The following is a 227,018-nucleotide window of genomic DNA, read 5'->3' as shown; positions in this document are numbered from 1 at the left end:
TCTACCACCGGCCGTCGGACGGCAAGGGCGACTGGGACACGTACGTGGGCGACTGGGACGTCATGGGCAGCCAGTTCGGCATGTCCCCGGACCTCTTCGCCTGGCAGAAGTGGAAGCTGGGCTGGCTGGACGCCTCCCAGGTCGACTGCGTGCCGTCGGGCTCCTCCCTGCACACGCTCCAGCCCCTGTCCGCGACCCCGCCCCGGGGCGGCACGGGCGGAACCCGGCTCGCGGTGATCCGTACGGGTTCCGGCAGCGCGATCGCCGTCGAGGCGCGGGGCTCCGCCGGCAACGACGGGGACACGTGCACGGAGGGCGTCCTCGTCTACCGGGTCCGCAACGAGGCGGCCTCCGGCGGTGGGCCGATCGAGGTCGTGGACGCGCATCCGAAGACTGAGGCCTGCTGGGACCGCTCGGTGTACCCGCCGCTCGCGGACGCGCCGCTGGAGGTCGGGGAGACGTTCACGGTGCCGGGGGAGCGGATCACGATCGAGGTGGCGGACCGGACCCAGTCCGGGGCGTACACGGTGAAGATCACGCGCTGATCCGGGAAACCGGGACGCTGGGACCTCGGGATGCCGGGAGCCCGCGGCTCCGGGGACACGAAAAGGGCCCCCACTCGCGTGGGGGCCCTTCTCCGTCTGTGCGCCGCCAGGGACTCGAACCCCGGACCCGCTGATTAAGAGTCAGCTGCTCTAACCAACTGAGCTAGCGGCGCTTGGTGACGAGGAAGACATTAGCACCCCGACCGGCGATCGGAAAAATCGATATCCGCAGCTCGGGCGGCCCGGACGAACGCCCACAGCAGCGCCTCGGGTCCGGGCAGCCAGGGCAGCCGGGTGTCGGGGGCCACGAGCCACCGCGACGGCCCGGGTACGGCGGCCAGCGCGGGCACCGTGACGGCGTCGCCGCGGCCGTGGCAGAGCGGGGCCGCGACCGGAGCGCCCCATTCCTCCCAGGCGAGGAGGGCCGGGAGTCGGTGGGCGGTGCCGGGCGCGGCGAAGAGCAGCATCCGCCCGCGGTGCACGGCGGCGGGCCCGGAGCCGGGGCCTTCGGCCCACAGCAGGTCGAGCATGCGGCGCCCGAGGACGGGTGTGACGTTGACGACGTCGAAGGCGGTCCCGCAGGGCAGCGCGGCGGGTGCGGTGGGCCGGGCCTGCCAGGCGGCCAGGGTGGCGCGGGGGCGTACGGAGGCGGAGGCCAGCCAGGCGGCGCCGGCCGGGGTGACGTGCGTCGCGGGTGCGGCGGTCCGCGCGTCGCGGGTGTGGAGTGCGGGACATTCGGCCAGGGTCGTCATATGCCAGGTGTACCCGGCGTAGCGGGCCGATTCCCGGGAGTTACCAGAATTCGGGACAGCCCGCCCCCGGCTGCGGTATGTTGCGCCCCGCATATGCCGCTGTGTATGTCGTTGTGCATGCCCCCGTATGGGCGGACATGCCCTACGGGAGCTCGGTGGCGGTGCCGCGCAGCAGCGATTCGCCGAATTCGATCATCTTGCGGGCGTAGTCCTCGGTCCACTCCGCCTGCTCCGCGATCGCCGCCGCGGGCACCCGGTCGAAGCGCCTCGGATCCGCCAGCTGGGCCGCTGCCACCGCCTGGAACTCCACCGCCCGTTCCTGCGCCGCACGGAAGGCCAGCGTCAGCTCCGTCGCCCGAGCCAGCAGCTCGCGAGGATCCTCGATCGATTCCAGGTCGAAGAAGTGCTCCGGGTCCGCGACGGTCTGCGACGGCTCGAAGAGCAGCTGCGCGGGTCGCAGCCTCCGCTCGGCCTGCTGCCGCTCGGGCTCTGCCATGCGTGTCCTCCTGCTGCGCGTGAGAAAGGCTTCCGGCCCGGAACCGTCCGGACCGGAAGGATTCAGGGCCACCGTCCATTGTCCAACCTCGCGCAAGGGCGCCCGAGGGTGCCCGTGGATCGGCTAGAACATCCGTATGGCCGATGGTGTGCACGGGGAACTGGACCGGCTCTGCGACGCGGGCGTCGAGCAGGTGATCGAGTGGCGCCGCCACCTGCACCGAAATCCCGAGTTGCCGAACCGCGAGGCCGCCACCGCGCGGCTGGTGGCGCTGGAGCTCACCGGATTCGGGCTGGACGAGGTGCGGACCGGCATCGCCGGGCACGGGGTCGTCGGAGTGCTGCGCGGCGGCCTGCCGGGGGAGCGGGTGGCGGCGCTGCGGGCCGACATGGACGCGCTGCCCGTCCCCGACCGCTGCGGCGCGCCGTTCGCCGCCCGGGGCGGGGCCTCGCACGCCTGCGGCCACGACTGCCACACCGCGATGCTCCTCGGAGCCGCGCGCGCACTGGCGTCCGTACGGGACCGGCTGCCCGGGACCGTCCTGTTCGTGTTCCAGCCCGCCGAGGAGGGTCCGCCGGTCGGCGAGGAGGGCGGGGCGCGCCTGATGGTGGCCGAGGGGGCCTTCGACGACCCCGTCCCCACCATGGCCTTCGGGATGCACGTCACCCCCACCCCAAGGGCTGGGTCGGCTACCGCTCCGGCCCGGTGTACGGAGCCTCCTGCCTGGTCCGCATCACCGTCACCGGCCGCCCGTCGCACGCCTCTTCGCCCTGGCACGGCATCGACCCGATGCCCGCCGCCGGAGCGCTGCTCACCGGGATCGGCCAGCTCTACCGGCAGGTCTCGGCGTTCTCCCCGGTCACCGTCTCCATCGGCCACATCGAGGACGTCGGCCGGTACAACGTCATCGGCGAAACGGTCACCCTGTGGGGCACGATCCGCTGCTCCGAGGAGCGGGACATGCCCGAGGTCAAGCGCCGGCTGACCGTGCTGGCCGAGCACACCGCCCTGGCGTACGGGGCGGAGGCGGTCGTGGACCTGCTCCAGGACGTGCCCGCCGTGCGCAACGCCCCGGACTGGGTCGAGGCCGCGCTGCCCACCCTGCGCCGGGTCGCGGGCGCGGACCGGGTGGTGGAGGTCGGCGCCACCCTCGGCTACGACGACGTCTCCGAGCTCATCACCCGGTTCGGCGGGCTGTACGTGATGCTCGGCGTCCAGGACACCGCCCTCGACCCGGCCACCGGCGAGCCGGCCCCGGTGCCCGGCGGGCGGGGCCTGGCGGGCAACCACCACCCGGCCTTCTACGCCGACGACGACGCGCTGGTCACGGGCGTACGGCTGCACGCGCACGCCGCGTACGACCACTTGGCCGGGACGCTGCTCACGCGCTGACCGGAGCCTTCGCAGGCGCCGCCACCCCGTCCGGTACGACAGGCCTTAGGGCTTCCAGCGCACCCGGTGCTCCGCAAGGTGCGCCAGCACCGAGTGGTTGGCCTCCCAGCCGTCCGGGAACTTCACCGTCACGCCCAACTGCACCGGTTCCGTCGACGGGTGGTCGTCCAGCAGCTCCGCTATCCCCGCCCGCGCCACCACCACGCAGGCGTGCCGGTGCCGCGAGGCGAGCACGCAGAGCCGGCCCGTCTCCAGGTGGAAGGCGGTGGCGTCCGGGCGGCCCGACAGGGGGTGGAGGACCACCGTGAGGTCGTACTCGCGCCCCTGGAGCCGGTTCGCCGTGTCCACCGTGACCCCGCTGACGCCCAGCGCGGCCAGTGCCGCGCGGACCGCCGCCGCCTGGTCCCGGTGGGCGGTGCCCACCGCGATCCGGTCGGCCGTCAGCGGGACCGGGCCGCCGGGCTGTTCGTCCACCGTCACCGCACCCCGGTCCAGCGCCCGGCGGACCACCAGGGCCACCGCACGCACCGCCTCGGGGTCGGTCCGCGGGGTGTGCCGGGCCGGGAGCTCCAGCAGCCCCCACCCCGATGCGGCGGCCTCGTCCAGCACCCGGTCGGGGCCCGAGCCGTCGCCCGCGACCCCGTAGGACAGCCGTCGCTCGCCCGGCGCCGTACCGCTGCGGAACCGCGTGTACGGGTAGAACGCGCGGGAGACCAGCGGCGCGGCCGAAGCCGGCAGCCGCCACGACACCGGCAGCCGGTGCTGCGGCAGGGTCGGGTTGTGGGCGAGGAGGGTGGAGACCGCCGAGGCGGAGGGGTCGTAGGACAGGCCCGCCCACTGCTCGGCGCCGACCACGCTGAAGGGGTCCAGCTGCCCCGGGTCGCCCACGAACAGCGCCCGGTCGAACAGCCCGGCCACGGCCAGCAGCGCGTCCGAGCGCATCTGGTACGCCTCGTCCACGATGGCGTGCTCCCAGGGCTCCACGTCCTTGACCCAGGCCCACTTGGCCGCCGTGGAGATGGTGACCGGCAGTCCGGCCAGGTCCGCCGGCTTCGCCGACAGGACCACCGAGTCCAGCTCGCGCAGCGCGGGGTCGTAGGCCTCGCCGTCGCTGCTGTGCAGGCGGCCGACCTTCAGCTCCGGATCCTTCTTGTGCAGCCGCAGCACCAGGTCGTCCACCTGCGCGTTGGTCTGCGCGACCACCATCAGCCGCCGCCCGGCCGCCGCCAGCTCCCGGGCCGCCCGCACCACCAGCGTGGACTTGCCCGCCCCGGGCGGGGAGTCGACGACCACGCCCCGCGCCGTGCCGTGCAGGGTGTCGCGCAGGATGGCGTCGGTGGCCCGGTCGGCCGCACGGCCCGGATCGAAGGCGGCCGGATCGACGGCGGCCGGATCGACGGCGGCCGGATCGACGGCGGCCGGATCGACGGCGGCTGTATCGAAGGTGCCCGGATCGAAACTCACAGCAGGTCCTCGTCGGTCACGGCATCGGGCAACGGCAGGGGCGGCGCGGAGGCGGAGCCGGCGCTCAGGTGCGCGGGCGGGCCGCCGTGGGTCCACGGGGTCTGTTCGGCGTCCGGAAGCTTCGGGCCGCCGCGCGAGTCGTGCTCGAACAGCGTCCAGCACACCCGGTCGCCCTTCTCCGGCACCGAGCCCGCCTCGGGCTCCTTGCCGCGGCCCATCTTGTCGAGGAGGCGCAGCACGAGGCGGCCGTCCCCCTCCCAGCGGACGAACCGGGCGCTCTGCGGCCGCCCGTCCAGCGAGCGGAACACCTTCGCGCCGCCGCTGCCGCCGTCGGCCGCATCAGGGTCCGCGAGCTGAGGCCGGTCCTCCGTGGCCACCGTCACCAGCGGGCGCGGGCTCGGCCGCTTCGACTCCGTCCACTCCATGACGACTTCGGTGACCTCGCCGGCGAAGGCCTCACCGGCGAGGCGCCGGCCCGCCATCACCAGCGGATCGTCCAGCGCCTCCTGGGCGTCGAGCCTGACCTGCTCGTTCTCCCGGGTTGCGAGCTTGCGCGCCGCCGTCACCGCGTCGTCGCGGCGCGGCTGCGGGGCCTCGCCCGCCCGCACCCGGTCCCGGTGGCCGGTGTACGACCAGCGGTCGCCGGTCCAGCGGTCGACGGTCCGCTCCCCGGCGGGCAGTTCGCGCAGCAGGCCGATGGCCTGCCAGGTCGCCCGCCAGGTGCTCTCCATCTGGTCCACGACCAGCTGGCGCACCGCCAGCCCGGCGGCCCGCACCCCGTCGCCGTACCGGGGACCGGCCGCCCGCGCCGCGTCGAACTTCGAGATCGCCGGAGCCAGCAGCTTGTTGTCGAAGGCTGGGTCGGTGGCCGGACCGGCCGGCGGCACCAGCAACTGGCCGTCCGCGCCCCGGCCGAGCTCGGCCCGCAGCGCCCACTCGGCTCCGGACCTGCCCTGCGGCGGGTCGATCCAGGCCAGCAGCGACTGGAGGTGCTGGTCCTCCAGGTTGCTCTGGCCGGTCGCCCAGTGCCGGGACAGCAGGTCCGTCGCCGCCAGCAGCATCGAGGATCCGGGCACCCGCGAGCGCTCGGCGAGGTGCGTGAACCAGCGCCCCAGCAGCGGTACGAGGGCGGGCGCCGGATAGGGGTTCTCGGGATCCTCCTCGGCGGTCCGCCGGAACCGCATGGACCGGCCCAGGAGCCGTACGTACTCGACGCCGGCGCGGCTCGGCACGATCAGCTGCGGCGCGTCCAGGCACAGCTCGGAGGTCACCTTGAGCCCGGTCTCGGGGTCGGTCTCGCGGCCCTCGATCAGCTCGACGGCGTCCGCGTACTCCTCCAGGTACGGGACCACGTGCCCGGCCAGCTCGGCCAGGAACTCCCACCGCAGGTCGCGGTCGCGCGGCTGCGGTATGACCAGGATCCGCGGCTCCTCGGGATCGGTGCCGAACATCGCGCCGAGCGGCGCCCCGGCCTCGCCCGCCGTCGTCAGCAGTACGAGGACCAGCGGGCGCTCGCCCAGATGCCGGTGCCGTACGGTCGCCAGGGCCTGGGCCCGGCCCGCCCGGACGGCTTCCAGCCGGGCCAGGGTGTTCAGCAGGGACATGCGGCGGCCTCCGGACGGATGCGGGCGGGGGCGTGTTCCAGCGCTTCGGCGCGCAGCCGGGCGGCGTACCGCAGCGCGGCCGCGGTCGGGCCCCCTTCGAGGTCGGTCCCGGCGTCGCTCCCGCTGTCGCCCACGGCCGCCGCGAGGGCGGCTTCGACGGTGGTCAGCGCGCCCAGCTCGCCCCGCACGGAACGGCCGAGCGCGCTCACCTCGCCGGCCCCGCGCGCCCGGTCCCGGCAGTGGAAGGCCAGCTCGCAGGCGGCCAGGCACTCGGGGGCGTAGGAGGCCGACACCGCCGAGACGGCCTCGGTCAGCTCCTCGGCGGAGCGCGCCGGGTCGAAGTCGAGCCCCTCGGGCAGCGCCGCGGCGAGCTCCTCGACCCGGGTGAGGCGCTCCAGCTGGCGCCGGGTCACGGAGAGCTCGCGGCGGACGTCGACGGGGGAGGCGGTGGGCAGGTTGGAGAAGTCCTTGGGGCAGACCAGCAGCACGGTGTGCCCGACCTCTGCGCCGGCCAGCTTCCCGGCGGTCCGCTCCAGGGCCAGCACGTAGACGGCGGCCTGGCGGGCGGCGGCGCCCACCTTCGCGGCGTCCGCGGCCCCGTCGATCATCGGGAACGACTTGATCTCCACGACGGTCCAGCGCCCGTCGGGGTGCACGACGACGGCGTCCGGCTCCAGATAGGCGGGGGAGCCGGCCACTTCCAGGGCGAGCATGGGGTGGTCGAGCAGGGTCCACGCCCCGGCGGCGGTGGCGTCCCGCAGCGCGAGCGCGGTACGGGCCGCTCGGCCTTCGGGCCCGGCGGCGGTGAGGTCGGGCACGAGGGAGTCCGCCCCGGGCGGTTCGGACCCGGCGGCCAGGTGCGCGTGGACCAGCCGCAGCAGCTCGGCGCCGCCGTCGCCCTTGACCTTGGCCTCGAAGGAGTTCCCGCGCACGATGGCGAACTGCGACTGCCCGAAGGCGGCCGGGGAACCGAGTGCCGAGGCCAGGCTCGTCTTGTCCACGCCGGCGCCGTCCAGCAGGGCGCGTCTGCCGCAGCCGGGGTTGGCGGCGAGGGCCGCCAGAGCGCGGGCGTCGAGCGGGCGGGGTGGGACCGCGGGGCCGCGCAGGTCAGCGAGCCGCTGCCACAGTGCCGTCGGGCGCTGAGTCGTCTGCTGCGGGGTCTTGGGCGGCTGACCGCTGGGCGGGTAGGAGCTCACCCGCGGAAGTCTCCCATCCGCCACTGACAATCGTGGACTTACGGCGGGAATCGGCTGTTCGGGTGGTGTGCGGATACCACCTGCCGGCCCGGGCCAGAGCGCGGGCGGCGAGGAATCCCGCGCCCATCACGGCGGCCCCGGCGACCGCGTCGAGGAAGTAGTGGTTGGCCGTGCCCATGACCACGAGGGTGGTGACGGCCGGGTACGCGGCTCCCAGCGCCCGGAGCAGCGGGTGGCGCCCGTACCGCCACAGCACGATCCCGCACCACAGGGCCCACCCCACGTGCAGGCTGGGCATGGCGGCGAACTGGTTGGTGAAGGCGCCCAGCCCGCGCGGGGCACTGGCCTCGCCGCCCCACCAGCCGTAGGCGCTGTACCGGGCCATGGTGTCGGTGAACCCGTACGAGGCTTCGAGCAGCCGGGGCGGGCAGGTGGGGACCAGGGCGAAGCCGATGAGCCCGAGGAGGGTGGAGAACATCAGCCAGGTACGGGCGAATCGATACTGCGGGGGGCGCCGCCGGTAGAGCCAGACCAGCACGGCCGGGGTGACGAGGTAGTGCAGGGAGGCGTAGACGAAGTCCGCGGGTATCCCGAGGACGCCGTGGTGGGTGAAGAGCCGGTTGAGGGGCCGCTCGAAGTCGATCCGCAGGAGCTCCTCCAGGTGCAGGATCGCGAGCCCGTGGTCCACGGCGAGCCGGACGTCGCCCCGGGCGAGGAGTCTGCCGCCGGAGTAGGCGCCGTAGACGAGCCCGAGGAGCAGCAGCTCGGCCCACCAGCGCGGGGGTTGCCGCCGATTGGTCATACGGCGTATGACGTGCGTGAGGCGCCCGAGGTTGCGCGCCGTTCATCTGATGGATGATGGTCGGACGACGGAACCACCGCAAAGGCGTGCGAATGCTTCCGCCTGTTCGGCTGCCCCTCCGCCCCCTCGACCGGGAGAACACACATGGCCCCCCGCATCCTCCTGGCCCGCCACGGCCAGACGGCGTGGTCCCAGCTCGGCAAGCACACCGGACGCACGGACGTGCCCCTGCTGGAGGAGGGCAGGCGGGGCGCGAAGCTGCTCGGCGAGCGTCTCGCCCGCGATCCGTGGGCGAGCCTGCGCGGTCTGGAGGTGCGCACCAGCCCACTGGTGCGCGCGAGCGAGAGCTGCGACCTGGCCGGCTTCGGCATCCAGGCGGAGCCGTGGGACGCGCTCATGGAATGGGACTACGGCGACTACGAGGGCATGACCCCGGCCGAGATCCAGGCGGTCCGGCCCGGCTGGCTGATCTGGCGCGACGGGGTCCCGGGCGGCGAGTCCGTGGCGGACATCTCGGCCCGCGCGGACGAGATCGTCACCTGGGCCCGTTCGGCCGAGCGCGACGTCCTGGTCTTCGCCCACGGCCACATCCTGCGCACCCTGGCGGCGCGCTGGCTCGGCTTCGAAGCCTCCTTCGGCGCCCGCATCCGCCTGGAGCCGACCTCGCTGTCGGTCCTGGGCTGGGCGTACGGGGCTCCGGCGCTGGAACGCTGGAACGACACGGGCCACCTGGACATGTAGCCGCCGCCCGCCGACGGCGGCTGTCCGCCCGGTCCCGGTCCCGGCCCCGCCCCGGCCCGGGCGCCGGGCGCGGCTCAGGCCGACGCGTGGCGGGTCAGGAAGGTGCCCACGCGCGGGGAGCGCTGGTGGGGGACCAGGGCCCGGGCCGTCCCCGCCAGCATGGACTGGATGCGGGTCGACTGGACCTCGGTCAGCAGGTCCATCACCCGGCCGCCCGCCCAGGAGGCCTCGTCGGGGGCGCCCGCGTGGGCCAGGTTGTCGGCGAGCTCCGCCGTGTACAGGGCGACGTTGCGGGCGAAGTGCGGATCCTGGAGGTCCGCCGCCCGGCGCGCGTGCCGGGCCGCGCGGGCGTGCTCGCCGAGCGCCGCCCAGCAGCGGGACTCCAGCGACTCCAGCTCGGCCTCGCCGAAGAAGGACATCCACTCGGGGTCGGCCCCCGCCGCCCCACGCGAGAACTCCGTGTGGGCCCGGGTCAGGGCCTCCTCGCAGGCCTTGCGGTCCGCCAGCCCGGCCCAGCCGCCGGCCTCCCGCAGCGCGAGGAGCGAGAGGAGCCGGGGGGAACCGAGGGAGCGCGCGGCACGGCGGCCCGCCTGGGCCGCCCGTACCGATTCGCGCGGCCGACCGCAGTCCCGTGCCAGGAAGGCCATGTTGCTGAAGGCGTGCGCCTCCAGCCCGGCGTTCCCCGAGACCCGGGCGGTGGCGAGGGCCTCCGCGTAGTGCGAGCGGGCGTCGTCGAAGCGGCCCGAATCGTGTGCGAGCCAGCCCACCGAGATCGCCAGCTCGCCCGCGCCCGCGTGCAGCCGGTCCTCGGTGGACTGCCGGGTGGCCCCCGCGTCGAGCAACGCGTAGGCGGTGCGCAGGGGTTCCGAGGCCCGCCGGTACAGGGCGTCCGCCCCGTGCCGGTCGTCCAGCAGCCGGATCTGGCGCACCGCGTCCTCGACGGCGTCCGCCTCCGCCTCGCCGGCCCGGGAGGGGAGCCGACGGGTGTCGCCGAGCAGGGTGAGGCTGATGGTCGCGGCCGCCACGGTCGCGGAGCCGCCTGCCATGAACGCGCGACGCAGCACGTCGCTCTCCTTGAAACGCGAAGAGGAAAGGGGGTTGGGACGTTGGGTGAACGGGGAGAAGGGCGAGACCTGCTCGCGCTGGGCCAGCCGGCCGCGCACCGTCTCGCGGGAGGAGAATCCGAGATCGGCCAGGGTCCGGCCGGGGAACATGTGGAGGAAGACCCGCTCGTAGGCGTAGTTGGGGCAGCGGATCTCGCCGGACTCGACCCGGCCGATGTAACGGGCGTCGCAGGAAACCGTTTCGCCGATCTCCTTCGCCGCCCTGCGCACCAGTGCGGCGAACTCGGCCGGGGAATGCTGACCGCGCAGCCGCCGGAAGGTGGAATTGGGTGAGTGGGGGGACGCCGCCATGGACGTGGCCTCTCTGGGGCAAGGGACGCGCTGCCGGTGACTGTGTGACGTTGACTGCCAACGTGACGGTGACGGTGGTGCGAGGGTGCCCGGCGGCCACGAACGTACCGCCAGTGGCGGCCCGTTGACTCGCTGTTTGGCTACAAAACGGATATCTCACCCGCGATCCGCCATGAACTGCCATCCTTTGCAGCGTCTTGCCACCGCACCTGTTGACGCCCCCGTGCGTTGAACTCATGCGGAGTGGGAGGAACCTCTCGGTTCCCGGCCCCCTCCCGCGATGCTCGTACGCGGATCGAGGAGGGGTTCCCTTGGTGGAGGGCGGCATGGAGAGCACTGGAACGGACACCGCGCCCGAGCCCCTGATCGCCGGGGCCCCGGATCTGGTCACCGTGCCCACCCGGCAGGGGCTGGAGGCCGTCGACATCATCCGCCGGGCCGCCGGACAGATCGGCAGGGCCGCGCAGGCCGGCGGCGTCGGCCCGGTCCTGCACGACGGCTCCGGCAGCACCCTCGGCTTCCTCGTCCCGCCCGGCACCGCCGACGCCTGGGACCTCCCGGGCAGCGCCTGTACGCAGACCAACGGGCGCGGCATGCGGTTCGGCGACACCTCGCCCACCTCGGAGGGAACCGGCTGGCTGCTGCCCCCCGAGGCCGTGGGGCCGGTCACCGACCCCGAGGTGCTGCGGGCGGCGCTCGGCGAGGCCGCCCGGCTGATCGAGGCCGCGGACAACTGCCGCTGAGCGCTGCTGAGCGCCGCCGAGCGCTCCGGAGGTTCGCCGGGCAGTCCCGCGGCGGGTCTGACCAGCCATAATGGGAACGTGGCAGGCAAGGGCAAAGACAAGCGGCGCGGACGCGAATCCTCCGAGGCGATTGCCGGGCAGGTGGACGGCGGCCAGGCCGCGCTGGAGCCCGACCGGGAGCGGTCGCGGGCCTGGACCCTGCTGATCGACGGAGCTCCGCAGTCGCACGTGGACCTGGACGACCCCGCGTACCTGGACTTCTCCTACCAGCGCCGGATCGGCCACCTGATCGACCTCTTCGGCCCGGCCCGCCGGCCCCTGAACGTGGCGCACCTCGGCGGCGGCGCCTTCACCCTCGCCCGCTACACCGCCGCCACCCGGCCCCGCTCGTCCCAGCAGATCGTGGAGATCGACGCCGGGCTCGTGGCCTTCGTACGGGAACACCTGCCGCTGGACCCGCAGGCGCGGGTCCGCGTCCGCGCGGTCGACGCCCGCGCGGGACTGGCCCGGATCCCGGACGGCTGGGCGGACCTGGTGATCGCGGACGTGTTCAGCGGCGCCCGCACCCCCGCGCACCTGACGAGCGCCGAGTTCCTGGACGACGTACGCCGGGCCCTGGCGCCGGGCGGCTGGTACGTGGCGAACCTCGCGGACGGTCCGCCGCTCTCCCACCTGCGGGGTCAGATCGCGACGGCCGCGACCCGGTTCCCGGAGCTGGCGATGGCGGCCGACCCCGTGGTGTGGCGCGGCAAGCGGTTCGGGAACGCGGTCCTGGTGGCCGCCGACCGGGAGCTGCCCGTGGCGGAGTTCACCCGTCGGGTCGCGAGCGATCCGCACCCGGGCCGGGTGGAGCACGGCCGCGCCCTGGCGGACTTCGCGGGCGGCGCCGCGCCGGTCGCGGACGCCTCGGCCGTGGCCTCGCCGCAACCGCCGCCCTCGGTCTTCCGCTAGCGGGCGCCCGGGCGGCGCGGGGCAGACGGCATTTTGACGGTGGGTCCTAGGGGTCGACGGTCTCCACCAGCGGCGGGTGGTCGTGCCAGGTGCAGAACACCGACACCTCGCGCCCGTCGCGGGTGAAGGTGACGCGGATCCAGAAATCCTGCTTCCACACCTGCATCCGCCAGCCGGCCGCCGGGGTCGCCGAGACCAGCTCGGCCGAGGAGGACCCGAGGCCGAAGACGACCCGGCCGCCCGAGACGCTGTACGCCTTCACGTCCTGGTTCGAGGCCCCCTGCCGGTAGGTCTGCGCCGTCGCGGGCGGAGCGGAGGACTTGGCCGGGGAAGGCGGGGCGGACCCCGGCCCGGAGGGCGACGGCGTCGCCGAGGGGGACGCGGACGGCGTGGGCGACGAGGCCGGCGGCAGCGCGCTGTGCGTCGAGGAGGAGAGCGGCTGTGTGGTCAGCGGTACCGCGAGCGGCGGATCGTAGGCCGTTCCGGACATCACCGTGTGCACGCCCCACCACGACAGCGTCACCGCCGCGCCGGTCGCCAGTGTCCACGCCCCCGCGTGTGCAAGTCCTCTTCGCATCGGGGGACATACTGCCCCACCCGTCCCAGACCTGGCCCGGCCCCCCTGGGTATCCCCCGAATGGGCTACGGTGCGGGCCATGGCTAGTGTGCTCGTGGTCGAGGACGACCAGTTCGTACGTTCCGCCCTCATCCGGCACCTGACCGAGGCCTCGCACACCGTGCGCAGCGTCGGCACCGCCCTGGAGGCACTGCGCGAGGTCGCGCACCACCGCTTCGACCTGGTCATCCTCGACCTCGGACTGCCCGATCTGGACGGGGCCGAGGCGCTCAAGATGCTGCGCGGCATCACCGACGTGCCCGTCATCATCGCCACCGCCCGCGACGACGAGGCGGAGATCGTCCGGCTGCTCAACGACGGCGCCGACGACTACCTGACCAAGCCCTTCTCCGTGGAACACCTCTCGGCCCGGATGGCCGCCGTCCTGCGCCGGGCCCGCTCCGCCGCCGGGGCCGAACCGCCCTCCCGCGTCCTGCGCGTGGGCGGCCTCGCCATCGATCCGCTGCGCCGCCAGGCGGAGCTGGACGGGGCGGTACTGGACCTCACGCGGCGGGAGTTCGACCTGCTGGCCTTCCTGGCCGGGCGGCCGGGCGTGGTCGTGGCCCGCCGGGAGCTGCTCGCCGAGGTCTGGCAGCAGTCGTACGGCGACGACCAGACCATCGACGTCCACCTGTCGTGGCTGCGCCGCAAGCTCGGCGAGACCGCCGCCAGCCCGCGCTACCTGCACACGCTGCGGGGTGTCGGAGTCAAGCTGGAACCGCCGCAGTGAGGTGGGCGCTGGTCAAGGTGTGCCTGGCGGTCACCGCGATGGTGGTGGTGGCCTTCGCCGTACCGCTCGGGCTGGTCGTCCAGGAGATGGCCAGCGACCGGGCCTTCTCCAACGCGGAACGGCAGGCCGCCACCATCGGGCCGACCCTGTCCATCACCACCGACCCGGTGCAGCTGCGCAAGGCCGTGGAGTCCTCGCAGATGGGCGCCGCCCGGCGGATGGCCGTGCACGTCCCGGCCGTGGGCGACAGCCCGCGCGTGGACATCGGCGGCGGCTGGGCCGGTGAGCGCGCCGTCTCCGAGACCCGGCGGATCGGACAGGCGGCCACGGCCCCGGTGGCGGGCGGCGGTTCCGCCCTGCTCCAGCCCATCGCGCTCGGCTCCGGGGACATCGCGGTCGTGGAGATCTACGTCCCGGAGAGCGAGGTCAGCAACGGCGTCGCCACCGCCTGGGTGGTCCTCGCCGGCGTCGGCCTCGCCCTGATCGTGGGCTCGGTGGCGGTCGCGGACCGGCTCGGCGCCCGCCTCGTGCGGCCGGCGGAGCGCCTCGCGGACGCCGCGCACCGGCTGGGGGAGGGGCGGCTGGGGGCCCGGGTCCCCGAGGAGGGGCCGAAGGAACTCCGGTCGGCCGCCGTCGCGTTCAACTCGATGGCGGACCAGGTGATGGAACTCCTCGCCAATGAGCGGGAGCTGGCCGCCGATCTCTCGCACCGGCTGCGCACGCCCCTGACGGTGCTGCGGCTCAACGCGGCCTCGCTCGGCGACGGCCCGGCGGCGGAACAGACGCGGGCCGCCGTCGAGCAGCTGGAGCGCGAGGTCGACACGATCATCCGTACGGCGCGCGAGCAGCGCGCGCCCGCTTCCGCCCCGGGCGGCGGCGCCGGCTGCGACGCCTCGGAGGTGATCCGGGACCGGATGGCCTTCTGGTCGGCGCTGGCGGAGGACGAGGGCCGCGAGGTGCGGCTCGCGGGGGTGGGCCGTACGGTACGGATCCCCGTGGCCCGGCCGGAGCTCGCGGCGGCGCTCGACGCCATGCTGGGCAACGTCTTCCGGCACACCCCGGAGGGCACCCCCTTCGCGGTGGACGTCCACGACGCCGGGGACGCGGTGATCGTGCTCGTCTCGGACGCGGGACCCGGCATCTCCGACCCGGACGCGGCGCTGCGCCGGGGCAACGACGGGGGCCGCGACGGTTCGACGGGCCTGGGCCTGGACATCGTGCGGCGGGTCGCCGAGTCCACGGGCGGCGACGTCCGGCTGGGCCGGTCGGTGCTGGGCGGGACCGAGGTGCGGGTGTGGATCGCGCTGGACGGGCGCGCCCGGGGCGAGTCGGCCCGGCGCAGCCGGCGCAAGCGGCGGGGCAACTGATCTAACCCGGGGCCGGTCGGGGGCGCGCCGCGCGACCGGTATGTCCCCATGTCGATACGGTCCGCGCCATGGACACCCTCATCTTCGGCGGCCTCCTCGCCACGCTCATCGCGATGTACCGGGACACGTCGCGGATGGTCGTGCTCGGCGCCTGGTGGCTCATGCTCCTCGCCGTGATCCTGCTGCTGGCGCACCACATCACCAGCAGCCTCGCCCTCACCCTGAGCTACTGAAGATGGCCGCGATGTACAGCCTCCTCCCGGAGGCGCCGCTGGAGGGCGGCCTGTTGGGGCGCGTCCAGTACTGGTTCGCCTGCCTCTTCGTCATCGGCTGGACCGGTGTGGTCTGCGGCGGGCTCTTCTACCAGTTCGGGCTGTGGGAGTACCCGTGCCCGCTCTGCATCGTGCAGCGGATGTTCATGCTGCTGGCGGCGATCGGAGCCGGGCACATCGTCCGCACGGCGCTGACGCGGGGAGCGGTGACCGGCCGCGACTACATGATGGGCTGGGGCCTGTCCCTCGTCGCCGTCGTCGCCGGCTCGTTCGCCTCCTGGCGCCAGACGATGCTGCACATCCTGCCGGGCGACAAGGGGTACGGGAGCGAGGTGTTCGGCCTGCACCTGTACGTCTGGGCGTGGATCCTCTTCCAGGCCTCGGTGGTCGCGGTCGGCATCGTCCTGGCCTTCGCCCACTCCACGGCGGACCGGGCGATTCCGGCCGACGGGCCGGGGGCGTACCGGTCGGTGGGGCTGGCCGCGCTGTGGTTCCTGGGGCTGGTGATCGCCGTGAACGTGGTGGCCGTCTTCCTGGAGGAGGGCTTCCACTGGTTCCTGCCGGACGACCCGGCGCGGTACCAGTTCTTCTACGACGTGGGGATCCTGGACGAGCCGGCGGCGAAGTGACCCCGGTGCGGAGTTGACAATGCGGGCGCGGGAATCCGTACGGCCTGGTTGAGTGGGCGGGTTCGACCATCGGCTCGCTGATCGCCCGTACTTGATTGGAACTTGTCATGCGCTACGCAGTCCTCGGCACCGGAATCGTCGGCCGTACGATTGCCACCCGGCTGGCCTCCCTGGGCCACGAGGTGGTCATCGGCACCCGGGACCCGGAGGCCACCCTCGCCCGCGGCGACTTCGCCGAGTGGCAGGCCACCCAGCCGCAGGTGGGCCTCGTCGGGTTCGCGGAGGCGGCCCGGCTGGGCGAGATGCTGGTCAACGCCACCGGCGGGCGGGTCAGCCTCGCCGCGCTGACGGAGGCCGACGCCGCGCACCTGGACGGCAAGGTCCTGATCGACATCGCGAACCCGCTCGACTTCTCGAACGGCTTCCCGCCCAGCCTCGACCCGGTGGACACCGACAGCCTGGGCGAGCTGATCCAGCGGAGCTTCCCCGGGCTGCGGGTCGTCAAGACGCTGAACACCATGAACTGCCAGATCATGGTCGATCCGGCCAGGGTCCCCGGCGACCACACCGTCTTCCTCTCGGGTGAGGACGCCGATGCGAAGAAGGCCGTACGGGAGCTCCTGGACTCCTTCGGCTGGAGCGAGCACAACGTCATCGACCTGGGCGGCATCGAGACGGCGCGCGGTACGGAGATGCTGCTGCCGATTTGGCTCCGGCTGATGGGGGCCCTGGGGCACTCGGACTTCAACTTCCACATCCAGGGTGCGAAGCGGACGGAGTAGCCGGTACCCCGGGGCGGGTGAGGGCGTGCCCGGACGGAGGCGGAGATGTTGCCGCCTCCCGGGCCTCCGCCGAGGGTGGCCGTGACGAAAGGAGCCACGCATGAGAGTCATGCTCAGGGCCCATCTCGACACGGCCGCGGCCAACGAGGGCATCAAGAGCGGTGCCCTCGTCCAGGCCGTGAAGAAGCTGATGGACACGGTCAAGCCGGAGGCCGCCTACTTCGGCCCGCACGAGGGCGTCCGGTCCATGTGGATGGTCTTCGACCTCCAGGACAGCTCGCGGCTGCCGGCCCTGACCGAGGACCTGTACATGCAGTTCAACGCCGAGATCGAGGTCGGTCCCGTGATGAACTCGGAGGACATGGCGAAGGGGATCGCGGCGATGCAGTCCTCGCCGGGGTGAGCCGCAGGCCCCGTACCCGCCCGGCTGCCGCCGTCGCCGCCACCGCGGAGGCGGCCGCCGCGCCGCAGGACAGGGCGAAGGCGGCCCGGTGGCCGTAGGCCTCGGCCAGCGGTCCCGCGACGGCCGCCGCCAGTGCCTCCCCGAGGAGCAGCCCGCTGCCGATCACGGTCATGGCCTCGGCCATCCGCTGCGCCGGGGCGGCCCGTTCCACGAGCCCGAACAGGGCGATCAGGTGCGGGGCCACGGCCAGCCCGATGCCCGCGATCGCGAAGGTGGCGCCCCACACGCCCGACACCGCGAGCAGGGGCAGCGTCAGCAGGGCCTGGAGACAGATCGTCCGGCGCAGCCGGACCGTCAGATCGGCCGCACCGGGCCGGGCCACCGTCATGAAGCCGGTGATCGAGCTGGTCACGGCCATGGCCGACCAGATGAGCCCGGCGGACCCGGGCGATCCGGCCGACTCGGCGAGCGCGTTGACCCCGGTATTGGCCGCACTCCAGGCGGAGCCCTGCAGGACGGCCATGGCGAACAGCAGGGCCAGACCGGGCGACCACAGTCGTACGTCGCCACGCGCGGCCGCGGTCCCCCGCGTCGGCCCGGGCGCCGTGGGATGCACGGCGAAGAGCGTCCCGAAGACCACGATCAGCACGGCTGCGAGGACGAGCCCCGACGCGGGGTGCACGGTCACCGCGAGGATCCCGGCCAGCGCGGGCCCCACCATGAACCCGACCTCGTCGAGGGTGGTGTCGAAGGAGAGCGCGGCGCCGACCAGGGCCCGGTCGTCCCCGGCCAGCCGCGCCCAGCGGGCCCGGGCCAGCGGCCCGATCTGGGGCACGGTCAGACCGGCCGCCAGGGCGAGCGCCGCCCGGGCGGCCGGCGGCAGCCCGCCGAGTACCGCCGCGACCAGGGCGGCGAGCACGGCGGCGTTCGCGGCGCAGGCGAGGAGCAGGACGGAGCGGTGGCCGCGCCGGTCGGCGAGCCGGCCGATGACCGGGCCGCCGAGGGCCTGGCCGAGCCAGAGGGCCGCGGCGACGGTTCCGGCCTCGCCGATGCCGTCGCGGTCGTTGATGAGCAGGAGCGTCCCGATGGGGCACAGCGCGGCGGGGAGCCGCGCGAGGAACCCGTAGATGGGCAGGGCGGTACCGCCGAGGGCGAACACCCCGCGGAAGCCGCCGGGGGCGGCGGTGGATGCGGACACGGACACGGACAACCTCCAGCCGCACGCCGACCCTCCCGTTTCTCCGGCGCGCGCCGTTGCCCGTTGGAGGGGACCGTAGCGGGGCGGCGGCGGCTTGGGTAGATGCGTGTCGGTGTCCGTGCCGGCCGGCGGCCGTCCCGGCCCGCGTCGTCCGTCTCAGCCCGTGTCGTCCGTGCCGGAGGCCAGCCGCTCGGCCTGGGCGCGGCCGACTTCGGCGGCGCGGTGCAGGTAGTCGCCGATGACGGCGAGCTCGGCGTCGGAGTAGCCCTCCAGCACGGCGCCGAAGGCCCGGCCGGGGGTGTCCCACGCGGCGCTGATCCGGTCGCGGGCGGCGGGGGAGAGGGCGACGAGCGAGCGGCGGCGGTCGTTGGGATCGGCGAGGCGTTCGACGACGCCGGCCTTGACCATGCGGTCGACCAGGCGGGTGGCGGAGCCGGAGGTCAGGCCGGTGAGACGGGCGATGTCGCCGGTGCTGACGGGGCCGGGCTCCATGTCGAGGAGGGCGACGCACTGCATGTCGGTGGGGTGCAGGCCGACGTGGTCGGCCATGGCCTGGCTGAAGAGCGAGTAGTCGGCGTAGTGCCGTCGGCTCTCGGTGACGATCCGCGCGAGCAGCTCGGCGCGGCTCCAGGCCTCACTCGAAAGGGGGTCATTGGTTGACATCGGCTTCTCCGTGCTCCAAATTTAACTGTGTGACGCAGAGAGTGTGCAACGCAGAATCTGCGTCAGGTGTCCAGCCTACTCAAGGAGCGTTCCCATGTCCGACATCCTCGTCACCGGCGGCCGCGGCGCCATCGCCCGCGGCCTCTCCTCCCTCCTCGCCGCCCGCGGGATCCCGCACCGCCTCGCTTCCCGCGAGCCGGACAAACCCGGCACCGTCCACTGCGATCTGAGCGATCCGGCGACCTTCCCCGCCGCCCTCGCCGGAGTCCGCTCCGTCTTCCTCTACGCCGAGGCCTCCGCCGTCGACGCCTTCGTGGCGGAGGCCGTGCGGGCCGGCGTCGAACACGTCGTCCTCCTGTCCTCCTCCTCGGTCCTGGCCCCCGATGCCGCGCGGAACCCGCTCGCCGCGGCCCACCTCGCCGTGGAGCAGGCCCTCCTCGACTCCCCGCTGCGCAGGACCCTGCTGCGCCCCGGCTCCTTCGCGAACAATGCCCTCGCCTGGGCCTGGTCGCTGAAGTCCGGCCGCCCGGTGCACCTGCCCTACCCGGGCTCCCACTGCGACCCCGTCCACGAGGCCGATATCGCGGAGTCCGCCCTCGCGGTGCTCACCGACCCCTCGCTCGGCGGCCGGGCTTACCACCTGACCGGCCCGCAGTCGCTGACCTTCGCCGCCCAGCTGGCCGTACTGGGGGACGCGGTCGGCCGCTCCATACCCTTCGAGGCGGTCTCCCGCGAGCAGTGGAAGGCCGAGGTGGACGGATACGTGCCGGGTCCCTACGCCGAGGCCCTGCTCGACTTCTGGGCCACCACCGACGGCCTGCCGGTCGGCCTGACCGACGCCGTCGAGCATCTCACCGGCCATGCGCCCCGCACCTTCGCCACCTGGTCTGCGGACCACGCCGAGGCGTTCCGGGGCGAGGCGTCCCGAGTCCGGTGAGGACGGGCCCCGGGAAACGCAGAAGGCCCCGTTCCGCTTTCGCGGAACGAGGCCCTCTCGCAGGGTGAGTGACGGGACTTGAACCCGCGGCCACCTGGACCACAACCAGGTGCTCTACCAACTGAGCTACACCCACCATGTCCGGTCGGAAAACCGACCGGCCGAAGAAAAGCGTACAGGGTCCGGGAGGGTGCTCGCGCCCTCCTTTTCCCCCGCCGGCCTCCGGGAGGTGCTGAAAGCGGAGTTACTCGCCGGGGACGACGTGCTTGGCAGCGATGGTGCGCGCCGTGTCCGAGTCCGGTCCGGGCTGCGGCACGAAGACGGCCTCCCGGTAGTAACGCAGCTCGGCGATGGACTCCTTGATGTCCGCGAGCGCCCGGTGGTTGCCGTTCTTCGGCGGGCTGTTGAAGTAGGCGCGCGGGTACCAGCGGCGCGCCAGCTCCTTGATCGAGGACACGTCCACGATCCGGTAGTGCAGGTATCCCTCCAGCGCGGCCATGTCGCGCAGCAGGAAGCCGCGGTCGGTGCCGACCGTGTTTCCGCAGAGTGGGGCCTTGCGGGGCTCCTTCACGTGTTCCCGTACGTAGGCCAGGACCTGCGCTTCGGCGTCCGCGAGGGTGGTCCCGCCGGCCAGCTCGTCGAGCAGGCCGGAGGCGGTGTGCATCTCGCGCACCACGTCGGGCATGGTCTCCAGGGCCGCGTCCGGCGGGCGGATCACGATGTCCACGCCTTCGCCGAGCACGTTGAGCTCCGAGTCGGTGACCAGTGCGGCCACCTCGATAAGTGCGTCGTCCGTCAACGAGAGCCCGGTCATCTCGCAGTCGATCCACACCATGCGATCGTTCATGCGCCCCACCTTATGCGGAAGGTCCCCCACATCGGTGACGCCGATGCGGAGGACCTTCTCAAAGCAGCGCCCTTACGGGGCCGCGCGCTACGCGTGCTCGCGCAGGACCCGGCCCGGGGCGTACAGCTCCGTCACCGTGGGACCCGCCGCGGCCAGAGCCGCCGCGGTCCGCTGCGGCTGCGGAGCGCGCTGGTGCGGAACCGGCGACTCCGACAGCTGGGCCACCTGGGCCGCGTCCGCCTGCGGGCGCCTGGCCCGGTAGGCGGAACGGTAGGCGGCCGGGGATGACCCCAGCTGGCGGCGGAAGTGCCCGCGCAGGGCGACGGGCGAGCGGAACCCGCAGCGTCCGGCGACCTCGTCGACCGAGTAGTCGGAGGTCTCCAGTAGCCGCTGTGCCTGGAGCACCCGCTGGGTGATCAGCCACTGGAGCGGCGCGCTGCCGGTCAGCGAGCGGAACCGCCGGTCGAACGTGCGCCTGCTCATGTAGGCGCGCGCCGCCAGCGTCTCCACGTCGAACTGCTCGTGGAGGTGTTCCAGCGCCCAGGCGACGACCTCGGCCAGCGGGTCGGCGCCGATCTCTTCCGGCAGCGACCGGTCGAGGTAGCGCTCCTGGCCACCCGTGCGACGCGGCGGGACGACGAGCCTGCGGGCCAGGGCCCCGGCCGCCTCGCTGCCGTGGTCCGTGCGCACTATGTGCAGGCACAGATCGATTCCGGCCGCGGTGCCCGCGGACGTCAGCACGTCGCCGTCGTCGACGAACAGCTCGCGCGGATCGACATGGACGGACGGGTAGCGCTTGGCCAGCGTCGGCGCGTACATCCAGTGCGTCGTCGCGGGCCGTCCGTCCAGCAGGCCGGCCGCGGCGAGCACGAAGGCTCCCGTGCACAGTCCGACGATCCGGGCCCCCTCCTCGTGCGCCAGACGCAATGCGTCGAGCGCCTCCGGCGGCGGCGGTGAAGTGATGGAACGCCAGGCGGGAACGACGACCGTGCCTGCCCGGGCGATCGCCTCCAACCCGTATGGCGCGGTCAGTTCGAGTCCGCCGGTGGTCCGCAGCGGACCGTCCTCCCCGGCGCACACGAGCAGTCGATAGCGTGGAACTCCCGCGTCCTGCCGGTCAATGCCGAACACGGAAAGTGGAATGGAGCTCTCGAAGATCGGCCCGCCGCTGAACAGCAGCACCGCGACGATCTCCCTGCGGCGACGCCCCGCGAGCTTCCTGCCGTCAACGACGACGGCGGTGGAATCCTGGCTCATGGCGCTAAGCCCCCCTTGGGTGTCGCGACTCCTTGGTCTGGTCGCACCTGCACGTTTCCCCTCGGCCTTGCACGTGGATCCCCCGCCGTAAATACATGATCGAATCTACTGCGTCCCGTGGTGTCGGCGTGACAAGTTCAGCACGCAGCGCTATGTCGACTTGGCAACTTGGCGAAAAGCATTCGATCAGGAAGCGTTCCACTCCGCTACCCGGGTGGGAAGCGCACTGTCCGGCCATGGCCAGTACCCATAGGGCCAAGGCCCGCCTCCGGCGTCGTCTTCGCTGATGGTGAGGGGGGTGGGGGGACATTCCGGCAAGGAGGGTGACCTGCCGGGAAGTTGGCTGAAAACGTGCGGGTGTGGATGTGCGAACCGGTCAGTCGTGAGGGGACATCCCGCCGGAACCATGACAACCGCGGTGGGTTCCGGCCCCGGCCCGCGAGTGCCGGCCGCGCTGGGCCGCGATCGCACGGTCCTCCACGAGGACGGCAGCCGCATTCCTTCCGGCCTTCTCCGAGTGGCGCAGCAGCACCCGGCAGGCGGCCGTGACGGCGGCCAGGCCGAGGGTGGCCACCGCGGCCCCGCCGAAGGAGGTCCCGTAGACGACGAGGACGACAGGGACTAGCAGGCAGCTGAAGGCCGCCCAGCGCACCACGTCACCCGCGGGGTCCTCGTGGGGGCGTCTCGCGAGTTGCACGGACGGGTGAAGCGGTGGAGGCGGCATGTGGACGGACTGCGTCGGCTGAGCGGGCGACTGAGCGGGCTGGACGGGGTGAACCGGATGACCGGGCACGGCGTGCTCCCTGCGTGCTCTTCCTGGACGGTCGGACTCGTGTCCAACGGCGGGCGGCGCGGCTCGGTCACTGCGCGCACGGGTGGCGCGTGCCGGGGAGGGGGGTTGCTCGTCACTGGCTGTAGGGGGCAGCGGCCATTGCCAAGGGGGCGTCGCTGCGGCATGCTCCCTTGGACGCTCTCCAGGGGCGGCAAGCCCTGTGCAGCGCAGGAGTGTCGCCGTACCCTGGTGGGTATGGGCTTGGGAAGATGCTTCCCGGACAGAGCTCAGTCACACTGAGTTGCAATTCTCCGAATCTTCACCGCTCGCATCGTCGCTTCCGCCTACTGCCGCTCAGCCGCCTTGTCCCTTCGCCCGAGGACCCCTTCGCCGAGACACCCATGGCCGGTCACGAATTCTCCGAACCCGCGGACCGCAAGCGCAAACGCCTCGCCGACCCCGAATCGGCCGACCTGCGCGCGGTGGAACAACCACGTCATCCCTGCGACCCGGCCTTCCGGCACGGGGTCGTCGTGGGATTCGACGGATCCACGTCCAGTGAGCGCGCCCTCGCGTACGCGATCGGCATGGCCCGACGCTCCGGATCGGGTCTGATCATCGTCCATGTCGCCAACCGGCTCCCCACCACTGTGTGGGCCGGCTGCGAGCCGCCCGTCTTCGTGGACGTGCCGGACCACCGCACTGAGGTGCTGGGTCTGGAGCTGGCCTGCGCGGACTATCTGGCAGAGGTCCCGTGGATCCTCGTCGAGCGGGGCGGGGACATCTGCCACGAGTTGGAGGAGGTCGGTCGGGAGTACTCGGCGGACGCCATCGTGGTCGGCTCCACGCACGGGATCGTCGGCCGGATCTTCGGATCGGTGGCGGGCCGGCTGGCCAAGCGGGCGCAGCGGCCGGTTGTTGTCATCCCGTAACCGACTGTATGTCGATTGTGTGGTTGTGAACCCCCTTGTAAGGGGTAGATAAATGCTGCTGGGACGCAGCAAACAACTGCAGATCGAAGGGAGCCCGCCGTGGACAATGGTGTCTCTGCGGGAAGCACAGCCTCGACTTCGACCCTCGGGCACATCGCCCTGGGCCTCACCCTTCTCGCGTTCGGTATCGGCCAGACCGGTGTCATCAGCGGTGTGACCGTAGCCAACTCCGTGTCGCTCGCGACTTTCCTCGGCGGTCTCGCCCTGTTCGCCCTCGGGATTCTCGAATACCGCGGCGGCAACGGCTTCAACGGGACGGCGTTCGCGGGTATCGGCGCCTTCTGGTTCACCTGGGCCAACGGCGCTGACGGAAAGGTTTCCGCACATGCGGCCGGACTGTTCCTCGTCCTGTTCGCCATGCTCGCGCTGACCCTCACCGCCGCGGCTTCGGGCGGCCTGTTCGGTCAGGGCGTGTACGGCCTGTTCACCCTCTCCCTGCTGCTCCTGGCGATAGGCACGTTCGCCGAGACCGGCGGGCTGGTCAAGGCGGCGGGCTGGGTGGCCGCGCTCTCCGGGCTGCTGGCCTGGTACGGGGCCACCGCGGCCCTGGCGAGCTGGCCGATGGCGCTCGGCAAGGGTTCGAGCGGAGCGGTCGCCGCGAGCTGACGGACCGAGCGGTAGCACGCGCACGAGAGGAAGGCCCCCGGGGACGACGGATCCCCGGGGGCCTTCCTCGTGCGCGGCGGCCACGGCCGCCGCGCTGCTACTCGACGGTGACGGACTTCGCCAGGTTGCGCGGCTTGTCGATGTCCCGGCCCATGGCCAGGGCGGTGTGGTACGCCAGCAGCTGGAGCGGGATGCCCATCAGGATCGGGTCCAGCTCGTCCTCGTTCTTGGGCACGAGGATGGTGTGGTCGGCCTTCTCCTGCTCGCGGTGGGCGACCGCGAGGATCCGGCCGCTGCGGGCCTTGATCTCCTCCAGCGCCGCGCGGTTCTTCTCCAGCAGGTCGTCGTCCGGGACGATCGCGACCGTCGGCAGCGACGGCTCGATGAGGGCCAGCGGGCCGTGCTTAAGCTCGGAGGCCGGGTAGGCCTCCGCGTGGATGTAGGAGATCTCCTTGAGCTTCAGGGAGGCCTCCAGGGCCACCGGGTAGCCCCGGACGCGGCCGATGAACATCATCGACTTGGCCTCGGCGTACTCGGCCGCGAGCTTCTTGATGTCCTCTTCGCCGTCCAGGATCTCCTGGATCTGCGCGGGCAGCTTGCGCAGGCCGTCGATGATCCGCTTGCCGTCGGTGACGGACAGGTCGCGGATGCGGCCCAGGTGCACGGCGAGCAGGGCGAAGGCCACGACCGTGTTGGTGAAGCACTTGGTGGAGACGACGCAGACCTCGGGGCCGGCGTGCACGTACACGCCGCCGTCGGCGGCGCGGGCGATGGCGGAGCCGACCACGTTGACCACGCCGAGGACGCGGGCGCCCTTGCGCTTGAGCTCCTGCACGGCCGCGAGCACGTCGTACGTCTCACCGGACTGGGAGACCGCGATGTAGAGGGTGTCGGGGTCCACGACCGGGTTGCGGTAGCGGAACTCCGAGGCCGGCTCGGCGTCGGCGGGGATGCGGGCCAGGCTCTCGATGAGGCCCGCGCCGATCATGCCGGCGTGGTACGAGGTGCCGCAGCCCAGGATCTTGACCCGGCGGATGCCGCGCGCCTCGCGCGGGTCCAGGTTCAGGCCGCCCAGGTGGACGGTGTTGAAGCGGTCGTCGATCCGGCCGCGCAGGACGCGGTCGACCGCGTCGGCCTGCTCGGAGATCTCCTTGTGCATGTACGTGTCGTGGCCGCCCATGTCGTACGAGGCGGCCTCCCACTCCACGGTCTCGGGCGTGGCGGTGGTCGTCGTGCCGGAGGTGGTGTAGGTCCGGAAGTCGTCGGCCTTCAGGGTCGCCATCTCGCCGTCGTCGAGGGTGACGATCTGGCGGGTGTGGGCGACGAGCGCGGCGATGTCCGAGGCGACGAACATCTCCTTCTCGCCGATGCCGAGGACGACGGGGGAGCCGTTGCGGGCGACGACGATGCGGTCGGGGAAGTCGGCGTGCATGACGGCGATGCCGTAGGTGCCCTCGACGACCTTGAGCGCCTCGCGGACCTTCTCCTCCAGGGTCTCGGCCTGGGCGCGGGCGATCAGGTGCACGAGCACCTCGGTGTCGGTCTCCGAGAGGAAGACCACGCCGTCGACCTCGAGCTTGGCGCGCAGCTCGGAGGCGTTGTCGACGATGCCGTTGTGGACGACCGCGACCTTGTTCTCGCCGTCCAGGTGCGGGTGCGAGTTGATGTCGCTCGGGGCGCCGTGGGTGGCCCAGCGGGTGTGTGCGATGCCGGTGGTGCCGGCGAAGCGCTTGGGTACCCGGGACTCCAGCTCACGGACGCGGCCCTTGGCCTTGACGACCTTCAGGGCCGCGGACTTCGGGCTGTTGACGACGATGCCCGCGGAGTCGTATCCGCGGTACTCCAGTCGCTGCAGGCCTTCCAGCAGCAGCGGTGCCACGTCACGCTTGCCGATGTAACCCACGATTCCGCACATAAGGTCTTTCCCCTCCGAAGTTCGATTGCTCTTGCCGCTGCCCTGCGCCTGCCCCCGTCAGGGGCGGCGGTCAGCCGTAGACGATGCGTCGCAGCTGCCGGAGCGACAGCTCCGGCGGAGCCACGGCCCGGTGCGGCAGTTCGGCCGCGATCCGCTCGAAGATGTCCGCGTTGACCGCGCCCCCGGACTGGAGCTCACGGTGGCGGCGGCGGACGAACTCCTCGGTCGTCTCGTCGAAGTACGCGAGCACGTCGAGCACCACACGGGCGGCTTCGCCCCGCTGGAGCGAGGTGCTGCGCACCAGGTGTTCGACGAGGTCGTCGTACGACGGGCGGCGGTCGGGCATCCGTCGATATTGACGGTCCGAGCCGCAGAACGCAAAGATCCTGCCCGAAATCGGGCAGGATCGCTCTGGTCTGGACCAGAGGAGCGGCTAATTCCGGTCTAAGTCGCTCAGAAACGTCCCAAAATCGCCGCTTTCGCCGCGCTGAACTCCTCGGGCGTGAGGATCCCGGCCTGATGCAGCTCTCCCAGCTCGCGCAGCCGCCGCAGCAGGGCGTCGTGATCCGCCGGGGCGGGGGCCTGGGCGGGCTCCTGGGCCGGAGTCGGCTCCTGCTTCGGCGCGAGGGCCCGTACCGCCCCCGAGGGGGCCCCGCCCGAGCGCTTGGCCTCCTCCGTCGTCCAGTTCCAGTCCAGGGCCACCCGGTCCCCGTCGAAGGCCACCGTCCCGTCGCCCGCGCCGACCGTGATCGGCACCGGCGGCCCCGGCAGCAGGTAGGAGTCCGCGGGCCCGGGGTCCACCTGGTCCAGCAGCAGCGCGTTGCGCACCTCGTCGACGAAGTACTCCGCGACCCCGGCCCGGTCCGGCTCCACGGTCAGCCGGTACGGATCGGAGTCCTCCGGCAGCCGCCCGCCCGTCACCTGGAGCAGCGGATCGGCGCCGTCACGCAGGCGCAGCCGCAACCGGCCCGCCTTGCGTCCCGGTTCGTAGGAGATCCCGGCGAGCGCGCGCAGCGGGACGGCCACCTCGCCCAGCGTCTGGCGCAGCAGGCCGACCCCCTTGTCGCGGCCCGGCACGATGCGCACCGAATCCCCGTCGAAGGTCCATGTACCGTCCTTCTGGATGATTTCCGCCATCCTGAGATTCTCGCACCGGCCTCGCGGCCCCATCTGGTCTATACCTGAGCACATGAGAGTTCCGCGACGCGCGCTCGCCGCCCTCCTCGTCCTCGCCGCAGTCCCCGCGGCCGCCTCGTGCACCGCCGCCGCCCACGGGGCCGACGACGCCCGGCCCGGAGGCGGGGGCCCCGCCGCTCTCGCCCCCTACGAGCGGATCCTGCCGGCGCCCGTCTCCGCGCACGCCCGGGGCCCGGGGTACGCCTTCGGCCCGGGCACGGTCATCCGTACCGGCACCGCGGGCGACGAGGAGGTCCGCAAGGTCGGGGAGCTCCTCGCCGAGCAGCTGCGGGCGGCCGGCGGACTGCCGGTGCCCGTGGTCGACGGCGCCGAGGGCGACGGGATCCGGCTGCGGCTCGACGAGGGGGCCGAGGGGGTCGGCGCCGAGGGGTACCGGCTGGAGTCCGGCCCCGGCGGGGTCACCCTCACCGCCCGCACGCCCGCCGGGCTCTTCCACGCCGGCCAGACGCTGCGCCAGCTGCTCCCGGTGTCCGGCCCGGGCACGGTGCCCGGCGGGACGGTCACGGACGCGCCGCGCTTCGCCTACCGCGGGGCGATGGTGGACGTGGCCCGCCACTTCTTCACGGTCGAGCAGGTCAAGCGGTACGTGGACCAGCTCGCGCAGTACAAGGTCAACACCCTGCACCTGCACCTGACCGACGACCAGGGCTGGCGCCTGGCGATCGACTCCTGGCCGAAGCTGGCGGAGGTCGGGGGCGCCGGCGAGGTCGGCGGCGGGCCCGGCGGGTACTGGACGAAGGAGCAGTACCGGGACCTGGTGGCGTACGCGGGCGAGCGGTTCGTGGACGTGGTCCCGGAGATCGACATGCCGGGCCACGTGAACGCGGCGCAGGCCTCGTACGCGGAGCTGAACTGCGACGGCAAGGCGCGCGAGCGCTACACCGGGATCAAGGTCGGCTTCAGCTCCCTGTGCGTGGGCAAGGAGCGGACCTACGAGTTCATCGACCAGGTGATCGGGGAGCTGGCGGAGCTCACGCCCGGCCGTTACATCCACATCGGCGGCGACGAGGCCCACTCCACGCCGGCGGCGGACTACGCGGCGTTCATGGACCGGGCGCAGGAGGTCGTGGCCAAGTACGGCAAGACGGTGATCGCCTGGCACCAGCTGGCGACGGCGCGCCCGGCACCGGGCACGGTGCTCCAGTACTGGGGCCACGACCGCACGGCGGAGCCGGAGAAGGAGGCGGTCGCCGCGGCGGCGAAGGCGGGCCACCCGCTGATCCTGTCTCCGGCGGACCGGCTCTACCTGGACATGAAGTACGACGCGGCGACGAAGCCGGGGCTGGCCTGGGCAGGTTTCGTCCCGGTCCGCCGCGCCTACGACTGGGACCCGGGGAGCTACCTGGCCGGAGTCCCGGAGTCCGAGGTCCTAGGGGTGGAGGCCCCGCTGTGGACGGAGACCATCGCGACCCGCCCGGACCTGGAGTTCATGGCGTTCCCCAGGGTGCTGGGCCTGGCGGAACTCGGCTGGTCCCCGGCCGCCTCCCACGACTGGACCGCGTACAGCCGTCGCCTGGCCGCCCAGGCACCCCGCCTGGACTCCCAGGACGTCAACTACCACCGCGCTCCGGACGTGCCCTGGGGATAGCGCAGGTGGGAGGCGGTACCCTCCCCGGGCGTCCCGGGCGGGCGGCGTTCATAATCTTTTGCATGTTCAACGAACGCCCGCCCGACATCTCCGTGATCATCGCCGCCTACAACGCGATGCCCTACCTGACCGAGTGCCTGGAATCGGTCGTGGGCCAGACGCTGGGCCTCGCCCGGCTGGAGGTCATCGCGATCGACGACGGGTCCACGGACGGCAGCGGTGCGGAGCTGGACCGGTTCGCCGCGCTCCACCCGCAGGTCCGGGTGGAGCACCTCCCCACGAACTCCGGAGGACCGGGCGGCCCGCGCAACAGGGCCCTCGACCTGGCCCGGGGACGGTACGTGTTCATCCTGGACGCCGATGACTACCTGGGGCCCGAGGCCCTGGAGCGGCTGCTGCGGATGGCCGAGACGAACACCAGCGATGTCGTGCTCGCCCGGCAGAAGGGCCTCGGCCGGGTCGTTTCGGAGAAGGCCTACCGGCACGCGCGGGAAGCCGATCTCCACACCTCGGAGGTCTACCGGTCGCTGCACAGCGCCAAACTCGTCCGCAGGGAGATCATCGAGGGCGGGCGGATCCGCTACCCCGACGACCTCTGGTACGGCGAGGACCAGGTGTTCGTCACCGCCGTCTACCTGGCCGCCCGCAAGATCTCCGTGGTCGGCGACTACGACTGCTACTACCTGCGCCTGCGCGAGGACGGCCAGAACCTCACCTCCCGCACCCGGTCGGCGGACGAGACCGTGCAGCACATCGAGCGCGTCATGGCGCTCGTGGCGGAGCGGGTGCAGGACCCGGTGGGGCGCCGGCGGATGATGGGCCGCCACTTCCGCAGCCTGATCCGTACGGCGCTGCGTCCGGCGGTGACCGCCCGCCACGAGTCCCCGGGGTTCACCGCGGAGGTCTACGCCCGGGGCCGGGCCCTGGTCCAGGCGTACTGGACCCCGGACATGGGCGAGGAGCTGTCACGGATCGACTGGATCCGCCTGTACGCCTTCGTCAGCTGCCCGCCCGGGGCCTTCGAGCAGCTGATGGAACACGACCCGGCGAAGAACCCGCCGCAGGACCTGGTCGAGAACGGCCGGGTGTACCGCCGCTACCCGCTGTTCCGCGACCCGGCCGCGGGCCTGCCGGACGTACTCTTCGACGTCACGGCGAAGCTGCGCACGCACCACCACCTCGCGTCGATGACCTGGAAGAACGCCCGGATCGGACTGACGGGCCACGGCTACCTGGATTCGCTCGGCACGGAGCGGCTGGTGCACGAACTGGTGCTGCGGGAGCGGGAGACCGGCCGCGAGCACACGGTCGTGGCCGAGCCCGTCGCCTCACCGGACCTGGGGAAGGGCCTGGACACGGCCGGCTTCCGCGCCGAGATGGACCTCGCCGCGGTGGACGCGGGCGGGCCGATCGGGCCCGGCACCTGGGACGCGTTCCTGGAGGTACGGGCCGACGGCGTGACCCGCCGGGCGCGCCTGGGCCGCAAGCACGCGCCGGGACTCGACCGCACCGCGCGCCGGTCCCAGGTGGTGGCCCCGGAGCCGGCGAACGGCACGGAACTGGCCGCGTCCACCTACTTCACCATCCACGGCAACCTCAGCATCGAGGTGGTGCGCCGCTTCCCGCCGACGACCGGATGAGCCCGCCCCTTGGTCACCGTCGCGCGAAGCGGGCGACGGGGTTCTGGAGGGTGGCGGTCAGCTGGTTCAGCTGATCTTCTTGGCGTTCTGGATGGACTTCGTGAGCTCTTCCAGGATCTGCGCGCACTTCTCGTACGAGTAGATCGGCTCGGTCACGCGGGGGGTGATCTGACCGGCCTTGACGGCGGGCATCTCGGCCCAGGTCGGCTTGGCCTTCAGCTGCTCGGGCTGGAGGGTGCCGGTGCGGTTGTCGAGGAGGACTACGTCGGCCTTGTACTTGCCGGCGTTCTCCCAGCTGAGGCTCTCGAAGAAGCCGCCCTCGTCCGTCTTCTCCGGGACGACGAACTCGACGCCGAGCGACTGGAAGTACTTCAGGTCGGCGGAGGTGGCCGGGGAGGAGACGTAGAAGAGGTCGGCGGAGCCGGAGCCGACGAGCACCTTGATGCCCGGGTTGGCCCTGGTGGCCTCGCGCAGCTTCGCGGAGGCGGCTTCGAAGCGGGCCTTCGCGTCGACGGTCTTCTTGGCGTTCAGGTCGGCGCCCAGGGACTTGGCCAGCTCCGCGGTGCGGGTCAGGGCCTGGTCCATGGTGACGTCGCCGCCCACCTTGATCGCGGCGGCCGGGGCGACCTTGAGGATCTTGTCCTTGGAGGCCTCCGGCACGTACCAGAGGCTTTCCTTCTCCCAGGTGTTGGTGACCAGGAGGTCGGGCTGGAGGGCCGCGTACTTCTCGACGTTGAACTCGTCGTAGACGTTGCCGAGGATCTGGACCTTGGATATGTCCATCGAGCCGGCCTGGACGTCGGCCTTGCCGTCGGCCTTGCCGTCGGCGGTCTTCGTCGGGCCGAAGACGCCCTTGACGTCGACCCCGTAGTCGTACAGCGCGGCGGCGGTGCCGGTGAACGCGACGATGTTCTTCGGCGTGGACTTGGCGGTGACCTCCTTGCCGAGGTCGTCCTTGAAGCTCCAGGGACCCGAGGCCGCGGAGCCCTTGTCCTTGCTGCCCGCCCCGTCCTTCGCGGAGTCGTTGCCGCCGCAGGCGGTGAGCGCGGCGACGAGGCCGAGAGCGCCGCCTGCCGCGATGAGACCGCGGCGGGTGAGGAGGGAGGATCGGGACTTGGGCATGTCGATGTCCGCTTTCGTGCGTGCTGCCGGGCGACCGCAGGGCCGTCGAAGGAAAGTAAGCCTAACCTTACCTGAAAGCGAAGAGGGGGCCCCGGCAGCAGGACCCCCTCCACGTGCGAGATGCTCTTGATCAGGCGGAAAGCCCCAGCTCACGGGCGATCAGCATGCGCTGGACCTCGCTCGTGCCCTCGCCGATCTCGAGGATCTTCGAGTCCCGCCACATCCGGGCCACCGGGTACTCGTTCATGAACCCGTACCCGCCGTGGATCTGCGTGGCGTCGCGCGCGTTGTCCACGGCCACCGTCGAGGAGTACAGCTTCGCGATGGCCGCCTCCTTCTTGAACGGTTCCCCGGCCACGAGCCGGGAGGCCGCGTCGCGCCAGCCGATCCGGGCCATGTGGGCGCGCATCTCCATGTCCGCCAGCTTGAACTGGATGGCCTGGTTGTCGCCGATCGCCTTGCCGAAGGCGTGCCGCTCCTTCGCGTACTTCACCGACTCGTCCACGCAGCCCTGCGCGAGCCCGGTCGCCAGCGCCGAGATGGCGATGCGGCCCTCGTCGAGGATGCGCAGGAACTGGGCGTAGCCGCGGCCCTCCTGGCCGACCAGGTTGGCGAGCGGGACCCGTACGTCCTGGAAGGCCAGCTCACGGGTGTCCGAGGAGTTCCAGCCGACCTTGGAGTACGGGGCGGCCACCGTGAAGCCGGGGGTGCCGGACGGGACGATGATCGAGGAGATCTCGGGGCGGCCGTCCGCCTTGCGGCCCGTCACGGCGGTGACGGTGACCAGGCCGGTGATGTCCGTACCGGAGTTGGTGATGAAGCACTTCGAGCCGTTGATCACCCACTCGTCGCCGTCACGGACGGCGGTCGTACGGGTGCCGCCGGCGTCCGAGCCGCCGTCCGGCTCGGTCAGCCCGAACGCGCCGAGCACCTCGCCGGAGCACATCTTCGGCAGCCACTCCCGCTTCTGCTCCTCGGTGCCGAAGAGGTAGAGGGGCATGGCGCCCAGCGAGACGCCCGCCTCCAGCGTGATGGCGACCGAGGAGTCGACGCGGGCCAGCTCCTCCAGGGCGATGCCGAGGGCGAGGTAGTCGCCGCCCATGCCGCCGTACTCCTCGGGGAAGGGCAGGCCGAAGAGGCCCATGCGGCCCATCTCGCGGACGATCTCGTACGGGAACTCGTGCCGCTCGTACAGGTCGCCGATCTTCGGCGCCACGACATCGTGCGCGAACGCCTCTACGGTGCGGCGGAGTTCCTCGTGCTCGGGGGTGAGCCGGTGGTCGAGGGCCATGATTCTCGTTACTCCTTGTGGGAGAGGGCGCGGACGGTACGGGAAGGGCTGGGGCGGCCCAGTTGTTCGGCCATCCACACGCTCGTGGCGGTGAGGGCGGCCAGATCGACCCCGGTCTCGATGCCGAGGCCGTCGAGCATCCAGACGAGGTCCTCGGTCGCGAGATTGCCGGTCGCGCTCTTCGCGTACGGGCAGCCGCCGAGGCCGCCGGCGGAAGCGTCGACCGTGGTCACGCCGTGCTGGAGTGCGGCGAGGGTGTTGGACAGGGCCTGGCCGTAGGTGTCGTGGAAGTGCACACCGATCCGGTCGGTCCCGACGCCCTCCTCGTTGAGTTCGCTCAGGAGCGTCTGGACGTGCCCCGGGGTGGCGACCCCGATGGTGTCGCCGAGGCTCAGCTCGTCACAGCCGAGGTCGAGCAGGGCCTTGGCCACGCCCACCACCTGGTGGACCGGGACCGGACCCTCCCAGGGATCGCCGAAGCACATGGAGAGGTAGCCGCGCACGTGCGCCTTGCCCTCCTTGGCACGGGCCACGACGGGCTCGAACATGGCGAGGGACTCGGCGACGGTGCGGTTGAGGTTGCGGGAGGCGAAGGTCTCCGTGGCCGAACCGAACACGGCGATGCGGGTGGCGCCGAGCGCGAGCGCGCGGTCGAGGCCGCGCTCGTTGGGGACGAGGACCGGGAGGTGCACCCCGGGCAGGTCGCCGAGTTCCGGGAACAGCTGCTCGGCGTCGGCCAGCTGGGGAACCCACTTGGGGTGCACGAAGCTGGTGGCCTCGACGGTGGTCAGCCCGGCGGCGGCCAGCCGGCGGATGAACTCGGCCTTGACGGCGGTCGGGACGGCCGTCTTCTCGTTCTGCAGCCCGTCACGGGCCCCGACCTCGTGGATCCGGATCCGGGGCGGGAGCTCTTGGGCCGGGAAGGTCATCGGGAGCCCGTTCACTTGGCCTCCTCCTCTTCGTCCGGGGTCACCACGGCCAGGACCTGGTCCATGGCGACGGTGGTGCCGGGGGAGACATCCAGCTCGGTGACGGTGCCGGAGTGCGGGGCGGAGATGACGTGCTCCATCTTCATCGCCTCGACCACCAGCAGGCTCTGACCGGCCGCGACCTTGTCGCCGACGGCGACCTTGACGACGGTGACGGTGCCGGGCATGGGGGCCGAGAGGGTGTCCGCGCCGGTCCTCGTCCCGCCGCGCAGGTTGGCCTCCACGGGGTCGTACGCCTGCACGTGCCAGGAGTCGGCGTCGCGGCCGAGCCAGGTCCCCTCCGGGGAGGTGGCGTGGGCGAAGCGGTGCGTGACTCCGTCGAGTTCGATGGTGAGGTGGTCGGCGGTGCGGCTGACGATCCGGCCCCGGGCCGGTGTGCCGGGGCTCTGCCCCGGACCCCGAGCCTCAATCTCCCCCAGACTCCGTCCGGGGGTACCCCCTGGCGGGGCTTGATTCTGGCCGCCGCCGCCGTCAAGTGCGGGTGGGGCCACATCCAGGAGCAGCTCCGTGAGCGGGCCGGAGGCGCCGTGACCCGGCCCGGGGCGGCCCGGCCCGGCGGGCCGGGTGCGGACGGTGATCGGGTCCTGGCCCGGGAGGCGGAAGTGGTGGACGGTCCAGGCGGGTGTGCCGCCGAGGCGCCAGCCGTTGGCGGAGTCGAACGGGTCGACCCACCCCGGCCGATCCGGCCTCGCCGGCGTTTGAGGCGCGGGGTCCGGGGCAGAGCCCCGGTTTCGGGAAGGGGCGGGGTGGGGGACGGACAGCATGGCCGCCGCCGCGTACACCTCCGGCGGGACCGACTCCGGCAGGAGGGACTGCAGGTCCCGCTCCACCAGCCCGGTGTCCAGGTCGCCGGAGACGACGTCCGGGTGCGCCAACAGCCTTCGCAGGAAACCGGCGTTGGTCTGCACCCCCAGGATCACCGTGTCCGCAAGGGCACCGCGCAGCACCCGCAGGGCCGCCGCCCGGTCCGGCCCGTACGCGATGACCTTCGACAGCATCGGGTCGTACGTCGACCCGGTGTCCACCCCCGCCACCAGCCCGGAGTCCGTCCGCACCGCGCCGCCCGAGGGCTCGGACAGCGCCAGCACCACGCCCCCGGAGGGCAGGAACCCCCGGGCCGGGTCCTCGGCGCACACGCGGGCCTCGATCGCGTGACCCGTCAGCCGGACATCCGACTGGCCGAAGCCCAGCTCCGCGCCGGAGGCGACCCGCAGCTGCTGCTCCACCAGGTCCAGCCCAGTGATCAGCTCGGTCACCGGGTGCTCCACCTGGAGCCGGGTGTTCATCTCCATGAAGTAGTACGAGGACGGGTCCCCGCCCGGGACGATGAACTCCACGGTCCCCGCGCCGACGTACCCGCACGAGCGTGCCGCCTCCACGGCCGCCGCGCCCATCGACTCCCGCAGCTCCGGCGTCAGCAGGACGCTCGGCGCCTCTTCGATCACCTTCTGGTGGCGCCGCTGGAGCGAGCACTCGCGCTCGCCCAGGTGCACCACGTTGCCGTGCGCGTCCGCCAGGACCTGGATCTCGATGTGCCGGGGCCGGTCCACCCACCGCTCCACGAGCAGGGTGTCGTCCCCGAAGGAGGACCGCGCCTCGCGCCGGGCGGAGGCGATCTCCTCGCCCAGCGCCGCCGCGTCCCGTACGAGCCGCATGCCCTTGCCGCCGCCGCCCGCCGAGGGCTTGAGCAGTACCGGCATGCCGATCTTCTCGGCGGCGGAGACCAGTTCGGCGTCCGAGAGCCCGCTCCCGGAGGATCCCGGAACCACCGGGACGCCCGCCGCCTTCACGGTCTCCTTCGCCCGGATCTTGTCCCCCATCAGGGAGATCGCCGAGGCCGGCGGTCCGATGAAGGCGAGTCCGGCGTCGGCGCAGGCCTGTGCGAAGGCCGCGTTCTCCGCGAGGAAGCCGTAGCCGGGGTGGACGGCCTGGGCCCCCGTCCGGCGCGCGGCATCGAGCAGCCGCTCGACCGACAGGTAGCTCTCGGCGGCCGCCGCCGGGCCGATCCGGACGGCCGTGTCGGCCTCCCGTACGTGCCGGGCGTCGGCGTCCGCGTCGCTGAAGACGGCCACGGACCGGACCCCGAGCTCGCGCAGCGTGCGGATGACCCGTACCGCGATCTCGCCCCGGTTGGCGACCAGAACAGTGCTGAACATCAGTGAGGTCCTCACGTCACATACGGAAGATGCCGAAGCCGGAGTCGCCCAGGGGGGCGTTCGCGCATGCGGTCAGGGCCAGCCCCAGCACCTGCCGGGTCTCCATCGGGTCGATGACCCCGTCGTCCCACAGCCGCGCGGTGGCGTAGTAGGCGTTGCCCTGGGCCTCGTACTGGGCCCGGACGGGGGCCTTGAAGGCCTCCTCGTCCTCCGCCGGCCATTCCTGGCCCGCGCCCTCGATCTGGTCCCGCTTGACCGTGGCGAGCACGGACGCGGCCTGTTCGCCGCCCATCACCGAGATCTTGGCGTTGGGCCACATCCACAGGAAGCGCGGCGAGTACGCCCGCCCGCACATCGAGTAGTTGCCCGCGCCGTAGCTGCCGCCGACCACCACCGTCAGCTTCGGGACCCGGGTGCAGGCCACGGCCGTGACCATCTTGGCGCCGTGCTTGGCGATGCCGCCCGCCTCGTAGTCGCGGCCGACCATGAAGCCCGAGATGTTCTGGAGGAAGAGCAGCGGGATGCCGCGCTGGTCGCACAGCTCGATGAAGTGCGCGCCCTTCTGGGCGGATTCGGAGAAGAGGATGCCGTTGTTGGCGACGATCCCGACCGGGTGACCGTGGATCCGGGCGAAGCCGGTGACCAGGGTCTGCCCGAACTCGGCCTTGAACTCCTGGAACCGGGACCCGTCCACCAGCCGGGCGATGATCTCGCGGGCGTCGTAGGGGGTGCGGGAGTCGACGGGGACCGCGCCGTACAGGCCGTACGGGTCCACCTTGGGCTCCTCGGGAGCCTCCACGGACCAGGGCAGGGCCCCGCGCTCGGGCAGGGTGGCCACGATGTTCCGTACGATCCGCAGCGCGTGCGCGTCGTCCTCCGCGAGGTGGTCGGTCACGCCGGAGATCCGGGAGTGGACCTCGCCGCCACCCAGCTCCTCGGCCGTGACCACCTCGCCGGTGGCGGCCTTCACCAGCGGCGGGCCGCCCAGGAAGATCGTGCCCTGGCCGCGCACGATGACGGCCTCGTCGCTCATGGCCGGGACGTACGCCCCGCCGGCCGTGCAGGAGCCGAGGACGGCGGCGATCTGCGGGATGCCGGCCCCCGACATGCGGGCCTGGTTGTAGAAGATGCGGCCGAAGTGGTCGCGGTCGGGGAAGACCTCGTCCTGCATGGGCAGGAAGGCGCCGCCGGAGTCGACGAGGTAGAGGCAGGGGAGACGGTTCTCCAGGGCCACTTCCTGGGCGCGCAGGTGCTTCTTGACGGTCATCGGGTAGTACGTGCCGCCCTTGACCGTGGCGTCGTTGGCGACGATCACGCACTCGCGGCCGCTGACCCGCCCGATGCCGGCGATGACCCCGGCCGCGGGGGCCGCGCCCCCGTACATGCCCTCGGCGGCCAGCGGGGCCAGCTCCAGGAAGGGGGATCCGGGGTCGAGGAGGGCGTCCACGCGGTCGCGCGGCAGCAGCTTCCCGCGGGCCGTGTGGCGGGCGCGGGCCTTCTCCCCGCCGCCGAGCCGGGCCGCCTCCAGCCGGGCCCGCAGGCCCTCGGTGAGCTCGCGGTGGGCGGCCTCGTTGGCCCGCCAGGCATCGGACGCCGGGTCGGCGGCGCTCGTCAGCACTGGTGCCTGCTGCATCGGTCGAGCTCCCTTGCTCGGTGCGCTCTTGTTAATGAGCGTTAACGCATGTGGGACTTAGGTTAACGACCGCTAACGGCCCTGTCTAGAATGGATTCCCATGAGCACCAGAGCGGCCGCCCCGACCCGGCGTGAGCAGATCCTCGGCGAGGCTGCCCGCCTCTTCGCCGAGCGTGGATTCCACGGCGTCGGCGTGGACGAGATAGGGGCCGCGGTGGGGATCAGCGGCCCCGGCCTGTACCGGCATTTCGCGGGCAAGGACGCCATGCTCGCCGAGCTGCTGGTCGGCATCAGCGAGCGGCTGCTGACCGGCGGCCGCCGACGGGTGGAGGAGGCCGCCGGCGACCCGTCCGGCGTACTGGCCTCCCTCATCGACGGACACATCGACTTCGCGCTCGACGACCGCGCGCTGATCACCCTCCACGACCGGGAGCTCGACCGGCTCCGCGAGGCCGACCGCAAGCTCGTACGGCAGCTCCAGCGCCAGTACGTCGAGCTGTGGGTCGACGTCGTACGGGAACTGCACCCCGAGGTGGGCGAGACGGAGGTACGGGTCTGCGTCCACGCGGTCTTCGGCCTGCTGAACTCCACCCCGCACCTGGCCGCGCTCGGCCGGGAGGCGACGGAGTCGCTGCTGAGGAGGCTCGCGAACGGGGCCTTCGGGGCGCTGTCGGGATGACGGGACGCGTCCGCTGGCCGGGACGGAAGGGACGGCTCCGGGCGGGCGGCGGCAGAATGGGCCGCATGCCGAAGCCGATAGAGACGCCTGTCCCCAGCCGAGCCGAACTCATCGACCACCTGGTCCGGACGCGGATCGCGGGTGACGTGGCGACCCCGCGCGACAATTGCCTCTCCCACTACCGCAAGCTCGCCAATGGAGACCGGCACTACTGGCTGGGCCTGGAGCTGGGCGACCGCTGGACGGACGAGCAGGACGTGCTCGCGGTGATGGCGGAGCGCTGCGGGGTCGTGGACGACGCCTCGTACCGCTTCGGCCAGGAGACCATCGACCCCGAACTGACCGTGGCGGGCCTGGACCGGCTGGCCGCGCGGCTGCGCAAGGCGGCGCTGGACCGGCAGAGCGTCCTGCTGGCCACCGGGCACCCCGGGGGCCTGCTGGACGTTCACCGGGCGACGGCCGACGCGCTGCGCGCGGCGGGCTGCGAGATCGTGGTGATCCCGCACGGCCTGATGGCCGACGAGGGCTCGGTGTGGCAGTTCGCGGACGTCGCGGTCCTGGAGCGGGGCGCGACGCTGTGGCACACCCACTCCCCGGAGCCGATGGCGGCGATCCTCGACGGCCTGAGCGCGATGAACCGCCCGCAGCCGGACCTGGTCGTCGCCGACCACGGCTGGGCGGGCTGCGCCGCGCAGCGCGGCCTGGACGCGGTGGGCTACGCGGACTGCAACGACCCGGCGCTGTTCCTGGCCGAGGCGGAAGGCACCCTCCAGGTGGCGATCCCGCTGGACGACCACGTCCGCGACCCGCGCTTCTACGACCCGATGGTGTCCTACCTCCTGGACGCGGCGGGCCTGCTGTAGCAGGCCCGGCCCACCAGGAACGCGGTCCTACCGGACCCAGCCGCCCGTGAGGTTCTGTACGGCCGAGCCGTCGAGGTCGGCCAGCTTGGGGGCGACGAACTCGCGGGCCCAGTCCGAGGTCTGGACCCGGAACGGGGCCCGCTCGGCGGTCAGCGTCGCGATGATCGGGGCGGCGGCCTCCTCGGAGGTCTGGGCGCCGGCGTAGGACTGCGTGGTGCGCTCGACGTAGGCCTTCAGCGCGGGGGCGTACGGACCGGCCTCGGCCAGCATGGCCGGGATGTCGAGCCCCAGGCTCGCGACGAACTCGCTGGTCACGGCACCCGGTTCGACGACGCTGACCTGGACCCCGACGGTCGCGGCGACGGGTGCGAGCGACTCCATGAACCCCTCGACGGCGAACTTGGCCGCGCAGTAGGACTCGTTGAAGGGCTGGCCGACGACCCCGCCGACGCTGGTGACCGTGATGACGCGGCCGCCGCTCGCGCGCAGGTGGGGGAGGGCGGCGCGGGTGAGCTCGACGACGCCGAAGTAGTTGACCTCCATGGCGGAGCGGACCTGCTCCATGCCCTGCTGCTCGATGGTGCCGACGGACCCCGCGCCCGCGTTGTTCACGACGGCGTCGAGCCGCCCGTGCTCGGCGACGACCTCGGCCACGCAGGAGGCGACCGAGGCCGCGTCCGTCACGTCCAGCCGCTTGACCTGCAGCAGGTCGCCGACCCCCGCCTCGCTCGCGGCCTTCAGAAGGGCGTCGGCCCGGCCGGTGTCGCGCATGGTGGCGACGGTGTGCCAGCCCGCCCGCGCGGTGGCCACGGCGGCGGCCAGGCCGATGCCGGAGGAGGTGCCGGTGATGAGGACGGTCTTGGCGGTGGTCCCGGCGGCGGTGTTGGCGTCCATGGAGGTCTCCTTAGGTTTGTGCGTGCACACACACATTATCTCTGTGTGCGTGTGCACGCAACCGGTATCCTGGTCGGCATGGCGCAGAACAAGCTCACCATGGGCGGTCTCACCCCCCGCGACCACGCCTTCTACGGACTGGTCTGGGCCGGCACCACCCTGACCGCACGGGTGGACCAGGCCCTCACGCGCCACCACGACCTGCCGCTGTCCTGGTTCGAGGTCATGCTGTGGCTCAACGGCCAGACGGAGCCGGTCGCCCCCTCCGAGCTGGGGGCCAGGACCCTGCTCAGCCGCAGTCAGGTCTCCCGCGTCACCGACGCGCTCCAGGCCCGCGGACTGGTCGAGCGGATACCGTCGCCGACCGACGCCCGCTCGATCCGGATCGCCCTCACGGAGTCGGGCCGCCGGGCCTTCGCCGAGGCCGACGCCACCCGCCGCGAGGCGCTGGCCGAGGTCTTCGACGATCGGCTCGACGACGCCGACATCGCCGCGCTGCAGGGGATCTGGGCCAAGCTCAAGGCCCGTCCGTCGGAGAAGGCGTAGCGCTAGAGGCGGCAGGGGTCGGCGTCGGGTCCAGGTACACCCGGCGGACCGCCGGGAACCGCTCCCGCAGCTGGGCCTCCGCCACCTCGCACGACTGCTCCACCTGCCGGGCCGAGGCGAGGTCGTGAAAGTCGATCTTCGCCGCGATCAGCACTTCGGCCGGCCCCTGCACCAGTGTGGTCAGCTCCAGCACCGCCTCGATGTGCGGCACCGACAGCAGTTCCTCGCGCACCTGCGCGCGCATCGCGGCGGGCAGCGGCCGCCCGATCAGGTACTGCGCGTTCGAGCGGCCCAGCTCCCACGCCACCCACACCAGCAGCAGCCCGATCAGCAGCGAGGCCACCCCGTCGTACACGCCGGACCCGGTCAGCTGCGCGCCCAGCAGCCCGCCCGCCGCCAGCGCCAGGCCGATCAGCGCGGCCACGTTCTCCAGCAGTACGGCCTTCACCGCCGTGTCCGGGGTGTGCTTCACGTACAGCCCGAGCGGGGCCTGCATCCGCTCCGCCTCGCCCTTGACCTGTCGCCAGGCGACCAGGAGCGAGTAGCCCTCCAGGAGGGCGGCGACGCCCAGGATGATGTAGGAGACCGTCGGGTTTCCCGGGTCCTCCCCGTGGACCAGCGTGTGGATGCCGTCGTAGATCGCGAACACCGCGCCGCCGATGAAGGTGGCGATCGACGCCAGCAGCGCCCAGATGTACCGCTCCGGCCCGTACCCCAGCGGGTGCGCCTCGTCGGCCGGCTTCGCGCTGCGCTTCAGCGATGCCAGCAGCATCACCTCGGTCACGGTGTCGGCGACCGAGTGCGCGGCCTCGGACAGCATGGCGCTGGACCCGCTGACGACCCCGCCGACTGCCTTGGCGGCCGCGATGCCGAGGTTGGTGACCACGGCCACGACGACCGTGCCGAAGCTTTCCTCTTCACTTCCGCTGCTGCTCGACATGGAGCGACGGTACGTCGGACGGTCGTCCCTAAGCGCGCGGGACGCGCACCACACCCTCCTGGATGACGGTGACGGCCAGCCGGCCGTCCTGGGTCCAGATCCGGGCCTGGCCGAGGCCCCGCCCGGCGGCGGCCGAGGGCGACTCCTGGTCGTACAGCAGCCACTCGTCGGCGCGGAACGGCCGGTGGAACCACATCGCGTGGTCGAGCGAGGCGCCGACGACATCGCCGACCGCCCAGCCGCCCCGCCCGTGCGCGAGCAGTACGGAGTCGAGCAGGGTCATGTCGGAGACGTACGTGGCCAGGCAGGTGTGCAGCAGCGGATCGGCGCTGTCCAGCTTGCCGGCGGTACGGAACCACACCTGCGAGCGCGCCTCGACCGGTTCGCCGACGCTGCCCCAGGGCGGGACCGTCGCGTACCGCAGGTCCACCGCTCCGCGCGCCTCGATCAATCGCTCCACGGTGCCCGGGTCGCGGAAGACCTCGCGGTAGAGGGGGAGCGATTCGGCGGCCGTCGGAAGGGTCTCCGGGTCGGGTGCGTCGGGCATCGCGGCCTGGTGGTCGAGGCCCTCCTCGTGCGTCTGGAAGGATGCGGAGAGGTGGAAGATCGGCTGCCCGTGCTGGACGGCGACGACCCGGCGCGTGGTGAAGGAGCGCCCGTCGCGGATCCGGTCGACCGAGTACACGATGGGCGCGCCCGGGTCCCCGGCGCGCAGGAAGTACGAGTGCAGCGAGTGCGCCGTACGGTCCTCGGGCACGGTGCGCCCGGCCGCGACCAGGGCCTGGGCGGCGACCTGGCCGCCGAAGACCCGCGGTACCAGCGCGGAACGGCTGGTACCGCGGAAGATGTTCTCCTCGATCTGCTCGAGGTCGAGCAGATCGAGGAGAGTCGTCAGTGCCTCGTTCATGAGGGGAAGGGTAAGTCCCTTGTCCCGACGGACCCTTACAGGCCCATCGACTTGGCGATGATCGACTTCATGACCTCGCTGGTGCCGCCGTAGATGCGGTTCACGCGGTTGTCGGCGTACAGGCGGGCGATCGGGTACTCGTTCATGTAGCCGTACCCGCCGTGCAGCTGGAGGCACTTGTCGATGACGCGGTGCGCGACCTCGGTGTTGAACAGCTTCGCGGACGCGGCCTCGGCGGCGGTGAGCTCACCGGCGTCCAGGGCTTCCAGGGCGCGGTCGGCGACGGCCTCGGCGGCGTCCACCTCGGCCTGGCAGGCGGCCAGTTCGAACTTGGTGTTCTGGAAGTGCGCGACCGGCTTGCCGAAGACGGTGCGGTCCGTGACGTACTGCTGGGCGAACCGGACGGCGGCCTTGGCCTGCGCGTACGCGCCGAAGGCGATGCCCCAGCGCTCGGAGGGCAGGTTCGCGCCGAGGTAGTAGAAGCCCTTGTTCTCCTCGCCGAGCAGGTCCTCGACCGGGACCTTGACGTCGACGAACGCCAGCTCGGCGGTGTCGGAGGTGCGCAGGCCGAGCTTGTCGAGCTTGCGGCCGATCGAGTAGCCCTCGGACTTGGTGTCCACGGCGAAGAGGGAGATGCCGAAGCGGCGGTCGTCCTCGCGCGGGGAGGAGGTGCGGGCGCAGACGATCACGCGGTCGGCGTGCACGCCACCGGTGATGAAGGTCTTGGAGCCGTTGAGGACGTAGTGCGTGCCGTCCTCGGAGAGCTTGGCGGTGGTCTTCATGCCCGCGACGTCGGAGCCGGTGCCCGGCTCGGTCATCGCGAGGGCCCACATCTCCTCGCCGGTGACGAACTTCTCGAGGTAGCGCTTCTTCTGCTCGTCGTTGGCGAGCATCTTGATGTAGGGCAGGGCGAGCAGCACGTGCACGCCGGAGCCGCCGAACTGGACGCCCGCGCGCGAGGTCTCCTCGTAGAGGACGGCCTCGAACTTGTGGGTGTCCAGGCCCGCGCCGCCGAACTCCTCGGGCACGTTGATGCCGAAGATGCCCAGCTCACCGAGCTTGTAGTAGAACTCGCGGGGCGCCTGCCCGGCCGCGAACCACTCGTCGTAGACGGGGACGACCTCGGCCTCGATGAAGGCGCGAATGGTCTCGCGGAACGCCTCGTGGTCCTCGTTGAAAACGGTACGGCGCACGGGCCGGCCCTCCTTTTTGCGGCTAAACCGCCGCCGCTCTCGCGGGGGTGGTTGCGCGCCGTCGTGGTTACCCAATCGGTGGCTTGGGTCTAAGCGCTTGCTCAGATTAAGTTACTGGCGGGTTGTCTGTCCTGTCCAGAGTCCGTGGCCGTGCGCCGCCTCACTCATGTGCGTCCCGGCCCCCACCGGACCGTGACTCGGTGCCCAGTGCGAACCACAGCTCCATCCGGACCTCCGGGTCGTCCAGGTCCCGCTCCAGGAGCACGGCGCAGCGCGCGAGGCGCTGGCGGACGGTGTTGCGGTGCACGCCGAGGGAGGCCGCCGTACGGTCCCAGCCGCCGTGATGGGTGAGCCAGACCCGCAGCGTCTCGCGCAGCGACGGGCCGAGCGGACCGAGCAGCGCACGGGCATGGGCCTCGGCCGCACCGGGCGCGACGAGGGCCGCGAGGCCGCCCTCGCGGTGCCGCAGCAGCGCCGCGCGGGCCGCTTCGGCCCGGCGCAGCGCTCCGGCGGCCTGCGCGTCGGCCGCAGCGAGGTCCCCGGCGGCGGCCGGGGCGCTGATGCCGAGCCGCCATCCGGACAGCGGAGCGGGCTCCCGGTCCAGGAGCAGGCGTACGGTCCCGCCGGCGCCGGTGGGGGCTGCGAGGGTCGCGCCGAGGCTCTCGGCCAGGGCCGCCACGGCCTCCGGGTCGCCGGCCCCGGCCCCCGGCAGGGGCCGGGCGTGCGCCACGGTCCACGGGCCGGGGCCCAGCAGTGCGGCCGCCTCGGCGGCCGGCCTGCCCAACAGGAGCGACAGCAGGGCCGCCGACCGCGCGCCGGCTCCGGCGGCGGCCTGCCGGGGGGTGGTGAGCAGGGTGAGGAGGACGGCGGCGGCGCCCGCGATGGTGTGGTCGTCGGGGGTCCGCTCCGGGGTGGCGAGGAGGAGCACCGGACCGGGCGCGCCGCCGCCCGTACCCGTACCCGTACCCGTACCCGTACCCGTACCCGCGCCCGTACCCGGGCCCCCGCCACCGGTGTCCCGGGCGGCGGCCCTGCGGCCCAGGGCGTAGGCGGTCAGGTGCCAGCCCGCCGCGGTGTCCGTCGCGGTCACCGGACCGCTGCCGCCCACCCGGGCGGCGAGCGCGTCCAGGGCCTCGCGCACCTGCGGCGGGAGGGCCCGTTCGGAGGTCTGCGCGGCCGGGCCGTCGGGACCGGAGGGGTCGACCAGTTCGGCGTGCCCGCCCAGCGCGGCCGCCAGCCGTCCCAGGACGGCCGGGACCGGGTCCGGCCGGGAGGCCGCGGCCGCCAGCGACCGCTGGGCCTCGGCGACCCGGCGCAGCCCCCGGGTCCGGGCCTCCGCCATCAGCCGCCACACGGTCCGCGCGACCGCCGCGAACGGGGTTCCCGGTTCCACCTCCACCAGCGGCAGCCCGGCCGCGGCGCAGGCCGCCACCAGCTCCTCCGGGACCCGCTCGTGCACCGGGGTCACGCCGAAGCCGAGCGCGGCCACCCCCGCCCGGACCAGCCGGCCCACGTACTCCCGGGGGTCCCCGGACCAGGCGCCCGCGGTGAGCAGCAGTTCCCCGCCCAGCAGGTAGGGGGAGGGGTCGGCCATCTCGGAGGCGTGCACCCCGTGCACCTCGGCCGCTTCCGGCCCGGCCAGCACCCGTAGCCCCAGTGCCGCCAGCGGCACCGGTGTGGTGGGAGGGGCTCCTTCTGGAAGCTCCGGCATGGATACTCCGTACATTTCAAGGCCGCTCTATGGATGAAACCTACACTTCGGGCGAGCCGGACCGCGCCGTACGCTCGAAGGACCGCACCGTTCAGTCATCCAGAAGGGCACCCCCTCATGAGCACGCAGCCGCGCGGCCCCGTCGACTCCTCCCGCATCCCGCGCTACGCGGGCCCCGCGACCTTCGCCCGGCTGCCCCGCCTCGACGAGGTCGGCGGCAAGGCGGACGTGGCCGTCGTCGGCGTGCCCTTCGACTCCGGGGTCTCCTACCGCCCCGGCGCCCGCTTCGGCGGCAACGCCATCCGCGAGGCCTCGCGTCTGCTGCGCCCGTACAACCCGGCGCAGGACGCCTCCCCGTTCGCGCTCGCGCAGGTCGCCGACGCGGGCGACATCGCGGCGAACCCCTTCAACATCAACGAGGCCGTCGAGACGATCGAGGCCGCGGCCGACGAGCTGATCGGCGCGGGCTCCCGCCTGATGACCCTGGGCGGCGACCACACCATCGCCCTCCCGCTCCTGCGCTCGGTCGCCAAGAAGCACGGCCCGGTCGCACTGCTGCACTTCGACGCGCACCTGGACACCTGGGACACGTACTTCGGCGCCGAGTACACGCACGGCACCCCGTTCCGGCGCGCCGTGGAAGAGGGCATCCTCGACACCGAGGCGCTGTCCCACGTAGGCACCCGCGGCCCGCTGTACGGCAAGCAGGACCTGGACGACGACGCCAAGATGGGCTTCGGCATCGTCACCTCCGCCGACGTCTACCGGCGCGGCGCCGACGAGATCGCCGACCAGCTGCGCCAGCGCATCGGCGACCGTCCCCTCTACATCTCGATCGACATCGACGTGCTGGACCCGGCGCACGCGCCCGGCACCGGCACCCCCGAGGCCGGCGGCATGACCTCGCGCGAGCTGCTGGAGATCATCCGGGGCCTGTCCTCCTGCAACCTGGTCTCGGCGGACGTCGTGGAGGTCGCTCCGGCGTACGATCACGCGGAGATCACCTCGGTCGCGGCCTCGCACACCGCGTACGAGCTGACCACGATCATGAGCCGTCAGATCGCGGCGGCGAAGGCGAAGTAAGCAGCACGAAGGGCGAGCAAACGCACGTGACGCACGACCACGACCTGGTACTCCGTCCCACCGAAGCCCAGAAGGCGGCAGCGCTCGCGCCGCCGCCGGGGCGCACGGGCGGGGACCTGGTCGTGGAGACGCTGCGTTCGCTCGGCGCCACCACCGTCTTCGGACTGCCGGGGCAGCACGCCCTGGCCCTCTTCGACGCCGTCGGCCGCTCCGACCTCTCCCTCGTCGGACTCCGTACGGAGAACAACGCGGCCTTCGCGGCCGACGCGTACGGCCGGATGACGGGCGAGGCGGTTCCCCTCCTCCTGTCCACCGGCCCGGGCGCGCTGATGGCCCTGCCCGCCCTCGCCGAGGCGGCAGCGGCCTCCGCCCCCGTCCTGGCGATCTCCTCCCAGGTCCCGACCCCGGGCCTGGGCGGCGGCCGGCGCGGCCACCTGCACGAGCTGCGGGACCAGGCGGCCTCCTTCCGCGACGTGGTCAAGTCCGTCCACAAGGCCCGGACCCCCTCCCAGATCCCCTCAGTGATCGCGGAGGCCTGGGAATCGGCCCTGACGGCGCCGCACGGCCCGGTGTGGGTGGAGATCCCGGAAGACGTCCTGCGCGCGGAAACCGTCGTCCCCCAGGTCACGGGCGTGGACGCGACCCCGCACGAGCTGGCCCCCCGCCCGGAGCTGACGGCGCTGGCCGCGCACTGGCTGGAGAACGCGGAGCGCCCGGTGATCATCGCGGGCGGCGGAGTCATCCGTTCGGACGCGGCGGGCAAGCTCAAGCAACTGGCGGAACGCCTGAGCGCGCCGGTCGTCACCACCTTCGGCGGCAAGGGCGCCTTCCCCTGCAACCACCCGCTCTCCCTCCAGTCCTGGATGGAGGACCGCCACACGACGGACTTCCTGGAGGACGCGGACGTCCTGCTGGTGGTCGGCTCGGGCCTGGGCGAACTCAGCTCCAACTACCACACGTTCTTCCCGGAGGGCCGGGTCGTCCAGATCGAGGCGGACCTGGGCAAGCTGGAGTCGAACCACCCCGCCCTGGGCATCCACGCGGACGCCCGCCTGGCCCTCCAGGCGCTCCTGGAGACGGTCGCCGAGCGCGAGGACCCGACCGCCCCGGACCGGGTCCGCGCACTCCTGTCCGCCGTCTCGTCCCGCCTGGCGACCCAGGACGTGACCCTGGAGCAGCAGCTCCTGGCCTCGATCCGCGCAGCCCTCCCCGCGCGCTCCCCGTCCTTCTGGGACATGACGATCCTGTCCTACTGGGCCTGGTCGGCCTTCGACCCGAAGCACCCCAACACCATGCACTCGGCCCAGGGCGCGGGCGGCCTCGGCTACGCCTTCCCGGCGGCCCTCGGCGCCTGCCTCGCCGAACCGGGCACCCCGGTCCTGGCCGTCTCGGGCGACGGAGGCGCGATGTACTCGATCGCGGACCTGGCCACCGCCCGCCAACACGACCTGGACGTCACCTGGCTGATCGTGGACGACGGCGGCTACGGCATCCTGCGCGAGTACGGCTGCGAGACGGGCACGACCCTGACCCGCCCCGACTTCGTGACCCTGGCATCCGCCTTCGGCATCCCGGCGACCACCACCACCCCGGACTCCCTCCGCGAGGACCTGGCGAAGTCCCTCGCCCAACCGGGCCCCTCGGTCCTGGTCCTCCCGGCCACCCTCAAGATGTTCGCCCCGACGCACCTCTGACCTCGGCCCACACGGCCTTCCCGATCCCGTGCCGCCGGGGGCACTGCCCCCAGCGCACGGCGAGCGCGGCGACGATGGCGAGCCCGCGGCCCCGCTCGTCCCACGCGGCGGCGGCCCGCGGGGTCAGCTCGACGGGGTCTCCCGCGTCGGCGACCTCCACGCGCAGCATCCCGTCGTAGCAGGCGAGCCGGACTCCGATGTCCCGGCCCTGCGGGGCCCGGGCGTGCCGTACGGCGTTCGTGACCAGCTCGGAGAGCAGCAGCTCCGCCGTTTCGGCCGCCTCCGTGTCTACGCCCCACTCGGTGAGTTGCTTGCGCAGCTCTGCGCGTGCCCTTCGCGGAGCGTGATGGCTGCGGGGCAGCAGCCAGAAGATCTCATCGGCGTGCACCAACGTCATGGAGTCACCTCTCTAGAGATAATTCCTCCAGTGAAGCGACCCGGTGGTTGGGCGGGTCAAGGGATTCTCTAGAGATGTCGGCGGATGTCGTGCGGTGGCGTGCGTGCCGCCTCTTTGGCGCGATGCGGTGCCTAGGATGACTAGAGATGATCAGGGAGGACCCGCATGCCGAGTGATGGCGCCGTACGGCAGCCCAAGTACCAGCGCATCGCTGCCGCACTGAAGGACGCCATCGAGTCCGGCGAGTACGGCCCCGGGGACCGGCTGCCCGGCGAGAACGACCTGATGAGCACGTACGGGGTCGCCCGGATGACCGCGCGGCAGGCGCTCGGGGTGCTCCAGGCCGAGGGGCTGACCGAAGCGCGCAAGGGCGCCGGGGTCTTCGTCCGGGAGTTCCGACGGATCCGGCGCCGGGGGATCCAGCGGCTGGCCGAAGGGGTCTGGGGCGAGGGGCGGTCCATCTGGGCCGCCGACACCGAGGACCGGGAACCCGTCGTCGAACTGCTCTCCGTCACGGAGGAGACCGCGCCCGACGCCGTCGCCGCCGTACTCGGGCTCCCGGGCGGCTCAACGGCCTGCGTCCGCCGCCGCAGGTTCCTGCTCGACGGCACGCCCGTCATGCACGCGACCTCGTACCTCGACGCCGCCCTCGTCGCGGGCACGCCGATCACCGAGCCGGACACCGGCCCAGGCGGCATCTACGCCCGACTGGCCGAGCTCGGCCACAAGCCCGCGCGCTTCCGCGAGGAGGTCCGCTCGCGGATGCCCAATACGGAGGAGGCCGCGAGCCTCGGGCTGGCCGCCGGGACCCCCGTCGTCCTGGTCGTCCGTACGGCCTTCGCCGCCGACGGTCGGGTCGTCGAGGTCAACGAGATGGTCCTCGACGCCTCCGCGTACGTCCTGGAGTACGAGTTCGACGCCCCGTAGCTCCCGCGCGCGGGATCCGCGCAACCCAGTTCGAATTGTTGCGGCGGGATGAAATCCGCCGGTCGGAGCGTTGGCGCTTCCGGCAGGACAGGACGAACGGGGAGGCAGTACGTGGCTACGGCGGCGGGAACGGCGGCTGGGGACAAACAGGGGTGGGGGAGGCGGCTCGCCGCCTACACCTGGCGCTACAAGGTCAATGTGCTGCTCGCGCTCGGCTCCTCGCTCGGCGGCATGGCCGTCATGGCGCTCGTCCCGCTGGTCACCAAGGTGATCCTCGACGACGTCATCGGGGACAAGAGCAAGCCGATGGGCCCCTGGGCCGGGATGCTCATAGGCGCGGCGGTTCTCGTCTACGTGCTCACCTACATCCGTAGGTACTACGGCGGCCGCCTCGCCCTCGACGTGCAGCACGACCTGCGCACCGACATGTACGACTCCATAGCCCGCCTCGACGGGCGCAGGCAGGACGAACTCTCCACCGGCCAGGTCATCGGCCGGGCGACGAGCGACCTCCAGCTGATCCAGGGCCTGCTCTTCATGCTGCCCATGACCATCGGGAACTTCCTCCTCTTCGGAATATCCCTCGGGATCATGCTGTGGCTCTCGCCGCTGCTGACCCTCGTCGCGCTGCTCATGGCCCCCGCGCTCTGGTTCATCGCCAAGCGCAGCCGCAAGAAGCTCTTCCCCGCCACCTGGTACGCCCAGAGCCAGGCCGCCGCCGTCGCCACCGTGGTCGACGGGGCCGTCACCGGCGTCCGCGTCGTCAAGGGCTTCGGCCAGGAGGAGCAGGAGACCGGCAAGCTCCGCGACGCCGGCCGCCGGCTGTTCGCCGGGCGGATGCGCTCCATCCGGCTGAACTCCCGCTACACCCCCGCGCTGCAGGCCGTACCCGCCCTCGGCCAGGTCGCGATGCTGGCCCTCGGCGGCTGGATGGCCACCCGGGGGCAGGTGACGCTGGGGACCTTCGTCGCCTTCTCCACCTACCTCGCCCAGCTCGTCGGGCCGGTCCGGATGCTCGCCATGATCCTCACCGTCGCCCAGCAGGCCCGCGCCGGCGCGGAGCGCGTGTTCGAACTGATCGACACCGAGCCCGTCATCGAGGAGGGCACCCACACCCTGCCCGGCGACGCGCCCGCCACCGTCTCCTTCGAGGACGTGCGGTTCGGGTACGACCCCGAGCGGCCGGTCCTGGACGGGTTCTCGCTCGCCATCGCGGAAGGCGAGACCGTCGCCCTCGTCGGATCCTCCGGCAGCGGGAAGTCCACGGTCTCGCTGCTCCTGCCCCGCTTCTACGACGCCGACCACGGCACCGTCCGCATCGGCGGGCACGACGTGCGCGAGCTGACCTACGACTCGCTGCGCTCCGCGATCGGGCTGGTGCCCGAGGACTCGTTCCTCTTCTCCGACACCATCCGCTCCAACATCGCCTACGGGCACCCCGGCGCGACCGACGAGCAGATCGGGGCGGCCGCCCGCGCCGCCCAGGCCGAAGGGTTCATCCAGGCCCTCCCCGCCGGGTACGACACCAAGGTCGGCGAGCAGGGCCTGACCCTCTCCGGCGGCCAGCGCCAGCGCCTCGCGCTGGCCCGAGCCATCCTCACCGACCCCCGGCTGCTGCTCCTCGACGACGCCACCTCCGCCGTCGACGCCCGCGTCGAGCACGAGATCCACGAGGCGCTGCGGGCCGTCATGGCCGGCCGCACCACCCTCCTCATCGCCCACCGCCGCTCCACGCTCGCGCTCGCCGACCGGATCGCCGTACTGGACCACGGACGGCTCTCCGACATCGGTACGCACGAGGAGCTTGAGCGCCGCTCCGTCCTGTACCGGCGGCTGCTGACCGACCCGGACGCGCTGGGCGCCGGTTCGCCGCGCACCCCCGAGGCCCCTGCCATGGGCGAATTCGAGCGCGAGCTAGACCGCGACATCGAACGGGACATCGAGCTCGAAGCGGAGATCGACTCCGAGCCCGTCAACGCCAAGCGCCGGGTGTCCGGCGGGATCACCCCCGGGCTCTGGCAGCGACAGGAGGAGGCGGACGAGAAGACCACCGCCCCGGCGGGCATGCCCGCCACCCCGGAGCTGCTCGCCCAGGTGGCGGCGCTGCCGCCTGCCGACGACACCCCGGACGTGGACGAGACCCGCGCCGCGTCCGCCGAGGACAGCTACAACCTGCGCCGCCTGCTGCGCGGGTTCTGGGCGCCGCTCGCCATATCCCTGGGCCTGGTGGCCGTCGACGCGGGTTCCGGACTGCTCCTGCCGATCCTGATCCGGCACGGCATCGACAAGGGCGTGGAACAGGCCGCACTGGCCGCCGTCTGGGTGGCCGCCGGGCTCGCGCTCGCCGTGGTCGTCGCCCAGTGGGCCGCGCAGTTCGCCGAGACCCGGATGACCGGCCGCACCGGCGAGCGCGTGCTGTACGCCCTGCGGGTCAAGATCTTCGCCCAGCTCCAGCGCCTCGGCCTCGACTACTACGAGCGCGAGCTGACCGGCAAGATCATGACCCGGATGACCACCGACGTGGACGCCCTGTCCAGCTTCCTGCAGACCGGGCTCGTCACCGCCGTCGTCTCCGTCTTCACCTTCTTCGGCATCCTGATCGCCCTGCTCGTCCTCGACGTCGAGCTGGCCCTGATCGTCTTCGCCACCCTCCCCGTCCTGATCCTGGCCACCGTGGTCTTCCGCCGCAGGTCCGTGGCTGCGTACGAGCTCGCCCGCGACCGGGTCGGCCTGGTCAACGCAGACCTCCAGGAGTCCGTGGCCGGGCTGCGCATCGTCCAGGCCTTCCGCCGCCAGCGCGCCGGAGCCGCCCGGTTCAAGGAGCGCAGCGACTCGTACCGCGAGGCCCGGGTCCGCGGCCAGTGGCTGATATCGGTCTACTTCCCCTTCGTCCAGCTGCTGTCCTCCGGGGCCGCGGCCGCCGTGCTGATCGTCGGCGCGGGCCGGGTGGAGGCAGGCACGCTCACCACGGGCGCGCTGGTCGCGTACCTCCTCTACATCGACCTGTTCTTCGCCCCCGTCCAGCAGCTCTCCCAGGTCTTCGACGGCTACCAGCAGGCCACCGTCTCCCTCGGCCGGATCCAGGGCCTGCTGCGCGAGCCCACCAGCACCCCCCGCGCGGCCGACCCCCGGCCCGTCCCGGCGCTGCGCGGCGAGATCGCCTTCGAGCAGGTCCACTTCGGGTACGGCACCGCCGAGGAGCGCGGCGAGAAGGAACAGGCGTTGGCCGGAATCAGCCTGCGCATACCGGCCGGCCAGACCGTCGCCTTCGTCGGCGAGACCGGGGCCGGCAAGTCCACGCTGGTCAAGATGGTGGCCCGGTTCTACGATCCGACGTCCGGCCGGGTCACCGCCGACGGCACGGACCTGCGCGAGCTGGACCTGACGGGCTACCGCCACCGGCTCGGGGTGGTCCCCCAGGAGCCGTACCTCTTCCCGGGGACCGTGCGCGACGCCATCGCCTACGGTCGGCCCGAGGCGGGCGACGCCGAGGTGGAGGCCGCCGCGCGCGCGGTCGGCGCCCACCAGATGATCGCCACCCTCGACGGCGGCTACCTGCACACCGTCACCGAACGCGGGCGCAACCTCTCGGCCGGCCAGCGCCAGCTGATCGCGCTGGCCCGCGCCGAGCTGGTGGACCCGGACGTGCTGCTGCTCGACGAGGCCACCGCCGCCCTCGACCTGGCGACCGAGGCCCTGGTCAACCAGGCCACCGACCGGCTCGCGGGCAAGCGCACCACCCTCGTGGTGGCGCACCGGCTGACCACCGCCGCGCGCGCCGACCGCGTCGTGGTGATGGACCGCGGCCGGGTGGCGGAGGACGGCACCCACGCCGAACTGCTGGCGCGCGGCGGCCGGTACGCGGAGCTGTGGCGGACCTTCGCCGGAGAGGACGAGCCGGCCGCCGCGGCCTAGGCCGTCTCGGTCCGGGGCCGGCTTGTCCGGTGGGTCAGAGCTCGCCGAAGAGCAGGTTCCCCGGGGCGTCCTCGTCGTCGCCGGTGTAGTACTCGCGCACGGCACCGAGGAGTTCGTCCACCGACAGGAACCCGTCGTGGTCCTTGTCGATCCGGGTGAAGAGCGCGTCGGTGTCCTCGCGGCCCAGCTTCGTGTCGAAGGCGAGCTGGGCCTTGTGGAACTCCTCGGGGCTGATGCGCCCGTCGCCGTCGGTGTCGACGACCAGGAGCATCGCCTGGACCATCGGCCGGAAGGACTTGTCGTACGCCTCACCACCGTCGGCGTAGAGGCGGGTCATGCCCTGCTTGTACTCCTCAGGGGTGACCTTGCCGTCCCGGTCCAGGTCCAGCTCGGTGAACAGCTCCTGCCAGAAGTCGACGAGCCCGCCCATCACCTGGGTCGCCTTGGGCGAGGTGGCCGGCTCCCCGAGGGCCGACAGCAGGCGGGAACCGAGCCCGATGATGTCGTGCTCGTCGATCACACGGTCCTCGTTGACGTCCAGGTGGGTGAAGGCTCGGTCCAGCTTGCGGTCGAGCAGGGCGTTCGTCATTTCAGTTGCCTTCCACGGCTACGGTGCGCAGTCTTGTGTGCACCTACCGTAATCTCCTTCTTGATCGTGAACTCTCGTTCTCCGGCTGGGAAGTTGTGGATGCACTCTTACGAGGTATGGGTCAACGGCGTCGCTGAACCCGGAACCCGTTGGGTCTACTGGCCCAGGGTGGGTCAACTCCTGCGCGAGCCGTTCCGGGTGCTCGGCCTCAAGGCCCGGCTGGAACGCGGCGAGGACCTGCCCTGCGACGACCACCTGCTGGCCGGCCGCGTCGCCATGTCCACCCCGGAGCAGGGTCTGCGCGCCCTGGCCGCCGCCCGCGCCGCCCAGCCGGCATGGGCGAGGGTTCCGCTCACCGACCGGCTGGAGCTGCTGCACGGCGTCCACCGGGCCGTCGTCGAGCGGCGTGAGGAACTGACCGGGCTGCTGGTCGCCGAGGGGCACCCCGTACGGCTGGCCGCCTGGGAACTGGCCTCCGTGGCCGCCTCCTTCCACCCGGACTCCGTGGCCGACTTCGCCGAGCGGCTGCGGGAGCCCGAGCGGACCGCGGCGGGCCGGCGGATCCGCATGGTGCGCAAGCCGGACGGGGTGGTGTGCCTGAGCCCGCCGCGCAACGCCCCGACCTCCAACTCCTTCTACGGGGTGACGGCGCTCGCCGCGGGCAACGCCCTGGTCGTCAACGCGCCGCCGACCGCCCCGCTGGGCGTGAGCTTCGTCTACCGGGAGATCGTGGCCCCGCTCCTGGAGCGGCTCGGCGCCCCGCCCGGCACTCTCAACGTGGTCTCGACCCATGCCCGCGCCGTCCTGCGTCAGTGGCTGGACAGCCCCGACTGCGACGACCTCGTCTTCTTCGGCGGCTCCGAGCAGGGCCTGAAGCTGGAGCGGGAGTGCGTGGTCGCGGGGAAGAAGCCCGTACTCGAACTGTCGGGCAATGACGGGGTGCTGGTGTGGCGCGACGCGGAGGTCGATCTGGCCGCGCGGGCCCTGTGCGAGCGGTATTACGGCTCCGGGCAGATCTGCATGACCCCGAAGTTCGCCATCGTCCACCCGGAGGTGGCGGACCGGCTGCTGAAGGAGCTGGCGGAGCGGGTGCGGGGGATCCGGCCCGGGCCGCCGGAGGATCCGGACACGGTGCTGAGCCCGGTGGTCAAGCGGGCGGAGTTCACCGAGTTCCTCGACGAGGTGCTCGCGGCCGGCGGGGAACTGCTGTGCGGCGGAGAGTTCGTGGACGTGGACGACGTACCGGCGCCGGCCGGGCCGTTCATCCGCCCGGCGGCCGTCCGGGTGGACGGGCTGGCCACGGCCGCGCGACTGCGCGCCTTCCGGGAGGAGACCTTCTTCCCGCTGCTGTGCGTGGTCGTGCCCGAGGCGCGGGCCGGCCTCGACGAGGCCATCGGCTTCCTCAACGGCAACCGCTACGGCCTGCGCAATTCGCTGTGGACGCAGGACGAAAGGGTCGTCGAGCGGTTCTGTGAGGAGGTGGTCAACGGCGGCATGCTGAAGGTCAACGATTCGCACGTCGGCTGTCTGCCGGTGCTTCCGTACAACGGCGGCACGGGAGCCACGGGCGGGATCTTCGGCGAGGCCAACCAGCCCGCCGTGCGCACCACCCACCTCCAGTCGATCGCCGTGGCCACCCTGGTCCGGCCCCGGGAGTCGGTCTTCGACCACGAGCTGGGGTGCGCGGCGGTTCCGACGGGCTGAGTTCTCTTGTCGACGGCAACCATTCCGGGGCATCGGGCGTCGTACGTGCGTACGCACGTTGTACGTACGACCGATGGGGGACAGGGTGTTGAAGGCGCGGAGCGGGCGCGGCCGGTGGGCCACCTGCCTGGGGGTGTTCACGGTCACGCTGTGGCTCGGGGCGGGCGGGCTGCTGGCGGCGCAGCCGGCCCGGGCGGCGACCGGCGGATGCGCGGGGGACCTGGTGCGGACCCTGTCGTTCTCGACCGGCGAGGTCCGCGTGTACAAGACCCGCGACCGCGCCTGCGCCGTGGCGGTCGCGCGTAAGCCCGGAACGCGCCGCCCGATGTCGGTGAGCATCCAGCCGCGCGGGGGAGCCCCGGTCCGTGACGCTGGGCAATTCACCCGATATGCCGGACCTGTCACGGCCCACGCGATTGAGCGCTGCGTGTATGTAAAGGGGAGCGTGGGGGCCGGATCCGTCGATTCCGGCTGGATACTGTGCTGATGTAGGGCCCAACTAGGTCTGTTCAGCTGTGCGTTGACCCCGCTAGGTTCACGGCGACCGAAGTGAACTCAAGGGGAGGGTGAATGCGCAAGACGCTCGGATGGCTGCTGTCGCTCGTGGTGTTGATCGGCACCATGGGAGCAGCCGGCTTCACGGCACAAGCGGCCACCGCCGCAGGGCCGGCCGCCGCCAAGGACGCCACCGCCACCGCCGCCGCGACCGCGGACATCAAGGACCAGATCCTCTCCATCCCGGGGATGAGTCTGATCGAGGAGAAGCCGTATCCCGGATACCGCTTCTTCGTATTGAACTACGAGCAGCCGGTCGACCACCGCGCGCCGTGGAAGGGCACCTTCAAGCAGCGACTGACCCTGCTGCACAAGGACGTCTCCCGGCCCACGGTGTTCTTCACCTCCGGCTACAACGTCAACACCAACCCGCGCCGCAGTGAGCCCACGACCATCGTCGACGGCAACCAGGTGTCGCTGGAGTACCGTTTCTTCACCCCCTCCCGGCCCGACCCGGCCAACTGGGCCAACCTGGACATCTGGCAGGCCGCCAGCGACCAGCACCGGATCTTCACCGCGCTGAAGAAGATCTACAAGAAGAACTGGCTGGCCACGGGCGGCAGCAAGGGCGGCATGACGGCCACCTACTTCGAGCGCTTCTACCCCCGTGACATGGACGGGGTCGTCGCGTACGTCGCGCCCAACGACGTGGTCAACAAGGAGGACTCGGCCTACGACCGGTTCTTCACCAAGGTCGGCACCAAGGAGTGCCGCGACAAGCTGAACGCGGTGCAGCGCGAGGCGCTCGTACGCCGCGACCCGCTGGAGGTCAAGTACGCGGCCGCCGCCGCCGAGAACGGCTGGACCTTCACCACCGTCGGCAACCTCGACAGGGCCTACGAGGCCGTCGTGCTCGACTACGTGTGGGCCTTCTGGCAGTACAGCCTGCTCTCCGACTGCGCCGGCATCCCGGCCGCCGCGACCGCGAGCGACCAGGAGATCTGGGACACCATCGACACGATCTCCGGCTTCTCGGCCTACGTCGACCAGGGACTCGAGACGTACACCCCGTACTACTACCAGGCGGGCACGCAGCTCGGTTCGCCCGACATCAAGCAGCCCCACCTCGGCAACCTGAGCCGCTACGGCTACCAGCCGCCGCGCAACTTCGTCCCCCGCGACATCCCGATGACCTTCCAGCCGGGAGCCATGAAGGACGTCGACACCTGGGTCAAGAACAACGCGAACCAGATGCTCTTCGTCTACGGGCAGAACGACCCGTGGGGTGCCGAACCGTTCCACCTCGGCTACGGGGTCCGCGACAGCTACGTGATGATCGCGCCGGGCGCCAACCACGGGGCCAACGTCGCCAAGCTCCAGGACGGCGAGAAGGCTCTGGCCACCGCGAAGATCCTGCAGTGGGCCGGAGTGGCCCCGGCCGCCGAGCTCGCCGATTCGGCGAAGGCGGCGCCGCTGGCCAAGCCGGACGCGCAGCTCGACCAGCGCGACGTGGAGCGCGAGCCGATGCTGCGGCCGTAGCAGCGCCACCACCGGGCCACGGGCCGGCCGGGGCACCAGGGGCATCCCCTAGGTCTCGTACGCCAGCCCGTGGCCCAGCGGGTAGCGGCCCGGCACCGGGACCGGCAGGCGCCCGGTGGGCCGTACCGCCCCGGTGATCACCCGGGCCGCCGCCCGCAGCTCCACGTCCGTCCAGGTGTACGTCGCCAGCTCGGCCGCGCACTTGGGCAGCCGGGCCGGGTCGTACGGGTTCCGCAGCGCGAGCAGGACCACCGGCACCCCGGTGGCCAGCAGTTCCCCGACCAGCTCGCGCTGCGGGCTCCCGCCCTCCGGGACGTTGTACGTGCACACGAGCACGGCGGCGTTCCCGGGCGCGGCCGCCACCGCGCGGGCGGGGGCCACGGCCGTCGCCCGGCAGCCCAGCGCCGACAGCTCCCGGGCCAGTACCGAAGTGGGCGGACCCGTAGTACCCGTGGGGGAGACGGGGTCGGTCCCGGTGACCAGCAGCAGCGGCCGGGCCGTCGCGTCCAGCGGGAGCAGCTTCACCGGATTGGCCAGCAGCGTCGTCGTGAGGGCCGCGATCTCGTCGGCGGCGGCCAGGTGCGCCGGGATCCCGACCGTGGAGTCCACCGCCGCGGCCACCGCATCCGCCGCGGCCGCCACCCGCACCGTGTCGAACAGGCCCCGGCGGGCCTTCAGTTCCAGGATCCGCAGGACGGACTCCTCGATCCGGGCCCGCGTCAGCTCGCCCGATTCCAGGGCCGCCAGCACGCTTCGGTGCGCGAGCCCCAGGTCCGGCGGGTTCAGCAGCTGGTCGCAGCCCGCCTTCAGGGCCAGTACCGGGACCCGGTCGTCCCCGTACTTCTGACGGACCCCGGCCATGTCCAGGGCGTCGGTGACCACCACCCCCTGGAACCCCAGGCGTTCGCGCAGGATGCCGGTGACGATGGGCCGCGACAGGGTCGCCGGATCCCCCGAGGGGTCGAGCGCGGGGAAGACGATGTGCGCGGTCATGACCGCGTCCACACCCGCCGCCACGGCCGCCCGGAACGGAGGCTCGTCCAGCTCCTCCCACCGCTCGCGGGTGTGGGTCATCAGCGGCAGCCCCACATGGCTGTCGGTTCCGGTGTCCCCGTGCCCCGGGAAGTGCTTCACGGTGGCGGCCACCCCGGCGCCCTGGTACCCGCGGACCTGGGCGGAGACCAGGGCCGCCACGGCGTGCGGATCGGAGCCGAAGGACCGTACGCCGATCACCGGGTTGGCGGGGTCGACGTTCACGTCGGCCACCGGCGCGTAGTTGTGCCGGATGCCCATCGCGGCCAGCTCGGCGCCGGCGATGCGCGCGGCCCGGCGGGCATCGGCGGTGGACCCGCCCCCGCCCAGTGCCAGGGCGCCCAGCGCCATCGCCCCCGGGAGCAGGGTCGCGGGCTTGCCGATCCGCGCGACGGCGCCGTGCTCCTGGTCGATGGACAGCAGCAGCGGGACGCCCGAGCCGCCCCCGTTCCCCGGGGCCGTGGCCGCCCGCTGGAGAGCGGCCGACAGCTGGGCGATCTGGTGCGGGGTACGGGTGTTGTGCGCCCAGCCGAAGTAGATGATCCCGCCGAGGTGGTAGCGGGAGACCAGCTCGGCGGCGGTGCGCACCCCGAACAGGGCCTGGTTCTGCCGGGCGTCCTCCGGGTCGGGATCGGTCGCCGAATGCCCGTACGCCCGCGACACGAAGAGCTGCCCGACCAGTTCGGCCGGGCTCATCCGGGCCATGGTCGCGCGCAGCGCGGCCCGGTCGGGGGTGCGCGCGGGGACGTCGTCGCCCGGCCGGTGGTCGTCGGGGACCGGTCCCCGCGGGGCCGGTCCGGCTGGTTCCCGGGAGGTGGTGACGGCGGCGGTGACGGCCCCCGCGGCGGTGACGGCGGCCACGGCGGCCGCGGTGAGCAGGGTCCGGCGGGAGGCTTGGTACGGCACGCGCCGGACGCTACTGCCGGGCCGCGCCCCCGGAGCGCCGGACACTCGCCAGGTCCCCCGGACGGGGGCCGTCCGGGACCTGCGACCAGTGCTCCTGCAAGGTCCGCACCGCCTCGGTGATCGCGGGCCGGCGGGCCGCTCCGGTCCGCCACAGGGCGTACAGCCGGCGCACCGGACCCGGCTCCAGGGCCACGGCCACCGCCCCCGGCGGCAGCGCCCCGGTTCCCAGGCGCGGTACGACCGCCACCCCGAGCCCGGCCGCGACCAGCGCGACGATGGTGTGGTTCTCCTCGGCCACGTGTGCGATGTCCGGCTCGTACCCGACCGCGCGCAGGGTCCGTACGAGCCAGTCGTGGCAGACCCGGCCGGGCGGCTGGCACACCCAGCGCAGCCCGCCCAGATCCTCCCTGCGGATGACGGCGCGGCGGGTGAAGGGATGTCCGGCGGGCACCACGAGGTCGCAGGGGTCGTCCCCGATCACCGCCTGCTCCACCCCGTCGGGGGTGGGCAGCGGGGCGATGTCCCAGTCGTGCGCCACCGCCAGATCGGTGACGCCCCGGGACACCAGGTCCACCGAGAGGTGGGGGTCCACCTCCGTCAGGCGTACCTCCAGCGCCGGATGCCGGGCGGCGAGATCGGCCAGCACCCCCGGCAGCAGCCCGCGCGCGGCCGAGGCGAAGGCGGAGACGGTCAGCAGTCCGCTCGGCTGCCCGCGCCGCTCCTCCAGGGTGGTCTCGGCGCGCTCCACGATGGCCAGCAGCTCCTGTGCGGTGTCCGCCAGGTGGTGCGCCTCCTCGGTGAGCGCCACCCCGCGCCCGCGCCGCTCCAGCAGCGTGGTCCGGGTCTCCCGCTCCAGCTTGGCGATCTGCTGGGAAACGGCGGACGGGGTGTATCCGAGGGCGGCCGCCGCGCCCGCGACCGAACCGTGGACGGAGACGGCGTGCAGGGCGCGGAGCCGGGCGAGATCGAGCATGGGGCAAGCGTAAGCGTTGCTTCATCCATCCCGGAAGAGATCGGCGCTGGTGCTAAATGGTTGCGGGGCCGATGCTCGAAGCATGCGTCCTGTACACATCGCACTCGCCGTACTTGTCGCCGCCGTCTGGGGCTTCAACTTCGTCGTCATCGAGATCGGCCTCGGCCACTTCCCGCCGCTGCTCCTGTCCGCCCTGCGCTTCCTCGTCGCCGCCGTCCCCGCCGTCTTCTTCGTCGGGCCGCCCAAGGTCGCCTGGAAGTGGGTCGTCGGGGTCGGAGTCGCCCTCGGCATCGCCAAGTTCGGCCTGCTCTTCACGGGGATGGCGCACGGGATGCCCGCCGGGCTCTCCTCCCTCGTCCTGCAGATCCAGGCTGTCTTCACCGCCGTGCTCGCCGCCGTCTTCCTGCGCGAACGCCCGGGACGGGTGCGGATCCTGGGCATGGCGGTGGCGCTCGGCGGGATCGCCGTCGCAGCCGTGGACGGGGGGACGTCCGGGCCGGTGCTCGGCTTCGTGCTCGTGGTCGCGGCCGCCGCCTGCTGGGGCGTCTCCAACGTCCTGACCCGCAGGGCCGCACCGCCCGACGCGCTGAACTTCATGGTCTGGGTGTGCGTGGTCCCGGTGCTGCCGCTGTTCGCTCTCTCGCTGGTGATCGAGGGCCCCGAGCGGGACCTGGCCGCCCTGAGCGGCCTCGACTGGTCCGGGGCCGCCGTGATCGGGTACGTCGCCTGGGTGTCCACCGTCTTCGGCTTCGGGGCCTGGGGCTACCTGCTGCGGCGCTACCCGGCCTCGGCCGTGGCGCCGTTCTCCCTGCTGGTCCCGGTGTTCGGGATGTCCTCGGCCGCGCTGGTCCTCGGGGAGGGGATCTCGGGGCTGCGCTGGGTGGCCGCGGCCCTGCTCGTCGGCGGGGTGGCGCTCACCTCGCTGGCTCCGGCGGGCGCGAAGCTCCGTAGGGCGGACCTGGAGGGGGCGGCGGATTCCGGATGGACCGCGGGGTCTGCGGGATCCCGGGGATCCACCGGATCTACGGGGTCTACGGGTGCTCCCGTAGGGGCAGCCGCCAGTCCTGCCCCGTGAGGGTGGCCCCGTAGGACCGGTGGGGGCGTTCGGCGACCAGGGTGAATCCGGCGCGCTGGTAGAGGGAACGGGCCGAGGTCAGCACGTCGTTGGTCCAGAGCACCAGCTCGCGGTAGCCGACCGAGCGGGCGAAGGCGACCACCGTGTCGACGAGCAGGGCCCCGATGCCGTGGCCCCGGCCCGACGGGTCCACCAGGAGCAGCCGCAGCCGCGCGGTTCCGGGGGCGCTCTCCTCGCGCACGCACATCACCGAGCCGACCGGGAGGCCGTCCAGCTCGGCGATCCAGACCCGTTCCAGATACGGGTCGTGGTCCAGGGCGAAGTCGGCGACGATCCGTGCCACCAGGCCTTCGAACTCGGCGTTCCAGCCGTACTCGGCGCAGTAGAGCGCGCCGTGGCGCTGGACGATCCAGCCCAGGTCTCCGGGCTCGGGCTCCCGCAGCCTCAGGCGTCCGGGGGCGATGTCACCACGAGGTTCCATGGCGCCCGAGGATAGCGCGGTGTGCGGGTCCGGGGGATGGACCCGGGGATGGTTGCCGCCCGGCTCCCGCCACGGCTCCCGCTCCGGCTCCCACCCGGTTCCCGCTCCGGCTCCCGCGTTGCGCCGTACGGGTGAACGCGGGGGCCGGGGCGGATGCGCGGGCGACCTACTTCTTGCCGCCGCCCAGGATCTGGCCCAGCAGGTCGCCGAGGCCGCCGGCCGAAGGGGCGCCCGGTGCCGCGCCCGCCGCCCCCGGCACGGCTCCGGGGGAGGGGATCGGGGATTCGGCGCCGGCCCCGGCGGCCGACGGGCTCGCACCGCCCCCGCCCTTGCCTGCGGCCGCGCGCTTGGCGAAGACGGCCAGCAGGACCGGGATCAGCATTTCGATGACGCGGGCGATGGTCGGCGCGGGGATGCCGGTCTTCTTGGAGACGGCGTTGGCCACGGGCTTGCTCGCCTTGGCGAGCACCCCGGCCATCATCCCGCCGCTGAGCAGGCCGCCCAGGCCGCCGCCGAGGGTCGCCACGCCTTCCAGTGGGGCCTCCTTCACCTCGGCGAAGGCCTGGCGGACCTCGTGGCCGTCGTCGTCATCGGTGTCGGCCTTCGCCTGGAGGTCGCCGGTCATCGCGCCCACGGTGGCCGCGACGGTGTCGCGGGCGCCGGTCGCGTCGGTGCCGAGGAGCCCGGCGATCTCGGTCAGCCGGTCTTCGCCGAGCTCGTTGATCACGTCGTCCTGGAATGAAGGTTCGCTCATGCCTGAAACGCTACTTCTGTGGCGATTTACCGGCACCTTGTATCGCGCTCGGATCACCCTTGGGTAATGACGGAGTAAAGGTGTGAATCGGCGTGCAACCACCGGCGGGGGTCGCGGGTCGTATGTTGCGTCGGCGCTTCCGGGGAGGGATCTGGGGGGATCGGGAAGTCCGACGAGGGAGGGGTAACCGTGAGGGGGTCCGGCCGGAAGGCCGGACCCCCTTTCGGTTCTCCGGGCCGTGGCGGGGAGTTGTCCACAGCCCCGGCGGGCTGTCGGTGCCAACCGGTAGTTTCGGGTCGTGACTACCAACGCGGCGGTGCAACAGGCAGTGGTCGAGGGGGTGCTCGAGCGCATCACCTACGCCAATGAGGAGAGCGGATACACAGTCGCGCGGGTGGACACCGGCCGCGGCTCCGGTGACCTGCTGACGGTCGTCGGATCCCTCCTCGGGGCCCAGCCGGGCGAATCGCTGCGCATGGAGGGCCGCTGGGGCTCGCATCCCCAGTACGGCAAGCAGTTCACCGTCGAGAACTACACGACGCTCCTGCCCGCGACCATCCAGGGCATCCGGCGCTATCTCGGATCCGGCCTGATCAAGGGCATCGGCCCGAAGATCGCCGACCGGATCGTGGAGCACTTCGGCACGGACACCCTCGACGTCATCGAGGACGAGCCCAAGAGACTGATCGAGGTGCCGGGCCTCGGCCCCAAGCGGACGAAGATGATCGGCGCGGCCTGGGAGGAACAGAAGGCCATCAAGGAAGTCATGGTCTTCCTCCAGGGAGTCGGCGTCTCCACCTCCATCGCGGTGCGCATCTACAAGAAGTACGCCGACGCCTCCATCTCCGTGGTCAGGAACCAGCCCTACCGGCTCGCCGCCGACGTCTGGGGCATCGGCTTCCTCACCGCCGACCGCATCGCCCAGGCCGTGGGGATCCCGCACGACAGCCCGGAGCGGGTCAAGGCCGGCCTCCAGTACGCCCTGTCCCAGTCCACTGACCAGGGCCACTGCTTCCTGCCCGAGGACCGGCTCATCTCCGACGGGGTCAAGCTGCTCCAGGTGGACACCGGACTGGTCATCGAGTGCCTGGCCGAGCTCGCCGCCGATCCGGAAGGGGTCGTACGGGAATCCGTGCCGGACCCGGCGGGTGGCCCGGACCTCACCGCCGTCTACCTGGTGCCCTTCCACCGGGCCGAGCTGTCCCTGGTCGGCCAGGTGCGACGGTTGCTGAACGCCGAGGAGGACCGGATGCCGGCCTTCCGGGACGTGGACTGGGAGAAGGCCCTCGGCTGGCTCGCCGGCCGGACCGGGGCCAAGCTCGCCCCCGGGCAGCGGGACGCGGTCCGCCTCGCCCTCACCCGCCGGGTCGCGGTCCTCACCGGAGGTCCCGGATGCGGCAAGTCCTTCACCGTCCGCTCGATCGTGGAGCTGGCCCGCGCGAAGAAGGCCAAGGTGGTGCTCGCCGCCCCGACCGGCCGGGCGGCCAAGCGGCTGGCCGAGCTCACCGGGGCCGAGGCCTCCACGGTGCACCGGCTGCTGGAGCTGAAACCGGGCGGGGACGCGGCGTACGACCGCGACCGGCCGCTCGACGCCGACCTCGTCGTCGTGGACGAGGCCTCGATGCTCGACCTGCTGCTGGCGAACAAACTGGTCAAGGCCGTGGCACCGGGAGCCCACCTGCTGCTGGTCGGGGACGTGGACCAGCTGCCCTCGGTCGGCGCCGGCGAGGTGCTGCGCGATCTGCTCGCCGAGGGCGGGCCGGTCCCCGCCGTCCGGCTGACCACGATCTTCCGGCAGGCCCAGCAGTCCGGGGTGGTCACCAACGCCCACCGGATCAACACCGGCCTGCCGCCGATCACCGACGGGCTGCCGGACTTCTTCCTCTTCCCCGAGGAGGACACCGAGGAGGCCGGAAGACTGGCCGTGGACGTCGCCGCCCGTCGTATTCCGGCCAGATTCGGGCTCGACCCGCGCCGCGACATCCAGGTGCTCGCACCCATGCACCGGGGCCCGGCCGGCGCCGGAAACCTCAACAGCCTGCTCCAGCAGGCCATCACCCCGGCCCGGCCGAACCTGCCCGAGAAGCGCTTCGGCGGCCGGGTCTTCCGGGTGGGCGACAAGGTCACCCAGATCCGCAACAACTACGAAAAGGGCGCCAACGGCGTCTTCAACGGCACGGTGGGCGTGGTCACCGCCCTCGACCTGGACGAACAGCGTCTGACGGTGCGCACGGACGAAGACGAGGAAGTGGACTACGAGTTCGGCGAGCTGGACGAGCTGGCACACGCGTACGCCGTCACCATCCACCGCTCCCAGGGGAGTGAATATCCGGCCGTGGTGATCCCGGTCACCACCGGGGCCTGGATGATGCTCCAGCGAAACCTGCTCTACACGGCGGTGACCAGGGCGAAGAAATTGGTCGTCCTGGTCGGGTCCCGCAAAGCCCTTGGTCAGGCGGTGCGTACCGTTTCCGCAGGCAGGAGGTACACGGCTGTAGCACCGAGACTGTCCGGACGTATACCGGTGGGAAACATCACCTAGATGATCGATCATTTGGGGTTCCACCAACCGGCGCGGAGGGGCAGGATGAGCAGCTTGGCGGCACTGAGTGCCGTCGAAACCGCCAAAGGCCGACCCCGAGTGCACTCTCCTGCGCCAAATGGGGGAAGGTAGAGGCAGTCAGGGCACCTCGAAGAAGAGGCACTACGTCGGTGAGGGATGACGTGAGCGACAACTCTGTAGTACTGCGGTACGCGGACGGTGAATACACCTACCCGGTGGTCGAGAGCACCGTCGGTGACCAGGGCTTCGACATCGCGAAGCTCAGGGCTCAGACCGGGCTGGTCACCCTGGACAGCGGCTACGGAAACACCGCCGCCTATAAGTCCGCCATTACCTACCTCGACGGTGAGCAGGGCATCCTGCGCTACCGCGGATACCCGATCGAGCAGCTCGCCGAGCGCTCGACCTTCATCGAGGTCGCTTACCTGCTGATCAACGGGGAGCTGCCGACCGTCGACCAGCTCGCGTCGTTCCGCAACGAGATCACCCAGCACACGCTGCTGCACGAGGACGTCAAGCGGTTCTACGACGGCTTCCCCCGCGACGCGCACCCGATGGCGATGCTGTCCTCCGTGGTCAGCGCGCTGTCCACGTTCTACCAGGACAGCCACAACCCGTTCGACGAGAAGCAGCGCCACCTCTCGACGATCCGGCTGCTCGCCAAGCTTCCGACGATCGCGGCCTACGCGTACAAGAAGTCGGTCGGCCACCCGGTGGTCTACCCGCGCAACGACCTCGGCTACGTCGAGAACTTCCTGCGCATGACCTTCTCCGTCCCGGCCCAGGAGTACGACCTGGACCCGGTCGTGGTCGCGGCGCTCGACAAGCTGCTGATCCTGCACGCGGACCACGAGCAGAACTGTTCGACGTCCACCGTGCGTCTGGTCGGCTCCTCGCAGGCGAACATGTTCGCCTCGATCTCCGCCGGCATCTCGGCCCTGTGGGGCCCCCTGCACGGTGGCGCCAACCAGTCCGTTCTGGAGATGCTCGAGGGCATCAAGAACGACGGCGGCGACGTCGACGCCTTCATCCGCAAGGTGAAGAACAAGGAGGACGGCGTCCGCCTGATGGGCTTCGGGCACCGCGTCTACAAGAGCTTCGACCCCCGGGCGAAGATCATCAAGGCGGCGGCGCACGACGTCCTCTCGGCGCTCGGCAAGGACGACGAGCTGCTCGACATCGCGCTCAAGCTGGAAGAGCACGCGCTGGCCGACGAGTACTTCGTCGAGCGCAACCTCTACCCGAACGTGGACTTCTACACGGGCCTGATCTACCGCGCGATGGGCTTCCCGACCGAGATGTTCACCGTGCTCTTCGCGATCGGCCGGCTGCCCGGCTGGATCGCCCAGTGGCACGAGATGATCAAGGAGCCCGGCTCCCGCATCGGCCGCCCGCGCCAGATCTACACCGGCGAGGTCCTGCGCGACTTCGTCCCGGTCGAGTCCCGCTGACCCGAGGCTCTCGCCGCAGTACCTGTAGGACCGCAGTACTCGTAGGACCGCGTTGCCTGTGAATACAGGAAAAGCGCCCCGCCATCGATCCCCCCACGGGTCGAAGGTCGGGGCGCTTTCCTTACCCCGGAACGGATTCCCCCCACGGGACCCGGACCGGGTGTCCGAGTGCCGGAAGTCCCAAGACTTCCCAGCATCGCCCCATTAGACCCACGGGCTTGCCCGATGGTTACGTTACGGTCCCTGTGATCTGCGTCTCGCGTGAAGGAAGTGTGTGCGAGCTGCGAAGGGAGATCACTAGCGGAAGGAGCGCAGCCGCAGGCTGTTGGTCACCACGAAGACCGAGGAGAAGGCCATCGCGGCCCCCGCGATCATCGGGTTGAGCAGTCCGGCGGCCGCCAGCGGCAGCGCCGCGACGTTGTAGCCGAAGGCCCAGAACAGGTTGCCCTTGATGGTGGCCAGGGTCCGCCGGGAGAGCCGGATCGCGTCCGCGGCCACCCGCAAGTCGCCCCGTACCAGGGTCAGATCGCTCGCCTCGATCGCAGCGTCGGTACCGGTGCCCATCGCCAGGCCCAGGTCGGCCTGGGCGAGCGCGGCCGCGTCGTTGACCCCGTCGCCGACCATGGCGACCGTACGGCCCTCGGCCTGGAGGCGGCGTACGACGTCCACCTTGTCCTGCGGGAGGACCTCGGCGATGACCTCGTCGATGCCCACCTCGCGGGCCACCGTCTCGGCGACGGCCCTGTTGTCGCCGGTCAGCAGGACCGGGGTCAGCCCCAGGGCCCGCAGCCGGGACACCGCCTCGGCGCTGGTCTCCTTGACGGCGTCGGCCACGGTCAGCACCCCGCGGGCCTCTCCGTCCCAGGCCACCAGGACGGCGGTCGAGCCCTCGGCCTCGGCGGCGGCCTTGGCCTCGGCCAGGGCGGCGGGCAGCGCGATCGACCAGTCGGCCAGCAGCTTCTCGCGGCCCACCAGGACGGCGTGTCCGTCGACCACGCCCTGGACGCCGAGGCCGGCGAGGTTCTCGAAGTTCTCCGGGACCGGCAGGGCCCCCGCCTTTTCGGCGGCGCCGGTGGCGATGGCCCGCGCGATCGGGTGCTCGGAGGCGTGCTCCAGGGATCCGGCCAGGCGCAGCAGTTCGGTCCCGTCCACGCCCACGGCGGGGTGCACCCCGGCCAGGGTCATCCGGCCGGTGGTGACGGTGCCGGTCTTGTCCAGGACGATGGTGTCCACGCGACGGGTGGACTCCAGTACCTCGGGGCCCTTGATCAGGATCCCGAGCTGCGCACCCCGCCCGGTGCCGACCATCAGCGCGGTCGGTGTGGCCAGGCCCAGGGCGCACGGGCAGGCGATGATCAGGACGGCCACGGCGGCGGTGAACGCGGCCGTCGGGTTGTCGGTGATCAGCAGCCAGGTCACCCAGGTGCCCAGCGCCAGTACGAGCACGATCGGTACGAAGACGCCGGAGATCCGGTCGGCGAGGCGCTGCACCTCGGCCTTCCCGTTCTGCGCGTCCTCGACCAGCTTGGCCATCCGGGCGAGCTGGGTGTCGGAGCCGATCCGGGTCGCCTCGACGACCAGGCGGCCGGAGGCGTTGACGGTGGCGCCGGTGACGGAGTCGCCGACGGCGACCTCGACCGGGACGGACTCGCCGGTCAGCATCGAGGCGTCCACGGCGGAGCTGCCTTCGACGACGGTGCCGTCGGTGGCGATCTTCTCGCCGGGCCGGACGACGAACCGGTCGCCGACGGCCAGCGCGCTCACGGGGATGCGCACCTCGGCGCCCCCGCGCAGGACGGCCACGTCCTTGGCGCCCAGGCGCATCAGGGCCTTGAGGGCGGCGCCCGCCTTCCGCTTCGAGCGGGCCTCCAGATAGCGGCCGAGCAGGATGAAGCTGACGACTCCGGCGGCCACTTCCAGGTAGATCGCGGAGGAGCCGTCCGTGCGGGAGACGGAGAAGTCGAATCCGTGGCGCATGCCGGGCATTCCGGCGTGGCCGAAGAACAGGGCCCACAGGGACCAGAGGAAGGCGGCCCCGGTGCCGACCGAGACCAGGGTGTCCATGGTGGCGGCGCCGTGCCGGGCGTTGGTCCAGGCGGCCTTGTGGAAGGGGAAGGCGCCCCAGACGACGACGGGGGCGGCGAGGGTGAGCGAGAGCCACTGCCAGTTGTCGAACTGGAGGGCCGGGACCATCGCGAGCAGGACGACGGGCAGGGCGAGCGCGGAGGAGACCAGGAGGCGCTGGCGCAGTGCGGCCAGTTCGGGGTTGCGCGGGGCCTGGCCGGACTCCTCGTCCTGTCCGGGCCGAGGCTCGGGCTCCGGCTCCGGCGGCGGGGGCTCCTCGGCCGTGTAGCCGGTTTTGACCACGGTCACGATGAGGTCGGCGACCGCCACGCCTTCGCCGTAGGAGACCTTGGCCTTCTCGGTGGCGTAGTTCACCGAGGCGCTGACCCCGTCCATCCGGTTCAGCTTCTTCTCGATGCGGGCCGCGCAGGAGGCGCAGGTCATACCGCCGATGGTGAGTTCGACCTCGGCGGTGGTCCCGGCGGCGCCGGCCGCCGCTATGGGTCCGTCGTGCACTGTGCTGCTGCTCATGATCCGGGCTCCAGGGGGAGGGCCGGGCCGTACGGAACCAGTATGAGCTGGCCGGTACGACCCGGCGGGGCTGTGCCGAAGAAGCGCGCGCCGGCCAGGCGCGTGCCGAAGGAGAAGGGCTCAGACCTGGCCCGCGAGCTCGTAGCCGGCCTCGTCGACGGCGGCGCGCACCTCGGCCTCGTCGAGCGGGGCGGCCGAGACCACGGTGACCTCGCCGGTCGCGGCGACGGCCTTGACCGAGCTGACGCCCGCCAGGGCGGAGAGCTCGGTGGTGACCGCGCCCTCGCAGTGCCCGCAGGTCATGCCGGTCACCCGGTAGACGGTGGTGGTCTGGGTGTCCGTGTCGGCGCTCATGTCGTTCTCCTCTTCAAGGGCGTGTCCGGGCGGCGGGAGCCGGTGGATCGCTCCACCGTGCCCCGACACTCAGAGACTATACCCCTAGGGGGTATGGATGCGAATATTCGCCGGGATCTTTCGGGCGGGGTGCTGCGGGGCGTCGGCCGGTGGCGCTGTGAAGTGGACAAGCTCCGCAAGCCATATGTAAATGGCATCCATGGGGAATTCGGGGACGACTCTCATTCTGATCATGGCGATCGCGGTGCTGGCCCCCCTGCTCGCGTACGGGGTGTCGCGCTGGCTGCCCGTTCCGCTCGTGATCTTCGAGATCCTGCTGGGCGTCCTGGTCGGGCCCGACGTCCTCGGTTGGGCGCACTCGGACCAGGTGGTCGACGTACTGAGCCAGCTCGGTCTCGCCATGCTGATCTTCCTGGCCGGCTACGAGATCCAGTTCGACCAGGTCAGGGGCGACACCCTGAAGCGGTCGGTGTGGGCCTGGGTGGCCGCCCTGGTGCTGGGGCTCGGAATCGGCCTGCTGCTGTCGGGCGGCGGATTCGACAAGGGCGTCTACATCGGCACCGCGCTCACCAGTACCGCCCTGGGCACGATCCTGCCGGTCCTGCGGGACGCGGGGGACATCCAGAGCCGGTTCGGCTCCGTGATGATGGCGATGGGCGCGGTCGGCGAGTTCGGGCCGATCATCGCGATGGCGCTCCTGCTCAGCGGGCGGGCGCCCGGCCGCTCGGCGGCCCTGCTGATCGCCTTCGCGCTGCTCACGGCCGCGGCGGTGTTCTGGGCGATGCGGCCCAAGCCGCCCTGGTTTTCCCGGGTGATCGCCCGGACCCTGCACAGCAGCGGGCAGTTCGCGGTGCGGCTGGTGGTGCTGATGCTCGTGGCGTTCCTGGCCCTGGCCGACGTGCTCGGCCTCGACGTGCTGCTCGGGGCCTTCGCCGCCGGTCTGATCACCCGTCTGGTCCTGCACGGGGCCGCCCCGGAGAGCAGCGGGATCGTGCTCTCGAAGGTGGAGGCGATGGGCTTCGGATTCCTGGTTCCGCTGTTCTTCGTGGTCACCGGGATCGAATTCGACCTGAAGGCGCTGCTCGGAGGCGGGCGGGTGCTGCTCCTGCTGCCGGTCTTCCTGCTGCTGTTCCTCGTCGTGCGCGGGCTGCCCCTGTGGCTGCTGGCTCCCCGGGACCTCGGGCGCCGGGACCGGTCGGCGCTGGTGCTGTTCGGGTCCACGGCGCTGCCGCTGGTGGTGGCGATCACCACCCTCGGCGTGCAGGACGGCAAGCTCGGGTCGGGGGAGGCGGCGGCTCTGGTGGGGGCCGGAATGGTCTCCGTACTGGGGTTTCCGCTGGTGGGGCTGCGGCTGCGGCTGCGGCTGCGGTCGGGGTCCCCGGACGCCGGCTCCGTGGCGGGCGGGTCCATGGTGTCCGGCGGGTCCGGGGTGCGGGTCAGCGAGGAGGAGGCGTGGTGAGCATCGGGTCCAGGTAGCGCAGCAGGACGGTCTTCAGCTCGGCCACGTACGCGGCCCGTTCGGCGCCTTCGCTGGCCAGGATCAGTTCGAGCGAGGACTTGACGATGCCGAGGACCATCTGTGCGACGTGGGTGAGCTCGATGGACCGGGCCGACTCCGTCGACCCGGCCTCGGCCGGGGTGCAGGCGAGCAGCACGGCCTCGACCCGGGCCAGCATCCCGGCGTGCAGTTCCTCGTGCTCCTGGGCGATGCCGGGGATGCCGGAGCCGTGCATGAGCGCCAGGAAGGCCGGGTTCTCGCAGTTGAAGGCGACGACCGGGTCCAGGACGGCGTCGAGCAGCTCCGGCAGCGGCCGTTCCAGGTTCTCCGGGAGGAAGGCCTGGCCGTGCGCCTCGTGGGCGCGCTGGAGCAGCTGGCCGCCGAGCTCGACGGCGATGGCCTCCTTGTTCGGGAAGAACTGGTAGAGCGTGCCCGGGGAGACGCCGGCCTCGCGGGCGATGGCGTTGGTGCTGGCCGCGGCGTAACCCGTACGGCAGAACACCCCGGCGGCGGCCGAGAGGAGCTGGGCGATACGGCGCTCCCCGCGGGCCTGGCGGCGGCGGGGGGCGGCTTCGGCGGCCTTCCCGACCGCTTCTCCGACCGCCTTTTCGGCGGCGGATTCGACGTTGGTCTCCGGGCTCGTCTCCGGGCTCGTCTCCGGGCTCGTTTTCGGGCTCGCCTCGGGGCCGGTCTCGGGGATCGGGTTCGTGCCGGTTGCGCCCGCATTGCCGGTGCTCTTCGTCCTGGAGCTCTCCCGCATGTCCAATCCCTTGCTTCCCGTTGCTTCCCGTGGGTGATTGACAAACGCGAGAGGTCGCTCGCATTCTTGGGGAACGCGAGCGACTGCTCGTATTTGCCAGTCTATGTGGCCTGGTAACCACGGTGAAGGGGACACCGAGTCATGTCCGAAGTCAAGAAACCGCCGTCGCCCGGGGAGGGCGGCCGGTGGACCCGGATCGTCACCGCACGTCCGAGGCTCTCGCTGCTGCTCGCGCTCGTGGTTACGGCACTCGCCGTCTTCGCGGGCGGCGGAGTCGCCGACCGTATGGGCAGTGGCGGCTGGGAGGACCCGGGCGCCCGGTCCACCTACGCCACCAAGGCCCTGGAGCGCGAGTTCCCGGGCTCGCAGCCCAATCTGCTCCTGCTCGTCGACGCCGGGACCGGGGCGGGGGCCGCCGGAGTGGACGATCCGGCCGTCGCCGCCGAAGCAGAGCGGCTGACCGCCGAGCTCGCCGCGGAGCACGGTGTGACGGGCGTGGGCTCGTACTGGCAGACCCGCCTGCCCACCCTGCGCTCCGAGGACGGCCGCCAGGCACTGATCGCCGCCCGGGTGCTCGGGGACGAGAAGACGGTCATCACCGTCCTCGACCGGATCGCCCCGCGCTACCGGGGTGAGCACGGCCCGCTGAAGGTCTCCCTCGGCGGACCGGCCGCCGTCCAGCGCGAGGTCACTTCCACCATCCAGGAAGACCTGCTGCGCGCCGAGCTCATCGCCCTGCCCGTCACGCTCGTCCTGCTCATCCTGGTCTTCGGCAGTGCCATCGCGGCCCTGCTGCCCCTCGGTGTCGGCATCGTCGCCATCATCGGGACCAATGCGGTGCTGCGCGGTCTCACCGAGTTCACCGACGTCTCCGTCTTCGCGCAGAACCTGACCACCGCGCTCGGGCTCGGACTCGCCATCGACTACGCCCTGTTCATCGTGCGCAGGTTCCGTGAGGAACTGGCCGCCGGGCGCGACCCGGTCGCGGCCGTCGGAGTCACCCTGCGGACCGCCGGGCGCACGGTGCTCTTCTCGGCCCTGACCGTCGCCGTCTCCCTCTCGGCGATGCTCTTCTTCCCGATGTACTTCCTGCGCTCCTTCGCCTACGCCGGGGTCGCGGTGGTCCTGCTCGCCGCGGCCGCCGCGCTGATCCTGCTCCCCGCGGCGCTGGTGCTGCTGGGCGAGCGGGTCAACTCCTTCGACCTGCGACGGCTGTGGCGGCGGCGCCGGACGGCCGCCGACGGCAGCGGCAGCGGAGCCGGGGGCGGGCGGGGCTGGGCCCGGCTGACCGGGCTCGTGATGCGGCGCGCCCGGCTCTTCGTGCTGGCCACCACGGCCGGACTCCTGTTCCTCGGACTGCCCTTCCTCGGGGTGAAGTTCGGCACCGTGGACGACCGGCAGCTGCCGAAGACCGCCGAATCGCATGTGGTGCAACAGCAGATACGCGACGCCTTCCCGGGCAGTCCCGGCGGTGCGTTGACCGTGCTGACCGAGGGGGCGCCCGCCAAGGCCGACCTCGACGGCTACAAGCGGCGGGTGGAGGCCCTTCCCGGAGTGCTGCGGGTGGACGGGCCGGTGAGCTCGGCCTCCAGCGGGGGATACGCGTACCTCTCGGTCCTCACCGAGGGCGAGGCCGTGGGGGAGCGCGCCCAGGACCTGGTCGGGGAAGTCCGCAAGGTGGACGCCCCCTTCGAGACCTCCGTGACCGGACAGGCGGCGGTGCTCGTCGATGCCCGCAGCGCCATAGCCGAGAAGCTGCCCCTGGCGCTGGGCGTCGTGGTGCTGGCCACGCTGCTCCTGGTCTTCCTGCTCACCGGGAGCGTGCTGATACCCCTCCAGGCGGTCCTGCTCAACGCGCTGAGCCTGACCGCGATGTTCGGCGCGGTGGTCTGGGTCTTCCAGGACGGGCACCTCTCCGGAGCGCTCTCCTTCACCGCCACCGGTGACATCGAGACCACCCTGCCCGTGCTGATGTTCTGCATCGCTTTCGGACTCTCCATGGACTACGGGGTGTTCCTCATATCCCGGATCAAGGAGGAGTACGACCGGACCGGGGACCACGAGGGCGCGGTGCGCACCGGCCTGACCCGGACGGGCGGACTGATCACCGCCGCGGCCGTGATCCTGGCGGTGGTGATGGTCGCCATCGGCAGCTCGCGGGTGACCAACACCAAGATGCTGGGTCTCGGCATCGCGCTGGCCGTGCTGATGGACGCGATGATCGTCCGGAGCCTGCTGGTCCCGGCGGTCATGAAGCTGACCGGGAGGGCCACCTGGTGGGCGCCGGCGCCGCTGCGCCGACTGCACGAGCGGTTCGGGCTGAGCGAGGGCGGGGCCGCGCCGGCCGCCGAGGAGGCGGAGGTGGAGCCGGTACCGGCGGGGAGCCGATAGCGGCCGGTGGACGGGGCCCGGGAGGGCCCGTCCCCGGCCCGGCGGCCGGGATCAGTCCTCGCGGCGCCCCCGGTTGCCCGGGCGGCGGGCCACCCAGGTCCGGATGGTGTCGGCGTACCAGTAGGGCTTGCCGCCCTCCACGTGGTCGGGCGCGGGCAGCAGTCCGTGTTTGCGGTAGGAGCGCACGGTGTCCGGCTGGACCCGGATGTGGGCGGCGATCTCCTTGTACGACCACAGCTGTCGGTCGCTCATCCTCGACACCTCCTTGTCCACGTCGCGGGGGCCGGCCGGGAGGCCGTCGGGGGAGCCGGCGCGTGGACACTGACGATCACTCAGGTTCTGCCCGGGGAACGACGGACGGTGATGCCAGGGGAGGGGCTGTCGGTCGGCTGTGACGGAAAACCCGCGTAATGGGGACATGTGTGACACGAAGGAGACCCCTGTGACACGGACGGCACATACCGCTCATGCAGGTCATGCAGGTCATGCAGCCCATGTGGGTCACACGGCCCATGCGGCTCATGCGGCTCATGTCGCCCCTGGGGTACAGGGGTCGGCCGGAGTGCCGGGGCGGGGCCCGGGTCAGCGGTAGAGGGCCGGGCGCTCCGCCAGCTCCACCAGGGTCCGTACGCCGCTGTGCGCCGCTGCCAGGCCCGCCTCGGAGACGGCCGCCGCCGCGTAGCCGTCCCAGGCGTCGGGCCCGTCGACCCGGCCCAGGGCGGCCGCGGTGACCCAGCGGCGCAGCTGGCGGTCGTAGGCGTCGGCGAACCGCACCGTGAAATCCTGGTCGATCTCCCCGCCCCACCGGCCCGCCGACTGGACGACCATCGCGTGGCCGTCGCCGATCCTGGCGCTGCCGGCCTCGCCGACGGCCTCGCACTGGACCTGGTAGCCGAAACCGCAGTTGACGAAGATCTCCACGTCCACGACGGCCCCGCCGGAGGTCTCCATGAGAACGAGCCGGGGATCGCGCAGTCCCTCGCGGGCGGCGGAGGTGGGCGTGGGCGAGAGCACGGTCACAGCGGTGATCTCCTGGCCCAGCAGCCAGCGGGCCGCGTCCACCTCGTGCACCACCGAGTCGCTGATCAGCATGTCGCTGGTGAAGAAGGACGGCGAGGAGGCGTTGCGGTGGCGACAGTGCAGGAAGAGCGGCCGCCCGATGCCGCCCCGGTCGAGCAGCTCCTTGAGCCGGGCGTACTCGGCGTCGTAGCGCCGCATGAAGCCCACCTGGACGAGCCGGCGCCCCAGCCGGGCCTCCGCCTCCATGATCCGCAGGGCGCCCGCCGGATCCGGGGTCAGCGGCTTCTCGCAGAGCACCGGCAGGCCCCGTTCCAGCGCCCGCATGATCGCTTCCTCGTGGGCGGGGCCGGGCGAGGCGATCAGCACGGCGTCCACGCCGGGCGCGGCTATCGCCGCCGCCGGATCGGTGTGCGCGCCCGCGCCCTCCAGCCCGGCCGCGACCTCCTTGACCCGGTCCCCGTCCGGGTCGGCCACGGCCACCACCCGGGCACCGCCGACGGTCCGCCCGATCCGGCGGACGTGGTCGGAGCCCATCTTCCCGGTGCCGATGACGGCGATGCCGAGCGTGCTGGTCATGTCGGGTTCCTCCATGAGGGGTGGCGGGCGGTTTCGGGGTCCGGTCAGCGGGCGCCGCAGGAGCGCAGGTAGGCACGGGTACGGCGGGCGATCGGCAGCGGCCGCTCGGGCGGGCACGGGTACATGTCCTGCTCCACGATGGCGAACAGGTCCACGCCGAGCCGCTGGGCGGCCGCCAGCACCGGTTCCAGCGCGGGCACCCCGGCCGGCGGCTCGCACATCACCCCACGGGCCACGGCCGGCCCGAAGGGCACCTCCTCCGCGAGGACTTCGGCCAGGATCCGCGGGTCCACCTGCTTGAGGTGCAGGTAGCCGATGCGCTCCGCGAAGGTCTCGATGGCCTGGACGCTGTCCCCGCCGCAGTACGCGTAGTGCCCGGTGTCCAGACAGAGCGAGACCAGCTCGGGGTCGGTGGCGTCCAGGAACCGGGCCACGTTCGCCGGGGTGTCGATGTGCGTGTCCGCGTGCGGATGGACGACGATCCGCAGCCCGTACAGATCCTGGACCCGACGCCCCAGCCGCTCGGTCTGGGTGGTCAGTTCGCGCCATTGTGCGGGCGTCAGGGTGCGGTCCTCCAGCACCTCGCCCGTCTTGTCGTCCCGCCAGAAGGAGGGGATCACGACGAGGTGCGCCGCGCCCACGGCACGGGTGAGCTCCGCGATCCGCGACACGTGCTCCCAGGTGTCCTCCCACACGGCGGGCCCGTGATGGAGTCCGGTGAAGACGGTTCCGGCGGAAACCCGCAGGCCGCGCTCGGCGACCTCGTCGGCGAGCCGGACGGGATCGGTGGGTAGATAGCCGTAGGGCCCGAGTTCGATCCACTCGTACCCGGCGTCGGCGACCTCGTCGAGGAACCGTTCCCACGGTGTCTGCCGCGGATCGTCGGGGAACCAGACACCCCAGGAGTCCGGAGCCGAACCGACGCGGATGCGGGTCAACGCGGGCGATGAGGACGTCATGCGGCCACCTTAAAGTGCGAGGCTCGAAGGGACGGGGAGCATGGGGCCGTGCGGAAGGGCGTGGTGATGAGTACGGATCCGTTGGCGTTCGACCTGATCACGATGGGGCGCATCGGGGTGGATCTCTACCCGCTGAAGACGGGCGTACCGCTCGGGGAGGTGGACACCTTCGGGAAGTTCCTGGGCGGTTCCCCGACCAATGTCGCGGTCGCGGCGGCCCGGCTGGGGCGGCGGACGGCGGTGATCACCCGGACCGGCGCGGACCCCTTCGGGGCGTATCTGCGGGCGGAGCTGCGCGGGTTCGGGGTGGACGACCGTTGGGCCGACGAGGTGGCGCACTACCCGACCCCCGTCACCTTCTGCGAGATCTTCCCGCCGGACCACTTCCCGCTGTACTTCTACCGCTACCCGAAGGCACCGGACTTGGAGATCCGCGCGGAGGAGGTGGACCTCGACGCCGTCCGGGCCGCGCGGGTGTTCTGGATGACGGGTACGGGGCTCAGCGCCGAGCCGAGCCGGTCGGCGACCCTGGGCGCGCTGGAGGCACGGGCGAAGGCCGGGGCCACCGTCTTCGACCTGGACTGGCGCCCGATGCTGTGGCCCTCCGGGAGTGAGGGGGACCCCGGGCCCTGGTACCGGCGGGCTCTAGGGCTCGCCACGGTGGCCGTCGGCAATGCCGAGGAGTGCGCGATCGCCACCGGCGAGAGCGAGCCGCACGCGGCGGCCCGCGCCCTGCTCGCGGCCGGGGTGGAGCTGGCGGTGGTCAAACGGGGCCCCGAAGGCGTCCTGGCCGTCCACCGGGACGGGGCGGTGGCGGAGGTCCCTCCGGTGCCGGTGGACGTCGTCAACGGGCTCGGTGCGGGCGACGCGTTCGGGGGAGCGCTGTGCCACGGGCTGCTCGCCGGATGGGAGTTGGGGAAGGTTATCCGGTACGCGAACGCGGCGGGGGCGATCGTGGCCTCGCGGCTGGCGTGTTCGACGGCGATGCCGTTCGCGGGCGAAGTGGAGGAGGTGCTCGGCCGTGCCGGTGGTCTCTGAGCGGGTGATGGACTGGACGGGACTGCTCGTGCTCGACCTCGGACCGGGGGAGGTGTACGCGCACGAGTGCGGGGAGTCGGAGTGGATCGTGCTCCCCCTGTCGGGCGGCTGCGAGGTCCGCTGCGCAGCGCCCTCCCCCCACCCCGACCCTTCCCGAAACCGGGGTCTGGGGCGGAGCCCCAGCAGCGGACCGCAGGTCTTCGAACTTCGCGGACGGGCTCGGGTGTTCGACGCGGTCACCGACTTCGCCTACCTCCCCCGGGACGGGCACGCCGAGATCCGGGCGGGCGCCGGCGGGCGCTTCGCACTCGTCGGGGCACGGTGCGAGCGCCGCCTCCCCGCGCGGTACGGGCCCGCCCGGGACGTCCCCGTGGAGCTGCGCGGAGCGGGCCAGTGCTCGCGGCAGGTCAACAACTTCGCCGCCGCCGACTCCTTCGACTGCGACCGGCTCATCGCCGTGGAGGTGCTCACCCCCGGCGGCAACTGGTCCTCGTACCCGCCCCACAAGCACGACGAGCACCGGCCCGGCGAGGAATCCCGCCTGGAGGAGATCTACTACTTCGAGATCCGGGACCACGAGGGCACGCCCGGCCTCGGCTACCAGCGTGTCAGCCCGTCCCCCGCCGGGAAGACCGACATCCTCACGGAAGTGAGGACCGGGGACACCGTGCTCATCCCGGACGGCTGGCACGGGCCGTCCATCGCGGCGCCCGGCCATGACATGTACTACCTCAACGTCATGGCGGGACCCGGCGTCACCGGCGCGCCCCGGGAGTGGCTGATCCGAGATCATCCCGATCACGGCTGGATCCGCTCCACCTGGGCCGCGCAGGACGTCGACCCCCGGCTGCCCTTCTACCGCGCGGAGGACCCCGTATGACTCCGACGACCCGGACCGGCCCGGCCGCCGCGACCCATGTCCGGCTCACCGTCGCGCAGGCCCTCGTCCGGTTCCTAGGCTGCCAGTACACCGAGCGCGACGGGCGGCGCCACCGGCTGATCGCGGCCACCTGGGGGATCTTCGGCCACGGGAACGTCGCCGGGATCGGGCAGGCGCTGCTGGAGAGCGGCCCGGAGGCGATGCCGTTCCTGCAGGGCCGCAACGAGCAGGCCATGGTGCACGCCGCCGTCGGCTACGCCCGGCAGAGCGGGCGGCTCTCCGCGCACGCCGTCACCACCTCCATCGGACCCGGCGCGACCAACCTCGTCACCGGGGCGGCGCTGGCCACCGTCAACCGGATCCCGGTCCTCCTGCTGCCCGGGGACACCTTCGCCACCCGCCCCGCCGACCCCGTGCTCCAGCAGCTCGAGGTCCCCTACGCGGGCGACATCTCCGTCAACGACACCCTGCGGCCCGTCTCCCGCTGGTTCGACCGCGTCACCCGCCCCGAAGCCCTGATCCCCGCGGCCCTCCAGGCGGTCCGGGTGCTCACCGACCCGGTGCAGACCGGCGCCGTCACCCTGGCCCTGCCGCAGGACGTACAGGCCGAGGCGTACGACTGGCCGCGGGAGTTCTTCGCCGAGCGGGTGTGGACCGTGCGCCGCCCCCGCCCCGACCGCTCCGAGCTCGCGCACGCGGCCGAGGCGGTACGGGGCTGCGCGCGGCCGCTGATCATCGCCGGCGGCGGGATCCGGCACAGCGGGGCGCAGGCGGCCCTGGCGGAGTTCGCGGAGGCCACCGGGATCCCGGTGGCCTCCACCCAGGCCGGCAAGGGGGCGCTGGCCTGGGACCACCCCGCCGACGTGGGCGGGGTCGGGCACACCGGCACGGCCACCGCCGACGCGCTGGCCCGCGGGGCCGATCTGGTGATCGCCGCCGGGACCCGGCTCACGGACTTCACCACCGCCTCCTCGACCCTCTTCCGGCAGCCCGGCGTCCGGTTCCTCGGGCTCAACCTCGACCCGTACGACGCCCACAAGTACGCCGCTCGCCCCTTGGTCTGCGATGCGCGAGTGGGCCTGGAAGACCTCCGGGACGCGCTTTCCGGGTACCGCGTGGACCCCGGGTACTTGTCGGCGTACAAAGAAGAGAAAAGGGAATGGGAGCTGCTGGTCGACCGGGCCTGCGCGGCTCTCGACGAGGACGACCTCCCGACGCAGGCCCAGGTGCTCGGGCTGCTCGACGGGCTCGTGGACGACACCGACATCCTCGTCAACGCCGCCGGCTCGCTCCCCGGGGACCTGCACAAGCTCTGGCGGACCCGGTCCCCGGACCAGTACCACGTGGAATACGGCTACTCCTGCATGGGCTACGAGATCCCGGCCGCGATCGGGGTGGCGCTGGCCGCCCCCGGCCGCCCCGTGTGGGCGCTGGTCGGCGACGGGACGTACCTGATGAACCCCACCGAGATCGTCACCGCGGTGCAGGAGGGCATCCCGATCAAGGTGGTCGTCCTCGACAACCACGGCTACGCCTCGATCGGAGGGCTGTCGGCGGCGGTGGGCGGCGAGGGCTTCGGGACCGCGTACCGCTTCCGGGCGCCCGACGGTTCGTACACGGGGGACCCCCTTCCGGTGGACCTCGCGGCCAACGCAGCCTCCCTCGGAATGGTCGTCATCTGCGCCCGGACCGTGCGTGACCTGCGGAAAGCCCTCGTCGAGGCGCGGGCTTCGGACCGTCCCACATGTGTCTACGTGCAGACCCGAACACCCGACACTGTGTCGGGCCCACCCCCGGCACAGGCATGGTGGGATGTTCCTGTGGCCGAGACCGCGACCCGTGCGGAAGCGGCCCAGGCCCGCGAAGAGTACGACCGGCAAGCCGCGCAGCGACGTCGCCATCTGTGAAGGAGCAAGGCATGAAGACCGTCAACCACTGGATCGGTGGCAAGACCGTCGAGGGCGCGTCGGGCAACTACGGCCCGGTCACCGACCCCGCCACCGGCGAAGTCACCACGCAGGTCGCCCTCGCGTCCGCCGCCGAGGTCGACGCGGCCGTACAGGTCGCCAAGGAGGCGTTCCTGTCCTGGGGGCAGTCCTCGCTGGCCGCCCGCACCAAGGTGCTGTTCGCCTACCGCGCCCTGCTGGACGCCAACCGCGACGCGATCGCCGAGCTGATCGTCGCCGAGCACGGCAAGGTCCACTCGGACGCGCTGGGCGAGGTCGCCCGCGGCCTGGAGATCGTCGAGCTGGCCTGCGGGATCACCGTGCAGCTCAAGGGCGAGCTGTCCACGTCCGTCTCCAGCCGCGTGGACGTCTCCTCGATCCGCCAGCCGATCGGCGTGGTCGCGGGCATCACCCCGTTCAACTTCCCGGCGATGGTGCCGATGTGGATGTTCCCGCTGGCCGTGGCCTGCGGAAACACCTTCATCCTCAAGCCGAGCGAGAAGGACCCCTCGGCCTCCACCCTGCTGGCCCAGCTGGCGAGCCAGGCCGGTCTGCCGGCGGGCGTGCTCAACGTGGTCCACGGTGACAAGGTCGCCGTCGACGCGCTCCTCGCGCACCCCGACATCGCGGCCGTCTCCTTCGTGGGCTCGACCCCGATCGCCCGCCACATCCACACCACCGCCTCCGCCAACGGCAAGCGCGTGCAGGCCCTCGGCGGCGCCAAGAACCACATGCTGGTGCTGCCGGACGCCGACCTGGACGCGGCCGCCGACGCGGCGGTCTCCGCCGCCTACGGCTCGGCCGGCGAGCGCTGCATGGCCATCTCCGCCGTGGTCGCGGTGGGCTCCATCGCCGACACGCTGGTGGACAAGATCCGCGAGCGCGCCGAGAAGATCAAGATCGGCCCCGGCAACGACCCGACCTCCGAGATGGGCCCGCTGATCACCGCCGCCCACCGCGACAAGGTCGCCTCGTACGTGACGGGTGCCGCAGCCCAGGGCGCGGACGTGATCCTGGACGGCACCGGCTACACCGTCGAGGGCAACGAGAACGGCCACTGGATCGGCCTCTCGCTGCTGGACAACGTCAAGACCGACTCCGACGCCTACCGCGACGAGATCTTCGGGCCGGTGCTGTGCGTGCTGCGCGTCGAGACCTACGAGGAGGGCGTGGCGCTCATGAACGCCTCGCCGTTCGGCAACGGCACCGCCATCTTCACCCGTGACGGCGGCGCCGCCCGCCGCTTCCAGCTGGAGATCGAGGCCGGCATGGTCGGCGTCAACGTCCCGATCCCGGTGCCGGTGGGCTACCACTCCTTCGGCGGCTGGAAGGACTCCCTCTTCGGGGACCACCACATCTACGGCAACGACGGCATCCACTTCTACACCCGGGGCAAGGTCGTCACGACCCGCTGGCCCGACCCGTCGGACGCCCCGGCCGGCGTGGACCTCGGTTTCCCGCGCAACCACTGACGGTTCGCGCGCTGCCGCCGATCCGACTGCTCGCCCCCCGCAACCCTCACCGCGGGGGGCGAGCCCCGTTCCCGCCCGGCGGGGGCGGGGCGGGAACGGGGCTCGGCGGTTCGGCGTCACGGCCTCACGGCGTCACGGGTGGGGTCAGAGCAGGGACCAGACGTCCTGGGCCGCCGTCGCGGACCAGGCCGCGTCGCCGTGGCCGTAGCCCGCGACGAGGGTGAAGGTCACGTGCCCGTTGCCGCCCGCGCGGATCAGTGCCGCGCCGTGCGAGTGGTCTCCGCGACCCAGTTCGGTGTTGATCCACACCACTTCGGCGCGGATCCGGTCCCAGTCGATCGCGTACGTCTTCTCGTCGCCCGCCCACAGCGCCGCCAGATCCCGCATCAGGGCGGTCGGGATCAGCCCGCTGCCCAGGGCGGACGTGGCCGCGTGCCAGGTGGCGAGCGGGGTGCGGGTCAGGGCGAAACGGTCCTCGGCCGGGGTCGCGCCGAAGGTGTAGGAGCCCGCACTGTGGCCCTGGGCATAGATCCAGTTCGCGGGGCCGGGCAGCACCGAGGTGCGGATCAGCGCGAAGTGGGCGAGCCCGGCGTTGGTGAAGCGCAGCTCGGGATCCGGCGGCCAGGGGACCGGGGAGGGGGCCGCCGGGTCGGTGACGGCCCGCGCGATCAGCGCCGCCAGGCCCGGGTCGCTCGCGTACGTGCCCTGCGCGAGCTGGGCCTCGTACGCGTCGCGGGTCAGGGCCGCCCGTTCGGCCGCGTCACCGGTGTACGGACCGGTCGTGTCCAGGACCACCACCCGGGTCAGCCGCGGCGAGGCGTCGTGCGAGGCCGCGTCCAGTGCGAGGGCGGCCCCGGCGGAGTGCCCGGCGTACTGGTACGGCAGCCCGAGTGCGCCGTCCAGCGCCGCCACGACCGCGGCCAGATCCCGGCGGTGCGCCGCGAGCCCCCAGTCGGCGGTGATCCCGGCCGCCGTGGCGGAGTCCTCGCGCGGGGTGACGCCGACGACTAGCAGGCCCTGGCGGAGCAGGTGGTGGGCGAGGCCCGGGGAGTCCTGCGAGTCCGGCGAGGTCGGGGTGAAGAAGTCGGCGGCGAAGTTCAGGCCGCCGCCCGGCAGGAGGTACGCGATCCCGTGCGGCGGCCGCTGCGGGTCCGCGAGCACGTCCACCGTGACCGGGGCCGGGCCGCCGTCCTCGATCGGGAGGGTCAGCCGGATCCAGCCGTCGCCGGGCAGGTACGCGGCGGTCCCGGTGCCCAGCGTCCGCTCGATGCGGGTCAGCAGCCCGATTCCGTGGGCGGCGGGATCCGGGTCCGGCGGTCCGTCCGCGGAGGCCTGCCCGCGATCCGGCCGGCCGGACCCTTCCACGCCGTGCTGTCGTTCCATCGGTGGTGCCTCCCCCTCGCGGTGATGGCTGGATGCCGTCGCCTGGGGACACCCTTGCCGGTCAGCGGGCTTCAGCCAAGTCCGGGACGGATTCAGGCCGTTCGGACTCGTCCCGGCGGCGCCGGCGCGCCACCCGCAGGGCGATGGCCGCGCCCGCCAGGACCAGGACGAAGCCCAGGGCGGGCCACGGAACGGCGAGGAAGTCCGTAGCGGATTCGGACACCAGGTCGGGGTAGGCGGAAGCGCCGGCCGTGATGTGGACCGTGACCCAGTCCGACTGCGGGGCGTCGGCCCACTCCTCGGTCAGTTCGATCCGCTGGCCCGGCAGCAGCACCAGCTTCAGCTCACGGGCCGGCCGGTCCAGGGCGGTCCGGCCGAAGAGGCCCTCGGCGGAGACCGTCACCTTCGGCTCGACGACCACGTTGCCCCGGTTGACCAGCGAGTACGTGATCTTCGCGCGGGCGTCCTTGACCCAGGGCAGCAGCGGGGCCGCCCGGCTCACCTTCACGTCCTCCACGCTCAGCCCGGGGGTCACCGGTCCCGGAACCCGGAAGTAGAGCCGGGCCCCGACCTGGCGCTTCACCCCGACCTGGACCTTGCCCTCCTTCTGGACGCCCTCCACGGCGGTGTTGAGGGCGACGATCCCGCCCACGTGGTCGCCGGGGGTCGCGTCCGCCGGGACATTCACCGAGAACGGGACGTCCTTGCGGCCCTTGGGAGGCACGGTGACCGTGCCCTTCGTCTCGGGCGGCAGCGCTATCCACGTGCCGACGTCCTTGGGCTTCGTCTCGACCGGCAGCAGCGCGAAGCCGCCGCCCACCGGGGTGTTCACGGCGTCGGTGGCGAAGATCTGGAACGTCATCTCCTTGTCGGAGGAGTTCACGATCGTCGCGCTGTCGTTGACGGTGGTACCGGCCTCGCCCTGGTGGAAGAAGTAGGCGCGGTCGGTCATCGCGGCGCCGGCGGGCGGAGTCGGGAAGACGCCCCAGGTGCCGTTGTCCGCGGCCGTCGCGGTGGCCGCGGGGAGCAGGCCCGTACCCAGCAGCAGGAGCGTGACGAGCAGGCCGTAGAGAGGGGTGCGGGTGCGCATGGGCGGTTCTCCAGTCGGCGCGGACGGGGGCGGGGAACGGAGGCGTGGCGGGGGAGCGCGGAAGGGTGGTGCGGCGCCGGAGCGCCGCACCACCCGGGTTGGAGCGGGGCCGTACGGGTCAGGCGATGGAGAAGGTGACGACCGACTGGTAGGTGTCCGCGAACATGAACGGCGGGAGCTGGATCATTCCGGCACCGCCGACCTCGAACTCGCCACCGGTCAGGTTGTCCCCGCCCGCGGCCTGCGAGGCGATCTTCATCGGGGTGTCGGAGATCGCACCGGGCGTACCGGCGGTGCAGGTGCTCGGGCTGTCCGCGTTGGTCACCTTGCAGGTCGGCTGGATGCCGATCTGCGCCTTGGCCATGGAGTGGCCGGTGACCTCGTTCAGGAACGGCGTACGGGTCGCCGAGACGTCCCAGCCGAGGGTCCCGCCGCGGAAGTCCTGAACGGCCATCGCGGTGAACTGACCGATGACCGACTGGGACTTGCCGTTGATGGTGACCTTGCCGAAGCTGACGGCCGGGTTGCCGGCCTGCGGGCCGATGGCCAGCGGGCCGGGCAGCACCTCGACGTCGACCGGGTTCTTCACGCCGGGCTGGTCGACGACGAAGACGAAGTCCTTGTACGGGGTGATCGAGCCGTCGATCTTGATCTGATCGGCGGCCTTGGTGACGGTGATGTCGCAGGTCGCGGCGCCGGCCGCGGTGGCCGTGCCGGTACCGGTGTCACCGGTGGCGACGCCGCCCTTGAGCGCGGAACAGGTGACCGCGCCGGCCGGGAAGTTGGCGCCCGTGACGGTGACCGCGGTGCCGGCCTTGCCGCTGTTGGGCGTCAGCTTGGTGGTGATCGGGTCCTTGGGCAGGGCCTCGACGGCCACCGAGCCGAGGGAGGCGCTCGGGCGCGGTGCCGGTGTGCAGGTGGTGGTGAAGACCGAGCCGGAGAGGTCCGCGTCGACCACCGACAGGTCCAGCGCGACACTGACCGTGGTGCCCTCGGTGCCGTCCGGGATCTTGATGGTTCCGGAGAACGCCTTGGGGTCGAGCGGCTGCCCGGCCACGACGTTGACCGTCTCCGGCGGGCTGGTGACCACCTGGGTGGTCGCCCCGACCTTGAGGGTGACCTTGGAGGTGTTCACCGTCGTGACGGAGAAGCCGGGGAGCAGCGGGCTGGCGCCCGGGTCGATGGTGATCGGGACGACATCGCCGGCCTTGGCACCGTCGGGCAGGGTGATCGTGTAGTTCTGGTTGCCGGAACCGTCCGCCTGAGGTGCCGGGGCGTCGCAGTTCTCGAAGACGGCAGTGGTCTTCGTCGCGGCCTGTGCGGAGCCTGCCAGGCCCACCACGCCGCCTGTCAGGGCCAGGGACAAAGCGCCCGCCCCGGCCAGAACTCTTCGTCGGAACGTTGTACTCACTGGGTCGCGACTCCTTCGTCATACGAACCCTCCCCCCACCCGCTGTGTGGGGGAGGTCGAGCCGGTGCGGTGGCCGACATTGACGCGTCGCGGGATTGAGAAGTCAATGACTTGCTTTCGCCCGAAGCACACAGAAATTGATGTGCCATCAGACCGGGTGCCGGAACGGCCGGGATACCGACCGGACGGTGAGGCGAGCGGGTGGGGCGCGTGGGGCTGGCGGAGTCTCCCGCTCCGGGCCTGAGCTGGGGCCTTGGCCCGTCCGGGAGCGGCGCCCGGCGACTCCCCGCCGGGGCGGGCGGGGGCGCCGCCGGCGGGTGTCCCCGTAGGGGCTACTTGGCGGACGGGAGGTGCAGCAGCAGGTTCGGAGTCCCGGCCGGCAGGCCCGCGATCCGGTTCGGCACGGCGCTGAGTGCGAGAGTTTCGGCCACCTGCGCGGGGGTCCTGCGCGGGCCGCCGGACGCGAGGCCCTCCGCCAGGACCAGGGCGGCGACGCCCGCCGCGTGCGGGGCCGCCATGGAGGTGCCGGAGGCACGGGCGAGGGCCGTGGTGGAGCCCTTCCAGGCCGAGGTGATGGCCACGCCCGGGGCGGAGAGATCCACGCAGCTGCCGTAGTCGGAGAAGGACGCCCGTCTGTCGTAGACGTCGGTTGCGCCCACGGTGACCGCCTGCGGGACCCCGGCCGGGGAGCCGGTGCAGGCGTCCCTGCTGGAGTTGCCGGCCGCCACGGTGAAGGTGATCCCGGACGCGATCGCACGCGTCACGGCCCGGTTCAGCGTGAAGCTGTAGCCGCCGCCCAGGCTCATGTTCGCCACGGCCGGGACGTTGGGCGACTTGAGGGAGTCCCGCACCATCCAGTCGATGCCGCCCGTGATGGCCGACAAGGTCGCCTCCCCGCGGCAGTCGGCCACCTTCACCGCGACGAGCGACACGCCCTTCGCGACCCCGTACGTGGCCCCGCCGACGGTTCCCGCGACGTGCGTGCCGTGGCCGTTGCAGTCCGTGGCGCTCTCGGTGAACACCGCGTTGGCGCCCCAGCGGGCGCGGCCGCCGAACTCCTGGTGCAGGGTGTTGATCCCGGTGTCCACGATGTACGCGGTGACCCCCTCCGCCTTCGTCGCGTACGTGTACGAGCCGTCGAGCGGGAGGTCGGTCTGGTCGAGCCGGTCCAGGGACCAGGGCGCGGGCGTCTGCACGAGGGGCTGGGCCGTGGTGTCGTTCAACCGGAAGACCGTGTCGGGCTCCACGGACGCCACCCGCGGATCGGCGGCGAGTTCGGCGGCGCCGGCCGCCGTGGTGCGGACGGCGAAACCGTTCAGCACGGTCTCGAAGACGGTCCCGACCCGGCCGCCGGCGGCCTCGGTCTCGGAGGCGAGGGCACGGGTGGCGGCGACGGCGGAGACGCGGGAGGTGCTGTCCTTGAGGACGACCACGTAGGGGGCGGTGGGGCGTTCGGCGTCGGTGGCGGCTGCTGCGGCGTGGGGCGGCAGGGCGGTGGCCACCGCCAGCAGGGCGGCGGCGGGGAGCAGCGCGGAGAGTGGGCTCATGCGGCCGATGCTCGGCGAGGCGCGGGCCGCCCGCGCGGAGGGTGCGCCGACTGGCCCCGCGACACGCCGCCGAAGGGGCTACGGGGCGATGGGCCAGCCGCGCATGGCGAAGACGCCCTCGTCGACGGCGCCGGCCGCTTCGTAGGTGGCCAGGGCCGCCTCGTTGTCGGTGTCGACGCCCACCCACATGCCGTAACAGCCGCGCGCCTCGGCCTCGGTGGCGAGCGCCAAGGTCAGGGCGCGGCCGATGCCGCGCCGCCGGTAGCCCTCGTCCACGGAGAGCTCGTAGAGGCACATTTCGGTGCCCTTGTCGGGGTGGCTCATCTCGATGCCGGAGACCATGCCGGCGGGTACGCCGTCCACGTAGGCGATGAGCATCAGGTGCCCGGGGGCGGCGAGGAACCGCTCGGACCACTCCGGGCGGACGGGCCCGTCGAAGAGGGGTTCCGCGGCTTGGAGTTCGGCGGGGGTGCGGGCGGCTCGGATGTCCATGGCGGCGACGATAACGGCCCGGTGTCCGAGGGGGCGCCGGATGCCGGTACGGCGTGGCGCGCGGCGTGGGAGCCCTGCCCGGCCGGGTCAGGCGGTAGCCGGGTCCGCCGTGCGCAGGGCGAGGGCGGCGGCGAAGCCGGGCGGGGCGGGGAGATCCGCCAGGGTCCAGCCCGGGACCAGGGCCGGGGTGGCGGCGGAGCCGACGTAGGGCTCGACGAGGCCGAGCGCCACGCCCGTCCCGATGCCCTTGAGGCAGGCCTCCTTGCGGGACCACACCCGGGCCAGCGCCCGAGGCCGGTCCGGCTCGGCGAGCGCGCCGAGCTCGGCGGTCTCCGCGGGGTGCAGGCTGTCCAGCACGTCGGCCACCACGGCCGCACTCGGAACTGCCTCCACGTCCACGCCGACGGGTACCCGCGCGAAGGCGAGGAAGGCCATGTCGTCGCTGTGCGAGAGGGAGAAATGCGGCGCGTCGGTGCCGTCGCGGAGCCGGCCGTCGGCGTCGGCGACGGCGGGCCGGCCGTGCGGGCCGCCGCAGCTCGGGCACTCCTCGCGGACCAGCACCACGTCGGCCGGAGCCATCCCCAGGTGGGCGGCGAGCAGCACCCGCAGGCCCAGGTGCGAGGCCAAGTACCGGTGGCGGTCGGCCGCTCTCAGCAACTGCCCGGCGCGATCGCGCTCGGCCGCGTCCAGCACGGGCAGAGCCTCGTCGACACGGAGCCCGCCGACCACGTCCAACGTGGTGTCCAGGGACCACACCGCGGGCAGCGAACTCACGCGCGGCGCCTCGGCACCGAGCCGGTTCACGCCGAGATCGTTCGCATGCGTGGTCATCGCGAAAGCCTAACCGCATGCGGTGCGACGGCTGCGGTGGCGGCGACGAGTCCCGGCACAGTGGCGCCCGTTGCGGGCCGGATCCCGTCCGCAGGGGCGACCCGGGGTGCGGGGAGTTTCCGGAGAGTGCGCGGATCAGCGGGTGTGCTTCGCCGCCGGATGGACCGGCGTCCCGTCATGCGGCCCCGGGCCGGGCGACGGAGTGCCGTCGGTCCAGGCGTAGACGTCCTTGCCGCGTACCGTGACCTGGTACTGGTAGTAGTCACGGCATTCGGGCCGTTCCCCGGCCCGGATGTCGCGCGGCCACCACTTGGCCGCCAGCGCCGTCCGCGCGTTCTTCTTCGGCTTGCCCGCCGAGCACTGCGGACCGTCGAGCGGGGTCGCGCCCAGAGTGAACCGGATCAGCCGCGCGTCGCCGTTGGTCCGCGCCTTTATTCGGACATCGGTGGCGTCCTTCGGTATCCAGTCGGGCAGTACCCACGCCGGCCTCCCGCGCGTCGGGGCGTCGGCAGCCGTCGCGAACCGCTTGCCCTTTTCGTTGAACACGTGGGCGTTGATCGTGTCGGTCAGGGGGTTGTTCGGGAGGTTGGGGAGGGCGATGGCGGCGGTGGCGAGGACTCCGACGGTTGCTGCGGCGATGACGAGAGGACGGCGGCTCATGTGTACGAGTATTCGTGGCGCGATCCGTAATCCGCGTCCCTCTCGAGGACGAACCGGATCTCTGCCGAAAGGGTGACATCGGCTCATACCTGAGTCCTGCTCCTGTCCTTGGACAGGAGGCCGCAGAGCCGGAGCCAGAGGATTATGCCCTCGCTACGGGGCTCTGGGTAGGGTGCGCTGACCTGCACGAAACCCCTCCCCGGAGGGAGGGGTCGGGACGGGACGCGGGAAGTGCCCCCGGCAGGACTCGAACCTGCGGCCAAGTGCTTAGAAGGCACCTGCTCTATCCACTGAGCTACGGGGGCCGGAAGGTGGCCGTGGTGGCCTGGAGCCCCGGGGTGGGGGTGGGACTGTGGTCCGTGCCGGGTCAAGGATAGGGCTCCGGTTGCCTTGTCCCGGTTGCTTCACCCGCGTGCCACGATGTGTAGGTTCGGTGAAGCGGTCCCGATAATCGCAGGCAGGTGCGATTCTCGCATCGCTTTTGCGTCGTGGCGCCCTGGGTGTTGTGCACTCGTTATGCCTGCGCCCCACTCGTCCGCACTGTCCAGAATGTCCCAGTGGAGTAGCGCTCGGCGCGCAGAGGACGTATAAGCTTCAAAAATGGCCCCAAATTGGGCATTCTTCGTATGTGGTGACCTTGGATGTTCGGCCTCAGCTGCTCGATGCCCTGTCCGCCCTGCGCGACCGGGTCGCGTCCGTGCGTCTGCCGCTGCCCCTGCCCGGCGCTCCGCGCGCCCGCCAGACCAGAGCCGAGCTGCTCGCGCAGCTCGACGACTACCTCGTACCCCGGCTGAAGGCGCCCGAGGCGCCGCTGCTCGCCGTCGTCGGCGGGTCCACCGGGGCCGGTAAGTCCACCCTCGTCAACTCCCTCGTGGGGCGCAAGGTGAGTGAAGCCGGAGTCCTCCGGCCCACGACCCGGACCCCCGTGCTCGTCTGCCACCCGGATGACCACCACTGGTTCGCCGGGATGCGTGTGCTCCCCGACCTGATGCGGGTCTGGGAGCCGCAGGCCGACGAGGACGTCCTTCCGGCCGCCCGGAAGACCCCCCACCGGCCGGGCGACGGGCACGGGAACGCCGCCACCCGCGAAGTACGCATCGAGACCGTCTCCACCCTGCCCCGCGGTCTCGCCATCCTCGACGCCCCCGACATCGACTCCCTCGTCGTCGACAACCGCACCCTCGCCGCCCAGCTCATCTGCGCCGCCGACGTCTGGGTCATGGTCACCACCGCTTCGCGCTACGCCGACGCCGTGCCCTGGCACCTCCTGCGCACCGCCAAGCAGTACAAGGCCACCCTGATCACCGTCCTCGACCGGGTCCCGCACCAGGTGCTCGCCGAGGTCTCCCGGCAGTACGGGGCCCTGCTCACGCGGGCCGGGCTGGGCGAGGTACCGCGGTTCACGGTTCCCGAGCTGCCCGAATCGGCCGGCGGGGGCGGGCTGCTGCCCGCCAGCGCCGTCGCACCGCTGTTCGCCTGGCTCACCCATCACGCACAGGATCCGGCCGCCCGCCAGTACGCCGTCGGGCGCACCGCGCTCGGCGCCCTCGACTCCCTCGGGCGCCGGATGCCCGAGCTCGCCTCCGCCGTCGCGGCCCAGCACGCCGCCGCCGTGCGGCTGACCTCCGCCGTCGAGGACGCGTACAAGCGGGAGGGCAAGCGGGTCCGCAACCGGCTCGACCGGGGCGCCGTGCTCGCCGGGGACGCGCTGACCCGCTGGCGCGGCTACCCGCTCGACACGAGCGCCGACGAACTCCTCGACTCGCTCGCGGAATCCCTCGCCGCGCTCCTCCAGTGCGCCGTCGCCGCCGCCGACGAGCGGATCGCCGACGCCTGGCGGCGCGAGCCCGCGGCCGGCGCCGTGGCGCTGCCGGCCCCCGACCGCGAGGCGGCGGAACGTATCGGCATGGCCGTACGGCGCTGGCGGCGCGTGCTGGAGGAACTCGCCGAGGAGGAGGTCGCGCGGCTCGACAAGCAGCCCGCACCCGACCCCGACGGGATCGCCGCCCTCCTGGTCGCCGCCCTCCTCGGCGGCAAGCGTGCCCGCCCGGCGGGGGAGAAGCTCGCCGAACGGATCGGCGTACAGGCCGTCGTACGCCTGCGCGAACGCGGCGGGGAACTGGTCGGAGAACACCTCGACCAGGTGCTGCGCGCCGAACGCGACCGCCGCCTCGCCCCCATCGAGGCGCTCGAAGTCAGCCCCGAACCCCAGGCCGAGCTGATCGCCGCACTGTCCGTACTGCAGAAGGAGAGGTGACGCGGTGACCGCTTTGACCGATCGGACCGACGACCGGTGGGACGACGGGCTCATCGCGCGCTCGCGCCCCCGGGTCGCCGACGACGACTGGCCCACGACCGGCGGCGACGAGGGCGACGACGCGCTCGTACGGGCGGTCTCCGGCGCGGGCAACGACGGCGGCAAGGTCCCCGCGCCCCCGCTCAGCCCTGAGGCGCAGGCGCTGCGCGTCCGCCTCGACGCACTGCGCCAGCTCATCGGACTCTCGCGGACCCGGATCCTCGACGGCAAGACCCTCGCCGAGGCCGGACGGGTGCTGGACGAGGCGGCGGCCCGGCGCGGGCTGTCGGCCCAGCACACCGTCGTCGCCATCGCCGGGGCCACCGGAAGCGGCAAGTCCACCCTCTTCAATTCACTCGCCGGAGTGCAGATCTCCGAGACCGGGCTGCGCAGGCCGACCACCGCCGCACCCATCGCGTGCAGCTGGTCGGACGGCGCCGCCGGCCTCCTGGACCGCCTGGAGATCCCCGGAAGGCTGCGCCGCCGGCCCCGCGAGACCTCGGAAGCCGAGGCCCTGCGCGGCATGGTCCTCGTCGACCTCCCCGACCTGGACTCGGCGGTCGGCGCGCACCGGGACCACGTGGACCGGGTCCTGGCGCTGGTCGACGCGGTGGTGTGGGTGGTGGACCCGGAGAAGTACGCGGACGCGGTGCTGCACGAGCGGTACCTGCGCCCGCTGGCCGGCCACGCCGAGGTGACCTTCGTCGTGCTGAATCAGGTGGACCGGCTGCCCGGCGAGTCCGCCGATCTCGTACTGGACGACCTGCGCAGGCTCCTCGACGACGACGGGATCGCGCTCGGCGAGCACGGCGAGCCCGGGGCCACCGTCCTCGGGCTTTCCGCTCTTACGGGTGAAGGTGTCGGGGAGCTGCGGGAGATGCTCGGACAGTTCACCCAGGAGAAGGGCGCCGCGACCCGGCGGATCTGCGCCGACGTCGACCGGGCCGCGGCGCGCCTGCGGCCCCTCTACATCGCCGACGGCCACGCCGGGCCGGAGATCGGGGAGGTGGCGCGCGCCGAGTTCGAGGACCGGCTCGCCGAGGCGGTCGGGGCCTACGCGGCCGGGCTCGCCGCCGAGCGGGCCTGGCGGCGCAATGCCGGAAGGGCGTGCGGCACCCCGTGGCTGCGGCTGTGGCGGTGGTACGAGAGCCGGCGCGCCCCGCGCACGCTGGTCGGCCTCGCCGCCCTGGCGGCGATCGGCCGTTCGCCGGCGGCCCCCGAGGTGCCGGCCGAGGAGGAGGTGACGGCCCGCCAGCGGGTGGAACAGGCGGTGCGGACCGTCGCCGACGAGGCGGTCCGCGGCCTGCCGGACCCCTGGGCGCAGGCCGTACGGGAGACCGCGGTCCGCGGCGCCGAACGGCTGCCGGAGGCGCTGGACGAGATCGCGGTGACCCTCGACGCGGCGATCGCGGTGCCCAGCGCCAAGCCGCCGCGGCCCTCGTGGTGGCCGGCGGCGGTGCTCGCGCAGGCGGCCATGACCCTGCTCCAGATCTACGGCGGGCTCTGGCTGGTCGGGCAGATCGTCGGCGTGCTGGAACCGCGGCTGATGCCGCCGGTGCTGCTGATGGTGGCGGGCATCATCGGCGGCCCGCTGGTGGAGTGGGCCTGCTCGATCGGGGCCCGGGGCCCGGCCCGGCGGTACGGGCAGGACGCGGAGCGCCGGCTGCGGCAGGCGGCGGCCGGCTGCGGACGGGCCCGGGTGCTGGAGCCGGTGGCGGCGGAGCTGCTGCGCTACCGGGAGGTGCGCGAGCAGTACGCGACGGTGGCGAGGTTTTCCACAGCGCGTCAGTAATCCACAGGCCCGAGCGGGTTCCGGCGGACCGGGCCAGCATGGTCGTACCTCGTGCGGATGGTCCGGGCGGGTACGGAAATGCGGATCGGGGCGGCGCGTTGCCGAGCGCGCGGCCGCGACCCCGGAAGGACGGCCGGGATGAACGACACCCAGGTGACGCTGGTGGGCTACGTGGCCACCCAGATCGACTACAAGGAGACGACGAGCGGTCCGGCGGCCAGGTTCCGCTTCGCCGTCACCCCGAGGTACTACGACCGCAAGAAAGAGGCCTGGGCGGACGCCCCCACCAGCTTCTACACGGTGTGGGCCCGGCGCGTCCTCGCCGTGAACCTCGCCGGATCCGTTTCCGTGGGGGAGCCGCTGGTGGTCCACGGGCGGCTGCGGGTACGTGACGCGCCACCCGACGCGGAGGGGAACAGGTGGTTCTCGGCGGAGATCGACGCGACCGCCATCGGGCACGACCTGAACCGGGGTACGGCAGCCTTCCGACGGGTCGTCAGGACGGACACACCGCTGATGGGTACTCAGAAGGCGGCGGTGGTCTGAGTGTTCGAGGCGGCTAGGATTCCCCGGTACTCACGGGCACCTGGGCCTTCGGCCCGAAGGGGAAGACTGTGTCGATTGCCGTTCCCGCATCCTTCGTTCCTGCTGCCGCTCACCCTGATACTCCGGATTCCGCTTCGGATGCCGGTCGGACTCCTGCCGTTCCTCCGGGCGCCGGTCCGGCCCGCGTCCCGGCCGGCGCGGCCAGACGGGGCTCCGCGCGGCTGCCCATCGCGGTGGCGTTGCTCGCCGCGGCGCTGGCCGCGGCGCCGGGCGCGCGGGCGGCCGCCGACACCGGTCCGCTCCCACCCAGGGCGCTGGAGGGCGCGAGCGCCGTGCTGGACGGGCTGAAGACCTACGGGCAGGCGGTCCTGCGCGGAGCGGACGGCTCCGTACGGCAGATCCCGGCCGGACTGTACGAGATGCGGGTCGACGGCGGTGGAATGCTCCAGACCTACGGAGTCGGCATCGCGGGCAACGCGCAGCCCCAGGCCCGGTACGCCGAGAGCGGGTGGAGCGGCACTCCCCTGGCCGGGAGCGGCGAGGGCGGCCGGGTCCGCTGGGTCCTGGAGCACTCCTACCCCCAGCTGAACGATCTCGCCGGGCTGGCCAGGGCGGCCGGAGCCGCCGGGCTCACCGCGGAGAGCGCGGCGGCCGGGACCCAGGTGGCCATCTGGCGACTGGCCGACGGCGTGCGGGTGGAGGCTGCCGATCCGCAGGCGCAGAAGCTGGCCGAGTACCTCCAGCGGGAGGCGGGGCGGCTGCCGGAGCCCCCGGCCTCGCTGGGGCTGGACCCCGGTGAGGTGTCGGGGCCGGCGGGCAGCCGGATCGGGCCCGTCACCGTGCGGACGGGTGCGCAGAGCGTGAGCGTGACCCCGGACGCGGCGGCCGTGGCCATGGGGGTGCGGGTGCTGGACGCCGAGGGGCGGCAGGTCGACACCGCCACCAACGGGACGAAGCTGTTCTTCGAGGTGCCGGCGGGGACGCCGGACGGCACCGCCTCGGTCACCGTGCACGGGTCCACGCGGGTCCCGGTCGGGCGGGTGTTCACCAGCGGGGTGTCCGCGCAGGCCCAGATCGTGGCGGGCTCCAGCGAGTCCGCTCTCGGTGCCACGGCCACGGCGAAGTGGCCGCGGCCCGCGGCGGTCCAGGCGGCCGACGCGAAGGACGCGGCGGCCTCGGGTGCGACGGTGTCGACGCTCGGCACGCTGTCGGTGCCCGCCTCGGCGAGCATGTCGGACACCTCGGAGGAGCGGCTGGCCACCAGCGGCAGCTCGACGGCCACCCCGGTCATCGCATCCCTGGCGGTCGGCCTGGTGGTGCTCGGCGGCCTCGTCGTGCTGCTGCTGCGCAAGCGTCCCCTGGAAGAGGGTCACGGCCCGGACCGGGAGTCGGGCGGGGAGTAGGCCTCCCGGCCGGAGCTCCGTCGGCGTTCCGGCCGGTGCCTTCGAGTCCGTAACCGGATGATTTCAATCCACTTCAATTGAAATGGATCATGTGGTTCTCCGTGGCTAAGGTGAGCCGGCAAACATGATCATTTCAATGTTGAGGTGCTGCTTGTGAAGTTGTCCCGGATAGCCGCGTCGGTCGTCACGGCGGCCATCGCCCCGGCCGTTCTGCTCGCCCCGCCGGCCTTCGCCGCCGGCTCGGCGGCCCCCGCGACCCCGGCCCCCGCGTCCGCCCCGGACGCCGCCAAGGGTGGCGAGCAGGCCGGGAAGAAGGACGACGGCGGTGGGCAGCAGGCCGAGGACGACAGGGTCGCCATCCTGCGCCTGATGGCGGCGACGCCGGTGGGCTCGGACTTCCGCAAGGCGGGCAGCAGGGCCATCGACGAAGGCCCTGCCGCCATGCGGGCCTTCCTGGAGACCGGCCAGTACGTCGTCCGGGACCAGGACAACCGGGTGCGGATCTCTCAGATCATGAGCCAGTCCCAGATGAACTCCGAGGTCAGCGCCGGCATGGTCGAGGCGGGCGAGGCCGCGCTCAAGGGCACGGCGGCCGACCGCGTGGCCTTCCTGGAGAAGGGCCAGTACGAGGCCCGCGACGACGACAACCGCGTCTGGATCGCGCGGATCGTCGGCAGGGCCCAGGCCGGCACCGGCGTCAACAGGGGTGTGATCGAGGCGGGCAAGGCCGCCCTGAAGGGCACCCCCGCCGAACGCGAGGCCTTCCTGGAGACCGGCCGTTTCAAGGCCCGCACCAGCGACATCCTGGTCGAGCTGGCCCGGATCGAGGGCACGGCGGGTCCGATCCTCGCCAAGGGGATCGACAGGATGTTCAACACCAGCCCGACCCTGGCGGAGCTGGAGCAGTTCCTCGCGGTGACCCAGTTCGAGCTGCGCGACGAGGACAACCGCCTCGCCATCTCGAAGATCGTTGATGCCGGTGGTCCCGAGGTGCAGAAGGCCGGCAAGGCCGCCCTCAAGGGCACCCCCGCCGACCGCGAGGCCTTCCTGAAGAGCGGGCAGGCCGAGGCCCGCGCGAAGGACGAGAAGGCAGGCGGAACCAAGCCGGACACCGGGACGGGCACCGGCACCTCGGGGGTCGTCGTCGCCGACGCGAAGAACGGCTCCGGCGCCACCACGGGCAACGCCAACGTGACCCCGGCCGGTTCCAGCGGAACCGACGTGCTCGCCTCCACCGGTACCGACCCGCTGTGGGCGTCCACCGGAGCGGGCGCCGCGCTGGTCGCGGGCGCGGGCTTCGTGTTCGCCGCCCGTACCCGCCGCCAGGGCCCCAAGGCCTGACCCGGAGCGGGCGCCGACGCCGCCGCGACGGCATCGGCGCCCCGCTCCGCGGCCACCCCGGACCCCGAGGGCGCCGGGCTCCTCAGCCGGACGGCTCCAGGCCTCCGTTGCGCAGGTCGGCCGCCTCCAGGCCCCCGCTACCCGGGCCCACCGTGCCCGGGCCCACCGCACCCGGGCCCACCGCACCCGCGACCGTTTCGCCCCGGCGGTCGTCCACGCCGAGATCCGCCCGCATCGCGTCCCGCATGTGCTCCCAGCGCGCCCAGAGGGCCAGCAGCTCGGCGTGGATCTCCTCGAACGAGCCGTCCGGGGTGGGATCGCCCTCACCCAGGCGCAGCGTCCGGTGGTACGTCCCGGCGAGGGTCTTCGTCATCAGGTCGAGCTCCGCGAGCACCGTCCCGGAAGCGACCATCTGCGCCTCGGCGAACGCGGAGTGGTGCGCACGGCGGGCCTCCTCCAGCAGCGCCCGCTCCTCCGCGGTGACTTGCGCCCTGTGGACGAGCCACAGGAACGACATGAGGGCGATCCGGTACCTCCGGTACGCGGCATTGGCCGCCGTGTAGCAGTCGCGCCTGCGGGCCTGCTCCGCCAGCTCCTGTTCCCGCAGCCACCGCTCGCGCGCGACCCGCTGCTCGCGGTCGAACTGCGCCGCCTGCACCCCCGCCACCATCCGCTGCGACAGCACGGTCGCCAGCAGCGTCCCGGCCACGCCCACGACGGCGGCTCCCAGCGCGATCAGCCCGTTGTCCACGGCTCCACTGCTCCCCCCACCTCGGCCGCGGCCCCCCGGCCGCCACCTGCTCCGCGCCATCCTGCCGTGTTGCCCGGCCGGGCGCGGGTCCCTCGGTTCCTCCGTCCGTCACCTGCGAGAACGTCCCCCGGAGCGATCGCGGCCGGGGCCGCCGGGACCCCCTCCGGTCGGTGCGCAGGTCAGGGCCCCGGGACCATACGGGTTTCCCCCCGGGGATGGACGTCAGGCAAGATGGGGTGTATCTGCCCACCCATCGATCTGCCGGACGGTTTCTCTTGGCTGAGTTCATCTACACCATGCGCAAGACGCGCAAGGCGCACGGCGACAAGGTGATTCTTGATGACGTCACCCTGAACTTCCTGCCCGGCGCGAAGATCGGTGTGGTCGGCCCCAACGGCGCCGGTAAGTCCACCGTCCTCAAGATCATGGCGGGCCTGGAGCAGCCGTCCAACGGTGAGGCGTACCTGTCTCCCGGTTTCACCGTCGGCATCCTCATGCAGGAGCCGAAGCTCGACGAGTCCAAGACGGTCCTGGAGAACGTCCAGGACGGCGCGGCCGACATCATGGCCAAGCTGAAGCGCTTCAACGAGGTCGCCGAGGAAATGGCGACCGACTACACCGACGCGCTGCTGGACGAGATGGGCAAGCTCCAGGAGGTCCTGGACCACGCCAACGCCTGGGACCTCGACGCCCAGCTGGAGCAGGCCATGGACGCCCTGGGCTGCCCGCCCGGCGACTGGCCCGTCACCAACCTCTCCGGTGGCGAGAAGCGCCGCGTCGCGCTTTGCAAGCTGCTGATCGAGGCCCCGGACCTGCTCCTCCTCGACGAGCCCACCAACCACCTCGACGCCGAGTCGGTGAACTGGCTGGAGCAGCACCTTTCGCAGTACAAGGGTGCCGTCGTGGCCGTCACCCACGACCGTTACTTCCTGAACAACGTCGCCGAGTGGATCCTCGAGCTCGACCGCGGCCGCGCCCACCCGTACGAGGGCAACTACTCCACCTACCTGGAGAAGAAGGCCACGCGTCTCAAGGTCGAGGGCCGCAAGGACGAGAAGCGCCAGAAGCGCCTCAAGGAAGAACTGGAGTGGGTCCGCTCCAACGCCAAGGGCCGCCAGACCAAGTCCAAGGCCCGTCTCGCCCGCTACGAGGAGATGGCGGCCGAAGCGGACAAGATGCGGAAGCTGGACTTCGAGGAGATCCAGATTCCGCCGGGCCCGCGTCTGGGCTCGATCGTGGTCGAGGTCAACAACCTCTCCAAGGCGTTCGGTGACAAGGTCCTGGTCGACGACCTGTCCTTCACGCTGCCGCGCAACGGCATCGTCGGCATCATCGGCCCGAACGGCGCCGGCAAGACCACGCTCTTCAAGATGATCCTCGGTCTGGAGGCGCCGGACTCCGGCTCCGTCAAGATCGGTGAGACCGTCAAGGTCTCGTACGTCGACCAGAGCCGCGCCAACATCGACCCCAAGAAGTCGCTGTGGGCCGTCGTGTCGGACGAGCTGGACTACATCAACGTCGGCCAGGTCGAGATGCCGTCGCGCGCGTACGTCAGCGCCTTCGGTTTCAAGGGCCCGGACCAGCAGAAGGCAGCCGGCATCCTGTCCGGTGGTGAGCGCAACCGCCTGAACCTGGCGCTGACGCTCAAGGAGGGCGGCAACCTGCTGCTCCTCGACGAGCCCACCAACGACCTCGACGTCGAGACCCTGTCCTCGCTCGAGAACGCGCTCCTCGAATTCCCCGGTGCGGCCGTGGTCATCTCCCACGACCGCTGGTTCCTGGACCGGGTCGCCACGCACATCCTGGCGTACGAGGGCGAGTCCAAGTGGTACTGGTTCGAGGGCAACTTCGAGTCGTACGAGAAGAACAAGGTCGAGCGGCTCGGAGCGGACGCCACCCGTCCGCACCGTGCCACCTACAAGAAGCTCACCCGAGGCTGAGGGCTGAGGTCACAGACCATGGCCAGACACCACTACCGGTGCCCCCTGCGCTGGGCAGACATGGACGCCTTCGGGCACGTCAACAACGTGGTCTTCCTCCGCTACCTGGAGGAGGCGCGGATCGACTTCATGTTCCGCCTCGCGCCGGGGGAGGGCAGTGAGTCCTTCACGGGCGGTTCCGTCGTGGCCCGCCACGAGATCGACTACAAGCTGCCCCTCGTGCACCGTCACGAGCCGGTCCTCATCGAATCCTGGGTGACCCGGATAGGCGCCGCGTCCCTGACCATCCGCTACGAGGTCAAGGACGAGGCGACCGAGGACGCGCCCGAGACGGTCTACGTGCGGGCCGAGACCGTGGTCGTGCCCTACAACCTCGCCGAGGGGCGGCCCCGCCGCATCACGGCCGAGGAGAAGCTCTTCCTCCAGGAGTACCTGGACGAGCCGAAGGCGAAGCCGCAGAGCGGCGCCGCCGCCACCGTCGGGGGCATCGCGGCATGAACGGGCAGCTGCACTTCGCCGACTCCGGGGAGGCGGCGGACCTCGCCGCCTTCCTGGGCCGGCTGGTGCACTACGACCGCGCCGCCGCCGTACGCCTGCAGGCGCAGGCCGGCGGCGGCGCGCTCGCCGTCTTCGGGCGGCCGCCGTCCTTCGACGTGCTGGCCATCCGTACGGTGCGCCTCGCCGCGCCCGTCGGGACGCCGCTGGACGTCACCGTGTCGGCCGGAGAGCTGCTGGAGTCGGTCGACGAGACCTCCGGCGCGGCCGTCGTCCCCACGCCCGTCACCGGACCGCCCTGGGCGGGGGTGCTCCCGCCCCGCGGCGGCTGGGCCCCGGTCGCCGGGCTGCCCGGACCCGAGGCGATCCGCGCGGCCCTGGCGGCCTCCGTCGCCGAATTCCGGGCCCGTGACGAGGCACTGCCCCCGCAGCACCGGACCCGGTCCGAGCGCGACCGCATCGGCCGCGAGATCTGGTCCCGCACGCTGGGGGACACCGAACTTCCGCTGCGCGCCGTCCACGCCGCGCAGTCCCTGGGCTTCCTGCGGCCGGTACGGTCCACCGTGCCCGCCGGTCCCACCCCGCCCGGAGCCCCCGAACCGGTGGCGCTGCTCGCGTCCGGGGGCTGGCTGCGGCTGCGCACCCCGTACGGGTCGATCGCCACGCGCCGCCCCGGCGGCCTCGGCGCGCTGCTGGTGCGCCCGGTCTGACCGCCGGCCCGGGCGCCCGCCCGGTCGTCGGCGCCGTCGTCGGCCCGCTAGCCAGCGGTGTTGACCATGGATGCCGCGGCGTACGTCAGGTAGCGCCACAGCTGCGCCTCGTACTCCGGGGCGAGGGCGAGCTCGTCCACCGCCACCCGCATGTGCTTCAGCCACGCGTCGTGCGCCGCCGAGTCCACCTGGAACGGGGCGTGCCGCATGCGCAGGCGCGGGTGGCCGCGGTTCTCGCTGTAGGTGTTCGGGCCGCCCCAGTACTGCATCAGGAAGAGCGCGAACCGGTCCTCGGCGGGCCCGAGGTCCCCTTCCGGGTACATCGGCCGCAGCAGCGGGTCCTCGGCCACCCCTTGGTAGAAGCGGTGCACCAGACGGCGGAAGGTGTCCTCGCCGCCCACCAGCTCGTAGAAAGTCTGCTCCTGGACCGTACCCCGCGGAATCTCGTTCACCCGACCATCGTCTCAGACGCCCGGACGGAGGACCCCGGTCCTAGGACCTCTCGGGGCGGACCTCCAGGGGTCGCCCGCGAGCCCCGTCCGCAGGACAGTGGAGGCATGGGCGCTGACGCCGGGGTACGTGACATGCGGGAGACCGCGCATGCCGCCCAGGTACGGGAACTCACGGCCGCGGGGGCGCTGGGGGACCCGGCCTGGCGGGCGGCCTTCACGGCCGTACCGCGGCACGTCTTCGTCCCGTACTACTTCACCGGCCGCGGGGCCGGACACGAGCGACTCTGGGCGGAGGACCCCGATCCGGAGCGGCGGGCCCGCTGGCTGCGCGGGGTCTACGCGGACGCCCCGCTCGCCACCCGGCTGCGCGACGGCGAGCTGGTCTCCTCCAGCAGCCAGCCCTCGCTGATGGCGAACATGCTGGAGGCCCTGGACGTGCACGACGGGGACAACGTGCTGGAGATCGGCGCGGGCACCGGCTACAACGCGGCCCTGCTCTGCCACCGGCTCGGCGACGGCCTCGTCACCACCGTGGACCTGGACGAGGAGATCACCGAGTCGGCGCGCGCGCACCTGGCCCTGCTCGGCTACCGGCCCGCGGTGGTCACCGGCGACGGGGCGCGCGGCTGCCCCTCCCGGGGCCCCTTCGACCGGATCCTGGTGACCTGCACGCTTCCGCTGATCCCGTCGGCCTGGCTCGCCCAGTGCCGTCCGGGGGCCCGGATCCTGGCCCCGCTGTCGACCGGGCTGATCGCGCTGACGGTGCGGGACGAGGGGTTCGCGGAGGGCCGCTTCCTGCACACCCCGGCGTACTTCGTACCCCTGCGGGGCGCCACGGCGGCGCCGCCGGGCACCTACGGGACCCCGCAGGGGCTCCCGTACGAGCTGGTGGAGAACGAGCGCTTCCAGTTCATGCTGGTGCTGACCTCGGGCGCGCTGCACCCCAGGGAGGCGCTGGACCTGTGGCGGCGCGAGGACCGGCCGGCGCGCGAGCGCTTCGGGGTCACCGTCACCACCGAGGGGCAGTGGTCCTGGCTCGACGACCCTCAGGGGCCCTACGTGTGGCCCCTGGGGGAGTCGGACCGGGCCTAGGCCGCCTGGCCGTGCTCTCTCAACCCTGGCGGATGGTGATCGTGGTCCAGGCGCCGACGTGGACGCGGTCGCCGTCACCGAGCGGGACCGGCACGTAGGGCTGGATCGATTCCTCGCCGCCGTTGATCGTGGTGCCGTTGGTGGAGTTCTGGTCCACCACGGCCCAGCTGCCGTCGGGCTGCTGCACCAGCACCGCGTGCTGGTGCGAGACGCCCGGGTCCTCCGGGGGCACCGACAGGTCGATGTCGGGGGACTCGCCCGTCGAGGCACGGCGGCGGCCGATGGTGATCTGCCCGCCGCCGAGCGGGAGGTGCTGCTCGGGGGAGTACGCGGGCAGGTTGAGGCCCGCCGCCTCGGGGCCGCTGCGGTGCATCATCGCCATGAAGTACGAGCGGTCCGGGCCGATGGTGGCGGTCCAGGGGCCGCCGCCCTGCTGACGGGGCGCGAAGGGCTGCGGCTGCTGCTGCTGCTGTTGGTGCTGCTGCGGCGGCTGGTACTGGCCCGTCGGCGCCTGCTGCTGGTACTGCTGCTGCGGGGGCGGCGGAGGCTGCTGCTGGTACTGGGGCTGCTGGTACTCCTGGTGCGCCGGAGGCGGCAGCATCCAGTCGTCCTCGCGCTGCAGCGGCTCGGCGGCGCGGTTGACCTGGGAGCGGCTCGATCCCTCGTACTCGAAGTGGTCCTGGGAGTACGCGGGCGGGGCCGACGGCGCGACCGGGGGCGGCGGCGGACCGGGCGTGCCCTGGTGCTGACCGAGGCCCTGGCCCTGACCGAGGCCCTGGCCCTGACCGAGGCCCTGGCCCTGACCGAGGCCCTGACTCTGGCCCGGGTTCTGACCCTGGCCGAGGTCCGGGGCGAGCGGGGTGTACGAAGTCGCCGTACGGGTCAGGAAGTTGTACCGGCACTCCTCGCAGAAGGGCGCCATGGCCTCGCGCGGGGTCCGGCACTGCGGGCAGAGCTCGGCCTGGGCGGTCGGCTCACCGGTCGGGGGGTAGCCGTAGCCGTAGGAGGGCGCCGCGGGGGTGCCCGTAGGGGCAGCCATGCGGTGACCGCAGACCTCGCACCAGTCGTCGGAGGCGGACTGGTGCCCGTTCGGGCAGGTCGGCATCGCGGCGCTTCCTCCTTCTTCCTGCGCCATCGCGGCAGGTCTTCGTCTTCGTCTGTGTAATCGTCTGTCTGTTCGGCGTGCGTCTCTGTGCTGAGCGTCAGGCCTTTTTCACTCGAACGGTTTGGGTCGAACGCGTTTCAAGGGTCATCTCGTCCGCATCGGCGACCTTTGCCTTCAGCCGCACAGTACCCGCCGCCGCATCGACGACATCCACCACCTTCGCGAGGAGCTTCGCCGTGTCCGCGTTGCCCGAGCTGCTCGCCAGCTGCACGGCGCGGCCGAGCTTCGCCGTGGCTCCGCCGACATCACCCAGTTTGCGGGCTTCGAGACCCTGCTGGATAGCCTGCGCGAGCTCCGCCTGCCCGGTGTAGTGGGCGACTTGGGCGTTGATGGCGGTCGACGCGGCGAGGTCGTTCGTCCACACCGCGCGGACCAGGCCCTGGGAGAGGACGGTCGGGGGTTCGCCGGGCGCCCCCGGCATGACGAGCGAGGCGCGGGCGGCCAGCATCTCCTGTCCGACGGCAGCGCCCGGGACCCGTACGCACACGTGGTACTCGCGGGACTCGTCGCCCCAGGAGCCCGTCGGGTAGTCCCCGGCGCGCGGGCCCGCCTCCGTACGGCGGTCGGTCAGGTCGTGGACGGCCGGCGCGACCTGCTTCACGTACTGGATCTCCACGCCCACCGGGGTCCACAGGCGCAGTGCGACGTCCGCGACCTCCTTGCCCATGACGTTCTCCATCATGTGCGTGAAGTCCTCGCTGAGGTGGGCCGGGTCAGCCACGATGTCGGCGGTGCCGAGCAGTGCGCTCGCGATGCCGGTGACCTCCCTGACCTCCCAGTCGGTCCCCACGCCACGGGCGTCACAGGTGAAACGGCCCGCACAGGCGTCGAGGGTGGCGCGGAGCACCTCCGGCTTCTCGTGCTCGTTGCGGCCGTCGGTGAGCAGGATCCCGTGCCGGATCGCGGCGGTGGACTGGCGCAGCAGCCCGTCGGCGAGGCGCAGCCAGGTGCCGATGGCGGTGCCGCCGCCGGAGGAGAGGCCGCGCAGGGCCTCCTTGGCCTGGGCGCGGGTGGCGGCGTCGGCGGTGGCGAGGCGGCCCTGGCCGGGGTAGACCTCCTTGGCCACGTGGGTCCCGGCGATCACGGCGAAGGAGGTGCCGTCGCGGAGGGTGTCGATCGCGGCGGCGGTGGCCTCGCGGGCTCCGCGCATCTTGTCGGGCGGGTACTCCATGGAGCCGGAGCAGTCGACCATGATCACGACGGCGGCGCCCTGCGCGGACGTCCGGGTGGCGGTGGCCCCACCGGTGGAGGTGACCGTGACGATGGCGTGGACGTCGCGGCCGCCCTCCGGGAGGTACTCGTTCTGGTACACCTCCACGCTGAAGCGCGGGGCGCTCGGCTTGGCGAAGTTCGCCATCGGTCGGTACTCCTCGCAGACGGGGGTCAGGCCTGGACCGGGGTGGGGCCCCCGGGTGCGGCGAAGGGGACGACGGCCACGGTGACGTTGTCGTGCCCGCCGCCGTCGAGCGCGTGGCCCACCAGCACCTGCGCGCTGTGCAGGGGCCTGGCGGCGGCGTCGGCGGGGAGCACCTGGGCCATGTCCCGGGCGGATTCGGCGTAGTTCCACAGGCCGTCGGTGCAGACCACGATCACACCGTCGTGATCGGGCTTGAAGGTGGCGGTGTGCGGTTCCAGGTCGTACGCGTCGGCCCCGAGCCAGCCGGTGATGGCGTGCGCGCGGACGTCGGCGTAGGCCTCGGCCTCGCCCATCAGGCCCGCCGCGACCATCTGGGCGGCCCAGGAGTCGTCCTCGGTGAGGCGGCGGGGGAGCGCGGCGCGGTCGTCGGGGACCCAGTAGGCGCGGCTGTCGCCGACCCAGCCGATGGTCAGCAGGCCGCCGCTGACGACGGCGCCGACCAGGGTGCAGGCGGGGGCGTTCTGGGCGCCGGGCACCTCCGGGGCGAGGGCGTTGACGGCCGCGGCGGCGGCCAGGATCGCCTCGTGCATGGCCTCCTGGGGGTGGGCGCCGCGGGGCAGGGCGTCGAGCAGGGCCTCGTTGGCGGCGGCCGCGGCGGCGGCCGAGGCCTCGTCGGGGCGGCTGGCGGAGGAGACGCCGTCGCAGACGATGGCCACGGTGGCGGCGGATCCGTCGGGCAGCGCGGTGGCCGCCACGGCGAAGGAGTCCTCGTTGCGGTGGTGGCGCAGCCCGCGGTCACTGACGGCGGCGACGCTCCCGAGCTCCTCTTCGAGGTGGTCCCGCTCCCGGGGCTGGGCGTGCCCGCAGTGCTCGCAGTACCCGTCGGTGTCCACCCGCCCGGCCCGGCAGGCCACGCAGGTCTTGCCGGCGCCCTCGCCCTCCGCGCGACCGGCGGGGTACGGGGCCTCGGCCTGCGGGGCGGGGCTCCCGTACGGGGCTTCGCCGCCGGGACCGGGGTCCTGCGCGCCGGTGTTCCAGTGGGTTGCGCCCTGCGGGGCGGCGATGCCGTAGGAGGTGTCGGGCCCCGGGGCCGCCCCGGGGTTCCCGTGGTCGGGCTGCTGCCCGGCGGGCACGCCCAGCGGGGGCGTGCCGTCGTACGGGGCTTCGCCCGCCGGGGCCTGCCCCTGGGGGGCCGCGAGGCCGTACCAGGCTTCGGCCGCCGGGCCCTGCGGGGTCGCCGCGGCGTACGGGGCTTCGGGCCGCAGGGGCGCGCCGTGGGCGGGCTCCGGGGCGGCGGCCGTGTCGGACCAGCCCGCGGGGCCCTCGATCAGAGTGGGGGCGGCGGTGGACACGCTGCCCCAGCCGGGCGCGGCCTCGCCGGCGTACCCGGTGGCGGCTGGCCCGCCGTATCCGACGTGGGCGGTGGCGCCGGAGGGCCGGGACACGAGGCCCTCCTCGTGCGAGACGGCTCCGCGCGTGGCCGGGACGGCGGCCGGGGGCGGGGCGACGGCCGCGGCGGCAGCCGGGACCGCCACCGCAGCCGGGTCCGCGGGGGCAGCCGCCGCCACCGCAGCGGCGGCAGCCTGGGCCACCGCCGGAGCCGCGGCCGGTGAAGCGGCGGCCACCGACGGCGACGCCGGCCCCGCGGGGTCGGCGGCCGTCAGGGCGTAGCCGCAGAGGCCGCAGAAACGGTCACCCTCCTCAAGGGGCTCCGCGCAGCTGGGGCAGCCCGACAGCCGATGCATCGACATCAATCACACCCACGTCCGGGGACGGAAACGGTTTGCCCGCTCCACCAGTTCGATCCTCTCCTCGCCCCGCTGCGCCAGCCGTGCCAGCACGCGAAGCGAGCGCTCCAGGCCGAAGCGCAGCCCCCGCTCGTCCAGTTGGCAGCCGAGCAGCGAGGTCGGTCCGGGGTCGGAACCCCGGCTACCCGACAGTACCCAGTCGAGCGCCGCCCCCAGAACCTCCGACCTCAACCGCTCGTGGCGCACCGAGTCCAGGCCGAACCTGCCCAGCGCCTCCACCTGCGCCGCGGCCGCCGCCAGATCGGTCAGCAGGGCGTCCTGCGGTGACCGGTCGCGCAAGCGTGCCCGTACGGCGGCCACCCGGGCGGCGGTGTGGTGGATCGACACCTCGGGCACGGATTCCAGCGTGTGCACCGCCGCGTCCCGGTCCCCGGCGGCCAGTTGCACCCGGGCCAGACCGAATGCCGCGCCGACGAACCCGGGGTCCGTGGCCCACACCAGTCGGTAGTACTCGGCGGCGTTGTCCAACTGCCCGAGGACCTCGGCGCACAGCCCCAGCGCCAGCTTCGGCGCGGGCTCGCCGGGGAAGGCGTCGTAGACGGCGTCGAAGGACAGGGCGGCCGTCTCGTCCTCCCCGACGGCCAGGGAGGCGATGCCGCGGGCCCACACCACCCGCCAGTCGTCGGGATGCCGCTCCTCCAGCCGGGCCAGCGCCTCGGCGACGAGGGGCGCGTCGGTCTCGCCCAGTTCGAGCCGGGCCCGGAGCTCCCGCAGCCGCAGTTCGGCGGAGTCGGCCGGGGCCGAGCTCAGCGCGCCCAGCAGGTCGGCGGGTGCGGAGGCCAGCAGACCGGCCAGGAAACCGGCGTTGGGGTCCGTCGCGTCGACCAGCGGCACGGGCAGCGCCAGCGAGGCCTCGCGGGTGTTCAGCGTCGACAGCGCCGGCCGCGCGGGCGCGGGCGAAGGCGCGGACAGGGGTAGCGGCGGCGCCGGCGGCGTCCCCGACGGTGCCTGCCGCGGCGCGGGTACGGCGGATCCGGCGCCGCCGGCCTTGTGCGTGGCCGTCGTCACCAGCCCGGTCGTCCCGTACCCGGTGATCGGCGCCGCCGGGGCGGACGGCGGGACGGCGGGAAGGGAGGCGGGTCCCGCCGCCGGCGGGGCGGCCGCGGGAAGAGGGGCCGGTGCGGCGCCCCGGCGCTTCACGGCGCGTGCGCCCAGCCGGGAGACCTCCGCCCCCGGCCCGTCGGCGAACAGCCGGTCGTCCGGGACCCGGAGTTCCGGCCCGAAGAGGGTGGAGACCTGCGGCCTGGGCTGACCGGTCTGGAGCGCGACGACCTCCCGCAGCACTCCCGTCAGCTGGTCCGCCATCTCCTGCGCGGAGGCGAACCGCCGTCCCGGATCGGGGTCGGTGGCCCGTACGAGCAGCCGGTAGAAGGATTCGTACCGCCCGAACACCTCGATGTGCTGCGGGTCCGGCAGCGAGTCCACGAAGACGTTCGTGTACCCCTGGAAGTCGAAGGTCAGGACGGCCAGCGTGCGCGCCACCGTGTACAGGTCGGAGGCGACCGACGGGCCGACGTCCCCGACCTCCGGTGCCTGGTAGCCGACGGTGCCGTAGATGGCCGACTCCTCGTCGTCCATCCGCCGTACCGCGCCCATGTCGATCAGCTTCAGCTGGTCGGCCTGCTGGATGGCGTTGTCGACCTTGAAGTCGCAGTACAGGAGGTTCCTGCTGTGCAGGTGGCCGAGGGCCTCCAGCGCCTCGATGCCGTACGCGCACGCCTGCTCGACCGGCAGCGGATCGCGCCGCCCGTCCGGCCGCCGCCGCTCGTTGGCGATCTCCTTGAGCGACTTGCCGCCGACGTACTCCATGACGATGTACCCGTCCAGCGAACCGGTCCGCTGGTCCAGGTGCTCCACGAAGTTGTAGATCCGCACGATGTTGGAGTGCTCGATCTCCGCGAGGAAGCGCCGCTCCGAGATCGCGGCGGCCATCGCGTCCTGGTCCCCGGTGTCGAGCAGGCCCTTGAGGACCACCCACCGCCGGGACACGGCCCGGTCCACCGCCAGGTAGACCCAGCCGAGGCCGCCGTGCGCGAGACAGCCCGCGACCTCGTACTGGCCGTGGACGAGGTCACCCGCGCGGAGCTTGGGGACGAAGGAGTACGGATGCCCGCATTTGGTGCAGAAACCTTCCGTCCGGCCTGGCCGTTCACCGCGGGCCCGGCCCACCGGAGCGCCGCAGTCCGAGCGCGAACAGAACCGCTTGCGCTCCGGCACCTCCGGATTCTCCAGCACCGCCTCCGAGGGATCCGGACGCGGCACCTCCGGTACGGCCACCAGCCCGGCCCCGAGGCGGCTGCGGCCCGAGACGGCGGCGGCCGAGCCCGAACTGCGCACCGACACCGACCGGGTGGACGCGGCCCCCGACAGACTGCGCGAGAGCCGCCCCGACACCGAACGGCGCGAGGAGGAGGAGCGCGAGGACCGGGAGGCCCGCGAGGACGAGGAGGAGGAAGCGGACCGTCCGGACCCGTGGGAACCCTGCGATTCCCCGTGGCGCGCCGCGCTCGTCATCGCGGTCGGCACCGACACCAGCGGCTCGGCGCCCGCCGCGACGGCTCCCGCGGGCGCCAGCCCGCAGGTGTCGCAGTACAGCTCGCCGCCGCCCATGTCCTCGTACGAACCCGGGCAGCCGGGGCGCATGCACGCCGTTCCGATCAGACTCATGCGTCCCCCTCCCTCGGCCTCTCGGCCCATTCTCGATCCTGCGGTGACTGTGGTGACTGCGGCTGCTCGATCGACTGCGGTTGATGATCCTGCGGTTGTTGCGGCTGCCGTGAAACCAGTGTCTCCGCCACCGACCACTGATAGCGCAGAACGGCCTCCTCGGCGGCCCGCAGATCGCACGGCGCGCTCCACAGCATCCGCCGGGCCGTGTCGTACCGCTCGATCAGCAGCGGATCCTCCGCCATGCCGTGCCGGGCCACCTTCGCCTTGTAGGCGTCGAGCCGTCCGCGCAGCTCCGCCCGCATCGCCAGCGGTGCCGTCACCGCGGTCAACGATTCACGGGCCCGCAGCAGTTCCTCCTCGGCACGCTCCTCCAGCGACTCCAGCAGCGGCGACAGCCGGTGCCACTGCGACTGCCGCCGGTACTCGGCCGCCGCCGACAACTGCTCCTGCAGGGCCGTCGGCGGGCCGCTCACCGCGGGCACCTCGGACGCCGCGATCTTCGCCAGCACCTCGCCGCGCGCCACCCGGGCCTCCGCCAGGGTCCGGTCGGCCCGCGAGAGCACGTCCCGCAGACCGATCAGCCGCTGCTCGGAGTCCTGCCGGACGACTCGCACCGCCTCGACCTCCCGGCGTACGTCCTCCAGCGCCAGGGCGGCCCGGTCGTAGCGCCCGGTGTCCGGGCGGCCACCCCCCGGGGCCGAACTCCCCGCCACCGCGACCCAGAACGCCAGCGGGTCCTCGATCACCCGGGCCCGCAGGTCCGCCAGTTCGGCGGTGATGGCCTCCAGGTCGTCGCCCGAGGGGTGTTCCCCCGGCCGGACCCCGACCGAGTGGGCCAGGGAGCGGGTCCGGTGCAGTTCGGCGGAGAGCAGGTCGATCCGGGCGGGCAGGGCCGACCACACCGAGTCGGCGGCGACCACCACGTCCAGGGAGCCCGCGTACAGCTCGTTCATCCGGGCCACCAGCTCGGCGAGCGAGAACCGCTCCGCCAGCGCCACGCCCTCCACCGCGGCCCCCGCGATCAGCACGCCGGGCCCGCTCAGCCGGTCCGTCAGCTCGACCAGGTCCTCGCGGGTCGGCCAGCGGCGCCGCTCCCGGATCTCCCGGGCGGCGGCCAGTGCCCCGCTGTAGGCGTCGAAGTACCGCCACAGCCGGGTGATGGAGGCGTCGGCCTCGGCCCACCGCTCCTTGGTGACCCCGGTCAGCCCGGCGCCCTCCAGCAGCCGCCGCCCGGCATGGTCCTGGAGCGCGAGCAGGGAGGTCTCGACGGCCTCGTGCTCCGCGCCCAGCCGGGCCAGCGCACGGTCCACGCCGTCCCGGTCCATCACCGGGGGCTGTGCCCCGAACGACCGTGCCTCCACGGGCTCCGCCTCCGCCTTCGTCTTCGGTCTCCTGGCGCCGGGCTCCGAATCCGCCACCGGCCTCAGTCCCGGTACTTGGGCGCGGGCGGGCCGCTCACGCCGGGCAGCACGGGCTGGAGGTGGGTCTTGTAGGCGGTCATCCAGGGGCTGTTGTCACCGCCCGCGCGGTAGTCCTCCAGCACCTTGTTGACCCGGCGCACCAGATCGCCGGCGTCCTTGTTCATGGCCACCCCGTAGAACTCCTTGGTGAAGGGGGAGCCCACCAGCTGGACCGACGGGTCCTGCGCGGCCTGGCCGGCCGCGAGGGCGTTGTCCGTGATGATGCCGTCCACCTCGCCCAGCTGCAGCCGCACCAGGCAGTCCAGCTGGTTGGGCACGCTGACGGGAACGGCGCCGTACGACTGGGCGGCGAGCGCGGCCTCCGCCGTGGAACCGGCCGCCGTGCAGATCCGCTGGCCCTTCAGCGAGGCGTCGTAGCCGGTGATCTTCGAGACCTTCGGCGCCAGCACCTGCTGGCCCGCCTCGAAGTAGGCCGTCGAGAAGGCGACGTCCTCCAGACGCTTGCAGTTGATCGTCATGGTCCGCACGACGATGTCGACGGTGCCGTCCTTGAGCGCGGGGATGCGCTGGCTGGTGGGGATCGCCCGGTAGATGACCTTGTTGGGGTCGCCCAGGATGTCCTTCGCTATCGCCTTGACCAGGGCGATGTCGAAGCCGTCGAGCTCGCCGGCCGGGTTGCGGTAACCCCACTTGAAACTGTTCTGGTCCACACCCGCGACGAGGTGGCCCGCGGCGCGGATCCGCTGGATCGCCGACCCGTCCAGCCCGCCCGGGCGCAGGCTGGCTTCCGGGTCCTGGCAGGTGTCGCCGGGCGCCAGCGGGGCGACGGCCATCCTGGCCGGCTCGCGCACCGTCGGGACGTGCCCGGTCCCCGGGGCCGCCTGGGCCAGGGGCAGCAGGACGGCGGCGGCCGTCAGCGCGCAGGCAACGGCCATGGCGCTGACCCCGCCCCAGCCGCGCAGCCGGCCCGAGAGCCGCCGCACGCCGCGGAGCGCGCGGCCCTCGTGCGCCGCGTGGCCCGCGTGACCCTCGTAGCCCTCCGGGCCCTCGTAGCGCTCCGGGATCTCGTGGACTCCGGTGCCCGCGTACCGCTCCGTGCGCCGGACCTCGCGCCTGACACGTCTGCGCATCGCTCTCACCTGTACTCCGAAAGCCTGCGCCCGATGCCGAGCAGTGCCGCCGCCGCGCCGACGACCGCCAGGGCCGCCGCGCCTGTCACCAAACCGTCGAGCGCGCCGAGACCGCCCTCGGCGGCCCGGGTGAACTGCTGCTGTTCGTGGGCCACGGCCTGTTCCAGCGAGGCGTCCACCGTGTCGAAGGCGGCGCCGCTGTACTCCTTGTGGTCCTTGTCCCCGATGACCTGGCCGAGGGCGCCCTGGTAGTCGCCCTTCAAGTCCGTCTGCCGGGCGGCCGCGTGCAGTTCCTTCCACCGCTTCACGCCGTCCGCCGCACGGGCGACCGGCGTCCGGCCGGCCTCGTCGTCGGCGAGCTTCAACGCCGTCGCGAGGCCCGCCTCGAGGCCCTTCATGTCGTTCCCGAAGTCCACGTCGTACTTGTCGGACTTCTTGTCCTCGGCCAGCACGGCGCCGCGCGAGATCAGCGTCAGGTTCTCACTGGCCCGTGCCTGCAGCGAGGCGATCCGCGCGTCGTTGAGCACCTTCAGCGACTCCTGCCCCTGGGTGCGGGCCTCGCTCAGCCCCGACCGGGCGACCGTGTGCCCCGCGGCCAGCCACAGCAGCACCACCAGCGAGGCGGCGGTCGCGACGACGAGCCCGTGGTTGAAGACCCGATGGGTACGCAGGTAGTTGCGCCGCTGCGCCCATGCCAGGGCGGCGAGCGCGAGCAGACCCGCCCCGATCGAGGCCAGCGGCAGGGAGCGGGCGTCGTCGTAGTCGGTGTAGAGCCGGCCGGTCTCCGCCTCGTAGAGCCGCTGGGCGGCCGGCAGCAGCTGGGTGCTCATCTGCTCGTTGGCGTACCGGAGATAGGCGCCGCCGAGCGGAAGGCCCTGCTTGTTCGTGGCCCGCGCCTGCTCGATCAGGCCCGCGTAGCGGGGCAGCTGCTCGCTCAGCAGGGTGATCTGCTTGCGGGAGTCCTCGCCGGCCCCGGTGTTCGCGGCCGCGCTCACCAGCAGCCGCGACGCGTTGGCTATGTCCTTCTCGTACCGCTGGCGGACCTCGCGCGGCTCGTCGCCGCCCGCGAGGAACCCGCTGGAGGAGACGGTGTCGGCGTCCGCGAGCGAGCGGTAGATGCTGGCCGCGTCGGCGCTCAGCGGCTGGCTGCGGCCCACCACGTCGTCGGCGGCCGTCACCCGGCCGGAGATCTCCCAGACGGAGACCAGGCCGAACAGCAGGACCAGCGCGGCCAGTACCGCACCGATGATCCGCAGCCGGCCGGGCTCGGTCGTGGCGGCGGCGCGCAGCTGCTCCACGCCCTCGGCCCAGGCGGTACTGCGTCCGGGCAGGCCGTCGGGCGGTGGCGCCGGCGGGCCGGAGGGCGCCGCGACGGCGCCGCCCGGCGCGGGCGCGCGTGATGTGATGGCCACCGTGACCTCCCCCTCGGTCCTGAGTGCTTGGCAGCAGTATGGCCTTAGTGAGGGTCGACCACAGCACCCGGTGCTGGATCAGTCACGATCCGCCCCGATCCGTCCCTCCCCCTTCGGCCGTCGGCCGTCCCTCCCCTTCACCGTGAATACGCCCCGCCGGCCGCCGTGGTTCCGCGCGGACGCGCGTTCATCCGAAATGGGCACGCAGCTTTCCGTAGGCCTCAGGGCCGGACCCGAGGGCGTCCAGCCCCAGCAGGCCGGCGCCGAGCACCGGCGGGGCCGTCACCACCGAAACCCGGGCGTACGGGGCCCGTTCGGCGAGCAGTGCCTCGATCCGCCCGTTCAGCTGCGGATGCCGGGCCGCCAGCACGCTGCCGCCCAGCAGTACGGGCGCCTCCTCGGCCAGCAGGCCGAGCCGCTCCAGCGCCACCGACGCCAGCGCGACCACCTCATCCGCCTGCCGTTCCACCAGTGCCGAGGCCACCGGATCGCCGGCCGCGGCGGTGGCGAACAGCACCGGCACCAGCTCGTGGACGCGGCCGGGCGCGATCGTGCCCAGGTGTACGGCCTCGATCAACTCGTACATGGAGCCCAGCCCGAAGTGCTCGGGCAGCGCCGCCGCCAGTGCGGTCGGCCCGCCGCGGCCGTCCTCGGCCCGCGCCGCCCACCACATGGCCTCGGCGGCCAGTCCGCCGCCGCCGCCCCAGTCGCCGGAGATCTGCCCGAGCGCGGGGAACCGGGCGGTGCGTCCGTCGGGCAGCATGCCCACGCAGTTGATGCCGGCCCCGCACACCACCGCGACCCCGCGCGGCCCCTCGGCCGCGGCCAGTCCCGCCCGCAGGATGGCGAAGGTGTCGTTGCGGACCTCGGTGGCCGCGCCCCAGCCGCGCGCCGCGATGGCCTGCGCGAGCAGGCGTTCCTCCACGGGGAGGTCCGCGTTGGCCAGGCAGGCCGAGACCTGGAGGGCGTACGGGTTCCCGGGCGCGAGCCGGGCCAGTCCGGCGGCCTCGGCCGCCTCCGCGACGGCCCGCCCGAGGGCGTCCACCGCCGCTTCCACCCCGACGCGCGGGGGCTGGAAGCCCCCCGCGCGCCCGGTTCCGAGCACCGTGCCGTCCGCGGCGATCAGCGCCACGTCCGTCTTGCTGTTGCCCGCGTCCACGGCGAGGACCGCCGCGCCGGCGGGCTGGGGGGCGGGTCGGCTCACGCCCATGCCAGGTGCTCCTTGTTGTGCGCGAGGAGCCGGTCGGTCAGCCCTTCGGCGAGGTCGTACTGGCCGACCAGCGGGTGCGCCAGCAGCGCCTTGAAGACCCGCTCGCGGCCGCCGCGCAGCGCAGCGTCGAGCGCGAGGTCCTCGTACGCCGTCACGTTGGCGATCAGCCCGGCGTACAGGGGATCGAGCCGGGGCACGGCCAGCGGCGTCGGTCCGGAGCGGTCCACCCGGGCCTGGACCTCGATGACCGCGTCGTCCGGGAGGAAGGGCAGGGTGCCGTTGTTGAGGGTGTTGACCACTTGCAGGGCGCTGCCGCCGTCGCCGAGCAGGGCCGCGGCCAGGTCCACGGCGGCCTCCGAGTAGAAGGCGCCGCCGCGCTTGGCGAGCAGTTCCGGCTTCTCGTCGAGCGCGGGATCCCCGTAGAGGCCGAGCAGTTCCTTCTCCATCGCGGCGACCTCGGCGGCGCGGGAGGGCTTGGTGGCGAGCTCGCGGACGACCTCGTCGTGCGCGTAGAAGTAGCGCAGGTAGTACGAGGGGACCACGCCGAGCCGGTCCAGGACCGCGTGCGGCAGGCGCAGGTCCCCGGCGATGGCCTCGCCGTGCGCGGCCAGCAGCTGCGGCAGCAGGTTCTCGCCCTCGGGGCCGCCCTTGCGCACCCCCAGCTCCCAGGTGAGGTGGTTGAGGCCCACGTGGTCGAGGTGGATGTCGGCGGGGGTCAGGTCCAGCATCGCGGCGAACCTGCGCTGGAAGCCGATGGCCACGTTGCACAGCCCGACGGCCTTGTGCCCGGCCTGCAGCAGGGCGCGGGTGACGATCCCGACCGGGTTGGTGAAGTCGATGATCCAGGCGTCCGGGTTGGAGCGCCGGACCCGCTCGGCGATGTCGAGGACCACCGGGACGGTGCGCAGCGCCTTGGCGAGGCCGCCCGCGCCGGTGGTCTCCTGGCCGACGCAGCCGCATTCCAGCGGCCAGGTCTCGTCCTGGAGGCGGGCGGCCTGCCCGCCGATGCGCAGCTGGAGCAGGACCGCGTCGGCGCCGGCCACGCCCGCGTCGAGGTCGGAGGTGGTGGTGATCAGGCCGGGGTGCCCCTGCTTGGCGAAGATCCGCCGGGCCAGGCCGCCGATCAGCTCCAGCCGTTCGGCGGCCGGGTCGATCAGCACCAGCTCGCTGATGGGCAGGGTGTCGCGCAGCCGCGCGAATCCGTCGATCAGCTCGGGGGTGTAGGTGGAACCGCCGCCCACCACTGCGAGTTTCATGATGACTAGCCTTTCACTCCGGTCAGGGTGACGCCTTCGACGAACGCCTTCTGGGCGAAGAAGAAGAGGACGATCACCGGGGCCATGACCAGCACGGTCGCGGCCATGGTCAGATTCCAGTTGGTGTGGTGGGCGCCCTTGAAGGACTCCAGTCCGTAACTGAGGGTCCAGGCCGCCGGGTTGTCGGAGGCGTAGATCTGCGGGCCGAAGTAGTCGTTCCAGGCGCAGAAGAACTGGAACAGCGCGATGGCCGCGATGCCGGGCTTGGCCATCGGCAGGACCACTCGCAGCAGGGTGCGCACCTCGCCGCAGCCGTCGACCTTGGCGGCGTCCAGGTACTCGTCGGGGATGGTCAGCAGGAACTGGCGCAGCAGGAAGATGGAGAAGGCGTCGCCGAAGGCCATCGGGATGATCAGCGGCCACAGGGTGCCGGACAGGTCCAGCTGCTTGGCCCAGAAGAGGTACATCGGGATGACGACCACCTGGGGCGGCAGCATCATCATGGCGATCACGAGCAGCAGCGACAGCCGCCGGCCGCGGAAGCGGAACTTGGCGAGCGCGTAGGCGACGGGCACCGATGAGACCACGGTGAGCAGGGTGCCGAGGCCCGCGTAGAGCAGGGTGTTGCGCCACCAGGTCAGGAACCCGGGGGTGTTCCACACCTTGGCGTAGTTGCCCCACTCCCAGGTGTGCGGCCAGAGGTTGCGGGTCAGGGCCTGTTGGTCGCTCATGAGCGAGGTCAGGAAGAGGAAGACGAACGGCATGATGAAGAAGAGCGCCGCCGCGACTCCGAGGCTGTGCACGGCGATCCAGTGGAGTGCGGCCTTGCGGCGCGCGGTCCGTACGGCCTGGGCGGAATCCGTGCTACCGGAACTCCGGGGCCGGGTCGTGCTGCGGTCGATCAGCTGAGTCATGGTCCTCAGTCACCTGCTTCGATCAGCCCGCCGCGGCGACGCATGAGCAGCGCGGTGAAGGCCATGGAGAGGGCGAACAGCACCAGGGCCACCACGCACGCGGCGCCGTAGTCGAAGCGCTGGAAGCCGACGTTGTAGATGACCTGGGGCAGGGTCAGCGTGGACTTGTCCGGGTATCCGGGCTCCATCTGCTGGCCCGAGCCGCCGATGTGGCCGGAGGCGACCTTCCCCGCCACCAGGGGCTGTGTGTAGAACTGCATGGCCTGGATCACTCCCGTGACCACCGCGAACAGGATGATCGGGGAGATGTTCGGCAGGGTGATGTGGCGGAAGCGCTGGAGTGCTCCGGCCCCGTCCAGCTCGGAGGCCTCGTACTGCTCCTTCGGTACGTCGAGGAGCGCGGCCATGAAGATGACCATGAGGTCGCCCACCCCCCACACCGCGAGCGCGGTCAGGGCCGGCTTGGACCAGTCGGGGTCGGTGAACCAGCCGGGCGCGGAGATCCCGACCGAGTCGAGCAGGATGTTGACGGGGCCGGTGCCGGGGTTGAGCAGGAAGACGAAGCCCAGCGTCGCGGCGACCGGCGGGGCCAGGTAGGGCAGGTAGAAGAGGGTGCGGAAGAGGCCCGCGCCGAGCTTGATCTTGGTGATGAGCAGGCCGACGCCGAGCCCGAAGGCCACCCGGCAGGTGACCATCACCAGGACCAGCCACAGGGTGTTGCGCATGGCCGGCCAGAACAGCGGATAGTCGGTGAACACGTACGACCAGTTGTCCAGCCCGTTGAAGACCGGCGGGCGGAAGCCGTCGTACTTGGTGAAGGAGAAGTAGACCGTGGAGAGCAGTGGGTAGGCGAAGAAGACGCTGAACCCGATGAGCCAGGGCGACATGAAGGCCGCCGTGCGCAGCGCCGACCTGCGGCGTTTCGCGCGGAGTTCGGGGGAGACGGCGGGGGTGGGGGTGGGGGCGGTGTCCGTCGCGTTCATGGGGCTACTTCGCCTTCGCGATGTCCGTGTCGATCTGCTGGTCGGTCTTGGCGAGACCGGCCGCGATGTCCGCGACGTCACCCTTCTCGACCGAGTACGCGAAGTCGGCGAAGGTCAGCTGGTAGGTGCCGCCGTCGGCCTGCGCCGGGGTGGTGGTCGACTTCGGGTGTTTGGCGATGTCGATGAAGGTCTTGAACTCCGGGGTCACCTGGAGCTTGGGGGAGTCCAGCGCGGCCAGCGTGGAGGGCACGTTGTGGATGGCGTTGGCGAAGTCCACGACCGCGTCGGTGTCGGTGGTCATGTACTTGGTCAGTTCCCAGGCCGCGTTCTGCTTCTTGCTCGCCGAGGAGATGCCCATGATCGTGCCGGCGAGGTAGCCCTTGCCGTAGTCGGCGAGCTGGTCGTCGGGGACGGGCATCGGGGCGGTGGCGATCTCGAACTTGACGCCGGCCTCCTTGGCCATGGCCGCCCGCCACTCCCCGTCGATCTGCATGGCGACCAGGCCGAGGTGGAAGGGGTGCTCCGCGCTCCACTCGTCGCCGAAGGTGGTGCGGAACTTCTCCAGCTTCTCGTAGCCGCCGAGCTTGGTGACCAGGTCCTTCTGCGCGTTCAGCATCTTCGCGAAGCCGGGGTCCTTGGCCAGGTTCGACTTGCCCTGGGCGTCGAAGTAGGACGGGCTCCACTGGGCGGCCATGCGCTGGGGGGCGGTCTCGTAGCCGTGGAAGGTGGGCATGATGCCGAGCTGCTCGTACGAATCGCCCTTGGACACCGTCAGCTTCTGCGCGTCCGCCTCGAACTCGCTCCAGGTCTTGGGCGGTCCGCTGATGCCGGCGGCGTCGAAGGCGGTCTTGTTGTAGACGAGGCCGTACGCGTCGTTGAGCAGCGGAAGCGTGCACTGGTTGCCGTTGAACTGGGTGTACTGCAGGAGGGTCTTGGGGAAGACCTTCTCCTTGTCGACCCCGGACTTCTTCAGGAAGGGGTTCAGGTCGGCGAAGGCGCCGGAGTTGCAGAACTTGCCGACGCTGTCGGTGGTGAAGGAGGAGACCACGTCGGGGGCCTTGTCGCCGCCCGCGCGCAGCGCCTGGTTGATCTTGTCGTCCGTCATGTTGCCCGTGACGTTCACCTTGATGTTCGGGTGCGTCTTCTCGAACCGGGCGATGTTGTCCTCGATGGCCTTGATCTCGCTCGGGGCGGACCAGCCGTGCCAGAAGTTGAGGGTGACTTCCTTGTTCGGGTCGTCGTCGGAGGCGGTGTTGGCGGTGGAACCCGTACACGCGGTGGCGAGTACGGATATCGCGGCGACGGCGACGGCTGCGGCGGTCAGGCGGCGGGTTCTGGGCATGACGGAGTCACTCTCTGCGCGGGGGGACTTCCTGAAGGGGTGTTGCGGGTGGGGTGTACGGGGCCTGCGGGGACTGCCGGCCTACGGGACTGCGTGCGGGGCGGGAGCTGCGGGGGCGGGACGGTGGTGCGGGGGTGGCACGGGAGGTGCCGGTGGTGCGGTTCAGCGGCGCGAGGTGTCGAAGACCTCGTCGCGGGTGGCGGCCAGGGCGCTCTCCAGCGCCCCGCGCAGTACGGGCCGTTCCCGTACCTCGCCGGTCACCAGCAGGGGCCGGGACGGGGCGAGATCGGCGAGCTCGGCTTCGATGAGCTCCCGCAGCGGCTCCCCGCCCGCGATGGTCAGCGCACCGGAGAGGACCACGATCTCCGGGTCCAGCACGGCGACCAGCGAGGCGAGTCCGGTGGCGAGCGCGGTGGCGTACTCCCGCAGCAGCCGCAGGTGGGCCCCCTCGGGAGCGGCGGCCGCCTGGGCCAGCAGCGCGGCGGCCGCGGCGACCATCGCCCCGGACTCGGCGCCGTGCACGGCGCCGTGCACCGACCCGGACGGGGCCGCCGGGGCCTCGACGCCGAGGCGGGCCGCCATCGAGGGCAGTACCTGCGCTCCGGCCAGTTCCTGGTAGCCGCCGGAGTTGACCCGGGTGACCTGGCGGACCAGCGGATGGCCGGGGACCGGCAGGAAGCCGACCTCGCCGGCGCCGCCGGTCCAGCCGCGGTGCAGCCGGCCGCCGAGCACCAGGGCGGCGCCCAGGCCCTCCTCGTTCCACAGCAGGACGAAGTCCTCGTGTCCGCGGGCGGCGCCCAGGCGCTGCTCGGCGACGGCGACGAGGTTCACGTCGTTCTCGTACTCGACCGGCATCGGCAGGGCCGCCGCCAGCTCGTCGAGGAGCGTGGGGGACTGCCAGCCCGCCAGGTGGTCGGCGTAGCGCAGCACCCCGGTGCGGGGGTCGAAGGAGCCGGGGGTCGCGATGACGACCCGGTGGACGTCCCCCAAGTGCAGCCCGGCGTCCTTGACGGCCTCGCCGAGGGCGCGGCCGACCTGCTCGACCGGGCCGGTGCCCGGCACGTACGGGAGCTCGTGGCTGCCGATCACCTCGCCGGTCAGATCGGCGACGGAGGCGAGGATCCGGCCCGGGGTGACGTCGAGTCCGGCGACGTGCGCGGCCCGCGCGTTGATCGCGTAGAGCTGGGCGTTGGGGCCGGGGCGCCCGGTGGCGGTGCCGGTGGCGACGACCAGCCCGGCGGCTTCCAGGCGGGCCAGCAGCTGGGAGGCGGTGGGCTTGGAGAGGCCGGTGAGGTGCCCGATCCGGGTCCGGGACAGGGGACCGTGCGTCAGCAGGAGCTCGAGCGCGGCCCGGTCGTTCAGGGCGCGCAACAGGCTGGGCGTACCAGGGGTGACTGCTGGCATGGGGTGCGTTTCTCCCTCACCGAGGTGAACTGTTAGGTAAGTTTCCTATCAGCGTGTGAGTCGTGTCAATGGCACTGCCCATACCGTGCTCCCACCGTTGTCCGAGAGCGCCGTGAACACGCCGCTGCCCCCGCAGGCGGGACCTGCGGGGGCAGCGGCGTACGGGTGACGGGCGGGGAGGGGCTACTTGGTGATCCGGGGAACGGAACCCGGACCGCCTACGGCCGGCGGCGGGATCGCCGCGGTCGCCAGGGACTGCGGCGAAGCCGGGTTCGCCAGTGCCGACGGCGGAGCGACGGCGGCCGAGGGATCGGCCGGGGCCTCGTCCTCGGCGGGAGCCGCCAGGCCCCCGACGATCCCGATGCCCGCGGTGTCGAAGGCGTCCTTGATCCGCCAGCGCAGCTCGCGCTCCACGGCGAACTGCTGGCCCGGCATCGTCTTCGCCGACACCTTCACCGTCATCGAGGCCAGCAGCACCTCGTCCAGACCCAGCACCTCCACCGGGCCCCACAGCCGCTCGTCCCAGGGGGACTCCTTGGCCATGGACTCGGCGATGCCCTGGACCACCTCGCGGATCTGCGAGAGGCTCTCGGTCGGCTTGACCTGCACGGCCACGCCCGCCGTGGCCCAGCCCTGGCTGAGGTTGCCGATCCGCTTGATCTCACCGTTGCGGACGTACCAGATCTCGCCGTTGTCCCCGCGCAGCTTGGTGACGCGCAGCCCCACCTCGACGACCTCGCCCGAGGCCACCCCGGCGTCGATCTTGTCGCCGACGCCGTACTGGTCCTCAAGGATCATGAACACGCCGGAGAGGAAGTCGGTCACCAGGTTGCGGGCGCCGAAACCGATCGCGACACCGGCCACACCGGCGGACGCCAGCAGCGGGCCCAGGTTGATGTCGAGCGCGCCGAGCACCATCAGACCGGCCGTGCCGAGGATCAGGAACGAGGCCACCGAACGCAGGACCGACCCGATCGCCTCGGACCGCTGGCGGCGCCGCTCGGCATTGACCAGCAGCCCGCCCAGCGCGGTCCCCTCGACGGCCTCGGCGCCGCGGTTCATCCGGGTTATGAGCTTGGTCAGGGACTTGCGGACCACGGAACGCAGGGCGAAGGCGATGACCAGGATCAGGAGGATCCGCAGGCCGAGGTACAGCCATCCGGCCCAGTTCTCCTCGATGAAACTGGCGGCGTTGGTGACGCTCTCGTGGGTCTCTCTGATCGTTTGGGAAGCGTCCGGGGTGTCGGCTGCGAGAGGGAACAGGGCGGCAGGCCTGGGCACGGCGGGGACCTCCAGATATAGCGGTCTGCCCGGGATACGGGGTGGCGGGCAGACCAACCACCCTAACGGGGCACTCGGCCGAGCTTGTTGCCGTGTTCGAGGGAGAGACCAGACTCACGCGGGGATGAAGCGTTTGTGGTCGAAAACACCTCGGACCCGTTACGGGCGCGTGGTGGCGTTTCGACCAGCCATAAGGGGAGACTGGAAGGCAGATCGTCCCGGCGCGAGCCACGCGCCGCCGACGTACAAGGAGGCAGTCCGTGCCGCACGTCCTGGTCCTCAACGCGTCGTACGAGCCCCTCGGCGTCGTACCGCTCCGCCGCGCGCTCGTCCTCGTCCTGGAGAACAAAGCGATCTCCCTGGAGGAATCCGGCGCCTTTCTGCACAGCGCGACAAGAGCCCTCCCCGCTCCCAGCGTGGTCAGGCTCAAGCGCTTCGTGCGGGTCCCCTACCGGGGGCCCGTTCCGCTCACCCGGCGCGCACTCTTCGCCCGGGACGGCGGCCGCTGCATGTACTGCGGAGCCGTCGCCACCAGCGTCGACCACGTCGTCCCGCGCAGCCGGGGCGGCCAGCACGCGTGGGACAACGTCGTCGCCGCGTGCCGCCGCTGCAACCACGTCAAGGCCGACCGCCACCTGGTGGACCTGGGCTGGCGCCTGCGGCACCAGCCGGCCCCGCCGTCCGGACTGGCCTGGCGGATCATCGGCACGGGACACCGGGACCCCCAGTGGATGCCCTACCTCCAGCCGTACGGCGCGGAAGACGCCCTCGACAGGATCGGAGTCACGGCGGCGGCGTCCTGACAGGACCGCCCCGGCCGGGGCAGGCCGTCACCCCTGGGGAGCCGCCGCGAAGGCCTCCGCGGTGACCAGGCTGCAGCCGAAGCGGGTGGCCCGCGCGTCGCAGGTGACGCGCAGGAACCGCGCGGGCTCCACCGCCGTCAGGTGGACCGTGTCCACTCCGCCCGTGGAGGAGACCGACGCCGCCGGGGTCCAGGAGACCCCGTCCGCCGAGGTCTCCACCCGGAAGCGGGAGGGGTACGCCTCCTGCCAGCGCAGGCGCAGCAGGCCGATGCGGGCCGCCGCCGGGAGCTCGGCCTGCCACCAGGCTCCGTCCGTCGCGGGGGAGGACCAGCGGGTCGCCGGGGAGTCGTCCAGGGCGGCCGAGGCCGGGAAGTCCGGGGTCTCGTTCGCGGAGGACGTGGCCCGTGCGCCCCGCAGGAGGTTCGGGCCGGCCGTGCGCGGGTAGGCGCGGACCTTCAGCACGTGGGTCTCGGAGCCGGCCCCGGAGCCGAAGGTCACCGGCACCTCGTAGGTCCCCGGGGCGGTGCCGGCCGCCACCGCGACCTCCACCGGGACGACCGCCCGAGTGCCGCGCGGCGCCACCGCGACCTCCGGGAGCCGGACCTCGATCCCCGGCGGCGGGGCCGCCGACAGGGGGCCGCGGACCTCCCCGGGCCGCAGCGCGGACAGCTCCGCGGGGACCCGCGCCGCGGCCCCGCCGACCTCGGCGTCCACCGTGCCGGCCAGTTCGAAGCGGGCCTCGGGCCCGTCCGCCGTCCAGGGGACCACGCTGTGCACGGCCGGAGCCGGGCCCGACCAGGTGAGCCGGACCGCGTCGGCCCGCAGGCCGCCGACGTCCGCCTGCGTCCAGCCGGAAGCCGCCGCTTCCGCGACCTTGCGCCAGCCCTCGCCCGGTACGTGTGCCTCGATCGCCGCGCCCCGGCTCCCGGTCGGCAGCGGGTCGGTCATGACGGTCACCGTCGACACCGGCCGGGTGGCGGACAGCTGGACCGTCCAGGAGTCCGCGGCCTTGGAGACGTTCCCGGCGGGACGGGCCGCGCCGGTCCACGCGTCGGCCTCGGCCGCCGCCCTGGAGAGGAAGGGGTCCAGTACCGCCTTGTCCACCCGCACGTCGCCCGCCGCGGTGTCGGACAGCGCCTTGCGGGCGGCCGAGAGGGCCTGCGAGGACTGCCAGGCCGCCGCCCCGTCCCCGCGGGCCTGCGCCTGCAGGACGTCCAGGGCCAGTTCCCCGGCCGCCCCGTAGCGCGCGAGCCGGGACAGCCAGGGACCCGCCTCCCCGGCAAGGCCGGGCAGCCGGTCGGGTGCCTCGCGCAGCACGCGGAACGCGGCCCGCAGGCGTTCCCCCGCCGCCGGATCTCCGGCGGAGCGCGTCCGCCAGAACTCCTCCACCAGCGGCGCCAGATAGGCCGACTCCGGCTGGGCGAGCCCGGAGGAGGCGGTGTTCCCGGCCAGCGCGGACAGCGCCTCCCGGGCCCTGGGGTCCGGGCCGGCCAGGTCGGCCACGGCCGCCGCCCACGACGCGTCGGCCCGGTAGCCGCGGGGGTTCCACGCGAAGTCGGCCACCGTGAACAGGGGGACCCGGGACAGGGTGCCCTGGGGCATCGCGTTGGCCAGGACGGCCGCCGAACCGCCCGCCACCACCGGGTCCCGCCCCGCGTACGGGCCGAGGAAGATCCGGTCCGGATCCCAGTCGTTGACCGGGTAGTTGTCCATGGTGACCAGCGGATGCCCGAGTGCGGAGCGCGCCCCGGCCAGTTCGCGCCCGGTGATCGTGCGCGGCAGCACGCCGACGCCCGTCCAGGCGACCTCCACCCTGCCGTCCAGGGCCCCGGCCAGCGCGGTCCGGTAGGCCGTCGCGCCGTCCTGGTAGTACTCGGTCGGCAGCAGCGACAGCGCGGGCGCCCCGGGATACCGCGCGGCCAGGTGCGCCGCCAGTTCGCCCGCGACCTCCGCGTGCGCCTTCGCGGCCGCCGCCGGGCCCTTCCCGTAGCGCTCCCGGTCGGCCCGGCAGCCCCACTCCGTGTAGCTGACGTCCTGGAACTGCAGCTGGAACGCCCGGAATCCGAGGTCCCACATGGCGTCCACCTTGCGGGCGAGCGCCGCCCGGTCGGCCGCCCGCGACAGGCACATGGACTGTCCGGGCGCCACCGCCCACGCCAGTACGACCTTGTTGGCGCGGGCCCGTTCGGCCAGCGTCCGCAGCTCCGCCGCCTGCTCCGCCGGGTAGTCCCGGCGCCAGTCCGTGGTCCGGTAGGTGTCGTCGCCGGGCGCGAGCAGGAGCCGGTTCTGCTTGGTGCGGCCCATGAACTCGACCTGTTCGAGCCGCTGCGCGGCCGTCCACGGGGTCCCGTAGAACCCTTCGGTGATCCCGCGTACGGGCGCGGTCGGCCAGTCCCGCACGAGCACCCCGGGAACCTTTCCGGCGCCGGAGGCGATCAGCTGACGCAGCGTCTGGGCGGCGTGGAACAGTCCGTCGTCCCCCACGCCCGCCAGTGCGACCGTGTCCCGCCCGCCGGCCCGGCCCACCGCCAGCCGGTACCCGCCGGCCGGCAGGTCGCCGGCCCCGGCCGCGCCCAGCTCGGTCAACGCCCTTTCCGCATCCGGCCCTTGGATTTGCACGACGGGGATCCCCGCGGGCAGTGGCTGTCCGTCGGCCCGCTCGTGCAGGGTCCGCACCCCCGCCCCGCGCAGGGCCGCGCGGACCACCCGGACGGCGTACGGGTCCGCGTCGGCGGGCAGCACCAGTACGGCCTCGGCGCCCAGCGGCACCGCTCGGGCCGGATCCGCGGCCATGGACCGCGGGCGCGGCCACACCGCGGGCCCCTCGGCGGCGGCCCGCGCCGGATCGGAGCCGCTCTCCGGTACGGATACGGGAGCGGGCGCGGGGTCGAGGGCGGGTGCGGCTATAGAAACGGCCGAGGGATCGAGGGCTGGAGCGGGTGTCGAGGGCGCCGCGAAGGCGCCGGGCGGACCGACGACCACCGACCCGCCCAGCAGCGTCCCGATCACCGCGACGGCCGCGGCCGTCGCCCGCTTGCTGCCCCTGAGCTGCACGTAGCCTCCGCGTCCCGAGTCGCCCCCGCTCGTACGAATGAGCCCGAGCCCACCATCCGTACGGCCGGGGTGTCAACGCCCGAGGGCGATCTGACCTGGATACGCCAGGAATGCGGTGCGTCCGACTGGGTATGGCTGCGATGTTCTCCGGCGGTGTTCCATGGTTCTGACAGATCCTCACGCACAAAGGATTCCCAATGAAGTTGTCAAGCTCGCCCGGTGGCGCACTGTGAGCGTTTCATCCCAGCGTGACAGGGCTGGGCGGTGCGGTGATCTCGAAAGCTCGGCCGTCGCGTATGAGGGCCCACAGAACGTTCAATCGGCGCCGTGCGAGGGCGATGACAGCCTGCCTGTGGTTCTTGCCCTCGGCTCGTTTGCGCGTGTAGAACGCTTTCGAGGTGGGGCAGCATCGGGCGGCGACCTGGGCGGACATGTAGAAGACCCGCAGCAGGCGGCGGCAGTACCGCCGTGGCCTGCGCATATTGCCGGTGATCCGTCCGGAGTCCCTGGGGACGGGTGCCAGGCCGGAAACGCCGGCGAGACGGTCGGGACTGCCGAAGACGCTCATGTCGCCACCGGTGTGTGCGATGAACTCCGCAGCCAGGACCGGGCCGATGCCGGGCATGCTCAGGATGACTTCGGCGTGTGGGTGGTCGCGAAACCGGCCCTCGATCAGGGCATCGGTCTCAGCGATCTCCTCATCGAGGGCCATCACCTCCCTCGCGAGCTTGGCGACGACGACTGCGGCCAGCTTCTCCCCGGCGACAGCGGTGTGCTGGGCTTCGGCGGCCTCGATCGCGGTGTCCGCGACGAGTTTGTAGTTGCGGACCTTGCGGTTCTTCAGCCATTCGGCGAGACGGTTCTTTCCGATGCGTCGCAGGGCCGCGGGGGTCTGGTAGCCGGTCAGCAGCACGAGGGATGCCTTCGAGGTGCTGTAGTCGAAGGCCCGCTCCAGGGCGGGGAAGTACTCCAGCATCTGGGCCCGCATCCGGTTGATCGTCCTGGTGCGGTCGGCGGCCAGGTCCAGGCGTCGCGAGGTGAGGATCCGCAGGTCCACGGCGATGTCGTCGCCGCGGTGCATGGTCTGCAGGTCGCGGCGCATACGCGCCTGGTCCGCGATGACGAAGGCGTCCTTCGCGTCCGTCTTGCCGTCGCCGCGGTAGGACCCGGAGGCGTGGTGGACGGTGCGGCCGGGGATGTAGAGGACCCGCTGTCCGTTGTCGGTCAGCAGGGCGATCATCAATGCGGCACCGCCGGCATTGAGGTCGATCGCCCAGGTGACCGGCTCACCCTGGCTCAGCTCCAGTACGTCGGCGAGCAGTTTGAGCAGTGTGGTCTCGTCATTGGCGACCCGTCGCGACAGCTTCCGCTGGCCGTCGGTGTCGATCACCACGCAGTGATGCTCGGCTTTGCCCGCGTCTGTTCCGGCCCACAGTTCGGGCACGGTCACCTCCGAAGTCGTTCCAGTACCGGTCCCAGCAGACGACCTCGCCAGCGTGTCCTTACCAAGCGATCTTGTCGCGCGCATCCCAATGAGTGGTCGAGTCGTCGCGGGATGCCGGGCGGCCAATCCTTTGAAGCCACCACTGGGCTGGAGAACCACAGCCACACCCGACATCCCCGGGTCTTCCGATCCTACGAGTGACCGGAATCAACCCACCAACAACGTAAGGAGTGCCTGCCGTGAACACCGTCGAAGACCGGATAGCCCGCCCGCTCGCCCACCTGCCCGCGCAGGGCGGACCCTCCGAGGGGCTCGCCCTCGTCGAAGGCCCCCTCACCAGCGAGCCCCCGCTCGCCGATTCCGCGCACGCGCCGCTGACCAGCGAGCCCCCGCTCACCGACGAGGCCCCGCTGACCAGCGAGCCGACCACCGCCGCCGCGGCCGCCGCGGCGGGTGACTAGACAAGGATCCAGATGGACGACCTCGCCCGGCTCGCGGCCCTGTACGGCGTCGCCACCACCTACCAGCCCGCCGAGGACGTCACGGTCCGGGTCCCCGAGGCCACCATCGCCGCCGTGCTGCGGCAGTTGGGAGTGGACACCGACACCCCCGAGTCGCTGCGTGCCGGGGTGGCCGGGGCCGAACGCGAGGCGGCGCAAAGGCTGTTGCCGCAGGTGCTGGTGTGGTGGGCCGGGTCGAGGCCGCCGGTGGAGCTGGGCGCGCTGCCGCCCGGCACCCTCCTGAGGCTGGAGCCGGAGGAGGGGGCGGGGGAGTCGGGGGAGGCGGCTTCGCCGCAAGAGCCCGGGGGAGCGCTGCGGGAGCCGCCGCTCGGGGTGCACCGGCTCCGTGCCGAGGCCCCCGACGGCCGCACCGCGTCCGCCACCCTGATCGTGGCCCCCGACCGGGCCCCGGCCGCGCCCGAGCGCACCCACGGGCTCCTCGTCCAGCTGTACTCCCTGCTCTCCGAACGCTCCTGGGGCATGGGCGACCTCGGAGACCTGGCGGCGCTGGCGAGTTGGGCGGGCCGGGTCCACGGAGCCGGGTTCATCCAGGTCAACCCGCTGCACGCGGCCGTGCCCGGCACCCCGACCGACCCCTCTCCCTACCGCCCCTCCTCGCGCCGCTTCCCCGACCCGGTGCACCTGCGGATCGAGGACGTCCCGGAGTACGCCGACTGCCCGGACCGCGAGGCACTGGCCGAACTGGCCGCCCGGGGCGGGGAGCTGCGCCGCGAGGTGCTGGAGAAGGGCGCACTGATCGACCGGGACGCCGTGTGGGCCCTCAAGCGGGCCGCCCTGGAGCTGCTCTACACCGTCCCGCGCTCACCCGAACGGGAGGCGGATTACGGGAACTTCCGCGCCGAGCAGGGCGCGGAGCTCGACCTGCACGCCACCTGGTGCGCCGGGCACGCCGGCGACGACCCGAAGACCCGGACCGACTTCCACCGCTGGCTGGTCTGGCTGACGGACGCCCAGCTCGCCGCCGCCCAGCGGGCCGCCAAGGACGCCGGGATGGCGGTCGGCATCATCCACGACCTGGCCGTCGGGGTGCATCCGCAGGGCTCCGACACCTTCGGCCTGCCCTTCTACGCCAAGGACTGCTCCGTGGGCGCCCCGCCGGACGCCTTCAACGCGCGCGGCCAGGACTGGGGGCTGCCGCCCTGGCGCCCCGACCGGCTGGCCGCCACCGGGTACGCGCCCTTCCGGGCCCTGCTGCGCGGGGTGTTCCGGTACGCCGGCGCCCTGCGCATCGACCACGTCATGGGGCTCTTCCGGCTCTGGTGGATCCCCGAGGGGACCCCGCCCGCCGAGGGCGCGTACGTCGGCTACGACGGGGAGGCGATGCTGGCCCTGCTGGTCCTGGAGGCCCACCGGGCCGGGGCCCTGGTCATCGGCGAGGACCTCGGCACCGTGCAGCCGGGGGTCCGTCAGGCGCTGGCCCGGCGCGGGGTGCTGGGCACCTCGGTGCTCTGGTTCGAGCGGGACTGGGGCGGCGACGGGGAACCGCTGGAGCCGGCGCGCTGGCGGTCCGACTGCCTGGCCACCGCCACCACCCACGACCTGCCGCCCACGGCCGCCAAACTCGCCGGATCCCACGTGGAACTGCGCGACCGGCTGGGCCTGCTGACCCGCCCCCTGGAGCGGGAGCGCGCCGAGGACGCCGCCGACACCGCGCGCTGGCTGGACGTACTGGAGGGGCTCGGCCTGGACACCAAGGGCGAGGAGGCCGCCGTACGGGCCCTGTACGCGTTCCTGCTGCGCACCCCGGCCCGGCTGGTGGGGGTCTGGCTCCCCGACGCGGTGGGGGACCGGCGGCCGCAGAACCTGCCCGGCACCTGGGACCAGTACCCCAATTGGCGGCTGCCGGTCGCCGACGCGGAGGGCCGGCCGCTGACCCTGGAGGCGCTGGCCGCCTCGCCGCGCGCGAACGCCCTGCTGAGCGCGGTGCGGGGCGGGGCGCAGCCCCGTACGGCACCCCCGGGCGCGCGCGTCGTTTAGGTGTTCGCTACGTTTGCACCGTGGACAAGAAGAACGCTCTGCGCGCCGGCGCCGTCACGGCCGGAACGACGCTGATGATGCTGCTGATGACGTCTCCCGCCCTCGCGCTCACCCGCGACGACGGTGACGACCCGGGGCCGGGCCTGAGCATTGCCGACACGCTCGGCCTGTACGTGGCCGCGCCGATCGTGCTGTTCCTGGTCATCGCCGGTCTGGTGATCGTCGGCGACAAGTCGCGCAAGGACCAGAAGGAGAGCTGACCCCGACGGGGTCTTCGCTCCACTCGACACTTCCGGGGCGCCGGAGGTCCGCACGGACCTCCGGCGCTCAGTCGTACCCGGTCCCGGTTACGGGGCCCCTGCCAGCAGCTTGCGCAGCAGCCCGGTGAGCGCCGCGACCTCCGTGTCGTCGAGCCCCGTGAGCGCGGCGCGCTGCACCTCCAGGCCCGCCGTGACCGCCTCGTCGATGAGCGCGAGACCTCGGTCGGTGATCGTCACCTGGAGCCCCCGCCGGTCGTGCGGATCGGGGTTGCGGCAGAGCAGCCCGGCCTTCTCCAGCTTGTCCAGCCGTCCCGTCATTCCGCCCGTGGTGAGCATGAGGGTGGCTGAGAGCTGCCTCGGCGAGAGCGTGTACGGGGCTCCGCTCCGGCGCAGGGTGGCCACCACGTCGAACTCGCCGCGCGAGATCCCGTAGCGGTTGTAGGTCCGTTCCATGGCGTCGCCCATGGCCTTGGCGATCCGGTAGATCCGGCCGAACACGGCCATGGGGGCGGTGTCCAGGTCGGGTCGTACCGCGAACCACTGGGCGGCGATCGCGTCGACGGCGTCGGAGCCGTCGGCCGCGGGGGTGTGCTCGGTCATGGGCGCAGTATCCGGCTTCCACTCGGTTGTCTGCAAGAAAGTTACTTGACGATAAGTAGCTTAGCGGTAAGCTACTTACAAGCGACCTACTCGGGGGAGAAGAACATGGCGGTCAAGAGCAAGCAGGAGAGGGTGACGGGGGAGCGGTCCCTGCTCACCGGAGTGGGGATCAGCGCCATCGGCATCGGCATGTACGTGCCGTTCTCGCTGGTCTTCTTCCACCAGGTCACCGGCCTGTCCTTCACGCTCGTCGGCGTGGTGCTGACCGTGACCGGCCTGGCAGGCCTCGGCTTCATGCCCTGGCGGGCTCGGCCGTCGACCGCTTCGGAGCCCACCGGGTCAACCTGGCCCTCTACGCGATCCGGGCCCTCGGCTTCGCCCTCTACCCGCTCGCCGGCTCACTGCCAGCCTTCGCCGCCGTCGCCCTGGTCACCGCCCTGGCCGACCGCTCCTTCGCCATCGTCCAGCAGTCCCTGATCGGGGAAGTCGCCCGTGGCGCCGCCCGAGACCGGCTCCAGGCCTCCATCCGGGCCCTGCAGAACGCCGGCATGGGCGCGGGCGGCCTGCTCGTCTCCGGGGTCCTGGCCGTATGGGGGACGCAGGGGTTCGCCTACACCGCCTACGGGAACTCCCTGGCCTTCGCCCTCGCCGGACTGCTCGTCGCCCGGGTCCGGCCGGTGCGCGACCCCGTCAACCCGTCCGCCCCGTCCGCCCCCTCCGCCGAGCGCCCGCCCGCCGGCTACCGCATGGTGCTGCGCGACCGCCCCTTCCTCGCCCTGACCGGCGCCAACTTCCTGACGGCGCTGGGCTACGCGGCCCTGTCGGTGCTCTTCCCGCTCTACATCTCCACCTGGCTGCACGGCCCCGCCTCCCTCACCGGCGCGGCGTTCACCGTCAACACCGTCCTGTGCGCCGGGATCGGCGTCCTGGTCGCCGGCCGGGTCCGCCGCTCCGGAGCCCGCCGCACCCGCTCGGCCGCGCTGGGCTCCCTGCTCTTCGCCGCCGCCTTCGTCGCCCAGATCGTCCTGGGCACCCTGCGCCCGGGGCAGACCGCGACCCTGGTCGCCCTGCTCGCCGTCGTGGTCGTCTACACCCTCGGCGAACTGGTCCACAGCCCCTCCGGCGGCGCCCTGTCGGTCTCCGCCGCCCCCGAAGCCGTCCGCGGCCGCTACCTCGCCACCTACCAGCTGTCCTACTCGCTGGCCACCGCGCTGGCCCCCTCCCTCTTCACCGCCCTGATCGCCCTCGACGGCCGCCTGCCCTGGGCCGTCCTCGCGGTGGCCGCCGTCGGCGCCGCCCTGGCGCTGGTCCGGCTGGAGCGGCACCTGCCGGCCGAGGCCGTGCACGCGGAGCCGCCGGCCGTGATCGCGGCCCCGAAGGCCGAGGCCGCCGGTCCGGCCGCCGGTTCCGTCGCGCAGCCCGAGCCCGCCGCCGTCTGAGCCCGCTGCTCCCCGAGCCCGCCGCCCTCCCGGTCCCCGCGCCACCCCACCCCACCCCGCCCGCGTCCCGCGTTCCTCACCTGCCCGAGGAGTCACCCGCCATGAAGCGCATCGCCACCATCGCCCTGACCGCCCTCGCCCCCGTCTCCTGGGGCTCCACCTACGCCGTGGCCTCCGAGCTGCTGCCGCCCGACCGGCCGCTGTTCACCGGGGTGATGCGGGCCCTGCCCGCCGGGCTGCTGCTCACGGCCCTGGCCCGGACCCTTCCCAAGGGGCAGTGGTGGTGGAAGTCCGCGGTCCTGGGCGGCCTCAACATCGGCGCCTTCTTCCCGCTGCTGTTCCTCTCGGCCTACCGGCTGCCCGGCGGTGTCGCGGCCGTACTGGGTTCCGCCGGCCCGCTGTTCGTCGTAGGACTGTCCGCGCTGCTGCTGGGGGAGCGGGCCCGGCTGCGGACCGTGCTCGCCGCCATCGTGGCGGCCCTCGGGGTGAGCATGGTGGTGCTGACCGCCGAGGCGGAGCTCGACCTGATCGGGATCGTGGCCGGAGTCGTCTCCTCGCTCTCGATGGGCGCCGGCACCGTCATGACCAAGCGCTGGGGGCGCCCCGAGGGGGTCGGCCCGCTGGCCATGACCGGCTGGCAGTTGACCGCGGGCGGCCTGATGATCATCCCGATCGCGGCGCTGGTGGAAGGGGCGCCGCCGGCGCTCGACGGCAGGGCCTTCCTGGGCTACGGCTACATGATGCTGATCAATACCGGGATCGCGTACTGGCTCTGGTTCCGCGGCATCGGGCAGCTCAGCGCCACCTCGGTCACCCTCCTCGGGCCGCTCTCCCCGCTGACCGCGGCCGTCATCGGCTGGGCCGCGCTGGGTCAGGCGCTGTCGCCCGTACAGGTGCTGGGCATGGCGATCGCCTTCGGTGCCACCGTCGCGGGGCAGCTGGCGGCCGGGCCTTCGCGCCCCAAGAAGGGATCGTTCGGTTCTGCTGAAGAAATCGATCGAAATGATTCGATGGACCTGACGGGTGACTCGGTGCGACGGTAGAACGACGAATCGACCGACCCGACCCCGAGGGGGAGACGCACAGTGGCCGTCATGCACCGCGACCAGACCGTTCCGCAAGCAGAGCAGCAGCATCACGGCGACGAGGGCGCCCCGGACCAGGCCGGGAACAAGAAGGGGGCCGCCGGTCTCGGCGTACTCCTCGCCCTGCTTGCGACGGTCGTCTGGTCCGGCAGCTTTGTCGCCACCCGCGGCATGGCGGACAGCATCCCGCCCGTCCAGGCCGTCTTCTGGCGCTGGACGATAGCCACCGTCGCCGTCGCACCCTTCGCCGCCCGCCAGGCCTGGCAGCAGCGGGCCCTGATCCGCAAGCACTTCGGCTACACGGCCGTCGCCACCCTCTTCGGCGTCACCCTCTACAACACGCTCGTGCACCAGGCCGGACTGACCACCTCCGCCTCCAACATGGGCATGATCATGGCCGCCTCGCCGGTCATCATGGCCCTCTACGCCCGCCTCGGCGGCGAACGGCTCGGCGCCCGGCGCACCTTCGGCCTCGCCCTCGCGGCCTTCGGCGTCCTGCTCCTGGTCGGCAAGGGCTCGATCCGCTTCGACTTCTCCGCCGGCGACCTGTGGATGTTCGCCGCCGCGCTCTCCTTCGCCACCTACAGCGCGCTCCTCAAGCGCAAGCCCGCCGAACTGGGCGGCCTCGCCTTCCTGATCACCACCTTCGTCCTCGGCGCCCTCATGTTGGCCCCCGCCTACGCCGTCTCCGTCAGCGTCCAGGGCGGCTTCCAGGTCACCCCCTCCACCGCCGGGATGCTCCTCTACGTCGGCGTCTTCTCCTCCGCCGTCGCCTTCTTCGCCTGGAACAAGGCCGTCTCGATCATCGGCGCCGCCCGCGCCGGAGTCGTCTACTACCTCCAGCCGGTCTGCGTGGCCGGACTCGGGTTCCTCCTCATCGGCGAGCAGACCGGCCCCGCGCAGCTCCTGTGCATGGCGCTGATCCTCGGCGGCGTGAGTCTGGGTGCCCGGCGGTAGGTTCGGTCCCATGATCGAGTGGGACATCAAGAAGCTGCGGATCCTGCGGACCCTCGCCGACCAGGGGACCGTCACCGCCACGGCCGAGGCACTGCACATGACGCCCTCGGCCGTTTCGCAGCAGCTGACCAACCTGGCCAAGCTGCTGGGGGTCCCGCTGCTGGAGGCCCAGGGCCGCCGGGTCCGCCTCACGGACGCCGCGCACCTCGTGCTGCGCCATGCCGAAGCGGTGTTCGCGCAGCTGGAGCGGGCCGACGCCGAACTCACCGGGTACCTGGCCGGGGAGGCGGGCGAGGTACGGATCGGGGCCTTCTCCACCGCCGTACCGGTCCTCGTGGTCCCCGCGGTGGCGGCCCTGAGGCGCTCGCACCCCGGAGTGGAGGTCCGCGTACGGGAAACCGAGGCGGCCGAGTCCTACGAGCTGCTCTCGGCCGGGGTCGTGGACCTGGCGCTCTCGCTGGCGGCCCATGCCCCGACCGCCCGGGACCCCCGTTTCACCCGGATGACGCTGCTGGAGGACCCCCTCGACGTGGCCCTGCCCCCGGACCACCCACTGGCCGCAGCCCCGGAGCTGCGCCTCGCGGACCTCTCCGGCGACCCGTGGATCTACGGCGGCAGCGGGCCCTGGTCGGAGATCACCCGAGGCGCCTGCGAAGCGGCGGGCTTCGTGCCGGAGCAGGCGCACTCGGCGTCGGGCTGGACCGCGATCCTGGCCATGGTCGAGGCGGGAATGGGCGTGGCGCTCGTTCCCCGGATGGTGTCGAGCCGGGCGTCGGGCGTCGCCGTCCGAGTCCTGTCCCACGACCGCCCCACCCGGCACGTCATCGCGGCCCTGCGCCGGGGCTCCGAATCGGCCCCGGCGGTGGCGCATGCGCTGGCGGCGCTGCGGAGCGTGGCCGACGGCCGGTCGTAGCCGTAGCCGTGCGGGGTCGGCCCGCACGCGAACGCCGGCGGGGCTGGAAAATCCAGCCCCGCCGGCGTTTGAGGCGCGGGGTCCGGGGCGGAGCCCCGGGAGCGGATCCGCGCGCTACGCGCGAGCGGCGGCCGCGTCCGCGGCCTGGGCCTTCAGCGCCCGCTCGATGCCCGAGCGGGACTCCGAGACCAGTCGGCGCAGGGCCGCGTTCGGCTCGGCCGAGGCGAGCCAGGCGTCCGTGGTCACCAGGGTCTGCTCGGAGACCTGGAGGGACGGGTAGAGCCCCACCGCGATCTGCTGGGCGATCTCGTGGCTACGGGTCTCCCAGACCTGCTTGACCACCGCGAAGTACTTCTCGGTGTACGGGGCGAGGAGCTCGCGCTGGTCGGTCTGGACGAAGCCGCCGATCACCGCCTCCTGCACCGCGTTCGGGAGCGAGTCGTCCTCGACGACCGCGGCCCACGCCTGCGCCTTGGCCTCCGCCGTGGGACGCGCCGCACGGGCGGTCGCCGCGTGGCGCTCGCCCGCGGCAGTCCTGTCCCGCTCCAGCTCGGCCGCGATGGCCGGCTCGTCGGCGACGCCGGTGGCGACCAGGCGCTCCAGGAACGCCCACCGCAGCTCGGTGTCGACGGCCAGGCCCTCGACCTCGGCCGAGCCGTCCAGCAGCGCCGACAGGTAGGTCAGCTGCTCCTCGGTGCGGGCCGTCGCCGCGAAGGCACGGGCCCACGCCAGCTGGTGGTCGCTGCCGGGAGCCGCCGCACGCAGGTGCTCCAGGGCGGCCTGCGTCCAGATGGCCAGGCCCTCCTCGCGCCACGCCGGGTCGGCGTACAGGTCGACCGCGAGCCGCACCTGGCGGTGCAGCGACTGGACGACGCCGATGTCCGTCTCCTTGCCGATGCCCGACAGGACCAGCGCGAGGTAGTCGCGGGTGGCCAGCTCGCCGTCGCGGGTCATGTCCCAGGCCGAGGCCCAGCACAGCGCACGCGGCATCGACTCGACGAAGTCGCCCAGGTGCGCGGTGACGTTCTCCAGCGAGACCTCGTCCAGGCGGACCTTGGCGTACGACAGGTCGTCGTCGTTGAGCAGCACGACGGCCGGGCGGGTGCGGCCGGCCAGCTCGGGCACCACGGTCAGGTCCCCGTCGATGTCCAGCTCGATCCGGTCGGTGCGCACCAGCTTGCCGTCGACCAGGTCGTACATGCCGACCGCGATGCGGTGCGGACGCAGTACCGGCTCGCCCTTGGCGCCCGTCGGCAGCGCCGGGGCCTCCTGGCGCACCGCGAAGGAGGTGATGGTGCCGGAGGCGTCCGTCTCCACCTCGGGGCGCAGGACGTTGATGCCGGCCGTCTCCAGCCACGCCTTCGACCAGGCGGTCAGGTCGCGGCCGGAGGTCTCCTCCAGCGCGCCCAGCAGGTCGGACAGGCGGGTGTTCCCGAAGGCGTGCGCCTTGAAGTACGCCTGGACGCCCTTGAAGAAGGCGTCGGTGCCGACGTAGGCCACGAGCTGCTTGAGCACCGAGGCGCCCTTGGCGTACGTGATGCCGTCGAAGTTGACGAGGACGTCGTCCAGGTCACGGATCTCGGCCATGATCGGGTGCGTGGAGGGCAGCTGGTCCTGCCGGTACGCCCAGGTCTTCATGGAGTTGGCGAAGGTGGTCCACGCCTGCGGCCACCTCGAACCCTCGGCGTCGGCCTGGCAGGCGATCGAGGTGTACGTGGCGAACGACTCGTTCAGCCACAGGTCGTTCCACCACTCCATGGTGACGAGGTCGCCGAACCACATGTGCGCGAGCTCGTGCAGGAGCGTCTCGGCGCGCGCCTCGTACGCGGCGTCCGTCACCTTCGAGCGGAAGATGTACTGGTCGCGGATGGTGACCGCGCCCGCGTTCTCCATCGCGCCCGCGTTGAACTCCGGCACGAAGAGCTGGTCGTACTTCGCGAAGGGGTAGTCGTAGGCGAACTTCTCCTGGAACCAGTCGAAGCCCTGCCGAGTGACGTCGAAGATGTGGTCGGCGTCGAGGAACTCGGCGAGCGAGGGCCGGCAGTAGATGCCGAGCGGGACGGACTGCCCGTCCGCGCGCTCGTAGGAGCTGTGTACCGAGTGGTACGGGCCCACGATCAGGGCCGTGATGTACGTGGAGATGCGCGGGGTGGGCTCGAAGCGCCAGACGTTGTCCTTGACGTCGGCAGCCGCCGGCGTGGGGGAGTTCGAGATGACGGTCCAGCCCTCGGGGGCCGTCACGGTGAACCGGAACGTCGCCTTCAGGTCGGGCTGTTCGAAGTTGGCGAAGACGCGGCGCGCGTCCGGAACCTCGAACTGGGTGTAGAGGTAGGCCTGCTCGTCGACCGGGTCGACGAACCGGTGCAGACCCTCACCGGTGTTGGTGTACGCGCAGTCCGCGACGACGCGGAGCTCGTTGGCACCGGCGGCGAGGTGGCCCAGCGCGATCCGGGAATCCCGGAACACGACGGCCACGTCCAGCGCCTTGCCGTTGAGAACGACCTCGTGCACGGCCGGAGCGACCAGGTCGATGAAGGTCTCGGCGCCGGCCTCGGCGGATTCGAAGCGCACGGTGGTGACGGAGGGGTACGTACCGCCCTCCTGCGCTCCGCTGAGATCGAGTTCGATCTCGTACGAGTCGACGGTGAGCAGCTTCGCGCGCTGCTGAGCCTCTTCACGGGTCAGATTCGTGCCTGGCACGCGTTCATCTCCTTTGATGGTGACGTAGACCCGCCATCCTTCCACGCGGGACCCGGAGCCCGTCGGGAGATACCTTGCGTGGTCGATTGCCTACCATGAGCCATGAGGATCAGCCTGAGCCTGCCCGCCCGAGACATCGAGTTCCTCGACCTGTACGCCGAACGGAACGGACTTCCGTCCCGCTCCGCGGCTCTCCGGATCGCCGTCGGCCTGCTTCGGGAGCGCGAGGGCGGAAACCTGCCGGACAGCGGTGGGCGGCGGCGCGAGGCTGAGGGGCATGACCAGGTACTGGGCGAGGCCAATCAAGGAGGCGGGGCTCAAAGAGCTCCGCGTACGTGACGACGCGGGGCGGGAGCGCGTCCCGTACGCCGACGGCGAGGGCGGTGCACCCCTGAGGTGCTGCCTGAGGCCGAGCGCGGCCGGGGAGCGGATCGTCCTCGTCTCCTACGCACCCCTGCGGCGCTGGGCCGCCGCCACCGGCGCGGAGCCGGGCGCGTACGACGAGCAGGGGCCCGTCTTCATCCACGCCGAGGACTGCGGCGGGCCGGCCGACGGCGAGGCGTACCCCTTCGCCAGGGCCGGTGCGCAGCGCACCGCCCGGCGGTACGACGCCCGCGGGCACATCCTCGGCGGGCGGGTCCTCGACCTCGGCACCGACCCCGATGGTGTGATCGAGCGGGCCCTTGACGAGGCGTTCGACGACCCCGAGGTGGCCCTCGTGCACGTCCGGGCCGCCGAGTTCGGCTGCTTCCACTACGAGGTGCGTCGGCCCTGACACGGGGAAGGGGCGGCGCCGTCATGGCGCCGCCCCTTCCCGTCCCGCGTGCGAGCGGGATCAGCCGCGCAGCTCCTCGGCGACGAGCTCCGCGATCTGGACCGCGTTCAGCGCGGCACCCTTGCGGAGGTTGTCGTTCGAGAGGAACAGCGCGAGGCCGTTCTCGACCGTCTCGTCGACACGGATGCGGCCCACGTACGAGGCGTCCTTGCCGGCGGCCTGCAGCGGGGTCGGGATGTCCGAGAGCTCGACGCCCGGGGCGTCCTTCAGCAGCTCGTAGGCGCGCTCCACGCTCAGCGGACGCTCGAAGCGGGCGTTGACCTGGAGGGAGTGGCCGGAGAAGACCGGCACGCGCACGCAGGTGCCGGAGACCTTGAGGCCGGGGATCTCCAGGATCTTGCGGGACTCGTTGCGGAGCTTCTGCTCCTCGTCGGTCTCGAAGGAGCCGTCGTCGACCAGGTTGCCCGCGAGCGGGACCACGTTGTAGGCGATCGGCCGCTGGTAGACCTTGGGCTCCGGGAACTCCACCGCGCCGCCGTCGAAGGTTAGCTGGTCGGCGGCCTCGGACACCGCGCACGCCTGGCCCTTGAGCTCGGCGACGCCCGCCAGGCCCGACCCGGACACGGCCTGGTAGGTGGTGGCGATCAGCGCGGTCAGGCCGGCCTCGTCGTGCAGGGGGCGCAGCACCGGCATCGCGGCCATGGTGGTGCAGTTCGGGTTCGCGATGATGCCCTTGGGGCGGTTCAGAATCGCGTGCGGGTTGACCTCGGAGACGACGAGGGGAACCTCGGGGTGGCTGCGCCAGGCGGAGGAGTTGTCGATCACGACAGCGCCCTGCGAGGCGACCTTCTCGGCGAGGGCCCGGGAGGTGGCGCCGCCCGCGGAGAAGAGCACGATGTCCAGGCCGGAGAAGTCGGCCGTGGAGGCGTCCTCGATGGTGATCTCGCTGCCCTGCCACTCGATGGTCGAGCCGGCCGAGCGGGCCGAGGCGAACAGCCGCAGCTCCTCCACCGGGAACTTCCGTTCGGCGAGGATGCCGCGCATGACTCCGCCGACCTGTCCGGTGGCTCCGACGATTCCGACCCTCACGGTGACTCCCTTTGATCCGTACGACGCGGGCGCGCGTGAAGCCATCATGCGTTCGACCCCACGAGACTTGTCCAATCCATTGTCCGAGGAGCGGACGGTGTGCGGAGTGTGAACCCCGGTGACAACTCCGTGGCGGCCTTGTTGCACCCCTGCTCACTGCCCCTTTTGCCAGTTCGAAGCCGGTTACGGTCCGGTCTGTCGCGTCCGTAATCCGGACGCGTTTTCCGTACTTCGAACTCGGGGAGAACCACCGTGCGCGCCATCCGCCACCGACGCCGGTCCATACCGGCGCTCGCCGCCCTCGCGGCCGCCGCCGTCGCCGCGCCCGTCCTGCTCGCCGCCACCCCGGCGGCCGCCCACCCGCGCGAGGGCCGGCTGGCCAAGGAACTGGTGGAGGAGGTCACCGCCCGCGGCGCCTACCGCCACCTGGCGAAGTTCCAGCAGATCGCCGACGCCAACGGCGGCAACCGCGCCGCCGGCACGCCCGGCCACGCGGCCTCGGCCGCCTACGTCCACGACACCCTCGCCAAGGCCGGGTACCAGGTCTCGTACCAGGACTTCGACATCTACGAGGCGCACACGAGGACGGAGCGGACCACCGTCCTGTCCGGCGCCGATCCGCGGGAGCTGGCCACCGCCGCCTTCACCTTCACCAAGTCCACTCCGGCCGGCGGACTGGCTGCCCCGCTCGCCCTGGCCCGGGTCGACGAGACCCCGGGCTGCACCGCCGACGACTACCCGGCCGGTGCCTTCGCGGGGAAGATCGCCCTGGTCAAGCGCGGTGCCTGCACCTTCGTGGAGAAGCAGAAGGCCGCCGCCGCGGCCGGCGCGATCGGTGTGATCGTCTACAACCACAGCGGGACCACCCCGGTCCGGGGCGGGTTCTCCTCACCCGCCGAGGGGATCATCCCGAGCGCCGGGATCACCCTGGCCGACGGCGAGGCGCTGACCGCGGCCGCCGCCAAGGGCGAGGTGACCGTACGCCTGGACCTGGACCAGGAGCACGTGAAGAAGACCACCCGCAATGTCATCGCCGAGACCCGGGGCGGCCGCGCCGACCGCGTGGTCGCGGTCGGGGCCCACCTGGACTCGGTCACCGAGGGTCCCGGCATCAACGACAACGGCTCCGGCTCGGCCGGTCTGCTGGAGGTGGCCCTCAAGCTCGCGGACGAGGGCGCCAACAAGAAGGGCAAGGGCAAGCAGACCGCCAACAAGGTCCGCTTCGCCTGGTGGTCGGCGGAGGAGCTCGGCCTGCTGGGCTCCGAGCACTACGTGGCGCAGCTGTCCGACAAGCAGAAGAAGGACATCGCGCTGTACCTCAACTTCGACATGATCGCCTCGCCGAACCCGGCGCAGTTCGTCTACGACGGCGACGACTCGGACAGGACCGGTGAGGGCGCCGGTCCGGCCGGCTCGGCCCAGATCGAGGCGCTGATCAACGGCTTCCTCGACAAGAAGGGCAAGCCGCACGAGGGCAGCGACTTCGACGGCCGCTCCGACTACGGCCCGTTCATCGCGAACGGCATCCCGGCCGGCGGCACCTTCACCGGAGCCGAGGGCATCAAGACCCCCGAGCAGGCCAAGCGGTACGGCGGCACGGCCGGGGCCCCGTACGACCCGAACTACCACGGGGCGGGGGACAACCTGAAGAACCTGGACCTCAAGGCCTTCGACACCAACCTCGACGTGATCGCCCACGCGGTCGGCACGTACGCGCAGGACCTGAGCTCGCTGGGCAAGTGACGTAGCGCCCGAGGGGGGGGCAAGCGGAAGGGGCGGGTACCCGATCGGGTACCCGCCCCTCCGTCATGCGGTCACGCTGTCATGCGGTCGATGCCGTTACGGCAGGACCTTCTCGATCTGCACGCTGCCGGTGCCGGCGGCGGTGCCGCGGGCGTTGAGCAGCTTGACCTCGCCGAAGAACTGGCGGCCCTCCGGAGCGGCGCTGCTGACCAGCACGTTCGCGGAGACGGCCGCCGAGGCGCCGTTGGCGAGGTTGACCGCGGCGGCCTCGTCGACCTGGACGGTGCCCAGGGCGGCCGAGTAGTAGACGTCGCGGTAGTCGTACGTGGTGGAGCCGGACGGGATCGCGTAGCCGATCACGTTGACCGTGTAGGTGCCCGCGGCCGGGTTGAGCAGGCTCACGGCCTCGTCGGAGTCGCCGTCGGCGGAGGAGCCGACCTTGACGCCGTCCTTGTAGACCTCGAGGTCGAGGTCCGCGGCGGTGTCGGAGACGCCGCCGATCGCGATGTCGAGGCGGGAGACGCCCTCGCCGATCTTGACCTCGGTGGTCTGGGTCTCACCGGGGGTGATGGTCGGCTTGGCGACCTTCGCGGAGCCGAGCGGGCCGCCCTGGAGCTTGCCGCCCACGATCGCCGCACCGTCGTTCTTGACGGTCCACTGGACCGGCGCCGGGGTGCCCTGCTTGACCTCGGGCAGGACCTTGACCGCGGGGTCGAAGGCCGCGCCGAGCACGGAGACGTCCAGCTTGTACGGGTTGTCGAGCAGCGGCGACGTACGGCGCGACTCGACCTCGATCTCCCAGACGCCCGGCAGCGGGTTCGCGTACGAACGCAGGTCGGGGCGGCACTTGTTCGCCGGGTTGTCGTAGTTCGGGTAGCACTGGGTCGTCGCGCTGTCCTCGACGCCCACACCGTACGGGTGGATCGAGATGAAGCGCGTCTGGCTGCCCGGCTTCAGACCGCCGAGGGCGACCTCGAGGGTCTTGGCGCCCGAGGGAACGGTCACGAAGTACGACTTGTGGCTGTTGCGCTGCACGGACGAGGTGTCCGAGTAGGCGAACGAGGGCTTGGCCAGCGGGGTGGAGACGACGACCGTGGAGAGGATCTGCTTGTCGATGCCCTCGGTGGTCGGGTCGTCGAGCTGCAGGATGCCGCTGTGGACGCCGGCCGTCTTGGCCTTGGCCTCGACCTTGATGGTGACCGGCTTGTTCAGCGGCAGGGTGACGTAGTCGTAGTCGCTGAGGACCTTGAACGTACCGTCGTTGTTGCGCCAGCTGAGCTTGTGCGGGGTGCCGTACTTGACGCCGGTGGTGCGCGTCACGACGACGTTGTAGACCTTCTTCTGGCCGACCTTCAGGCCGCCCTCACGGTCGTAGACGCCGGTGCCGAAGCCCGGGGTCTTCAGGAACTGGTCGATCGCGGTGTCGACCGGCGCCGAGACGGTGAACTCGTTGGCCTTCGCGCCGCGCTGGATGGACTCCCACGCGCCGGGGATGTTGATGAGGCCCGCGCCCTGGGCGTGCGCCGGGACGTCGTCGATCTTCTTCGCGCTGCTGGTGAGCGCGACGCGCAGGTTCGCCGGGGTGAGGGCGATGTGCTGCTGCTTCGCGGCCGAGATCAGCAGGGCGCTGGCGCCCGTGGCCTGCGGCGAGGACATCGAGGTGCCCTGCAGCATCGAGTAGCCGGCCGGCAGGTTGTAACCGGCCTCCTTCACCGGGGAGCCGGGCAGCCACGTCTGGGTGGTGTTGATGGCCGCGCCCGGGGCGGTGATGGTCGGCGTGAAGCCGCCGTCCTCACGCGGACCGCGGGAGGAGAAGGGGAACATGTTGTACTTCTTGGTCACGCCGGAGCCGTAGTTGGCAGCCCAGGTCTCCTTGGAGACCGCCGCACCGACGGAGACGACCTTGTCCGCGAGACCGGGGTCACCGATGGTGTTGACGCCGGGGCCCTCGTTGCCCGCCGAGATGACGAGCTGGACACCGTAGGTGTCGATGAGGTTCTTGTAGAGCTCGGAGCGCGCGTTGTTGCCGTCGTTCAGCGCGGGCAGACCGCCGATGGACATGTTGACGATGTCCACGTGGCGGTTGACGACGAGGTCGATCATGCCCTCGGTCAGCGCGATGTTGGTGCAGCCGCCGGACCAGGAGCAGGCGCGCGAGGAGACGATCTTCGCGCCGGGAGCCTCGCCGTTCATCGCGCCGCCGAACAGGCCGTTGGCGGAGGTGATGCCCGCGACGTGCGTGCCGTGCTCGGACTCGATGATGCCGATGTTGACGAAGTCGGCCTTCTTGCCGACCCAGTCACCACCCAGCGGGTCCATCGGGACGTCCTTGCGGATCTCGATCGTGAACGGGATCCGCTCGACGACCTCGGTCGCCGGGTTGTCCGTGCCGAAGTAGCCGATCTGGAAGCCGTCCTTGTACGGCTTCATCGGCTCGTTGTTCGTGAAGTCGTTGTCCTGGTCGGTGTCGACGCGGACGGTCCCGGCGACCGGGTCGTAGAGCATGCCGAACCGGTCGGTGGTGTCCCCGTCCCGGTTGACGTCGCCCTTCATGTCACCGGTGGCGGTGATCGACTCGGTGAAGCGGCTCCACTGGAACGAGCCCTCCGGAGCCTTCCAGCTCGCGCCGCCCGCGGTGAACGTGCCACCGGTGACCGGGGTGATCTGGGCCCGCCAGGTGGCGTCGCCGTCGGCGAGGGGGTCGGTCGCGGTGACCCAGTCGACGATCTTGCGCTCGCCGGTGGTGGTCTTCTGGAGCGCGGGGTGACCGAGGTCGACGCCCGAGTCCAGGATGCCGATGGTCACGCCGCGGCCGTCGGCCGTCGGGTTCTTCTTGAGGAAGTCCAGCGAACCGGTCTCGAAGGACGGGTTGTACGGGTTCTTCGCCGGGGTGTTCTTGTCCGGGCCCGGGTACGTCTCGGCGGCGGTCTTCGCGACCTGGCCGGACTCCTTGCCCGAATCCGGACGGGGGTCCGGAAGCTGGATCTCGTGCCGCAGGTCGATGCCGTGCACGGAGGACAGCTTGGCGGCCGCCTTCAGCGCGGCGTCGGCCTTGTCGGTCGGCAGCGTGGCGCGGACGTAGCCGAGCTTGTCGTACGTCTGGCCCACCGAGGCGCCCTGGACGCCGTCGAGCTGCTTCGCCACCTGCTGGGTCTCGCCGGGGGCGGTCGCCAGCATGACGGTGACGGTCTTCTCGCCCTTGGACTTGGCTTCCTGCAGCAGCTCGACGTCGGCCGAACCGAGCTTCTCGTCGGCCGACTTCACCGCGGGGTTGGCCGTGGGTTTGGCCGGGGGGACATCAGTGCCGGTCGCCGCGAAGACAGGCATGGCGCCGGTGGCCGCGAGGGCGGCCACCAGGCCGGCCGCGGCCGCGACGCGCGCTGCGCGTCGGGTCACGGATATGGAGCTGGGGGAGTCGAGGGTCATCAGCATCCCTGGCTAAGTGAAAGATACGGTCCGGATTTCGGTGCCGGATGACCGGTCAGCCTCGTGTAAGTGACAGCCCTTTGGGGAGAGTTGTCACTGATCGATACATGACATGGCGGACTCCCGCCAGCTCATCGGATACGCCACAGGGCCCGTACCGGGGCAGAGCGGTACGGACCTTCCGGCTCAGAAGTCGACTTGTCTATTTCCCGACCATGCGTCAAGGCCGGGACGTGACCCTGCCCGGGATCGGGTGTGACAACTTCGGGTCGTTCAGCGCTCGCGCGTGCGCGCGTAGTGCCGGGATGCCTTCGCACGGTTTCCGCACGCGGCCATCGAGCACCAGCGCCGGGTGCCGTTGCGCGAGGTGTCGTGGAAGTGCAGGACGCAGGTCTCGGAAGCGCACTTGCGGATCCGGTCGGGGCCGGAGCCCAGCAGTTCCAGGTAGTCGCGGGCGGCCGTCCAGGCCGGGCCCCACGTCGGGTCGTCGAACTCGGAGCGCTCGCCGGCCCCCTGCGCGGTCAGGGTGATCCGGATCCGGCCGTGTTCCAGGACGGCGTCGATCAGGGAGCGGGCGCTCGCGTCGGCCGGGTCCGCGACCGCGCGGGCCAGTGCCTCGCGGGCGGTCAGCAGGTGCACCAGGGTGGCCGCGTCCGCGCGGAAACGGTCGGCCAGGCCGGCGCTCTCCAGCCAGATCGCGAGCCCCTCGACGCGGGTGAGCCCGAAGGTCCCGGCGAAGAGGTCGGTCGGCTCACCCTCGTGCATCCAGCGGGTGTTGATCAGGTCCAGGGCCACCGGTTCGCCGATCAGGGGGCGGGGGTCCGTCGCCGGTGTCGCCATCTCGCGGTCCTCCTGATGCCCGTCTTGCTAACCCCCTAAGCGTACGGGAACGGTTGACGCCCGCCGCTCTAACCGTTAACTTTGTTTTAGAAGGTTAGGTCGCCCCGTGAGGGGCCCGCAGAGAGGAACAGCCATGACGGCTCCTGTCATCAGCAAGCTGCGCACCGGCCACGTGGGTCTGAACGTCACCGATCTCGCCCGCTCGCTCGCCTTCTATCAGGGCGTCCTGGGCTTCGAGGTGCTCGGCGAGGGCAAGGAGGAGGGCCGCCGCTTCGCCTTCCTCGGCCAGGACGGCGAGCTCGTCCTCACGCTGTGGCAGCAGGCCGAGAGTGGTTACGTCGCTGCCGCGGCCGGACTGCACCACCTCGCACTCTCGGCGGACGGCATCGAGGAGGTCCGCGCGTACGAGGAGCGGCTGCGCGGCCTGGGCGTCGAGTTCGCGTACGAGGGGGTCGTCCCCCACGGCGAGGGCGCGTCCTCCGGCGGGATCTTCTTCCACGACCCCGACGGGACCCGCCTGGAGATCTCCGTACCGACCGGCGCCGAGGGCGCCGAGGCTCCCACCACAGGGGCCCCGACCTGCGGGTTCTTCTAATGCCCGAGTACCACTGGGGCTCACTCGCCGTACAGGACCGGCTCGGCGTCCGCGAGGCCGCGGCCCACGTGGGCCGCTCGGTCGCGCCGCGCATCAAGGAGGTCGCCGCGGACTTCCTGGCGCAGCAGCCGCACCTGGTCGTGGGCGCCGCCGACGAGCACGGGCGGCTGTGGGTCTCACTGCTGACCGGCGCCCCCGGTTTCGTACGGGCCACCGCGCCGGACCGGATCGCGGTTCTCGGCGGGGTCCCGGAGGGCGATCCGCTCGCCGGGGCGCTGGCCACCGGCGGCACCCGGGTCGGGACCATCTCCCTCGACCCGCGCACCCGGCGCCGGATGCGGCTCAACGGAACCCTGGCGGTGACCCCGGGCGGGTTCGCGGTCGTGGCGGAGCAGGTCTTCGCGAACTGCCCCAAGTACCTCCAGAAGCGGCAGCCTGTCCAGCTCGTCGCCGAAGGAGCCGGTGTCGTGCGGCGTGGGTACGCGCTCACCTCCGACCAGGAACGGGCCGTCCGCGCCGCCGACACCTTCTTCGTCACCACCACCGCGGAGGCGGACGGGGCCGACACGAGCCACCGGGGCGGGCTGCCGGGGTTCGTGGAAGTGCTGTCGCCGACCGAACTGGCCTGGCCGGACTATCCGGGGAACGCGATGTTCCTGACACTGGGGAACCTGCTGACGGACGCGCGGGCCGGGCTGCTGTTCCCGGACTGGGAGAGCGGGGCGCTGCTCCAGCTCAGCGGGCGGGCGGAGACGGAATTCGGGCCGGGCGGGTCCCGGCGGGTCCGGTTCCGGGTCGAAGCGGTGGTGGAGAGCGTGCACCCGGGGCGGCTGTTGTGGAGCGCCCCGGAGTACTCGCCCGCGAATCCGCCGTTGGTCTGACGGGAGCTGTCCTGAAGGGAGCTGCCTTGGCAGGCGCCTCACCGGGGGAGTACGACGAGGTAGGTGGCCGGCTCGCGGTCGCCGGACGCGGTCAGGGCGGTCCGCACGACTGCCGCCTGCTGCTCGGGCCAGTCGCGGAGCTTGCGCGGGGTGACGTGCAGGACGGTCACCCCGCACCGCTCCAGCGTCTCCCGCTTGCGGACCGATTCCGACCACTGCTCGTCCTCGCCCTGGCGCGGGGCGCGGGTGTCGATCTCCAGGGCCACCGCCTGCTCGGGCCAGTACGCGTCCACCCCGCCGAGGTGCGGACCGCCGGGCAGGCGCAGGTCCACGTTCCAGACCGGCTCGGGGAGTTCGAAGCCGCGTACGAGCTGGTACAGCCGGTCCTCGGCGATGGCCCGCCCCTCCGCGAGCAGTGATTCGACGGCGTCGACCACGTGCGGCCGGTTCAGCAGCCGGGCCACCGTCAGTTCCCTTACGACGGCGGCCGGTTCGCAGTGCCCGCCGCGGACGGCTTCGCTGAGCAGCCGGCGGACCGTGCCGGCGTCGGAGAGCTGGGCGACGGCGTCGGCGACGGCGCGGGCCACGGGGGCGACGGGGAGGCCGATGACCTCCATCGGCCGGGGCGGGACGTGCGTCCGCACGATGCGGACCTGCCCGGTGGAGCGCAGCCGGCGGGTGTTGGGCACGAGGACGTCGATGAGCGGGAGTCCGGTCAGGGTGGGGGCGCAGGAGAACCGGTACAGGGCGAGGGCGGCGAGCCCGGTGACCATGACCTCGTCGCCGCGCCGTCCCGCGTACAGGAGCGCCGCGTGCAGCCGTTCCTCGCTGGTCGCGGGGCCGGAATGGAGCAGGAACACCCCGGGCAGGATCTGCTGCCAGTCGCGGTCGGCGGCGTCGGAGGCGGAGACGCCGTGCTCGCGGAGCTGGGCCAGCGTGAGCACGCGGGGGCGGCTGCCGGTGAGGTGGGCGAGGGGGAGGGGTGCGTTGTGGTTCATGACGCGGTGATTCCCTCAGGCCATGGCCTCGCTAACCCCTGTTACACATCTGTCGGCAAATCGGGACAAGACGGGGCTAAAGTACGGGCGTTCGACTGCCGATGGACTGCGCTGCTCAGCGGGCTCGCCACCGCCTCCGGGGATCCGCCCCGGACCCCGCACCTCATGCGTCGGCGGGGCTGGAAAATCCAGCCCCGCCGAAGCTCGAAGCGACCCCGAAGGACTAGCCGGCCGCCGCGTCGCAGGCCTGGCCGCGCAGCCCGCGGGCCAGGTCGTCACGCGACTCCAGCACCAGGCGGCGCAGCGCGGGGGCGGCGTCCGCATGCGCCGACAGCCACGCGTCAGTGGCGTCCAGGGTCTCCTGGGAGTCCTGGAGGGACGGGTACAACCCCTTCACCACGTCCATGGCGATCTGGATCGAACGGTTGGACCAGATCCCCTCGATGGCGGCGAAGTACCGCTCCGCGTAGGGCGCGAGCAGGGACCGCTGCGAAGACTGCTGCATTCCCGCGATCGTCGCCTCGACCAGCGCGTTCGACAGCGCGTCCGATTCCACGACGGCGACCCACGCCTGGTCCTTGACCGCGGCCGAAGGGCGCGCCGCCAGGCAGCGCACCTGGTGCCGCTTGCCCGACGCCGTGTCGTCCCGGGCCAGTTCGGCGGCCAGGACGGACTCGTCCACCGCTCCCTGCGCGGCCAGCGGCAGCAGGAAGTCCCAGCGCAGCTCCTGGTCGACCTCCAGCCCGTCGATCCGCGCCGAGCCCTCCAGCAGACCCAGCAGCAGCTGGAAGTCGCCCTCGGTCGCCGCGCCCGCCGCGAAGAACCGGGCCCAGGTCAGCTGGTGCTCCGACCCGGGCTCGGCGAAGCGCAGTTCCTGCAGCGCGCACGCGGCCAGCACCCGGCCGCCCTGCTCCCGCCACTGGGGGTCCGCGTAGTGCGTGACCGCGGACAGCGCCTGGGCGTGCAGCATCTGGAGCACGCCGACGTCGGTCTCGCGGCCCGCGTGGGCCACTACGAGCGAGACGAAGTCCCGGGCCGGCATCAGCGCGTCCCGGGTCAGGTTCCACAGCGCCGACCAGCACAGCGCGCGGGTCAGCGGGTCCGCCACCGAGCCGAGGTGGGAGCGGAGCGTGGCCAGCGAGTCCGCGTCGAAGCGGATCTTGCAGTAGGTGAGGTCGTCGTCGTTGACGAGGACCAGGGCGGGCCGCTCCTGGCCGGCCAGTTCGGCCACCACCGTCCGGACGCCGGCCACGTCCGCCTCGGCCCGCGCGTAGCGGACCAGCGCGCCGTCCGCCTCCAGCCGGTACAGACCCACCGCGACCCGGTGGGGGCGCAGCTCGTCGCCGTCCTGGAGCACGGCCAGTTCGGTCACCCGGCCGCCCGCGTCGCAAGTCACCACCGGGGTCAGCGCGTTCACGCCGGCCGTCTGCAGCCAGGCCCGCGACCATTCGGCCATGTCCCGGCCGGAGACCTCCGCGAGCACCGACAGCAGGTCGTCCAGGGTGGTGTTCCCGTAGGCGTTGGCCTTGAAGTAGCGCCGCGCGCCTTCGAGGAAGGCGTCCCGGCCCACGTACGCCACGAGCTGCTTGAGCACCGCCGCGCCCTTGGCGTAGGTGATGCCGTCGAAGTTCAGCTTCGCGTCCTCCAGGTCACGGATGTCGGCCGTGATCGGGTGGGTGGACGGCAGCTGGTCGGCCCGGTAGGCCCACGCCTTGCGGCTGTTGGCGAAGGTGACCCACGCCTGGTCGAAGCGGGTGGCCTCCACCAGTCCGAAGGAGCCCATGAAGTCCGCGAAGGACTCCTTCAGCCACAGGTCGTCCCACCACTTCATGGTGACCAGGTCGCCGAACCACATGTGCGCCATCTCGTGCAGGATGACGTTCGCGCGCCGCTCGTACGAGGCCTGCGTGACCTTCCCGCGGAAGATGTACTCCTCGCGGAAGGTCACCATCCCCGGGTTCTCCATCGCGCCCAGGTTGTACTCCGGCACGAACGCCTGGTCGTACTTCCCGAAGGGGTACGGGTAGTCGAAGATCTCGTGGAACAGGTCGAAGCCCTGCTTGGTGACGAGGAACACGTCGTCCGCGTCGAAGTGCTTCGCCAGGCCCTTGCGGCACATCGCGCCGAGCGGGATCGTCAGCTCTCCGCGCGTGTAGGTGTCCGTCACGTAGTGGTACGGGCCCGCGACCACGCAGGTGATGTAGGTGGAGATCGGCGCGGTCTCGGCGAAGCGCCGGGTCCCGCCCTCGCGGGACTCCTCGGCGCCGTTGCTCCAGACCTGCCAGCCCTCGGGCGCGGTCACCTCGAAGCGGTACGGGGCCTTCAGGTCGGGCTGTTCGAAGTTGGCGTAGACCCGCCGGGCGTCGGCCGGTTCGTACTGGGTGTAGAGGTAGACCTCGCCGTCCTCCGGGTCGACGAAGCGGTGCATGCCCTCGCCGGTGCGGCTGAAGGCGCAGTTCGCGTCCACGACCAGGACGTTCTCGGAGGCCAGGTCGCCCAGGGTGATCCGGGCCCCGTCGAAGACGGCGGCCGGGTCCAGTTCGCGCCCGTTGAGGGTGACGGAGTTGACCGAGGGCGCGATGAGGTCCGCGAAGGTGGCGGCTCCAGGGGTGGCGGCGCGGAAGCGGACGGTGGTCACCGAGCGGAAGGTCCGGGGCCCGTCGGCCGGTTCGGCCTCGTCCACCGCGGACCTCAAGTCGAGGACCACCTCGTACCCGTCGACGGACAGCAGCTCGGCCCGCTCGCGGGCCTCGTCACGGGACAGATTCTCTCCGGGCACGTGCACTCCTTCGTGCGTGATCGCGATACCTGACCGAATCCTCCCATGGGGAATGCGTGTGCGGTCGGGGCGGTTGGGCAGGGAGGAACGTTCCGATCTGAGGAGAGACATGGCTGACACCCAGGTGCGCGAGAAGACCCCGGTCGACTTCTGGTTCGACCCGCTCTGCCCCTGGGCCTGGATGACCTCCCGCTGGATGCTCGAGGTCGAGAAGGTCCGTGACGTCGAGGTGCGCTGGCACGTGATGAGCCTCGCCGTGCTGAACGAGAACAAGCTCGACGAACTGCCCGAGCGCTACCGCGATCTGCTCGGCCCCAAGGGCTGGGCGCCCGTGCGCGTGGTCGTGGCCGCACAGCAGAAGTTCGGTGACGAGATCACCGGCAAGCTCTACACCGCGCTCGGCACCCGCTTCCACAACGAGGGCCAGGGCCCGACCCGCGAGGCGATCGCCGCGGCCCTGGACGAGGTGGGCCTGCCCGCCGAGCTGATCCACTACGCCGACTCCGACGAGTACGACGAGGTGCTGCGCGACTCCCACAACGACGGCATCGAGCGGGTCGGCCAGGAGGTCGGCACCCCGGTGATCTCGGTGCCCGGCGCCGGCGGCGAGGAGGTGGCCTTCTTCGGCCCGGTCGTCACCCCGGCCCCGCGCGGCGAGGCCGCCGCCCGCCTCTGGGACGGCACCCTGCTGGTCGCCTCCACTCCCGGTTTCTACGAGATCAAGCGCACCCGCACCCAGGGCCCGATCTTCGACTAACGGTCCGGTAGTTCACGGCGGTCGGCGAGGTCGACGGCCCGGTGGACGCAGAAGGCCCCCGCGAGTCACGTCCTCGCGGGGGCCTTCTGGTGAACACGCCCGCAAGTGAAGGTTGAGAAGACGATCACGAGTCGGACGGGCTTTCGGGGGTGCGATCAGCCCTTGACGGGGATCAGCAGCGGGGTGTTCGCCTTGGCGTCGGCGTAGCGCCCGGCCACGTCCTGCCAGTTGACGACGTTCCACATCGCCTCGATGAAGTCCACCTTCTGGTTCTTGTACTGCAGGTAGAAGGCGTGCTCCCAGGCGTCGAAGACCAGGATCGGAGTGCTGGCGACGCCGATGTTGCCCTGGTGGTCGTAGACCTGCTCGACGACCAGGCGCCCGCTGACCGGCTCGTACGCGAGCACGCCCCAGCCGGAGCCCTGCGTCGCGGAGGACGCGAAGGTCAGCTGCTTCCTGAACTTCGCGAAGGAACCGAAGGACTCGGTGATCGCGTCGGCCAGGTCGCCCAGACCGTCGGCCGCGGTGGGCTCGCCGCCGCCCTCGCCGGTCTTCGGGCTGGCCATGTTGTGCCAGTAGATGCTGTGCAGGATGTGGCCGGAGAGATGGAACGCGAGGTTCTTCTCCAGGCCGTTCAGCGCGCCCCAGTTCTCCTTGTCGCGCGCCTCCTCCAGCTGCTCCAGCGTGTTGTTGGCGCCCGCGACGTAGGCCGCGTGGTGCTTGTCGTGGTGCAGCTCGATGATCTGCGGGTTGATCACCGGCTCGAGAGCCGCGTAGTCGTAAGGAAGCTCAGGAAGCGTGTAGATGGCCATGCGTGTTATCCGGTCCCCTCGGCGTGCCAACTGCTTATTGCAATCAATGCGCAACTGCACGCTAGCAGTATCTATTCCGCAGCTCACGTAAGGGTTCCCTACCTGAAACGGAAGCGCGCCCCATGCGAAGGCATGGGGCGCGCCGGGGTCCGGGGGCGGGAGGGGGTCAGGCCCTGGCAGCCGCCCGGCGCTGCATCACGTATCCCGTGGCGGCCAGTGCGAGGGTCAGGCCGCCGGTGAAGACGACCTGGACGCGCGTGTCGTCGCCCATGGCCATCAGGACCAGGACCCCGGCCAGTCCGGCCAGCGCGACCCAGGTCAGATAGGGGAAGCCCCACATCTTCACGACCAGCTTCTCGGGGGCCTCGCGCTCCATGCGGCGCCGCAGCACGAACTGCGAGACGGCGATGAAGCCCCAGACGACGAGGATGACGCCGCCGACCATGTTCAGCAGCCAGGCGAAGAGGGTGTCCGGGTACCAGTAGGACAGCAGCACGGTGACGAAGCCGAAGCCGGAGGAGGCGAGGACGGCACGGCGCGGCACCCGGCCCGAGAGCTTGCCCAGCGCCTTGGGGCCCTGGCCGCGGGAGACGAGGGAGTAGGCCATGCGGGAGGAGCCGTAGATGTTCGCGTTCATCGCGGACAGCAGGGCGATCAGGATGACCACGTTCATGACCTGGCCTGCGTGCGGGATGCCCAGGTGGTCCAGGGTCGCCGCGTACGGGCCCTCGGTGGTGACCGCCGGGTCGTTCCACGGCAGCAGCGTGACGATGACCAGCATCGAGCCGACGTAGACGATCGCGATCCGCCACATGGTGGTCTTCACGGCCTTGGCGACGCCCCGGACCGGGTTGTCGGACTCGGCGGCCGCGATGGTCACCGTCTCCAGGCCGCCGTACGCGACGACGGAGGCGAGCAGGCCGACCAGCAGCCCGTCCACGCCGTTGGGCAGGAAGCCTCCGTCGTGGAGCAGGTTGGCGGAGCCGGGGGAGCCGGTGCCGGGCAGCACGCCCAGGACGGCCAGGACGCCCAGGCCGAGGAAGAGCCCGATGGCGCCGATCTTCAGGGCGGCGAACCAGAACTCGAACTCGCCGAAGTTGGAGACGGCGGCCAGGTTGGACCCGCAGAAGACCGCCATGAAGATCAGCACCCACATCCACGAGGGGGTGCCCGGGAGCCAGCTCGTCACGATGTGCGCCGCGCCGATGGCCTCGATGGCCACGCCCACGCACAGCAGGGTCCAGAACATCCAGCCGGCCGTGAACCCCGCCCACGGGCCGATGGCCCGGTCCGCGTGCACGGAGAAGGAGCCGGAGGCGGGGTTGGCGGCCGACATCTCGCCGAGCATCCGCATCACGAACATGACGAGCAGGCCCGAGGCGGCGTACGCGAGCACGATCGAGGGGCCGGCGGCCGCGATGCCGGCGCCGGAGCCCACGAAGAGGCCGGCGCCGATGACGCCACCGAGGGCGATCATCGAGAGGTGGCGCTGCTTGAGCCCGTTGCCGAGCGGCGAGAAGCCGCCGGATCCGGCGTCGGGCGTCGCCGGGCTCTGCTGCTCGGGCGGGGTCAGGGTGCTCTGGCTCATGGAAATGGTGCCTGTCCGGTGTGCGGGTGGACGGGGTGAGGTGTCCCAGTCTGCCCACTGTCCGTTTATCGGACATTCGATGTCCAAGATCCGGACACCGGTCTTACATGACGTGGTCGCCCGCGCGCTCAAGAGGAACGGGCCCGGGGCGAAAGCCCCGGGCCCGTTCCACTACCGCGTCCCGCCTCAGGACCGAACGGCCCGCTTCTCCCGGAGCTCGCGGAACCACGCCACCAGCAGCACCGCGGCCGCCGCTCCCGAGGACCACAGCAGCTGCGGCCGCGCCGAATCGTCGAACAGCATCAGGACCAGCACCGTGGCCATCCCGATCAGCGCCGCCCAGGTGGCGTACGGGAAGAGCCACATCGGCAGCGTCAGCCGCTCCGGCATGTCCCGCTCGATCCTCCGGCGCAGCTTCAGCTGCGAGACCGCGATCAGCGCCCACACGAAGAGCAGCACCGCGCCCACCGCGTTGAGCATGTAGAGGAAGATCGTGTCCGGCCACAGCAGGTTCAGCACCACCGAGACGAACCCGAAGGCCACCGAGGCGAAGACCGCCCTGCGCGGCACCCCGCCGGAGGAGACCTTCAGCAGGGACTTCGGCGCCTCGCCCCGCTCCGCCAGCGAGAACACCATGCGCGAGGACCCGTACAGGTTGGCGTTGAGCGCCGACAACAGGGCCACGAAGATCACGATGTCCATGATCTGGCCGGCGTGCGGGATGCCGATCGAGTCGAGGACGGCCACGTACGGGCTCTGGCCCGGTTCGAGGGAATCCCACGGCAGCAGGCTCACGATGACCAGCATCGAACCCACGTAGAAGAAGAGGATGCGCCAGACGGCGCTGCGCACCGCGCGGGCCACGGACCGGGCCGGGTCGTCCGACTCGGCGGCCGCGATGGTGACGACCTCCAGGCCGCCGAAGGCGAAGACGACGGCCAGCATGCCGGCCACCACCCCGCTCGCCCCGTTCGGGAAGAACCCGCCCTGGCCGGTCAGATTGGCCATGCCGACCGGGTCCGTGTCGGGCAGGAGGCCGAAGACGGCCAGCGTGCCGAGGATCAGGAACAGCACGATCGCGCCGACCTTCAGGGCGGCGAACCAGAACTCGAACTCACCGAAGTTGCGCACCGCGGCCAGGTTGCTCACGGTGAAGACCACCATGAACACGAGCACCCAGACCCACTGGTCCACCGAGGGCAGCCAGCCGTTCGCGATCTTCGCCGCCGCGGTCGCCTCCACGGCCAGCACCACGACCAGCAGGAACCAGTACAGCCAGCCCGCCGAGAAGCCGGCCCAACGGCCCAGCGCCTTCTCGGCGTAGACGGAGAACGAGCCGGAGGCGGGCATCGCCGCCGACATCTCGCCGAGCGCCCGCATCACCAGCATCGCCAGGATGCCCGCGAGCAGGTACGAGCAGATGATCGCGGGACCGGCGATGGTGATGCCCGCACCGGAGCCGACGAACAGCCCGGCGCCGATCACGCCGCCGAGGCCCAGCATGGTCAGGTGGCGCTGCTTGAGGCTGTGGCTCAGGGGTTCCGGTGGCAGATCGTCCACGGAGGGGGGCGGGTCGGGCAGGCGGTCGCGCATGAGGGGTGCTCGTACTCTCTGTGGCCTGGTGGCGGTGGGGGGCCGCGAGGATTGGAGGGACCCCACAGTCTCCCCGGAGAGTGTCCATCCGCGCAAAACGGACGTCTAGTGGCTAGTGGGTCGTGATACGGATCACTTCAACTCGGGCGCCGAGCGGGGTCTTTGTGCAATCCCCACCAAAGCGGGGAGCGTGGCTTTGTCCCGGGCGACGCTGGGGCGGCGCCGGTCCCGGGACTAACGTCGGTGATCGTCCTTCTCGCCACGATCTTCGCGGAGCCCCCGTCATGAGCACTGCTTCCGTCCCCTTCCGGCCCGGCGCCGTCCTCGCCGACCTGCTGCCCGCGAGCCGCGTCCGCGACATCGCGCTCGTCGTCGGCGGAGCCGCGCTCACCGGTCTGGCCGCGCAGATCGCCGTCCCCGTCCCCGGCTCGCCGGTACCCGTCACCGGCCAGACCTTCGCCGCACTCCTGGTCGGCACCGCCTTCGGTGCCCGCCGCGGTTTCCTCTCGCTCGCCCTCTACGCCCTCGTCGGCATGGCCGGCGTGCCGTGGTTCGCGGGCGGCGCCTCCGGCGCGGGCGGGGCCTCCTTCGGCTACGTGCTCGGCATGCTGCTCGCCGCCACCGTGGTCGGCGCCCTCGCGCGGCGCGGATCCGACCGCTCGGTCCTGCGCACCGCGGGCACGATGGTGTTGGGCTCCGCCGTCATCTACGGCGTCGGCGTCCCGTACCTCGCGCTGTCCACCGGGATGTCCTTCGGTGCGGCCGTCGCGGCGGGGCTGACGCCCTTCCTGATCGGCGACGCGCTCAAGGCCGCGCTGGCGATGGGCGTGCTGCCGGCCGCGTGGAAGCTGGTGGGCCGCCGCGGCTGACGCCGCACGCGGATCGCCCTACGGAACCGCGGGGCCGGCGTCCCCGGCCCGGAGGGCCGCCGCTTCGATCAGGGTCCAGCCGTCGATCTCCACCGGCCGGCGCTCCCGCGGCTGCCAGCCGCGGGCCAGGGCCTCGTCCAGCAGGGCCCGTACGGCGCCCGGTCGGTGCAGGTTGAGGTCGGCGCCCCGGGTGAGGCCCACGTCCCCGGAGCCCAAGGGGGCCCCGCCCGAGACGTACCGGCCGGGGCCCTCGGCGAAGACGACGCGCAGCGGGCCGCCGCTGCCGGACGGCTGCGGGGACAGGGTGAGGATCTCGCGGCAGTCCACGGCCCGGCCGTCCTCGTCCCTGCGGTGACGGTGCCTCATCGTCCACATGTAGACGCGCCCGTCGGCGACCAGTCGGCGCGGCTTCTTCTCGTTGCGGGGCACGGGGCCGAGGTTACGCGGCCCGGCGCGCGCACCGGGAGGGGACGGCGGCAGCCCCGGACCGTGAGCACGGTCCGGGGCTGCTCGCGTCGTTCCTGCGTTCCAGCGTTCCTGCGTTCCCGCGATTACGCGGAGAGGCGCGCGGCGGCCTTGCGGCGCACGTCGCGGACCACGCCGATGACGATCACCACGGCCGCCACCAGCAGCGACAGCAGGACGGTCTCGCGGTTGTCCTTGTCGTAGACCATGTAGCCCAGGACGAAGGTGATCATCGCGGCGGTGGCCCAGGTCAGGTACGGGAAGAACCACATCTTCACCGTCACCTTCTCCGGCGCCTCGCGCATCAGGATCCCGCGCATCCGCAGCTGGGTCAGGCAGATCACCAGCCACACGAACAGCGCGATGGCGCCCGAGGCGTTCAGCAGGAAGCTGAAGACGGTTTCCTTGAAGGCGTAGTTGAAGTAGACGGCGACGAAGCCGAAGACCACCGAGCCCAGGATCGCGGCCTTGGGCACGCCCCGCTTGGTCACCTTGGCGAAGGCCTTCGGCGCGTCACCGCGCTCGCCCAGCGAGAAGGCCATGCGGGAGGCGGTGTACAGCCCCGAGTTCAGGCAGGACAGCACGGCCGTCAGCACGATCACGTTCATGATCTGGCCGGCGTGCGCGATGCCGATCGAGTCCAGGGCGGCGACGTACGAGCCCTTCTCGGTGATCGACTTGTCGTTCCACGGCAGCAGGGTCAGGACGATGAAGATCGATCCCAGGTAGAAGACGCCGATGCGCCAGATCACCGAGTTGGTGGCCTTGGTGACCGCGCGCCGCGGGTCCTCGGACTCTCCGGCGGCCAGCGTGACGATCTCGCTGCCCATGAAGGAGAAGACGACCATCAGCACGCCGGTGAGGACCGAACCCCAGCCGTTCGGCATGAACCCGCCGGTGTCGGTGAGGTGCGCGAAGCCCGCGCCCGGGTTGTCGGAGCCCGGCAGCACGCCGAAGACGGCGAGCATGCCGATGACCACGAAGCCGCCGATGGCGACGACCTTGATGCCGGCGAACCAGAACTCGAACTCGCCGTACGAGGCGACCGAGCCGAGGTTGGTGACCGTCAGCACCGCCATCACGATCAGGGCCCAGGCCCACTGCGGGACGGCCGGCACCCAGCCTTCGAGGATCACGGCCCCGGCGGTGGCCTCCACGGCCAGCACGACGACCCAGAAGAACCAGTACAGCCAGCCGATGGAGAAACCGGCCCAGCGGCCGAGCGCGCGGTCGGCGTACGCGGAGAAGGACCCGGAGTTCGGGCTGGCGGCGGCCATCTCGCCCAGCATCCGCATGACGAAGACGACCATCGCGCCGACCAGCGCGTAGGAGATCAGGATGGCGGGGCCGGTCTTGGCGATACCGCCGCCGGAGCCGACGAAGAGGCCGGCGCCGATGACGCCGCCGATGGCGATCATGGACAGGTGGCGGTTCTTGAGACCGGCCTTGAGACCGTGGGAGGGCTGGGCGTCGCCGGGGTTGCCGGTGGGGTCGCCTGCCTTCTGAAGGGTCGTCGTGGAACTCATGGACGGATCCTTAGGGTTCTCGGGGTGCGAGCCCGGGCATTCAAACCTGAGATGAACGCAGGGCGGAAGACCCCAATCCGGATCGTTGCGATGGGGCGAACGTCCAGGACCTCGGTCCTGCCGTGTCCCATCTGCGTCCTTTGGGTTTACTTGAGCTTTAGAAGTGACTTACGCGACACCCGCTGCGGCCCGTCCGGGGTGCTCGTGCCACACTCGACCCATGCGCGTGTACCTCGGATCCGACCATGCCGGCTTTGAGCTCAAGAACCACCTGGTGGACTGGCTCAAGAACAACGGCCACGAGCCCGTCGACTGCGGGCCCCACATCTACGACGCGGTGGACGACTACCCGCCGTTCTGCCTGCGCGCCGCGGAGCAGACCGCCGCGGACGCCGACGCCCTCGGCATCGTGATCGGCGGCTCCGGCAACGGCGAGCAGATCGCCGCGAACAAGGTCAAGGGCGTCCGCGCCATCCTGGCCTGGAGCGTCGAGACCGCGAAGCTCGGCCGCGAGCACAACAACGCCAACGTCATCTCCGTCGGTGGTCGGATGCACACGCAGGACGAGGCCGTCTCCTTCATCGAGGCGTTCCTGGCGACCCCGTACTCCGGCGAGGAGCGCCACACCCGGCGCATCGACATGCTCTCCGCCTACGAGACCACCGGCGAGCTGCCCCCGATCCCGGCGCACCACCCGCAGGGCTGATCCCGCTTCCGGCCGTGCCGCCTCCAGGGGCTGCACGGCCGGTTTTTCTTTTCCGAGGAGTACCGCCGTGCCCGAGGGGCATACGATCCACCGGCTCGCCCAGGACCACACCGAGCGCTTCGCCGCCCGCACGGTCCGCGTGAGCAGCCCCCAGGGCCGGTTCGCCGAGAGCGCGGCCCTGCTCGACGGCCGCGAGCTGGAATCGGCCGAGGCGCACGGCAAGCATCTGTTCCTGGAGCTCGGCGACGCCTGGGTCCACATCCACCTCGGCCTCTTCGGCAAGCTCGGTTTCGGGCCTGCCCCGGCCCCGCCGGCCACCGACACGGTCCGGCTGCGGTTGCTGAACGAGGAGCACTACGCCGACCTGCGCGGCCCCACCGCCTGCGCGCTGATCGGCGAGGGCGAGAAGAAGGCGATACACGACCGCCTCGGCCCGGACCCGCTGCGCCCGGCCGACGACCCGGACAGCGCCTGGGCCCGGATCTCCCGCTCCCGCACCACCGTCGCCGCCCTGCTGATGGACCAGAAGATCGTCGCGGGCGTCGGCAACGTCTACCGCGCCGAGGTCCTCTTCCGGCACGGCATCGACCCGTACCGGCTCGGCAAGGACCTGACCCGCCGCGAGTGGGACGCGATCTGGGCCGATCTGGTGCTGCTCATGCGCGAAGGCGTGCGCAACAACCGGATCGACACCGTGCGCGACGAGCACCTCCCGGAAGCCATGGGCCGCCCGCCGAGGGTGGACGACCACGGCGGCGAGGTGTACGTCTACCGGAGGGCGAACATGCCCTGCCACATCTGCGGGGGCGAGATCCGCACCGCCGGTCTCGCCGCCCGCAACCTCTTCTGGTGCCCGGGGTGTCAGACCCGCTAGAAGCCGTGCGGCAGCCAGGGGGCCACATCACCGGCGAAGCCCCGTGACGCCGCCGCCAGTGCCCCCGCGCGGACCTCGCGTACCAGGCCGGCCGCGGCCAGCGAGTGCAGGGTCGTGCCGCCCAGGTACGCCGCACCGAGCTCCCGTACCGACAGTTCCAGGTCGGCCGGGTCCTCCGTCCGGGTACAGACGGCCGCCCCGTCCGCCCCGGCAAAGAGCCGCCAGCGCCCCGCGTTCCACGGGCAGAACGTGTCCTCGACCTCCAGCACCACGTCCAGCGGAGCCCCGTAGGTCCGCGCGGCCAGCGCCGCCGGCAGGTCCACGAGCCGTACGTGCAGCGAGTCGCGCAGCAGTGCCCGCGACCGCCGGACGTCGGTCACCAGGTGGAGGAGCGCATCGTCCGCCGGCCGCTTGTGGGCCCGGACGGTCCAGGTCAGGTCGACGGAGAACACGTACCGCCACAGCGCCGCGTACGCCGTCGGATCCAGCGCGTCGAGATCGACGACCTGCACCTTGCCGTCCGAGCCGGCCAGCTCCCAGTCGGGCGTGACCCGGTAGCGGGCGTACCCGACCACCTCGCCGTCCGCCCGCTCGGCGACCACGCACTTCAGCGGCGAGGCGCCCTTGCGGTCCGACTCCGGGTCCAGCAGCGACAGCAGCTCCCAGCCCGGCTGCCGGGCCGGCATCCCGGGACGGCCCGCGACCAGCGCCGCGTAGACCCGCTCGCAGTCGGCCAGCGCCTTGCGCGGATCGACCAGCCGCAGCCGGATGTCGTCGGTCCCCGGCGGCACCGAGAGGCGTACCCGAGTGGTGTCGATCTCCACCGACATCGAGTACGCGGCGGTCCCGTAGCCGAAGCGACCGTAGATCGCCGGATCCGAGGCCGTCAGCACGGCGAGCGGTTCACCACCCGCACGGACGTCGTCCAATTGCCGGCGCATCAGGGAGCTGAGCACGCCCTGCCTGCGGTGGGTGGGGGAGACGCCCACCATCGTGACCCCGGCGGCGGGTACGAGCGCCCCGCCCGGCACGGAGAGGCGGAAGGAGAAGGCCCCGGCCGAGCCGACGCAGGTCTCGCCGTCCCAGACGCCCAGGGAGCGCTCCGTCTCGGTGAGGGACCGGTACAGCTCCCGCTCCTCCGGGGATTCCGGGACCCCACCGAACGCCAGTTCCAGATGGTCGTACCAGACATCCCACTCATCAGCTTGCAAAACGCGCATCTCAAGAGCCATACGGCCATCCCTATCAGGGCAATCCGTCCCGGTCGATCTCTTTTCGGTTGCCGATGGGCCCATCTCAGGGGGTACCCCTGCGCGGGCACAGCCAGGATGGATAGGGTCCCGAAGCAATGGCCGGAGCACGTGTGGAGACTCTCCTGGCCCGGACGCGCATGCTGTCGCACCGGGCCCGCACCGCCCTGCGCAAATCCGCCGTGGACTACTTCCGCGGCGACGCCTCCGACTGGCTCGCCTTCGGCGGGCTGCTGCTCACCATTCCCGCCATCGCCTGCGGAACCCTGATGCTGCCGGTCTGGTTCTCGCCCTCCGCGCTGGTCCTGCCGATCGTGGCGGGCGGCCTGCTGCTGCGCCCCGCCAGCCTCCTCGCCCTGTACGCGGCCTCCGCGGCCGCGCTCATCGTCGAAGCCCTGGTCCTCGGGCCGTACACCCAGGGCCCCGCCCGGGTCACCCCCGGCACCGTGCTGGTCGTCGCCGCCTGCGGGTTCTTCGGGCTGGTCATCGCCCAGTTCCGCAGCCGCGTCGGGGTGCCCTGGCGGCGCGGCGGCACCATGCTCTTCGACCTGCGCGAACGCATCCGGGTCCAGAGCAAGCTGCCCGCCCTGCCGCGCGGCTGGCACCGGGAGATGGCCCTGCGTCCGGCCGGCGGCCAGTCCTTCTCCGGCGACTTCGTGGTCGCCGCCCGCACCAACGGCGGCCGCACCCTGGAGATCGTCCTCACCGACGTCTCCGGCAAGGGCATGGAGGCGGGCTCCCGCGCCCTCCTGCTGTCCGGAGCCTTCGGCGGCCTGCTCGGCGCCCTGCCCCCGCACGGGTTCCTGCCCGCCGCCAACGGCTACCTCCTGCGCCAGGACTGGGACGAGGGCTTCGCCACCTCCATCCACCTGGTCCTGGACCTGGAGACCGGCGACTACGAGCTCCTCTCCGCCGGGCACCTGCCCGCCCTCCAGCTCAGCGCGGGCACCGGCCGCTGGCAGGAGGTCTCCGGCGAGGGCCCGCTGCTCGGCGTCTACGACGGAGCCGAATTCGAACCGGCCCGCGGGAACCTGCGGCGCGGCGACGTCCTGATGCTCTTCACCGACGGCCTCGTCGAAACCGCCGAACGCGACATCAGCGAGGGCATGGACCGCCTCACCGGCGAGGCCGACCGCTACGTCTCCGCCGGCTGGGAAGGCGCGACCTGGCACCTGATCGAAAAGGTCGCCAAGGACGTCAACGACGACCGCGCGCTCCTCCTGATCCGCCGCGATCCCTTCTGACGCGACCCTCGCGCGGCTGCGCCGGCGGAAGGGTGGGTAGGGGACAAGCCCCGCAGGGCCGGGGGTTTCCCCCACCGCCGGCCCGCCAGCCTCCGCCATGGCCGCAGGCCACCACCGCTCCGTAGCGTCGGATACACGATCACCACCGGGCGGTCGACCGACACGGAAGGCGGCACACCATGGGGCTCCGCAGGAGCAAGCGGCAGCACGAGGACCAGCCGACGGCGGCGCACCACGGCAGCACCCCGGCCGTCGAACTGCGCGGGGTCCAGCGGAGGTACGGCCACGGATCCACCGCCGTCCACGCGCTGCGCGGCATCGACCTCACCCTGCCCCGCGGCAGCTTCACCGCGGTGATGGGCCCCTCCGGCTCCGGCAAGTCCACCTTCCTCCAGTGCGCCGCGGGACTCGACCTCCCCACCGAGGGCTCGGTCCGCCTCGGCGGCACCGAGATCACCGGCATGAACGAGAACCAGCTCACCGAGCTCCGGCGCAGCCGCCTCGGCTTCGTCTTCCAGGCCTTCAACCTGCTGCCGTCCCTCACCGTCGAGCAGAACGTCCTGCTCCCGATGCGCCTGGCCGGCGGCCGCCAGGACACCGCGCGCGCCGCCGACCTGCTCGCCCGCGTCGGCCTGGAGGGCAAGGGCCGGCGCCGCCCGGCCGAACTCTCCGGAGGCCAGCAGCAGCGCGTGGCCATCGCCCGCGCCCTGGTCACGCGCCCCGACGTGGTCTTCGCCGACGAGCCCACCGGAGCCCTAGACACCACCACCGCTTCCGATGTGCTCGGGCTGCTCCGCACCGCCGTGGACACCCTCGGCGCCACCGTCGTCATGGTCACCCACGACCCGGCGGCCGCCGCCCACGCCGACCAGGTGCTCTTCCTCGCCGACGGCCTGATCGCGGACCGGCTCCCGCGCAGCTCCGCCGACACGATCGCGGCCCGGATGACCACCCTCACCGCCCGCCCGGTGCTCGCGGGAGCCGCCGCCTGACGTCAGCGCGCCAGTGCCGTCCAGGGGCCGATCCCGAGCTTCCCCGTGTTCCCCAGGTCGACCGGCCTGGTGAGCCGCAGCACCAGCTTCGGCGCGCCGGGCCGGGGGACGACCTCCAGGACCCATCCCTCCGCCGCGACCACATCCGTCTGCGTGACGAGGTTGCGCCACACCATCGGCATGTACGCCGCCTTCCCCGGCGCGATGACCACCTCCCGCGGGGGTGCGTCCACGTTCGGCGCCCCGGTGGTGATGCCCGCCGTGCCGTGCTCCACGGCCACCTCCACGGGCGCCTGCGCCTTGTCGAGCAGCCGCAGCTGCGGATACCCCTCCACCACGTAGGGCTGCGCCCCGCAGTTGACCAGCTGCACGGACTCCGCCCGCAACCCCATCGCGGCGCTCCCGTCCCCCTCGACCAGCCGCACCCCGCCCTCGGGACACTCGGCCTCGGCTCCGGTCCCGGTACTGGTTCCGGCCGTGGACCCCGGCCCGGAACCCGCCGCCGCCCCCGTACGGGGCTTCCCCGACGGGGTGCCGGTCGGCCCCGGAGCCGCCGGGGGTGCCGGCGGGGTGTCGCACCCCGCCAGCACCGTCACCAGAACTCCCGCCCCGCCCAGGACCCGCCCCCACCGTTTCCAAGTCATCCCCCGACCCTACGGCGGGGCGGATCCGCCGCAGCCGCCCCGCCGGAGCGCGCGGCACGGCCTTCCGGGCCACTCGCCCCGGATTGGCCGGTCCCGCGGGCCCCGGGGGCGCCTACCGTGCCCCCATGGACCGCACCCTCGCCGCCGACCTCGCACGCCTCCCCGAACTGCTCGACGCCACCCGCGACGCCGCCGCCGCGACCCTCTCGGCACTGGACGCGCGTCCCGTCGTACCGCCGGGCCGAGGCGGGCCCCCGGCTCCGGAGCCGCTCCCCGAGCACGGGACGGGCACCGAGGAGGCCCTCGCCGCCTTCGCCGGACGCTGGGCCCCGCGGCTGTCGGCCTCCGCCGGCCCCCGCTACCTGGGCTTCGTCACCGGCGGCGCCACCCCCGCCGCGCTCGCGGGGGACTGGCTGACCGCGGTGCACGACCAGAACTCCAACTCCACCCTCGACGGCGGCGGTCAGGACCTCGAACGCGAAACCGTCGGCTGGCTCCGCGAGCTCTTCGGCCTCTCCGACGCGCACACCGGGACCTTCGTCAGCGGCGCCACCATGTCCAACACCACCGGCCTCGCCATCGCCCGCGAATGGCTGGGCGAACGCCTGGGAGTCTCCCCGTCCGAGGACGGCGCGGCCGCGCTCGGCCCGGTCCGGGTCCTGTCCGGCGCCCCGCACTCCTCCATCGCCAAGGCCCTCTCCGTCCTCGGCCTGGGCCGCCGCGCCCTGGTCCCCGTACCGACCCTCCCCGGCCGCGAGGCCGTCGACCCGGCGGCCCTGGAACGCGCCCTCGCCGACCAGCCGGGCCGCCCCGTCGTCGTCGTCGCGAACGCCGGCACCGTCAACACCGTGGACTTCGACGATCTGCGGGCCGTCGCGGCCCTGCGCGAACGCCACGACTTCTGGCTGCACACGGACGCCGCCTTCGGCGCGTTCGCCGCGCTCTCCCCGCAACACGCCCACCTCACCGCCGGACTCGACGCCTCCGACTCCGTCTGCGTCGACCTCCACAAGTGGCTCAACGTCCCCTACGACAGCGCCGTGCAGTTCACCCGCCGCCGCGACCTCCAGGCCCGCGTCTTCCAGAACGCCGCCGCCTACCTGGGTCCCCTCGGCGACCATCCCGACCTGGTGCACCTCACTCCGGAGAACTCCCACCGGCTGCGCGCGCTGGCCGCCTGGTTCACGCTGCGCGCGTACGGCCGCGAGGGCCACCGGGAGATCGTCGAACGGGACGTCGCCTGCGCCCGCTCCCTCGGCGAGTCCCTGTCAGGGGACCCGTCCTTCAGGGTCCTCGCCCCGGTCCGCATGAACGTCGTCTGCTTCACTCTTGCCGAGGCCCCCACCGCGGCCCGGCTCACCGCTCTGCGCGAAGCGGTCGGATCCGAGGTGTTCCTCACCCCCACCGTCTACGCGGGAACCCCCGCCCTGCGCGCCGCGTTCTCCAACTGGCGTACCACGCAGGCGGATGTGAGCCGGGTGGCGCGGGCCCTGCAGACCGCGGCGAAGGAGCTCGGATGACCGATCGGCACCACCCGACACCCCCGACACGCCCGACACCCCCGACACGCCCGACTTCCCCGACACGCCCGACTTCCCCGACACGCCCGACACGCCCGACACCCCTGACCCTCGCCGAAATCGAGGCCCTGGCCCGAGCCGCGCACGAGGGCCAGACCGACAAGGCCGGCCGGCCGTACTCGGAACACCTGGCGGCCGTGGCCGAAGGAGTCCGCGCCCGGGGCGGGACGGACGCACAGCGGGCGGCGGCCTGGCTCCACGACTCGATCGAGGACGACGCCCTCACCCCGGCCTGGCTGGAATCCGCGGGACTCCCGCAGTCCGTCAAGGAAATGGTCCTCGCCCTGACCAAACGCCCCGGCGAGCCGGTCGAGGAGTACGTGGCCCGCATCCTCGCCACCCCGGGCGCCCTGCTCGTCAAGGAAGCCGACCTCGCGCACAACGCGGACCCGGCCCGCCTCGCGGTCCTCGACGCCCCGACCCGGGAGCGACTGTCCGCTAAGTACCGCTATGTCCGCTCCCTTCTGGGTCTTGCGACCCCCTGAGACAAATGCGCCACTGTCGATTCGTCACGGGACGGATAGCCGGGGCGTGTTGGTGGGAGGATGGTCCATGTGGGGGTACGCCTGATCGTGCCCCGGGCCGACCAGGGGACGACCGAAGGTGTGATCAGAAGTGGCCATTTCGCTGTCAGTAGTGGTTCTGTTGGCGATCATCCTCGTGGTGCTCGTCCGCGGGAATCACCTCAAGGCCGGCCCCGCGATCGTCGCGGTCCTCTTCGGCTTCTTCCTGGCGTCCAGCTCCATCGCCCCGGACGTCAACAACTTCCTGGACTCCCTCGCGACCACGATCGCCGGCATCAAACTCTGATCGAGGACCCGGGATCGAAGGCCTGTCGAAAGCCTGTTGAAGGCTGGGGACAGGGGCCGTGAACGCATCAGGGCCAGGTCGAGGAAAAATCCTCTGACCTGGCCCTGAGCCGTAGAGAGCGGGCGACGGGAATCGAACCCGCGTAGCTAGTTTGGAAGACTAGGGCTCTACCATTGAGCTACGCCCGCACAGCATGCGCCGCGACTCCGGAAAGCGCGGCACGGACAGCATCCTAGCGGGTCGAGGCGGGGCAATGCACACAACATTGCGGGCCCGCGTGTGGGCGGGTCCGGGGGTTCCGTGGAAACACCGCACAACAAAGGGTCTTCGGGCATGTACCCTACGTGTCGCACCGACGGGGTGTGGCGCAGCTTGGTAGCGCGTCCGCTTTGGGAGCGGAAGGTCGTCGGTTCGAATCCGGCCACCCCGACCACGCAGTCTCTTCAGCAGACCTCGCGTTGATGATCGCGTTGTGGGCTGATTGCCGCTTGCGGTTACTATGCAAGCTGCGTGCCCGTGTGTCTGATGTACCGGGCCCGATCCAACGAACCGCTGAATCACAGCGTGACGGCGGAGACCCCCAGCAGTCAGCCACAAGGAGACCAAACCGTGAAGAGCGCCGTGGAGACCCTGAACCCGACTCGGGTTCGGCTCACTGTTGAGGTGCCCTTCGAGGAGCTCAAGGACAGCCTCGACGCGGCCTACAAGAAGATCAACCAGCAGGTCACGGTGAAGGGCTTCCGCAAGGGCAAGATCCCCGCCCGGGTCATCGACCAGCGCTTCGGCCGCGGTGCGGTGCTGGAGGAGGCCGTCAACGACGCCCTCCCGAAGTTCTACACCGAGGCGGTCAACGAGGCCGACCTGAACCCGCTGGGCCAGCCCGAGGTCGACATCACGGAGCTGAAGGACGGCGAACTGCTGACCTTCACCGCCGAGGTCGACATCCGCCCCGCGATCGAGATCCCGGACTACTCCGGCATCGAGGTCACCGTGGACGCCGTCGAGGTCTCGGACGAGGACGTCGAGAAGTCGGTCGAGCAGCTGCGCGGCCGCTTCGCGTCCACCAAGGACGTCGAGCGCGCGGCCGAGGACGGCGACGTCGTCACCATCGACCTCGAAGCCAAGGTCGACGGCGAGGTGCTGGAGGACGGTGTCGCCCAGGACGTCTCCTACACCATCGGCTCCGGTGAGCTTCTCGAAGGCATCGACGAGGCCGTCAAGGGCCTGGAGGCCGGTGGCGAGGCCACCTTCACCTCCCAGCTGAAGGGCGGCTCCGCCGAAGGCAAGGACGCCGAGGTCACCGTCAAGGTCACCAAGGTCCAGGCCCGTGAGCTGCCGGAGCTGGACGACGAGTTCGCCGGTCTGGCGAGCGAGTTCGACACCCTCGAAGAGCTCAAGGCCGACAGCCGCAAGCGCCTTGAGAACATGAAGCAGTACGACCAGGCCACGCAGGCCCAGGAGCGCGTCCTGGAGAAGCTGCTGGAGCTCGTCGAGGTCCCGATCCCCGAGAAGCTCCTCGCGGACGAGGTCCAGACCCGCAAGCACAACCTCGAGCACCACCAGCTCGGCCAGATGGGCCTGTCCATCGAGAAGTACCTCGAGATCCAGGGCAAGACGGTCGAGGAGTTCGACGCCGAGACCGCCGAGCAGGCGATCAAGGGCATCAAGACCCAGTTCGTCCTCGACGAGCTGGTCAACAAGGAGAAGCTGAACGTCAACCAGGAGGAGCTCACCGAGCACCTCATGCGTCGCGCCGCTTCCTCCGGCATGTCCCCCGACCAGTTCGCCCAGGCCGTCGTCGAGGGTGGCCAGGTTCCGATGCTCGTCGGCGAGGTCGCCCGCGGCAAGGCCCTCGCGGCCGTCGTCGAGGCCGCCAAGGTCACCGACACCAACGGTGAGGTCGTCGACCTCTCGGACGACGAGGACGACGAGAACGCGGTCGAGCAGGCCGCCGAGACCGTCGAGAACGTGGTCGAGGCCGACGGCGAGATCGCGGCCGACGAGGCCAAGTAACACCTGCCGGGCCACGCCGGGGCACACCCCCGGAGCGGTACCGGAGCACGGCCCGAAGGGCCCGTACGCGGCTGCGTGCGGGCCCTTCGGCATCCCCGCCGGGGACCCCCGGGACCTTGCGCTCCGAGCGAACAGTTCGGGAAGCGGGATGGCGTTGTCCTACCTGCGCGTTAGGGTCCATGAATACGAGGGCACGGGAGTACCCGACGCCGGCGGACATCGTCCGCACGGTTGGTCCGCGCCCCAGAACGAGACGCTGAGACGGCACATGGCCGTCGGAGACGAGCAGGTGGATACGTGACGAATCTGAAGCCTTACGCCGCGGGTGAGCCGTCCATCGGTGGCGGCCTCGGCGACCATGTCTACAACCGGCTGCTCGGCGAGCGCATCATCTTCCTCGGCCAGCAGGTCGACGACGACATCGCCAACAAGATCACCGCGCAGCTCCTGCTCCTGGCCGCCGAGCCGGAGAAGGACATCTACCTGTACATCAACAGCCCCGGTGGTTCGGTGACGGCCGGCATGGCGGTCTACGACACCATGCAGTACATCCCGAACGACGTCGTCACCATCGGTATGGGCATGGCGGCCTCCATGGGCCAGTTCCTGCTCACCGGCGGCACCCCGGGCAAGCGCTTCGCGCTCCCCAACACCGACATCCTGATGCACCAGGGCTCCGCCGGCATCGGCGGCACCGCCTCGGACATCAAGATCCAGGCCCAGTACCTGCTGCGCACGAAGCAGCGCATGGCTGAGATCACCGCCCACCACTCCGGCCAGACCGTGGAGACGATCATCCGCGACGGCGACCGCGACCGCTGGTACACGGCGCAGGAGGCCAAGGACTACGGCCTCATCGACGAGATCATCTCCGCCGCGTCCCTGGTCCCCGGCGGCGGCGGCACCGGGGCCTGATCCCGGCCCCGGCGCGCAGGGCCCCGTAGAGGGGCCCGCCCGCCCGCACCAGGCAAGCCTCAGCCCGCAGAACGCCACCAGGATGGTGAACACCCAGATGCACATGAACAATCTCTCTCCCGCCAGCGGCCTCTACACCGGCGCACCGGTGGACAACCGCTACGTCGTGCCGCGCTTCGTCGAGCGCACCTCGCAGGGCGTGCGCGAGTACGACCCGTACGCGAAGCTCTTCGAGGAGCGCATCATCTTCCTCGGCGTGCAGATCGACGACGCCTCCGCCAACGACGTCATGGCGCAGCTGCTGTGCCTGGAGTCGATGGACCCGGACCGCGACATCTACCTGTACATCAACAGCCCCGGTGGCTCCTTCACCGCGCTGACGGCGATCTACGACACGATGCAGTTCGTGAAGCCGGACATCTCGACGGTCTGCATGGGCCAGGCGGCCTCCGCCGCCGCGGTCCTGCTCGCCGCGGGTGCCCCGGGCAAGCGCATGGCGCTCCCGAACGCCCGCGTGCTGATCCACCAGCCCTCCGGTGGCACCGGCCGCGAGCAGCTCTCCGACCTGGAGATCGCGGCCAACGAGATCCTGCGCATGCGCGACCAGCTGGAGAACATGCTGGCCCTGCACTCCTCGACGCCGATCGAGAAGATCCGCGACGACATCGAGCGCGACAAGATCCTGACGGCCCAGGACGCTCTGGCGTACGGCCTGATCGACCAGGTCGTCGCCACCCGCAAGACTTCGAACTGATCCTTGCCGCCAGTTGGCGTGGGCACGTCGCCGGATTGGGCGATGTGAACCACGTCAAGGGGGCCCCGCACGGGGCCCCCGGCAAGGTACCGTCGGATATGAGGCACCAGGAGCGCTGAACCAGGCGTCTCCCAGGCGAAGGGGAAGCACCTCGTGGCACGCATCGGTGACGGCGGCGACCTGCTCAAGTGCTCGTTCTGCGGAAAGAGCCAGAAGCAGGTGAAGAAGCTCATCGCGGGACCCGGTGTGTACATCTGCGACGAGTGCATCGACCTCTGCAACGAGATCATCGAAGAGGAACTCGCGGAGACCTCCGAGGTCCGCTGGGAAGAACTTCCCAAGCCTCGTGAGATCTACGAGTTCCTGGAGAGCTACGTCGTCGGCCAGGAGCCGGCGAAGAAGGCGCTCTCCGTGGCGGTGTACAACCACTACAAGCGCGTCCAGGCCGGCGAGAACGGCGGCGCGCAGGGACGCGACGACGCGATCGAGCTCGCGAAGTCCAACATCCTGCTGCTGGGCCCCACGGGCTCGGGCAAGACGCTGCTGGCCCAGACGCTCGCCCGGATGCTCAACGTCCCGTTCGCCATCGCGGACGCGACGGCGCTGACGGAGGCCGGGTACGTCGGCGAGGACGTCGAGAACATCCTGCTCAAGCTGATCCAGGCCGCTGACTACGACGTCAAGAAGGCCGAAACCGGGATCATCTACATCGACGAGATCGACAAGGTCGCCCGCAAGAGCGAGAACCCGTCGATCACGCGCGACGTGAGCGGTGAGGGCGTGCAGCAGGCCCTCCTGAAGATCCTGGAAGGCACGACCGCTTCCGTACCGCCGCAGGGCGGCCGCAAGCACCCGCACCAGGAGTTCATCCAGATCGACACGACGAACGTGCTGTTCATCGTGGGCGGCGCCTTCTCCGGCCTGGAGCGGATCATCGAGTCCCGCGCCGGCGCCAAGGGCATCGGCTTCGGGGCGACGATCCGCTCGAAGCGCGAGATCGAGGCGAGCAACCAGTTCCAGGAGGTCATGCCGGAGGACCTGGTGAAGTTCGGGATGATCCCCGAGTTCATCGGCCGTCTCCCCGTCATCACCTCGGTGCACAACCTGGACCGCGAGGCCCTGCTCCAGATCCTCATCGAGCCGCGCAACGCGCTGGTCAAGCAGTACCAGCGGCTGTTCGAACTCGACGGCGTCGAGCTGGACTTCGAGCGCGAGGCCCTCGAAGCCATCGCCGACCAGGCGATCCTTCGCCAGACCGGCGCGCGCGGCCTGCGCGCCATCATGGAAGAGGTCCTGATGTCGGTGATGTACGAGGTCCCGTCCCGCAAGGACGTGGCCCGCGTGGTCATCACCTCGGACGTGGTGCGCTCCAACGTCAACCCGACGCTGGTCCCGCGGATCGTCCCGAAGGACCAGGGCCCGCACGAGAAGTCGGCGTAGCCGCCGACCAGGTACGCGTACGCAGAAGGGGCGCCCCCGGCCGGGGGCGCCCCTTCTGCGTGGGACCGCGAGCCGTCCGCTACTTCTTGACGCGGGCGGTGTTGTAGAGCTTCGCGGTGAGGTCCGCGGTCTGCTCCAGGGTGTAGCCCTTCTTGCCGGCGAGGAGGGAAGCCACGTCGCTGGCGCTGACCATGCTCAGGGTGCTGTAGTCACCCCAGATGCAGATCGGCAGGGTCATCTCCTTCGGCCCCTTCTCCGTGGTGCTGGTGCCCGTGGAGGTCATCTTCATCTCCTGGCACTTCATCACCGCGCCCTTGAAGCCGGCCGGGGTCATGGCCTTAGGGCTCCCGATCAGCTCCACCGAGAAGGACTTGTCCTTGCCGGCGTTGAGCTTGGCCATGGCGAAGTACGCGTCCACGGCCTTCTCTGGGTCGGCGATGTCGCCGTAGAGACCGGAGAAGTTCAGGCCCTTGGCGGTCAGCGGGTTCTTCGGGTCACCGGACTGGTAGTTCATGCCGACCTGGGTGGGGTTCTTGATGCCCACCCCCTCGGCTTCCTTCTTGTCCTTGTCGCTGAAGTCCTTGGCCTTGTAGTTCGGGTCCTTCTTGAACTCGTTGACCGACTCCGGCGCCACCAGCTTGTAGCCCTTGGTGTCGGCGGAGATCGAGGCGGAGGCGCCGCCGCCCTTCGTGAAGTACCAGCCGGCGCCCGCGACCACGGCGACCGCCACGACCACCGCGATGATGACGCCGGCCTTGGACTTCTTCGGGGGAGTGCCGCCGTACGGAGGCTGCTGCGGGTAGCCGCCGTACGGGGGCTGCTGCTGCGGCTGCTGCGGGTAGCCCTGCGGCGGGACCCCGGGGGGAGCCTGCTGCGGGTATCCGTAGCCGGGCTGCGGGGCGGGCTGCTGGCCGTAGGGGTTGGGCTGCCCGTAGGGTCCCGGCTGCTGCGGCTGCTGCCCGTAAGGCCCCGGCTGCTGCGGCTGCTGGCCCCCGTACGGCCCTGGCTGGTTGTAGCTCATCCCGCGTCCCCCTATGAGGTTGCTTATTCGTCCCACACATCCTTGCGGAAGCCTGAGCCGCACAAGGCCCCGGGCCCCTGGAAAGCCGGTTTCATGACTGGACTGTTACCGCTCTAAACTGTGCCCCGTGACCGAGAACACGCAGACACCCAGCAGCCCTGACACCGAACTGCCGACCGCCTACGCGCCGGCCGACGTAGAGGGGAAGCTCTACGAGCGCTGGGTAGAGCGTGGCTACTTCGAGGCGGACGAGAAGAGCGAGAAGCCCCCGTACGCCATCGTCATCCCGCCGCCGAACGTCACCGGAAGCCTCCACCTGGGGCACGCCTTCGAGCACACGCTGATCGACGCCCTCACCCGCCGCAAGCGCATGCAGGGCTACGAGACCCTGTGGCAGCCGGGCATGGACCACGCGGGCATCGCCACCCAGAACGTCGTCGAGCGCGAGCTCGCCAAGGAGGGCAAGTCCCGCCACGACCTGGGCCGCGAGGCGTTCGTCGAGCGCGTCTGGCAGTGGAAGGGCGAGTCCGGCGGCCAGATCTCCGGACAGATGCGCCGCCTCGGCGACGGCGTCGACTGGTCGCGCGAGCGGTTCACCATGGACGAGGGCCTGTCCGAGGCCGTCCAGACCATCTTCAAGAAGCTCTACGACGACGAGCTGATCTACCGCGCCGAGCGCATCATCAACTGGTGCCCCCGCTGCCTCACCGCGATCTCCGACATCGAGGTCGAGTACCAGGACGACGACGGCGAGCTCGTCTCCATCCGCTACGGCGAGGGTGACGCGTCCATCGTCGTAGCCACCACCCGCGCCGAGACGATGCTGGGTGACACGGCCGTCGCCGTCCACCCCGACGACGAGCGCTACAAGCACCTCGTCGGCACCGAGATCGAACTGCCGCTCACCGGCCGCCGCATCCCGGTCGTCGCCGACGAGCACGTCGACCCCGAGTTCGGCACCGGCGCCGTCAAGGTGACCCCGGCGCACGACCCGAACGACTTCGAGATCGGTCAGCGCCACGGTCTGCCCAACCTCGCCGTCATGGACGAGCACGCCGTCATCACCGTCCACGGCCCCTTCCAGGGTCTGGACCGGCTGGAGGCCCGCTCCGCCATCGTCGCCGCGCTGCGCGCCGAGGGCCGGATCGTCGCCGAGAAGCGTCCGTACACCCACTCGGTCGGCCACTGCTCCCGCTGCAAGACCACCATCGAGCCCCGCCTCTCGCTCCAGTGGTGGGTCAAGGTCGGCCCGCTCGCCAAGGCCGCCGGTGACGCGGTCCGCGACGGCCGGGTCAAGATCCACCCGCAGGAGATGGAGAAGCGCTACTTCGACTGGGTCGACAACCTCCACGACTGGTGCATCTCGCGCCAGCTGTGGTGGGGCCACCGCATCCCGGTCTGGTACGGCCCGAACGGCGAGATCGTCTGTGTCGGCCCCGACGAGCAGCCGCCGACCGGCGAGGGCTGGACCCAGGACACGGACGTCCTGGACACCTGGTTCTCCTCCGGCCTGTGGCCGTTCTCCACGCTCGGCTGGCCGCAGCAGACCGACAGCCTGGCGAAGTTCTACCCGAACGCCGTGCTGGTCACCGGCTACGACATCCTCTTCTTCTGGGTCGCCCGGATGATGATGTTCGGCCTGTACGCGATGGACGGCACCCCGCCGTTCGGCACCATCGCCCTGCACGGCATGGTCCGCGACGAGCGCGGCAAGAAGATGTCGAAGTCCTTCGGCAATGCGGTCAACCCGCTGGACTGGATGGACAAGTACGGTTCCGACGCGGTCCGCTTCACGCTGGCCCGCGGCGCCAACCCCGGTGTCGACGTCCCGATCGGCGAGGACTGGGTCCAGGCCTCCAGCAAGTTCGCCAACAAGATCTGGAACGCCACCCGCTTCGCGATGATGAACGGCGCCACGATCGAGGGCGAGCTGCCGCCGGTCGAGGAGCTGTCCGCCACCGACCGCTGGGTGCTGTCCCGTCTGAACAAGACGGTCGAGCAGGTCGATGCGTACTACGAGGACTACCAGTTCTCGAAGCTGTCGGACGCCCTCTACCACTTCGCGTGGGACGAGGTCTTCGACTGGTACGTCGAGCTGTCGAAGACGACGTTCTTCGCGGGCGGCGAGCAGGCCAAGGTCTCCGGCCGGGTCCTCGGCGAGGTCCTCGACGTCATGCTCCGGCTGCTGCACCCGGTGGTCCCCTTCGTCACCGAGACGCTGTGGACCACGCTGACCGGCGGCGAGTCCCTCGTGATCGCCGAATGGCCGAAGGACAGCGGCTTCCGCGACGCGGCCGCCGAGGCCGAGATCGAGGGCGTCCAGAGCCTCGTCCGGGAGGTCCGCCGGTTCCGCAAGGAGCAGGGCCTCGACGACAAGCAGAAGGTTCCGGCCCGCCTGGACCTGTCGGCCACCGCGCTGGCCGCCCACGAGGCCGCCATCCGCCAGGTGCTGCGCCTCCAGCCGGAGGGTGACGAGTTCAGCGCCACCGCGACCCTCCCGGTCGGCGGCGCCACCGTCGCACTCGACCTGTCGGGCACCATCGACATCCCGGCCGAGCGCAAGCGGCTCAGCAAGGACCTGGCCGCCGCCGAGAAGGAGAAGCAGCAGGCCGAGGCGAAGCTCGGGAACGAGGCGTTCATCGCCAAGGCCCCCGACAACGTCGTGGACAAGATCAAGGGCCGCCTGACCAAGGCCGAGGCGGACATCGCCCGGCTCCAGGCACAGCTGGAAGCGCTGCCCGCCGCCTAGCGGTCCGGTGGCGCCGTAGAGCGCAAGCGAAGGCCCCCACGCCGTCGGTCGACGTGGGGGCCTTCGCGGTATCTGTTCCCCGTGAGGGGGTGGGCGTCACAGCAGGCGGCTGCCGAATTCCGCCAGGATCAGCGCCGCGAGCATCGCGTACAGGGCCAGGGGGACCAGCCAGTGCGGGATCGCGCGGAGCCGGGAGCCGGCCGGCGCCAGGTGACGGGTGACGTACCAGAACAGTGGGATCATCACCGCCCAGACGATCATGCACCACGGGCACAGCGCGCCGATCACGTACAGGCACTGGCTGATCAGCCAGACCGTGAAGCAGAACCCCGCCGCGACCCCCGCCCACAGCCCGCGCCACAGCCAGCGCGGGAACACCGCCCCGGCCACGAGGGCCGTGCCCAGCCCGGCGAGACCCGCGAAGCCGGCGATGCCGAGCAGCATGTTCGGGAAGCCCAGCAGGTTGCCCTGCCAGGTGTTCATCACGTCGCCGCAGCTCAGCACCGCGTTGACGTTGCAGCCCGGGGTGAAGAGCGGATCCTCCAGGGCCCGGATGCGGTCGTACGTGAGGATGCCCGAGGCCAGCGTGCCGATCAGTCCGCCGATGAGCACGAGCAGGGGGAGGCCCCGGGAGACACGGACGGGGCGGGTTTCGTCGGGGGTCATTCCTTCGACGTTACGAAGCCGGGCGCCCCGGGCGGCAGGGCCGTTCGGCCATCATCGCGAGATCCGGAGTGCGGTATATCACTTTTTAGGCGGCACGGCCGGATCGGATCCGTGGCACCGACCACGGATGATGGGGGGCATGCACGTCAAGCCCGCCGTCTCGGCACTCCACCGAGCCCTGGCCTCCGGCCGCCGGTTCCTCGAGAGCTGGACCGGGTCCCCACGTGCGATGGACGTGCTCACGGCCGGCGGCTGCTTCGCGCTGATGGCCCTGGACCTGCCCGGCCTGGCCGCCGCCGACAACTCCCTCAACGGCCCGCTCGCCGCCGTGGTGCTCGCCGCGGGCTGTCTCAGTCTGCTGATGCGCCGCAGCCGGCCCTGGGTCTCGTACTTCACCGCCCTGCTCTTCATCGGATGGCTCCACGAGCTGACCCTGATCCAGTTCGCGCTCTACTCGGTGGGCCGCTACCGCGGGCGCCGCGCCGGAATCCTCGCCACCCTCGGGTACGTGGCCTTCGCGCTGGTGGTGTTCAGCGTGCCCGGCTGGCCCGAGCCGCGGGCCGAGACGCTCAGCTCCTTCCTCAGCCTCGTCGTGCCCATAGGGGTCCTCGCCTCGGCCGTGGGCATCGCCGCGTACCGCCACGACCTCGTGCGCGAGCTGGCCGCGCGCCGGGCCGAGACGGCCGTGCTCCAGGCGGTGGAGCAGGAGCGGACCTCCGTGGCCCGCGATGTCCACGACTTCGTCGGACGCGAGCTGACCCTGCTCACGGTCCGCTCCGAGGTGCTGTCGATGCGGGCGCGGAAGACGGCGTACGCGAAGGACTTCGAAGAGCTCGCCGACACCGCCCGCCGGGCCCACCTGGTGCTCAACGAGATCATCGTCCAGCGCGGCGAACGGGCCGCGACCCCGGGAGTGGAGGGGCTGGATGCGCTCGCGCAGGAGAGCGGGCGCGCGGGTTCGCCCGTACGGCTCGACCTGGATCCGGGCGTGCACGGGCTCTCGCCGCTGCGGCAGGCGGCGGTCTACCGGGTGGTGCAGGAATGCCTGACCAACGCCGCCAAGCACGCCCGCGGCGAGACCATCGACGTCACCATCTCGGCGGACGGACCGCAGCTGCGGATCGCCGTCCGCAACGGGCTGCCCGAGCGGGGCCCGTCCCGGGCCCCCGTCTCGGCGGGCTCGGGCACGGCGAGCATGTCCGAGCGCGTGCGCAGCCTGGGCGGAACCCTGGCGGCGCGGCGCACGGAGAGCTCGTACGAGGTCGTCGCGACCCTCCCGAAAGGCTAGGCCCCGGGCCGATGCCCGGTGCTAGCCCCTCGCCGGGGCCAGCAGGCTGCTCAGTCTGTCCATGTCCTCGACGCAGCGGCCCGAGCCCAGCGCGACGCAGTCCAACGGGTTGTCCGCGACGAAGACCGGGATCCCGGTCGAGGAGGCCATCCGCAGGTCCAGGCCGGGCAGCAGCGCGCCGCCGCCGGTCAGGACGATGCCGTGCTCCATGACGTCGCCGGACAGCTCTGGCGGGCACTCCTCCAGGGTGGTGCGCACCGCCGCGATGATCGCTTCGATGGGTTCGTCGAGGGCCGCCCGCACGTCGAGGGCGTCCAGCTGGAGGGTCTTGGGCATGCCGCCGACCTTCTCGCGGCCCCGCACGGTGAAGGTGCGGGTCTCCAGCTCCGGCTGGTCCGGCACCGGCCACGCCGAGCCGATGGCGATCTTGATGTCCTCGGCGGAGCGCTCGCCGATGAGCAGCGAGTGCTCCTTGCGGACGTAGTCCATGATCGCGGCGTCCAGCTTGTCGCCGCCGATCCGCAGCGACTGGGAAGTGACGATTCCGCCCAGCGATATGACCGCGACCTCCGAGGTGCCGCCGCCGATGTCGACGACCATCGAGCCGCGCGGTTCGGACACGGGCAGCCCGGCCCCGATCGCGGCGGCCATCGGCTCCTCGATCAGGTGCACGGTCTTGGCGCCGGCCCGGGTGGAGGCGTGGACGATGGCGCGGCGCTCGACCGGGGTGACCCCGGACGGTACGCAGATCACCATGCGGGTGCGCACCCGGCGGCCGGGGACCGCCTTGCGGACGAAGTGCCGGATCATCTCCTCGGCGGCTTCGTAGTCGCAGATCACGCCGTCCTTGAGCGGGCGGATCGCGGTGATGGAGCCGGGGGTGCGGCCGATGGTCTCCTTGGCTTCGGTGCCCACGGCCAGGGCGGTGGTCGTACCCGCCTGGACGGCGACCACGGACGGCTCGTTCAGGACGATGCCGTGCCCCCGTGCGTAGACGAGGGTGTTGGCGGTTCCCAGGTCGATCCCTATGTCGCGGCTGGAAGGGGTCTTGGTCGGACCCGTCTTTTCTATGCGCGCCTGCGGCATTTGTTCCCCAATCTCCTGTCCGCAAGGCTTGCATAACGATCTGGTCGCTCCGGGCGTCGAAGGTCCCGAAACGACCGGGCCGAAGGTCCTTGCGGCTCTCATCCGTAGACTGGGTCCCGTGAGTGAGCAGCAGCCCGAGAGCCACGATGACAGCTTCGACGAGTTCGACCAGATCGTGGCGGAAGAGTCCGACCGCGATCCCGACCTGGCGGTGATCGCTGCGGGCAGCCGCACCCTGCGCGCGCAGGCCGGTCCGCCGCAGGGCGACCCGGTACCCGATGTCCCCGTCGACCCCGAGGTGGCCCAGGCGCTGCGGGAGGTGGAGCAGGAGCTGGCCGGCCGCTGGGGCGAGACCAAGCTGGAGCCGTCCGTCACCCGGATCGCCGCGCTGATGGACGTCCTGGGCGAGCCGCAGCGCGCGTACCCCTCCATCCACGTCACCGGCACCAACGGCAAGACGAGCACGGCGCGCATGATCGAGGCGCTGCTGAACGCCTTCGAGCTGCGCACCGGCCGCTACACCAGCCCGCACGTGTCCTCGGTCACCGAGCGGATCAGCCTGGACGGGGCGCCGATCACCGCAGAGCGGTTCGTGGAGACCTACCACGACATCAAGCCGTACGTGGAGATGGTGGACGCGGCCGAGGAGTTCCGGCTGTCCTTCTTCGAGGTCCTCACCGGGATGGCCTACGCGGCGTTCGCGGATGCCCCGGTGGACGCGGCCGTGATCGAGGTCGGCATGGGCGGCACCTGGGACGCCACCAACGTGATCGACGGCGCGGTGGCCGTGGTCACCCCGATCAGCCTGGACCATACGGACCGGCTCGGCTCCACGCCCGGCGAGATCGCGCAGGAGAAGGGCGGGGTCATCAAGCAGGGCGCCACCGTGATCCTGGCGCAGCAGCCGGTGGACGCGGCGCAGGTCCTGCTGAAGAAGGCCGTCGAGGTCGATGCGACGGTGGCCCGCGAGGGCATGGAGTTCGGCGTCGTCACCCGTGAGGTCGCCGTCGGCGGCCAGCAGCTGACGCTGCGCGGGCTGGGCGGCGAGTACGACGGGATCTTCCTGCCGCTGTACGGCGCCCACATGGCGCACAACGCGGCGGTGGCGCTGGCGGCGGTCGAGGCCTTCTTCGGGATCGGCGCGGACCACGCGCGGGTGCTGGACGCGGACACCGTGTGCAAGGCCTTCGCCTCGGTGACCTCGCCGGGCCGCATGGAGGTGGTGCGGCGCAGCCCCACCGTGGTCCTGGACGCGGCGCACAACCCGGCCGGGGCGCTGGTCACGGCGGAGGCGGTCACCGAGGCCTTCGGCTTCAGCCGGCTGGTCGGGGTCGTGGGCGCGAGCGAGGGCAAGGACGTGCGGGGGGTCCTGGAGGCCTTCGAGCCGATCTTCGCGGAGGTCGTGGTCACGGAGAACACCAGCCACCGGGCGATGTCCGCCGACGAGCTGGCGGCCGTGGCGGTCGAGGTCTTCGGCGTGGACCGGGTGCAGGTGGAGCCGCGGCTCGACGACGCCCTGGAGGCGGCGATCACGCTGGCCGAGGAAGAGGCCGAGTACGGAGGGGCCGGGGTCCTGGTGACCGGGTCCGTGATCACGGTGGGCGAGGCCCGCCTGCTGCTGAAGAGGGGCTGAGGGATGCGCACGCTGTGTGCTTCGACGCTGATCGGCGAGTTCTTCGTGATCGGCTTCGCCGGGCTGGTGGCGATGAAGGGCGATCTGAGCCAGGCCACGGTCTGGACGGTCTGCGGGATCGCGATGCTGGTGTCGGTGCTGCTGTGCGGGATGCTGTCCCGCCCGGGGGCCGTGCAGATCGGCTGGGCGCTGCAGATCGGGCTGATCCTGAGCGGGCTGGTCGTCCCGACGATGTTCTTCCTGGGTGCGGTCTTCGCGGGCCTGTGGTGGTGCTCGATCCACTACGGCCGCCGCATCGACGACATCAAGGCCCGCTGGGCGGCGGCCAACGCCGAGGCCGAGCCCCAGGTCCAGGCCTAGGTCCGGGCCTGGGTCCGGGCCGGGGCCCGGGCCCGGCCGGAACCCCTGTAGATTCGCCCTACCGCACCCGTATGCCGCAAGGAGCCGAAACATGACCCAGCGCACGCTCGTCCTGCTCAAGCCCGACGCCGTCCGTCGCGGCCTGATCGGCGAGATCGTCGGCCGCATCGAGCGGAAGGCCGGCTGGACCATTCCCGCGCTCGAACTGCGCACGCTGGACCAGGAGACCCTGGAAGCGCACTACGGGGAGCACAAGGGCAAGGTCTTCTACGAGCCCCTCATGGGCTTCATGGCCAGCGGCCCGGTCGTGGCCCTGGTCGTCGAAGGGGAACGCGTGATCGAGGGTGTCCGCCAGCTGGCCGGACCCACTGACCCGATCGCCGCGGCGCCCGGCTCCATCCGGGGGGATTTCGGCACCGTGACCCGGGAGAACCTGATCCACGCCTCGGACTCCGAGGAGTCCGCGGAGCGCGAGCTGAAGCTGTTCTTCCCGTCGCTGTGATCACTCTTTCCTGACGGAACATCAGCCAAATAGCGCTCATGACCTGGGGCGACCGAAGTAATTTCGGTCGCCCTTTGGTATTACCGGTGATTACCGGGAACGCATCGACAGGACACGACGTCACCACTATGGGGGCGGGTATCCATTCCGGCGGGCTTGCCGGAGTCCCGTCGCGCGATGTCCGTACTTGCGGCACTACGATGGGGCCTCCACCCACACACCCACCTCGCCGACCTGACAGCAGCTGCTATCAACTGGAAGGCCAGACGCTCCTCATGGGGAACAAGGGGAACTACATGTCGTTCATCGGCCGTGACATGGCGATCGACCTCGGGACCGCCAACACGCTGGTGTACGTGCGTGGCCGGGGGATCGTCCTGAACGAGCCGTCCGTGGTCGCCATCAACACGAACACCGGCGGCATCCTGGCGGTCGGCTCCGAGGCGAAGAAGATGATCGGCCGGACGCCCGGCAACATCGTCGCGGTCCGGCCCCTCAAGGACGGTGTGATCGCCGACTTCGAGATCACCGAGCGCATGCTCCGGTACTTCATCCTCAAGATCCACAAGCGCCGCTACCTGGCCCGCCCGCGCGTCGTGGTCTGCGTACCCTCCGGCATCACGGGAGTGGAGCGCCGCGCCGTCATCGAGGCGTCCACGCAGGCCGGCGCACGACAGGTGCACATCATCGAAGAGCCCATGGCTGCCGCCATCGGCGCGGGCCTGCCCGTCCACGAGGCCACCGGCAACATGGTCGTGGACATCGGCGGCGGTACCACCGAGGTCGCCGTCATCTCCCTCGGCGGAATCGTCACAGCACAGTCCATCCGGGTGGCCGGGGACGAGCTGGACAACGCGATCATCCAGCACATCAAGAAGGAGTACTCGCTCCTCCTCGGTGAGCGGACCGCGGAGCAGATCAAGATCACCATCGGGTCGGCCTACGACCTCGACAAGGACGAGCACACCGAGATCCGCGGCCGCGACCTGGTCTCCGGCCTCCCGAAGACCGTCGTGATCTCGGCCGCCGAGGTCCGCAAGGCCATCGAGGAGCCGGTCAACGCGATCGTCGACGCCGTCAAGACCACCCTCGACAAGTGCCCGCCGGAGCTCTCCGGCGACATCATGGACCGCGGCATCGTCCTCACCGGAGGCGGCGCCCTGCTCCGCGGCCTCGACGAGCGGCTGCGCCGCGAGACGGGCATGCCCATCCACATCGCCGAGGACCCGCTCGACTCCGTCGCGCTCGGATCCGGCAAGTGCGTAGAGGAGTTCGAGGCCCTCCAGCAGGTCCTGGACGCCCAGCCCCGGCGCTGACCCTCCCCCGAGGGGTACGAGGAACACAGACGATCCGCCGTACGGGTGCTACCGGGCCCGTGCGGCGGATCGTTGATATACAGGCAAGGCCCGGTGCAAGCCCCGGCTCCACCGGAGCGGCTCCGCCGCACAGCCCGGTGCAAGCCCCGGCTCCACCGGAGCGGCTCCGCCGCACAGCCCGGTGCAAGCCCCGGCTCCACCGGAGCGGCTCCGCCGCACAGCCCGGTGCAAGCCCCGGCTCCACCGGAGCGGCTCCGCCGCACAGGTAACTACGAGGAAGGCACGGCCGCCGCACGTGAGGGACACACGAGAAAGCCGGCTGCTCCTGGTGCTTCTGATCGCCATCGCGTTCGCACTGATCACGGTGGACATCAGGACGGGCGAGGAGTCGCCGGTCGACGGTGCCCGACAGGCCGCCGCAGCGGTCTTCGGGCCGGTCGAGAAGGGCGTGGCGAAAGGGGTCGATCCGGTCGCCAACGCCATAGGGGCGGTACGGGACTCCGGCGAGCGCCACAACCGCATCGCGACGCTGGAGCGCGAGAACGCGGCACTTAAGGCCAAGCTCGGCAGCGACGACCAGACCCGCAGCCGGATCCGCGAGCTGGACGAGATGCTCAAGCGCGCGGGCGCCGGACAGTACGGCATCAAGGGCGCCGAGGTCATCGCCATAGGAGCGGCCCAGGGCTTCTCCTGGACCGTCACCATCGACGCCGGCACCAAGGACGGCATCGAGCGCGACATGACGGTGCTCAACGGCGACGGACTCGTCGGCCGGGTCGCCACCGTCGGCCCCGACACCGCCACCGTGGTCCTCGCCAACGACCCCGACTTCACCGTGGGCACCCGCCTGGAGAAGACCGGCGAACTCGGCTTCGCCACCGGACAGGGCGACCGCTCGCTGTCCGTGCAGATGCTCAACGGCAAGGCCAAGGTCGCCCCCGGCGACCGCCTCGTGACCTTCGGATCGCGCGGCAACAAGCCCTTCGTCCCCGGTGTCCCGATCGGCGAGGTGGTCAAGGTCGACCCCTCGCGCGGAGACCTGACCCGGACCATCTGGGTCCGCCCCTACGTGGGCTTCTCCCGCCTGGACATCGTCGGCGTCGTGGTGATGCCCCCGCGCGAGGACCCCCGCGACGCAGTCCTGCCTCCCAAGCCCGAGGCACCCAAGCCCACCCCGACGGTCACCGTCACGGTCACGCCGTCGCCCGGCGCGTCCGGCAAGCCGGACGACCAGTAGGAGCCGACCATCATGCGCTTCAACCGGATCCTGCTCTCGGCGACGCTCGTCGTGGTCGCCCTCGTCGTCCAGGTCTCCATCCTGGGAAGGCTCCAACTCCCCGGAGCCGTCCCCGACCTGGTCCTGCTCACGGTCGTCGCCCTCGCACTCGTGTACGGGTGCGTCAGCGGAGCCCTCATCGGCTTCACCGCCGGCCTCCTCGCCGACCTGGCCCCGCCCGCCGACCACGCCGCCGGCCGCTACGCGCTCGTGCTGTGCGTCATCGGCTACGTCGCCGGCCTGGTCCGCCCCGACACCGGGCGCTTCCGCTCCGCCTGGGGCCCGATGCTCACCGTCGTGGGCGCGGCCTTCGCCTCCACCCTCCTCTACGCGGGCGTCGGCGCCCTGGTCGGCGACACCGCCGCCCGCCACGTCGGCCTGACCGGGCTGCTGTTCACCGCCGTCCTCTACGACCTGCTGCTCGCGCCCTTCACCGTGCCGTTCATCATGGCGCTGGCCCGCCGCGCGGAGAACGACCCGATGGCCGTCGACGCCAACGGCGGCCCGCCGTCCGGCAAGGACATCGCCTCCGGCTGGCTGGCCGGCGGCACCGGCCTGCGGATCGGCAGCCAGCGCGGCGGCCTGCGGATGAAGACCGCCCGCAGCCGCGCCAACCGGGCCGGCCGGATAAAGGGCGTCAAGGGAATCAAGGGTGTGAAGAGCGTCAAGAAGCTGTGAGGGAGGAGTCCTCGTGACCAACATTCCGGAGACCGGACGCACCTCCCGGGTGCGGATCCGGCTCGTGATCATCCAGGTCCTCGTCTTCTCCCTGCTCTGCACCCTCGGCGGTCGCCTCTGGTACCTCCAGATCCGCAACGGCGACGAGTACTCCGACGAGGCCAAGAACAACCACGTCCAGCAGGTCGTCCAGCCCGCCGTGCGCGGCTCGGTCCTCGACGCCCGCGGGGTCCCGCTCGCCGACAACGAGACCCGCCTCGTCGTCTCCGCCAGCCGCACCGAGCTGATGAAGATGAAGGACCGCGGCAAGGCGGTCCTCGCCCAGCTCGCCGGAGTCCTCGACATAAGGCCTCAGGACGTCGCCGACAAGGTCCGGCTCTGCAACAACGAGACCCCGCAGCCCTGCTGGAACGGCTCCCCGTACCAGCCGATCCCCGTCACCAACAAGGCCACCACCCAGCAGGCCCTGCAGATCCGCGAGCGTCCCGAGGACTTCCCCGGGATCACCGCCGAGCCCACCGCCGTACGCCGCTACCCGGCCCCCGGCGGCGCCAACACCGGCCAGGTCCTCGGCTACCTCTCCCCGGTCACCGACGCGGAGATCGTCAAGGCGAAGACCACCAACTCGCCGTTCCTGCGCTCCGACCAGGTCGGCCGCTTCGGCATCGAGCGCACGTACGACAAGGAGCTGCGCGGCAAGTCGGGAGTCACCCGCTACGAGGTGGACAACCTCGGCCGGGTCATCGGCCAGGCCAAGAACGACCCGGCGGTCCCCGGCGCCAACCTCGTCACCAGCATCGACGCCCGCGTCCAGGGCGTCGCCGAGTACGAGCTCAACGCGGCGATGCTGGAAGCGCGCAAGCAGATCGACCGCAACACCGGCGTCCCCTACAAGGCGGACGCGGGCGCCATCGTCGTCCTGGAGTCCAAGACCGGCCGGGTCGTGGCCATGGCCTCCAACCCGAGCTACGACCCGAACGTGTGGGTCGGCGGCATCTCCGGCAAGGACTACGCCAAGCTCACCGCCAAGGAGTCCAACGTCCCGCTGATGAACCGGGCGATCCAGGGCCAGGCCGCCCCGGGCTCCATCTTCAAGGTCATCCCGACCGCGGCCGCGGTCAACGCGGGCTACCCGTTCGACGGCGACTACCCCTGCCCGAGCTCGTACTCCATCGGCGGCCAGGTCTTCAAGAACTTCGAATCCCAGGGCCACGGCTCGATCACCCTCGGCCGGGCCCTGGAAGTCTCCTGCGACACCGTGTTCTACGCGCTGGGCCACAAGGAGTGGCTCAAGGACGGCGGGCTCAAGCCGAAGAAGAACCCGGCACAGATCTTCTACAAGACCGCCCACCAGTTCGGCCTCGGCGCCGAAACCAACATCGACCTGCCGGGCGAGGAGAAGGGCCGGGTCCCCGACCGCGAATGGAAGCAGCGGTTCTGGGAGGCCAACAAGGCCGGATGGTGCAAGACCGGCAAGAAGGGCGGCACCTACGTCGAGCTGCTGTCCTACGAGAACTGCCTCGAAGGCAACCTCATGCGTGCCGGTGACGCCGTCAACTACTCCATCGGCCAGGGCGACACCCTCGTCACCCCGATCCAGATGGCGACCATCTACGCGGCCATCTCCAACGGCGGCACCCTGTGGAACCCCACCATCGGCAAGGCCATCATCAGCGCGGACGGCAAGCACGTCGAAGAGATCAAGCCGCAGGCCCACGGCAAGCTGCCGATGACCGAAGCCACCAGGCAGAAGATGGTCGGAGCACTGGAGGGCGTCGCCACCCGCGGTACCGCCGCCTGGCGCTTCGGCGGCTGGCCCCAGAAGCAGATCCCGATGCACGCGAAGACCGGTACTGCCGAGGTCTACGGCAAGCAGACCACCTCCTGGTTCGCCACCTTCACCGACGACTACACGATCGTCATGACGATCTCCCAGGGCGGCACCGGCTCCGGAGCATCGGGCCCCGCCGTCCGCAACGTCTACAACGCCATCTACGGTCTCGACATGGCCGGAAAGCAGGACCTCAAGCAAGCCCTGCTCCTCCACCCCGAGGCCAAGCTCCCCACCATCCAGGCCGACGGCTCCATCGACTCGCCCGAGATCAAGCCGTACGTGCCCCCGTCCCCGGAAGACCTGGCGCCGGCCCCGCTCGCCGGGCCGCCCGCCCCGCCCGCCGCACGGCAGGACTGAACCCTGATGCAGACCGCGAACAAGTTCTCCGTATCCCGGTACGCGCCGGAGCGCGGGGCGATGGCCAAGCTCACCGCCCGCGACTCGGTGCTGCGCCGGCTCGACTGGCCGATACTCCTCTCCGCACTGGCCCTCTCCTTCATCGGCTCCCTGCTGGTGTGGTCGGCGACCCGCAACCGGACCTCCCTGAACAACGGGGACCCGTACTACTTCCTCTTCCGGCACGCCATGAACACCGGCATCGGCCTCGTGCTGATGATCGCCACGGTCTGGCTCGGCCACCGCACCCTGCGCGGAGCCGTGCCGATCCTCTACGGGCTCTCCGTCGTGCTGATCCTGGCCGTGCTCACCCCGCTCGGCGCCACCATCAACGGCGCCCACGCCTGGATCGTCATCGGCGGCGGCTTCTCCCTGCAGCCCTCCGAGTTCGTGAAGATCACGATCATCCTGGGCATGGCGATGCTGCTCGCCGCCCGGGTCGACGCGGGCGACCTCACCAACCCCGACCACCGCACGGTCGTCAAGGCCCTGTGCCTGGCGGCCGCCCCGATGGGCATCATCATGCTGATGCCCGACCTCGGGTCCGTCATGGTCATGGTCGTCATCGTGCTCGGCGTCCTGCTCGCCTCCGGCGCGTCCAACCGCTGGGTACTGGGCCTGCTCGGTTCGGGCGTGGCCGGCGCCGTCCTGATCTGGCAGCTCGGCATCCTCGACGAGTACCAGATCAACCGCTTCGCGGCCTTCGCAAACCCCGAGCTCGACCCCGCCGGCGTCGGCTACAACACCAACCAGGCGCGCATCGCCATCGGCTCCGGCGGCCTGACCGGCTCCGGGCTCTTCCACGGCTCCCAGACCACCGGCCAGTTCGTGCCCGAGCAGCAGACCGACTTCGTCTTCACGGTGGCGGGGGAGGAGCTGGGCTTCGTCGGAGCCGGCCTGATCCTCGTCCTGCTCGGCGTCATCCTGTGGCGGGCCTGCGTCATCGCCCGCGAGACCACCGAGCTCTACGGCACGATCGTGTGCGCCGGGATCATCGCCTGGTTCGCCTTCCAGTCCTTCGAGAACATCGGAATGACACTGGGGATCATGCCGGTGGCGGGGCTCCCGCTGCCGTTCGTCTCCTACGGAGGATCGTCGATGTTCGCCGTGTGGGTGGCCATCGGACTGCTCCAGTCGATCAGGGTGCAACGGCCGATGTCGGCCTGATCGGCCCGTCCCGGGCCGTTTTTGCGCCGCTCTCCCCGTTCGCACCCACGTCGCCGTCCGTTCAGGAATAGGTTCGGTTCATGGTGGACACGAAGCGTGAGATCGAGCGGAAATTCGAGTTCTCTACGGCGAAACAGAGCCGGCGCGGGGTGCCGGACCTGACGGGCACGGCCGCCGTCGCGGCCGTCACCGACCAGGGCACCGTGGACCTCGACGCCGTCTACTACGACACCCCCGACCAGCGGCTCGCGGCCGACGGGCTCACGCTGCGCCGCCGCACCGGCGGCGCGGACGCCGGCTGGCACCTCAAACTGCCCGTCGCCCCCGGCGTCCGCGACGAGATCACCGCCCCCCTCAGCGACACCGTGCCGACCCCACTGGTGGCCCTGCTCCGCTCCCGCACCCGCGACGGCGCCCTGGAACCGCAGGTCAGGCTGGTGTCCTCGCGCAAGGTCAGCCACCTCCTCGACGCCGACGGCGCGCTCCTCGCGGAACTGTCCACCGACGCGGTACGCGCCTGGGGGTCCCCCCGGACGGAGTCCGGGGGATCCGACGAGGCCACCGCCGCCTGGACCGAGGTCGAGGTGGAACTCGCCGACGGGGTGGACCCGGCGCTGCTCGACGCCGTCGAGAAGAAGTTCCGCAAGGCCGGCCTCCTCGTCTCCGCCGCCCCCTCGAAGCTGGCCCGCGCGCTCGCCGAGACCTCCGCCGAACCCCCGCCCCGGCCCGTGGGCGGTGGCCCCGAGGGCACGGCCGGCGCCTACGTGCTCTCGTGCCTGCGCGAACAGCGCGACACCCTGATCGCCCGGGACCCCGCCGTCCGCCGCGGCCTGCCCGACTCCGTCCACCAGATGAGGGTCGCCACCAGGAGGCTGCGCAGCGCCTTCAAGACCTACCGCCGGTTCCTGGACCCCGGCGAGAGCGACCCGGTCGGCGAGGAGCTCCGCTGGCTCGCCACCGAACTCGGCGTCGACCGCGACCGCGAAGTACTCCTGGAGCGGCTGCAGACCGGGCTCGGACAGCTGCCGCGCACCCTGCTCCTGGGCCCGGTCCGCGGCCGCCTCAAGGTCTGGAACACCGCCCGCCGCACCGGTTCGCGCCGGGCGGCCCTGGCAGCGCTCGACAGCCGGCGCTACGTGGCCCTGCTAAACGCCCTCGACGCGCTCCTGGCCGACCCGCCGCTGCTCAAGCCCGCCGGCCGGCCCGCCGGGACGGCCCTGCCCGCGACGGTCCTCGGCGACTACGAACACCTCGCCGGCCGCGTCGAAGGCGCACTGGCCATGGATCCGGGCCACGACCGGGACCTGGCCCTGCACGAGGCCCGCAAGGCGGCCAAACGCGCCCGCTACGCGGCCGAGGCGGCGGCCCCGGCCCTCGGCAAACCCGCGCGCCGCCTCGCCGAGGCGGTGCAGGCCGTCCAGACCCTGCTCGGCGACCACCAGGACGGCGTCGTGGCCCGCGAGACCCTGCGCGGCATCGCGGTCCAGGCGGCCGGCGCGGGGGAGTCGGCCTTCACCTGGGGCGTGCTCTACGCCCGCGAGGAGGCGCTGGCCGAGCGCCGGGAACGGGAGCTGCCCGAAGTGTGGGCGGCGGCCGCGGCCCCCGCGCTCGAGCTGCGCGCCGCGGCGGCCGCCCGGCCGACGGGCGGCAGGGGGACGGCGTGATCTTGCGGCAGGGGGTCGGCGGGCCTCGGGGTACGCTTGAGAGTCGCCCCCTGCCCGCTTCACGAAAGTCGCGTGATGACCGAGTCGGTCTTCCCTCAGCTTGAGGCCCTGCTTCCGCACGTCCAGAAGCCGATCCAGTACGTCGGCGGTGAGCTCAACTCCACCGTCAAGCCCTGGGACAGCGCCGACGTGCGCTGGGCGCTGATGTACCCGGACGCGTACGAGGTCGGGCTCCCCAACCAGGGCGTCATGATCCTGTACGAGGTGCTCAACGAGCGCGAAGGCGTGCTCGCGGAGCGCACGTACAGCGTGTGGCCGGACCTCGAAGAGCTGATGCGCGAGCACAAGGTGCCCCAGTTCACCGTCGACTCGCACCGTCCGGTCGGCGCCTTCGACGTGTTCGGGCTCTCCTTCTCCACCGAGCTCGGCTACACCAACATGCTGACGGCGCTCGACCTGGCGGGCATCCCGCTGGAGGCGAAGAACCGTACGGTCGACCACCCCATCGTGCTCGCGGGCGGCCACGCGGCCTTCAACCCCGAGCCGATCGCGGAGTTCATCGACTGCGCCATCATCGGCGACGGCGAGCAGGCCGTCCTCGACATGACGGAGATCATCCGGGCCTGGAAGGCCGAGGGCCGGCCGGGCGGACGCGAAGAGGTGCTGCTGCGCCTCGCGAAGACCGGCGGCGTCTACGTGCCGGGCTTCTACGACGTCGAGTACCTGCCGGACGGCCGCATCGGCCGTGTCGTCCCGAACCGCTCCGGCGTCCCGTGGCGCGTGTCCAAGCACACGGTCATGGACCTCGACGAGTGGCCCTACCCCAAGCAGCCCCTGGTCCCGCTCGCCGAGACCGTCCACGAGCGCATGTCCGTGGAGATCTTCCGCGGCTGCACCCGCGGCTGCCGTTTCTGCCAAGCCGGCATGATCACGCGCCCCGTGCGGGAGCGAAGCATCACCGGCATCGGCGAGATGGTGGAGCGCGGCCTCAAGGCGACGGGCTTCGAAGAGGTCGGTCTCCTCTCGCTCTCCTCGGCGGACCACACGGAGATCGCGGACATCGCCAAGGGCCTGGCCGACCGCTACACGGACGACAAAGTGGGCCTGTCCCTCCCGTCGACCCGCGTGGACGCCTTCAACGTCGACCTGGCCAACGAGCTGACCCGTAACGGCCGCCGCTCCGGTCTGACCTTCGCCCCCGAGGGCGGCTCCGAGCGCATGCGCAAGGTCATCAACAAGATGGTCTCGGAAGAGGACCTCATCCGGACGGTCTCCACGGCGTACGGCAACGGCTGGCGCCAGGTGAAGCTGTACTTCATGGTCGGCCTGCCGACCGAGACCGACGAGGACGTGCTCCAGATCGGCGACATGGCGGTCAACGTCATCGCCAAGGGGCGCGAAGTCTCCGGCCAGAACGACATCCGCTGCACGGTGTCGATCGGCGGATTCGTACCGAAGCCGCACACCCCCTTCCAGTGGGCCCCGCAGCTCTCCGCCGAGGAGACGGACGCCCGCCTCGGCAAGCTCCGCGACAAGCTCCGCGGGGACAAGAAGTACGGCCGCTCCATCGGCTTCCGCTACCACGACGGCAAGCCGGGCGTCGTCGAGGGCCTGCTCTCGCGCGGTGACCGCCGCGTCGGCGACGTCATCCGCGCCGTGTACGAGGCCGGCGGCCGTTTCGACGGCTGGCGCGAGCACTTCTCCTACGACGGCTGGATGCGGGCCGCCGAGAAGACCCTCCCCGCCTACGGCGTGGACGTCGCCTGGTACACGACGCGCGAGCGCACGTACGAGGAGGTCCTCCCGTGGGACCACCTGGACTCCGGCCTCGACAAGGAATGGCTCTGGGAGGACTGGCAGGACGCCCTCGACGAGACCGAGGTCGAGGACTGCCGCTGGACCCCCTGCTTCGACTGCGGCGTGTGCCCGCAGATGGACACGACCATCCAGATCGGGCCCACGGGCAAGAAGCTGCTGCCCCTGTCGGTCGTGAAGTAACCAGCCCGCGCCCGACCCGTTCCTGACGACGGCCCGCCCGACCCCACCGAGGGACCGGGCGGGCCGTCGTCGTGTCCGACCTGTGGCCTGGGCCGCGCAACGGGAGGGGCACCTACGGTGTCCTTATCCGCATGGAACTGGAAGAGGCGCACGCACCCCGGTGCGGTACCTGCTCGTGATGCCCGTGCTCGGGATCGGGTGGCTGGTCGGCGCCGGGTACCGGTACGTCCTCGTTCCCGTCGGGAACGCTGTCGCGTGGCTCCTCGTTCGTGCTCTCGCCTACGGAGTCCTGTGGCCCTGCGTCGCACTGTGGCGGTACGTGGTCGCGCCGCTCGGGTGGGGTGTCCACACGTACCTGCTCGCACCGCTCGGGCGGCTGCTCGTCGGGGCCTGGCACCTCGCCGGGCGGGCGAGCCGGGCCCTGTGGCGCGGACTCGTACGGGTGTGGCGCGGACTCGTCGTGCGGCCCGTCGCCTGGGCCTACCGGAGGATCGCCACTCCCGTCGGGCACGCCGTGCGCGCCGGGTGGAGCGCGACGCGCCGCGCGGTCCGCTCGGCGTACCGGCACACCGTCACTCCGGCCGGCCGCCTCGTCCGCGAAGTGTGGAGCACCTCGCGCCTCGCGGTGCGCGAGGCGCGGGCCGACGTAAGACGGATGCTGTTCGGGGGGCCGCCCCGGGAACCAGCGAGGTCACGGGCGCGTACTCTGGGTAGTAACACAGCCGTAGGCGACACGCCCGCCACTCCTGAGATCTCCCTGCACACGCAGGGGTGAGCCGGAGGGCAGGACGCGGCCCGCCCGCAGGCTCCACAGACCTCAGGGCGACGCGCGAGCCGCGAAGCCCCGCACAAGGAGAAGAACCACTGGGCAAGCGACAGCCCGAAGGCCCGCCTCCCGCACCGGTGGTGCAGCGCATTCGTCTGCGCTACACCAAGCGCGGCCGCCTCCGGTTCACCAGCCACCGGGACTTCCAGCGCGCCTTCGAGCGGGCCCTGCGCCGCTCCGAGGTGCCCATGGCGTACTCGGCCGGCTTCACCCCCCACCCGCGCGTCTCGTACGCGAACGCCGCCCCGACGGGGACCGGCAGCGAGGCCGAGTACCTGGAGATCGCCCTCGCCGAGCCCCGCGACCCCGCGAAGCTGCGCGAACTGCTCGACGAGTCGATGCCCGTCGGGCTCGACATCATCGACGCCGTCGAGGCCCGTACGTCGGGGCTCGCCGAGCGGCTGACCGCCTCCGTGTGGGAGCTGCGCCTGGACGGCGTGGATCCCGCGGACGCCGAGCGGGCCGTCGAGGCCTTCCTCGCCGCCGAGACGGTCGAGGTCCAGCGCCGCACCAAGAACGGCATGCGCACCTTCGACACGCGCGGCGCCGTGGTCACTCTGGAAACGGTTCCCGTATCGGTCGACGAGTCGGCTGATAGGACCCGGGACAATGCCTGTGCGATACTGCGGCTGGTTGTTCGGCATCTGACACCTGCCGTGCGACCCGACGACGTCCTGTCCGGTCTCCGAGCTGTGGCCGACCTAACGCCGCCGGTCCCCGCTGCGGTGACCAGGCTGGCGCAGGGGCTCTTCGACGAGGAGTCCGGCACGGTGACCGACCCGCTCGCGCCCGACCGCGAGGCTGTCACGGCCGCCCCACCCACGGCGGCCGTAACCGCCGACGCGAAGGCGCCGGAAGGTCCCGCCGCGTAGGGATCGTCGTCGTCGCGCAGCCCTGGGACTCGGGAGCCACCTGGGTCGGGCCGCGCACAGACCTGAAGACTTCCGCCAGGCCGTACGAACTACCACGTACGGAACCGGCGGCCATTGAACTGAGCTCCCGTGTGGCGAACGCGCCCCGGAGGCCGGCCCCGCTCTCATCGTGCGGAGCCGTGCCGGACCGGAAGTCAGCCGCGGCGCCCGGGAGCGTGACGGGAGAAACCCCGCATGCTCAACAACGAAAACGACAACAACACCACCGCCGACAGTGGCAGCCCGAGCGACAACCTGCCTCCGCGCAGGCGCCGGCGTGCCGCTTCCCGGCCGGCCGGTCCCCCCGGCGGCCCGGTAGCCGCCACCGAGGCGGCCCCCGCACCCGTGGTGGCAGCCGCCCCCGCCGAGGAAGCCGCTCCGGCCGCCGCCCCGGCCCGTACCCGTCGCCGCGCCACCCGCGCCGTGGCCGCCCCCGAGGCTCCCGTGGCCGAGGTCGCGCCCGTCGTGGTCGAGGAGCCGGCCGCTCCGGCCGCGGCTCCCGCCCGTGCCCGTCGCCGTGCCACCCGCGCCGTGACCGCCCCCGAGGCGCCGGTCGCCGAGGTCGCGCCCGTCGTCGTTGTGGAGGAGGAGCCCGCCGCTCCCGCCGCCGCTCCGGTGCGTGCCCGTCGCCGTGCCACCCGTGCCGTGACGGCTCCCGAGGCTCCCGTGGCCGAGGTCGCGCCCGTCGTGGTCGAGGCTCCGGTCGTCGAGGAGGCCGCTCCGGCCGCCGCCCCGGCCCGTGCCCGTCGCCGCGCCACTCGCGCCGTGGCCGCTCCCGAGGCGCCGGTCGCCGAGGTCGCGCCCGTCGTGGTCGAGGCTCCGGCCGTCGTGGTCGAGGAGCCGGCCGCTCCGGCCGCGGCTCCCGCCCGTGCCCGTCGCCGTGCCACCCGCGCCGTGACCGCCCCTGAGGCTCCCGCCGCCGAGGTCGTCGTGGAGGAGGCTCCCGCCGCGGCTGCGGCCCCCGCCCCCGTCAAGGGCACCGTCACCGTCGCCGACGCCGTGGACTCCCCGAAGCGCGGCGGTCGCCGTCGCGCCACGCGTTCCACCACCGCTCCGGCCGCCGCCGCCGCGCCGCAGCCCGCGGCTGCCGCCGCCGCTCCGGTCGAGGCGCCCGTGGCCGCCCCGGCCCGTGGCCGCCGCGCCGGTCGTCCGGCCGTCGCCGTCTTCCAGGCCCCGGTCTTCGCCGAGCCGATGTTCCAGACCCCGGAGACCGCAGCCATGGCCGCCGCGGCGGCTGCCGCGGCCGCCCCGGTCGACGAGATCGACGAGGTCGAAGAAGAAGAGGTCGAGCTCGAAGCCGAGGCCGTCGTGGCCCCGGCCCCGCAGCCGCCGGCCGTCGCCGCCGCCGTGGCCGCGGCGCCGCCGCCGAGAGCGCCGCTCCGGCGGCCCCGGCTGCCGCCGCGCCGTCAGCTCCGGTCTCGCTGGCCGACGTAGAGCTCTTCGAGGAAGAGGCCGAGGCCGCCGAGCTCGAAGAGGCCGCCGAGGAGGAGTTCGAGGAGTCGGGCGACCGCCCGTCCCGCCGTCGTCGCCGCGGTGGCCGTCGCCGCCGTCGCGGTGAGGCCGCCGACCTCGACGAGTCCGCCGAGGAAGAGGCCGAGGCCGAAGAGGCCGACGAGGAAGAGGCCGAAGAGGACGAGGAGAACGGGGCCCTCGGCTCCAGCTCCAGCCGTCGTCGTCGCCGTCGTCGTCGTCGCAGCGGTGACGGCGGTACGGACGCGGACGCGGCCGACGAGGACGGCGTGCGCACCGTCGTCAAGGTCCGCGAGCCCCGCCCGGCGCGCGAGCGCTCGGAGTCCCCGGTTGGCTCCACCTCCTCCGACGAGGTCCAGTCCATCAAGGGCTCGACCCGCCTGGAGGCGAAGAAGCAGCGCCGCCGCGAGGGCCGCGAGCAGGGCCGCCGTCGGGTCCCGATCATCACCGAGGCCGAGTTCCTGGCCCGCCGTGAGGCCGTCGAGCGCGTGATGGTCGTCCGCCAGTCGGGCGAGCGCACCCAGATCGGCGTCCTCGAGGACAACGTGCTCGTCGAGCACTACGTCAACAAGGAAGAAGCCACCTCGTACGTCGGCAACGTCTACCTGGGCAAGGTCCAGAACGTGCTGCCGTCGATGGAGGCCGCCTTCATCGACATCGGCAAGGGCCGCAACGCCGTCCTGTACGCCGGTGAGGTCAACTTCGAGGCGCTCGGTATGGCCAACGGGCCGCGCCGCATCGAGTCCGCCCTCAAGTCCGGCCAGTCGGTCCTGGTGCAGGTCACCAAGGACCCGATCGGCCACAAGGGCGCCCGCCTGACCAGCCAGGTCTCGCTGCCCGGCCGCTACCTCGTCTACGTGCCCGAGGGCTCGATGACCGGTATCAGCCGCAAGCTGCCCGACACCGAGCGCGCCCGCCTGAAGACCATCCTCAAGAAGATCGTCCCCGAGGACGCGGGCGTCATCGTGCGCACCGCCGCCGAGGGTGCGAGCGAGGACGAGCTGCGTCGCGACGTCGAGCGTCTGCAGGCCCAGTGGGAGGACATCCAGAAGAAGTCGAACCAGATCTCGACCTCTTCGCCGAGCCTCCTGTACGGCGAGCCGGACATGACCGTCCGCGTCGTGCGCGACATCTTCAACGAGGACTTCACGAAGGTCATCGTCAGCGGTGACACCGCCTGGGAGACCATCCACGGCTACGTGAACCACGTGGCCCCGGACCTGTCCGACCGGCTCTCCCGCTGGACCTCCGAGGTCGACGTCTTCGCGACGTACCGGATCGACGAGCAGCTCGCCAAGGCGCTCGACCGCAAGGTGTGGCTGCCCTCGGGCGGTTCGCTTGTGATCGACAAGACCGAGGCGATGATCGTCATCGACGTCAACACCGGCAAGTTCACCGGTCAGGGCGGCAACCTCGAGGAGACCGTCACCAGGAACAACCTGGAGGCGGCCGAGGAGATCGTGCGCCAGCTGCGGCTGCGCGACCTCGGCGGCATCGTGGTCATCGACTTCATCGACATGGTCCTGGAGTCCAACCGCGACCTGGTCCTGCGCCGGATGCTGGAGTGCCTGGGCCGTGACCGGACCAAGCACCAGGTCGCCGAGGTGACCTCGCTGGGCCTGGTCCAGATGACCCGCAAGCGGGTGGGCCAGGGTCTGCTGGAGTCCTTCTCCGAGACCTGCGTCCACTGCAACGGCCGCGGTGTGATCGTGCACATGGAGACCCCGACCGTGGTCGGCGGCGGTGGCAACGGCAAGCGCTCCAAGCGCCGCGGTGGCCGCGCCGACGAGCACGAGCACGAGATCGAGGCCGTCGAGACGGACGTCTACGAGATCGAGACCGAGGCGGAGGTGGCTGCCGAGGCCGCCGCCCCGATCGCGCTGCCGGAGCCGTCCTTCGTCGCCGACGAGGAGCTGTACGGCAGCCCGGCCGAGGCCGAGGCCGCCGCGGGTCTGAGCGGGCGTCGCAACCGCCGTCGCGCCACCCGCAAGGCGACCGCTCCGGCGGGCGCCGCGCGCGCCGCAGCCCCGGCTCCGGCCCCCGTGGCCGAGCCCGAGCCGGTCGTCGAGGCGGAGATCGAGGTCGTCGAGGTCATCGAGCCCGAGCCCGTCGTCGAGACGGTCGAAGCGGTCGAGGTCGTCGTGGAGCCCGTCGTGGAGGAGGCCCCCAAGGGCCGCACCCGCCGCCGTGCCACCCGTAAGGCGACCGCTCCGGCGGGCGCCCCGGCCGAGGCCGTCCAGGCCCCGGAGCCGGTCGTCGTGCCGGAGCCGGAGCCTGTCGTGGAGCCCGAGCCCGCGCCGGTGGTCGTCGAGACCCCGGCCGAGCCGGAGCCCGTGATCGAGCCCGTGGCCGAGGCCGCGCCGGCCCGTCCGCGTCGCCGTGCCACCCGCAAGGCCACCGCACCGGCCGGTTCCCCGGCGGGCGCGGAGGCGGCCGTGGTGGTCGTCCAGGCGCCGGTGGAGACCCCGGCCGAGGTCGTCGTGGAGGAGGCCGCCCCGGCGGCTCCCGCCAAGAAGGCGGTCCGCAAGACGGCCGCCAAGAAGGCGACGACCACGGCGGCAGCGGCGAAGAAGGCCCCGGCCAAGAAGGCGGCGGCCGCCAAGAAGACCGTTGCCAAGAAGGCCACGACGGCCAAGACGGCCGCCAAGAAGACCGTTGCGAAGCGGGCGACGAAGAAGACCGCGGCGGCCGAGCAGCAGACCCTGCCCTCCGTCTCGGCTCCGACCGAAGCCTGATCCGCTCCTGACCGTGGGCCCCGCCGACCGGCGGGGCCCACGGTCGCGCGGGGACCCGGTTTGACCCTCCGGAACCGGCCCCGTAACCTAGACCGTCGGCATGTTTAGACGATTACGTCTAACGCGCGCCGCGCTCCTGAGCACCTTCCTCCCGCCGAGCACCATGCGGGAGAGGCCGCTCGTCCAATCCGGATCGGTGTGGGCTTCGGCCCGCCTGAGCGGCTGGCTTCAGGAGCATCCGCCCCGAGTGAGAGAGAGATCCGCGTGTACGCCATCGTGCGCAGCGGTGGTCGCCAGCACAAGGTTGCTGTCGGCGACATCGTTGAAGTTGACAAGATTCCCACCGCCAAGGTTGGCGACACGGTCGAGCTCTCGACCCTGCTCGTTGTCGACGGCGAAGCCGTGACCAGCGACCCGTGGGTCCTGGCCGGCGTCAAGGTCACGGCCGAGATTGTGGATCACCACAAGGGCGTCAAGATCGACATCCTGCGTTACAAGAACAAGACCGGCTACCGCCGTCGCCAGGGTCACCGCCAGCAGTACACGGCGATCAAGGTCACCGGTATCCCCGCGGCTGCGAAGTAAGAGGGACTGAGACATGGCACACAAGAAGGGCGCATCGTCCACCCGGAACGGGCGCGATTCCAATGCCCAGCGGCTCGGCGTGAAGCGCTTCGGCGGTCAGGTCGTTTCCGCTGGTGAGATCCTCGTCCGCCAGCGCGGCACCCACTTCCACCCGGGTTCGGGTGTCGGTCGTGGTGGCGACGACACGCTGTTCGCGCTGCAGGCCGGTTCGGTCGAGTTCGGCACGCACCGTGGCCGCAAGGTCGTCAACATCGTTCCGGCCGCCTGATTCAGCTCCTGCTGATCTGAAGCGTTCGTAACACCCCGAGGGCGGATCTCAGCTCTTCCCGGCGAAAGCCGGGAAGAGAGGTCCGCCCTCGGCGCGTTGTCACATAGACACGTTTAATGGGCAGCAAGGCCTGCCCGGGACATTCCCGTATGTATCTGGAGGAACACCCATGACCACCTTCGTGGACCGCGTCGAATTGCATGTCGCCGCGGGTAACGGGGGCCACGGCTGCGCCTCCGTTCACCGGGAGAAGTTCAAGCCGCTCGGCGGCCCCGACGGCGGCAACGGCGGCCGTGGCGGCGACGTCATCCTCGTGGTGGACCAGGCGGTCACCACCCTGCTGGAGTACCACCACAGCCCCCACCGCAAGGCCACCAACGGCCAGCCCGGCGCGGGCGACAACCGCTCCGGTAAGGACGGCCAGGACATCATCCTGCCCGTGCCGGACGGCACCGTCGTCCTCGACAAGGAGGGCAACGTCCTCGCCGACCTCGTCGGCCAGGGCACCACCTACGTGGCGGCCGAAGGCGGCCGCGGCGGCCTCGGCAACGCCGCGCTGTCCTCCGCGCGCCGCAAGGCGCCCGGCTTCGCGCTCCTCGGCGTCCCCGGTACCGGCGGCGACGTCGTCCTGGAGCTCAAGACCGTCGCCGACGTGGCACTGGTCGGCTTCCCGAGCGCCGGCAAGTCCTCGCTGATCTCGGTGCTCTCCGCAGCCAAGCCGAAGATCGCGGACTACCCCTTCACCACCCTCGTCCCGAACCTGGGCGTCGTCACCGCCGGCTCGACGGTCTACACGATCGCCGACGTCCCGGGCCTCATCCCGGGCGCCAGCCAGGGCAAGGGTCTCGGCCTGGAGTTCCTGCGCCACGTCGAGCGCTGCTCGATCCTGGTGCACGTCCTGGACACCGCCACCCTCGAGTCCGACCGCGACCCGCTCGCCGACCTCGACGCCATCGAGGAGGAGCTCAAGCTCTACGGCGGCGGCCTGGAGAAGCGCCCGCGCCTCGTCGTCCTCAACAAGGTCGACATCCCCGACGGCAAGGACCTCGCCGAGATGGTCCGCCCGGACCTGGAGGAGCGCGGTTACAAGGTCTTCGAGGTCTCCGCGGTCGACCGCACCGGCCTGAAGGAACTGTCCTACTTCCTCGCCGAGGTCATCGCGAAGTTCCGCGCCCGCAAGCCGAAGGAGGAGGCGACCCGCATCGTCATCCGTCCGAAGGCCGTGGACGACTCGGGCTTCACCATCACCTACGACGAGGCCGAGGACGTGTACCGCGTACGCGGCGAGAAGCCGGAGCGCTGGGTCCGCCAGACCGACTTCAACATCGACGAGGCCGTCGGCTACCTCGCGGACCGTCTCAACCGCCTCGGCGTCGAGGACGGGCTGCGCAAGGCCGGTGCCCGTGCCGGTGACGGCGTGGCGATCGGCTCCGACGACAACGCGGTCGTCTTCGACTGGGAGCCGACCATGATGGCCGGCGCCGAGATGCTGGGCCGCCGCGGTGAGGACCACCGTCTGGAGGCGCCGCGTCCGGCCACCACGCGCCGCAAGGAGAAGGAAGCCGAGCGGGATTCCGCGCAGAAGGAGTACGACGAGTTCCGTCCCTTCTGACGGTCCCCGCCCCGCCCGTGCCTCGGCCCGGTCCGGCGTCCGGTCTCACGACCGGGCTTCGGGCCGGGCCGTCGGCGCAGGTCGGGCCGCCCGGCGGGCGCATGGCCTTGAGGCCGCTTTTACCTGCGTGGCCTAGGATCCCAAGGTGACGAGCACCAGTACCCCCAGCGTTTCCGTCGTTGTGATCGCGTACAACGACGCAGAGCTCGTGGGCGAGGCCGTTTCCTCGGCGCTCGCCCAAGGCCCCGCGGTCGCCGAAGTCATCGCGGTGAATGACGCGTCCACCGACGGGACCCGTCCGGTGCTGGACGAACTGGCCGCCCGCCACCCCCGCTTGAAGGTCGTGCACCGCACGCGCAACAGCGGGGGCTGCGGCACCCCGCGCAATGACGGCATCGCGGTCGCGACCGCCCCGTACGTGATGTTCCTGGACAGCGACGACGTCCTGCCCCCGGGAGCCGTCGACGCCCTGCTGCGCGCCGCCGAGGAACACGGCGCGCCGGTCACCGTCGGCGCCTGCGTCCGCCGCGAACTGCCCTCGGGACGCGAGGTCCCCTGGGTCCCCGGCCTCTACACACCGGGCGACGTCATCGACCGGCCGGCCGACCGGCCGGAACTGGTCCGGGACACGCTCTGCGTCAACAAGCTGTACGACCGGGCCTTCCTCGACAAGCACCAGATCCGTTTCCCCGACGGCCGGTTCATCTACGAGGACTTCGTGTTCACCGCCCGCGTGCTGGCCGCCGCGCCCCGCATCGCGGTGATCGGCGACCTCGTCTACGTGTGGCACGTGCGCCGGGCCGCCGCCCAGGTGTCGATCTCCCTGGACCGCAAGGACGTCGGCAACTGGCGTGCGCGCGTCGAGGCCCACCGCACCGCCTCCCGGATCATCTCCGAGTCCTTGCCCGGGCTGGGCCGGGCCTGCCAGGTCAAGTTCCTGGAGTACGACCTGCGCATGTACCTGCGCGAGCTCGGCAAGGACCCCGAGTACCAGGCCGCCTGGTGGACCCTGACCCGCGAGTACCTCGCCGGTTTCGCGGACGCCGACATCGAGGCCGCTGCGGCCCCCGCGCGCTGGATCGTACGGGTGCTGCGCGCCTGCGAGGTTCCGCCCGCCGCCGCCGACTTGCGGCGGCTGACCGCCTTCGCCGCCGAGCCGCCGAGGCTGGTGCCCCCGTACGCGACCGGCCCCGACGGGGGCGCGGTGTGGAGCGAGACCCTGCCCGTGGAGCTGGACGGGCTGGCGAAGCTGGCCACGTCCGAACTGCCCGTCACCGTCGACGCCGAGACGGCCGGCTCCGCGGGACTGCGGATCCGGGTCCACGACCTGTACGGGCGCCTCGCCGAGGCGGGCCCGCGCACGGTCCAGCTGCGCTTCCTGCCCCGCGGCGACGAAGAGAAGGCGCTGTCCTCCGGGCCGGTGGAGCTGCGCCCCGCCGAGGACGGCAGCCACTGGACCGGGGAGCTGCCCTTCCGCCTCACCACGCTGGCGGTCGTCGGGCGCGGCGCGGGCCGGCGCGGCATGCAGGCGTGGGACGTCAAGGTGGGCGTGGAGTGCGCGGACGGGAGCTCCCTGCTCACCTCTCCGCGCCCCCTCGGCAACCTGCTCCGCCGACGGGTGCTGCCCAGCAGCCGGTACGGTGTGATGTTGGCGCAGCCCTATCGCACGGCCGGCGGATCGCTGGCGCTGCGCCTCGCGCCCGGAGCAGCGGGTGTCATGAGCCTTGTACGCAACCGTCTCTACCGGGCGCGCGCGAGCCGCGGTTAGGGAGCGGGAAGCAGCGGACGCCGGAAGAGACACGAGACGGAACTAGGGAGACACGCATGACCTTTCTGATCACTGGTGGTGCCGGTTACATCGGGTCGCACGTCGTCCGCGCGATGCTGCTCGCGGGCGAGGAGGTCGTGATCCTGGACGACCTCTCCACCGGCAACGCCGACCGTGTCCCGCAGGGCGTTCCGCTGGTGGTCGGTTCGGTGCTCGACCGCAAGGTCCTGGACGAGACCTTCGCCCGTCACGAGATCACCGGTGTGGTGCACCTCGCGGGCAAGAAGCAGGTCGGCGAGTCCGTCGAGAAGCCGCTGCACTACTACGAGGAGAACGTGCAGGGCCTCACGGTCCTGCTCGGCGCGGTGGCCGACGCCGGCATCCGCAACTTCCTCTTCTCCTCCTCCGCCTCCGTGTACGGGATGCCCGACGTCGACCTCGTCACCGAGGACACCCCGTGCCTGCCGCTGAGCCCGTACGGCGAGACGAAGCTGGCCGGCGAGTGGCTGGTCCGCGCGACCGGCAGGGCGAAGGGCATCTCCACCGCCTGCCTGCGATACTTCAACGTGGCGGGCGCCGCCACCCCCGAGCTCGCCGACACCGGGGTCTTCAACCTGGTGCCGATGATCTTCGAGCGGTTCGACAAGGGCGAGGGCGCCCGGATCTTCGGCGACGACTACCCGACCCCGGACGGCACGTGCATCCGTGACTACATCCACGTCGCGGACCTCGCCGAGGCCCACGTGGTGGCGGCCCGCAAGCTCGCCGAGTGGGGTGCGCGGGGCGAGTACGACGACCTCACCGTCAACATCGGCCGCGGCGAGGGCGTCTCCGTCCGCGAGATGGTCGAGCTGGTCAACGAGACCACCGGCCACACCGGCTCCGCCTACGCGCCCGCGGTCTCCCCGCGCCGCCCCGGCGACCCGGCGAAGGTCGTCGCCTCCGCCGAGAAGATCACGGCCGTGCTGGGCTGGAAGGCCCGCCACGACGTCCGCGAGATGATCACCTCGGCCTGGGAGGGCTGGGAGGCCAACCGCAAGGGCTGACCACCCCGGAGCACGTACGCGGCCGCCCGCCCCGGAGAGTTCCGGGGCGGGCGGCCGAATGCGTACCGGGTACCGGTGGGCTCAGCGCTCCAGGAAGGAGAACAGCTCCTCCCAGCGGTCGGTGATGTCGGCGCCGGCGTACCGCTGCACGTCGCGGAAGGCGGCGTCGCCGAGCCGGTCGCGCAGGGAGCGGTCGGACATCAGCCGGTCCAGGTGTCCGGCGAGCTCCATCGTGTTGCCGAGCCGGGCCAGCAGCCCGTCCTCGCCGTGCGTCACGATCTCCCGTACGCCCGGGGCGCAGTCGAAGGCGGCCACCGGCACACCGGCGGCCATGGCCTCCAGCAGGGTGATCGGGAACCCCTCGGCGCGCGAGGCCTGGGCGAAGACCGAGGCCCCGGTCAGGGCGCCGAGCACGTCGTCGGTGCTGCCCATCCACTCCACGGAGTCCTCGATGCCCAGACCTTGGGCGTGCGCCCGCAGCCAGGGCTCCTCGGTGCCGGCCCCGTAGATCCGCAAGGTCCAGTCGGGGTGGCGGGGGGCGGTGTCCGCCCAGGCGTCGAGTAGCAGGTCCACGCCCTTCTCGAAGGAGAGGCGGCCGATGCTCGCCACGACCTTCCCGGTGCGCGGGGCGGGGGAGGCCGGCATGAACGGCAGCGGGTTCGGCATGCTGCCGACGTTCTCCATGCCCGACCGGATCCAGAGGTCCGCGTCCTCGGGGGTCAGCACGAGCATCCGGTCGAGGTCCCGGTAGTAGCGGCGGACCCGCCGCGCCCGCGAGGAGCTCTGGCTGGCCTCGAAGGACTCGTGGCTCATGCCGATGACCGTGAACCCCTTGGTGTCGGCGAGGGCCACCCACTCCATCGCCCAGACCTGGGTGACGATCACCACCCCGCCGGGGCGGGCCGCGCGCAGCAGCTCGCCGAGCTGGTCCGCCTTGGCCTGCATCACCGCCCGGCGGGCCGCCTGGCGGCGCCGCTCGGGTGCGTTGAGGCGGCCCTTGACGCCGCTCAGCCCGCGTGCGGCGGCCGGGTGGGTCTCGTAGAGCGTCGTCGTCGCGTAGGGGAGGTCGGCGGGCAGCTTCTGACGGAGCTCCTCGGCGACGGGGGTGATGCCGACGACGTGCACCCGGTGCCCGCGGGCACCGAACAGCCGGGCCATCTGGTGCGACCAGGTCGTGACGCCGCCGAGCTCGTCCACGCTGTTGGAGACGAGGAAGATGTCCCGGCCGTCCGCGGCGGGGTCCTTCCCGGTGGCGGTGGCGCTGGCGGTCTGCTGGCTCACTTGCCCCTCCTGGTGAAGAACTGCTCGACGATCCGGCGGGCCGCGTCCCCGCGGTCGTACTCGCCGAACTCGGTGAGGAAGCGCTGGCGCGCGTCGGCGTACTTGGTGTCCGCCTCGTCGAACGCGGCGACGGCCTGCAGGAGTTCTTCGGCCGTGGCCAGCACCGGCCCCGGGGCCTTCTCCTTCAGGTCGAAGTACGTTCCGCGGATGTCGGTCGAGTACTTCTCGTAGTCGTAGGCGAAGAAGAGCATCGGCCGGCCCAGGACCGCGTAGTCGAACATCACGGACGAGTAGTCGGTGATCAGCCCGTCGGCGAGCGCCAACAGCGGGGTGATGTCGTGGTACTTGGACACGTCGACGACCCGCCCCGCGACCGACGGCGGCAGCACGGCGCTGTTGAGGTAGTGGGTGCGCACCAGCAGCGTGAAGCGGTCGCCGAGCCGGTCGGCGAACTCCTCGACGTCGAAGGGGAACTCGAAGCCCTCCACCGCGCCGTCCGCGTTCGCCCGGAAGGTCGGCGCGTACAGCAGCACCTTCTTCTCCGGGTCGATCCCGAACTCGCCGGCCAGCGGCCCGCGGATCCGCTCACCGGTGAGCGCCTCGGTGCGGTGCGCCGCGACCAGGGCGTCGTTGCGCGGGTAGCCGGTGCGCAGCAGTACCCCGTCGCGCAGCCGGAACCCCTTGGCCAGGGTGCGGGTGTCGTGCTCGGAGCGGATCAGGAAGTGGTCGAAGCGGTCGAGGGCCGTCTGCATCCGGTCCTGGCCGGACTTGCCCTGGGCCTTGGTGCGGGGCTCGTGGAAGCCCATGCGCTTGAGCGCCGAACCGTGCCAGGTCTGGATGTACGTGGTCCCCGGGCGCTTGGCCAGCGCCAGCGGGAAGCCCTGGTTGTCGACCCAGAATTCGGCCTGGGCCAGGGCGCGCAGGTAGGCCCAGCTCCAGCGCCGCACCAGGGTGGCCCCCTCGGGGAAGCCCTTGGGCTCCTTGCCCGCGTAGGACCAGATCGCCTCGAACGGTGCGCCGGAGCGCACCAGCTCCTCGTAGATCGCCCTGGGGCTGTCGCTGTACTGCTTGCCCATGTGGCTCTCGAAGACGACCGTGCCCTTCTTGACCGGCAGCTTCGAGAAGACCTCGTGGTAGACCTTCACCTTCTGCTCGCCCGAGCCGAGGTTGCGCCGGGCCCGCAGGGCCTTGCGCAGGCTCCGCTTGACCACGCCGGCGGCCTTGCCGTGCATCGCGTTGTTGATCAGCGCCTGGGTGCGTACGGCGGCGGCTCCCTCGGCGGTCAGGACGTAGGAGAGGTTGCCCTTCTTTGTCATCTCCGGCTGGAAGCGGTCCGAGACCAGCCGGGTCAGGCGGGGGCGCACGCGCAGCCGGGCCGCGTTCTCCAGGTCGACCCCGCCGACCGAGACGCGGGTGGTGAGGCGGTCGGTGCCGGCCGTCAGTTTCAGGCGTACGTCCCAGACCGCGTCGATGATGCCGAAGGGGCGGATGGTGCTGCCGATGTCGGCCGTGACTTTCCACTCGATCGTGTCACCGGCGTGGCGGACAAATTCCACTGGGAAGGTGAACGGCCGCACTCCGATCTGCCGGCGGGCCCGGAATTCGAGCGAGGCCTTCAGCTGCGTTTCCGCCCCGATCCGCCCCAGCGGGTTCACGACGGAGCCGGTCAGGGTGACGGTGCCCCGGCCGTCGTCGGCGTACGAGGTGAGGTGGTTGCCCAGGGTCAGGGAGGTGAGGGGGGTGCCGGCGAAGCCCTGGGCGGTGACGTCCAGGATGGTGCGGCCCTCGGGATCGTCGAGGTGATCGGCGCACCAGTAGACGCGGCCGTCGCGCTCGGCGAGCGGGGAGGTGAGCCGGCCCTTGTTGGTCATGGCCTCGGCGGCCGGGAGCAGGTTCTCCCAGTCCTCCTTGCCCAGCAGGTAGGCGCAGATGGCCTGGAGGTGGGTGACGCTGCGGTACGCGGCCGGGTCGATGCCGGCCAGGTAGCCGTTGGCGAGCCGGGCGAACTCCCGCCGGTAGTCGTCGTCGAGCAGGGGCAGGTCCAGCAGGTGCAGGACCAGGTCGTGCTTGAGGAACTTGATGTCCTTCGCGAACTTGATCTGCGCGTGGCCCCTGGAGGCCAGCAGCTGGTCGACGCGACGGTGGATCTCCATCCGGTGGACGAAGTTCCCGATCTCGTTGCGCCGGTTGCTGATCGACTTCGCCGCGGTCTTCTCGACCACGTTCCAGAAGTAAACGTGGTTCGGGATCAGCGTGATGCGGGCGGCGGCGACGTAGGCCTGCGCGGAGAAGAGCAGGTCCTCGTAGTGGATGCCGACCGGGAACTCCAGCCCCTGCTCCAGCAGGAACGCGCGCCGGTAGCACTTGTTCGTGGAGAGGGTGTCGAAGACCAGCAGGTCGGGGTACTCGGTGATCGACTCCAGCGTGCGGGTCCGGGAGTAGATCCACGGGTACCACTCGGTGGTTTTGCCCGACCGGCTGTCCAGGTGCACGCGTACGCACATGCCCGAAACCAGATCGGAGCCGGTCCGCTCGGCGGCCTCCAGCATGTTGCGGCAGGCGTTGCGTTCCAGAACGTCGTCGCTGTCCAGGAACATGACGTACGCACCGGTGGCCTGCTTGATGCCGTGGTTGCGCGGGGCGCCGCAGCCTCCGCTGTTCTCCGGCAGCTGGAAGGCGCGTACCCTCCCGGGGTGCGCGGCTTGGAGTTCCTTGGCGACGTCGTAGGACCGGTCCTTGCTGCAGTCGTCGACGATCACGACCTCGACCCCGCGCAGGGTCTGGTCCAAAACCGACTGGACGGCTGCTGGCAGACGCTCTGCGTCGTTGTAGACGATGACGACTACGGAGACGTCAGGCACGTGCACCTCTATCCCTTTGATTTATTCCCTTTATCCCCCTCGAAAAGCTACCGCGTGCCGCCCTCGCCTCCGGAGTCCCTCTCGGAGGCGTGCATACTTCTCTGGTAGAGGTGAGTGGCTGGTCCGGTCGCCGACATCCACCCGTTCGGACCCGCAGGAAGTGTTCATGAAGCTATCCGTAGTAGTCCCTTGCTACAACGAAGAAGCCGTGATCGACAGCTTCGACACGGAGATCCGCAAGGTCCTGGACGCGCTCCCCATCGAGTACGAGGTCTGCTACGTCGATGACGGCAGCCGCGATGGCACCCTGGAGAAGCTCCGCAAGATCGCCGCGGCCCACCGGGAGCAGACCCGCTACGTCTCCTTCAGCCGGAACTTCGGCAAGGAGGCCGGCATGCTCGCCGGTCTGCGCGAGGCCACCGGCGACGCCGTGGTCATCATGGACGCGGACCTCCAGCACCCGCCGGAGCTCATCTCCACCATGCTGGACTACTACCAGCAGGGGCACGACCAGATCATCGCCCGCCGTACCCGCGAGGGCGACAAGAAGCTCCGCTCGGCGCTGAGCCGCCTCTACTACCGGGGCGTCAACCGGTGGGTCGACGTGGAGCTCACCGACGGCGTCGGCGACTTCCGGCTGCTGTCGCGTCCGGCCGTGGACGCCCTGCTGTCGCTGCCCGAGTACAACCGCTTCTCCAAGGGCCTCTTCTCCTGGATCGGCTTCGACACCGTCCACTTCGACTACCGCAACGCCCAGCGCGAGGCCGGCGAGACGAAGTGGAAGTTCGGGTCCCTGCTCAACTACGGCATGGACGGCCTGATCTCCTTCAACAACCGGCCGCTGCGAATCGGTATCTGGGCGGGCGTGTCGCTGGTCGCGCTGACCGGTCTCTACGCGCTGGTGATCACGATCCAGGCGATCACCCAGGGCGTGGACTCCCCGGGTTACGTCACCCTCGTCGGGATCATGGTGGGCCTGGGCGGAGTCCAGCTGATCATGCTGGGCCTGATCGGCGAGTACATCGGCCGCATCTACTACGAGACCAAGCGCCGGCCGCACTTCCTCGTGAAGGAATCGCACGGGGTCGAGCCGCGCTCCCGGGACTCCAGGGCGATCCACGACTCCCGGGACTCCAGGGTGTCGGCGATCGACGCGGTGGTCGCGGAGCGCAGCAGCTGATGTCGGCACCTGCGACGAACGGGGCCCAGGCGACCGCGCCCAAGCCCGGCCGCAAGGAACAGCTCGGCCAGATCTTCAGGTTCGGTCTGGTCGGCGGGGTCAACACCGGCACGTTCTACGTGTTCTACCTGCTGATGCACCCGCTGATGCCGTACTTCGCCGCCTACACCGTGGCCTTCGTCCTGTCGATGATCGGGTCGTTCTTCATGAACACCTACTTCACCTACCGGACCCGGCCGACGTGGAAGAAGTTCCTGCTCTTCCCGCTGACCAACATCACGAACTTCGTGGTCCAGTCCGCCGGGCTGTTCGCCCTGGTGACCTGGGCGGGCATGAACACCAAGATCGCACCGCTGGTCGCGGCCATCGCGGCGATCCCGTTCACCTTCCTCCTCTCCCGGAAGATCCTCACCCCTGGGGCCGGGGCCAAGGCCTCGGAAGCGGACCGGGCCCGCACGGAGTCCACGGTCTGAAACCGGAGGGCGGCCCCGCCCGGCCACCCCTTAGATTGGGCGGGCAGGGTCAGTTTTCCGGTGAGGGGCAAGGGGACAGAAGTGTCAGCGGCTAGGCAGGATGTGCTCGACGCGCGCAGGATCGTGGTCAAGGTCGGCTCCTCCTCCTTGACCACGGCCGCCGGCGGTCTCGACGCGGACCGGGTGGACGCACTGGTCGACGTACTGGCCAAGGCGCGCAGCGGCGGCGAGAAGGAGATCGTCCTGGTCTCCAGCGGAGCCATCGCCGCCGGACTCTCCCCGCTCGGCCTGCGCCGCCGCCCCACGGACCTGGCCCGCCAGCAGGCCGCCGCCAGCGTCGGACAGGGCCTGCTCGTCGCCCGCTACACCGCCTCCTTCGCCCGGTACGGCGTACGCGTCGGCCAGGTGCTGCTCACCACCGACGACACCAGCCGGCGCGCGCACTACCGCAACGCCTACCGCACCCTGGACCAGCTCCTGGCCATGGGCGCCCTCCCCGTCGTCAACGAGAACGACACCGTCGCCACCGACGAGATCCGCTTCGGCGACAACGACCGCCTCGCCGCCCTCGTCGCCCATCTGGTCCGCGCCGACCTCCTCGTCCTCCTCTCGGACGTGGACGGCCTCTACGACGGCGACCCGTCCCTGCCCGGCACCACCCGCATCGACGAGGTCCACGGCCCCGAGGACATCGCGCACGTCACCATCGGCAGCGTGGGCAAGGCGGGCGTCGGCACCGGCGGCATGGCCACCAAGGTCGAGGCCGCGCGCATCGCCGCGGCGGCCGGCATCCCGGTGGTCCTCACCTCGGCCAGCCAGGCCGCGGACGCCCTGGCCGGGAGGGTGACGGGCACCCTGTTCCACTCCACCGGGCGCCGTTCCACGGACCGGCTGCTCTGGCTCCAGCACGCCTCGGCCCCCCAGGGGCACCTCGTACTGGACGACGGAGCCGTGCGCGCGGTGACCGAGCGCGGCAGCTCGCTGCTGCCCGCCGGCATCGCCGCGGTCGAGGGCGACTTCGTCGCCGGGGACCCGGTGGAACTGCGTTCGGCCGACGGCCGCGCGGTGGCCCGCGGGCTCGTCAACTTCGACGCGAAGGAGCTTCCGCAGCTCCTCGGCCGCTCCACCCGCGAGCTCGCGCGAGAACTCGGACCCGAGTACGAGCGGGAGGTCGTCCACCGCGACGATCTGGTCCTGCTGCAGGGCTGAGGTTCGGTAAAACCGCCGCGCGGTGAGCCAAGGACTGGTCAACTGTGAGGGGCGGACACGCGTAGCGCAGACAAGGAGGCGGCTGGTGAGACGAGCGCTGACCAGCGTCGGCACCGGGGACGGTGACGCCGTCGGCGGGAGCGGGGACGGGGAGGAGCGCGACACCTCGCGCCTCTGGCACGTCACCCTGAGCGTCTCCGGCAAGCCCGCGCCGCTGTCCGAGGTACGCCGCGGGCTGGAGCAGCTCGCCCACGACCACCCCTTCCTGCTGACCAGCCGCTACGCCGACGACCACGCGGAGATCCGCTACTGGGAAGAGGCCCGCGACCTCCACGACGCCGCGGCCGTCGCCCTGCGCCTGTGGGGCGAACACCGCTCCTCGGCCCAGCTCCCGCCCTGGGAGATCGTCGGCCTGGAGGTCATCGACCGGGCCACCTACCACCAACGAGTGGCGGAAGGCTACGGCCCACCCCCGGCCCACCCGGTGGGCGTGCACCCGTACTAGACGCGCTGCTCACGCACTTTCAGCCCGTCCGGCGTTTGAGGACCGGGTCCGGGGGATGGTGGAAGGGCGGGTAGGGGACAGCTCCGCAGGGCCGCCACCTGCACATGCCCACCGCCCCGAGCCGGACGCCGGTGCGTCAAGGGGACGGCCGTCTCGGGGGATGGAACCCCGTCGGTCCCGGGCCCGGCGGGGATTACCCTGGCCGCATGACCTCGCTCGATGCCGCCACCTCGCCCGTCCTAGCCACCGCGCAGCGGTCCCGCACCGCCGCCGCGGCCATCGCCCCGCTCCCGCGGTCCGCCAAGGACGCGGCCCTGCTGGCCATCGCGGACGCGCTGGAGGCCCGTACGGCCGAGATCGTCGAGGCCAACGCCGTCGACACCGCGAAGGCCGCCGCCGCCGGTACCAGCGAGACCGTCATCGACCGCCTCACCCTCACCCCCGACCGCATCGCGGCCATCGCCTCCGACGTCCGCGACGTCGCGGCCCTGCCCGACCCGGTCGGCGAGGTCGTCCGCGGCTCCACGCTCCCCAACGGCATCGACCTCCGCCAGATCCGCGTCCCGCTCGGCGTCGTCGGCATCATCTACGAGGCCCGCCCCAACGTCACCGTCGACGCCGCCGCCCTCTGCCTGAAGTCCGGCAACGCCGTCCTGCTGCGCGGCAGCTCCTCCGCCTACGCCTCCAACACGGCCCTCGTCGCGATCCTGCGCGACGCCATCGTGTCGGCCGGGCTGCCCGCCGACGCGATCCAGCTGGTCCCCGGCGAGTCCCGCGACTCCGTCCGCGAGCTGATGCGCGCCCGCGGCCTCGTCGACGTGCTCATCCCGCGCGGCGGCGCCTCCCTCATCAAGACCGTCGTCGAGGAGTCCATCGTCCCGGTCATCGAGACCGGTACCGGCAACTGCCACGTCTACGTGGACGCCCAGGCCGACCTCGGCATGGCCGTGGACATCCTCGTCAACTCCAAGGCCCAGCGGCCCTCCGTCTGCAACTCCGCGGAGACCCTCCTGGTCCACCGGGACATCGCCGCCGCCTTCCTGCCGCTGGCCCTGGACGCGCTCGCCGACGCGGGCGTGACCGTCCACGGCGACGGCGAGGTGCTCTCCTACGCCGTGGGCAGCAAGGTCACGGCCCTGCCCGCCACCGACGAGGACTGGGCGGCCGAGTACTTGTCGTACGACATCGCGGCCGGCGTGGTCGACTCCCTCGACGACGCCGTCGCCCACATCCGCCGCTGGACCTCCGGCCACACCGAGGCGATCGTCACCACCTCGCAGGCCGCGGCGCGGCGCTTCACCCAGCTGGTCGACTCGACCACGGTTGCCGTGAATGCCTCCACCCGGTTCACCGACGGTGGTCAGTTCGGTTTCGGCGCGGAGATCGGCATCTCCACGCAGAAGCTGCACGCCCGGGGCCCGATGGGGCTTCCCGAGCTCACCTCCACCAAGTACATCGTCACCGGCGACGGTCACGTTCGGTAGTCGGCGGCTGGACACGGCGTGGCCGGATTTCGGCGTATGCCCTGCCCAAAGCCGCCCTCCAGGTCTACGCTGGTGACGTGCCGGACGACGTGGGGGGCCAACCGTTCCCGGACGACGGGGAGCCCGACGAGGACCGCGGAGGCGCGGACAAGGACTTCGCCTCCGTGGTGTTTGACGAGGACTTCGTCCGGAACGCCGAGATCCGTGAACCGAGCGCCGCAGAGCGCCAGCGGGCCGCCGATCGAGCGCGCGCGGAAGCGGCCGAAGCGGCCCGGTCAGCCTTCGCGGGCGGCTGGACGGGCGACGACGACCACGACGGGTACGGATACGGCCACGCCGACGGCTACCACTCCGATGAGTCCGGCTGGGAGCAGGGCCACGGCCACGGCTACCCGGACGGCCCGTACGGGGCCTACGGAGGCAGCCTGCGGCCCTACCGCGGCCGCTCGCCGTGGCTGCGCCCGGTCGCCTGGGTCCTGGCCTTCGTGATGGGCCTCGGAATGGTCGCGCTGGCTTTCAGCGCGGTTTACCGCAGCGCCGCCGCCGGAACGGACCCGGCTCCGGCGCCCGCGAGCACCCCGATGGGCGAAGTCACCGGCGCGGGCAAGTTTATGGACCGCGTCGGCCGCCAACCCTGAAGGTACGACCCCGCTCCCTTTCGCCGGAGCCGGGGGCTTCTCTGAAGCGGGGACAGCGGGGAGAAGCGATGGCCATGTCAGGAGATCCACCCGGCGGCACCCCCGAGGACACGGGAAGTGGCGACGACGACTTCCGCGCGGACGAGTACCGGTCGGTGGTGTTCGACGAGGACTTCGTCCGCGCTGCCCGGCTCCAGGAGTTCTCCGCACAGGAGCGCATGGGCGAGCACGCCCGTGCCGTACGCAGCCGGTCCATCTGGTCGAGCGGCGGCCCGGCCGGTTCACGTGGCGGCCTCACGGGCGCGGCCCGGCAGGGCCGTCTCATCGTGCTGTGCATCGCGCTGGCGCTCGCCGCCGCCGTGTACATGGGGCTGCGCAACCCCTACGTGGCACCCGTGGGAGGCCAGGCCGAGGCGCTCAGCAGCACCGTTGTCCCGCTCGCGCCCTCCGAGCCGGTCCGGGGCGGCCGCCCGGCCGACCTGTTCGCCGACAGCCAGGCCGCGCAGTACCGCGTCGGGGCGGCCGGAATCACCATGCCCGCCGTGCGCCGCACCCACCACTTCACCGATGACCAGGTCCTCGCGGCGCTGACCGTGGCCAAGGACTACCTGGTGCAGTCCTCGCTGGACCCCGACGTCCTGTCCGGAGTCGCGTCCCGGCCGGTGCGGGTCCTGCTCGACCCCGACCAGCTCCAGCAGTTCGACCAGAGCATGCTCACGCCCGTCGGCGACGGGCACCACGCCCTCACCGGCTGGCTGGTCCGCTTCGACCCCGCCACCGCCGTGGTGGCCGACACCCGGGTCAGGGTGAGCGGCACCCTGGCCGTCGAGGAGGTCGGCCCGGACGCGCTGGAGGTGACCTCCGACCACACCTTCGTCTACGCCGTGCGCCCGGCCACCGGCCAGCCGGTCGTCACGGACGGAGCCTCGCTCTTCACCGTCCGGCGGGAGCTCCGGCTGCGCGTCGGCCGCGACGACCTCACGGCCCGGCGGGTGGAGCTCGTGTCCGCCTACGTGATGGCGGGCCCGCAGGACTGCGCCGCCGACCCGGCGCAGGGCTTCCGCCCGCTGCTGGCCGGTGCCCGGCCGACGACGGTCGGCCCGGCCGCGAGCGACCCGTACGCCAGCGGCCATCCGCGGCGCACCTCGGGGCTGTGCGGGGTCCTGGCGCCCACGGCCACCCCGGACCAGGGCGTCAGCCCTGGTCCGTAGACCCGCCCGCGCCCTTGTCGGTGCCCTTGTCCGTACCCTTGTCCCCGGGCCTGTCGCCGGACCCCGTGAACTTGTCGCGGAGCTTGCCGCCCAGGTCGGCAGTGCCGCCGGCGATGTCGCCGACCAGCTTCATCAGCGGGTCCTTGCTGGTGCGCACGGAGTCGGCGTAGTGCGCGGCGGACTGGCGGAAGGAGTCGGTCACCGAGGCGTCCTTGTCCTCCTCGCGCCGCGGGTAGTGGCCGTCCATGATCCGCTGGTAGTCCCGGTTCTGCGACCACTTCTTCAGCTCGGCCGCCCGCACCGTCGTGAAGGGGTGCGTCCGAGGCAGCACGTTGAGGATCTTCAGCACGGAGTCGCGCAGATCGCCGCTCGTCTCGTACTCCTCGGCCTGGGCGAGGAAGGCGTCGACATTCATCTCGTGGAGGTGGTTGCCGCCCGCGAGCTTCATCAGCCCGCGCATCGAGGCCTGCGCGTCCTGGCCCACCAGCAGCCCCGCCCGGTCCGCCGACAGCTCCGACTTGCGGAACCACTCGCGCAGCGCGGTCACGATCGTCATGATCGCCACATTGCCCAGGGGGATCCACGCGATCTTGAGCGCCAGGGTCGTCAGGAACAGCAGGATCGTGCGGTACACGGCGTGCCCCGACAACGCGTGGCCCACCTCGTGGCCCACCACCGCCCGCATCTCCTCCTCGTCGAGCAGCTCGACCAGGCCCGTGGTCACCACGATGATCGGCTCGTCCAGCCCGATGCACATGGCGTTCGGCTTCGGGTCCATCTGCACGTACATCTGCGGGACCTTCTCCAGGTCCAGGATGTAACAGGCGTCGAGCAGCATCGCGTGCAGGTGCGGGAACTGCGTCTCGCCCACCCGGACGGAGTCGGACAGGAACAGCAGGCGCAGGCTGCGCTCGGGCAGCAGCCCGCTCAGCGCCTTGAACACCGTGTCGAAGCCGGTCAGCTTGCGCAGCGCCACCAGGGCCGACCGGTCGGCCGGATGCTCGTACGCCCGCGAGGAAATGCCCGGGAACCTCCTTCGGTCCCGCGCCGGTGCCTTTTCGAAACCCGTCTCCGTCATTGCGCCCTCCCCGTTGATCCGTCCGTCTCGCGGTCCGTCTATCCTCTCCAACGCCTGAGTCGACGTGAGCGTGCCCCAGGCCCCCGCATACGATGTGAGCGAAGTCTCCGCCCGCTCCCCGACTCGATAGGTACCTGCCTGATGAGCCTCGCCTCCACCACTCACTCCCTGGTCGTCCTCGCCGCGGAGGGCGGCGCCGAGCACGGCGGCAACCACGACAGCCTGAACCCGTACCTGACCGGCGGCGCAGCCTTCTTCATCCTGGTGCTGCTGCTCTGGGTCACCACGCGCCTGAACCGCGACCGCTGAAGCCCGGACCTCGCGCACGCGCTCGGAGGCGGGTCCCTCCCGCTCCACCGGGCCAGTAGGCTCTGCGCTCATGGGAGAGCAGGAAATGCCTACCGGCCCGGTCAAGCGCCGGCTCGGTGTGATGGGCGGAACGTTCGATCCGATCCACCACGGACACCTGGTGGCCGCCAGTGAGGTGGCCGCGCTGTTCCACCTCGACGAGGTGATGTTCGTACCGACCGGTGAGCCGTGGCAGAAGTCGCAGCGGGCCGTGTCCTCCGCCGAGGACCGGTACCTGATGACGGTCATCGCGACGGCGTCCAATCCGCAGTTCTCGGTGAGCCGCATCGACATCGACCGCGGCGGGCCGACCTACACGATCGACACCCTGCGGGACCTGAGCGCGCTCAACGACGACGCCGACCTGTTCTTCATCACCGGCGCCGACGCCCTCGCACAGATCCTGACCTGGCGAAACGCCGAAGAGCTCTTCGCGCTCGCCCATTTCATCGGCGTCACCCGGCCGGGCCACGTCCTCACCGACGACGGTCTGCCCGAGGGAGGCGTCTCCCTCGTCGAGGTGCCCGCGCTGGCGATTTCTTCCACGGACTGCCGCGCACGCGTCGCCAAGGGGGATCCTGTCTGGTACCTCGTGCCCGACGGCGTGGTCCGCTACATCGACAAGCGCGAGCTGTACCGCGGAGCCTGAGCTCCGGGAGAGAGGGGGCCCGCGGTGAACGACCGACAGGAGCCGTACGACCCGTATGCGGGCCAGGAGCAGCAGCTCGTCGGCTACGACGCCTACGGGCGGCCGGTCTACGGCCAGGTGCCCGCGCAGTCCGCCCCCGCCGCCCCCCAGTACGAGCAGCAGCAGTACGACCAGCAGTACCAGTACGAACAGCCGCAGTCGTACGACCAGCAGCAGTACGACCAGCAGTACGGCTACGACTACCAGGCGTACGGGCAGCAGCCTCAGCAGCAGTACTACCCGCCGCAGCAGCCGGAGCAGTACTCCCAGAGCGGCCAGGCGCAGCCCCAGGCCTACGGGTACGACACCCAGGCCACCCAGCAGTGGATCCCGCAGCAGGCCGCCCCCCAGGCCCCGGCGGCGGCCCCGGAGCCGGAGGCGGTTCCCGAGCCGGAGTTCCGGCCGGCGGGCGGGCAGGTTCCGGAGCCCCGCCGGGGCGAGGGCGGGGCCGCGCAGGAGGCCTCGTACAAGACCGGGCAGTTCGACTTCATCGACCAGCCGGACGAGGACTCCGAGGACGTCATCGACTGGCTCGCCTTCACCGAGAGCCGCACCGAGCGCCGTGAGGAGGCCCGCCGGCGCGGCCGCAACCGCGTGGTGGCCCTGATCGTCGCCCTGGCCGTCTTCGTCGTCGGCGGGGTCGGCTACCTCTGGTACGCGGGCAAGCTGCCCTTCCTGGACGGCCCCGGGAAGGCGCCCGGCGCCGCCGCCTCGGGTCCGCAGAAGCGCGACATGATCGTCGTCCACCTGCACAACACCAAGAAGGGCGGCATCACCACGGCGCTGCTCGTCGACAACGTCACCACCAAGCAGGGCGCCACCGTCCTGGTGCCGAGCACGCTGAGCGTTCCCGGCGACGACGGTACGGGCACACCGCTCGGCAAGGCGGTCGAGGGCGCGGGCCTGGGCGTACGGGAATCCCTCGACACGGTGCTCGGCACCCACATCGGCGGCACTTGGCGCCTGGACACCCCCTTCCTGGAAACCTTCGTGGACCTGGTCGGCGGCATCGAGGTCGACACCGACGCGGCGGTCCCCGCGGACGACGCGGCCAAGGCCCCGGCGGTGGCACAGGGCCCCAAGCAGAGCCTCAGCGGTGCGATGGCCGTCGCGTACGCCACCTACCAGGCCCAGGGCGAGCCGGAGGCCAAGCGCCTGGACCGCTTCGGCAAGGTCCTGTTCGCCCTGCTGCGCAAGGTGCCCGGCGATCCGAAGTCGGCGGCGGTGACCGTCGAGACCACCGGCCAGATCCTGGACCCGGCGCTGAACGCGCAGGCCCTCGGCGCGCTCCTGTCCAAGCTCGGCGACCACGCCAAGATGGGCGCGTACCGCACCGACGTGCTCGCGGTGAAGCCCGACGGCGGTCTCACGGACGAGGCCAACAAGAAGGTGGTCAAGGAGGTCCTCGGCGGCTCCGCCTCGGCCACCCAGGCCGGCGGCGCCCCGCGGGTGGGCATCAAGGACGCCAGCGGCGACGACAAGACGCAGACGGCGGCGAAGGCCGCGCTGGTCAACGGCGGCTACACGCTGGTGGACGGCGGCAAGGCCGACAAGACCGCCCCCGCGTCGACGATCACGTACCAGGACGACGCCCAGCGGGACAAGGCGATCGAGGTCGCCAAGACGCTGGGGCTGCCCGAGACGGTCGTGAAGAAGGCCGACAACGCGGTGAACGCCGATGTGGTCGTGACGCTCGGCAAGGATTACAAACCGTCCTGAGCCTTCTGCTGCGGCGCCTGTGAGCTGCGGGTCCGCCCGCGCGGTACGTTCCGCGCGGGCGGTGACGGCGGTACATGAGACCCTTGTAAGGATCTGCCCGCCAACCCGAAAGCATGGCCAGTGACCGCCACGGACCGCTCCATCGAGCTCATCACCGCCGCCGCCCAGGCCGCGGCCGACCGGCTCGCGCACGACATCATCGCGTACGACGTCAGCGACGTGCTGTCGATCACCGACGCCTTCCTGCTCGCCTCGGCGCCCAACGACCGCCAGGTCAAGTCGATCGTGGACGAGATCGAGGAGAAGCTCCAGAAGGAGCTGGGCGCCAAGCCGGTGCGCCGCGAGGGCGACCGCGACGCCCGCTGGATCCTGCTCGACTACATCGACATCGTCGTCCACGTGCAGCACAGCGAGGAGCGTGTCTTCTACGCGCTGGAGCGCCTGTGGAAGGACTGCCCCGAGATCGACCTTCCCGAGGACGCCAAGCTCACCAAGGGCAAGGCCGAGGAGCACGCCGCGCTGCGCGCGACGCAGAGCGACGACGAACTGGACGGTGATCTGTTCTGAGCGCGACCAACGAAGGCACGACCCGCACGACCCGCACGACCGGCACGGGCACGTCCGGCCGGAAGATCGTCCTGTGGCGGCACGGCCAGACCTCGTGGAACCTGGAGCGCCGCTTCCAGGGCTCCACGGACATCGAGCTGACCGAGGACGGTGTGGCGCAGGCGCGCCGCGCCGCCCGGCTGCTCGCCTCCCTGGGGCCGGACTCCATCGTCTCCTCGGACCTGCGTCGGGCCTCCGCCACGGCCGCCGAGCTGGCGGCCGTCACGGGGCTGACCGTGGCGCACGACGAGGCGCTGCGCGAGACGTTCGCCGGCGAGTGGCAGGGCCTCACGCACGACGAGATCCTCGAGAAGTACGGCGAGCAGTACTCGGCGTGGAAGCGCGGCGAACCGGTCCGCCGGGGCGGCGGCGAGCTGGAGACCGAGGTCGCCGACCGGGCCGCTCCGGTGGTCCTGGAGCACGCCGACCGGCTGCCCCCGGGCGGCACGCTCGTCGTGGTCAGCCACGGCGGCACCATCCGTACGACGATCGGCCGCCTGCTGGGCCTGGATTCGTACTACTGGGAGGGCCTGGGCGGGCTCTCCAACTGCTGCTGGTCCGTCCTCGGCGAGGGCGCGCGAGGCTGGCGGCTGATGGAGCACAACGCCGGCACGCTGCCCGAACCGGTGCTCGGCGACGACGACTGAGACCGCTTCAGGGCGGCTCCCACCCGGATTTCACTTTCCGGCTGGTCACAGGCTAGAGTTCTTCTTGTTCGCAGCGCAGAACACCGGAAACGGGGGGAGCGTCGCGGAGAGCGGGGCTATAGCTCAGTTGGTAGAGCGCCTGCATGGCATGCAGGAGGTCTGGAGTTCAATTCTCCATAGCTCCACAATCAAGATCCCGTCCCCAACAGGGGGCGGGATCTTTGCTTTTGTCCTCAGCTGCCCAGGCGCACCCCGGCATGGCAGAATCGGACGGCCGGAGGGGGACACGACGGCCCGACGCGGGAGGGAGTCGCTGACGGATGGGTGCACACCGGCGGCGGTGCGACTGGTGCAACAACGGCACGCCGATCGTGCGGGACATGGAGCCGATCAACCCCGACTACCAGTACTGGTGCGAGGAATGCGCGCGGGCGCTGATCATAAAAGGCGACCCGATCGAGACGTACCGCGAGCTGGAGGGCGAGCCGATCTACGGCCGGCTGCTCGACGAGCACTGCACGCTCAAGCGGTTCTACCAGTTCGCTCGTGCGTGACGGGCTCGGTCAGGACGAACTGCCTCAGAACGGACATGGCCCGGGGCGCACGGAAACCGATTTTTGGACCAGGGCCATGACCGTGTAATGTTTGGGACGTCGCCAAGGGGAACCGGAAACGGAGAACGAAGCGGCAAGTAGGACAAGGGGCTATAGCTCAGTTGGTAGAGCGCCTGCATGGCATGCAGGAGGTCTGGAGTTCAATTCTCCATAGCTCCACAGTAGAGAAGCGGGTCACCCGGATCGGGTGGCCCGCTTCTCGTTTTCCTGGCGTCCGAGCGTCCAGGTCTCCCGTCGTCGGGCGTCCGGGGGCAGGAACGGAAGGGCGCCCCTGGTAGCCGCTGCGGTACCCTGACGCCATGCGTGCCGTACGCCTCCTGCTTACCGAGCCGCGCTGAACAGCACCGACCCCACGAGATGGTCGGCCTCGGCGCGGCGCCCCCTCCTGTGCGAGGGGTTTTTTCGTTTGGGCAGGCAGAGACGGCAGAGACGATCGATGGAGCTTCAGAAATCATGAGCGAGACGAACACCCCGGCCCCCGAGGCGGCCGAGGCGCACCGCTACACGGCTGCCATGGCCGCCGACATCGAGGCACGCTGGCAGGACGTATGGGACGCGCAGGGCACCTACGAGGCCCCGAACCCGACCGGTGACCTGGCCGGCGACCCTGCGGTCGTGGCGCGGCCCAAGAAGTTCATCATGGACATGTTCCCGTACCCCTCGGGCGCGGGCCTGCACGTCGGCCACCCGCTGGGCTACATCGCCACCGACGTGTACGCCCGCCACCAGCGGATGAGCGGCCACAACGTCCTGCACACCCTGGGCTTCGACGCCTTCGGCCTGCCGGCCGAGCAGTACGCCGTGCAGACGGGCACGCACCCGCGCGTGTCGACCGAGGCGAACATCGAGAACATGAAGGTCCAGCTGCGCCGGCTGGGTCTGGGCCACGACCGGCGCCGCTCCTTCGCGACGATCGACCCGGACTACTACAAGTGGACCCAGTGGATCTTCCTGCAGATCTACAACTCCTGGTACGACGCCGAGGCGAAGACGGCCCGTCCGATCGCCGAGCTGGTCACCGCCTTCGAGAACGGCTCCCGCGAGCTGCCCGGCGGCGCCTCCTGGGCCGCGCTGAGCGCGGGCGAGCGGGCCGACGTGCTGAACGAGTACCGGCTGGCGTACGCCTCGGACGCGCCCGTCAACTGGTGCCCCGGGCTGGGCACCGTACTGGCCAACGAGGAGGTCACCGCCGACGGCCGCTCCGAGCGCGGGAACTTCCCGGTCTTCAAGTCCAAGCTGAGCCAGTGGAACATGCGGATCACGGCCTACGCCGACCGCCTGATCGACGACCTGGACGCGCTGGACTGGCCCGAGGCCATCAAGCTGCAGCAGCGCAACTGGATCGGCCGCAGCGAGGGTGCGCGCGTCGACTTCGCGGTCGGCGACGGCGAAGCCATCACCGTCTTCACCACGCGCCCCGACACGCTGTTCGGCGCCACCTACATGGTGCTGGCGCCCGAGCACGAGCTGGTCGGGAAGATCGTCCCGGCCGAGTGGCCCGAGGGCACCCACCAGCTGTGGACCGGCGGCAACGCGACCCCCGGCGAGGCCGTGGACGCGTACCGCAAGCAGGCCGCCTCGAAGTCGGACGTCGAGCGTCAGGCGGAGGCCAAGGACAAGACCGGCGTCTTCACCGGCGCGTACGCGACCAACCCGGTCAGCGGCGACAAGGTCCCCGTCTTCATCGCGGACTACGTGCTGATGGGCTACGGCACCGGCGCGATCATGGCCGTCCCGGCCCACGACAGCCGCGACTTCGCCTTCGCGCGCGCCTTCGAGCTGCCGATGCGCTGCGTCGTGGAGCCCACGGACGACCGCGACGCGGACCCGCTGGAGTGGGAGGATGCCTTCTCCTCGTACGACGGCACCATCGTCAACTCGACCGGCGAGGGCGTGTCCCTGGACGGCCTGGGCGTGGTCGAGGCGAAGGCCGCGATCACCGACTGGCTGACGAATCGCGGCATCGGCGAGGGGACCATCAACTTCCGGCTGCGCGACTGGCTGTTCAGCCGCCAGCGCTACTGGGGCGAGCCCTTCCCGATCGTCTACGACGAGGACGGCGTCGCCTACCCGCTGCCCGAGTCGATGCTGCCGCTGGAGCTGCCGGAGGTCGAGGACTACTCGCCGCGGACGTTCGAGGCGGACGACGCGACCTCCAAGCCGGAGACCCCGCTGTCGCGCAACGAGGCGTGGGTCAACGTGGAGCTGGACCTGGGCGACGGGCGCGGCGTGCGCTCGTACCGCCGCGAGACCAACACCATGCCGAACTGGGCCGGCTCCTGCTGGTACGAGCTGCGCTACCTGGACCCGAACAACTCCGAGGCGCTGGTCGACCCGGCGATCGAGCAGTACTGGATGGGCCCGAGCGAGGGCGCTCCGCACGGCGGGGTCGACCTGTACGTGGGCGGCGCCGAGCACGCGGTCCTGCACCTGCTGTACGCGCGCTTCTGGTCGAAGGTGCTGTTCGACCTGGGGCACGTCTCCTCGGTGGAGCCGTTCCACAAGCTGTTCAACCAGGGCATGATCCAGGCGTACGCGTACACCGACTCGCGCGGTGTGTACGTACCTGCGGCCGAGGTCGAGGAGCGCGACGGCGGTTACTTCTACCAGGGCGAGCCCGTCAAGCGCGAGCACGGCAAGATGGGCAAGTCCCTGAAGAACGCCGTCACGCCGGACGAGATCTGCGAGGAGTACGGCGCGGACACCCTGCGCCTGTACGAGATGGCGATGGGCCCGCTGGACGTCTCGCGCCCGTGGGACACGCGGGCCGTGGTCGGCCAGTACCGGCTGCTGCAGCGCCTGTGGCGCAACGTGGTGGACGAGGAGACCGGCGCCGTCACGGTGGTCGACTCGGAGCCGGGCGAGGACACCCTGCGCGCGCTGCACAAGGCGATCGACGGGGCCGGCGCCGACATGGCGGGGCTGCGCTTCAACACCGCCATCGCGAAGATCACCGAGCTGAACAACGCCCTGACGAAGGCGGGCCGTCCGCTGGAGCGCTCGGTCGCGGAGCGGCTGGTCCTGCTGATCGCCCCGCTGGCTCCGCACATCGCGGAGGAGCTGTGGCAGCGGCTGGGCCACGAGGAGTCGGTCGTCCACCAGGACTTCCCGGTCGCGGACCCGGCGTACGTGGTGGACGAGAGCGTGACCTGCGTCGTCCAGATCAAGGGCAAGGTCAAGGCGCGCCTGGAGGTGCCCCCGACGATCTCCGACGCCGACCTGGAGCAGCTGGCCCTGGGCGACGAGGCGGTCGTGGCGGCGCTGGGCGGGGCCGAGATCCGCAAGGTGATCGTGCGCGCGCCGAAGCTGGTGAACATCGTCGTGTGACCGGTGAGGACCCTGGTCTAGGGGTTGTCCCGTACGGGCAGGTTGGGGGTTCGATGGGAACCCGCGGCCTGCCCGTGGCGTTTACGGTGGAAGGGACCTAAACGGCTGGGGAAGGGAACCTCATGGAGGCGGCTTTTATCATCGTGGCCCTGGTGCTGCTGTTCGCCTTTCTGGGGCTCGGGGTCTATGTGACGACGAAGGTGGTCAAGGCCGCCGCGCGAGGCGTGGACCGGACCATCACCCAGGCCCGCCGCACCGTGGAGGACACCACCTTGAGGGCACGGAGCTTCGGCCAGGTCGGGGTCACAGGGGCACTGGCCCAGCTGCGGCTGGATCTGCGGACATCGATGCGGGCCACGCAGCAGGCGCTGTACGAGGGGGTCCGGGCGGATGCCTCGCTGAAGGAGTCGATCGAGCTGTTCGAGCGGCTGAGCGGGCACGGCCACGAGCTGGACGACGAGCTGAAGCGGCTGGAGGCGGAGCCCGACCGCAAGCGGATCGAGGAGGGCCTGCCGCAGCTGCGGGAGCGCACGGCGAGGATCACGCAGGCGGCGGACTCACTGCGTTGGGCGGCGCGCGACCGCGCCCGGCGCTTCGCGGACGACGACCTGTCGGTGCTGTCGGCCCAGATCGAGGTCGAGTCGGGCGCCCTGCGGGACTGGTCCCGGGAATCCATCGACGACCTGCCGGCACCGCCTCAGGCATCGCCCCAGAACCCGCTCCAGAACCCGCTCCAGGCCCCGTGGAACACCCAGGAGGCCCGTCCCCACCCCGCCCCCGCGGCCCTTCCGCACCCCGCGCCGACGGCCCAGTACCCGTGGCAGAAGTCCCCGCACCCGGAAGCCAGGGCCTGAGAGACGCAGGTCCGGCGGGCCGACGGTCCAGGGGCCGGGCTGCCGGAACACCCCCGCTGCCGGTAACCTCCGGCTCATGTCCCGCCATGTCGCGATCGTCACCGATTCCACGGCCTACCTGCCCCAAACAGCCATGGCGCGCCACGGAATCACCTCCGTCCCGCTGACCGTGGTCCTCGGCGACGAGGCCCTCGTGGAGGGAACCGAGATCTCGGCCCGCAGCCTGGCCCTCGCCCTGCAGAAGCGCCGTTCGGTCACCACGTCCCGCCCCAGCCCGGCGGAGTTCGTCCGGGCCTACCAGGCCGCCGCCGACGCAGGCGCGACCGGCATCGTCAGCCTGCACCTGTCCGCCGAGTTCTCCGGCACCTACGACGCCGCCGTGCTCGCGGCGAAGACCGCCCCGGTGCCCGTGCGCGTCGTGGACACCGGCATGGTCGCGATGGCACTCGGCTTCTGCGCCCTGGCGGCGGCCGAGGTGTCCGAGGCCGGCGGTTCCCTGGACGAGGCCGTCGCCGCCGCGGAGAAGCGGGCCGCCGGCATGTCGGCGTACTTCTACGTGGACACCCTCGACTACCTCCGGCGCGGCGGCCGCATCGGCGCCGCACAGGCCCTGCTCGGTTCGGCGCTGGCGGTCAAGCCGCTGCTGACGCTGGAGGGCGGCCGGATCGAGATGCTGGAGAAGGTGCGTACGGCCTCCAAGGCCATCGCACGCCTGGAGGAGCTGGCCGTCGAGCGGGCGGGCTCCGGAGCCGTCGACGTGGCCGTGCACCACCTGGCGGCGCCCGAGCGCGCGGAGAAGCTGGCCCAGCGGCTCCGCGAGCGGATCCCCGGACTGGTCGAACTGCACGTCAGTGAGGTCGGAGCGGTGATCGGCGCACACACCGGGCCGGGGCTGCTGGCGGCGGTCGTGTCCCCGCGCTGATCACCGGTTCGGGTGACGGGGTTGTGCACAACGGGTCGGCCATCCACCGGAATTGAGGGCTCCGAACGGGGTTCCGGCTTCGGCCCTACCGTCGTGGCATGACTCTCCGTACACGTACTCCGTCCCCGGCCGGCGCCACCAGCGGCCCCGGCCGCCCCCGGCTCTCCGACGGCCGCCTGCGCCATCGTCGCGGCGACCGGGCCGGCCACCACCCCGAGCCCGCCGTGGTGCGGCGCAGGGCCGAGGCACTCCTGGGCAGCCACCCACCGGGGCCTCCTCCGCTCCCGGACCCACTGCCGACGCCACCTCCTGCGCCCGTTGCGATCTCGAATCCGGATGCGCTCCCGGACCCGCTTCCGCTCCCGGACCCGCTCCCGGAAGGGGCCGCGCGGCGGCTTGCCGTGCGGGAGCGGCTGCCCGTGTGGCTGCAGGCCCGCTGTGGGGTGCAGCCGCGGGCGGTGGCCGCGGTTTCGGTGGTGCTGGTCGCGGCGGTCGGGTTCGCCGGGCAGCAGTACTGGTCGGCCCGGCCGCAGTCGGTGACCGCACCCGCCCTGGTGGCGCCCGCGCCGGCTGCCGCGGTCCTGGCGGCGCCGACCGCCGGGACCGCGGGCACCGGCCGGATCCTGGTCGACGTCAGCGGCAAGGTCAGGGATCCGGGGGTGCGGAGGCTGCCCGCCGGGTCGCGGGTGGAGGACGCCCTGGTCGCCGCCGGGGGAGTGCGGCCCGGGACCGACATCACCGGGCTCAACCGGGCCCGGGTCCTGATGGACGGCGAACAGGTACTGGTCGGGGCCCCGGCTCCGCCACCGACGGGCGGGGGCACGGCTCCGGCTTCCGGGCCGCTGAGCCTCGGCACGGCCACGGCCGAGCAGCTGGACGGCCTGCCGGGGGTGGGACCGGTCCTCGCCCAGCACATCGTGGACTTCCGGACGGCCCGTGGGGGCTTCCGGTCCGTGGAGGAGCTCCGGCAGGTCAACGGGATCGGCGAGCGGCGGTTCGCCGATCTGCGGAAGCTGGTGCGGCCGTGAGTGGGACCGGGGAGGCGGCGCGTCCCCCGACCGTCGGGGGCGAGCCACGTCCTGTGGATCTGCGCCTGGTGGTGCCGGCCCTGGCCGCCTGGGCGGCGGCCGCGGTCGCCCTCGGCGCGCCCCCCGGGTCGAGTGCCTGGGCGGCGGGGCTGGGGGTGGGCGTCGCCGGGCTGCTGATGGTGGCCGGGGGCAGACGTCGGGGGCCGTCCTGGAAGGCCGGGACGGCCGTGGTGGCGGCCCTGTTGTGCGCGGCCGCCGGGGCAGCCGTGGCGGGGCTCCAGCGGGCCGAGGCGCGGGCCGGGCCGGTGGCGGGGCTGGCCGGGGAGCACGCCCGGGTGCTGGTGGAGCTCACCGTGGGCTCCGATCCACGGACCGCCCGCAGCGGGAGCGGGCCGCCGGTGGTGGTGCTCGACGCGGTGGTGACCCGGGTGACCGGGCCGGACGGTGCCCGGACCCGGGTGTCGACCCCGGTGCGGGTGCTGGCGGGGCATCCGGACTGGGCCCGGTTGCAGCCTTCGACCCGGGTCGCCGTGGTCGCCCGGCTGGCGCCGGCCCGGGAGGGCGAGCGGGCCGTCGCCCTGCTCCGGCCGGCCGGGGACACGCCGCCGCGGGTGACCGGCGGCCCGGACACCGTGCAGCGGATCGCCGGGCGGCTGCGGGCCGGGCTGCGCGAGGTCACCGACGATCTGGCCCCCGATGCCAGGGCCCTGCTGCCGGGACTGGTGGTAGGGGACACCTCCCGGGTGGAGCCCGATCTGCACGAGGCGTTCCGGGCCACCGACCTGCTGCACCTGCTGGCCGTCTCCGGATCCAACCTGACCGTGGTGCTCTTCCTCCTCATCGGACCACCGGCCCGCGCGCAGCTGGCGGAGCGGGGCGGTCTGGCGCCACGGCTGGGGCTCTCCCTGCGGGCGACGGCCCTGTGCGGAGCGGCGCTGACCCTGGCGTTCGTGGTGGTGTGCCGGCCGGAGCCCAGCGTGCTGCGGGCGGCGGCCTGCGGGTCGGTGACCCTGCTGGCCATCGCCACCGGGCGGCGCAGATCCCTGATCCCGGCGCTGGCCGCCGCCGTACTGCTGCTGGTGCTCTACGACCCTTGGCTGGCCCGCAGCTACGGGTTCCTCCTCTCGGTCCTGGCCACCGGAGCCCTGCTGACCGTGGCGCCCCGGTGGAGCGAGGCCCTGCGCAGCCGCGGGATGTGGCCGCGCCCGGCCGAGGCGCTGGCGGCCGCGGCGGCCGCGCAGGCGGTCTGCGCCCCGGTCGTCGCCGCGCTGTCGGCCCGGGTGAGCCTGGTGGCGGTGCCCTGCAATGTGCTGGCCGAGCTGGCGGCGGGCCCCGCGACGGTCCTGGGGTTCGCCGCGCTGGCGGCGGCTCCGCTGTGCGGGCCGGTGGCGGAGCTGCTGGCCCGGTGCGCGGGAGTGCCGGCCGGGTGGATCGCGGCGGTGGCCCGCGGCGGGGCGCGACTGCCCGGGGCGGAGCTGGGGTGGCCCGGCGGGGTGGGTGGAGGGTTGCTGCTCGCCACGGCCACCTTGGCGGTGGTGGGGCTCGGCCGGCGGTTCGGGCTCAGGCGATGGCTTGCCTCCGCCCTGGCGGTGGCACTGCTCCTCGTCGTACTGAGGCCGCCGCTGGTCGCTCGTACGATCAAAGGATGGCCGCCGCCCGGCTGGAGCTATGTGCAATGCGCGGTCGGGCAG

Annotated in this window: 189 protein-coding genes, 7 tRNA genes and 5 pseudogenes (2 of these 201 only partly in view); 113 read left to right on the top strand and 88 right to left on the bottom strand. The window is 71.9% G+C overall.

What is annotated here, in order from left to right:
- Positions 1-545 carry the 3' end of a M6 family metalloprotease domain-containing protein gene (locus AC3IYJ_RS14430; RefSeq protein ID WP_489401695.1) on the top strand. The gene continues 715 nt to the left of window position 1, outside the view, so only the last 545 of its 1,260 coding nucleotides appear in the window; its start codon lies beyond the left edge, outside the window; the stop codon is at positions 543-545.
- 99 nt (positions 546-644) lie between these two features.
- Here AC3IYJ_RS14430 and AC3IYJ_RS14425 read toward each other — a convergent pair.
- From AC3IYJ_RS14425 to AC3IYJ_RS14415, 3 genes and pseudogenes are all read right to left on the bottom strand, one after another.
- Positions 645-718 (bottom strand) — tRNA-Lys (locus tag AC3IYJ_RS14425).
- Positions 709-1,297: pseudogene (locus AC3IYJ_RS14420) on the bottom strand (bifunctional DNA primase/polymerase). Before AC3IYJ_RS14420 ends, AC3IYJ_RS14425 begins: the two are co-directional and overlap by 10 nt.
- Positions 1,298-1,439: 142 nt before the next feature.
- Complete coding sequence (locus tag AC3IYJ_RS14415; RefSeq protein ID WP_489401694.1) at positions 1,440-1,793, bottom strand: hypothetical protein; 354 nt, start codon at positions 1,791-1,793, stop codon at positions 1,440-1,442.
- Between the two features lie 136 nt (positions 1,794-1,929).
- Here AC3IYJ_RS14415 and AC3IYJ_RS14410 point away from each other — a divergent pair.
- Together AC3IYJ_RS14410 and AC3IYJ_RS14405 are read left to right on the top strand one after the other, a co-directional pair.
- Positions 1,930-2,415 (top strand): annotated as a pseudogene (locus tag AC3IYJ_RS14410) (M20/M25/M40 family metallo-hydrolase); the annotation flags it as partial.
- A gap of 83 nt (positions 2,416-2,498) precedes the next feature.
- Positions 2,499-3,185 carry a peptidase dimerization domain-containing protein gene (locus AC3IYJ_RS14405; RefSeq protein ID WP_489401693.1) on the top strand — a complete coding sequence of 229 codons (687 nt, stop codon included), beginning with the start codon at positions 2,499-2,501 and terminating at the stop codon, positions 3,183-3,185.
- A 45-nt stretch (positions 3,186-3,230) separates the two neighbouring features.
- On the opposite strand, the gene AC3IYJ_RS14400 is transcribed toward AC3IYJ_RS14405, so the two are convergent.
- The 4 genes from AC3IYJ_RS14400 to AC3IYJ_RS14385 form a co-directional block, all read right to left on the bottom strand.
- Positions 3,231-4,514 carry an AAA domain-containing protein gene (locus AC3IYJ_RS14400; protein ID WP_489402810.1) on the bottom strand — a complete coding sequence of 428 codons (1,284 nt, stop codon included), beginning with the start codon at positions 4,512-4,514 and terminating at the stop codon, positions 3,231-3,233.
- 131 nt (positions 4,515-4,645) lie between these two features.
- Entirely contained in the window at positions 4,646-6,253 is a 1,608-nt protein-coding gene (locus AC3IYJ_RS14395) for a hypothetical protein (protein WP_489401692.1), read from the bottom strand.
- Positions 6,241-7,449, bottom strand: coding sequence for a hypothetical protein (locus tag AC3IYJ_RS14390; RefSeq protein WP_489401691.1), 1,209 nt, complete (start codon positions 7,447-7,449; stop codon positions 6,241-6,243). Before AC3IYJ_RS14390 ends, AC3IYJ_RS14395 begins: the two co-directional genes overlap by 13 nt.
- A complete protein-coding gene (locus AC3IYJ_RS14385) occupies positions 7,361-8,251 on the bottom strand; it encodes a phosphatase PAP2 family protein (RefSeq protein WP_489401690.1) in 891 nt (296 codons plus the stop codon). The genes AC3IYJ_RS14390 and AC3IYJ_RS14385 overlap by 89 nt, the downstream gene beginning before the upstream one ends.
- Before the next feature lie 144 nt (positions 8,252-8,395).
- Here AC3IYJ_RS14385 and AC3IYJ_RS14380 point away from each other — a divergent pair, with 144 nt between their 5' ends.
- Entirely contained in the window at positions 8,396-8,992 is a 597-nt protein-coding gene (locus AC3IYJ_RS14380; RefSeq protein WP_489401689.1) for a histidine phosphatase family protein, read from the top strand.
- 74 nt (positions 8,993-9,066) lie between these two features.
- On the opposite strand, the gene AC3IYJ_RS14375 is transcribed toward AC3IYJ_RS14380, so the two are convergent.
- Entirely contained in the window at positions 9,067-10,407 is a 1,341-nt protein-coding gene (locus AC3IYJ_RS14375) for an NsdA family TPR-like regulatory protein (protein WP_489401688.1), read from the bottom strand.
- A 326-nt stretch (positions 10,408-10,733) separates the two neighbouring features.
- Here AC3IYJ_RS14375 and AC3IYJ_RS14370 point away from each other — a divergent pair, with 326 nt between their 5' ends.
- Together AC3IYJ_RS14370 and AC3IYJ_RS14365 are read left to right on the top strand one after the other, a co-directional pair.
- On the top strand, positions 10,734-11,150 hold the full coding sequence (locus tag AC3IYJ_RS14370) for a hypothetical protein (RefSeq protein WP_489401687.1): 417 nt from the start codon (positions 10,734-10,736) through the stop codon (positions 11,148-11,150).
- 78 nt (positions 11,151-11,228) lie between these two features.
- Complete coding sequence (locus AC3IYJ_RS14365; RefSeq protein ID WP_489401686.1) at positions 11,229-12,101, top strand: spermidine synthase; 873 nt, start codon at positions 11,229-11,231, stop codon at positions 12,099-12,101.
- 46 nt (positions 12,102-12,147) lie between these two features.
- Here the strand turns inward: AC3IYJ_RS14365 and AC3IYJ_RS14360 are convergent, their stop codons facing one another.
- Entirely contained in the window at positions 12,148-12,678 is a 531-nt protein-coding gene (locus AC3IYJ_RS14360; protein ID WP_489401685.1) for a hypothetical protein, read from the bottom strand.
- Between the two features lie 79 nt (positions 12,679-12,757).
- Between AC3IYJ_RS14360 and AC3IYJ_RS14355 the strand changes: the two genes are divergently transcribed.
- The 6 genes from AC3IYJ_RS14355 (at position 12,758) to AC3IYJ_RS14330 (ending at position 16,900) form a co-directional block, all read left to right on the top strand.
- Positions 12,758-13,447 carry a response regulator transcription factor gene (locus tag AC3IYJ_RS14355; RefSeq protein ID WP_214951446.1) on the top strand — a complete coding sequence of 230 codons (690 nt, stop codon included), beginning with the start codon at positions 12,758-12,760 and terminating at the stop codon, positions 13,445-13,447.
- On the top strand, positions 13,444-14,814 hold the full coding sequence (locus tag AC3IYJ_RS14350) for a sensor histidine kinase (RefSeq protein WP_489401684.1): 1,371 nt from the start codon (positions 13,444-13,446) through the stop codon (positions 14,812-14,814). Before AC3IYJ_RS14355 ends, AC3IYJ_RS14350 begins: the two co-directional genes overlap by 4 nt.
- Before the next feature lie 68 nt (positions 14,815-14,882).
- Positions 14,883-15,047 carry a DUF5993 family protein gene (locus AC3IYJ_RS14345; protein ID WP_489401683.1) on the top strand — a complete coding sequence of 55 codons (165 nt, stop codon included), beginning with the start codon at positions 14,883-14,885 and terminating at the stop codon, positions 15,045-15,047.
- 11 nt (positions 15,048-15,058) lie between these two features.
- Positions 15,059-15,715: a disulfide bond formation protein B gene (locus AC3IYJ_RS14340; protein WP_489401682.1), complete on the top strand. Its 657-nt coding sequence runs from the start codon at positions 15,059-15,061 to the stop codon at positions 15,713-15,715.
- 107 nt (positions 15,716-15,822) lie between these two features.
- Positions 15,823-16,497, top strand: coding sequence for an NADPH-dependent F420 reductase (locus AC3IYJ_RS14335; protein WP_489401681.1), 675 nt, complete (start codon positions 15,823-15,825; stop codon positions 16,495-16,497).
- Positions 16,498-16,597: 100 nt separating this feature from the next.
- On the top strand, positions 16,598-16,900 hold the full coding sequence (locus tag AC3IYJ_RS14330) for a hypothetical protein (protein WP_489401680.1): 303 nt from the start codon (positions 16,598-16,600) through the stop codon (positions 16,898-16,900).
- On the opposite strand, the gene AC3IYJ_RS14325 is transcribed toward AC3IYJ_RS14330, so the two are convergent.
- Together AC3IYJ_RS14325 and AC3IYJ_RS14320 are read right to left on the bottom strand one after the other, a co-directional pair.
- Positions 16,815-18,104, bottom strand: coding sequence for an MFS transporter (locus tag AC3IYJ_RS14325; RefSeq protein WP_489401679.1), 1,290 nt, complete (start codon positions 18,102-18,104; stop codon positions 16,815-16,817). The genes AC3IYJ_RS14330 and AC3IYJ_RS14325 overlap by 86 nt on opposite strands.
- A 150-nt stretch (positions 18,105-18,254) precedes the next feature.
- The gene (locus AC3IYJ_RS14320) at positions 18,255-18,761 is read right to left on the bottom strand and encodes a MarR family winged helix-turn-helix transcriptional regulator (RefSeq protein ID WP_489401678.1); all 507 of its coding nucleotides are present in this window, start codon (positions 18,759-18,761) and stop codon (positions 18,255-18,257) included.
- A gap of 94 nt (positions 18,762-18,855) precedes the next feature.
- Here AC3IYJ_RS14320 and AC3IYJ_RS14315 point away from each other — a divergent pair, with 94 nt between their 5' ends.
- Positions 18,856-19,698 carry an NAD(P)H-binding protein gene (locus tag AC3IYJ_RS14315; RefSeq protein ID WP_489401677.1) on the top strand — a complete coding sequence of 281 codons (843 nt, stop codon included), beginning with the start codon at positions 18,856-18,858 and terminating at the stop codon, positions 19,696-19,698.
- A 63-nt stretch (positions 19,699-19,761) separates the two neighbouring features.
- Here the strand turns inward: AC3IYJ_RS14315 and AC3IYJ_RS14310 are convergent.
- The 4 genes from AC3IYJ_RS14310 to AC3IYJ_RS14295 form a co-directional block, all read right to left on the bottom strand.
- A tRNA-His gene (locus tag AC3IYJ_RS14310) sits at positions 19,762-19,834 on the bottom strand.
- A 108-nt stretch (positions 19,835-19,942) separates the two neighbouring features.
- The gene (orn, locus tag AC3IYJ_RS14305; RefSeq protein WP_214951581.1) at positions 19,943-20,545 is read right to left on the bottom strand and encodes an oligoribonuclease; all 603 of its coding nucleotides are present in this window, start codon (positions 20,543-20,545) and stop codon (positions 19,943-19,945) included.
- Between the two features lie 87 nt (positions 20,546-20,632).
- Positions 20,633-21,802: a helix-turn-helix domain-containing protein gene (locus AC3IYJ_RS14300; RefSeq protein WP_489401676.1), complete on the bottom strand. Its 1,170-nt coding sequence runs from the start codon at positions 21,800-21,802 to the stop codon at positions 20,633-20,635.
- Positions 21,803-22,178: 376 nt separating this feature from the next.
- On the bottom strand, positions 22,179-22,526 hold the full coding sequence (locus tag AC3IYJ_RS14295) for a hypothetical protein (protein WP_489401675.1): 348 nt from the start codon (positions 22,524-22,526) through the stop codon (positions 22,179-22,181).
- A 449-nt stretch (positions 22,527-22,975) separates the two neighbouring features.
- Here AC3IYJ_RS14295 and AC3IYJ_RS14290 point away from each other — a divergent pair, with 449 nt between their 5' ends.
- Positions 22,976-23,506 (top strand): universal stress protein, encoded by a 531-nt coding sequence (locus AC3IYJ_RS14290; RefSeq protein WP_328298807.1) that lies wholly within the window; start codon positions 22,976-22,978, stop codon positions 23,504-23,506.
- Between the two features lie 99 nt (positions 23,507-23,605).
- The gene (locus AC3IYJ_RS14285) at positions 23,606-24,172 is read left to right on the top strand and encodes a GPR1/FUN34/YaaH family transporter (protein WP_489401674.1); all 567 of its coding nucleotides are present in this window, start codon (positions 23,606-23,608) and stop codon (positions 24,170-24,172) included.
- A gap of 97 nt (positions 24,173-24,269) precedes the next feature.
- On the opposite strand, the gene glmS is transcribed toward AC3IYJ_RS14285, so the two are convergent.
- The 3 genes from glmS to AC3IYJ_RS14270 form a co-directional block, all read right to left on the bottom strand.
- Positions 24,270-26,087: a glutamine--fructose-6-phosphate transaminase (isomerizing) gene (gene glmS, locus AC3IYJ_RS14280; RefSeq protein ID WP_489401673.1), complete on the bottom strand. Its 1,818-nt coding sequence runs from the start codon at positions 26,085-26,087 to the stop codon at positions 24,270-24,272.
- 70 nt (positions 26,088-26,157) lie between these two features.
- On the bottom strand, positions 26,158-26,433 hold the full coding sequence (locus AC3IYJ_RS14275) for a hypothetical protein (protein WP_489401672.1): 276 nt from the start codon (positions 26,431-26,433) through the stop codon (positions 26,158-26,160).
- Between the two features lie 107 nt (positions 26,434-26,540).
- Positions 26,541-27,224: a DUF4429 domain-containing protein gene (locus tag AC3IYJ_RS14270; RefSeq protein ID WP_489401671.1), complete on the bottom strand. Its 684-nt coding sequence runs from the start codon at positions 27,222-27,224 to the stop codon at positions 26,541-26,543.
- Positions 27,225-27,276: 52 nt separating this feature from the next.
- Here AC3IYJ_RS14270 and AC3IYJ_RS14265 point away from each other — a divergent pair, with 52 nt between their 5' ends.
- Both AC3IYJ_RS14265 and AC3IYJ_RS14260 read left to right on the top strand, forming a co-directional pair.
- Positions 27,277-28,872, top strand: a complete 1,596-nt coding sequence (locus tag AC3IYJ_RS14265; protein WP_489401670.1) for a beta-N-acetylhexosaminidase — start codon at positions 27,277-27,279, stop codon at positions 28,870-28,872.
- Positions 28,873-28,934: 62 nt separating this feature from the next.
- Positions 28,935-30,512, top strand: coding sequence for a glycosyltransferase family 2 protein (locus tag AC3IYJ_RS14260; protein ID WP_489401669.1), 1,578 nt, complete (start codon positions 28,935-28,937; stop codon positions 30,510-30,512).
- 66 nt (positions 30,513-30,578) lie between these two features.
- Here AC3IYJ_RS14260 and AC3IYJ_RS14255 read toward each other — a convergent pair whose 3' ends face one another.
- The 5 genes from AC3IYJ_RS14255 to AC3IYJ_RS14235 form a co-directional block, all read right to left on the bottom strand.
- Positions 30,579-31,634 (bottom strand): ABC transporter substrate-binding protein, encoded by a 1,056-nt coding sequence (locus AC3IYJ_RS14255; protein WP_489401668.1) that lies wholly within the window; start codon positions 31,632-31,634, stop codon positions 30,579-30,581.
- A gap of 130 nt (positions 31,635-31,764) precedes the next feature.
- Positions 31,765-32,925: an acyl-CoA dehydrogenase family protein gene (locus AC3IYJ_RS14250; protein ID WP_489401667.1), complete on the bottom strand. Its 1,161-nt coding sequence runs from the start codon at positions 32,923-32,925 to the stop codon at positions 31,765-31,767.
- A gap of 8 nt (positions 32,926-32,933) precedes the next feature.
- On the bottom strand, positions 32,934-33,854 hold the full coding sequence (locus AC3IYJ_RS14245) for a hydroxymethylglutaryl-CoA lyase (protein ID WP_489402809.1): 921 nt from the start codon (positions 33,852-33,854) through the stop codon (positions 32,934-32,936).
- 11 nt (positions 33,855-33,865) lie between these two features.
- Positions 33,866-36,070 (bottom strand): acetyl/propionyl/methylcrotonyl-CoA carboxylase subunit alpha, encoded by a 2,205-nt coding sequence (locus AC3IYJ_RS14240; protein ID WP_489401666.1) that lies wholly within the window; start codon positions 36,068-36,070, stop codon positions 33,866-33,868.
- 16 nt (positions 36,071-36,086) lie between these two features.
- Positions 36,087-37,703, bottom strand: coding sequence for a carboxyl transferase domain-containing protein (locus AC3IYJ_RS14235; protein WP_384661640.1), 1,617 nt, complete (start codon positions 37,701-37,703; stop codon positions 36,087-36,089).
- A 100-nt stretch (positions 37,704-37,803) separates the two neighbouring features.
- On the opposite strand from AC3IYJ_RS14235, the gene AC3IYJ_RS14230 reads away from it, so the two are divergent.
- Positions 37,804-38,382, top strand: coding sequence for an SACE_7040 family transcriptional regulator (locus AC3IYJ_RS14230; RefSeq protein ID WP_489401665.1), 579 nt, complete (start codon positions 37,804-37,806; stop codon positions 38,380-38,382).
- Positions 38,383-38,438: 56 nt separating this feature from the next.
- Positions 38,439-39,245: a phosphatase gene (locus AC3IYJ_RS14225; protein ID WP_489401664.1), complete on the top strand. Its 807-nt coding sequence runs from the start codon at positions 38,439-38,441 to the stop codon at positions 39,243-39,245.
- Between the two features lie 27 nt (positions 39,246-39,272).
- Here AC3IYJ_RS14225 and AC3IYJ_RS14220 read toward each other — a convergent pair whose 3' ends face one another.
- Positions 39,273-40,139 carry an SDR family oxidoreductase gene (locus tag AC3IYJ_RS14220; RefSeq protein WP_489401663.1) on the bottom strand — a complete coding sequence of 289 codons (867 nt, stop codon included), beginning with the start codon at positions 40,137-40,139 and terminating at the stop codon, positions 39,273-39,275.
- A gap of 78 nt (positions 40,140-40,217) precedes the next feature.
- On the opposite strand from AC3IYJ_RS14220, the gene AC3IYJ_RS14215 reads away from it, so the two are divergent.
- Positions 40,218-40,685, top strand: coding sequence for a MarR family winged helix-turn-helix transcriptional regulator (locus AC3IYJ_RS14215; protein WP_489401662.1), 468 nt, complete (start codon positions 40,218-40,220; stop codon positions 40,683-40,685).
- On the opposite strand, the gene AC3IYJ_RS14210 is transcribed toward AC3IYJ_RS14215, so the two are convergent.
- The 4 genes from AC3IYJ_RS14210 to AC3IYJ_RS14195 all read right to left on the bottom strand — a co-directional run bounded on the left by AC3IYJ_RS14210 (position 40,657) and on the right by AC3IYJ_RS14195 (position 45,436).
- Positions 40,657-41,625: a cation diffusion facilitator family transporter gene (locus tag AC3IYJ_RS14210; RefSeq protein ID WP_489401661.1), complete on the bottom strand. Its 969-nt coding sequence runs from the start codon at positions 41,623-41,625 to the stop codon at positions 40,657-40,659. The genes AC3IYJ_RS14215 and AC3IYJ_RS14210 overlap by 29 nt on opposite strands.
- Before the next feature lie 28 nt (positions 41,626-41,653).
- On the bottom strand, positions 41,654-42,532 hold the full coding sequence (gene tesB, locus AC3IYJ_RS14205; protein WP_489401660.1) for an acyl-CoA thioesterase II: 879 nt from the start codon (positions 42,530-42,532) through the stop codon (positions 41,654-41,656).
- A gap of 35 nt (positions 42,533-42,567) precedes the next feature.
- Positions 42,568-43,725, bottom strand: coding sequence for an acyl-CoA dehydrogenase family protein (locus AC3IYJ_RS14200; protein ID WP_489401659.1), 1,158 nt, complete (start codon positions 43,723-43,725; stop codon positions 42,568-42,570).
- 160 nt (positions 43,726-43,885) lie between these two features.
- Positions 43,886-45,436 (bottom strand): PucR family transcriptional regulator, encoded by a 1,551-nt coding sequence (locus AC3IYJ_RS14195; RefSeq protein WP_489401658.1) that lies wholly within the window; start codon positions 45,434-45,436, stop codon positions 43,886-43,888.
- Positions 45,437-45,553: 117 nt separating this feature from the next.
- Here AC3IYJ_RS14195 and speB point away from each other — a divergent pair, with 117 nt between their 5' ends.
- Both speB and AC3IYJ_RS14185 read left to right on the top strand, forming a co-directional pair.
- Positions 45,554-46,519 carry an agmatinase gene (speB, locus tag AC3IYJ_RS14190; RefSeq protein WP_489401657.1) on the top strand — a complete coding sequence of 322 codons (966 nt, stop codon included), beginning with the start codon at positions 45,554-45,556 and terminating at the stop codon, positions 46,517-46,519.
- A gap of 26 nt (positions 46,520-46,545) precedes the next feature.
- Positions 46,546-48,213, top strand: a complete 1,668-nt coding sequence (locus AC3IYJ_RS14185; protein WP_489401656.1) for a thiamine pyrophosphate-binding protein — start codon at positions 46,546-46,548, stop codon at positions 48,211-48,213.
- On the opposite strand, the gene AC3IYJ_RS14180 is transcribed toward AC3IYJ_RS14185, so the two are convergent.
- Positions 48,185-48,610, bottom strand: a complete 426-nt coding sequence (locus AC3IYJ_RS14180; RefSeq protein WP_489401655.1) for an ATP-binding protein — start codon at positions 48,608-48,610, stop codon at positions 48,185-48,187. The genes AC3IYJ_RS14185 and AC3IYJ_RS14180 overlap by 29 nt on opposite strands.
- A 165-nt stretch (positions 48,611-48,775) precedes the next feature.
- On the opposite strand from AC3IYJ_RS14180, the gene AC3IYJ_RS14175 reads away from it, so the two are divergent.
- Together AC3IYJ_RS14175 and AC3IYJ_RS14170 are read left to right on the top strand one after the other, a co-directional pair.
- Positions 48,776-49,537, top strand: a complete 762-nt coding sequence (locus AC3IYJ_RS14175) for a GntR family transcriptional regulator (protein WP_489401654.1) — start codon at positions 48,776-48,778, stop codon at positions 49,535-49,537.
- Between the two features lie 48 nt (positions 49,538-49,585).
- Complete coding sequence (locus AC3IYJ_RS14170) at positions 49,586-53,452, top strand: ABC transporter ATP-binding protein (RefSeq protein WP_489401653.1); 3,867 nt, start codon at positions 49,586-49,588, stop codon at positions 53,450-53,452.
- 34 nt (positions 53,453-53,486) lie between these two features.
- On the opposite strand, the gene AC3IYJ_RS14165 is transcribed toward AC3IYJ_RS14170, so the two are convergent.
- Positions 53,487-54,041 (bottom strand): EF-hand domain-containing protein, encoded by a 555-nt coding sequence (locus AC3IYJ_RS14165; RefSeq protein WP_489401652.1) that lies wholly within the window; start codon positions 54,039-54,041, stop codon positions 53,487-53,489.
- A gap of 99 nt (positions 54,042-54,140) precedes the next feature.
- Here AC3IYJ_RS14165 and AC3IYJ_RS14160 point away from each other — a divergent pair, with 99 nt between their 5' ends.
- The 3 genes from AC3IYJ_RS14160 to AC3IYJ_RS14150 all read left to right on the top strand — a co-directional run bounded on the left by AC3IYJ_RS14160 (position 54,141) and on the right by AC3IYJ_RS14150 (position 57,779).
- Complete coding sequence (locus AC3IYJ_RS14160; protein ID WP_489401651.1) at positions 54,141-55,745, top strand: aldehyde dehydrogenase family protein; 1,605 nt, start codon at positions 54,141-54,143, stop codon at positions 55,743-55,745.
- Between the two features lie 73 nt (positions 55,746-55,818).
- Positions 55,819-56,232: a hypothetical protein gene (locus AC3IYJ_RS14155; protein WP_489401650.1), complete on the top strand. Its 414-nt coding sequence runs from the start codon at positions 55,819-55,821 to the stop codon at positions 56,230-56,232.
- An 83-nt stretch (positions 56,233-56,315) separates the two neighbouring features.
- On the top strand, positions 56,316-57,779 hold the full coding sequence (locus tag AC3IYJ_RS14150; protein ID WP_489401649.1) for a S28 family serine protease: 1,464 nt from the start codon (positions 56,316-56,318) through the stop codon (positions 57,777-57,779).
- 48 nt (positions 57,780-57,827) lie between these two features.
- On the opposite strand, the gene AC3IYJ_RS14145 is transcribed toward AC3IYJ_RS14150, so the two are convergent.
- Both AC3IYJ_RS14145 and AC3IYJ_RS14140 read right to left on the bottom strand, forming a co-directional pair.
- A complete protein-coding gene (locus AC3IYJ_RS14145; protein ID WP_489401648.1) occupies positions 57,828-59,717 on the bottom strand; it encodes a glycoside hydrolase family 3 protein in 1,890 nt (629 codons plus the stop codon).
- Positions 59,718-59,727: 10 nt separating this feature from the next.
- Positions 59,728-60,690: a LysR family transcriptional regulator gene (locus tag AC3IYJ_RS14140; RefSeq protein WP_489401647.1), complete on the bottom strand. Its 963-nt coding sequence runs from the start codon at positions 60,688-60,690 to the stop codon at positions 59,728-59,730.
- A gap of 82 nt (positions 60,691-60,772) precedes the next feature.
- On the opposite strand from AC3IYJ_RS14140, the gene AC3IYJ_RS14135 reads away from it, so the two are divergent.
- Complete coding sequence (locus AC3IYJ_RS14135) at positions 60,773-61,765, top strand: EamA family transporter (protein WP_489401646.1); 993 nt, start codon at positions 60,773-60,775, stop codon at positions 61,763-61,765.
- On the opposite strand, the pseudogene AC3IYJ_RS14130 reads toward AC3IYJ_RS14135, so the two are convergent.
- Positions 61,722-62,213 (bottom strand): annotated as a pseudogene (locus AC3IYJ_RS14130) (GNAT family N-acetyltransferase); the annotation flags it as partial. The gene AC3IYJ_RS14135 and the pseudogene AC3IYJ_RS14130 sit on opposite strands and share 44 nt — an antisense overlap.
- Before the next feature lie 199 nt (positions 62,214-62,412).
- Positions 62,413-63,000, bottom strand: coding sequence for a DUF937 domain-containing protein (locus AC3IYJ_RS14125; RefSeq protein WP_489401645.1), 588 nt, complete (start codon positions 62,998-63,000; stop codon positions 62,413-62,415).
- Positions 63,001-63,298: 298 nt separating this feature from the next.
- Here AC3IYJ_RS14125 and recD2 point away from each other — a divergent pair, with 298 nt between their 5' ends.
- Complete coding sequence (gene recD2, locus AC3IYJ_RS14120) at positions 63,299-65,542, top strand: SF1B family DNA helicase RecD2 (RefSeq protein ID WP_489401644.1); 2,244 nt, start codon at positions 63,299-63,301, stop codon at positions 65,540-65,542.
- A 182-nt stretch (positions 65,543-65,724) separates the two neighbouring features.
- On the top strand, positions 65,725-67,014 hold the full coding sequence (locus AC3IYJ_RS14115) for a citrate synthase (protein WP_384658342.1): 1,290 nt from the start codon (positions 65,725-65,727) through the stop codon (positions 67,012-67,014).
- Positions 67,015-67,311: 297 nt separating this feature from the next.
- Here the strand turns inward: AC3IYJ_RS14115 and AC3IYJ_RS14110 are convergent, their stop codons facing one another.
- Positions 67,312-69,609, bottom strand: coding sequence for a heavy metal translocating P-type ATPase (locus AC3IYJ_RS14110; protein ID WP_489401643.1), 2,298 nt, complete (start codon positions 69,607-69,609; stop codon positions 67,312-67,314).
- A 120-nt stretch (positions 69,610-69,729) separates the two neighbouring features.
- The gene (locus tag AC3IYJ_RS14105) at positions 69,730-69,963 is read right to left on the bottom strand and encodes a heavy-metal-associated domain-containing protein (protein WP_489401642.1); all 234 of its coding nucleotides are present in this window, start codon (positions 69,961-69,963) and stop codon (positions 69,730-69,732) included.
- Between the two features lie 199 nt (positions 69,964-70,162).
- Between AC3IYJ_RS14105 and AC3IYJ_RS14100 the strand changes: the two genes are divergently transcribed.
- Entirely contained in the window at positions 70,163-71,422 is a 1,260-nt protein-coding gene (locus AC3IYJ_RS14100; protein ID WP_489401641.1) for a cation:proton antiporter, read from the top strand.
- On the opposite strand, the gene AC3IYJ_RS14095 is transcribed toward AC3IYJ_RS14100, so the two are convergent.
- On the bottom strand, positions 71,400-72,221 hold the full coding sequence (locus tag AC3IYJ_RS14095; RefSeq protein WP_489401640.1) for a TetR/AcrR family transcriptional regulator: 822 nt from the start codon (positions 72,219-72,221) through the stop codon (positions 71,400-71,402). The two genes, AC3IYJ_RS14100 and AC3IYJ_RS14095, sit on opposite strands and share 23 nt — an antisense overlap.
- 141 nt (positions 72,222-72,362) lie before the next feature.
- Between AC3IYJ_RS14095 and AC3IYJ_RS14090 the strand changes: the two genes are divergently transcribed.
- Positions 72,363-74,612 (top strand): MMPL family transporter, encoded by a 2,250-nt coding sequence (locus tag AC3IYJ_RS14090; protein WP_489401639.1) that lies wholly within the window; start codon positions 72,363-72,365, stop codon positions 74,610-74,612.
- A 51-nt stretch (positions 74,613-74,663) separates the two neighbouring features.
- On the opposite strand, the gene AC3IYJ_RS14085 is transcribed toward AC3IYJ_RS14090, so the two are convergent.
- The 3 genes from AC3IYJ_RS14085 to AC3IYJ_RS14075 form a co-directional block, all read right to left on the bottom strand.
- Positions 74,664-74,864, bottom strand: a complete 201-nt coding sequence (locus tag AC3IYJ_RS14085; RefSeq protein WP_030297784.1) for a helix-turn-helix transcriptional regulator — start codon at positions 74,862-74,864, stop codon at positions 74,664-74,666.
- Between the two features lie 330 nt (positions 74,865-75,194).
- Positions 75,195-76,208, bottom strand: coding sequence for a Gfo/Idh/MocA family protein (locus tag AC3IYJ_RS14080; protein WP_489401638.1), 1,014 nt, complete (start codon positions 76,206-76,208; stop codon positions 75,195-75,197).
- A 44-nt stretch (positions 76,209-76,252) separates the two neighbouring features.
- Complete coding sequence (locus AC3IYJ_RS14075; protein ID WP_489401637.1) at positions 76,253-77,167, bottom strand: sugar phosphate isomerase/epimerase family protein; 915 nt, start codon at positions 77,165-77,167, stop codon at positions 76,253-76,255.
- A gap of 66 nt (positions 77,168-77,233) precedes the next feature.
- Here AC3IYJ_RS14075 and iolC point away from each other — a divergent pair, with 66 nt between their 5' ends.
- From iolC to AC3IYJ_RS14055, 4 genes are read left to right on the top strand one after another with little or no spacing between them, the layout of a single operon-like run.
- Positions 77,234-78,205, top strand: a complete 972-nt coding sequence (gene iolC / locus AC3IYJ_RS14070) for a 5-dehydro-2-deoxygluconokinase (protein WP_489401636.1) — start codon at positions 77,234-77,236, stop codon at positions 78,203-78,205.
- A gap of 7 nt (positions 78,206-78,212) precedes the next feature.
- Positions 78,213-79,085 (top strand): 5-deoxy-glucuronate isomerase, encoded by an 873-nt coding sequence (gene iolB / locus AC3IYJ_RS14065; RefSeq protein ID WP_489402808.1) that lies wholly within the window; start codon positions 78,213-78,215, stop codon positions 79,083-79,085.
- The gene (gene iolD / locus AC3IYJ_RS14060; protein ID WP_489401635.1) at positions 79,082-80,992 is read left to right on the top strand and encodes a 3D-(3,5/4)-trihydroxycyclohexane-1,2-dione acylhydrolase (decyclizing); all 1,911 of its coding nucleotides are present in this window, start codon (positions 79,082-79,084) and stop codon (positions 80,990-80,992) included. The genes iolB and iolD overlap by 4 nt, the downstream gene beginning before the upstream one ends.
- 11 nt (positions 80,993-81,003) lie before the next feature.
- On the top strand, positions 81,004-82,503 hold the full coding sequence (locus tag AC3IYJ_RS14055) for a CoA-acylating methylmalonate-semialdehyde dehydrogenase (RefSeq protein WP_489401634.1): 1,500 nt from the start codon (positions 81,004-81,006) through the stop codon (positions 82,501-82,503).
- A 144-nt stretch (positions 82,504-82,647) separates the two neighbouring features.
- Here the strand turns inward: AC3IYJ_RS14055 and AC3IYJ_RS14050 are convergent, their stop codons facing one another.
- The 8 genes from AC3IYJ_RS14050 to AC3IYJ_RS14015 all read right to left on the bottom strand — a co-directional run bounded on the left by AC3IYJ_RS14050 (position 82,648) and on the right by AC3IYJ_RS14015 (position 90,222).
- Positions 82,648-83,886, bottom strand: coding sequence for a hypothetical protein (locus AC3IYJ_RS14050; RefSeq protein ID WP_489401633.1), 1,239 nt, complete (start codon positions 83,884-83,886; stop codon positions 82,648-82,650).
- Positions 83,887-83,947: 61 nt separating this feature from the next.
- A complete protein-coding gene (locus tag AC3IYJ_RS14045; RefSeq protein ID WP_489401632.1) occupies positions 83,948-84,976 on the bottom strand; it encodes a WxL protein peptidoglycan domain-containing protein in 1,029 nt (342 codons plus the stop codon).
- Positions 84,977-85,094: 118 nt separating this feature from the next.
- Positions 85,095-86,387 carry a hypothetical protein gene (locus AC3IYJ_RS14040; protein WP_489401631.1) on the bottom strand — a complete coding sequence of 431 codons (1,293 nt, stop codon included), beginning with the start codon at positions 86,385-86,387 and terminating at the stop codon, positions 85,095-85,097.
- A gap of 332 nt (positions 86,388-86,719) precedes the next feature.
- Positions 86,720-87,934, bottom strand: a complete 1,215-nt coding sequence (locus AC3IYJ_RS14035) for a S8 family peptidase (protein WP_489401630.1) — start codon at positions 87,932-87,934, stop codon at positions 86,720-86,722.
- Positions 87,935-88,012: 78 nt separating this feature from the next.
- Complete coding sequence (locus AC3IYJ_RS14030) at positions 88,013-88,426, bottom strand: GNAT family N-acetyltransferase (RefSeq protein ID WP_489401629.1); 414 nt, start codon at positions 88,424-88,426, stop codon at positions 88,013-88,015.
- Positions 88,427-88,513: 87 nt separating this feature from the next.
- Positions 88,514-89,257 (bottom strand): 4'-phosphopantetheinyl transferase family protein, encoded by a 744-nt coding sequence (locus AC3IYJ_RS14025; protein WP_489401628.1) that lies wholly within the window; start codon positions 89,255-89,257, stop codon positions 88,514-88,516.
- 135 nt (positions 89,258-89,392) lie between these two features.
- Entirely contained in the window at positions 89,393-89,917 is a 525-nt protein-coding gene (locus AC3IYJ_RS14020; protein ID WP_489401627.1) for a hypothetical protein, read from the bottom strand.
- A gap of 232 nt (positions 89,918-90,149) precedes the next feature.
- A tRNA-Arg gene (locus AC3IYJ_RS14015) sits at positions 90,150-90,222 on the bottom strand.
- Between the two features lie 332 nt (positions 90,223-90,554).
- Here AC3IYJ_RS14015 and AC3IYJ_RS14010 point away from each other — a divergent pair.
- The 5 genes from AC3IYJ_RS14010 to AC3IYJ_RS13990 all read left to right on the top strand — a co-directional run bounded on the left by AC3IYJ_RS14010 (position 90,555) and on the right by AC3IYJ_RS13990 (position 97,295).
- On the top strand, positions 90,555-92,174 hold the full coding sequence (locus AC3IYJ_RS14010) for a dynamin family protein (protein ID WP_489401626.1): 1,620 nt from the start codon (positions 90,555-90,557) through the stop codon (positions 92,172-92,174).
- Positions 92,175-92,178: 4 nt separating this feature from the next.
- Positions 92,179-94,005, top strand: coding sequence for a GTPase (locus AC3IYJ_RS14005; protein WP_489401625.1), 1,827 nt, complete (start codon positions 92,179-92,181; stop codon positions 94,003-94,005).
- A 138-nt stretch (positions 94,006-94,143) separates the two neighbouring features.
- On the top strand, positions 94,144-94,551 hold the full coding sequence (locus AC3IYJ_RS14000; RefSeq protein WP_489401624.1) for a single-stranded DNA-binding protein: 408 nt from the start codon (positions 94,144-94,146) through the stop codon (positions 94,549-94,551).
- Between the two features lie 227 nt (positions 94,552-94,778).
- Complete coding sequence (locus AC3IYJ_RS13995; RefSeq protein WP_489402807.1) at positions 94,779-95,954, top strand: thioester domain-containing protein; 1,176 nt, start codon at positions 94,779-94,781, stop codon at positions 95,952-95,954.
- Between the two features lie 144 nt (positions 95,955-96,098).
- On the top strand, positions 96,099-97,295 hold the full coding sequence (locus AC3IYJ_RS13990) for an ALF repeat-containing protein (RefSeq protein WP_489401623.1): 1,197 nt from the start codon (positions 96,099-96,101) through the stop codon (positions 97,293-97,295).
- Positions 97,296-97,377: 82 nt separating this feature from the next.
- Here AC3IYJ_RS13990 and AC3IYJ_RS13985 read toward each other — a convergent pair whose 3' ends face one another.
- A complete protein-coding gene (locus AC3IYJ_RS13985) occupies positions 97,378-98,046 on the bottom strand; it encodes a hypothetical protein (RefSeq protein WP_489401622.1) in 669 nt (222 codons plus the stop codon).
- Between the two features lie 275 nt (positions 98,047-98,321).
- Between AC3IYJ_RS13985 and ettA the strand changes: the two genes are divergently transcribed.
- Genes ettA through AC3IYJ_RS13970 form a run of 3 tightly spaced genes read left to right on the top strand, consistent with a single transcriptional unit; the run spans position 98,322 to position 101,191 of the window.
- Positions 98,322-99,986 carry an energy-dependent translational throttle protein EttA gene (ettA, locus tag AC3IYJ_RS13980; RefSeq protein WP_489401621.1) on the top strand — a complete coding sequence of 555 codons (1,665 nt, stop codon included), beginning with the start codon at positions 98,322-98,324 and terminating at the stop codon, positions 99,984-99,986.
- An 18-nt stretch (positions 99,987-100,004) separates the two neighbouring features.
- Positions 100,005-100,484 carry an acyl-CoA thioesterase gene (locus AC3IYJ_RS13975; protein ID WP_489401620.1) on the top strand — a complete coding sequence of 160 codons (480 nt, stop codon included), beginning with the start codon at positions 100,005-100,007 and terminating at the stop codon, positions 100,482-100,484.
- The gene (locus AC3IYJ_RS13970; protein ID WP_489401619.1) at positions 100,481-101,191 is read left to right on the top strand and encodes a DUF8010 domain-containing protein; all 711 of its coding nucleotides are present in this window, start codon (positions 100,481-100,483) and stop codon (positions 101,189-101,191) included. Before AC3IYJ_RS13975 ends, AC3IYJ_RS13970 begins: the two co-directional genes overlap by 4 nt.
- Positions 101,192-101,238: 47 nt before the next feature.
- On the opposite strand, the gene AC3IYJ_RS13965 is transcribed toward AC3IYJ_RS13970, so the two are convergent.
- Positions 101,239-101,643, bottom strand: a complete 405-nt coding sequence (locus AC3IYJ_RS13965) for a globin (protein ID WP_371615923.1) — start codon at positions 101,641-101,643, stop codon at positions 101,239-101,241.
- 105 nt (positions 101,644-101,748) lie between these two features.
- Between AC3IYJ_RS13965 and AC3IYJ_RS13960 the strand changes: the two genes are divergently transcribed.
- The gene (locus AC3IYJ_RS13960) at positions 101,749-102,735 is read left to right on the top strand and encodes a methyltransferase domain-containing protein (protein WP_489401618.1); all 987 of its coding nucleotides are present in this window, start codon (positions 101,749-101,751) and stop codon (positions 102,733-102,735) included.
- 19 nt (positions 102,736-102,754) lie between these two features.
- Here the strand turns inward: AC3IYJ_RS13960 and AC3IYJ_RS13955 are convergent, their stop codons facing one another.
- The 14 genes from AC3IYJ_RS13955 to AC3IYJ_RS13890 all read right to left on the bottom strand — a co-directional run bounded on the left by AC3IYJ_RS13955 (position 102,755) and on the right by AC3IYJ_RS13890 (position 122,088).
- The gene (locus AC3IYJ_RS13955) at positions 102,755-103,840 is read right to left on the bottom strand and encodes an FHA domain-containing protein (RefSeq protein ID WP_489401617.1); all 1,086 of its coding nucleotides are present in this window, start codon (positions 103,838-103,840) and stop codon (positions 102,755-102,757) included.
- 97 nt (positions 103,841-103,937) lie between these two features.
- Positions 103,938-105,257, bottom strand: a complete 1,320-nt coding sequence (locus AC3IYJ_RS13950) for a vWA domain-containing protein (protein ID WP_489401616.1) — start codon at positions 105,255-105,257, stop codon at positions 103,938-103,940.
- A gap of 26 nt (positions 105,258-105,283) precedes the next feature.
- On the bottom strand, positions 105,284-107,008 hold the full coding sequence (locus AC3IYJ_RS13945; RefSeq protein ID WP_489401615.1) for a PP2C family protein-serine/threonine phosphatase: 1,725 nt from the start codon (positions 107,006-107,008) through the stop codon (positions 105,284-105,286).
- 3 nt (positions 107,009-107,011) lie between these two features.
- The gene (locus tag AC3IYJ_RS13940) at positions 107,012-109,732 is read right to left on the bottom strand and encodes a serine/threonine-protein kinase (RefSeq protein WP_489401614.1); all 2,721 of its coding nucleotides are present in this window, start codon (positions 109,730-109,732) and stop codon (positions 107,012-107,014) included.
- Complete coding sequence (locus AC3IYJ_RS13935) at positions 109,729-111,060, bottom strand: hypothetical protein (protein WP_489402806.1); 1,332 nt, start codon at positions 111,058-111,060, stop codon at positions 109,729-109,731. The genes AC3IYJ_RS13940 and AC3IYJ_RS13935 overlap by 4 nt, the downstream gene beginning before the upstream one ends.
- 98 nt (positions 111,061-111,158) lie before the next feature.
- Positions 111,159-112,091, bottom strand: coding sequence for a glutamate ABC transporter substrate-binding protein (locus AC3IYJ_RS13930; RefSeq protein ID WP_489402805.1), 933 nt, complete (start codon positions 112,089-112,091; stop codon positions 111,159-111,161).
- Between the two features lie 200 nt (positions 112,092-112,291).
- Complete coding sequence (locus AC3IYJ_RS13925) at positions 112,292-113,698, bottom strand: hypothetical protein (protein ID WP_489401613.1); 1,407 nt, start codon at positions 113,696-113,698, stop codon at positions 112,292-112,294.
- Between the two features lie 187 nt (positions 113,699-113,885).
- Positions 113,886-114,908: an N-acetylglucosamine kinase gene (locus AC3IYJ_RS13920; RefSeq protein ID WP_489401612.1), complete on the bottom strand. Its 1,023-nt coding sequence runs from the start codon at positions 114,906-114,908 to the stop codon at positions 113,886-113,888.
- Positions 114,899-116,164, bottom strand: coding sequence for a 6-phospho-beta-glucosidase (locus tag AC3IYJ_RS13915; RefSeq protein WP_489401611.1), 1,266 nt, complete (start codon positions 116,162-116,164; stop codon positions 114,899-114,901). Before AC3IYJ_RS13915 ends, AC3IYJ_RS13920 begins: the two co-directional genes overlap by 10 nt.
- Before the next feature lie 5 nt (positions 116,165-116,169).
- Entirely contained in the window at positions 116,170-117,078 is a 909-nt protein-coding gene (locus tag AC3IYJ_RS13910) for a carbohydrate ABC transporter permease (RefSeq protein ID WP_489401610.1), read from the bottom strand.
- A gap of 5 nt (positions 117,079-117,083) precedes the next feature.
- Complete coding sequence (locus AC3IYJ_RS13905) at positions 117,084-118,061, bottom strand: carbohydrate ABC transporter permease (RefSeq protein ID WP_489401609.1); 978 nt, start codon at positions 118,059-118,061, stop codon at positions 117,084-117,086.
- A gap of 4 nt (positions 118,062-118,065) precedes the next feature.
- Positions 118,066-119,403: an ABC transporter substrate-binding protein gene (locus AC3IYJ_RS13900; RefSeq protein ID WP_489401608.1), complete on the bottom strand. Its 1,338-nt coding sequence runs from the start codon at positions 119,401-119,403 to the stop codon at positions 118,066-118,068.
- 162 nt (positions 119,404-119,565) lie between these two features.
- Positions 119,566-120,807 (bottom strand): ROK family transcriptional regulator, encoded by a 1,242-nt coding sequence (locus AC3IYJ_RS13895; protein WP_489401607.1) that lies wholly within the window; start codon positions 120,805-120,807, stop codon positions 119,566-119,568.
- A gap of 183 nt (positions 120,808-120,990) precedes the next feature.
- On the bottom strand, positions 120,991-122,088 hold the full coding sequence (locus AC3IYJ_RS13890) for a mechanosensitive ion channel family protein (RefSeq protein WP_489401606.1): 1,098 nt from the start codon (positions 122,086-122,088) through the stop codon (positions 120,991-120,993).
- 260 nt (positions 122,089-122,348) lie between these two features.
- Between AC3IYJ_RS13890 and AC3IYJ_RS13885 the strand changes: the two genes are divergently transcribed.
- A complete protein-coding gene (locus AC3IYJ_RS13885; protein ID WP_489401605.1) occupies positions 122,349-122,891 on the top strand; it encodes an HNH endonuclease in 543 nt (180 codons plus the stop codon).
- A 27-nt stretch (positions 122,892-122,918) separates the two neighbouring features.
- Here the strand turns inward: AC3IYJ_RS13885 and AC3IYJ_RS13880 are convergent, their stop codons facing one another.
- Positions 122,919-125,684: a beta-N-acetylglucosaminidase domain-containing protein gene (locus AC3IYJ_RS13880; protein WP_489401604.1), complete on the bottom strand. Its 2,766-nt coding sequence runs from the start codon at positions 125,682-125,684 to the stop codon at positions 122,919-122,921.
- Between AC3IYJ_RS13880 and AC3IYJ_RS13875 the strand changes: the two genes are divergently transcribed.
- On the top strand, positions 125,683-125,949 hold the full coding sequence (locus tag AC3IYJ_RS13875) for a hypothetical protein (protein WP_489401603.1): 267 nt from the start codon (positions 125,683-125,685) through the stop codon (positions 125,947-125,949). The two genes, AC3IYJ_RS13880 and AC3IYJ_RS13875, sit on opposite strands and share 2 nt — an antisense overlap.
- A 234-nt stretch (positions 125,950-126,183) precedes the next feature.
- Here AC3IYJ_RS13875 and AC3IYJ_RS13870 read toward each other — a convergent pair whose 3' ends face one another.
- Entirely contained in the window at positions 126,184-127,389 is a 1,206-nt protein-coding gene (locus AC3IYJ_RS13870; RefSeq protein WP_489399227.1) for an IS110 family RNA-guided transposase, read from the bottom strand.
- Positions 127,390-127,670: 281 nt separating this feature from the next.
- Here AC3IYJ_RS13870 and AC3IYJ_RS13865 point away from each other — a divergent pair, with 281 nt between their 5' ends.
- Genes AC3IYJ_RS13865 through AC3IYJ_RS13855 form a run of 3 tightly spaced genes read left to right on the top strand, consistent with a single transcriptional unit; the run spans position 127,671 to position 130,147 of the window.
- The gene (locus AC3IYJ_RS13865; RefSeq protein WP_489402804.1) at positions 127,671-127,850 is read left to right on the top strand and encodes a hypothetical protein; all 180 of its coding nucleotides are present in this window, start codon (positions 127,671-127,673) and stop codon (positions 127,848-127,850) included.
- 12 nt (positions 127,851-127,862) lie between these two features.
- The gene (locus AC3IYJ_RS13860; RefSeq protein WP_489401602.1) at positions 127,863-129,887 is read left to right on the top strand and encodes a 4-alpha-glucanotransferase; all 2,025 of its coding nucleotides are present in this window, start codon (positions 127,863-127,865) and stop codon (positions 129,885-129,887) included.
- 20 nt (positions 129,888-129,907) lie between these two features.
- Positions 129,908-130,147, top strand: a complete 240-nt coding sequence (locus tag AC3IYJ_RS13855; protein ID WP_489401601.1) for a hypothetical protein — start codon at positions 129,908-129,910, stop codon at positions 130,145-130,147.
- 87 nt (positions 130,148-130,234) lie between these two features.
- Here the strand turns inward: AC3IYJ_RS13855 and AC3IYJ_RS13850 are convergent, their stop codons facing one another.
- The gene (locus tag AC3IYJ_RS13850; RefSeq protein ID WP_489401600.1) at positions 130,235-130,747 is read right to left on the bottom strand and encodes a MarR family winged helix-turn-helix transcriptional regulator; all 513 of its coding nucleotides are present in this window, start codon (positions 130,745-130,747) and stop codon (positions 130,235-130,237) included.
- Positions 130,748-130,833: 86 nt separating this feature from the next.
- On the bottom strand, positions 130,834-131,082 hold the full coding sequence (locus AC3IYJ_RS13845; protein ID WP_489401599.1) for a hypothetical protein: 249 nt from the start codon (positions 131,080-131,082) through the stop codon (positions 130,834-130,836).
- Between AC3IYJ_RS13845 and AC3IYJ_RS13840 the strand changes: the two genes are divergently transcribed.
- The 4 genes from AC3IYJ_RS13840 (at position 131,047) to AC3IYJ_RS13825 (ending at position 135,141) form a co-directional block, all read left to right on the top strand.
- On the top strand, positions 131,047-132,186 hold the full coding sequence (locus tag AC3IYJ_RS13840; RefSeq protein ID WP_489402803.1) for an MFS transporter: 1,140 nt from the start codon (positions 131,047-131,049) through the stop codon (positions 132,184-132,186). The two genes, AC3IYJ_RS13845 and AC3IYJ_RS13840, sit on opposite strands and share 36 nt — an antisense overlap.
- 101 nt (positions 132,187-132,287) lie before the next feature.
- Positions 132,288-133,229, top strand: a complete 942-nt coding sequence (locus tag AC3IYJ_RS13835; RefSeq protein ID WP_489401598.1) for an EamA family transporter — start codon at positions 132,288-132,290, stop codon at positions 133,227-133,229.
- 51 nt (positions 133,230-133,280) lie between these two features.
- Positions 133,281-134,228, top strand: coding sequence for a DMT family transporter (locus tag AC3IYJ_RS13830; protein ID WP_489401597.1), 948 nt, complete (start codon positions 133,281-133,283; stop codon positions 134,226-134,228).
- Between the two features lie 10 nt (positions 134,229-134,238).
- Positions 134,239-135,141 carry a LysR family transcriptional regulator gene (locus AC3IYJ_RS13825; RefSeq protein WP_489401596.1) on the top strand — a complete coding sequence of 301 codons (903 nt, stop codon included), beginning with the start codon at positions 134,239-134,241 and terminating at the stop codon, positions 135,139-135,141.
- Between the two features lie 114 nt (positions 135,142-135,255).
- Here the strand turns inward: AC3IYJ_RS13825 and pepN (AC3IYJ_RS13820) are convergent, their stop codons facing one another.
- Positions 135,256-137,841 (bottom strand): aminopeptidase N, encoded by a 2,586-nt coding sequence (gene pepN / locus AC3IYJ_RS13820; protein WP_489401595.1) that lies wholly within the window; start codon positions 137,839-137,841, stop codon positions 135,256-135,258.
- 102 nt (positions 137,842-137,943) lie between these two features.
- Here pepN (AC3IYJ_RS13820) and AC3IYJ_RS13815 point away from each other — a divergent pair, with 102 nt between their 5' ends.
- Positions 137,944-138,180: a ribbon-helix-helix domain-containing protein gene (locus AC3IYJ_RS13815; RefSeq protein WP_489401594.1), complete on the top strand. Its 237-nt coding sequence runs from the start codon at positions 137,944-137,946 to the stop codon at positions 138,178-138,180.
- Positions 138,119-138,616, top strand: coding sequence for a DUF1203 domain-containing protein (locus AC3IYJ_RS13810; protein WP_489401593.1), 498 nt, complete (start codon positions 138,119-138,121; stop codon positions 138,614-138,616). Before AC3IYJ_RS13815 ends, AC3IYJ_RS13810 begins: the two co-directional genes overlap by 62 nt.
- 60 nt (positions 138,617-138,676) lie before the next feature.
- Here AC3IYJ_RS13810 and AC3IYJ_RS13805 read toward each other — a convergent pair whose 3' ends face one another.
- Complete coding sequence (locus AC3IYJ_RS13805; RefSeq protein ID WP_489401592.1) at positions 138,677-139,705, bottom strand: aspartate-semialdehyde dehydrogenase; 1,029 nt, start codon at positions 139,703-139,705, stop codon at positions 138,677-138,679.
- A gap of 252 nt (positions 139,706-139,957) precedes the next feature.
- Between AC3IYJ_RS13805 and AC3IYJ_RS13800 the strand changes: the two genes are divergently transcribed.
- Positions 139,958-141,448, top strand: coding sequence for a M28 family metallopeptidase (locus AC3IYJ_RS13800; RefSeq protein WP_489401591.1), 1,491 nt, complete (start codon positions 139,958-139,960; stop codon positions 141,446-141,448).
- A 96-nt stretch (positions 141,449-141,544) separates the two neighbouring features.
- Here the strand turns inward: AC3IYJ_RS13800 and AC3IYJ_RS13795 are convergent, their stop codons facing one another.
- Positions 141,545-144,880, bottom strand: coding sequence for a S8 family serine peptidase (locus AC3IYJ_RS13795; protein WP_489401590.1), 3,336 nt, complete (start codon positions 144,878-144,880; stop codon positions 141,545-141,547).
- A gap of 267 nt (positions 144,881-145,147) precedes the next feature.
- Positions 145,148-145,714 (bottom strand): CGNR zinc finger domain-containing protein, encoded by a 567-nt coding sequence (locus tag AC3IYJ_RS13790; protein WP_489401589.1) that lies wholly within the window; start codon positions 145,712-145,714, stop codon positions 145,148-145,150.
- A 133-nt stretch (positions 145,715-145,847) separates the two neighbouring features.
- Between AC3IYJ_RS13790 and AC3IYJ_RS13785 the strand changes: the two genes are divergently transcribed.
- A complete protein-coding gene (locus tag AC3IYJ_RS13785; RefSeq protein ID WP_489401588.1) occupies positions 145,848-146,309 on the top strand; it encodes a VOC family protein in 462 nt (153 codons plus the stop codon).
- Positions 146,309-147,190 carry a pyridoxamine 5'-phosphate oxidase family protein gene (locus AC3IYJ_RS13780; protein ID WP_489401587.1) on the top strand — a complete coding sequence of 294 codons (882 nt, stop codon included), beginning with the start codon at positions 146,309-146,311 and terminating at the stop codon, positions 147,188-147,190. The genes AC3IYJ_RS13785 and AC3IYJ_RS13780 overlap by 1 nt, the downstream gene beginning before the upstream one ends.
- Positions 147,191-147,228: 38 nt before the next feature.
- Here AC3IYJ_RS13780 and AC3IYJ_RS13775 read toward each other — a convergent pair whose 3' ends face one another.
- Together AC3IYJ_RS13775 and pepN (AC3IYJ_RS13770) are read right to left on the bottom strand one after the other, a co-directional pair.
- Positions 147,229-148,188: a hypothetical protein gene (locus AC3IYJ_RS13775; RefSeq protein ID WP_489401586.1), complete on the bottom strand. Its 960-nt coding sequence runs from the start codon at positions 148,186-148,188 to the stop codon at positions 147,229-147,231.
- 223 nt (positions 148,189-148,411) lie between these two features.
- Positions 148,412-150,967, bottom strand: a complete 2,556-nt coding sequence (pepN, locus tag AC3IYJ_RS13770) for an aminopeptidase N (RefSeq protein ID WP_489401585.1) — start codon at positions 150,965-150,967, stop codon at positions 148,412-148,414.
- A 109-nt stretch (positions 150,968-151,076) separates the two neighbouring features.
- Between pepN (AC3IYJ_RS13770) and AC3IYJ_RS13765 the strand changes: the two genes are divergently transcribed.
- On the top strand, positions 151,077-151,724 hold the full coding sequence (locus AC3IYJ_RS13765) for a mycothiol-dependent nitroreductase Rv2466c family protein (RefSeq protein ID WP_489401584.1): 648 nt from the start codon (positions 151,077-151,079) through the stop codon (positions 151,722-151,724).
- A gap of 155 nt (positions 151,725-151,879) precedes the next feature.
- Here the strand turns inward: AC3IYJ_RS13765 and AC3IYJ_RS13760 are convergent, their stop codons facing one another.
- From AC3IYJ_RS13760 to AC3IYJ_RS13750, 3 genes are all read right to left on the bottom strand, one after another.
- Positions 151,880-152,536, bottom strand: a complete 657-nt coding sequence (locus tag AC3IYJ_RS13760) for a superoxide dismutase (RefSeq protein WP_489401583.1) — start codon at positions 152,534-152,536, stop codon at positions 151,880-151,882.
- A gap of 166 nt (positions 152,537-152,702) precedes the next feature.
- Positions 152,703-154,124, bottom strand: coding sequence for an amino acid permease (locus AC3IYJ_RS13755; RefSeq protein WP_489401582.1), 1,422 nt, complete (start codon positions 154,122-154,124; stop codon positions 152,703-152,705).
- A 186-nt stretch (positions 154,125-154,310) separates the two neighbouring features.
- Positions 154,311-155,717 carry an amino acid permease gene (locus AC3IYJ_RS13750; RefSeq protein WP_489401581.1) on the bottom strand — a complete coding sequence of 469 codons (1,407 nt, stop codon included), beginning with the start codon at positions 155,715-155,717 and terminating at the stop codon, positions 154,311-154,313.
- Positions 155,718-156,001: 284 nt separating this feature from the next.
- Here AC3IYJ_RS13750 and AC3IYJ_RS13745 point away from each other — a divergent pair, with 284 nt between their 5' ends.
- Positions 156,002-156,586 (top strand): biotin transporter BioY, encoded by a 585-nt coding sequence (locus AC3IYJ_RS13745; RefSeq protein ID WP_489401580.1) that lies wholly within the window; start codon positions 156,002-156,004, stop codon positions 156,584-156,586.
- 18 nt (positions 156,587-156,604) lie between these two features.
- On the opposite strand, the gene AC3IYJ_RS13740 is transcribed toward AC3IYJ_RS13745, so the two are convergent.
- Positions 156,605-157,015 (bottom strand): hypothetical protein, encoded by a 411-nt coding sequence (locus tag AC3IYJ_RS13740; protein ID WP_489401579.1) that lies wholly within the window; start codon positions 157,013-157,015, stop codon positions 156,605-156,607.
- 122 nt (positions 157,016-157,137) lie between these two features.
- Positions 157,138-158,577 (bottom strand): amino acid permease, encoded by a 1,440-nt coding sequence (locus tag AC3IYJ_RS13735; RefSeq protein ID WP_489401578.1) that lies wholly within the window; start codon positions 158,575-158,577, stop codon positions 157,138-157,140.
- A 220-nt stretch (positions 158,578-158,797) separates the two neighbouring features.
- Here AC3IYJ_RS13735 and AC3IYJ_RS13730 point away from each other — a divergent pair, with 220 nt between their 5' ends.
- Positions 158,798-159,283 carry a ribose-5-phosphate isomerase gene (locus tag AC3IYJ_RS13730; RefSeq protein ID WP_489401577.1) on the top strand — a complete coding sequence of 162 codons (486 nt, stop codon included), beginning with the start codon at positions 158,798-158,800 and terminating at the stop codon, positions 159,281-159,283.
- Positions 159,284-159,350: 67 nt separating this feature from the next.
- The gene (locus AC3IYJ_RS13725) at positions 159,351-160,157 is read left to right on the top strand and encodes an Fpg/Nei family DNA glycosylase (RefSeq protein WP_489401576.1); all 807 of its coding nucleotides are present in this window, start codon (positions 159,351-159,353) and stop codon (positions 160,155-160,157) included.
- Here the strand turns inward: AC3IYJ_RS13725 and AC3IYJ_RS13720 are convergent.
- Positions 160,154-161,389 carry a GNAT family N-acetyltransferase gene (locus tag AC3IYJ_RS13720; RefSeq protein WP_489401575.1) on the bottom strand — a complete coding sequence of 412 codons (1,236 nt, stop codon included), beginning with the start codon at positions 161,387-161,389 and terminating at the stop codon, positions 160,154-160,156. The genes AC3IYJ_RS13725 and AC3IYJ_RS13720 overlap by 4 nt on opposite strands.
- 116 nt (positions 161,390-161,505) lie before the next feature.
- Between AC3IYJ_RS13720 and AC3IYJ_RS13715 the strand changes: the two genes are divergently transcribed.
- Positions 161,506-162,651 carry a SpoIIE family protein phosphatase gene (locus AC3IYJ_RS13715; RefSeq protein WP_489401574.1) on the top strand — a complete coding sequence of 382 codons (1,146 nt, stop codon included), beginning with the start codon at positions 161,506-161,508 and terminating at the stop codon, positions 162,649-162,651.
- A 179-nt stretch (positions 162,652-162,830) separates the two neighbouring features.
- Complete coding sequence (locus AC3IYJ_RS13710; RefSeq protein ID WP_489401573.1) at positions 162,831-163,643, top strand: ABC transporter ATP-binding protein; 813 nt, start codon at positions 162,831-162,833, stop codon at positions 163,641-163,643.
- Positions 163,644-163,645: 2 nt separating this feature from the next.
- On the opposite strand, the gene AC3IYJ_RS13705 is transcribed toward AC3IYJ_RS13710, so the two are convergent.
- Positions 163,646-164,287, bottom strand: coding sequence for a DUF4232 domain-containing protein (locus tag AC3IYJ_RS13705; protein WP_489401572.1), 642 nt, complete (start codon positions 164,285-164,287; stop codon positions 163,646-163,648).
- Positions 164,288-164,412: 125 nt separating this feature from the next.
- Between AC3IYJ_RS13705 and AC3IYJ_RS13700 the strand changes: the two genes are divergently transcribed.
- The 3 genes from AC3IYJ_RS13700 (at position 164,413) to AC3IYJ_RS13690 (ending at position 166,677) form a co-directional block, all read left to right on the top strand.
- Entirely contained in the window at positions 164,413-165,807 is a 1,395-nt protein-coding gene (locus tag AC3IYJ_RS13700; protein WP_489401571.1) for a pyridoxal phosphate-dependent decarboxylase family protein, read from the top strand.
- Positions 165,804-166,352, top strand: a complete 549-nt coding sequence (locus tag AC3IYJ_RS13695) for an HD domain-containing protein (protein WP_489401570.1) — start codon at positions 165,804-165,806, stop codon at positions 166,350-166,352. The genes AC3IYJ_RS13700 and AC3IYJ_RS13695 overlap by 4 nt, the downstream gene beginning before the upstream one ends.
- Positions 166,353-166,482: 130 nt before the next feature.
- Positions 166,483-166,677, top strand: a complete 195-nt coding sequence (locus tag AC3IYJ_RS13690) for a hypothetical protein (protein WP_330296402.1) — start codon at positions 166,483-166,485, stop codon at positions 166,675-166,677.
- 117 nt (positions 166,678-166,794) lie between these two features.
- Here AC3IYJ_RS13690 and AC3IYJ_RS13685 read toward each other — a convergent pair.
- Positions 166,795-166,865 (bottom strand) — tRNA-Gly (locus tag AC3IYJ_RS13685).
- Positions 166,866-167,033: 168 nt separating this feature from the next.
- On the opposite strand from AC3IYJ_RS13685, the gene AC3IYJ_RS13680 reads away from it, so the two are divergent.
- The 5 genes from AC3IYJ_RS13680 (at position 167,034) to clpX (ending at position 171,799) form a co-directional block, all read left to right on the top strand.
- Positions 167,034-167,110, top strand: a tRNA-Pro gene (locus tag AC3IYJ_RS13680).
- Positions 167,111-167,286: 176 nt separating this feature from the next.
- Positions 167,287-168,690: a trigger factor gene (gene tig, locus AC3IYJ_RS13675; RefSeq protein WP_489401569.1), complete on the top strand. Its 1,404-nt coding sequence runs from the start codon at positions 167,287-167,289 to the stop codon at positions 168,688-168,690.
- A 297-nt stretch (positions 168,691-168,987) separates the two neighbouring features.
- A complete protein-coding gene (locus AC3IYJ_RS13670; RefSeq protein ID WP_254383059.1) occupies positions 168,988-169,605 on the top strand; it encodes an ATP-dependent Clp protease proteolytic subunit in 618 nt (205 codons plus the stop codon).
- 82 nt (positions 169,606-169,687) lie between these two features.
- Positions 169,688-170,359: an ATP-dependent Clp protease proteolytic subunit gene (locus AC3IYJ_RS13665; protein WP_328298620.1), complete on the top strand. Its 672-nt coding sequence runs from the start codon at positions 169,688-169,690 to the stop codon at positions 170,357-170,359.
- A 153-nt stretch (positions 170,360-170,512) separates the two neighbouring features.
- Positions 170,513-171,799 (top strand): ATP-dependent Clp protease ATP-binding subunit ClpX, encoded by a 1,287-nt coding sequence (gene clpX, locus AC3IYJ_RS13660; RefSeq protein WP_489401568.1) that lies wholly within the window; start codon positions 170,513-170,515, stop codon positions 171,797-171,799.
- A gap of 79 nt (positions 171,800-171,878) precedes the next feature.
- Here clpX and AC3IYJ_RS13655 read toward each other — a convergent pair whose 3' ends face one another.
- Positions 171,879-172,820, bottom strand: coding sequence for a hypothetical protein (locus AC3IYJ_RS13655; protein ID WP_489401567.1), 942 nt, complete (start codon positions 172,818-172,820; stop codon positions 171,879-171,881).
- A gap of 127 nt (positions 172,821-172,947) precedes the next feature.
- Between AC3IYJ_RS13655 and AC3IYJ_RS13650 the strand changes: the two genes are divergently transcribed.
- Entirely contained in the window at positions 172,948-175,569 is a 2,622-nt protein-coding gene (locus AC3IYJ_RS13650) for a valine--tRNA ligase (RefSeq protein ID WP_489401566.1), read from the top strand.
- A gap of 96 nt (positions 175,570-175,665) precedes the next feature.
- On the opposite strand, the gene AC3IYJ_RS13645 is transcribed toward AC3IYJ_RS13650, so the two are convergent.
- A complete protein-coding gene (locus AC3IYJ_RS13645) occupies positions 175,666-176,235 on the bottom strand; it encodes a vitamin K epoxide reductase family protein (protein ID WP_489401565.1) in 570 nt (189 codons plus the stop codon).
- Between the two features lie 139 nt (positions 176,236-176,374).
- Here AC3IYJ_RS13645 and AC3IYJ_RS13640 point away from each other — a divergent pair, with 139 nt between their 5' ends.
- Complete coding sequence (locus tag AC3IYJ_RS13640) at positions 176,375-177,523, top strand: sensor histidine kinase (RefSeq protein WP_489401564.1); 1,149 nt, start codon at positions 176,375-176,377, stop codon at positions 177,521-177,523.
- Positions 177,524-177,544: 21 nt separating this feature from the next.
- On the opposite strand, the gene AC3IYJ_RS13635 is transcribed toward AC3IYJ_RS13640, so the two are convergent.
- Entirely contained in the window at positions 177,545-178,609 is a 1,065-nt protein-coding gene (locus AC3IYJ_RS13635) for a rod shape-determining protein (protein WP_489401563.1), read from the bottom strand.
- Positions 178,610-178,727: 118 nt separating this feature from the next.
- Between AC3IYJ_RS13635 and folC the strand changes: the two genes are divergently transcribed.
- From folC to galE, 18 genes and pseudogenes are all read left to right on the top strand, one after another.
- Complete coding sequence (gene folC / locus AC3IYJ_RS13630; protein ID WP_489401562.1) at positions 178,728-180,242, top strand: bifunctional tetrahydrofolate synthase/dihydrofolate synthase; 1,515 nt, start codon at positions 178,728-178,730, stop codon at positions 180,240-180,242.
- Positions 180,243-180,245: 3 nt separating this feature from the next.
- A complete protein-coding gene (locus AC3IYJ_RS13625; protein WP_489401561.1) occupies positions 180,246-180,602 on the top strand; it encodes a DUF4233 domain-containing protein in 357 nt (118 codons plus the stop codon).
- A 91-nt stretch (positions 180,603-180,693) separates the two neighbouring features.
- The gene (gene ndk / locus AC3IYJ_RS13620) at positions 180,694-181,104 is read left to right on the top strand and encodes a nucleoside-diphosphate kinase (protein WP_356655578.1); all 411 of its coding nucleotides are present in this window, start codon (positions 180,694-180,696) and stop codon (positions 181,102-181,104) included.
- Between the two features lie 296 nt (positions 181,105-181,400).
- Positions 181,401-182,420, top strand: a complete 1,020-nt coding sequence (locus tag AC3IYJ_RS13615) for a rod shape-determining protein (RefSeq protein ID WP_069923827.1) — start codon at positions 181,401-181,403, stop codon at positions 182,418-182,420.
- Positions 182,421-182,715: 295 nt separating this feature from the next.
- Positions 182,716-183,657, top strand: a complete 942-nt coding sequence (gene mreC / locus AC3IYJ_RS13610; RefSeq protein WP_489401560.1) for a rod shape-determining protein MreC — start codon at positions 182,716-182,718, stop codon at positions 183,655-183,657.
- A gap of 12 nt (positions 183,658-183,669) precedes the next feature.
- Positions 183,670-184,374: a rod shape-determining protein MreD gene (gene mreD / locus AC3IYJ_RS13605; RefSeq protein ID WP_489401559.1), complete on the top strand. Its 705-nt coding sequence runs from the start codon at positions 183,670-183,672 to the stop codon at positions 184,372-184,374.
- Between the two features lie 13 nt (positions 184,375-184,387).
- Entirely contained in the window at positions 184,388-186,565 is a 2,178-nt protein-coding gene (mrdA, locus tag AC3IYJ_RS13600) for a penicillin-binding protein 2 (protein WP_489401558.1), read from the top strand.
- 6 nt (positions 186,566-186,571) lie between these two features.
- Complete coding sequence (gene rodA, locus AC3IYJ_RS13595; RefSeq protein WP_489401557.1) at positions 186,572-187,771, top strand: rod shape-determining protein RodA; 1,200 nt, start codon at positions 186,572-186,574, stop codon at positions 187,769-187,771.
- 80 nt (positions 187,772-187,851) lie between these two features.
- The gene (locus AC3IYJ_RS13590) at positions 187,852-189,435 is read left to right on the top strand and encodes a CYTH and CHAD domain-containing protein (RefSeq protein WP_489401556.1); all 1,584 of its coding nucleotides are present in this window, start codon (positions 187,852-187,854) and stop codon (positions 189,433-189,435) included.
- Positions 189,436-189,507: 72 nt separating this feature from the next.
- On the top strand, positions 189,508-191,433 hold the full coding sequence (locus AC3IYJ_RS13585) for a TIGR03960 family B12-binding radical SAM protein (RefSeq protein ID WP_489401555.1): 1,926 nt from the start codon (positions 189,508-189,510) through the stop codon (positions 191,431-191,433).
- Positions 191,434-191,593: 160 nt separating this feature from the next.
- Entirely contained in the window at positions 191,594-192,208 is a 615-nt protein-coding gene (locus AC3IYJ_RS13580) for a hypothetical protein (RefSeq protein ID WP_489401554.1), read from the top strand.
- Between the two features lie 131 nt (positions 192,209-192,339).
- Positions 192,340-193,131: a TIGR03936 family radical SAM-associated protein gene (locus AC3IYJ_RS13575; RefSeq protein ID WP_489401553.1), complete on the top strand. Its 792-nt coding sequence runs from the start codon at positions 192,340-192,342 to the stop codon at positions 193,129-193,131.
- A 234-nt stretch (positions 193,132-193,365) separates the two neighbouring features.
- Positions 193,366-197,375, top strand: a pseudogene (locus AC3IYJ_RS13570) (Rne/Rng family ribonuclease).
- A 264-nt stretch (positions 197,376-197,639) separates the two neighbouring features.
- On the top strand, positions 197,640-197,960 hold the full coding sequence (rplU, locus tag AC3IYJ_RS13565) for a 50S ribosomal protein L21 (RefSeq protein ID WP_112446572.1): 321 nt from the start codon (positions 197,640-197,642) through the stop codon (positions 197,958-197,960).
- 13 nt (positions 197,961-197,973) lie between these two features.
- Positions 197,974-198,228, top strand: coding sequence for a 50S ribosomal protein L27 (gene rpmA, locus AC3IYJ_RS13560; RefSeq protein WP_030013081.1), 255 nt, complete (start codon positions 197,974-197,976; stop codon positions 198,226-198,228).
- A gap of 169 nt (positions 198,229-198,397) precedes the next feature.
- Positions 198,398-199,840, top strand: a complete 1,443-nt coding sequence (gene obgE / locus AC3IYJ_RS13555; protein WP_489401552.1) for a GTPase ObgE — start codon at positions 198,398-198,400, stop codon at positions 199,838-199,840.
- Positions 199,841-199,985: 145 nt separating this feature from the next.
- Entirely contained in the window at positions 199,986-201,608 is a 1,623-nt protein-coding gene (locus AC3IYJ_RS13550; protein ID WP_489401551.1) for a glycosyltransferase family 2 protein, read from the top strand.
- Between the two features lie 56 nt (positions 201,609-201,664).
- A complete protein-coding gene (galE, locus tag AC3IYJ_RS13545; RefSeq protein WP_489401550.1) occupies positions 201,665-202,654 on the top strand; it encodes a UDP-glucose 4-epimerase GalE in 990 nt (329 codons plus the stop codon).
- An 81-nt stretch (positions 202,655-202,735) separates the two neighbouring features.
- Here the strand turns inward: galE and AC3IYJ_RS13540 are convergent, their stop codons facing one another.
- Positions 202,736-203,935, bottom strand: coding sequence for a glycosyltransferase (locus tag AC3IYJ_RS13540; protein ID WP_489401549.1), 1,200 nt, complete (start codon positions 203,933-203,935; stop codon positions 202,736-202,738).
- Positions 203,932-206,802, bottom strand: coding sequence for a bifunctional glycosyltransferase/CDP-glycerol:glycerophosphate glycerophosphotransferase (locus AC3IYJ_RS13535; protein ID WP_489401548.1), 2,871 nt, complete (start codon positions 206,800-206,802; stop codon positions 203,932-203,934). The genes AC3IYJ_RS13540 and AC3IYJ_RS13535 overlap by 4 nt, the downstream gene beginning before the upstream one ends.
- A 160-nt stretch (positions 206,803-206,962) precedes the next feature.
- Between AC3IYJ_RS13535 and AC3IYJ_RS13530 the strand changes: the two genes are divergently transcribed.
- The 7 genes from AC3IYJ_RS13530 to AC3IYJ_RS13500 all read left to right on the top strand — a co-directional run bounded on the left by AC3IYJ_RS13530 (position 206,963) and on the right by AC3IYJ_RS13500 (position 213,496).
- Entirely contained in the window at positions 206,963-207,976 is a 1,014-nt protein-coding gene (locus AC3IYJ_RS13530; protein ID WP_489401547.1) for a glycosyltransferase family 2 protein, read from the top strand.
- On the top strand, positions 207,976-208,449 hold the full coding sequence (locus AC3IYJ_RS13525) for a GtrA family protein (RefSeq protein ID WP_489401546.1): 474 nt from the start codon (positions 207,976-207,978) through the stop codon (positions 208,447-208,449). The genes AC3IYJ_RS13530 and AC3IYJ_RS13525 overlap by 1 nt, the downstream gene beginning before the upstream one ends.
- Before the next feature lie 81 nt (positions 208,450-208,530).
- Entirely contained in the window at positions 208,531-209,658 is a 1,128-nt protein-coding gene (gene proB, locus AC3IYJ_RS13520) for a glutamate 5-kinase (RefSeq protein WP_489401545.1), read from the top strand.
- Between the two features lie 85 nt (positions 209,659-209,743).
- Positions 209,744-210,163, top strand: coding sequence for a hypothetical protein (locus tag AC3IYJ_RS13515; RefSeq protein WP_489401544.1), 420 nt, complete (start codon positions 209,744-209,746; stop codon positions 210,161-210,163).
- Positions 210,164-210,369: 206 nt separating this feature from the next.
- Positions 210,370-211,647: a glutamate-5-semialdehyde dehydrogenase gene (locus tag AC3IYJ_RS13510; RefSeq protein WP_489401543.1), complete on the top strand. Its 1,278-nt coding sequence runs from the start codon at positions 210,370-210,372 to the stop codon at positions 211,645-211,647.
- Positions 211,648-211,724: 77 nt separating this feature from the next.
- Positions 211,725-212,285 carry an SCO2584 family spore wall biosynthesis protein gene (locus AC3IYJ_RS13505; RefSeq protein ID WP_489401542.1) on the top strand — a complete coding sequence of 187 codons (561 nt, stop codon included), beginning with the start codon at positions 211,725-211,727 and terminating at the stop codon, positions 212,283-212,285.
- Between the two features lie 68 nt (positions 212,286-212,353).
- On the top strand, positions 212,354-213,496 hold the full coding sequence (locus AC3IYJ_RS13500) for an SCO2583 family membrane protein (RefSeq protein ID WP_489401541.1): 1,143 nt from the start codon (positions 212,354-212,356) through the stop codon (positions 213,494-213,496).
- Here the strand turns inward: AC3IYJ_RS13500 and AC3IYJ_RS13495 are convergent.
- On the bottom strand, positions 213,480-214,574 hold the full coding sequence (locus AC3IYJ_RS13495) for a M48 family metallopeptidase (protein WP_489401540.1): 1,095 nt from the start codon (positions 214,572-214,574) through the stop codon (positions 213,480-213,482). The two genes, AC3IYJ_RS13500 and AC3IYJ_RS13495, sit on opposite strands and share 17 nt — an antisense overlap.
- Positions 214,575-214,715: 141 nt before the next feature.
- Here AC3IYJ_RS13495 and AC3IYJ_RS13490 point away from each other — a divergent pair, with 141 nt between their 5' ends.
- The 13 genes and pseudogenes from AC3IYJ_RS13490 to AC3IYJ_RS13430 form a co-directional block, all read left to right on the top strand.
- Positions 214,716-214,883, top strand: coding sequence for a hypothetical protein (locus AC3IYJ_RS13490; protein WP_330296369.1), 168 nt, complete (start codon positions 214,716-214,718; stop codon positions 214,881-214,883).
- 70 nt (positions 214,884-214,953) lie between these two features.
- On the top strand, positions 214,954-215,571 hold the full coding sequence (gene nadD, locus AC3IYJ_RS13485; RefSeq protein ID WP_243334788.1) for a nicotinate-nucleotide adenylyltransferase: 618 nt from the start codon (positions 214,954-214,956) through the stop codon (positions 215,569-215,571).
- Positions 215,572-215,595: 24 nt separating this feature from the next.
- Positions 215,596-217,329, top strand: coding sequence for a LytR C-terminal domain-containing protein (locus tag AC3IYJ_RS13480; RefSeq protein WP_489401539.1), 1,734 nt, complete (start codon positions 215,596-215,598; stop codon positions 217,327-217,329).
- 120 nt (positions 217,330-217,449) lie between these two features.
- Positions 217,450-217,896: a ribosome silencing factor gene (gene rsfS, locus AC3IYJ_RS13475; RefSeq protein WP_351047012.1), complete on the top strand. Its 447-nt coding sequence runs from the start codon at positions 217,450-217,452 to the stop codon at positions 217,894-217,896.
- A complete protein-coding gene (locus AC3IYJ_RS13470; RefSeq protein ID WP_489402802.1) occupies positions 217,893-218,582 on the top strand; it encodes a histidine phosphatase family protein in 690 nt (229 codons plus the stop codon). Before rsfS ends, AC3IYJ_RS13470 begins: the two co-directional genes overlap by 4 nt.
- Before the next feature lie 112 nt (positions 218,583-218,694).
- A tRNA-Ala gene (locus tag AC3IYJ_RS13465) sits at positions 218,695-218,767 on the top strand.
- Between the two features lie 135 nt (positions 218,768-218,902).
- Complete coding sequence (locus tag AC3IYJ_RS13460) at positions 218,903-219,136, top strand: hypothetical protein (RefSeq protein WP_112446589.1); 234 nt, start codon at positions 218,903-218,905, stop codon at positions 219,134-219,136.
- Positions 219,137-219,282: 146 nt separating this feature from the next.
- Positions 219,283-219,355 (top strand) — tRNA-Ala (locus AC3IYJ_RS13455).
- Between the two features lie 294 nt (positions 219,356-219,649).
- Positions 219,650-222,523, top strand: coding sequence for a leucine--tRNA ligase (gene leuS / locus AC3IYJ_RS13450; RefSeq protein ID WP_489401538.1), 2,874 nt, complete (start codon positions 219,650-219,652; stop codon positions 222,521-222,523).
- A gap of 122 nt (positions 222,524-222,645) precedes the next feature.
- A complete protein-coding gene (locus AC3IYJ_RS13445; protein ID WP_489401537.1) occupies positions 222,646-223,377 on the top strand; it encodes a hypothetical protein in 732 nt (243 codons plus the stop codon).
- A gap of 76 nt (positions 223,378-223,453) precedes the next feature.
- The gene (locus tag AC3IYJ_RS13440) at positions 223,454-224,299 is read left to right on the top strand and encodes a DegV family protein (RefSeq protein WP_489401536.1); all 846 of its coding nucleotides are present in this window, start codon (positions 223,454-223,456) and stop codon (positions 224,297-224,299) included.
- A 98-nt stretch (positions 224,300-224,397) separates the two neighbouring features.
- Complete coding sequence (locus AC3IYJ_RS13435; protein WP_489401535.1) at positions 224,398-225,327, top strand: ComEA family DNA-binding protein; 930 nt, start codon at positions 224,398-224,400, stop codon at positions 225,325-225,327.
- Positions 225,324-227,018: pseudogene (locus tag AC3IYJ_RS13430) on the top strand (ComEC/Rec2 family competence protein) (its annotated part continues 708 nt past the right edge of the window); the annotation flags it as partial. The gene AC3IYJ_RS13435 and the pseudogene AC3IYJ_RS13430, both read left to right, overlap by 4 nt.

The sequence above is a fragment of the Streptomyces sp. GL_140 genome, assembly GCF_057834465.1.
Note: the sequence above shows the minus strand (reverse complement) of the source record. Positions and strands in the feature narration are given on the sequence as shown.

Bases quoted from the DNA above. Each gene is read 5' to 3' on its own strand.
- AC3IYJ_RS14415 (WP_489401694.1), bottom strand. From the start codon at position 1,793: ATGGCAGAGCCCGAGCGGCAGCAGGCCGAGCGGAGGCTGCGACCCGCG.
- AC3IYJ_RS14395 (WP_489401692.1), bottom strand. From the start codon at position 6,253: ATGTCCCTGCTGAACACCCTGGCCCGGCTGGAAGCCGTCCGGGCGGGC.
- AC3IYJ_RS14385 (WP_489401690.1), bottom strand. From the start codon at position 8,251: ATGACCAATCGGCGGCAACCCCCGCGCTGGTGGGCCGAGCTGCTGCTC.
- AC3IYJ_RS14380 (WP_489401689.1), top strand. From the start codon at position 8,396: ATGGCCCCCCGCATCCTCCTGGCCCGCCACGGCCAGACGGCGTGGTCC.
- AC3IYJ_RS14375 (WP_489401688.1), bottom strand. From the start codon at position 10,407: ATGGCGGCGTCCCCCCACTCACCCAATTCCACCTTCCGGCGGCTGCGC.
- AC3IYJ_RS14370 (WP_489401687.1), top strand. From the start codon at position 10,734: ATGGAGAGCACTGGAACGGACACCGCGCCCGAGCCCCTGATCGCCGGG.
- AC3IYJ_RS14360 (WP_489401685.1), bottom strand. From the start codon at position 12,678: ATGCGAAGAGGACTTGCACACGCGGGGGCGTGGACACTGGCGACCGGC.
- AC3IYJ_RS14355 (WP_214951446.1), top strand. From the start codon at position 12,758: ATGGCTAGTGTGCTCGTGGTCGAGGACGACCAGTTCGTACGTTCCGCC.
- AC3IYJ_RS14345 (WP_489401683.1), top strand. From the start codon at position 14,883: ATGGACACCCTCATCTTCGGCGGCCTCCTCGCCACGCTCATCGCGATG.
- AC3IYJ_RS14340 (WP_489401682.1), top strand. From the start codon at position 15,059: ATGTACAGCCTCCTCCCGGAGGCGCCGCTGGAGGGCGGCCTGTTGGGG.
- AC3IYJ_RS14335 (WP_489401681.1), top strand. From the start codon at position 15,823: ATGCGCTACGCAGTCCTCGGCACCGGAATCGTCGGCCGTACGATTGCC.
- AC3IYJ_RS14330 (WP_489401680.1), top strand. From the start codon at position 16,598: ATGAGAGTCATGCTCAGGGCCCATCTCGACACGGCCGCGGCCAACGAG.
- AC3IYJ_RS14320 (WP_489401678.1), bottom strand. From the start codon at position 18,761: ATGTCAACCAATGACCCCCTTTCGAGTGAGGCCTGGAGCCGCGCCGAG.
- AC3IYJ_RS14315 (WP_489401677.1), top strand. From the start codon at position 18,856: ATGTCCGACATCCTCGTCACCGGCGGCCGCGGCGCCATCGCCCGCGGC.
- orn (WP_214951581.1), bottom strand. From the start codon at position 20,545: ATGAACGATCGCATGGTGTGGATCGACTGCGAGATGACCGGGCTCTCG.
- AC3IYJ_RS14300 (WP_489401676.1), bottom strand. From the start codon at position 21,802: ATGAGCCAGGATTCCACCGCCGTCGTCGTTGACGGCAGGAAGCTCGCG.
- AC3IYJ_RS14295 (WP_489401675.1), bottom strand. From the start codon at position 22,526: ATGCCGCCTCCACCGCTTCACCCGTCCGTGCAACTCGCGAGACGCCCC.
- AC3IYJ_RS14290 (WP_328298807.1), top strand. From the start codon at position 22,976: ATGGCCGGTCACGAATTCTCCGAACCCGCGGACCGCAAGCGCAAACGC.
- glmS (WP_489401673.1), bottom strand. From the start codon at position 26,087: ATGTGCGGAATCGTGGGTTACATCGGCAAGCGTGACGTGGCACCGCTG.
- AC3IYJ_RS14275 (WP_489401672.1), bottom strand. From the start codon at position 26,433: ATGCCCGACCGCCGCCCGTCGTACGACGACCTCGTCGAACACCTGGTG.
- AC3IYJ_RS14270 (WP_489401671.1), bottom strand. From the start codon at position 27,224: ATGGCGGAAATCATCCAGAAGGACGGTACATGGACCTTCGACGGGGAT.
- AC3IYJ_RS14265 (WP_489401670.1), top strand. From the start codon at position 27,277: ATGAGAGTTCCGCGACGCGCGCTCGCCGCCCTCCTCGTCCTCGCCGCA.
- AC3IYJ_RS14260 (WP_489401669.1), top strand. From the start codon at position 28,935: ATGTTCAACGAACGCCCGCCCGACATCTCCGTGATCATCGCCGCCTAC.
- AC3IYJ_RS14255 (WP_489401668.1), bottom strand. From the start codon at position 31,634: ATGCCCAAGTCCCGATCCTCCCTCCTCACCCGCCGCGGTCTCATCGCG.
- AC3IYJ_RS14250 (WP_489401667.1), bottom strand. From the start codon at position 32,925: ATGGCCCTCGACCACCGGCTCACCCCCGAGCACGAGGAACTCCGCCGC.
- AC3IYJ_RS14245 (WP_489402809.1), bottom strand. From the start codon at position 33,854: ATGACCTTCCCGGCCCAAGAGCTCCCGCCCCGGATCCGGATCCACGAG.
- AC3IYJ_RS14240 (WP_489401666.1), bottom strand. From the start codon at position 36,070: ATGTTCAGCACTGTTCTGGTCGCCAACCGGGGCGAGATCGCGGTACGG.
- AC3IYJ_RS14235 (WP_384661640.1), bottom strand. From the start codon at position 37,703: ATGCAGCAGGCACCAGTGCTGACGAGCGCCGCCGACCCGGCGTCCGAT.
- AC3IYJ_RS14230 (WP_489401665.1), top strand. From the start codon at position 37,804: ATGAGCACCAGAGCGGCCGCCCCGACCCGGCGTGAGCAGATCCTCGGC.
- AC3IYJ_RS14225 (WP_489401664.1), top strand. From the start codon at position 38,439: ATGGGCCGCATGCCGAAGCCGATAGAGACGCCTGTCCCCAGCCGAGCC.
- AC3IYJ_RS14220 (WP_489401663.1), bottom strand. From the start codon at position 40,139: ATGGACGCCAACACCGCCGCCGGGACCACCGCCAAGACCGTCCTCATC.
- AC3IYJ_RS14215 (WP_489401662.1), top strand. From the start codon at position 40,218: ATGGCGCAGAACAAGCTCACCATGGGCGGTCTCACCCCCCGCGACCAC.
- AC3IYJ_RS14210 (WP_489401661.1), bottom strand. From the start codon at position 41,625: ATGTCGAGCAGCAGCGGAAGTGAAGAGGAAAGCTTCGGCACGGTCGTC.
- tesB (WP_489401660.1), bottom strand. From the start codon at position 42,532: ATGAACGAGGCACTGACGACTCTCCTCGATCTGCTCGACCTCGAGCAG.
- AC3IYJ_RS14195 (WP_489401658.1), bottom strand. From the start codon at position 45,436: ATGCCGGAGCTTCCAGAAGGAGCCCCTCCCACCACACCGGTGCCGCTG.
- speB (WP_489401657.1), top strand. From the start codon at position 45,554: ATGAGCACGCAGCCGCGCGGCCCCGTCGACTCCTCCCGCATCCCGCGC.
- AC3IYJ_RS14180 (WP_489401655.1), bottom strand. From the start codon at position 48,610: ATGACGTTGGTGCACGCCGATGAGATCTTCTGGCTGCTGCCCCGCAGC.
- AC3IYJ_RS14175 (WP_489401654.1), top strand. From the start codon at position 48,776: ATGCCGAGTGATGGCGCCGTACGGCAGCCCAAGTACCAGCGCATCGCT.
- AC3IYJ_RS14170 (WP_489401653.1), top strand. From the start codon at position 49,586: ATGAAATCCGCCGGTCGGAGCGTTGGCGCTTCCGGCAGGACAGGACGA.
- AC3IYJ_RS14165 (WP_489401652.1), bottom strand. From the start codon at position 54,041: ATGACGAACGCCCTGCTCGACCGCAAGCTGGACCGAGCCTTCACCCAC.
- AC3IYJ_RS14160 (WP_489401651.1), top strand. From the start codon at position 54,141: ATGCACTCTTACGAGGTATGGGTCAACGGCGTCGCTGAACCCGGAACC.
- AC3IYJ_RS14155 (WP_489401650.1), top strand. From the start codon at position 55,819: ATGGGGGACAGGGTGTTGAAGGCGCGGAGCGGGCGCGGCCGGTGGGCC.
- AC3IYJ_RS14150 (WP_489401649.1), top strand. From the start codon at position 56,316: ATGCGCAAGACGCTCGGATGGCTGCTGTCGCTCGTGGTGTTGATCGGC.
- AC3IYJ_RS14140 (WP_489401647.1), bottom strand. From the start codon at position 60,690: ATGCTCGATCTCGCCCGGCTCCGCGCCCTGCACGCCGTCTCCGTCCAC.
- AC3IYJ_RS14135 (WP_489401646.1), top strand. From the start codon at position 60,773: ATGCGTCCTGTACACATCGCACTCGCCGTACTTGTCGCCGCCGTCTGG.
- AC3IYJ_RS14125 (WP_489401645.1), bottom strand. From the start codon at position 63,000: ATGAGCGAACCTTCATTCCAGGACGACGTGATCAACGAGCTCGGCGAA.
- AC3IYJ_RS14110 (WP_489401643.1), bottom strand. From the start codon at position 69,609: ATGAGCAGCAGCACAGTGCACGACGGACCCATAGCGGCGGCCGGCGCC.
- AC3IYJ_RS14105 (WP_489401642.1), bottom strand. From the start codon at position 69,963: ATGAGCGCCGACACGGACACCCAGACCACCACCGTCTACCGGGTGACC.
- AC3IYJ_RS14100 (WP_489401641.1), top strand. From the start codon at position 70,163: ATGGGGAATTCGGGGACGACTCTCATTCTGATCATGGCGATCGCGGTG.
- AC3IYJ_RS14095 (WP_489401640.1), bottom strand. From the start codon at position 72,221: ATGCGGGAGAGCTCCAGGACGAAGAGCACCGGCAATGCGGGCGCAACC.
- AC3IYJ_RS14090 (WP_489401639.1), top strand. From the start codon at position 72,363: ATGTCCGAAGTCAAGAAACCGCCGTCGCCCGGGGAGGGCGGCCGGTGG.
- AC3IYJ_RS14085 (WP_030297784.1), bottom strand. From the start codon at position 74,864: ATGAGCGACCGACAGCTGTGGTCGTACAAGGAGATCGCCGCCCACATC.
- AC3IYJ_RS14080 (WP_489401638.1), bottom strand. From the start codon at position 76,208: ATGACCAGCACGCTCGGCATCGCCGTCATCGGCACCGGGAAGATGGGC.
- AC3IYJ_RS14075 (WP_489401637.1), bottom strand. From the start codon at position 77,167: ATGACGTCCTCATCGCCCGCGTTGACCCGCATCCGCGTCGGTTCGGCT.
- iolC (WP_489401636.1), top strand. From the start codon at position 77,234: ATGAGTACGGATCCGTTGGCGTTCGACCTGATCACGATGGGGCGCATC.
- iolB (WP_489402808.1), top strand. From the start codon at position 78,213: ATGGACTGGACGGGACTGCTCGTGCTCGACCTCGGACCGGGGGAGGTG.
- iolD (WP_489401635.1), top strand. From the start codon at position 79,082: ATGACTCCGACGACCCGGACCGGCCCGGCCGCCGCGACCCATGTCCGG.
- AC3IYJ_RS14055 (WP_489401634.1), top strand. From the start codon at position 81,004: ATGAAGACCGTCAACCACTGGATCGGTGGCAAGACCGTCGAGGGCGCG.
- AC3IYJ_RS14050 (WP_489401633.1), bottom strand. From the start codon at position 83,886: ATGGAACGACAGCACGGCGTGGAAGGGTCCGGCCGGCCGGATCGCGGG.
- AC3IYJ_RS14045 (WP_489401632.1), bottom strand. From the start codon at position 84,976: ATGCGCACCCGCACCCCTCTCTACGGCCTGCTCGTCACGCTCCTGCTG.
- AC3IYJ_RS14035 (WP_489401630.1), bottom strand. From the start codon at position 87,934: ATGAGCCCACTCTCCGCGCTGCTCCCCGCCGCCGCCCTGCTGGCGGTG.
- AC3IYJ_RS14030 (WP_489401629.1), bottom strand. From the start codon at position 88,426: ATGGACATCCGAGCCGCCCGCACCCCCGCCGAACTCCAAGCCGCGGAA.
- AC3IYJ_RS14025 (WP_489401628.1), bottom strand. From the start codon at position 89,257: ATGACCACGCATGCGAACGATCTCGGCGTGAACCGGCTCGGTGCCGAG.
- AC3IYJ_RS14020 (WP_489401627.1), bottom strand. From the start codon at position 89,917: ATGAGCCGCCGTCCTCTCGTCATCGCCGCAGCAACCGTCGGAGTCCTC.
- AC3IYJ_RS14000 (WP_489401624.1), top strand. From the start codon at position 94,144: ATGAACGACACCCAGGTGACGCTGGTGGGCTACGTGGCCACCCAGATC.
- AC3IYJ_RS13975 (WP_489401620.1), top strand. From the start codon at position 100,005: ATGGCCAGACACCACTACCGGTGCCCCCTGCGCTGGGCAGACATGGAC.
- AC3IYJ_RS13970 (WP_489401619.1), top strand. From the start codon at position 100,481: ATGAACGGGCAGCTGCACTTCGCCGACTCCGGGGAGGCGGCGGACCTC.
- AC3IYJ_RS13960 (WP_489401618.1), top strand. From the start codon at position 101,749: ATGGGCGCTGACGCCGGGGTACGTGACATGCGGGAGACCGCGCATGCC.
- AC3IYJ_RS13955 (WP_489401617.1), bottom strand. From the start codon at position 103,840: ATGCCGACCTGCCCGAACGGGCACCAGTCCGCCTCCGACGACTGGTGC.
- AC3IYJ_RS13950 (WP_489401616.1), bottom strand. From the start codon at position 105,257: ATGGCGAACTTCGCCAAGCCGAGCGCCCCGCGCTTCAGCGTGGAGGTG.
- AC3IYJ_RS13945 (WP_489401615.1), bottom strand. From the start codon at position 107,008: ATGTCGATGCATCGGCTGTCGGGCTGCCCCAGCTGCGCGGAGCCCCTT.
- AC3IYJ_RS13940 (WP_489401614.1), bottom strand. From the start codon at position 109,732: ATGAGTCTGATCGGAACGGCGTGCATGCGCCCCGGCTGCCCGGGTTCG.
- AC3IYJ_RS13935 (WP_489402806.1), bottom strand. From the start codon at position 111,060: ATGGACCGGGACGGCGTGGACCGTGCGCTGGCCCGGCTGGGCGCGGAG.
- AC3IYJ_RS13930 (WP_489402805.1), bottom strand. From the start codon at position 112,091: ATGGCCGTTGCCTGCGCGCTGACGGCCGCCGCCGTCCTGCTGCCCCTG.
- AC3IYJ_RS13920 (WP_489401612.1), bottom strand. From the start codon at position 114,908: ATGGGCGTGAGCCGACCCGCCCCCCAGCCCGCCGGCGCGGCGGTCCTC.
- AC3IYJ_RS13915 (WP_489401611.1), bottom strand. From the start codon at position 116,164: ATGAAACTCGCAGTGGTGGGCGGCGGTTCCACCTACACCCCCGAGCTG.
- AC3IYJ_RS13910 (WP_489401610.1), bottom strand. From the start codon at position 117,078: ATGACTCAGCTGATCGACCGCAGCACGACCCGGCCCCGGAGTTCCGGT.
- AC3IYJ_RS13905 (WP_489401609.1), bottom strand. From the start codon at position 118,061: ATGAACGCGACGGACACCGCCCCCACCCCCACCCCCGCCGTCTCCCCC.
- AC3IYJ_RS13900 (WP_489401608.1), bottom strand. From the start codon at position 119,403: ATGCCCAGAACCCGCCGCCTGACCGCCGCAGCCGTCGCCGTCGCCGCG.
- AC3IYJ_RS13895 (WP_489401607.1), bottom strand. From the start codon at position 120,807: ATGCCAGCAGTCACCCCTGGTACGCCCAGCCTGTTGCGCGCCCTGAAC.
- AC3IYJ_RS13875 (WP_489401603.1), top strand. From the start codon at position 125,683: ATGGACCGCGGGCGCGGCCACACCGCGGGCCCCTCGGCGGCGGCCCGC.
- AC3IYJ_RS13880 (WP_489401604.1), bottom strand. From the start codon at position 125,684: ATGGCCGCGGATCCGGCCCGAGCGGTGCCGCTGGGCGCCGAGGCCGTA.
- AC3IYJ_RS13860 (WP_489401602.1), top strand. From the start codon at position 127,863: ATGGACGACCTCGCCCGGCTCGCGGCCCTGTACGGCGTCGCCACCACC.
- AC3IYJ_RS13850 (WP_489401600.1), bottom strand. From the start codon at position 130,747: ATGACCGAGCACACCCCCGCGGCCGACGGCTCCGACGCCGTCGACGCG.
- AC3IYJ_RS13835 (WP_489401598.1), top strand. From the start codon at position 132,288: ATGAAGCGCATCGCCACCATCGCCCTGACCGCCCTCGCCCCCGTCTCC.
- AC3IYJ_RS13830 (WP_489401597.1), top strand. From the start codon at position 133,281: ATGCACCGCGACCAGACCGTTCCGCAAGCAGAGCAGCAGCATCACGGC.
- AC3IYJ_RS13825 (WP_489401596.1), top strand. From the start codon at position 134,239: ATGATCGAGTGGGACATCAAGAAGCTGCGGATCCTGCGGACCCTCGCC.
- AC3IYJ_RS13815 (WP_489401594.1), top strand. From the start codon at position 137,944: ATGAGGATCAGCCTGAGCCTGCCCGCCCGAGACATCGAGTTCCTCGAC.
- AC3IYJ_RS13810 (WP_489401593.1), top strand. From the start codon at position 138,119: ATGACCAGGTACTGGGCGAGGCCAATCAAGGAGGCGGGGCTCAAAGAG.
- AC3IYJ_RS13795 (WP_489401590.1), bottom strand. From the start codon at position 144,880: ATGCTGATGACCCTCGACTCCCCCAGCTCCATATCCGTGACCCGACGC.
- AC3IYJ_RS13790 (WP_489401589.1), bottom strand. From the start codon at position 145,714: ATGGCGACACCGGCGACGGACCCCCGCCCCCTGATCGGCGAACCGGTG.
- AC3IYJ_RS13785 (WP_489401588.1), top strand. From the start codon at position 145,848: ATGACGGCTCCTGTCATCAGCAAGCTGCGCACCGGCCACGTGGGTCTG.
- AC3IYJ_RS13780 (WP_489401587.1), top strand. From the start codon at position 146,309: ATGCCCGAGTACCACTGGGGCTCACTCGCCGTACAGGACCGGCTCGGC.
- AC3IYJ_RS13775 (WP_489401586.1), bottom strand. From the start codon at position 148,188: ATGAACCACAACGCACCCCTCCCCCTCGCCCACCTCACCGGCAGCCGC.
- AC3IYJ_RS13765 (WP_489401584.1), top strand. From the start codon at position 151,077: ATGGCTGACACCCAGGTGCGCGAGAAGACCCCGGTCGACTTCTGGTTC.
- AC3IYJ_RS13760 (WP_489401583.1), bottom strand. From the start codon at position 152,536: ATGGCCATCTACACGCTTCCTGAGCTTCCTTACGACTACGCGGCTCTC.
- AC3IYJ_RS13755 (WP_489401582.1), bottom strand. From the start codon at position 154,124: ATGAGCCAGAGCACCCTGACCCCGCCCGAGCAGCAGAGCCCGGCGACG.
- AC3IYJ_RS13750 (WP_489401581.1), bottom strand. From the start codon at position 155,717: ATGCGCGACCGCCTGCCCGACCCGCCCCCCTCCGTGGACGATCTGCCA.
- AC3IYJ_RS13745 (WP_489401580.1), top strand. From the start codon at position 156,002: ATGAGCACTGCTTCCGTCCCCTTCCGGCCCGGCGCCGTCCTCGCCGAC.
- AC3IYJ_RS13735 (WP_489401578.1), bottom strand. From the start codon at position 158,577: ATGAGTTCCACGACGACCCTTCAGAAGGCAGGCGACCCCACCGGCAAC.
- AC3IYJ_RS13730 (WP_489401577.1), top strand. From the start codon at position 158,798: ATGCGCGTGTACCTCGGATCCGACCATGCCGGCTTTGAGCTCAAGAAC.
- AC3IYJ_RS13720 (WP_489401575.1), bottom strand. From the start codon at position 161,389: ATGGCTCTTGAGATGCGCGTTTTGCAAGCTGATGAGTGGGATGTCTGG.
- AC3IYJ_RS13715 (WP_489401574.1), top strand. From the start codon at position 161,506: ATGGCCGGAGCACGTGTGGAGACTCTCCTGGCCCGGACGCGCATGCTG.
- AC3IYJ_RS13710 (WP_489401573.1), top strand. From the start codon at position 162,831: ATGGGGCTCCGCAGGAGCAAGCGGCAGCACGAGGACCAGCCGACGGCG.
- AC3IYJ_RS13705 (WP_489401572.1), bottom strand. From the start codon at position 164,287: ATGACTTGGAAACGGTGGGGGCGGGTCCTGGGCGGGGCGGGAGTTCTG.
- AC3IYJ_RS13700 (WP_489401571.1), top strand. From the start codon at position 164,413: ATGGACCGCACCCTCGCCGCCGACCTCGCACGCCTCCCCGAACTGCTC.
- AC3IYJ_RS13695 (WP_489401570.1), top strand. From the start codon at position 165,804: ATGACCGATCGGCACCACCCGACACCCCCGACACGCCCGACACCCCCG.
- AC3IYJ_RS13665 (WP_328298620.1), top strand. From the start codon at position 169,688: ATGGTGAACACCCAGATGCACATGAACAATCTCTCTCCCGCCAGCGGC.
- AC3IYJ_RS13655 (WP_489401567.1), bottom strand. From the start codon at position 172,820: ATGAGCTACAACCAGCCAGGGCCGTACGGGGGCCAGCAGCCGCAGCAG.
- AC3IYJ_RS13645 (WP_489401565.1), bottom strand. From the start codon at position 176,235: ATGACCCCCGACGAAACCCGCCCCGTCCGTGTCTCCCGGGGCCTCCCC.
- AC3IYJ_RS13640 (WP_489401564.1), top strand. From the start codon at position 176,375: ATGCACGTCAAGCCCGCCGTCTCGGCACTCCACCGAGCCCTGGCCTCC.
- AC3IYJ_RS13635 (WP_489401563.1), bottom strand. From the start codon at position 178,609: ATGCCGCAGGCGCGCATAGAAAAGACGGGTCCGACCAAGACCCCTTCC.
- AC3IYJ_RS13625 (WP_489401561.1), top strand. From the start codon at position 180,246: ATGCGCACGCTGTGTGCTTCGACGCTGATCGGCGAGTTCTTCGTGATC.
- ndk (WP_356655578.1), top strand. From the start codon at position 180,694: ATGACCCAGCGCACGCTCGTCCTGCTCAAGCCCGACGCCGTCCGTCGC.
- AC3IYJ_RS13615 (WP_069923827.1), top strand. From the start codon at position 181,401: ATGTCGTTCATCGGCCGTGACATGGCGATCGACCTCGGGACCGCCAAC.
- mreD (WP_489401559.1), top strand. From the start codon at position 183,670: ATGCGCTTCAACCGGATCCTGCTCTCGGCGACGCTCGTCGTGGTCGCC.
- rodA (WP_489401557.1), top strand. From the start codon at position 186,572: ATGCAGACCGCGAACAAGTTCTCCGTATCCCGGTACGCGCCGGAGCGC.
- AC3IYJ_RS13590 (WP_489401556.1), top strand. From the start codon at position 187,852: ATGGTGGACACGAAGCGTGAGATCGAGCGGAAATTCGAGTTCTCTACG.
- rpmA (WP_030013081.1), top strand. From the start codon at position 197,974: ATGGCACACAAGAAGGGCGCATCGTCCACCCGGAACGGGCGCGATTCC.
- obgE (WP_489401552.1), top strand. From the start codon at position 198,398: ATGACCACCTTCGTGGACCGCGTCGAATTGCATGTCGCCGCGGGTAAC.
- galE (WP_489401550.1), top strand. From the start codon at position 201,665: ATGACCTTTCTGATCACTGGTGGTGCCGGTTACATCGGGTCGCACGTC.
- AC3IYJ_RS13530 (WP_489401547.1), top strand. From the start codon at position 206,963: ATGAAGCTATCCGTAGTAGTCCCTTGCTACAACGAAGAAGCCGTGATC.
- AC3IYJ_RS13525 (WP_489401546.1), top strand. From the start codon at position 207,976: ATGTCGGCACCTGCGACGAACGGGGCCCAGGCGACCGCGCCCAAGCCC.
- AC3IYJ_RS13510 (WP_489401543.1), top strand. From the start codon at position 210,370: ATGACCTCGCTCGATGCCGCCACCTCGCCCGTCCTAGCCACCGCGCAG.
- AC3IYJ_RS13500 (WP_489401541.1), top strand. From the start codon at position 212,354: ATGGCCATGTCAGGAGATCCACCCGGCGGCACCCCCGAGGACACGGGA.
- AC3IYJ_RS13495 (WP_489401540.1), bottom strand. From the start codon at position 214,574: ATGACGGAGACGGGTTTCGAAAAGGCACCGGCGCGGGACCGAAGGAGG.
- AC3IYJ_RS13490 (WP_330296369.1), top strand. From the start codon at position 214,716: ATGAGCCTCGCCTCCACCACTCACTCCCTGGTCGTCCTCGCCGCGGAG.
- nadD (WP_243334788.1), top strand. From the start codon at position 214,954: ATGGGAGAGCAGGAAATGCCTACCGGCCCGGTCAAGCGCCGGCTCGGT.
- AC3IYJ_RS13460 (WP_112446589.1), top strand. From the start codon at position 218,903: ATGGGTGCACACCGGCGGCGGTGCGACTGGTGCAACAACGGCACGCCG.
- leuS (WP_489401538.1), top strand. From the start codon at position 219,650: ATGAGCGAGACGAACACCCCGGCCCCCGAGGCGGCCGAGGCGCACCGC.
- AC3IYJ_RS13445 (WP_489401537.1), top strand. From the start codon at position 222,646: ATGGAGGCGGCTTTTATCATCGTGGCCCTGGTGCTGCTGTTCGCCTTT.
- AC3IYJ_RS13440 (WP_489401536.1), top strand. From the start codon at position 223,454: ATGTCCCGCCATGTCGCGATCGTCACCGATTCCACGGCCTACCTGCCC.
- AC3IYJ_RS13435 (WP_489401535.1), top strand. From the start codon at position 224,398: ATGACTCTCCGTACACGTACTCCGTCCCCGGCCGGCGCCACCAGCGGC.